Source organism: Streptomyces sp. ALB3, from assembly GCF_044385685.1.
Classification (GTDB): domain Bacteria; phylum Actinomycetota; class Actinomycetes; order Streptomycetales; family Streptomycetaceae; genus Streptomyces.
The window spans coordinates 171622-399302 of sequence record NZ_JBISCE010000041.1; the positions used below are offsets into that span (position 1 = coordinate 171622).

Consider the following 227681-nt stretch of genomic DNA (forward strand, 5'->3'; position numbering starts at 1 on the left):
TCGAAGAGGTCACGGCGGTAGCAGATCGACATGGGGCCGATGTCGGTGCCCGCACCGATGACCTTGCCCTCGTCGGTGGTCGCCTGGAGCGCCTTCCAGTTCACCCACTGGTCGGTGTCGACCACCTTGGAGAGGTCGGCGAAGGCGTCCGCCTTGGTGTCGACCAGTTCCTTGACCCGGCCGACCTCTATGCCGTGCACGTCGGCCAGTCCGCTGCCCGTGTTGAGCTGCTGGAGGAACTTGGGGTAGTAGACCTTCTCGTCGGCGGCGACGTTCTCCTTGACCGTGATGTTCGGGTGGAGCTCGTGGTACTTCTCGAAGAGCCCCGCCTCCTTGTAGCCGAACTGGCCGAAGTCGGCCACGGTCAGGGTGATGTTCCCGTCCGCGTCGGCCTCGTCGGAATCCGAGCCGGAATCGCCGCAGCCGGTCAGCAGCAGGGCGGCGGCCGTGAGGCCCGTGGTAGCCATGACGGCGGTTCTGCGGCTTCGACCTGCGACGGTGCGGGTGATGCGCATTCCACTACTCCTTGTTCCAGGGTGGGACTGGCGTTCGACTGCGCGGCATACGCACTGATGGGTGCGGGTGCCAGGTGTACGGAGAGGACATGGGCGGTGCCGTCCCCGTACGAGCGAAAAACATCGTTCGAGATGGGAGCGCTCCCATGCGCTGATGCCGGAAGGTTGCTGCCTCAAGGGGGTGGGTGTCAAGAGTTGAAGACGCTTCCGTTGCCCGAGCGTGTCCTGCAAGTCACGGGAACGTGTCCGACCGAGGGCTTGCGTTCACTCCGACTTCTTGCATGGGAAACAGACGGCGGACCGAATAACCGCAGGTCGGTGGGGTGTTGAGCGTCTTTTTCCCTCGACGGCGCCCGCGCGGGCCCGTTCGCGGCGTCATTTCCCGCGCCACCTTCGAAAGGGCGCGTGCACGCCCTGCCCGGCAGGGATGCCCGCCGGAAGATGAACGGGGCGGGGCGCCGTGAGGGCGCACAGGGGGGTCACGGGGCGTTTCCGTGTTCTTTCCCCGAACTCCACCGCGTGGCCGGGAGGTTCCGCTTCCTCGTCCACGGCGGCGGACACGCCGTGCCCCTCCGCGCACCGGGGCGGGCGCGGAGGGGCTGTGGGGGGCACGCGCCCCGGCCGGGTGTGGGGGGTGTGGGGGCCCGGCCGGGGCACGCACGTCGGGGGGCGGCGGAGGGGCGGCGAGGGCTAGCCGAAGGCGGCGAAGGCCCGGGTGAACGCCAGCGGCTCCTGGAGGATGGAGCTGCAGGTCGCGTCCGCGGTGGGCTTCGCGCCGCCCGCGCACTGCGCGTCCCGCGTACCCGACCACATGGCGAGCCGGCCGATGCCCTTCTCCCGCGCGAACTCCACCAGCTGGGTGGCGTCCTCGACGGTGAAGATCTCGGTGGGCACGTCGTTGACACCGATCATCGGGGTGACCGCCACCGCCTTCCAGGCCGCCGCGTCGGACAGCCCGAGTACGCCCTTGAGCTGCGCCTGCGTGGCGGTGGCCGCCTGGGTGGCGTAGTCCCCCATGTCCCCGCTGTACGCCGCCCCGTAGTCCATCGCCATGATGTTGACCGCGTCGATGGCGACGCCGTTCCTCTTCGCGTCCGCGATCAGGTCCACGCCCGGCTGGGTGAGCCCCTCGGGCATGACGGGCAGCGTGAAGGACACGTCCAGCCCGGGGTGTGACTCCTGGAGCCGGGCGATGGCCTGCGACCGGCGGGAGTTGGCGGCGGTGTCGGGCAGCGCCGCGCCCTCGACGTCGAAGTCGACCTTGGTCAGCCCGTAGGTGTCGACGACCTTGCCGTACGCCGCGGCGAGCTCGGCCGCCGAGGCGCAGTGCAGCGCCAGTTCGGCACCGGCCGCGCCGCCGAAGGAGACCCGTACGTCACCCCCCTCGGCCCGGAGGGCGGTGATCTGAGCGGCCACCTTGTCGTCGGCGAGTCCGGTCACGCCGCCCCACAGCGGGGAGCAGCCGCCTCCCGACGTGATGAACGCCAGGGTGAACTCCTTGACGCCCGTCTTCGACGCGGTGTCCAGCAGGTCGTAGGCGGGGTACAGGGACGTGTCGACGTACGGGGCGAATCCGGCGCCGCCGGGCGTGCCGGACGGTTCGGCCGTCGGTGTCCCGGCCGGCGGGGCCGTCGCGGTCTCCGTGGGCCTCGCCGTGGCCGTGGCCGTCGGTGTGGGCGTGGGTACCGGGGTGCCGGTCGGACGGCCACCGGGTTCGGGTGCCGTGCCGTCCTCGGCGGAGCAGGCGGCGCCGTTGATGAGGCAGGCTGTCGGATCGGCGGCCGCTCCGGCGGAGGCGGTGACGAAGCCGATCGTCACGGACGCGCCCGGAGCGATGTCCTTGTTCCAGTTCGCCGGCTTCACGGTGACGTGGTCGCCGTCGACGGTGTGCTCGCCGTTCCAGAGGGAGTCGATCGTCGTACCGGCGGGCAGGTCGAACTCCAGCGTCCAGTCCGACTGCGCCGTACCGGTGTCGTTGGAGACGACGTACTGCCCGGTGTAGCCGCCGCTCCAGCCGCTCGCCCTCGTGTACGTGGCACCGACGGCCGCCGCCTGCGCCGTGCCGGTGAGAGCGAGGACGGTGCCGCCCACGACCGCCGCGGCGACGAGGGCGCCGACCGCCTTCGTGCGGGTGGTCGTCGTGCGGCGGTGCGTGCTGGTGCCCATCGCGTTCCTGCCTCTGTCCTGCCGGGGGGTGATTGCGTCTGCACGCTAGCCGCCGCAGGACGGGCAAAAGGTACACAGAGGACCGGGGTCACCGTTCTTAGGGTTTGCTTAAGGAGGGCATCGGTGCCGGTTAAGACCGCCCGGCTCTCACCGGCGGGTCCAGAGGTCCGGCCCGGCCTCCGGGCCTTCACGGACCTCCGCGTTCCGCCCTCTCACCCGCCGTGGTCCACGTCTTCCCCCGCGCCGCCCGACCCGGTGCCCCCGGCGCGCGCGTTCGGCCGGGCCGCCGTCGAGGCCGATCCAGATGCGCACCTCCGTGCCGCCCAGCACCGAGCGCCCGATCCGCAGGTCCCCGCCGGTGGATTCGGCGACCCTGCGGACGATGTCGAGGCCGAGCCCGGTGGAACCCACCGCGTCCCGCGTCCCGTTCCGTCCGCTGGCGCCCCGGGCCAGGACGGACGCCGGATCGGGTATGCCCGGCCCTGCGTCCGAGACCAGCACGAGCACCGCGTCGCCGCTGTGGTGCACGTCGACGGCGAAGGCAGTGCCTTCCGGGGTGTGCCGGAAGACGTTGCCGAGCAGGGCGTCCAGGGCGGCGGCCAGTTCGGGCCTGGCGACGGGGATCCGTACCGTGCGGTCCACGCCCGCGAGCCGCACCGTGCGCCCTTCGTCCTCGGCCAGCGCCGACCAGAACCCCATGCGTTCCCGGATGACCTCGGACGCGTCGCATCCGGCTCCGGCCCCCGTGTGCCCGCCCTGGGTCTGCGGGCGTTGTTCCCGTGCCGTCCGGATGATCGTGTCGACCTCGTGCTCCAGTTGCTCGACGGCGACCCTGGTCTGCTCTGCGGCCGGACCCTCGCCCAGCGAGGCGGCGTTGAGGCGGAGCACGGTCAGCGGGGTGCGGAGCCGGTGCGAGAGGTCCGCGGCCAGTTCGCGCTCGTTGGCCAGGAGCTGGACCACCTGATCCGCCATGGAGTTGAACGCGACTGCCGCGGAACGGAGTTCGGTGGGCCCCTCCTCCGGCACCCGGGTCCCCAGCCGGCCCTCCCCCAGGTCCTGGGCGGCGCCCGCGAGCCGCTGGGCGGGTTCCACCATCCGCACGCCGAGCCGGTCGGCCACGGCCACCGAGCCGACGATCAGCGCGAGGCCGACGCCGGCGAGCACCAGCCAGGCCGTGCCGACGCCGTGGGAGACCTCGTCCTCGGGAACGAAGACCTCGACGACCGCGATGCCCCCGGAGCCGAGCGCGGTGGGCTGGAGCAGCGCGGAGCCGCCGGGCACGTCGGCGATGGACGCGCGCCCCGACGTGACCACGGTCCCCAGGTCCTCGCGGCCGGCGCGCCGGGTGCCGATCTCCAGGCGTGGGCCGCCCGGTTCGGTGGCGGGGACGTGGACCGCGAGCCGTCCACGGCCGCCGGGCTCGGTGGACAGCACGGCCCGGGTCAGCTCTTCGCGGTCGGTGGTGATGGTGAGGGTGGGGCCGATGGTCGCGGCCTGCCGCTCGGCGTCGGAGAAGGCGCGGTCCCGGGCCATCTCCTTGATGACGAGTCCGAGCGGCACGGCGAACGCGATCACGACCATGGCGGTGACGGCCAGGCAGACCTTCACCAGTGCCCATCTCACGCGGGCCGGCCCGGGGCCGCGGCCGGTGGTTCGAGTTTGACGCCGACTCCGCGCAGGGTGTGCAGATAGCGCGGGCGGGCGGCCGTCTCACCCAGCTTGCGCCGCAGCCAGGAGAGGTGGACGTCGATGGTCTGGTCGTCCCCGTAGGACTGCTTCCAGACCTCCGCCAGCAGCTCGCGTCGCGGGACGACCACGCCGGGGCGTCCCGCGAGGAAGGCCAGCAGGTCGAACTCGCGCCGGGTCAGGTCCAGTGCGGCGCCGTCGAGTTCGGCCTGCCGGCGCAGCGGGTCGATGGAGAGTCCTCCGACCTGGAGGACGCGCGGCGGCGGGACCTCCGCGCCGGGTCCCCGGGTGCGGCGCAGGACGGCGGCCATGCGGGCGGACAGGTGCTCCACCGAGAACGGTTTGGTCAGGTAGTCGTCGGCGCCGTCGTTGAGCAGCCTGACGATCTCGGCCTCGTCGTCCCGCGCCGTGGCGATGATCACGGGTACGTCGGTGATGGACCGCAGCATCTTCAGGGCCTCGGCCCCGTCCAGATCGGGCAGTCCGAGATCGAGGATGACGACGTCGAACCGGAAGTGCGCGACCTCGCGCAGCGCTTCGAGCGCGGTGCCGACACTCCGTACCGTGTGCGAGGCCTCGGTCAGGTGCCGGATGAGGGCGGAACGTACGAACTGGTCGTCCTCGACCACGAGCACACTAGGCATGCGCCGCACCGTAGCCCATACGGAGGAACCGGGTCCCCTCCAGGACGGCACCCGCGCCGGTGGTGCAGGATGTGCCCGATGCAACGAGGACTCGTACACGCGATCGCGTGGTCGCTCGCCACGGGCGCGGCGGTCACCCTGTCGTGGTGGGGCGTGCACACGGTCATGTCGGGGACGGCGTACGACCCTCCGCGCGCCGTTCCTGTCTCGGTCGGGGTCAGGGGCGGGCAGGCGACGGACGCCCCGGTGTCGTCCTCGACGCATCGTGCGCCGCCCTCGGCCTCACCCGGCGTCACCGCCTCCAGGACCGCGCCCGCGCCGTCCCCCCGGCCCTCCGGAAGCCCGTTCTCCCGCCCCCCGGCGGCGAGTCCGAGCCCGGCGAAGCCCCCCGCGCCCCCGGCCGCCGCGGGTGAGGTGAAGAGTTACCCGACGCGTGGCGGCAGGGTCGTGCTGGAGCTGGCCGACGACTCGGCGAAGCTGGTCTCGGCGACGCCGGAGCCGGACTGGTCGATGCAGGTGTGGACGAACGCGGAGTGGATCCGGGTGGACTTCAGCGACGGGGCGGGCGCGACGGTCTCCGTCTTCTGCACCTGGAACGGTCACCCGCCGATGGTGGAGACGGTGGACCGGTGAGCCGTGGGCCGGTGAGCGGTGGACCGGCGTGCGGTGGACCGGTGTGCGGTCACGAGAAGGCGCCGGGCGGCGGGGCGGGGGACGGTCTGGCCGCCGCGTCGGTGACGACGGCGGCGCCGCCGGTGAAGTCGGCGAGTGCCCGGCCGTGTTCGACGCGTCCGGGGTGGGGGTCGCTCGCGACGCGCCTGGTCAGTTCGGCGACCGCGATCGGCAGGTCGGAGGCGACCAGGACCGCGTTGCCGAAGCGACGGCCGCGCCAGACGGTCGGATCGGCGGCCAGGGCCAGTTCGGGGAAGAGGGAGGCGGCCGTGGCGATCTGACCGCGCAGGTGCGCGAGGGGCGGGCCGTCGGCGAGGTTGGCGGCGTACTGACCGCCGGGTCTCAGCACCCGGCGCACCTCGGCCAGGAACTCCGCCGAGGTGAGGTGCGCGGGGGTGCGGGCCCCGCCGAACACGTCGGCTATGACGAGGTCGGCCCAGCCGTCCTGGATCTTCCCCAGCCCCTCGCGGGCGTCCAGGGAGCGGACCCGTATCCGGGCCTGAGGGTCCAGGGGCAGCTCCCGCCGCACCAGTTGGACGAGGGGCGCGTCGATCTCCACGACCTGCTGGGTGGAGCGGGGGCGGCTCGCGGCGATGTACCGGGCGAGCGTGAAGGCCCCGCCGCCGAGGTGGACGGCCGTCAGGGGCCGGCCGGGGGGCGCCGCGAGGTCGATGACATGGCCGAGTCTGCGCTGGTACTCGAACGAGAGGTACGCGGGGTCGTCCAGGTCCACGTGGGACTGCGGGGCGCCGTCCAGCACCAGCGTCCAGGCGCGGGAGCGCTCACGGTCGGGCACGAGCTCGGCGAGGCCGCCGTCCACCGCCGCGGAGACGGGCTCCTGCTGACGCTCCGGCCGCTTGCGGTCGCTCGCACCCCGGGCCGCTCCTCGACGTGCCACGCGCGCTCGTCCTCGCTCACAGGTCCGGGCCGGTCAGCTGGGAGGACCGGCGGCGGCGGAACCTCCGCCCACCTGTCCATTATGGCCTCAGCGGCAGTTGTCGGCCGCCTCGATCAACCGGGCCGCCTGGTCGAGGGCGGCCCGGAGGACGGCCGGATCGGTGACCGGGGCCTCAGCCGCCGGCGGCAGGAGCCAGCCCCCTCCGATGACGGGCGGCTCGGCGGGGACACGCAGCCCGCGGCCGTCCGTCCGCGTACAGGCGCTGCCGGGCACGTCCCAGGCCTCGGCCGTACCGGGCGGCACCAGGAACCCGAGGACGGCGCAGGCCCCGTCGTGCAGGACGGGTCCCACACGCTCGTTCTCCGCCCCCCTGCGCAGGATGTCCACGGCCTCCAGGCCCTGACGTGCCGGGACGGTCACCAGATCGCACGGTGTGGTTTCCGGACCCATGTGAGGCAAGGGAACCCCTCCTCTCGTCTCGACGAGACGGTGCCGCGCCCCGTCTCCGCATGGACCAACGCGCCGACGGCGTCAAGGGCTACGGCGGCACGCCGCCGCAAAGGGTGGCAGTTCATGGCGGATCGCGGGTGATATGCCCGTTTTGCACGTAAACGCTGTGTGTGCGGCCTGTCACAGCAGGTACGTTCTTGCTCCGCCGGGACACCGGAAGCAGGGCCCGGCTGCACCAGAGAGGGCCCCGCCATGGTGTCGACACGGGCAGTTCCCAACCTCGTCTTCCGTCGGCTGCGCGGACAGCGCTCAGCCGGCGAGTTCGCGGCGGCTGTCCGCAGGGCCGCGCGTGAGATCGGTGAACAGGTCGCGTGCGACGCCCGGTACATCGGACGTGTGGAGTCGGGCGAGATCCGCTGCCCCAACTACGCGTACGAGCGGGTGTTCCTCCACATGTTCCCCGGGGCGAGCCTCGCGGACCTGGGTTTCCCGGACCGCGAGAGCGTGCGCGGCCGGGGGGCCCGTGCGACACCCGAGCCCCCGCCCACCCCACCCCCCACGCTCGACAGCGAGATCCACGAGGAGAGCGACGTGCTGCGTCGCGTGTTCATGACCAGCGGTACCACCACGGTGGCGGCCGCGTCCCTGGGCCTGGGCGGCTGTGCCACCGCCGCCGGCCCGCTCGCCGTACCCCCGCAGCGCCGGGTGGGCGAGGCCGAGGTGCACGCCGTCGAGAGGGCGGTGCGCCAGATCCGGCTGCTGGACGACCGGCACGGCGCGGACGGCCTCTACCGGCGGGCGTCCCAGCCGCTGCGGGCCGCGTACGCCCTGCTCGACTCGGGCGGCACGACGCGGAGCAGTACGGCGGACCGGCTGCACGCGGGCGCCGGTGAGCTGGCGATCTCCGTGGGCTGGCTGGCCCACGACTCGGGGCGGTTCGAGGACGCGCGCTCCCATTACGCGGAGGCGCTCGCGACGGCGCGGCTGGCGGGCGACGCGGCGCTGGAGGCGCACGCGTTCTGCAACGCGTCGTTCCTGGCCCGGGACACCGGGCGGGCCCGTGAGGCGGTCCGCGCGGCGGAGGCCGGCCAGCGGGCGGCCCGGCCGCTCGGCTCTTCGAGGCTGCTGGCACTGCTGGCGCTGCGGGAGGCGGGGGCACGGGCCTGGCTCGGGGATCGCACGGGATGCGAACAGGCGATCGGGCGGGCGCAGACGGCGTTCGAGCGGGGACCGAGCGAGGCGGACCCGGAGTGGATGAGCTTCTTCCGCGAGGCGGAGATGGAGCTGCTGGAGGCGCAGTGCTGGTCGGCCCTGGGTGACTGGCCGAGGGCGGCGCGACATGCCCGGCGGGCGACCCGGCTGCAGGACCCGCACTTCACCCGGAACCTCGCGCTGTACCGTGCACAGCTCGCCGGTGACCTGGCGCGGGCGGGCACGGCCGACGAGGCCGCGGCGGCGAGCCACCAGGTGCTGGACCTGCTGGACCGGGTCCAGTCGTCCCGGATCCGCGGGATACTGGCGAGCGCCGTGCGGGTGCTCCGGCCGCGGGGCGGGCCGGAGGTGACGGCCCTCCTGGCCCGCTACGAGGAGCTGCCCCCGGACGCCTGAGGAGCGGACCGGCCCGTCCGGTCCCGGCCGGACGATGCGAGCGGTTCCGGTCCCGGCCGTCCGCGCGCCCCGAGCGGGGGCGCGGGGGCCGCTCCCCCGGTCAGCGGTCCAGGTGGCCCGTGTCGTTCCAGCGCTCCAGCGCGGGGAGCCCGTACGCCCAGCCCAGCACCGACAACGACGTGGGCTCCAGCCGGATCCGCGCGGCGAAGGAGACGTCCTCGCCCAGCCACCGGGCTCCCAGCGCCCGCAGGATGTGCCCGTGGGCGAACACCAGCACGTCGCGGTCGGCGGACCGCGCCCACGCGACGACCTCGTCCACCCGTGCGGTCAGTCCGGCGAGGGTCTCGCCACCCGGCACACCGTCACGCCAGATGAGCCAGTCGGGACGGTCCGCCTTGATCTGGGCCGGGGTCAGGCCCTCGTAGTCCCCGTAGTCCCACTCCATCAGCGCGTCCCACGGCTGGGCCCGCTCACCGAAACCGGCGATCGAGCAGGTCTCGGCGGCCCGGACGAGCGGACTGGTCCGCACCTCGACGCCGGGGAGGCCTCCCCAGGGCGCCCGGGCGAGCCGCTCGCCGAGCAGCTTGGCGCCCTCACGGCCGGTGTCGAGGAGGGGGATGTCGGTCCTGCCGGTGTGATTGCCCTGGACCGACCACTGTGTCTGGCCGTGCCGGGCGAGCAGGATTCGCGGTGCCATGACGGCTCTCCCTGAAAAATACGGAGATCCGAAGATCCGGGGACCCTAGGATCTGGTGGGTCCGGGACAGCGGTGTCCGGGACGGCGACGGGGTGGCACGGGTGTCCGGCTGGGAGACCGGTGCGTGCGGAGGCCCTGGCCCCATCATCTCCCACCTGCTTCACGGGCAACCTGCGGGGCTGCGTCCGCGTCCCCCTCAGCGCATGACCAGGGACGGCCGCGTGGGACGGCCCCCCGGGGGAATCAGGGCATACGACCGCCGTACGGTTGAACGCCCGCCGACGACCGCATGAACATGGGGAGAGCCACCGGATGCCGCACGCCACCGCCGCGACACCGTCCCCCGGCTCCCGGCCCCGCTGGTGGACGGAGCTCCCGCTGATCGCGGTGGTGTACGGGCTGTACTCGACGGGCCGGCTGCTCGTGCACGAGAACATACCGGCGGCCGTGGAGAACGGTCTCGCGATACTCCGCCTGGAGAAGGCGCTGCACATCAACGCCGAGCACCCGCTCAACCGGCTGCTGACCGCCCACCCCACGCTCGGCGTGCCCGCCGACTTCGCCTACGCCTCCCTGCACTACCTGGTCACGCCCGCCGTCCTGGTCTGGATCTTCCGGCGCCGTGCCGCCGCCTACCGGGCGGCCCGTACCTGGCTGATGACCTCCACGCTCCTGGGGCTGGCCGGCTTCACGCTGATGCCGACCTGCCCGCCCCGGCTCCTCGACGCCCACCACGGTTTCGTGGACACGATGGCGCAGTACAGCGCCTACGGCTGGTGGGGCGCGGGCGCGAGCGCCCCGCGCGGCCTCAGCGGGATGACGAACCAGTACGCGGCGATGCCCAGCCTGCACGTCGGCTGGGCGGTGTGGTGCGGCGTCCTCCTGTGGCTCCACGGCCGCCACCCGCTCGTCCGGGCGGCGGGCGTCGCCTATCCGCTGGTCACCGTGCTCGTCGTGATGGGCACGGCGAACCACTATTTCCTCGACGCCGTGGCCGGCGCCGCCGTGATGGCTGTGGGCGCCCTGCTGACCAGGCCGTTCATGCGCCTGGCGGACCGCGTCAAGGACCGGGTGCGGGCGGCGTTCGCACGCGTGCCCGCCACCGTCACCCCCACGGGGTCCACGATTGTCAGTGACGGATGCAAGACTTCCGCGGGTGAGCGAATACCCGGCCAGCGGACCGCCTCCGCAGATTCCAGCGACGCGAGACCCCGCTCGGCGGCCGAAGCCGGCGACGACGCTCCGGCAGCGGCTCGCTGAGCTGCGCGGCCCCTCCGTCGCGCCGCATCCGCTCGACGCACGCGCACTGGCCGCGCTCGCCGCCAACCCGGGATGCAAGCGGCGCGCACTCCTCGACGGCGCCGGCGTCGACAAGGCCGAGCTGGCCACGGCGCTCGGCTCCCCCGCCGCGTTCGGCCAGTCCCAGTTCGCGTTCGTACGGGGCAACGCCTTCGAGGCGAAGGTCAAGGCGGACGGCGGCACGGAGCTGCTCCGCCTCCTCGTCGAGCGGCTCGGGGGCGGCGCCGCGGCAGCGGACGTGGCCGCGGTGCCCGACCTGACGGCCGCGGGCCCCGAGGGCCGCGCCGCGCGGACCGCGCTGGCGCTGCGCGAGGCCACGGCGGCGGGCGGCTGGACGCTGCTCGACCATCCGATGCTGGCCCTGGAGGTCGCGGGCTCCCCCGCCTATCTCGAGCCGGACGCCGTGGTGGTGCACCCCGACGGCACCTGGACGGTCGTCGAGATCAAGTCCTTCCCCATGATCGACGGCTCGGCGGACCCCGCGAAGGTCGGCGCCGCCGCCCGCCAGTCCGCCGTCTACGTCCTGGCGCTGGAACGGGTCGCCGCGGTGACCGAGGGCGCCGAGGTGGGGCACCGCGTCCTGCTGGTGTGCCCGAAGGACTTCTCCAACCTGCCGACCGCCTCGGTCGTGGACGTACGCAAGCAGCGCGCCGTCACCAGCCGCCAGCTGACCAGGCTGACCCGTGTCGAGGACATCGCGGCGGCCCTGCCCGAGGGCACGACGTTCGATCCGGGCTGTTCCGCGGAGGAGCTCGGCACGGCGGTCGAGGCGGTTCCCGCGGCATACGCCCCCGAGTGCCTGGCCGCGTGCGAGCTGGCCTTCCACTGCCGGGCGAAGGCACGCGCCCAGGGCGCGGTGGAGGCGCTGGGCCGGAGCGTGCGCGGCGAGCTCGGGGGTCTGACGACGGTCGCCGGGGTGCTGGCCGCCGCCGCCGGCAAGGAGGGTGACCCGGACGACCCGACGGTGGCGGCCCTGCGCAGGGCCGCCGCGCTGCGGGCCGAGGCACTGGCCGGGGTGGACGGCGGCGTCCCATGTCGCTGATCAGCACCCTGGCGCGGCTGGAGGCGGTCGACACCGGGCGGGCCCAGCCGCTGGCGACCGTGCGCCACCGGCATCTGACCGGCGGTCCGCTCGTACTCGTGCCGCTGACGACCGCCGGTGAGGCGGGCGCACCGCTCGGCGCGCTCGTGGGGACGGACCGTTCGGCGCCCCGGCTGCTGGCGGTGGCCCAGCCCCGCGACCGCGACCTGCGGTTCGCGTTCCTCGCCGAGCTGGCCGAGGCGGTGCTGCCGCACATCGAGTCCTACGCCGACGTCGTGGAGCCCGCCGAGCGCAGCGAGGTCGATCCCGCGACCGGCAAGAAGGTCAAGGTCGAGGTCGAGCTGTGCGCGGACGCGCCCCAGCTGATCGTGCCGAGCAGGGCGGGCATCGAGTTCGTGAGGCTGCTCGGGCGGTCCATGCGGTTCAGGCGTACCGCCGAGGACGACCCGGACACCCCGTATCCGGCTCCCGCCCGCGTGCCGCTGCTCGGCCGGTGGCTGACGCACTACGGGGAGCGGGCCAGGGTGCCGGGTTCCTCGCTGCTGCTCGCCGCGACCGACCTGCTGAACCGCCACTGGGCGACGGGCCAGTCCAGCCTGGAGGACCAGCATCTGGGCGCGCTGCTGGCCTGGGTCGACCCGCCGGACGGCGTCCGTGGCGCCGAGGCGGCGCTCCGGGCCGAGCTGGAGCGGGACCGTGCGGGGCAGCTGGTCTGCCCGCCGGCCGGACCGGCGACGGACCCGGCGTTCGACAACAGGCTGCTGGCGCCCGCGATCGAGCGGTACGACCAGGCGCGCTCGGCGCTGGCCGCCGCGGAGGACGCCGTGGAGGCCGACACCCGGCTCGGCGGACTGGGCGCGGCCGAGCGGGAGATCAGGTCGCTGCTCGCGGGGGTGCTGCTCCCCACCTGGGACGCTGTGTGGCGGGGGCTCGACCTGCTGCGGGAGCTTCCGGAGGGGGCGAGGGCCGAGGACCGCTGGACCAGGGACCGCTGGTCGTTCACCGCGCACCGGGACCGGGTGCGGGCGGGGGAGCCGCCGCAGCCGCGCCGGGACGACGCGGTGACGGCGGCACAGAAGCTGGCCTCCCGGGAGACGGCCCAGGCGCAGCTGGACGCCCAGGAGGCACTGGACGATCCGCTGGTGCTGGCGGGACGCAGGCTGGCGGGGGAGGCGTTCGTCGCGGAGGTGACCGGGGTCGAGATGGCGTACAGCGAGTCGAAGCGGCCCTCACCGCGCCCCCTGGTCACGGTGCTCACCGACGAGCGCCCGCACCTCGGGGAACGCACCAAGGTGTACCGCTCACTGGACGGGAAGCCGCAGACGGCGGAGTTCGTGGGGTACGCGGCGGGGAACCCGGACGACGGCACGGTCGGTCTCGTCCTGCGGATCACCGACCGGATGGGACGGAGCAAGGAGCCCGCGCCGGGTTCGGTGCCCGAGCCCGGTGACCGGATCGCCTGGACACTGTTCGAGCACGACCAGCGGGGCGGCCCGAAGCTGCCCGACCCGGAGGACACGCCCTGGACGCACGGCGGCCCGCCGGGTGCCGCCGACGGCGGCGGACATGCCGAGCAGCCCGATCCCGTGACCCCGGAGGACCTCCTGTGACAGCCGTTCTCGACCCGGCTGCCGCCGCGGCGCGGGCGACCGACGCCATCCTCGGCGACACCTTGCGCGGTACGGCGCGCGGCATCGTGGTGGATTCGCCGCCGGGCGCGGGGAAGTCGACCCTGGTGGTGCGTGCCGCGCTGGAGCTGGCCGCGGCGGGCCGTCCGCTGATGGTGGTCGCGCAGACCAACGCCCAGGTGGACGACCTGGTGGTGCGGCTGGCCGAGAAGGCTCCGGAACTGCCCGTGGGACGGCTGCACAGCAGCGACTCCGATCCGTACGACAAGGTCCTGGACGATCTGGACAACGTCCGGACGTCGGCGAAGGCGGCGGATCTCGCGGGTCTGGACATCGTCATCTCCACCGCTGCCAAGTGGGCGCACGTGAAGAACGTGGAGCCGTGGGGGCACGCGATCGTCGACGAGGCGTACCAGATGCGGTCCGACGCCCTCCTGGCCGTGGCGGGGCTGTTCGAACGGGCGCTGTTCGTCGGGGACCCGGGCCAGCTCGACCCGTTCTCGATCGTGGGGGCCGACCAGTGGGCGGGGCTCTCCTACGACCCGTCGGCGAGCGCCGTCTCGACTCTGCTCGCGCACAATCCGGAGCTGCCGCAGCACCGGCTGCCGGTGTCATGGCGGCTTCCCGCTTCGGCGGCGCCGCTGGTGTCGGACGCGTTCTACCCGTACACGCCGTTCCGCAGCGGCACGGACCACGGCGACCGGCGGCTGGCGTTCGGTGTGCCCTCGGACGGGTCGGGCCCGGACCGGGTGCTGGACGAGGCGGCGGAGTCCGGCTGGGGGCTGCTGGAGCTCCCGGCCCGGCACACCCCGCGCACGGACCCGGAGGCGGTGCGGGCGGTGGCCCTGGTGGTCCGCCGTCTGCTCGACCGGGGTGGCGCGGCGACGAGCGAGCGGGAGTCCGGACCGGTCCCGGTGACGGCGGAGCGGGTCGCCGTGGGCACGGCCCACCGCGACCAGGCCGCCGCTGTGCGCGCGGCGCTCGCGGAGCTGGGTGTGACGGGCGTGGCGGTGGACACGGCGAACCGGCTGCAGGGCCGCGAGTTCGATGTGACGGTGGTCCTGCATCCGCTCTCCGGCCGCCCGGACGCCACCGCGTTCCACCTGGAGACGGGCCGCCTGTGCGTGCTGGCCTCGCGGCACCGGCACGCGTGCGTCGTGGTGTGCCGTGCCGGGGTGGCGGACCTGCTGGACGAGCACCCGTCGACGGAGCCGGTGCGGCTGGGCGTGACGGTGAAGTTCCCGGACGGCTGGGAGGCCAACCACGCCGTGCTGGCCCATCTCGCCGAGCACCGCGTGCATTGGGCGCCCTGATCCTGGGCAGCGCTCTTGCGCCGGGCTGGACAATGGAAGGTGGCCGTCCGGCCGTACGAGGAAGGGACACCACATGGCACAACCCGAGCGGAACGAGCGGCAGAGGCTGCGTCCGGCGCCGCTGCTCTTCGAGCCGTCGGAGGCCGCAGCCGACCCGGAGCACTTCTTCGACCTGGAGTCGATGGAGGATCCGAAGCAGCTGCTGGCCCGCGCGACGGAGCTGACGCTCGCCTTCCGGGCGGCGACCGACCGGGCCGTGGAGTTCCAGGCCGTGGCCGCCGCCCAGCTCGCCGACCCGCGCCGGTTCGACCGGCTCACGGCCGCGGACATAGCCGGGCGCGCGGAGTGGACCGAGGACTACGCGAAGAAGATGATCGAGTTCGGCCGCTCCCTGCTGGACGCCCCCGCGCCCTGACTCCGCGGGCGCCGGGTCACCCGGCGCGCTCGGGTCACCGTGGGTACACCTGTGGCATATGCCGACGGGCAAGATACTCCTTCGCCCCGCGTTCTGTCCGGTATTCGGCAACTCTCAGGAACAGGAGCGTCACTGCCGGTAGACATGACGGCATGAGCGCATGGCTGAATGACGAAACGACCCTGCGGACCGCTGCCGCCCCGCGTCACGGTGTCGACATCTTCGCCCTGCTGCGGGACCGCGCCGAGCCCCGGGCCGACGACAGGGCCGCCCAGGTCACGGCGTCCGGGGCCGCGTGGCTGGCGAGCGCGTCGTCCCACCCCCGCAGCACGCTCGCCCAGTGGCAGGCCCGCCCCTGCTCCCCCGGCGTGCTGCCGTGCGGCACCGCGTTCGACGTCGTGAACGTGCCCGCCCTCTTCGGCAGGCGCATGCTGGAGCAGCTCTGGGCGGAAGGTCCCGGATCCGGTCCGGTGGCCACGCACCGGGGCCGGATGCTGCTGTTCGCCTCCCCGGGCACCGCCCAGCGGCTTCCGTCCCTGCTGGCGTGGGAGGAGTGGGGCACGGGCTCCGCCCGGGGTCCCCGGCGGCACCAGGGGACCTTGCCGCCGGTGCTCTGTCACGGCACGGGGGACGCGGTGACCGTCCCGCCCCTGACCGGCGGCGCGGGCGCCGGCGGGCCCCGCTGGATGGTCGCCCCCGACACCCGCACCCCTTGGCTCCCGGGGCCGGACGTACTGCTGTGGGCGTGCGTCCGGGTGGGCAGGTCGGCGGCACCGTCGACCACCGGGGATTCGATTTTTCCTCCCGCCGATGCGGGTGCTAATGTCTACGACGTCAGCAGGCGCCGTTAGCTCAGTTGGTTAGAGCAGCTGACTCTTAATCAGCGGGTCCGGGGTTCGAGTCCCTGACGGCGCACCGACGGAAGAAGCCCCCTCGCGGAAGCGAGGGGGTTTCTTCGTGTGCGTCCGCGCAGGTCAGGTGCCGGTGGCGATGCGGACGGTCCACGCCCCCGACCTGGTCCGGTCGGCGACGTCGATGCGGATGCGTTCGCCCGGGACGGTGTAGCGCTCCCCCTCCCTGAGCGGGGCGTCCGCGAGCGGCGGGTAGACCGACCGGTCCCAGCAGGCCTCGGACGCGGGGTGGGTGTCCAGGACCTCGACGGGGCCCCCGCCGGACGGCGTCGCGTTGCGGATGCGGTAGACGAGCACGCCCTCGGTGCAGGTGGTCCGGTCGTTGCCCGTGGCGCTGCGGGCCTCGATGGCGAGCGCGCTGTCCGCTCCGGTCCTGATGACGGCGAGCCGGGTACCGAGGGAGGCGCCCGGCACGGGGACCTCGGCCATGGGTTCCAGCGTGAGGTCGGCGGCGCCCTGTACGCAGACGACCTCTTCGCCCTCCAGCCAGCCGAGCTTCCACTTGTGCCAGCCGAAGAGGTCCGGGGCGAGCCCGAACTGGCTGCCCATCACGTCCCAGTCGCCGACGTAGGTGTCCCAGTCGCCCTTCCCGTCCTCCGGCCGGTGGTAGAGGTCCGCCAGGTCGAAGACGTGTCCCGTCTCGTGCGCGAGTACGTTGCGGTCCGGCGGGTGCTCCTCGAAGACGGTGACCACACGCCTGATGTCGGTGCCGTCGGCGCGCAGCGGCCGGTCGAAGTTGACGACCTTGGTGGCGTCGGAGTCGACTCCGGGGGCGTCGGGGTCGGCGACGAGGTAGACGATGTCGTAGGCGGAGAAGTCGGTCCGGTCGTCGGCGGCCTCGATCGCGTCGCGCAGATAGGCGCTGCGGCTCTCGGACCCCCAGTCGCGCTGTATGCCGTAGCGGGTGGACGGGTGCGGCATGGGCGTCCACCGCCGCTGCGGGTGGGCGCGCAGGGTGAACCTCCCGTACGAGGCGCGCTCGAAGAAGCGGGTCGTCGAGGGGAAGTAGTCGGCGGCCAGCGCCTCGGGGGTCACGACGGGGTCGGAGTCGGGGAACGAGAGGAAGACCATGACCGCGTCGAGGGCGCGGCCGGGCCGGGGGTAGGCGCCGTTCCAGGTGTCGAGGCCGAGCGAGTGGTGCGCCCCGGTCCTGGGCAGCGCGCACGGCCCCGCGTCACCCGAGGCCGCCACGGCGGGACCGGCGACGAGTCCGGTGGCGGCGAGCGCCAGGAGGGAGGTGAGAGCAGCCGCCGCGCTGCGCAGACTCGGCCTCTCCACTCCCCCGGGTCCGTGCTGACGCGGCACATCTACCTCCGGGTGGCGAATGCGGGACTTCCCCCTCACCCTGTGCCGTCCCGGCGGCGTACGCCCTGTTGTGCTGCCCCACACGGGTCAGCGGAGGTCGGAGTGATCACCCGAAGACAGATGATCACTCTCACACACAGTCACAATTGCTCACCTGGTAAGCCGAAATATCCAGAACAATGCAAAAGCGATCATCAATGGCCAGAACGGCATGAGGTCGTCACCCTTGGGACAGACGTGGGACATACGTGGGCCATGCGCGTGCCGCGCATCCGAAACGGCGGACGCGTGGGAACGGCCGGTGCGCCACCCTCTATGCTTCACCTCGCTTTCCTGCGTGGTTCCCGCCTCTGGCACGGCGCGCCCCTCCACGCCCCTGCCCGGCCACACCTGTTCACGACAATCTGCACAGCGGGAGCGAGCGGTGAACGGAACCTCGGAAGGGCCGACCGGCCGAGCGGGCACGGCCCACGGCGCCGGGCCATCGGAGGTCACGCAGTGTGATCATCGGATGCCTGACCTCTCGGAGCTGGACGACTACCGGGCCGCGTTCGCGGCGGCCGCCCTCCCGATGGCCGTCGTCGACCACCGGGGCCAGGTCCTCCTGCCGAACGACGCGCTGGGCGGGCTGCTGGGGACCGATCCCGCGTCGCTGGCCGGGCAGCCCGCTGCCGATCTCGTCGGCCTCTCCTCGGACGGCCCCACCTGGCGGGCGTACACCGAGGTCCTGCGCGGAGTCCGACCCCGGCTCCGGTGCACCCGACGGCTCAAGCACGCCGACGGCCGGCCGCTCTGGGCCGAGGTCACCGTCGTACCGATGGGCGAGCCGGGAAGCGGCGAGGGCCGCTGGCTGCTCTCCGTCGCCGACGACAGCGACCGGCGCGAGCTGCGGGAGCGGCTGCGTCATCTGCGGATGCACGACCCGGTGACCCGGCTGCCCAACCGCACCCTGTTCTTCGAGCGGCTCGCGACCGCCCTGGAGACGCCTCCGGTCCAGGACGGACCGACGCCCCGGCACGGCCGTATCGGCCTCTGCTACCTCGACATCGACGGCTTCAAGGCGGTCAACGACACCCTGGGTCACCGCACCGGCGACCGGCTGCTCGCCGCTGTCGCCGGACGGCTCACCGACTGCGCCGAGGCCGGCGGCCACCGCAGCGGCGGCCACCTGGTGGCGCGCCTCGGTGGTGACGAGTTCGCGATCCTGGTCGAGGACTCGTCGGGCACCCGTCAGCTCACCGATCTCGCCCGTGCCGTGCTCACCGCCCTCCAGCGGCCGTTCGAGGTGGCGGGGCACCGGCTGTCGGTCTCCGCGTCGATCGGGGTGGTGGAGCGGTCGTCGGCCGGCACGTCGGCCACCGCTCTGATGCAGGCGGCGGACACCACGCTGTACTGGGCGAAGGCCGACGGCCGCTCCCGCTGGACACTCTTCGACCCTGAGCGGAACGCGCACCGGATGACCCGTCAGGCGCTCTCCTCCACGCTCCGCCCGGCCGTCGACCGCGGCGAGTTCACCCTGGAGTACCAGCCACTGGTCGGCATGGCCGACGAGGTCGTACGGGGTGTGGAGGCCCTGGTCCGGTGGAACCACCCGCGGTTCGGACTGCTGGCGCCGAGCCGGTTCGTCCCGATCGCCGAGGAGGACGGCACGATCGTCCAGCTCGGCCGATGGGTGCTGCGCACGGCCTGTCGTCAGGCCCGCCGCTGGCAGCTGGAACACCCGGACGAGCCCGCACTGTTCATCAGCGTCAACGTCGCCGTGCGGCAGCTGTGGGACTCCGACCTGGTCGCCGACGTGGCGGAGATCCTCGCCGAGACGGGCCTCGCGTCCGGGCTGCTCCAGCTGGAACTGACCGAGTCGGCGGTCATGGGTTCGTCCGGCCGGCCGCTGCGGGTGCTCCAGGCGCTCAGCGACATGGGGGTCCGTATCGCCATCGACGACTTCGGTACGGGGTACTCCAACCTCGCCTACCTGAGCCGGCTGCCCGTGTCCGTGCTGAAGCTGGACGGCTCCTTCGTGCGCGGATTCCGTTACGAGGACGGCGCGCACCCCAGCCCGGCCGACGAGACGATCGTCGAAGCCATGGTGCAGCTGGCGCACCGCCTGGGCCTGACGGTCACCGCGGAGTGCGTGGAGACGTCGGGCCAGGCGGAGCGGCTGCGCCGGATCGGCTGCGACACCGGGCAGGGGTGGCTGTACTCACGTGCGGTGGCCCCGGAGCGGATCGCCGAGCTCATCGGGACCAGACCGCCGGAGAGTTAGCGCCGGAACACCGTGCCGGCGCAGGGGTCAGACCGTCCTGGGCAGTCCGTACGCGTCCGCGATCAGCTCGTACGAGCGCAGCCGGGCCTCTCCGCCGTGCGCGTTGGCGGTGATCATCAGCTCGTCCGCGCCGGTGCGCTTGGCCAGGTCGTCCAGGCCGCTGCGGACCTCGTCCGGCGTGCCGTGGACGATGTCCTTCAGCCAGCCGTCGACGAACTCGCGCTCCATCGGGCTGAAGTCGTACGCCGCCGCCTCCTCGGGGCTGGGCACGAGCCCGGGGCGTCCGGTGCGCAGCCGGACCATGGACAGGGCGCCGGTGAGCACCTGGCGCCTGGCCTCGCGTTCGTCGTCGGCGGCCAGCGCCGCGACCCCGATGAGGGCGTAGGGGGCGTCGAGCACCGCCGAGGGCTTGAAGGACTCCCGGTACAGGTCCAGGGCCGGCACGGTGTTCCGGGCCGAGAAGTGGTGGGCGAAGGCGAAGGGCAGGCCCAGGACTCCGGCCAGCCTGGCGCTGAAGCCTGAGGAGCCCAGCAGCCAGACGGGCGGTCGGGCGGGCGACTGGACGCCGCCTGGTGAGGTGGCCTGCACCGGACCCGGGACCGCGTGGATACGGGCGTAGGGGTGCCCGTCCGGGAAGTCGTCGTCCAGGAAGCGGGTCAGCTCCGCCAGCTGCTGCGGGAAGTCGTCGGCGCCCTCGTTCAGCCGGTCCGTGCGGCGCAGGGCCGCCGCGGTCGCTCCGTCGGTGCCGGGGGCCCGGCCCAGGCCGAGGTCGACGCGGCCCGGGGCCATCGCCTCCAGGGTGCCGAACTGCTCGGCGATCACCAGCGGGGCGTGGTTGGGCAGCATCACCCCGCCGGAGCCGAGCCTGATGCGCTCGGTGTGGGCGGCCAGGTGCGCGAGGATCACGGCGGGCGACGAAGAGGCCACGCCGGGCATGGAGTGGTGCTCGGCGACCCAGAACCGGTGGAAGCCCCGGCTCTCGGCGAGCTTGGCGATGTCCACGCTGGTGCGCAGGGCCTGGGTCGCCGTGCGGCCCTGGCCCACGGTCACCAGGTCGAGCACGGAGAGGGGGACGGGGGCCGTCCCGCCCGCCGTGCCGCGAATCTGGTCGCCTCGGTTCTCTTCCACGTGTTCGGCCTCTCCGGTGCTGCGTCTGCGTATCGGAGGGTGCCAACAGGAGGATGACTCCGCTTATTCCCCGGCGGCCGTTCCGGGACGTCCGCCCCGGCGGGCCGGGACGGCTACTCGCGTACTTCGATGCCCCGGGGCTCGGTGGCTCCCAGCGGGGGCTCGCGGGTCGCGAACAACGTGCCGAGCGTGGGGGCCCAGATGCGGCGTTCGGCCAGCCGGAGCCCCTCCCAGACCGCCACCTGGTTGGCGGTGAGGACCGGCTTGCCGAGGAGTTCCTCCAGCTCGGGCACGTGCGCGGCGGTGTGCAGGGCGTTGTCCGGGATCAGCACCACCTCGGCGTCGGGGTGGTCACCGGCCACGGCCAGCTGCTTCACGAGCTCCACGTCCGCGGCGGACGCCTCGGACGCCGTGATGATCCCGCCGCCCCGGGTGGCGGCCACCTCGACCCCGCCGGACTCCAGGAAGCCGGCGAACAGGGCGGCGACGTCCTCGGAGTAGGTCGCGGCGACCGCGACGCGGGAGGCGCCCAGTTCCCGCACCGCGTGGACGAAGGCGATGGACGTGCTGGACGCGGGGAGCCCGGCGGCCCTGGCCAGCTCGGCGGCCTGCTGGTGCGCCCCGTCCCAGCCGTAGGCGAAGCTGCCACCCGAACAGGCCCAGACCAGCGATTCGGCGCCGGCCATCCGCAGTTCCTCGACACCGGCGCCGAGGCGCTCGGGCGCTCCCGCCGTCCTCAGGTTCTCGGGCCTGCGGGCGTCCTCGTCGATGTCGGTGTGGAAGAGCGGCACTCTGATGTCGCTGTCGAGCAGGACCTCGATCCGCGGGAAGTCGTCCTCCGCGGCGTGGCCCGGGTAGAGAAGTCCTACGGTCGTCATGTCCATCCTTCCGGTGCGTCCGGATGTCCTGCCGGCACTCCTGTCACCGCTGCCCCCGCCTGGGACAAGTATTCCCCTTATGGCCCCGTATCGCCGCCCGCGCCCCGCGCGGCCGGTGGTCCCCACGCGGCGCGGAGGCCCAGTTGACGGGCGTGCGCCCCGGTGCGAGCGTGGTCGTTCCGATGACCACTCCCGTGATCCTGGTCCTGGACGCCGACCCGTCTCCGCGCCTCGGCCGGCTGACCGGCCGGGCCGTCGTCCGGTACGCCGACGAGCGGACGCTGGCCGCGCGACTGCCCGAGGCGGACGTGCTGCTCGTCTGGGACTTCACTTCCGACGCCGTCCGTGAGGCCTGGCCGGGCAGCGGGCCGCGCCCCCGCTGGGTGCACACGGCGAGCGCCGGCGTGGACCGGCTGCTCTGCCCGGAGCTGGCCGCCTCCTCCACGGTCGTCACCAACGCCCGGGGCGTCTTCGAACTGCCGATCGCCGAGTACGTCGCGGGGCTGGTGCTCGCCTTCGCGAAGGACCTCCCCCGCACGCTGGCGCTCCAGCGGCAGCACTCGTGGCGCCACCGGGAGACCCGGGGGCTCGCCGGCAGTCGCGCGGTGGTCGTCGGCGCGGGCCCCGTCGGCCGGGAGATCATGCGGCTGCTGCACGGCCTCGGCGTCCAGGTGGCGCTCGTGGGACGTACGGCGCGGCGCACGATCCACGGTATCGAGGACCTGGACCGGCTGGCGGCCGGTGCGGACTGGGTGATCGGCGCGGCACCGCTGACGCGGGAGACGCGCGGCATGTTCGACGCCCGCTTCTTCGGGCTGCTCCAGCCCTCCGCGTACTTCCTCAACGTGGGGCGCGGTCCGCTGGCCGTCGAGGAGGACCTGGCCGACGCGCTGCGCAGGCACTGGATCGCCGGTGCGGCGCTGGACGTGTTCCAGGAGGAGCCGTTGGGGCCCGCCAGCCCGTTGTGGGACGTACCCGGCCTGCTGGTGTCCCCGCACATGAGCGGGGACACGGCCGGCTGGCGGGACCGGCTCGGCGAGCAGTTCGTTTCGATGTACGAGCGCTGGGCAGCCGGTGAACCGCTCCCCAACGTGGTGGACGTGGGACGTGGTTACGCGCCCTCTCCGGACGTCCCGTCCTGAAGTACCGCACCGACGGGCCGTCATGGACCCGCGCAGCGCGGGGAACACGCCCCGCACACCCCCCGTCGCCCTGCGCCCATGACGAGACACGGGAAGGTCACCCTCCGGCCACCGTTCGGTTACATGGCGGCGCCTGCTGCATAGGTGTCCCGGATCGGGCAGGTGCTCACCCTGTCCGGACTGTTCGACACCCCGATTTCTCCAGGAGATTGCGAACCATGGCTGACTTCCCTCACCTGTCCCGTCGGGGCTTCCTCAATCGATCCGCGGCCGTGGGAGGTCTGCTCGTCGTTCCCGGGCTGCTCTCCGCGTGCAGCAAGACCGACGCGGGCGCCGCGGACGGCGAGGGCGCGCTCGACAAGCTCCGCAAGCAGGGCTTCGTCCGGGTCGCGTACGCCAACGAGGCTCCGTACGGCTACATGGAGGGCAAGGAGCTCAAGGGCGAGGCCCCCACGCTGCACCGGGAGATATTCAAGGCGCTCGGTGTCGACGAGCTGAAGCCCACCCTCTCGGAGTGGGACGGCCTCATCCCCGGTCTGCAGGCGGGCAAGTACGACGTGGTCAGCGCGGGCATGGCCATCACGCCCGAGCGCTGCGCCAACGCCCTCTTCTCGGAGCCGGAGTTCATCTCCCCCACCGCCATGATGGTGAGGAAGGGGAACCCGAGGAAGCTCACCGACCTGGCGTCCGCCAAGGCGGCCGGTGTCACCATCGGCGTGATGTCCGGTGCGGTCGAGGGCTCGTACGCCGAAGGCGCGGGCATCGCCGAGGGGAAGATCAAGACGCTGCAGAAGCCGCAGGACGGGGCGGACGCCGTCAAGGGCGGCCGGATCGACGCCTTCCTGCTCACCGGGATCTCGTTGCGCTGGCTCGCCAGGACGAACCCCGGCACGGAGGTCACCGAGGCCTTCGTTCCCGAGCTCGACGGGAAGAAGCAGTTCTCGCCGGGCGGTGCGGTGTTCCGTCAGGGCAACGAGGACCTGCGGGACTCCTTCAACCGGGAGCTCAAGAAGATCGTCTCGGACAGGTCCCGTTACGTGGAACTGCTGAAGGAGTTCGGCTTCGGCGCCACGGAGATCCCGCCGGCCACGCTCAGGACCGCCGACCTGTGCAAGGGCTGACGAGGGCGGAGCGCACCGTATGAGTGACTTCTTCTCCACCCTCGCCGACGAGTTCCCACAGGTCGGATCCGGCCTGTGGGTGACCGTCCAGGCCACGGTCCTGGGCTCCTCGCTCGCCCTGCTCCTGTCGTTCGCCCTCGGCCTGGCGGCCGGCAGCAGACTTCTCCTGGTGCGCGGGGTCTCCCGGACCGTCGTCGAGTTCTTCCGCGGCACCTCGCTCTACATCCAGCTGTTCTGGCTCTACTACGCGATGCCGCAGCTGACGGGCTACGAGCTGACGCCGGTCCTGTGCGGCGTCGTCGCCTTCGGCCTGAACTACGGCGCGTACGGGTCCGAGATCGTCCGGGGTGCGATCAACTCCGTGCCGCGCGCCCAGTACGAGGCGGCGGTCGCACTGAACATGACGCCCTTCCACCGGATGCGCAAGGTGATCCTCCCCCAGGCGTGGGTCCAGATGATCCCGTCCTTCACCAACCTGCTGATCCAGCTGCTGAAGTGCACGCCGCTGCTGTGGCTGATCTCCGCGGCCGACCTGATGACCGTGATCCAGACGGTCCGCGACCGCACGGGTGAGAGCCTCACCGCCTATCTGACGCTGCTGGCCGTCTACTTCGTCCTCGCCTACGCGCTGACGCTGATGATGAATCTCCTGGAGCGGACCGCCAAGCGGCGGCTCGGCCTGCACCCCGGAGGCAGGAGCCTGCTGAGGACCCGAAGCGCGGAGCCCACCCTGACGGCCGGAGGTGCCCGGTGACCACGTTCGACTGGGATGCCGTCGGGGAAGCCCTTCCCCTGCTGCTCGAAGGATTCCGGGTCACGCTCCTCGCGACCGTGCTCGGCACGCTCGTGGCCGCGGTGCTCGGCCTGGCGATCGCCGTGGCCGGGCGGGCGCCGTCCCGCTTCGTGACCGTGCCCGTGAAGGCGGTGATGGAGTTCATCCGCTCCACCCCGCTGCTGGTCCAGCTGGTCGGCGCGGCGGCCGTCTTCACCTCGGTGGAGCCTCTGACCATCGGCATCGTCGTGCTGGGCGTCCACTACGCCACGTACACCTCGGAGGTGTACCGGGCCGGGATCGACGGGGTGCCCAAGGGCCAGTGGGAGGCCTGCCGGGCCCTCTCGATGTCCCCGCGGCGCACCTGGCAGGCGGTGATCCTGCCGCAGGCGGTGCGCAACGTGCTGCCCGCACTCGGCAACTACGCCATCTCGATGTTCAAGGAGACCCCGTTCCTCGCCGTGATCACGGTGCAGGAAATGGTCTTCGAGGCCCGGAAGTACGGAGCCGACCACTTCGCGTACACCGAGGCGTTCACGCTCGCGGGCCTGGTCTTCCTGGTCGCGAGCTACCCCACCTCGCTGCTGATGAGAAAGCTGGAGAAGCGTCTTGGCCACTGACTCTGCCCCCCTGAAGGAGCCCGCGGACCGGGCTCCGGCCGCCGGGACGACCGGCGTGGAGCCGCTGGTCCGCTTCGACAAGGTCGTCAAGCGGTACGGCGACCACGTCGTCCTGGACGAACTCGACTTCACCGTGGAGCGCGGCGAGCACGTCACGCTGATCGGGCCGAGCGGATCCGGCAAGACCACGATCCTGCGGCTGCTGATGACACTCGAGAAGGTCAGCGACGGCGTGATCTGGGTGGACGGCTCACCGCTCTCCCATGTGCGCGGGCCGGACGGCTCGCTGAAGCCGGCGGGTGAGAAGCAGCTGCGGGAGTCCCGGAAGAAGATCGGGATGGTCTTCCAGCAGTTCAACCTCTTCCCCAACATGAAGGTGCTTCAGAACATCACGGAGGCCCCGGTCAACGTCCTGGGCATGGACCGGGAACTGGCGGAGGGCCGGGCCCGCGAGCTGCTCGACCTGGTCGGGCTCTCCGGGAAGGTCGACGCGCACCCCTCCCAGCTCTCCGGGGGCCAGCAGCAGCGGGTGGCGATCGCCCGCGCCCTGGCGATGGAGCCGGAGATCCTGCTCCTCGACGAGGTGACGTCAGCGCTGGACCCGGAACTGGTCGCCGGGGTCCTGGAGTTGCTGGGTGACATCGCCAGGACCACCGACATCACGATGCTCTGCGTGACCCACGAGATGAACTTCGCCCGGGACGTCTCGGAGAAGGTCCTGATGTTCGACGCGGGACGGGTCGTGGAGTCCGGTACGCCGGAGAAGATATTCACCGACCCCAAACACGAACGCACGCGCGAGTTCCTCAACGCGGTCCTGTGACCTTGCCTTCGGCATACCGCGCGTGACCTTGGCATATGCCAGGAGGGTGCGCCCCAGCTGACGGAGCCCGGGGCGCACCGACAACTCGCCGACACTCCCTCCTAATCAGCCACTTGGCGACTATCGTGGGTCGTGAGCATGCGGTCACACCTGGCAGAAGCCCTGAGGGGGACCCGTGGCGTTGAAGCCCGAGCCGAAGGCACCGTTCCATTCGGTGCAGTACGCCCTTCGCGTGCTCGAGTCCGTGTCCGCGCACGGCAGCGGGGTGACCGAGGCCCGGATCTCGCGCGAGACGGGACTGCCGACCGGCCATCTCGCACCCCTGCTGCGGACGCTGCGGCACGAGGGGTACGTCGAACAGGGCGCCGACGGCGCGTACATCCTCGGCTCGTCGCTCCTCGAACTCGGCTCCGGCGCCGCCCGCAGGCGGGCTCTGGAGGCGAGGCTCCAGCAGACGCTGGCGCAGCTGCGGGACACGGTCGGCGCGGCGGTCTACGTCAGCCGCTACGTCGACGGGGAGATCCGCGTCACCCAGGTGGCCGACGGACCTCGCACGCCCGCCGTCAACGAGTGGGTGGATTTCCGTGCGGCGGCGCATGCCAGCGCGATCGGCAAGTGCCTGCTGACGCAGCTCGACCAGAACGGCCGGCGCGACCACATGGCACGGCACCGGATCGCACGTCTGACCTCGCGGACGATCACGAGCGAGAAGGTGCTTTTCTCGAAGCTCGACAGCCAGCCGGCGACGGTGCCGGTGCTCGACCTGCAGGAGTACGCCGTGGGCACGGTGTGCGCGGCCGTCCCCCTGACGGCGGGCTCCTCCGCCGGGTGCCTGGCCCTCTCCCTGCCGATCGAGCACGCCCACCGGCTGCGGGCCGCGGCGGCCACGCTGAACCGGCGCGCGGCCCCGGTCATGCTGTCGCTGGCTCTCTGAGGAGGACCGGCCGGGGCCCGCGCGGCGGGAGTGTGGGGAGGGCCACGCGCGGGGGGCATGGGCACGTGTCATCAGCACCCCGGTGGACCAGGTATTATTTTCGAGTCAGCAGGCGCCGTTAGCTCAGTTGGTTAGAGCAGCTGACTCTTAATCAGCGGGTCCGGGGTTCGAGTCCCTGACGGCGCACCGACACCACAGTGGGCGGTCTCCTTCCGGGGAGACCGCCCACTGTGCGTCGTGCCGAGTCTGTCAGAACTGGACGTCGGAGCACGCGTAGAACGCGTTGGTGGTGTCCGCGACGTTCCAGACCGCCAGGATGACGTGCTTGCCGGTCTTCTGGGTGGGCATGGAGCCCTGGTGCGTCAGCGTCGCCGGGGGCTGCTGGTTCCCGTACGGCACCGTCATGAAGGGCTGCGATTCCAGCGCGGCCCTGGTGAGCGGCTTGGTGGAGTCCCAGCCGTTCTTGGTGATGTAGTAACGGAAGTCGCTCGTGGAGTGCCGGGCGGTGAACTGCCAGCGGAAGCTGTAGCCCTGCCCCGCGGTGACCTTGGTGGCGGGCCAGTTGCCCCCGCGCGGGTCGTCCAGCTGAGCGAACGTACCGTTCCCGCCGGCGCAGATCTTGCCGTCCGCCGGCCCTGCCGTCGGGAAGCCCTTGGGCCCCTCGACGCTCTGCGGCTCCCACTGGATGTTGCCGCAGCCGGTGACGGTGCCGTTGGCACAGAGCTTCTGCCGGCTGATGGGGGAATCCGTGTAGCCGTGGCTGCTGGCGCTGCCGGTCGCGAACATGGAGACGCCCGCTATCGCCAGGCCGATGACGGCGGCGCTTGCCCTTTTACGCATGCTGTGTCGCTCCTCGAGAACGTGGGGGAGTGTTCTGGGGATGTTCTGAGCCGTGCTGCGCGCCTCGGTCGTGCGGTCTAGACCAAGTCCAGATTATTGACGGGGCATGAACATGTCCAGACCAATGTGGATCGGGTTTCAGCGCGTTCTTCCGTGCAACCGGAAGCGGTCAGACCCCTTCCCCGCCGCTCCGGCCGGTGTAGAACGCCACTGTCAGGTCCCTGACCAGGGCCTTGTGTTCGTAGGCGTCGAGCTCGACGATGCCGCGCGCGGTCAGCCGGCCCACGGTGTCGTCCACCGCGTCGACCAAGGAGGTCAGCACTCCGTCGCGGTGCTTCGCGTCGATGGCCGCCACCCGGCACCTCTGCATCGCGGCTGCGACCTCGGGGGCGTACTCGATCGCGGTCGGCTGCGCGGAGTACACCTCGATGCCCACCGGCACGCAGTCCGCCTTGACCATGCGGGTCAGCGCGTCGCCCACCGCCTCCGCGTCGCGCAGGGTGCGGGTGTCCTCGTGGAAGGCGTCTGCGGGCAGCTGCGAGAGCACCCGGGCCAGCGCGGACTCCACCTGGTCGCTCAGATACCGCTCGTGGTCGGCGACACCGAGCACGGCCCGCGCGGTGTCCTCGACCCGCCAGACGACATGGACCACGGCCCGCAGCGCTGTGCCGCTCGCGTCCACGGCCGGCAGCGGCTCACTGCGCCAGTGCCGCAGGCGCACGTCGATCCGGCGCCGCCGCAGGAGCGGGGAGATCCAGAGCAGGCCGGTGCGCCGGACACTGCCCCGGTAGCCGCCGAAGAGCGTCAGGACCGAGGCGTGCCCGGCCCGGCCCCGCCCGAGACCTCCGAGCGCGAACAGCACCACGGCCGCGAGCAGCGCCAGCAGGGCCCAGCCCTCGGGGCCGATGCCGTCGTACGGGCGCGCCACGGGTCCGGACCCACCGGCCACGGCGGCGGGGAGTGCACCCTGCCACCCCAGCACGGCGAGGCCGGCGACCACCGCCGACGCGGCGGCGCACAGCGCGGCCCAGCCGGGCAGCACGGGGCCGGGCCGTTCGGTGAGCCGGGGGTCGGCGAGGGGAGCGGGCCGGGCGGGCCCCTGCGGCTGGGGGGAGCGGGGCAGGGGCGGACGGCGGTCAGCGGGCCGCCGCGTGCCACCGGCCGCGCCTGCGGGCCTGTCGCCGTGGTGGTCGTCGCGGAAGAGCAGGTGTACGGGGATGGCTGCGGTGGTCTCCGCGGAGATGACGGGCTGCCGGCGTCCCGCACCCCACCAGGCGACCGGGTCCGCGGCCCCGGCGGTGAGCGTCACCGGGGCGTGCTCCCCGTCACCGCCGGACGGGGCGGCACCGGGCGGGGGCTGCCGGAGATCCGGCGCCCCGTCCCCCGGTCCGCTCCCCCGGCGCCCGGGGACGACGACGGTGGCCGCCTGCCCCTCGGGGACAGTGACAGCGACCGCCTGGCTGCCTCCGGGTGCGACCGCTGACTCCTCGTCCGCGTGGAAGCCGGCCTCCGAGCCCGCGCGGGTGACGGCACCCGGTCCCGCGCAGGTCGCGGCCTCCTCTCCCCCGGCGGTCGCGGGCCGCGTGTCCGCCCCGGCACCCGCCTCAGCGTTCCCGTGGATGCCCGCCGCCGGGGCGTGCGAAGGCCCCGGAGCCGGCGACTCCGGTCCGTACGCGTGCTCCGGAGGGAGGCCCGGAGCCACGTCGGGGCCCAGCCCAGGCCCCAGGTCCAGGTCCAGGTCCAGGTCCAGGTCCAGGTCAAGGCCCAGGTCAAGGTCCAGGTCCACCGGGTCGGCCGCCCCGGCGGCCGGGACCGCCCGGCCGACTCCGGCCACGGCGTCCAGGGCGGGCCGCAGATCCGCCGGGATGTCGTCGTCCTCCGGCACGGGCGGCACCACGCCGGGCCCGGCGGACGCGTCGTCCGCCACGGCCACGGCGGGCTCCCGCACCGGTTCCGGCTCCGTGCCGGGCCCCGGCAGCACGGCCGGGCCCGCCTCCGTCGCGGGCGGCGCCTCCGCCGGCGCGTCCCCGGCGCCGGGCCCGGGCACGATCCGCACGTGCCGCTCGCCCAGCTCGTCCCATTCGCCCCGTACGTTTTCGATGGATCGCATTCCCGCCTCCGTCATGTCCGTTCCGTCACTCGATCCGTCACGCGAAGAGCCGTCGCCACGTCTCAGGCCCCGGGTAGCCGTCGGCCGCACTCCCGCTCCAGCCCTGGGCGCGCTGGAAGGCCTCGACGTTGCGGCGGTCCGCCTCCGTCCAGCGCGGGCCGGGGCCCGACGTGTAGTGCGCGCCGTATCCCTTCTTCACCAGCTGGATCCCGAGCCGTTCGACGTGGCTGCCGGCCTGCCCCGGCCGGAAGGAACCCCTCCCGGGGTACGCCGTGGCCCCGCCCGGGCCGGCGTCCGGGCCGGCCGGGATCCTGTGACCGGTGCCGCTCACCAGGAGGCTCCAGGTGACCGGGCCGGGGATGCCGTCCGCGTCCCTGCCCTTCCACCCCTGCGCCAGCTGGAACGCCCGCGTCGCCCGCCTGTCCGCATCGCTCCAGCGCGGCCCCGCGCCCTTCGTGTAGAAGCGCTCGCCGCCCTGCGCGATGAGCAGGTGTCCGAGCCGGGTCACGTGTGCGTTGTCCGCACCGGGGCCGAACGCCGCGGCTCCGGGGAACGCGGTGGCCGCGCCGCTGCCGCCCGTGCCCGCGCCGCTGACGACGCCCTTGTAGCGGTAGGCCACGTACTTGGAGGAGTTGCTCCAGTACGCCATCGGCGTCGTCGCCTTCCGCGCGTGCGGGCGGGTCAGCTCGTACGCGAGGTAGTGGCTGTGCGTCTGGTCGGTCCAGCCGCCGAAGACCGTGACGTGTGACCCCACCGCCGGGTCGGCCGGGTTGTGGAAGAGGAGGATGTCGCCGGGCTCCAGGTCGGCCCGGTCGATCCTCGTCCCGAATCCGGCCAGGCTGCCGGTCCACTCGTTGGTACCGAGGTCCCAGGCCATCGACACGAAACCCGAGCAGTCCTGCCGGTAGCCGTCCGGCCAGTACGCCGCCATGTCGTAGGGGACCTTCGCGGTAACCCACGCCTGCGCGCGGGCGATGATCTCGGCCCGGGTCGTCGTGCGCGACGCCGTATCGGGGGCGGGCGGCGGCTCGGTGGCTCCGTCGCCGTTCAGTGGCCCCGCCGGGCCCTGCGGGGTGACCGGCTGCGGATCGGCCGCCGTCCCCGCCCGGGCATCCCGCCCGCCGGCCGTGGCGGCGGCCTGGCCCGCCCCGCAGGACAGGACCACTCCCGCCGCGGTGACCAGCACCAGCGCCCGGCGCGCACCGTGCGCGGCGGCGTGCCCGCCGTGGCGCACGGGCAGCGAGGCTGCGGTACGGCGCTGCCGGGCACAGCCCGGACAGCCGCAGTCGGCAGCGGGTTCGTACTCCTCGAAGACCGGCGCGGTCATGGGGCTCCTCTTCCCTCGGAAGCCGTCAAGATCTTCCGTTTGCGAACTTCTCCGGCACAGGCCATCGTGACGGACTAAAGGGAAAAAACGACCATCCGACAGGCCGTACCGGAGCAGAATTGGTCAGGAGCACTCCCGCGCATCGGGTAAAGTTCTCCAGGTCAGCAGGCGCCGTTAGCTCAGTTGGTTAGAGCAGCTGACTCTTAATCAGCGGGTCCGGGGTTCGAGTCCCTGACGGCGCACGCAAGACAGAGGCCTCCTCACCGAGTGTGAGGGGGCCTCTGTCGTGTCCGCACCGGCGGCCACCGGCCAGGTCCCGCTGTCCGCATCCCTGACGCTCCACCAGGATCAGGACATTCTGCCGAAAACCCTCCGCGCGCCATATGTCACCGGCCTACAGTGTCCGTCAGCGCGAACGACCCGACCTCCCGTGTCGTGCCAGGGCCACTCCCGCGGTCCGGGCACCGCGGTCGAGGACCGGCCCGGGCGGCGACCCCGAGGGGGAGCGGGCGCCGGCCGGGCCGGGCCGGTCCGGGGATCCCGGGGAGCGCGGCGCTCGCACCGCACCGCACGTACGCACGTGGTCCGCGCTCGCCTACGCGCTCTTCCCGGCGCTCTTCCGCGCGGTCCTCTCCGCCGTCAGGTAAGCGGAGACGACGACGTTGGCCGTGTAGGAACGGGACGCGCGGTCGTACGTGCCGCCGCAGGTGATCAGCCGGAGTTCGGCACGCCCGTCCATGCGCGGACCGTACGCCTTCTGCGCGTCGAACCGCTCCCGGGTGAAGACCTGGACGTCGTCGATGGTGAACTCCGCGACCTTTCCGTCGGACCGGTTCACCCGGACCTTCTCACCCGGTCTCGCGGTGCTGAGTCCGTAGAAGACGGCGGGCTTCGTCTCGGTGTCGACGTGGCCGACGAAGAGCGCCGCGCCCTCGGTGCCGGGCTCCGCACCCCCGGCGAACCAGCCGACGGCGCCGGGCGTCGCGAACGGCGGCGGCTCGATCGCCCCCTCACCGTCCAGCCCGCGTCGCACGACGGTCGCGTCGATCCCGATGGAGGGGATCTCGACCCGCTGCGGCGCGGCGCCGTCGAGCGGATCGTGAGCCGGGGGGAGCGGTACGCCCAGGGGGCGGCCGACCGCCGCGACGTCACCGGTCGTCGGTGCGGAGTAGCCGGCGGTGGCCGCGCGGCCGAACAGCCACAGTCCCAGCAGGAGGACGGCCCAGGCGACGCCGGTCAGCAGGCGTCCGGTGCCGGCCGGACGCTCCGGGGCGGACACGTCAGTGCTGCGCCGGGCGGCGGCGGCGCACGCTGCGGAACGCGACCGCGACGGCCGCGACGGCGCCCAGTCCGAGGCCGGTCAGGGCGTGCCGGGTGCCGGGGCCCTCGTCGGCGGTGGCTCCTTCGGCGAGCACCGCGGTGCCTCCGCCACCGGCCCGTACGGGGGCGACGGGCGAGGGGCGGCCTCGGTGGACGACGGTGACCGTGCCGGTGGCCTTGCCGTGGCCGTCCTTGCAGGTCACCCAGATCTCGTAGTCGTCGGGGGCGGCGTCGGGGCGGATCCGGGCCTCGGCGACGAGGCCCCCGCCGCCCGCCGGCACGAAGCGCGCCTCGGACTCGAACGCCTCGGAGTCGCCCCGGGCCGACCTGCCCTTGCCGCAGGCGTCGACCCGGAGTTCCACCTCCCCGCCGGGGGAGACACGGGACGGACTGACGAAGACCGTGCCCGGACGGTTCCCGTCGCCGGGGTCGGCGATCCGGGAACCGGCCAGGGCGGCGGACGCGGGAAGGGCTATCGTCCCGGCCACCACTGCGGCACAGAACGTGAGGGACAGTGAACGCATCGTAAACCTCCTGAGGGAAGGTTCACGCGTGGGGCGGCGTCCCGCATCCGCTGTAGCCCGGTCGGGTCACGGCAACGGCAGGTCGACGAGGTCGACGAGGTCCGCGATGGAGTCGACGACGGTGGAGGGCCGGAAGGGGTACCGGTCCATGTCGGCCTCCGTGGTCAGGCCGGTGAGGACCAGGAAGGTCTGCATCCCCGCCTCCAGCCCCGCGAGCACGTCGGTGTCCATCCGGTCGCCGATCATGGCGGAGGTCTCCGAGTGGGCACCGATGGCGTTGAGCCCGGTCCGCATCATGAGCGGGTTGGGCTTGCCGGCGAAGTACGGCGCCTTGCCCGTGGCCTTGGTGATCAGCGCGGCGACCGAACCGGTCGCGGGCAGCGGGCCCTCGGCGGACGGGCCGGTCTCGTCCGGGTTGGTGCAGATGAAGCGGGCGCCGCCGTTGATCAGCCGGATCGCCTTGGTGAGCGCCTCGAAGGAGTAGGTCCGCGTCTCTCCCAGGACGACGTAGTCCGGCTCGTGGTCGGTGAGGACGTAGCCGATGTCGTGCAGCGCGGTGGTGAGTCCGGCCTCGCCGATGACGTACGCCGTGCCGCGCGGCCGCTGGTCGTCGAGGAACTGGGCGGTCGCCAGGGCGGATGTCCAGATGTTCTCCACCGGCACGTCCAGGCCCATGCGCTTGAGGCGCGCGTGCAGGTCACGGGCGGTGTAGATGGAGTTGTTGGTGAGGACCAGGAAGGGGAGTCCGGAATCCCGCAGCCGCTTGATGAACGCGTCGGCCCCGGGGATCGGTGTGCCCTCGTGGATGAGGACACCGTCCATGTCGGTCAGCCAGGACTCGATCGGCTTGCGCTCTGCCATGTGACGGGCTCCTGCCGTACGCACTGTGCACGCGGGGTGCTGGACGCCGGCGGCACCGCGCTGTGCAGCGCCGACGCCCCGATATTAGGCCGCCCCGTCCGCCGCGCGGAACCGGTTGATCACGGAGGATCCGCGCCACCGGGTCAGCGGGGGCCACCGCGCAGGCGCCGGGCGAGGATCAGGGAGACGGATCCGGCGAGCACGAGCGCCCCGGACGCGGCACCGGCCCAGCGGGCCCGCGCCTGGCCGGTGCGGGCGAGCTCGGGCACGGGGGTGCCGTCGGCGTCGAGCGTGGTGCCGGTGTCCTGGGGAGCGTCGGGTCCGCTCTCGACGATGTCGAAGGAGTACGCGGCGGACTCCCCCACCCAGTCCCCGTCGGAGGCGCCGTCCGCCTGCTCCGCTCCGCCCTTGCCGGTGTGCCGCTGGACGATGGCGGCGTGCGCCGTGACCTTGCCGGGCCGGGTGTCCGAGGTGAAGGCCATCCGGACCTCGACGGTGACGGTCTTCTTCGCGGGGACCGTGAAGCCGGGGAAGTCGTCGTCCTGCTCCCCGCCGCCGAAGACGCCGATCTGCTCGTCGCGTTCGGTGGACTCCCAGCTGACCCGGTGCTCCTCGTCGGGGTGCGCCCGCTCGGTGAACTCCAGCTGGATCTGCTCGGCGGTCAGCGTCCGGTCCTCGTCGGTGAGCACCAGGACGGGGTGGATGGCGTGGCACGGCTCGGAGGTGGTGTTCGTGAGGTCGAGGTACCAGGTCCCGTAGCCACCGCCGGAGGCGTACGTGTCGGGTCCGCCGTGGATCCGTGTCCCGATGGGGAAGTCCTCGGCGTCCGGGTCACCGCAGGCGGACGTCTCCGGGCCGGTGACGGCCGCGGTGCCCGCCGTGACGCCGGTGGCGGCGGGGGTGGTGACGGGGATGGCGATGGCGGCCGGGACACCGAGGAGGCCGGCCGGGACGACGAGCCCGGCGGCCAGCCCGAGGCGGGTCAGGGCACGGCCGTCGCGCAGTCGCGCGGGGGGTCTGCTGGACATGGGGGGCACCCTTCGCTGCTCGCGCACGGACGGGGCGGAGGGCCGCCGGTTCCGGCGGCGGCGCCGCCACGCGCGGCCGGACGCACGGCCACGGCGACACGTTTCAGTCGGTGACGCTGCCACGCGCGCGCGAGGGTCCGCCACCGGCCGGCGGCCCGCGCCGTCCGTCCGGGCGGTGGGTCCGCCCGAACGGCCCCGTCCGGTGGCGGCCGGCGCCGGGACCTGTCGGGCGCCGTCCTGGGGCGGTCGGCGCCGGACCGCCGGGGCCTGTCCGGTGGCGCGGGAGTGCCCCCGGGGGCGGTGGCGGTCCGCGCTCAGCCGCGTGCGCCGCCGTCCTCGCCCGCGCGGCCGAAGAGCGGGGCGAGGACCAGCTGGGCCGCTCCCTCCGCGACGGGGCGGTCGCCTCCCCCGGCCACGGTGACGGGTACGGCGGCGGGTACGCCCTCGCGCCGGGCGCGCTCCTCGATCACGGCGCGGACCCCGCGCACGTAGGCGGACTCGTGGGCGGCGACGGTCCGCCCGCCGAGGACGACCCGGTCGATGTCGAGCAGCCCGACGAGGTTGGCGGCGCCCGCCCCGAGGACCCTGGCCGCCTCGGCGACGTCACCGCGGGCGGCGGCGGCGAGGCAGAGCGCCTCGATGCAGCCGCGCCCGCCGCAGTCGCACGGAGGGCCGTCCAGCTGGACGGTCTGGTGGCCGAACTCCCCGGCGCCGGTACGGGCCCCGCGGTGCAGGGCACCTCCGAGGACGAGTCCGGCTCCGAGGCCGGTGCCCAGGTGGAGGTAGGCGAAGTCGGCGTCGGCGGGTTCGCGCAGCGCGAGTCCGAGGGCCGCGGCGTTGGTGTCCTTGTCGACGACGACGGGCAGCCCGGTGTGTTCGGCGAGCGCGTCCCGGAGCGGGTAGCCGTCCCACTGGGGGAAGCCGGTGACCCGGTGCAGCACCCCGCTCCGGTGGTCCAGCGGGCCCGGCAGGGCGGCGCCCACGCCGATGACGTGCCGGGCTGGGGTCCCGGCGTCCCGCGGGCCCTGTGCCCGTACGGTCCGCACCGCGTGGGCGGCCGTGGCGAGGACCTCGGCGGCCGGGGCGCCGAGGTCGAGCGGGAAGGCGCGGGTGGCGATCGTGGTGCCGGCGAGGTCGGCCAGGACGGCGGTGAGTTCGTCGCGGTCCAGGTGGAGCCCGACCGCGTGTCCGGCGTCCGGGACCAGCCGCAGGACGGTCCGGGGCTTGCCTCCCGTGGAGGCGAGCCGCCCGGCTTCGGCGGCGAGGCCCTCCGCGCGGAGTCTGGTGGTGATCTTGCTGACGGCCTGCGGGGTGAGGCCGGTGCGCTCGGCGAGCTCCAGCCGGCTGATGCCCCGCTCACCGGCCGCGCGCAGCAGGTCGAGGACGAGCGACGCGTTGTGGTGACGCAAGGCCGGCAGATTCGCGCCACCGCTCCTGCTGCTGCTCCTGTTCACCGCCCCATTGTCCCCATCGCTTGCACTTTGGCAACAGCGTTGCTTAAGTGGACGGCATGACTGCCAACGTTCCTCTCCGCGTCGGGCTCGTCGGCTACGGCCTGGCGGGTTCCGTCTTCCACGCCCCGCTGGTCTCCGCGACCGAGGGCCTCGTCCTCGACACGGTCGTCACGTCGGACGACGAGCGGCAGGCGCAGGCGCGCGCCGAGTTCCCCGGCGTGCGCGTGGCGGCCTCGTCCGACGAGCTGTGGCCGCGTGCGGACGAGCTGGACCTGATCGTGATCGCCTCCCCGAACAGGACGCACGTGCCGCTCGCGCGGGCCGCCCTGGAGGCGGGGCTTGCGGTGGTGGTGGACAAGCCCCTCGCCGGTACGGCCGCCGAGGCCCGTGAGCTGGCCGCGCTGGCCTCGGAGCGCGGGCTGCTGCTCTCGGTCTTCCAGAACCGCCGCTGGGACAACGACTTCCTGACGCTGGCCGGGCTCATCGAGGACGGCGAGCTCGGTGAGGTGCAGCGCTTCGAGTCCCGTTTCGAGCGGTGGCGCCCGCAGCTCAAGGGCGGCTGGCGCGAGTCGGGCGACCCGGAGGAGATCGGCGGTCTGCTGTTCGACCTGGGCAGCCATGTCGTCGACCAGGCGCTCACCCTGTTCGGGCCCGCGGTGCAGGTGTACGCGGAGTCCGACGTACGCCGCCCGGGTGCGGCGGCCGACGACGACACCTTCATCGCGGTCACGCATGCCGGCGGGGTCCGCTCACATCTGTACGCGAGTGCCACGACCGCGCAGCTCGGCCCACGTTTCCGGGTGCTCGGCTCGAAGGCCGGCTATGTGAAGTACGGCCTGGACCCGCAGGAGGCCGCCCTGCGTGAGGGCGCGCGCCCGGCGCCCGGCGCGCCGTGGGGCGTGGAGCCCGAGGAGATGTGGGGCCGTCTCGGTTCCGGTGAGTCCCCCCTGACCGGCGGCGGTGACCCGGTCCCCACGCTGCCGGGTGACTATCCCGCGTACTACTCGGCCGTCGCCTCCGCCCTGCGCGGGGGCGGCGAGAACCCGGTGACGGCGCTCCAGGCCGCCGCCGCGCTGGACGTCCTCGAAGCGGCGCGGCGCTCGGCCCGCGAGGGCGTCTCCGTGACCCTCACCCCCCACCACGACGAGGAGCAGCACGCATGAGCCCCGGCGCACCGACCATCTCCGAGCTGATCGCGCAGGAGCGGCGTCTGACGCTGCCCCGCTTCGGCTACGACGACGCCTACGCGCTGGGCGGCCTGCTGGTCGCGCTGGCCCGGGAGCGTCACGCCCCCGTCGCGATCGACATCCGACGGGGCGGTCAGCAGCTGTTCCACGCCGCGCTGCCGGGTTCGAGCGCGGACAACGACGCCTGGATCGACCGCAAGCGGAAGGTGGTGGAGCGGTACGGGGAGAGCTCCTACCTGGTCGGGACACGGTTCCGGGCCAAGGGCACCACGTTCGAGGAGTCCTCGCGGCTGGACCTGGACACGTATGCCGCGCACGGGGGATCGTTCCCCATCGCGGTGGAGGGTGCGGGCGTGATCGGCTCGGTCACGGTCTCGGGCCTTCCCCAGGCCGAGGACCACGCCCTGGTCGTGGAGGCCCTGGAGCAGTTCACGGCACGCCCCCGGGACTGACCGAGGCGCCGGGGCCCGGCAGGCCGGCCGCCGGTGGTCCGGCGGCCGGTCCGCGTCCGGCGCGCGGAAGGGGTTACGCGTCCTTCAGCTCCTGGCGCTGGCGCCCCAGTCCCGCCACTTCGAGTTCCACCACGTCGCCCGCGCGGAGGAAGGGTTTCGGCTCGGGCCGGCCCATGGCCACGCCCGCCGGGGTCCCGGTGTTGATGACGTCGCCCGGGTAGAGCGTCATGAAGTGGCTGAGGTAGCGCACGACCTCACCCACGGGGAAGATCTGCTGGGCGGTCGTGCCGTCCTGCTTCAGCTCCCCGTTGACCCACAGCTTCAGCGGCAGCGCCTGCGGGTCGGGCACCTCGTCCGCGGTGACGAGCCACGGGCCCAGCGGGTTGAACGTCTCGCAGTTCTTGCCCTTGTCCCAGGTGCCGCCGCGTTCGATCTGGAACTCACGCTCGGAGACGTCGTGCGAGGTCGCGTATCCGGCGACGTGTCCGAGCGCCTCCTCGGCGGTGTCCAGGTAGCGGGCGGTGCGGCCGATCACGACGGCGAGCTCGACCTCCCAGTCGGTCTTCTTGCTGCGGCGCGGCACGAGCACCGTGTCCTCGGGCCCCACGACGGTGTCGGGGGCCTTGAAGAACAGGATGGGCTCGTCCGGGATCGCCGCCCCGGTCTCGGCGGCGTGGTCGTGGTAGTTCAGCCCGATGCACACGATCTTGCCGATCCGGCCCAGGGGCGGCCCGATCCGCAGGCCGTCCGCCGCCAGCGGGGGCAGGACGTCGGGCGTCTGGGCGGCCTCCCGCAGCCGCGCCAGCGCCGAGGCGTCGGCGAGGAGCTCGCCGTCGATGTCGGTGACGAGGCCCGATAGGTCACGCAAGGTCCCGTTACGGTCGAGCAGGGCGGGGCGCTCCGAGCCCGCCGTACCCACGCGAAGAAGCTTCAACGGTCCATCTCCCCTTGGTCGAGGTCGAGCCCGTCGATGGGTTGCGGCCAGCGAAAGGCTTGGCCGATCCTCCAAGACATCCGATCACTCCGCAAGACCCTGTTCACACACTGGACCGGACCGCTCACACGGCGGGTGCGACGGCGGCTTCGGCCGCCGGGCTCTCCCGGTAGAGGTACGCGCGCTCGACGGCGGTCCAGGTGGTGCTCGTGACGATGTACAGGGCCGCGGCGAGCGGCACGAAGGCCACCGAGAAGAGGGTCAGGAACGACATCAGCGGCATGACCTTCGTCATCGCTCCCATGCCGGGTACGGGCTGTCCGTCCGGCCCGGTGGCCGGGGTCATCGGGTTGGCGGCCATCTGCCGCTTGGTGCGCCCGTAGTTGAAGGTGGCCACGGCGACGACGACCACGAAGAGCGCGAGGTAGACGAGGCCCTGCTCACCGAAGAGGCCACCGTCGGCGAGTGCGTCGTGCCACCGCTCGCCGAGCGGGGCGCCGAAGAGCTCGTGGCCGAGCAGCGCGTTCGGGTCCCCGCCGATGCTCTGGCTGGAGAAGAGGTGGTAGAGCAGGAAGAAGGCGGGCATCTGGAGCAGGCTCGGCAGGCAGCCGGAGAGGGGCGAGACCTTCTCCTTCGCGTGGAGCTCCATGAGCGCCTTCTGCATCCGGTCGGGGTTCTTGGAGTGCTTCCTGCGCAGCTCGGCGATCTGCGGCTGGAGCTTGGTGCGGGCCTTCTGCCCGCGCGCCGCCGCCCGCGAGAGGGGGTGGACGGCGAGCCGTACGAGGGCGGTGAAGAGGACGATCGCGGCAGCGGTCGACGTGTGCTGGAAGAGCGGCTGGAGCAGGTCGGCGAGCGCGCCGACCAGGCTCGCGAAGGCGGACATGAAAGCGGACATGGGTGAGCCCTCCGGGGGTCTCGTCGTGCCGGGAGTCAGGGAACTCGGCAGGACGGCCCGCACAGAGGGCGGTGAGGAAGGTGCGCCCTCTACGCGGCCGTCAGGAGGGCGGCCCCGGGCGCTCGGGGCCTCGTGCGGCCCCGGGCGTCGGGGTCCCGCTGCGGGAGGAACGCGGTGCGCTTCTCGCGGTCGCGGATGGCGGTGCGCACCCGCGTACGGGGTACGGGGGCGGCGCAGCGGGCGCTGATGACGGAGCAGACGAGGAGCGCCGAGCCGGCGGCCGCCGTGGCGGCGAGCGCGACGGCGGCGGAGAAGCTGCCGCCTTCGGCGAGGAGGACCTCGGTGAGGAACAGGACGAGGAACGCCGCGGGGCGCAGGAGGCGGACGACCGCACGGCGGACGTGGTTCATGTCGTCGTTCATCGGCCCTCCCTCGTCGCTCCGTGTCCGTTCGTGTCCTTCAGCCGTTATACACGATCGGCGTCCGGCGGCCGAGGGGGCCGCCGGGGGGTGAACCGGGCGCGGCCGACAGGAGCGCCGAGTGTTCTCCGCCCCGTCTCCGGGCCTTCATCAGCGCTCCGGTCGGCTCCCTCTCACCTCGTGCCCGTCCCGCAGTACCGTGTGGTTCATGCGCCCCGACACGCCTGCCGACCACATCACCGAAGCCGAGCGCCTGCTGCGCACCGCGGCGCAGTACCCCGAGGACCACGAACCGCTGTTCCTCCAGGCCGCGGCCCATCTGGAGCTCGCCGGTGAGCGCGCCCGCGCGAGCACCCTCTACGACGAGCTGCTCAGTTCCCCCGACATCGCCGTCGAGCACCCGTACCTGGTCAAAGCCCTCAAAGCGGCCAATCTGTGGGAGTACGGCCACGAGGCGGAGGCCCGCGCGATCATCGACGGCATCCGCGTCGCCGGCCCCCTCGAAGCGGCCCCGTGGGAGATCGCCGCGGAGACGCTCGAGGCGCACGACGAGCTGGAGGCCGCCCACGACTTCTTCTCGACCGCGCTGACGCTGCTCATCGCCCCGGGCGAGGAGGTCCCCTACGCCACCCAGTCGCTGCTGATCGGACGGCACCGGGTGCGCAGGCTGATGGGTGTCACCCACGACGCGTGGGACGAGCTGGCCGACACGCTGCACACGGCCGCCGTCCCCCTCGACGAGCTGCACGACCCGAAGCGCCTGTGGTCCCTCGGCTCCTCGGACCCGGGCGAGCTGCGGGCCGAGATCACCCGGCTCCGTGCCGAACTGGGGACGTACCGCAGCGCGTTGTCCCGTCCGTTCCCCGTCGCGGTGCTGCACTGGCCCGAGGGCGAGCTGCGTGAGCTGCTCACCGCCTACCCGGAGCTGGGCCAGGAGTACCTCTCGCACCAGGACCACCTGGCGCGCCTGGAGGCGGCCCTGCGGGACCTGCACGCCACGGGCACGCCGAATCTCGGCATCGTGACCGGCACCGTCCCCTCCTACGAGGCGTTCGCCGCGTCGGAGGCCGCGTCCCCGTCCGACCCCGACCTGCTCCCCCAGTACGCCACGACGCTGGCGGCCCGGGGCCGCGCCGTCCCGTGGCCTCCGGCGCGCAGCGCGGCCTGCTGGTGCGGCTCGGGCCGTTCGTACCGTGAGTGCCACGGCGTGAGCTGAGGAAGGGCCGGGGAGCGGCGGGGGGAAGGGGCTGTCTCCCGTCACCTGCCGGCGAACACGTCCCGCAGCGCGTCGTCGAGCCTGTCGGCGGCCTCGGCGGTGTCGGGTCTCTCCTCGGCCAGCAGCGCGTGCACATGGGACTGCAGGACCTGGGTGAACGCGCCGTAGTACGGGGTGCGCGGACGCTGCACGGCCTCGGTCAGTGCCGCGCCGAGAGTCCTGATGTACGCGGCACGGGCGTCCGGTCCCTGTGTCCGCGGCCCGCCCTCGCCCGTCGCCGCCGCCTTCGGGTCGTCACCGGCCGGCCGGAGCGCGGCGGCGACCCGGGGCCAGCAGGACTCCGCGGCGCTGCCGTACACGGAGGCCCTGGTCGCCGCGAAGCCCGCGTCGAGCAGGCAGCGCTCGCTCTGCCGCGAGGTCAGGAACGTGATGAGGGCGCGGGCGTCCTCGGCCCGGCGCGAGTCGGCGGTGACGGCGAGGTTCTGTCCGCCGAGCACGGCCTTCCCGGGCAGCCGGTTCACGGCGTACTTGTCCGGGTCCATCTGATCGGCCAGGGCTCCGTACGCGTAGGGCCAGTGGCGCAGGAAGACCGCGCGTTCCTCGACGAAGTCGGTGAGGGACGCCGTCTCGTCGGAGGTGAGCGCGGCGGGCTGGACCCGGCCCCGGTCGACTCGTTCGAGGAGGCGGTCGAGCCCCTTCTTCAACTCTGCGGCACTGGAGCCGTACCGCCCCGTGCCGTCGGTGAGTTCGACCTCCGCCTCGGCGAACGCCTCGACCGTGTTGACGGTCAGACCCTCGTACTGCTTCAGCTGCGTGGTCCATCCGGCGAGTTCGTCGCTGCGGACCGGGTTCAGGTCGAGCGTCTTGACGGAGGAGTAGAGCTGGTCCCACCTCCAGTCGGCGGTGGGCTGCTTGTCCACGTCGATGCCGGCGCTCGTCAGCAGGTCGGGCCGGTAGTAGAGGAGTCCCACGTCGGTGTTGAACGGCCGGGCGTAGGAGCGGTCCTTCCATACGGTGGTGGCGTGGACCTGCCTGATGAAGTCGCGGTCGTCGTCCGCTGCGGCACCGGTCTCGGCGACGGGCATCGGGCTGATCAGTCCGGCCTCGGCGAATTCGGGGATCCACGTGATGTCGAGGTTCACCACGTCGTAGCGGGCACTGCCGGACTGGAGGGCGCCGAGGAGCTGGCTGCGCTGCTGGTCCGCGCCCCCGGGCAGTTCGACGAGTGTGGCCTGCCGGGCCTTCGACCCGGCGTGCCGGCGGTTCCACTCGTCTATGAGCTGCTGCCGCACACTGCCGGAGCCGGTGACGTCGAGCCCGCTGGCGACGACGATGGGGCCTTCGGCCGTCTCCTTCGTCTGCCCGGTCTCCTGTGCGTCCCCGGACCCTCCCGTACAGGCGGTGGCGAGGAGCAGGAGCAGGGAGCCGAGCGTGGCGACGGGTCCGACCCGCCGCCTGCGGGCGGTGCGACGGCCGCCGTACGTCATTCCGCGTCCCCCGTCCCGGTCCTGGCGACCTCCGCCGCCAGCTCGGCGGTGACGTCGTCGGCGGGGTCGATGCACCGTCCACCGCTCGCCTCGGCCAGGCGCGCGCCGAAGCGGCCCGGCGCGCAGGCGCCGTCCTGGAGGGAGACCGTCACGATCCTCACGAGCGGCGTCCTGCCGGCGTCCGCGACCAGTTCCTGCTGTTCCTTCTTCCCGACGGCCTCGAAGTCCTCACCGTCGGTGACCAGGACGAGGAGCCGTGGCTGTTCCGCATCGGCTGGGCGGGCGCGCAGGGTGGTGAGCGCCTGTTCCAGGCCCGCCGCGATGCGGGCGTCGAAGCCCGCGGTCCTCGCGCCGGCGACGGCTTTCCGGGCGCCGGCCCGGGGGTGGGATCCGAGCGGCACGAGCTGCACGGCGGGCTTCTCCACGTCGACGGCCGTCGTCCACACCCCGTACCGGTCGTCGGCGCCCAGGGAGCTCATCGAGCGGGCGACGACCTCCTTGGCACCCCCGGTGCCGTCCCAGACCCGTTTGTCCGCCATCGAGGTCGAGTTGTCGAGGAGGTACAGCACCTGGCCGGGACCGAGCGCCCGCCTGTAGCGGCTCAGCGTGTCGCTCAGCGACGCGGTCGTGCCGGTGGTCTGTCCGGTCTTCGGGATCTGTTCCCGCACGGCTGTCGCGTTGTCCTTCTCCGCCAGCACCGAGTCGGCGCCGGGCGGGGCCGGGCGCCCCTTCTCCACGCCCCGGTAGCCGTCGTCGGTGAAGCACTCCTGTGCGTCCTCGTCCGTGGTCAGCCAGTGGTAGAAGTCCCTCACGGCCGTTCTGCGGGCCTCGGCGTCCCGGTCGGCCCCCTCCCACGTGACGCGGACGAACGGCAGATCCAGCATCGGCAGGTCGGAGGGGTAGTAGGCCACCCGGTGCGTCAGCGCCTCCGTCGCGCAGGCCGGACGTCCGGCCACACCGGCCGACAGGTTGAACTGCGCCAGGGTCTGCTCCGGCACGAGGACGGCGGCGTGGTCCTCGACGGGCGAGCCGTCGGCCAGCACGCACATCAGCTCACGCGCGGTGGACGGCATCGGCCGCAGTACGTGTGCCATTTCCTGCTCCACGTCGGACGCGTGCCCGCGAGGGGAGGAGGCGTAGAGCGCGTCGGTCGCCAGGAGGGCGCCTTCGGTGCCCTCGGGGTCGGGGCGCAGGATGCTGACCGGCTGGCCCGCCTTCAGGCCGGAGATGATCGCGCCGAGCGGGTCCCCGGTCTGCAGGGCCGGCGCCGACCTCATGGTGTCCGGCACGCCGAGGACCATCGGTGTGTAGGCGACGGAGCCCAGCCTCTCGAGGTCCACCACGCTCGTTCCCGTGTCGGGGGCGGACTCACCGCTGCCGGGGAGTCCGCCCGCACCCTGGGCCGTCGCCCGCTGCCACGCGCTCCCGGCGGCCGGGATCCAGACGTCCGGCTGTGCGCCGATGTCCCGCTGGGGCCGCAGGCATTCGCCGGAGGCCGGGCAGGCGGCGGGGGGTTCCTGCCAGAGCGAGGAGGACCGCAGTGCCTGCACGGCGTCGGTGGCCTTGGCGTCGTACACGTTGATGCCGACGGTCCGGCAGCCGTGGGCGTCCCGCTTGGGGTAGGCGTCGGCGGCCTTCTGGACGGTGGCCAGCAGATCGGGGTCGGTGAGGACGCGGAGTTCCATCGGGGAGTCGCAGTCGCCGCCGCCGGCCGGGCCCAGGAGGTACCAGGCCCCGGCGCCCGCGAGAGCGGCGACGCCCACCAGGACGAGCGCGGTCGTCCGCGTCACGGGGCCGGCCAGCACACCCGGCAGGCGGCGCAGGACAGCCGTCAGCCGCGCCGCCCACCCCGTCGCCGGCACCGGCCGTGGGCCGTCCGGCGGCGGCGAGGGCCGTCGGTCCTCCGCCGCCCCGGCCTCCGGCACCGGGGCGGGCTCCGGCACCGGCACCAGGGCTGGACCGGGCTCCGGGCCCGCCGCGAGCGCCAGCACCACGTCGTCGCCGTGCCGGAGCTCGTCCGGCACCCAGGGGTGTCCGTCGACGGCCTTGAGTGGCGCCATCGCCCGGCGGATCCCGGTGACGACACGGGTGAAGGTGACAGGCCCCTCCTCGCCCGTGGTCAGCAGCCGGTGGAGCGCCGCCGTGAACTCCGTACCGGTACCGGGGTCTCCGGGCGGGATCTCGACGCCCGGTTCCGCCGCGGTGAGCAGGGCGAAGCTCTGTCCTGCGGCCGGGCTGAAGGCCAGGAGCGCGTTGCCGGCGAAACAGCAGTCGAGGATGACGACGACCCAGTCGGCGCGGGAGTTGCGCAGCTCGGGCATGATGTCGTCGCGCCAGGACAGGGTGTCCACGAAGGGGTTCTGCTTGTCCCTGGTCACCCGCGAGCCGGTGAACATCAGGTTGAGGTCGCTGCCGTCGGGGCGCACGATGCCGTGCCCGGCGAAGTAGACGACGAGCAGCCCGTCCACCCCGTCCCGGGCCGAGCTGAGCGCGGCGCGTACCTCCAGCGGTGAGACGGTGGTCGCCGGGCCGCCGTGCGCGGGTACGACGACGAGGTCCTCCGGTCGCATCACCCCGGTGGTCCCGGCGGTCAGTGCCTCCCGCATGAGGCGGAGGTTCGTGGTGACGGCCGGAAGGTCGTTCCGGGTGCCCGTGTAGTGCTCCACCCCGATGAGCACGGCTCTGTGCCGCTTGGCCCCGTTCTCCTCGCCGCGCGCGTTGTACGGCGGCACGGCGGTTAGACCTCTCCGGACTCGGGCCCCGCGTCCGGGTCCCCGTCGGGGCCGCTGCCGCGCTCGGTGTCCCGGTCGGTGTCGCGTCTCAGGTCCGAGCCCGGACCCTGCGAAGGGCCGTCGAGCGTGACCCGTGGTGTCTCCTCGGGATCGGCGAACCGCCGCCGGTTGCGCAGCCAGGTCTCCACGGACCGCCAGGCGTTCTCGGCCACGGACCGCGCCAGCTCGACGGACACGACGAGGATGATGTCCTGGATCAGCTCCCCGCCCATGGCCTCGACCTGGGTGAGGGAGTCCTTGCGCTCCAGGCCGAGCTCGTTGCGTTCCAGCGCGTCCTCAAGGACCGGCGCCTTCTTCAGCCAGGCGTGCAGGGCCTGGAGGTCGTCACGCCGGGTGTGCGTCCCGGTGAGGCTGATGCGTAACTCGACCGACTCCTGGCCCTGTTGCTGACCGCCCGTGTCCGCCCCGTCTGTCACGCCCGCCCCCATCGGCCCCATCGGTCCCGGCGTCCTCACCGCGCGAGGAGCTGGTCACTGAACGGCCAAGTATTTCACGGGTGTTGACATAGGGCACCCCTTTCTTCCGCTTCGGCCGAAGCCCGTCGCGCGCCCACCGATCACTTCTGCTCCTCCCGGCAGTCATACAGACCGAGAGCCCCGCGGCCAGGCCGTGGGGCACACGACGATCACCTGAGGACGGGACGCGGGACATGACCGAAGCAGTGAAGGGCCCGGCGAGCTACTTCCCCTCGATCGAGAAGAAGTACGGCCGCCCGGTCGCCGAGTGGCGAGACCTCATCCGGTCCTCGCCGCTGACCAAGCACATGGAGCTCGTCTCCTGGCTCAAGACCGAGCACGGCATGGGCCACGGCCACGCCAACGCCCTGGTCGCCCACACGCTCGCCGAGGGCAGGTAGGGGCCCGCACACGTGACTCCGCCCGGCCCGTCCCCGGAGTACGCCCCGGGCCGGCGCTCAGTCCCTCCCGTCGGGCAGCGTCTGCTCCGACCAGACGGTCTTGCCCTCGGCGGCGTACCGGGTGCCCCACAGGGAGGCGAGCTGGGAGATGATGAAGAGTCCCCGGCCGCCCTCGTCGACCGCCCCGGCGTACTTCATGTACGGGGCGGTGGTGCTGCCGTCCCGGATCTCGCAGGTCAGCCCGCGGTCGAGGATGAGGCGCAGCTCCACCGGCGGGCGGCCGTAGCGCACGGCGTTGGTCACCAGTTCGCTGACGATCAGCTCCGTCGCGTCCCCCGTGTCGCCCTCCAGGTGCCAGTCCGCCAGCCTCTTGGACGTGAGGCGGCGGGCGGCCGCCGGGGCCGTCTTGTCGTACGGGAGCTCCCACGCGGCGTACCGGTCGGCGGGCATGGCGTGCGTCCGGGCGAACAGCAGGGCGGATCCGTGCAGGTCGGGGCTGTCGGGCAGGGCGTAGGCGACCGCGTCGCACAGGTCGCGCATCGGCCGGTCCGTGGGCATGAGGGCTTGGCGCAGCGCACCCGAGGTGGGCTGGGCGTGGCCTCTCAGCGCGTTGCTGTGGAGCACGAGGAGGCTGCCCTCGCGGAGCGGGAAGGAGACCGCCGCGACGGGGGACCGGTCCGGTGTCCCCAGAGGCGGTCCCACGGGCAGCCCCACCACGAAGGCCGCGCCGTCGGGCTCGACGACGAGGGGTGCGGGATGACCGGCGGAGACCACGGTGCACGTCTCGGTGAACGGGTCGTACACCGCGTACACGCAGGTCGCGCCCAGCGGTTCCCGGTGCAGCGGATCACTCTGCGGCAGATGGGCGCGTTCCCGCGCCAGCCGCGCCGCCGTGTCGTACAGCCGGGCGAGCAGCTCGTCGGGTTCCAGGTCCAGCGCGGCGAGGGCGTGGACGACGGTGCGCAGCTGCCCCATGGTGGTGGCCGCGTGGATGCCGCGCTCGGCCACCTCCCCGATGACGAGTGCCGTACGGGCCCCGGACAGCGCGATCGTGTCGAACCAGTTGCCGGCCTCCCCTCCCGGGAGCAGCAGATGGTCCGTCTCCACGGCGGGCTGGGGCACCGGGCGTTGCGGCAGCAGCCGTCGCTGGAGAGCGCTGGCGATCGTGTACTCGTGGACGTAGCGGCGGGCGTTGTCGATGCCGAGGGCCGCCCGTGAGACCATCGCCGCCGCCACGGGGATGTCCTCCTCGGTGAACGGCTCGGACTCGCCGCACCGGTACAGGCTCACCAGCCCGAGGACCGCCCCGCGCAGCGTCAGCGGCGCCACCAGCAGCGTGTGGGCGCCGATCTTCCGGATGGAGCCCGCACGCGCGGCGTCGGCGTCGGCCCACGGGGCGTCCGCGAGCGGCAGGACACGGACCCGCTGGTCGGTCAGGGCCCGCTGGTAGGGCGTCCCGGGCAGCGCCGCCCGTACGTCCCCGATCGGGTGGGCGGCCTGGCTGCTCCCCGCGTACGCGGCGCGGCGCAGCGGTACGTCCATGGCGAGCGGCCCCGGCTCGGGCGTCTCGCCGCGCAGGACCGAGTCGACGACTTCGACGACGCCGACGTCCGCGTACCCGGGGACCAGCGCCTCCACGAGGTCCCGGCAGGTGGCGTCCACGTCCAGCGTCCGGCCCACGCTGTCGCGTACCGCGTCGAGCGCCACCTCCCTGCCCCGGCGCCTGACCTGCTCGCTCACGTCGACGACGGAGACGGAGACGCCCAGGACCGTGCCGTCGTCGCTCTGCCGCACCCCGTGACCCTCCTGGAGCCGGAACGCCGTCAGGGCGAGCGTGCGCCGCCCGCCGGGTGCGTCACCGGTGCGGCGGGCGCGGAACGGCCGCTCGACGCCGGGCACACCCGTGTGCAGGACCTCCCGTACGAAGGCCTCCACGCGCTCCGGTTCCTCGAAGTCCCACACCTCGCGGAACGGCCTGCCCCGCAGCCGCTCGCTCTCGTCCGCGTCGGACCCGGCGGAGGGGTCACTGATCCGCAGCACACGGAGTTCCGGGTCGAGCAGGTGGACGCCTACACGTGCCTGCGTGAACATCACGTCCAGCAGCGCCGCCCCGACGGCGCCTCCGCCCTCGTCGGCCGCCCGGACCGCCCAGCCCCCGTCCGCGAAAGGCTCCAGCCGCAGCCCCCGGGACTGCCCGTCGCCCCCGCCCGCCCGCGCGAGGTCGCGCGCCAGTACGTCCATCACCGGAAGACCGAGCACGTCGGCGCCGGCGGCTCCGAAGCGCTGCTCCGCGGCCCGGCTCCATCCGGTGACCACTCCGGCGGCGTCCACGACCATCAGGGGCGCACCAGCCATCAGCCCAGCTCCTTCGCCCCCTCACGGGACCCGGTCCCGAGCCTCCGCACATGTGGACACGTACGCAATCAGCATCGGCCCCCGGCCCGCCGCCCGCTACCGGAGCGGGCGGCGGAGCGGGGCCGGGCCGTGGACCGGTGGGGCCCATGACCCGCGCGTACGCACGGCCGGACGGATCCCGGCCTCAGCTTGCCCGTAGCCCTGGCCGAGGTGGCGTGCTCGGTACCCTCGCCGTGCCGGTCTCCTCGACGCGGAGTCAGTCGCCTATCTCGAGGTCCAGAAGGCTGATCTTCACGGGCCGGCTGCTGTTGACGACGGTGACGAGCACGGGGTTCTTGCCGGGCACGCCCTTGGCCTTCTCGACGAGTTCCCGCAGGTCGTCGAGAGTGATCTCTTTGCCGGTCTTGGGCTTCAAGTGGACGCTCACAGGTGACATTGACCCATCGATTCCATAGATGACCTCCCGGTCACCGATGCCCAACCGCGCACCCCGTCATGCGCGCGGGGAGCGCCCGGGATCCGGCACGGGACCGTGCTCACGCTTCCCGGCTCCACGGGCGGTACCGGCCGGGCAGGCGTCCCACCCGCTCCGGGCAGGCCGCCGACCGCTTCGAACTGAGCCGGGCGTGCTTATCGTCGGGGAACGGGCCGGGGCCCCGGCGGGGCGGAGGGGGTGTGCGGGGCCTGACGTCAGGGCCTGGCAGCGAGGGTCCCTCATGGGCTTTCAACCGCCGGCCGTCGGCCGAATTGAGCAGGGCTTCCCCTGCTGTCTCATCTTTGCAATACGATCACATTCAACAATCTGCTCCCGGGCCTCTCACCCCCACACAGGCCCCGCTCCGTCTGTGCGAGGAAGCCCATGCCGCCCTACCAGCCGTCCTCGGACTGGCAGTACGAGATCCCGACGACCGGCAGCAAGCGGCTGCCGCCCGCCGCCCGTTACGTCGAGTCGCTGACCCACCAGGGCTACGGCTTCGAGGCGGCGATCGCCGACCTCGTCGACAACTCCATCGATGCCGGTGCGCGCAACGTCGTCATCAGCTTTCTGCGGGACGAGGACCGTCTGGTGAGCCTCCTGGTCGTCGACGACGGACGGGGCATGAACGACGAGACACTCGACACCGCGATGACGGTGGGCGGCCGGCAGGAGTACGGGGAGAACGCGCTCGGTCACTTCGGCGCGGGCCTCAAGGCGGCGTCCCTCTCGCACGCCGACTCGCTGACAGTGATCAGCCGCACCAAGCGCAGCCCATCCACAGGCCGCCGGTGGCTGACGGCCCGCGCCCAGGCCGACTTCACCTGCGACATCGTGGACCCGGGCTACTGCCAGGACCTGGTGGACCGTTACGACGGCCTGATCGAGTGGCACGGCACCATCGTCCGCTGGGACAAGGTCCGGGCGTTCGACACGGTCACCGCCGGGCAGGCCGACCGCTACCTGAACGACACGATCGAGAAGCTGGAGACCCACCTCGGGCTCCACCTGCACCGCTTCCTGGCCGACGACGCCTTCCACGTCGACATCGTGGTCGAGGACGTGACGACCAAGGAGGAGCTGGACCACCGGGGCATCGAGCCGATCGACCCGTTCGGCTACCGCGTCCCCGGCCGGGCCGGCTACCCGCGTACGTACACCGCCCCTGTCGAAGGCGTCGGGGACGTGGCTCTGACCGCCCACATCTGGCCGCCGAAGTCCCCCCTGGTCAGCTTCCGTGGCATCGGACCGCTCGCCGACCGCCAGGGCTTCTACATCTACCGCAACAACAGGCTGGTGCAGGCGGGTGGCTGGAACAGCACCCGCAGCGCCGAGGGGCACCTGGCGCTGGCCCGGATCGCGATCGATCTGCCGTCCGAGGCGAACGACGTCTTCAGCCTCACGGTCAAGAAGGACGGCGTGACGGTCACCCCGGCCTTCGCCCGGGGGCTCGAACAGGCCACGGACACAGCGGGGCACACCTTCGCCGAGTACGTCCAGGAGGCACAGGCGACGTACCGGGAGGCCGCCAAACGAGTCACCGAAGTGACGCGCGACGCGGTCATCCCCGCAGGCAAGGGGCTCGACCCCAAACTGCGACGGACGCTGCGGGATGAACTGCCCGAACTGGAGGGGGAGGAACCGATCACCTTCCGCTGGGCGCCCCTGGCACCGGACCTGTTCTTCGAACTCGATCGCGACGAGCGTGAGATCAGGCTCAACAAGCTGTACAGGACGGCCTTCAACGGCGGACGCAGGGGCGGGCTCAACGATGCCCCGGTCGTGAAGAGCATGCTCTACCTGATGGTGGAGGAGATCTTCCAGAAGTCACGGGTCCGGGCCACGCGCGCCGACAAGATCGCCCTGTGGAACAGCGTCCTGGTGACAGCGGCACGCTGCGAAATGACCCGCTGATTCCTGCCGCGTCCGCCTTCTGCCACGCCTTCGAGAAAGCCACTCGCCATGACCGACCACCTGTTCAACCTGCACGGCGACATCCTGGCGGCCATGCGCCGGGGGCCGAAGCCATTCGCGAAACTTGCCTTCGTGCTCTCCGAGGCGGCGGAACCGGCTGACATCGACCTCGGCCACTTCAGGGACCGGCTCGTCGCGGCCGGCCCAGGGGACGAGCTCAGCGCACTGTGGCACCGCACGCTGACCGCCTGGGACCTGGCGGAGCAGTCGGACTGGTCCGATGCCCCGCCCCGGACGGACGCCCGGCGAACGGACACCTACAACCGCCTCGGCTTCGGTCCGGACCTGCGCAAAGCCCTGGACGAAGCTGTGCCGGTGTTCAAGGAACCCGGGGCCACCGTCATCAGCAAGGAGTTCACGTCCTGGTACTCCAGGGACACGGCGGCAGCACGCGCCTTCTACTGGAACTCCTACGAGCAGACACTGCGCCGAAAAGGCTGGTCGGACGCTGCCGTATCGAGCCTGGACGAAGCCAGCCACGCCGTGGTCGAGCGTCTCTCCGATCCCACCCGCTCCGAGGCATACGGGGCCCGGGGTCTGGTCGTCGGCTATGTCCAGTCGGGAAAGACGGCCAATTTCACGGGTGTCACCGCTAAGGCCATCGATGCGGGCTACCGCTTGGTCATCATCCTCGGCGGCACCCTGAATCTGCTGCGGGGCCAGACCCAGCGCCGACTGGACATGGAGCTGATAGGGCGGGAGAACATCCTGAGGGGCGCCGACCCGGCTGACACGGACGCGCTCGTCGGTGTCGACTACCAGGACGACGAGGACTGGCCGGCGAAGTTCGTCAGCCACGGCGGCCGTCCCTCCACGCTCGGTGCCTTCGACATCGAGCGCCTCACGACGCGCGATGACGACTACAAGAGCCTGCTGAACGGCATCCGCACGCTCGAATTCGAGAAGCAGGTCCGCACGCAGCCGCTGTACGATCCGGCCAACCTGCACCACGCCGCCGCACGCGTGATGGTCGTGAAGAAGAACGCGGACGTGCTGGACAAGCTCCTCAGGGACCTCAAGAAGATCGGTCCGATCCTCTCCGAGATCCCGGCGCTGATCATCGACGACGAGTCGGACCAGGCTTCGGTGAACACGACGGACCCGAAGAAGTGGGAGAACGGGAAGGTCGCCCGCAAGGCCATCAACGGCCAGATCACGCAGCTCCTCAGCCTGCTTCCGCGCGCCCAGTACGTCGGCTACACGGCGACACCCTTCGCCAACGTCTTCGTCGACCCGGGCGACGAGGAAGACATCTTCCCCCGCGACTTCCTGATCTCCCTGCCCCGGCCGACCGGCTACATGGGCGTGCAGGACTTCCACGACCTAGAAGGCGAAGGCGCGGCCGAGGAAACGCACGTACGCGGTATCTACGACGACACCGGGGACCGGCTCCAGGAGGCTATGGACGCCTTCGTCCTCACTGGTGCGCTGAAGCTGTACCGGGCTGCCCGGGGCGTGCCCGAAGGGCCGTTCCGCCACCACACGATGCTCGTCCACGAATCCGTGCAACAGCGGGAGCACGCGGCCCTCGCCCTGCGGATCAACTCGATGTGGCACCGGTCGGCATACACGGGCCAGGAAGGTCACGCACGCCTCGCCACCTTGCTGACCACAGATTTCCAGCGTTTCGTGGACGACGGCCTGCCGGCTCCCACGTCGTACGACGATCTGAAACCGTACGTCTCCCGCGCCCGCCAGCTCATCAACTCGGGCGGTGAGCCGGTGATCATCGTCAACGGCGCCACCGAACGCGACTACGAACAAGCGGAGCTCGACTTCGACCGCACACCACACGTGTGGAAGATTTTGGTCGGCGGTACGAAGCTCTCCCGCGGCTTCACGATCGAAGGCCTCACGGTCACGTACTACCGACGCACGACCCAGCAGGCCGACACCCTCATGCAGATGGGCCGCTGGTTCGGCTTCCGCCCCGGATATCGCGACCTGGTGCGTCTCTACATCGGCCGCGAAGTACCGATGGGCAAGAAGAAGACCGTCGACCTCTACGAGGCCTTCGAGGCGATCTGCCGCGACGAGGAGACCTTCCGCGCCCAGCTCACCCGCTACGCCGCGCTGGTGGACGGCAAGCCGCAGGTCACGCCGGCGCAGATCCCGCCGCTGGTCTCGCAGCACCTGTCGTGGCTCAAGCCGGCGGCCCGCAACAAGATGTTCAACGCGGAACTGGTGGAAATCAGGTCGCCGGGGCAGTGGGTGGAGCCTACGGCGTACCCGACGAGTGCGGCGGACCTGCGGCACAACGCCGAAATCTGGCTGCCCGCGCTTGAGGCCCTGGGCCAGGACATCGCCGTGCTTGTCACTCTCACCGACGACGACCGAGGGGCATACACCCGTTACCCAGCCAGGACAGCGGTGCTCAGCCATGCCCAGCTGCTCGGCATCATGAACGGCCTTTCCTGGGGCCGGCCAGACCTCTTCGCTCCTCACCTGTCCTATCTCCGGGACGCCAGCGACGCTGGCTGCGCCACCGACGACTGGACGCTGATCCTTCCCCAGACTTCTGGGCCGACAAGCGTCGCAGCTAGCATCCTCGGAAGTCAGCCCGTCACCCTGGTGCAGCGCAAGCGGAACGCACGCGGCGTGTTCAACCGCATCTCAGGTGTGACTCACCGCCAGTCCGCTGAGCGCATCGCCGGCCTTCGCCCGCTGAGCGATGATGACCCGTTCGCATCTCAGCTCCACCGGCCGCGCCGTGGAGCAGTGCTGCTGTATCCGGTAGTAGACCCTGCTCTCGGCGATCCGGCAGACTTTGTAACCGGCAGCGATATCGACCCAGCCAAGGTGGTGCTGGCAGCGGCATTCATCCCGGCCGCCAGTGCCGCAGGGAAGTCGGTGCCTTACGTTCGCTTCCGGGCAGTCGACTCGTCCCGTTGCGGTGAGGCGACTATTGAAGTGCCATAACGATCATTCTGGAGTGACTCCGGTGCCTGAGCCCACAGACTGGATTCCGCCCAACGGTTCGTGGGCGTCTTCTGCGGCACGCAGAAGGAACATGCAGGCAATCCGCAGCCGCGACACTCAGCCGGAGCGGCTCATCCGGCGACTCGTGCACGCCAACGGCCTGCGGTACCGGGTCGCTGCCAGGCCCTTGCCGGACCTTCGCCGGACGGCGGACTTGGTCTTCCGTCCGGCGAAGGTAGCCGTGTTCATCGATGGCTGCTACTGGCACGGCTGTCCGGAGCACTACGTCCCTCCCCGGACAAACCCCGGCTACTGGTCAGACAAGGTGGCCCGGAATATGGCCCGGGACCGCGATACCGACAAACGCCTCACCGAGGCCGGCTGGCTGGTCCTGCGCTTCTGGGAGCACCAGGACTCAGACGCGTGCGCTCTCACGATTGTCGGCGCCGTCCGCGAGCGCCGACGAGACCTGTCCCGGTAGGGACCCTTGGGCGTCAGCCTTGGGACGGTCGCGCTCACGGGCAGCGCGCAGCACGTCCGCGATCGCCTTGCCTACTGCGGCGGCGACAGGCGGCGGGAAAGCGTTGCCGACCTGCCGGTACTGCGCCGTCTTACCGCCAGAGAATTTCCAATTGTCCGGGAACCCCTGAATGATCGCGGCCTGTTCGACTGTCAGCATGGGACCGGATTCCCGGAACAGGTCCCTGTCCTGGCTTGCCTTTTTTACGCTTTCGTCGTGCGAGTTGGCGACACCGACTCCTGAGACGCCCAGGAGTGCCCAGGCGGCCTTTGCGCGACTTGGCCCAAGGTCGGCACCTCCGTGCTTTTTTGAACCGCCAACCAATGTGGGCGCAACACCGAAATCTTTTCTGCTTTCGGCCTTCTGCGCCTGCTCCTTCCACCGGCCAAGCCGCTTTTCCGCCAGCCTGGCCACATCTCCACTCATTGCAAGATACGGCGCAAACCTGAGATCCATGGACTGCTCAAGTGCGCGGAACACACTCCTGGGGCTTCCAGTAGCGGTGGGCCACACGAACTTGATGTCACCCAGCACGTCCTCGCGGATGGCTACAAGTACCGCCCTCGGGCGCAGCTGAGGCACACCAAAGTCACTGGCCTCAAGCACCTCCCATTCGCAGACCTCATAGCCGAGCCCATCGAAGTCCTGTTCAATGCCCGTGGCGGGGTGCGTGGCCCAGCCCCCCTCAAGGCGCGCCTTGATGTACGTGCGGTACTCTTCAAATTTCACATCTTTAATGCCCCGCACATTCTCAATCATGACCGCTTTAGGGAGGAGCTCATCAGTGAGTTCCAGAATCCGCGGGAAGAGATCGCGCTCGTCGTCTTTCCCCAACTGCTTCCCAGCATGCGAGAAAGGAGGGCAGGGGACGCCGCCAGCAAGAAGGTCCAGATCACCCCGCGCAAGCGGCTTTCCGAGGTATCGCTGAACCTTTTGCAGATCGGATTTGCGGCCCTCATCGACTGGAATCGGCGAGAAATTGTTCACGTCGCCAGAGATGACGTCACAATATTCCTTCTCCCAACTCCACTCCTTCAGGCTGCCAATATTGATACGAAGAGTTTCCGCGGCGTGCGGATCGATTTCCACGAGCGCTAGATGCTTGAAACCGGCCTCGTGGAGGCCGATGGCCTGCCCTCCTGCCCCCGCGCAGATCTCGATCGAGGTCAGCACATCGTCACTGGGACCCATCGGGCCCTCCGGGTGGGACTGGAGGCCCATCGGCTCAGGCTCCTCTTCGTACGGTCGATTGACAGAAAACACGTGTCGCGTCGTGGCACACCCGCACACGGGCCAGACACCTGAGCCCGCGAGCAACCGCTTCGGCCCAGAGTTGACACGCGATACGCGCAGAGCCTACCCGGGCCCCGGCCCAGGGCGTGGGCTCAAGAGGGCGCCGACCGACGCGTGCGACAGACAGTGTATTCGAACACGTGCTCCTATCTGCTCGGTTTCGAGTCCTCTGAGGGCTTGGTAGCAGCAGCGGGCGTCCGGGCGTCTGGTTTCGGCTCAGACGGGCGCTGGCGATCACGGCTGGGAGACCCACACGGGAGCGTTGGGCAGTTGCCCCCCGGACTTCAGCACCCATGTCTCTGTGGCCAGTCCCGGTATGAGGGCACAGGCCGGGACTGTCAGCCGCGCCGTCTCCCAGCAGCCGCCCTTCCCCTGATCTGCCGGAACGGCCGAATGGAGCCACCTTCGGTCCACCGTGGCGACTTTCGCCGCGTTCCCGTCACTGCCGACTAGAACTGCGGCCAGAGTCCAGTCGACATCCGACACCATCACCTCGTACTCATGGCGCGTCAGGTGAACTACCAGGCGCGTCGGATCCGTGGTGGACTTGACCTCGATGTGTGCGCGTTCAGAGAAGGACCGGGCAGCCTCTATGTCGTAGCCGTAGGCGTCGGACTCCGAAGCCACGTGTCTGACGTGCGGCACACCACCCTCCCGCAGCAGCCGAAGCACCGCTTGTTCGCCGGCAGCTCCGATGGCCCTCTTCATGTCCTCAGCAGCCTGGTTCCACAGCACGCGAGGGATCGCGCCAGTTGCCGGATCGTCCCCCAAATCGCCGTCGTCTACCTCCACCACGGGCCGCCCTGCCGCAGTCACCATGCCCGTGCGCTTCAGCCACGCCAGGCCATCGGCATACTGCGCTGGCGTGAGATCCGCGTACAGCGGATGGTTCGCGAAGAGCACCCGGACGCGGGGCACACCAGCCACCCGCAGTTCACTCAGCCACCGAAGAGCCGCGCGGCGCGTTGGCTCAGTCACCAGTGACGGCATCGACATGCTTCAGCAATGCACGGACATCGGCCATGTCCATGCCCGCCGCTCCGGACGGCTCTTCCTCGAGGTCGCCCAGCTGCTGGACAGAGGGGTCATCCAGGATCCGTCCCATGAATTCGAGCTTCTCCTCAAGCCTCATCGCCACGACTTCATCGATGGTGCCCTCAACGGCCAGCACGGTGACGCGGGTCCGAGTATCAGGCGCCAGCCCGAGCCGGTGAATACGGTCCAGACTCTGCAGAAACCTCCCCGCCATGAAGTCGCGGTCGATATACACAGCGTCATGGCAGACATGATGCAGGCTGATTCCCTCACCGAGAGTGGCAGGGTTGGACAGCAGTACGTGGCAGTCAGGGTCTTCGCGGAACCGCCTGATCTGCTCCTCCCGGTCAGGGGTACCCCCGTGCACAACGGCCGGCTGATATGCCTCGAAAAGCCTCTCCATCGTCGTGATACTGCGTACGAAGGTTGTCCAGACCAAGGTTTTCCGGCCCATCGCGGCGTTCGTCGCAACGATGTTCAGCGCTTCTTTGTACTTCGGAGAAAGTTCATGCGCGGGAAGGTTCCTCAGGAGTGCATACAGCGTTTCTCCCTGCGGTACGTCAAGTGGCGGAACCTGGTAAGTCAGCGGCTCATATCGACTTCCGCCCTCCACAAGCAAGGCAGGACTGGTAGCTGCCATGAGAAGGCGAAGCATCGCCTTGCCCAGGGCGTCGAAGTCTTCGCGCGACGCCTCGGCCCTCGTGGTGAATCTGCCTACCAGAGCGTCGTACACCTCACGATGCAGCGCCGGCATTTGGAGGCGCCGGATGCGCGTCTCAAACGGAGGCAGCCCCAGCTCCTTCTTCGTCGTCCGCGTGAACAACGGCCTCAGTACCGAACTCGCATAGGAGAGATCGCCACCTGCGACAGCCTGAGTAACCACTCTCCGGCCATGGCCCGGCCAGACAAACGACAGCAAGTTCTCCAGATCACGAGCCCCGTTCGGCGCAGGAGTCCCCGTGAGAATGAGACGCCGCCGGGTCAGTGGCCCCAGCGCCATGCAGGCACCTCCGTATTTTCCCTGAGCCCCCAGCTTCATCCGATGCGCTTCATCAAGAATGATCATTGAAGGCGCCCCCCTCAACCACGTCGCGAGTGAGGCCAGCGACCGGTCGAGACGTTCGTAGTTGACAACCATGATCTCGGCCCTGCCATCGGGGGCCTTCCCCATGACAGCGGTCAGCGGGGGCTCCTTGAAGCACAACTCGCTCTCAGTGAGCCACGCCTCGTACGCGGACTTCGGGCTGACGACCAACAGCCGGCGGACGTCTCCGCGTTCCCGCATGGCGGAGTACACAGCCAGCCCAACCCGGGTTTTTCCAGCTCCGGGAACACTGAAATTCGCCCCGTGCTGCAATGACAGCAGCCGACCGATGTCCCGGCGCTGGAACTCCGTAAGAGGGGCACACCAGGCCGGCCCCAACGCAGCTCCAACGGCCTCCGAGTCCCATGCTGCGTCCGAGCGAGGTGTCTGAAGCTGTTGTTCGGCCCGATCGGCATCATCGAGTACCTCTCCGACCAGGGCACTCAGCTCATCCGTCCAGACGACGGACTCGGGGTGAGGCCAGTCGGCGAGGACGTCGATTCCTACCAAGAAGTCATCAAGCGTCAGCTCAAGGGTGAGCCGGCCGCTCGACCTGCCTCCGGGAAACCTGGCCGCAATCCGGTTCAGGTCACTGCGGCACTGCTCGCTCGCACGCAGCACGGCTTTGGTGCGCGTGACATCAAAGCCGATATGCAAGGACGATTCCGCAGCCACGATGGTCACGCCTGCCCCTGCCGCACCGCGTCGCGCAGCCACTCGACACCCTCGCCGGGTACTTCGATGGCTTGCGTGGTGGCCTGGGCCAGCTTTCTCAGAGTGGCCTTCAGCTTGAGCACAGCCTCGTCCAGAGCCTCCTCATCCAAGCTGCGGGAAGCGCTCGCCAGCACCATGTCGGTGATGCACTGTTCGATGTCCTGGCAGGCATCATTGAGTCGGTCAGGGGCGGCCTGCTTGCGCTTGCGGACACGCGCGTCCTTGCCAGCAGGCTCCAGTGCTTCTTCGACGGCCTTGTGCGCTACTTCGAAGACAGAGGTAGCCGCATCCAGCTGGGCTGACGGGACCTTCTCCTTCGCCCGGACCACCGCCTTCGCGCGAAGCACCGAGTCAGTGAAGGCACGAGCCGCAGCCACCTGGGGCACGTCTGCCTTAACCGCACGGCCGATTCCGGGGATCACGCGCGCGGGCGCCGCGGCGGGAGCCGCCTTAAGTTCGTCCGGCAGTCGGTGTTCGAGGTAGCGGCCACGGAAGTCGGCCTCGATGAGACGGACGTCAGTCTTGGAGAAGTTCATAACGATGGCGGCAAGGCGGTTCTCCTTGAGCAGTTCGGCCTTCTGCGCATCGGCCCTTGCTTCCTTGGCGTAGGCACGGTGAACCTCGCGAAGTCTCTCCTGCGCGTCCTCGAAGTCCAGCAGCCGCAACTGCACACCGCTGGTCGAAGACCTGTCGCTCAGGTCGCGGAGGCAGGACAGCACCCAGAGGTCCTGTTCAGCTGTCGATTCCCGGATGCGGAAATCCCGCGCGACCTCCTTCAGCGGGCGGCCCGATTCCACCTGCTCATCAATTGTCAGCAGCCTGTTGATGTACGAATACGGGCGCCGGGTGTCATGGCGGAGCTGCAGGGAGAGCTCAACCCTGTTGATGTCCGCCCAAGTGCAGGAGTCCGGCAGTACAGCCACCCGGATGTTCTCAACGCCCAGCTCGCGGAGGGCCGCCGCCCTGGTGTTTCCGTTGACCAGAATGCCTTCGCGGGTGATGAGCCCCGGCTCGTTCTGCTTGAAGTCAGCGAGGCTCTGCTTCAGCGCATCGAAGTCCTTGTCCCTCTTTGACGGGTCAGAAGGTTCGGCTTGCAGTAGGTGCTGAAGGTACTCCTGGCTCTCCTCGCTCCACGGGTCCTCATCAAGCCGGCGGTCGAGCTGCGCGTCGTAACTACGCTGAGCCCTGATCCGATGAGTGCCCGGGTTGTAGTAGAGCGAGTTCACCGGCATATCGATGACCTGTACCACCTGCGGTTTGGTGCGCCACTCCACCGTCAGGGTCTCCTGGAGTCCTGCGCCGGCAGCTACGTCGTTGAGACGCTGCTCCACGACCACCCGGTTCTTGGCAGCGTGCGGCGGCAAACCGAAGTCTCCGTCATGCTTGATCACAGTTCGTTCTCCTCTGGTGCGCGAAGGGTCAGACTGGGCTTACGGGTGGGGCTGCCGCCGGCAGCAGCCCCACCCGGCTCTGCGTTCGGAGGTCAGGCGGGAGGCAGACCGAGGGATGCGCGCACCTTGTCGCGCGCCTCCGCCGGCAGCGTGCGAAAGTCCGCCCACAGCCGTTCGACGATGCTGAACTCACGCTCGTCAGCCGCGACCCAGTCCTTGAGGGTCTGCAGCTGCAGTCCGCCGAGCTTCTGGACGCCTCCGAGCACTCCAGCGAGGTCCGCTTCCAGAGTGCGGCCGCCCACGCGGCAGCGATTGCATTCCGCGATGGGCTGTACCGACCAGGTGCCGTTGGGCAGCTTGACCTTCCGGCGGGCGATGTCGATCTGCGCGGTTTCGAAGGTGCCGGAGTAGGTCTGTCCCGGCGTGATCCCACATGACCGGCACCGGTTGCCGTCGCGGGTCAGAATCGCCCGCCGCTGAGTCTCGGTGAGGGCCGCGCTGCTCTTGGTGGCCTTGCCCGGCTCCCAGACAGGCTGTCCCGCCGCAACAAACCGCTGCTCGCTCTGGCCCAGGCTCGCGTCCTCCCGGTGGGTATCGATCTTCCACCCGTAGTCGCGCAGGTCACGGACCCTGCGATCGGCCTGGCTGATGCCAGGGAAGGCGCTCTTCACGTCCTCCTTGGTGAAGGTGCCGCCCTCCTGCACAACGGTCAACAGCCACAGCGCGGCCCTCTTCATCGTGCCGAGCTTCTCGTTCTCCCACGACGGCAAAGTCATCCACAGCCCCCAGCTACGTCAGATGTATGGCAGTCCCGGACGCCAGGCCCCTGGCACCCCTCGCTGACTCCGCCAACTGTTCCTGCTTGACGACCCATCACGCCAGCTTCTGCAAGCTTTCGAGGGGTTATGGAAAATATCTATACGCTGCCGAAAACCGCCCGAGTCGTACAGAATTGGTGATCAACGCTGCACTGACGACGAACGGAAGCCGTGCGTGACGCCGAAGCCGAGGACGTGGAAAGAGCTACCGCCCGGCATCACCGCCGCGCACAGGGCACTAGTGACAGCACTGCGCGAGATCCGGGAGTGCAGCACTCGAACGCAGGCCGACATCGCCAGGGACGCTCACCAGGAGCCGACCACCCTCTCGAACCATCTGAACGCTGGCCGCATCCCTGAGGAGACGCTCCTGCGCGACTTCTACGCTGTCGTGGAAAAGGACGCCTCAGGCAGTGGGCCACTCCCGCACACCTTGGAGTTCCTGCTTGGTCTCCGCCTGCACGCCAAGAAGAAGCACTGCGCATGCTGCTCCGTCGGTTACCCGGCCACGACTGCAGCAGGCACCCAGGCGGAGCCAGAGCAGCCGGCTTCGCGCAGTGTCCGGCAACCTGATCTGATGCGAGCGCGGCGGGTTCGCCGACGTGCGCGGCGGCACAAGTTTGCGACCCCTCAGGGACGGTCTGAGGTGCCGGTCCCCCGGAGCAAGGGGGACCGGCACCTCACAAACGCGGCGGAGCTCACCTGGTCCGAGACCGGAGCGGTGGCCCGCTACCTCGCCGACGGCCGGAATCGGGATGCGGGCTTTCTGCTCTGGCAGGCGGGCATGTCGTACACGGCCGCGGAAATCGTGGTGGCCGTTCACTCCTGCCGCACGGCCGGACTGCACGACGCCGCCGAAGCAATACTGATCAATGCCGCAGAACGGACGGACAGGCAGGCGGTCTTGAACATCGCGGCCGCCCTAGACGACGCCGGCCGGCACGATGACGTCACGTTCATGCTCACTGCAGCGATGCGGGCGGCGGGCTAGTCCCGCCTCTGGCGAGCGACCCTGCCCCACCTCGGACTGCCTCCGCAGACCCCACGAGGACACACAGCACCACCCCCCTGTCTTGGCTGGGTCCCGACCTTACGCCGGTGCTCCGCCAAGGCAGTCTCAGCCCACCACCAGGTGCAGTTGTACGAGTCGGAATAGCCGCAGCTCGCATCCAAGCGCACCCGCAGGGGGCTGTGTGCGACTCGGGCGCGCTTCCGTTCTCAGCGAAGCGAGCCAGCAACACGCGCCGTGAAGGATTCCCAGGCATGCGGAGAGACCGCCAGTGCGGGCTGCCGCGTGTCCTTCGAGTCCCGGACCATCACTGCCCCGGGGCCGAAGGCGATCTCAACACAGTTGTCGCCGCCGCCGCCGCTGTAACTGCTCTTGAACCATGCCAGCTCTACGGTGCTCATTGCTCTCCTCGCATCTGTTCCAACAGGCTCCTCGTGTCCTGATGGCTCAGGGCTTGTGAGCGCATCTTGCCATAGCGCTGAAGCATGTAACTGGCCGCTTTCGCGTCGGTGACGAGCATGCCAGTGCCATGCCCTTCGACATAGCCGGCCCATCGGTGATCAGCAGTTTCCGCGAGGTACATCTCTCCTTCGAAGCCGGCGTGGTCCTCCTGGACAAGGGGCATCACCTGGATTTCCACGTTGCGGCTACGTCCCACGAGGAGTAGGTGATCAATGAGTGCCTTGGTCACCGTGGCACCGCCCAAGCGCCGCTCAAGCAGAGCCTGTTCGATGATGAAGCTGAACGAAGTGTTCGGACGGTCGATGAGCAGTCGCTGCCGGGCAAGTCGCGCCGCCACCTGGTGCTCGGACTGCTCCTGTGTGAGCGGGGGAAGATGGCGTTCGAAGAGCGCATGAATGTATGGCTCGGGCTGCAGCAACCCAGGAATGACGCGGCACTCGTAGGCGTACAGCGAGGACGTGTCCTCCTCGACGGCCGCCCACTGCAAGAACCACGACGCCAGCCCAACCTTCCGCGTCAGGCTCTTGGCCGCCGCCGCCAGCACTCGTGCCGCCGCCGCCCCCAGCACCTCCTCCGAGCGTTCCAGCAAGTCCCTCGGCGGGAATCGCTTGCCCTGCTCGATCTTGGCGATGTACGCCGCCGAGTACTGCACCAGCGGCGCGAACTGCTCCTGGGTCAGGTGCGCTTCGTCGCGCAGGGCCTTGAGCACCGCCCCGAACGTCTTGAGGCTGTCGGACGACTCCGGCTCGCCGCACTGTCCCCCGCCGCCGTTGTCCGAAGCCATGCCCTGCCGCCTCTCCGCTGCGCTGTACCCGCGTGCGGGACCACCCGTACCGCGTGCCGCCAAGAGTTACGTACAGTGACGCCCCCGGTCCAGTGCGTGAACCAGTACAAGCCGATCTGTATCGGTGCCGTGCCTGCCCTCCGGCCTCGTGCGCCTCCAGGCTTGGCCCATGCCAGCCCCTGACACCCAGTCGCCCGTCGCCCCGCGCGTGTTCGTCCAGCGCTTCTCCGCCACCCGTCGCGGAGCGCGCCTCGCGCGCCTGCTCGCCGCGCTTCAGCTCGTCGAGTGGGGGCTGCCCCACGGGACGGACGACCACGACGCCGTCACCATCGTCGTCGCCGAGCTCGCCGCGAACGCGGTACTGCACGGCCGGGCGCCCGGCAGGGACTTCGCCCTGCTCCTCCGTCGCGAGGACGACCGGGGCGTGATCCGTGTCGAGGTGTCCGACACCCATCCCGCCCGGCCCGCCCGCGTCGAGCCGGCCTCCGACGCGGAACACGGCCGCGGGCTGGTCCTCGTCGACGCTCTCGCCGCCCGATGGGGCGTCCACGACCGCCTCGGTCCGGGCAAGACGGTATGGGCGGAGTGCGCGCGGTCTCCGGTGTCTTCGCCCGCTCAGCGGTCAGTGGTCAGCGGCTCGACATGATCGCTCGCTGTTAAATTTGAACGTTTTGGTGGGGTGGGGTGGCTGTCGCAGGCGGCCGGCCAAAGGGGGAGGCATGGGCAAGCGCAAGATCCAGGATGAGGCCGAGGTGATCCGGTGGTTCGAGGAAGGCCGGACCTACCAGTGGATGATCGACGAGTACCGGCGCAAGTACGGCATCGACACCGTCTCTTCCATGTGGGGGAACTTCAGGAACAGGAGAGGGCTCGAACGCCGCATCACCCGTGACGACGACCTCATTCCCTGGTTCGTCAAGGTCGAGCACCGCCAGCAGTATCCGCTGGTCATGCTGAGGGCAGAGGCCCGGCGCCGGGACGGACGCGAGCTGACCGAGAGCAGCCGCACTCGTCTGGACAGCTGGCGCAGGATGCTCGCGCAGGAGGATGTCGTGGTGCACTACGACCCCGAGACCGCTGACGGCTTCTCCTACGTCCCGCGACGAGCCGGAGACCATGACCTCATCCGGCAGCCCGCGAGGAAGACCACGGCTCGGCGCCGGTCCGGTTGACACTCCCGCTTCCGGCGGTACGCGGACGGATCACCGGGCTTCGGGCTCCGGGTACGGGTCCGGCTCCGGGTCGACGCTGCTGCGACCAGAACCCGGCCCGCAGACACACGTAGGCTCCCCGTTCCATGAACGTACTCATCTCCGTCGACATGGAAGGCGTCTCGGGGCTCGTCCATCCCTCCGAGACCAACCCCGGCCGCCAGGACTACGAGCGGGGCCGGGCGCTGATGACCGCCGAGGCCAACGCCGTCGTCGCCGGTGTCCTGGACGCCGAGCCCACGGCGGACATCCTGGTTGCCGACGCGCACGGGACCTTCCGCAATATTCTGCCGGACCAACTGGACCGGCGGGCACGCCTGGTGCGAGGCAAACCGCGCCCGATGGGCATGCTCGCCGGACTCGACGCCGACACCGACGCCGTGCTGCTCGTGGGCTATCACGCCCGTGCGGGCGCCGGGCCGGGCGTGCTGGCGCACACCATGAGCGACGACATCCTGGATGTCCGCGTGGCGGGGCGTTCCCTGGGGGAGATAGGCCTCAACGCCGCTCTGGCCGGGCACCTGGGCGTGCCGGTCGTGCTGCTCAGCGGTGACGACGCCGCCTGCGCGGAGTTCGAGGAGCTCGTCCCCGCCGCGGTCACCGTGGCGGTCAAGGAAGCGCTCGCCGCGGCTGCCGCCGTCACCCTGCACCCCGAGGAGGCCCGTGCGCGCCTTCGCGCAGGCGCGGCCGAGGCCATCGGCCGGCGTGCGGGCGTCGCACCGCTCGCCCTGTCCGGGCCGCCACTCGCTGTCGAAGTGGACCTGTACAGCCCCGTGTCCGTCGACCTCGCCCTGCTGATTCCGGGCGTCGCACGCGCCGGGGGTGGCCGTACGGTCACCTTCGCCGCCGCCGACTTCGCCGAGGCGTACCGGCTGGTGCTGCTGCTCGTACAGCTCGCCTCGATCAAGCCCGCGTAGACGGCTGGTCCCGGCCTCGGGCGGCAGTAGCCTGCCGGCGCCCGCCGACGGGAGCGGGGGTCCCAGTGGAAGGATTCCGTGCCGGTCCAGGGTGTCCAGGGTCGTCGCCCCCGGCCGGGGGCCCTTCACAGCCAGCCGTGCTCCCGGGCGATGCGGGCCGCGACGTGTCGGTTCTCCGCGCCCAGTTTCATGGCGGCGGCCGAGAGGTAGTTGCGGACGGTTCCGCTGGACAGGGAGGCGCGGGCGGCGATGTCCGCGACCGGCGCGCCGTCCTCGGCGTACGAGAGGAGTTCCGCCTCCCGGGGCGTCAGTGGTGACTCTCCCGCGGCGATGGCGTCGGCCGCGAGTTCCTGGTCGATGTAGCGGCCGCCGTCGTGGACGGTGCGGATGATCTGGGCCAGGTCGTGCGCGGACACCGTCTTGGGGACGAAGCCGCGCACCCCCACGCTCAGCGCGCGCTTCAGGGCTCCTGCCCGGGCGTGGCTGGTGACGATCATCGCGGCGCACCCGGGAACGGAGTCACGCAACTGTGCGGCGACCCCCACACCGTCGAGGCCGGGCATCTGGAGGTCGAGTACGGCGACGTCGGGGCGGTGCGCGCTGGCCATGGCCAGGGCCTCGTCGCCCGTCCCGGCCTGGGCGACGACGCGGATGTCGTCCTCCAGGGTGAGGAGGGAGGCGAGTGCGCCCCGGATGAGGTGCTCGTCGTCCGCGAGCAGGACCGTGATCATGCGCCGTCCTCCCAGGGAACGCGTGCGGTGAGGCGGAAGTGTCCGCCGGGTTCCTGTGCGGTGGTCAGGGTGCCGCCCAGCCCGGCCAGGCGTTCCTTCAGCCCGGTCAGTCCTGTCCCCCCGCCGGGCGGCGTCCCGGCCGCGCCGTCGTTCTCCATCACCAGCAGCGCCTCGGCCGGGCCCGCCGTGCGCAGTGACATGGTGCAGGTGGACGCGCCCTGTGCGTGGCGGAGCACGTTCGTCGTCCCCTCGCGCACCACCCAGCCGAGAGCCGACTGCACGTCGGCGGGCAGGCGGGCCGCCGGTCCGTACTCGATGCGGCAGTCGATGCCCGCGGCCTCCAGGACGGAGCGTGCTCCGGCGAGTTCGGTGTGCAGGTCGGCGGTGCGGTAGCCGCGCACGACCGAGCGGATCTCCCGCTGCGAATCCCGGGCGATGCGCTGCACCTCCACCATGTGCTCGACGGCCTCGGGCCGGCCGCGCCGCGCCAGTTGGGCCGCCAGTTCGCTCGTGAGCGCCACCACGGCGAGGTTGCGGCCCAGTACGTCGTGCAGGTCCCGGCCGAAGCGCAGTCGTTCCTCGGCGACGGCCAGGCGTGCCTGCGTCTCACGTGCGGCGGCCAGTTGCTCGACCAGCCGGACGCTCCAGCCGGAGGCCCGGGACGCGACGGCCATGAACGGGACCATGGCCACGCAGGCACCGATGACGAAGGCCAGCGGAACTCCCCTCATCCCCGCCACGGCGGTCCCCGCCAGCGACGCCACCGAGACGGCGGCCACGAGGGCCGCTCCCGCGCGGAGCGGCAGCGCCAGCACGGGCGGCCCGGCGTAGAACATCAGCAGCCACACCGTGTAGGCCGTCAGGTCGCCGTCGTCGACGCGGCCCGACGCCGTCAGCGCGCATCCCAGAGCGGCCATGGCCACGGTCACGGCCGTGAACAGCACGACGAGCCGGACGGGCCGGGGGCCGGCGGTGAGGTAGTGGGACAGGGCGGCACGCCAGAGGGAGAACTGGATGACGGCGTGGGCCACGCCCAGCACGGCCACGGTCGCCAGTACGGGTGCGCCGGCGTCCGTCCGCGCCGTCCAGGCCGTCCACAGACCCAGCTCGCAGACGGCGAGGAAGCCGACGCTGCCGACCGCGTACCTGCGGTACCGGGCGGGGCCGTCCGGGCCGCCGAGCCGTTCCACCCAGTCCTCCACGCTCGCGCTCATGGTCTCCCCCTTCCCCGTCCGCCGGCCGTCGTACTCCAGGGCGCGGGCCCCGGCGGACCACCCGCCGGGTGAAGGCACGGGCCCTGGTGCGCAGCGCTCAGTGGCGCGGGCTCCAGCGGAACCACTGCCGCACGCCGAGGGCCGCCGCACCGGCCCACGCCAGGGCGACGAGCAGGGCGCGGACCTGGTCCACGCCGCCGAGGTCGCCCGTCCAGCCGCCGCGCAGGAGGTCCATCACCGGGGAGAAGGGCAGCCAGGCGCTGGCTCCGGCCACCGCGTCCGGCAGGACCTCGCGCGGAAGGAAGAGTCCGGATCCGGCCATGCTCACCAACAGGAACGGCATGAACGTCAGTTGCGCGCTCTCCGCCGTACGGGTGAAGGCGGCCGTCAGCGCGGCCCCGGCCACGAGCAGCGCCACACCCGCCGCCAGGGCGAGGAGCACCAGGTGCGGGGCCGCCGGTGCCGGTGCGTCCAGGACCACGGTCAGGCCGACGGCCAGCAGGACGCACTGCACCAGCGCCAGCACCACGGCGGGCAGCGCGCCGCCGGCGAGGATCTCCACGTCACGCACTTCGCCCGTCCGCAGCCGCTTGAGTACCAGGCTCTCGCGGCGTGTGACGTACACGCCGACGAGGTTCGTGTAGATCGAGAAGAACAGGGCCATGGCCAGGGTCCCCGGCACCAGTACGGTCGCCATCGACAGGCCGGTGCCCCCCAGGTCGAGGCCCTTGACCAGACCGCGCATCGAGACGGCCATGACGGCCGGCAGGGCGACCGCGGTGAAGAGGGCCGCCCTGCTGCGCAGGAGCAGGGTCAGTTCCGCGCGGCCGAGGGCGGCCATGCGGGAGGCGGGACCGCGCCGCACGGGCCCGGTGGTGGTCGACGGCCGGTTGGGGGCGGTGGTCGTCATCGTCCGGACTCCTTGTCGTCGAGGCTCTTGGCGATCTCCATGAAGGCCTCTTCCAGTGATGCGGACCGGGCGTCGAGGGCGTGCAGGGTGACGCCCGTGTGCCGCGCCCAGGTGAGCAGCTCGGTTGCGGTGCGCTGTAGGTCCCGGGTCTCCAGCAGCACCGTCCGTCCCTCGGTCGAGTGCCGGGTCACGCCCATCGGCGGGAGGGGCGGCAGTTCACCGAGGAAGCGGTCCTCGGGCAGCCGGAAGCTGATCCGGGAGGGCCGTTCGGCCACCACGTCGGCCACCCGCCCGGTCGTGGCGATCAGCCCCTTGTGCATGATCGCCAGCCGGTCGGCCAGCTGTTCGGCTTCCTCCAGGTAGTGCGTGGTGAGCAGCACGGTCGTGCCCTGGTCCTTCAGTTGGCGGATGAGGTCCCAGGTGTCGCGGCGGGACTGGGCGTCCAGGCCGGTCGTCGGCTCGTCGAGGAACAGCACCTCGGGCCGTCCTAGCAGGGCCAGCGCGAGGTCGAGGCGGCGGCGTTCGCCGCCGGAGAGCTGCTTGACCCTCACCTTGCGCCGGTCGGACAGGGAGGTCAGCGCGAGGGCCTCGCCGGGGGGACGGGCCCCGCTCGTGCACCCCGCCCACATCTGTACGGTCTCCATGACCGTCAGCTCCGGTGGGAAGCCGCCTTCCTGGAGCATCACACCGATGCGGTGCCGTACGGCGGACCGGTCGCGGAACGGGTCGCGGCCGAGCACCCGGACGGTGCCGCCGGTCGGGAGCGCCTGTCCCTCCAGGAGTTCGAGGGTGGAGGTCTTGCCGGCACCATTGGTGCCCAGCAGGGCGAACAGTTCACCGCGGGCGACCGTGAAGTCGATGCCGCGCACGGCGTCGAAGTCCTGGTAGCTCCGTTTCAGGCCGACGGTTTCGATGACTGTGTTCATGCATTCCACACTCCCGGCCGCACACGGCGGACGGCAGTGCGCTCTGTCATCGGGTTGATATGACGCCTGTAATACGGACCCGTGACATACGGCACCCTCCCGGGCGGCGGCTCCGGGAGGCGCGGGGCACAGGCGCCGGCGTCGCCGGTCCCCCGGCCGTCCGGTCGCCCAGCCGCCCGGTCGTGAACGCGGAAATCCCCGCTCGCAATTGCGGAGCGGGGATTTCCTCACGTATATTGGGTGCTTCTGTGTGCCCACAGAAAAGGCCCCTCACCGGGGGCCACTAAGCAACACCATATCCGGCAGGGAGCGATTTTGTCAACTCGCGAAAACGTCGAATTGCAGAAGGAGCAGCAATTCATCGACCGGCTCTACGACCGTGTCGACACACTGCGCGGGGTCACCGCTCAGCACGTCGAGGACGCGTTGACGCCCGTCGGGAACGGCCTGCAGGCCCGTCACGAGCGTGATGTGCTCGTGGCCGAGCGCTCCGGTCTGCTGGCGGCCCTGAACGCGGTGGACGGCTCGCTGTGCTTCGGCCGCATCGATCTCCACGACGGCGCCGCGCACCACATCGGCCGTATCGGAATTCGTGAGGACGACACCGAACACACGCCCCTCCTGATCGACTGGCGGGCACCGGTCGCCCGCCCCTTCTATCTCGCCACCGGACACACGCCCATGGGTCTGCGCCGGCGCCGGCACATCACCACCGAGGGCCGCACGGTGACGGAGCTGCACGACGAGATCCTCGACCTGGGGGACCGCGAGCGGAGCGGCTTCGAGGACCCGAGCGGTGACGCCGTGCTCCTCGCCGCGCTGAGCTCCGCCCGCACCGGCCGCATGGGTGACATCGTGCGGACCATCCAGGCGGAGCAGGACCGCATCATCCGCGCCCCGCACCGTGGCGTCCTCGTCGTCGAGGGCGGCCCCGGCACCGGGAAGACGGCGGTCGCCCTGCACCGGGCGGCCTTCCTGCTGTACGAGCACCGTGAGCTGCTGGCCAAGCGCGCGGTCCTGGTCGTGGGCCCCAACCCGGCCTTCCTCCGCTACATCGGCGAGGTGCTGCCCGCCCTCGGCGAGACCGGCGTCATGCTCGCCACCCAGGCCGAGCTGTTCCCCGGCGTCCACGCCCACGGCACGGACACCCCGCGCGCGGCGGCGGTCAAGGGCCGAGCGGGCATGGCCGAGGCGCTCGCCCTCGCGGTGCGCGACCGGCAGGCCCTGCCGGAGCCCGGCGCGCCGGTGGTCGTCCCGCACGACGACGGTGACCTCGTCCTGGACTGGGAGATCGCCTACGAGGCCCGGCAGGCGGCCCGCGAGACCCGTCTGCCGCACAACCTCGCCCGGCCCTACTTCACGTTCCACGTCATCGACGCCCTGACCGCACAGCTCACCGAGCGGATCGGGGCGGACCCGTACGGCGGCCCGAACTTCCTGGGCCCGGACGACGTCGCGCAACTGGGCAAGAGCGTCGCCGCGAGCGAGGAGGTGCACGCCGCCGTCGGGGCGCTGTGGCCGCTGCTCACCCCCGAGGAGTTCCTCGCCGACTACCTGGCGGAGCCGGTGTACGTACCGGACGAGGACGCGGAGGCCATCCGGCGCGCCCCGGGTGACGGGGAATGGACCCCGGCCGACGTCCCGCTCCTCGACGAGGCGGCCGAGCTGCTCGGATCCGACGACAGCGCCGAGCGGGCCGCCGCCGAGGCGGAGCGACAGGAGCGGGTCGCCTACGCGCAGGGCGTCCTGGAGCTGTCCCGGGGGTCCGAGTCGTACGAGTTCGAGGACGAGGAGTCCGAGTTCCTGGCCGCCCACGACATCATCGACGCCGAGCGGATGGCGGAGCGGCAGGAGGAGGCCGACCACCGGAGTGCGGCGGAGCGGGCCGCGGCCGACCGGACCTGGGCGTTCGGGCACATCATCGTCGACGAGGCGCAGGAGCTGTCACCGATGGCGTGGCGGCTGCTGATGCGCCGGTCGCCGACCCGCTCGCTGACCCTGGTCGGTGACCCGGCGCAGACGTCCGAGGAGGCGGGTGTCGGCTCGTGGGACCGGATCCTGGAACCGTACGTCGGCGACCGCTTCGAGCACGTGCGGCTGAAGGTCAACTACCGCACGCCCGCCGAGATCATGGAGCTGGCGGCCGGGGTCGTGCGGGCTGAGGACCCGTCGTTCGAACCGCCCGGTTCGGTGCGTTCCACCGGTGAGACGCCGTGGACGCGGGATGCCGGAGCGGATCTGGCGGGCGCGGTGGCGCGGGCCGTCGAGGAGCTGACACCCGAGGAGGGCCGGCTGGCGGTGATCGCGCCGCGTGAGCTGCACGAGGAGATCGCGGCTCCGCTCGACGGGGTCACCGCGGGCGCCGAACCCGATCTCACGCACCCCGTCGTGCTGCTCGGCCCGCGCGAGGCCAAGGGGCTGGAGTTCGACCATGTGCTGGTCGTGGAGCCCGGGAGGTTCGGGACGAGTGACCTGTACGTGGCGCTGACCCGCGCCACGCAGCGGCTGGGCATCGTCCACCGGGAGGAGCTGCCGGTGTCGCTGCGCGAGGACCGCCGCACCGGGTGACCGGAATCCGGTGCTCCTCACAGGCGTACGTGTCCCCCGCGCACCCGCCGGTGCGCGGGGGACACGTCCGGCGGGTCAGTCGCAGAAGTGGCCCCACGAGTTGTCGGGACGCCAGGTCTTCTCGCCGGTGGACGCGCCCGTCCAGCTGAACGTCGCCACGACGCCGAAGGTCGACTTCGGCCAGCTGCACGGGTCGACGGTGGTGGTCCCGGCCAGGTCCTCGGTGTCGTGCCAGCCGTCGCCGTCCTTCGCGGTCCTCATCGTCACCCAGCCGTTGCCGCTGAAGCGCTGGAGCTTCACCTCGGTGACCTTGACCTGGTAGCTGCCGCCACCGGCGACGTCGGTGATCTTCGCCCGCGCCCGGTAGGTGTCGGCGGTCTCGTCCCACCAGACGGTGGCACAACGCTTGACCTGGGTGCCGTAGCACTCCCACGCACTGTCCGCGGACGCCGGTGCGGGAGCGAGCACGATCGACGCGCCGAGCGTCCCCGCGACCAACGCGCCGATGGTGGTGGACCGGCCTGCACGCTTGAGCCCCATGAACATCCTCCCGTTGGGGTCGGTGATTGCGGGAACCGTATCCATCGCCGTGCGACAGCTGGACAGACATGCGAGGCGGTTGCGCCGCTGTGACAAAGTCAGAATCCCGTCCCTCTTCCCGGGCGCCCTCGCCCCGGCGCTCGGCGCTCGGGTCCCGGGACCCGAGCGCCGAGCCCGGCCGGTTCACACGTCCGGGGGACGGAATCGGGGCTTCCACCCGACGCCCGAGCTTCGGGACCCGGGCGCCGGGACCCGAGGGCCGGGATCCGAGCGGTGCCTGTCAACCGGTGGGAAAAGAAGGGGGTCGGGGAAACCTCCCCGCCCTCCCCGACCCGTCACGGCCAGCAAGTATGACTAATCGTGACCAGCTTGCGGCGGAGCGTGGCGACTGCTTACGGTGCGGGAACCGAACGACCCCGACGCGGTGTTGTCGCACCAGGCCGGGGTCTCACCGCAAGATCGACAAGGACCGATCCCGTGGCTATCCAGCACAGTAGCTCCGCCCCGCGCACCCCCGCATCCTCGCGCCCGTACCCGATGGCCAGGCCCGGTTACGGCAAGCGCTCCATGCCTGATCAACGTCCGCGCAGGGGCGACGACTTCGCCCTGCTTCCCGCCCGCGAGCGGTACATCGCCGGTTTCATCGACCAGCTGCCCGACGGCGCGTCGATGGACGTCAAGAGCCTCGCCAGGCAACTGCCGCTGTACGGCCAGCAGGCCGTCGGTTCGGCCCTGCGGGCGCTGGCCACCGCCGGACACCTGCGGCGCGTACGGTGCCTCGTCGGCGAGCCGGGCCAAGTGCGTTGGGTGTCACGGACGTTCTGGTCACGCACCGCCCGCGACAACGAGTGGTGGGCCGCCACCGAGTCCGCCCCGGCAGCCGACGCCCCCGCCACCACACCCCCGCCGTCCTGGGTCCCGACGGAGGACCCCGCGCCGGGGCTCACCGGGCCGTCCGCTCCGCCGCCCGCCACGGCGCAGCCCGCGCCTGCCGCGCCTGCCGCCGCCGTGCCCCGGCAGCGGACCCCGGATCCCGGCGCCCCGTCCGCCGCCTACCTCGCGCTGGCCGGGCTGGGCCGCGTCGACTGCCGCCTGCCCCTGTCCGCCGCCGACTGCGCGGCCCTGGAGGGCCTGGCCACCGAGTGGTTCGCACGCGGCGTGGACGCCGCCTACCTCACGCGGGCCCTCACGACCGGGCTCCCGGCCCGAGTCGACTCCCCCGTCGGTCTGGTACGCCGCCGCCTCACGGCCAAGCTCCCGCCGCACGTTCCCACCGCCCCGACACCGCCCCCGCCGGACACGCTCGTGCACCGCGTGATGCTGGAGTGCACCAAGTGCGGCACCCCCGGCCGCCCGGACGCCCTGCCCGACGGTCTGTGCCGTCCGTGCCGTCAGCCCGGCGAGGGCGCCACACCTGCGGCCCCCGTCGGACTGCCCGGCGAACAGGAGGTCCGGACGTTCGTCGCCGGGCTCAGGAATCTGCTCAAGTCCCCCTGACCGGCGACGCGTCGCCTGCCCGGTGGATCAGGCGTACGCGTTCACGCTGACCGGGCGGGTGCCCGTGTACGGCGTCCACCCCTGGAGGGTGGCGGGCAGGCCCACGCGGCTGTTGCAGTCGATCACCTGGAAGTGCAGATGCGGTGCGGTGGAGGCGCCGGTGCTGCCCGAGTGGCCGACGATCCGGCCCTGCGGGACCCAGTCACCCGGCTCGTAGAACGACTGGTTCAGGTGCGCGTAGTGGGTGCACTGCCCGTTCGAGTGCCGGATGAGGACCTCGATGCCGTTCTGCCAGTACGGCGACCAGTTGGAGTAGACGATGGTGCCCGCCTGTGCGGCGGACACCTCGTAGTTGGCGGGGAGTCCGAAGTCCCACGCGTACTCGTTGTACGGGCCGGTGTGCGAGTACGTACCCTCCGGCCCCTGGGTGACCGTGTAGGCCTCCCCCGCCGGATACGGCAGCTCGTAGTAGTAGTCCACGGCAGCGGCCGGAGACGCCCCCGTCATCGTGACGCCCACCGCCGCCAGCAGTGCGCTCGCCCCTACGGCCAGCCGCCGCAGAACCCTCTTGTTCCCGCCCATACGCCGTCTCCGTTCGTGTGTCACGAGCTTCGGACTCCGCATCCCGCCAGGGCGGGAGAAGTGCAAGGATCCGGCCCCGGCTCCCCCTCCGGCAAGGGCCCCAGGGCCCGCCGCCGGGTCGGTCGTCGTCCCGCCCGACGGGCCCCCCTACTGGGTCGCAGGGCCCTTGACGGGACGACGGCCGGGCCCAGGCCCGGAGGCTCGCACGCCGGGCCCTCCCACCGGGAGAACACCGCGGGCGCAGCGTCGTGCCCTCAGCGGACGACGTCGAACACGTTCTTCTGGAGGCCGTTGGCATAGGCCTCGTGCTCGACCAGCTTCAGCTTCTGGGTGTCCTTGTCGGTGCTGCTGAAGAGTCGCTTGCCCGCCCCGAGGAGCAGGGGGAAGACGAGCAGGTGGTAGCGGTCGATGAGGCCCGCGTCGGAGAGGCCCTGATTGAGGGCCGCGCTGCCGTGGACGATGATCGGGCCGCCCTCGGTGTCCTTCAGCGCGGCCACAGCGTCGAGTGAGCGGAGGATGGTGGTCTCGCCCCAGTTCTCGACGAGGTCGTCGTCGCCGAGTGTGGTGGAGACGACGTACTTCGGCATCAGCTTGTAGGCGGCGAAGTCCTCCATGCCGGGCCACGCGGCGCTGAAGGCCTCGTAGCTGGTGCGGCCCAACAGCATGGCGGTGGCCTCCTCCTGCTCCCGCCCCTTGATCTCGAACGCCTCGGGGAGGAACTCGACGTCCTTGAAGGTCCACCCGGAGTTCCGGTAACCCGGCTCACCTCCCGGCGCTTCCATGACGCCGTCGAACGAGATGAAGGCGGTGCTGATCAGAGTGCGCATCGTGTATTCCCCGAGTCTCAGGTTCCGTCACCGGCGGTTGGGTCGGTGCATGGTACGGGCCGCTCCCGCGCCCGTGCTGCCCCGACGTGATGTCAGACCGCCGGCCACCGCGAAACTCATCGGCCGGCGCCGCCCGCCCCACCCCACCGCATCGGGCACAGGATGTCGGGTCGGGCAGGCTGGGTCCTTCCTAACGTGGGAGACGAAAAGGAAGGAGTCCGGAATGCTGGACCGGCTGAACCAGGCCATGGAGCACATCGAGTCCCACCTCGACGAGCCGATCGAGGCTGCTGCTCTCGCTCGCGTCGCGATGACGTCGGAATACCACTTCCGGCGGATGTTCTCCGCGCTGGCGGGCCTCCCGCTGTCGGAGTACATCCGGCGCAGGCGGCTGACCGTGGCGGGCGCCGAAGTGCTCGCCGGTGAGCGGACGCTGCTGGACATCGCGACACGCTACGGCTACGGCTCGGGCGAGGCCTTCGCCCGTGCGTTCCGCACCATGCACGGTGTCGGACCGGGCGAGGCCCGGCGCACGGGTGCGGCGCTGCACTCCCAGCAACGGATGTCCTTCCGCCTCATCATCGAAGGGAACGGCAGCATGCGATACAGGATCGTGGACAAGGACGCCTTCCGCGTGGCCGGCAGGATGGCACGCGTACCGCTCGTCCACGAAGGGGCGAATCCGGCGATCGCCGACTTCATCCGGGGCCTCGCCCCCGACACCGTGCGGCGCATCGCCGCACTGTCCGACCAGGAGCCGGCGGGGATCGTCCAGGTCAGCGACCGGCTCGACCCGAGCCGGGCGGAGGGGACCGAACTCGACTACTACCACGGGGTGGTGACGGGCGCCGACGTGCCCGAGGACATGGACGCCCTGGACGTCCCGGCGGGCACGTGGGCCGTCTTCGAGAACTCCGGCCCCTTCCCGCAGGCACTCCAGTACCTGTGGCGGGACGTGTTCACCCAGTGGTTCCCGTCTAACCCGTACGAGAGCAGGCCGGGGCCCGAGATCCTGAGCGTGCGGCTGTCCGAGGACGGAGCACAGGCGGACGCGGCGCTGTGGATCCCGGTGGAACGCTCCGCCGCCTGAGAGGTGCGCGCCCCGGGGAGGGCGGGGCGCGCGCCCTACCGGGTGCCGCCCAGCCTGTCCTGGATCCAGGCGAGGCCGAAGTCCACGACCTCACCGGCCTCGAACAGATGGCTGTCGGCCGCGCCGACCCTGCCCCGGAGGCCGATCCCGGTGGCCAGCATGTCCCGGACGATCGTCTCGAAGGGATCCTGGCCCTCGGGCGTGACGGAGGAGTAGTCGAAGGCCCCGTCCGACGAGTCGATGTCGCGGAAGCGGCGCCAGACGCGCTGCCCGCCCTCCAGGACCGGCTGCTCGTACTCCACGAAGCGCTTGCCCGGCACATCGGCGAGCGCCTCCGCGTGGTGCAGGAGGGTGAGGGTCTCCAACGGCGCGCCCAGCATCAGCACCCGCCCGCCCAGGGCGACGAGCCGGCCCAGCGGACTGCCGGGACCGTGCGGGTCGTCCCACGGGTGGCCGTCCGTCAGCGCGACGGCCTCCGCCCCGAGCGCGGCGAGACTCACGTCGGGGTGCCGGCTGCGGACGGCCCCCGGCCACCGGCGCAGCGCCTCGGGGAGGCGGCCGTTGTCGTGGTCCGCCTCGCTCAGCACCGGGTCGTAGGCGGGATGCCCGGTCCGCACGGCGTCCTGCCAGGGCTGCGGCCAGTCGGTGAAGTCGTACGGCGGGGCGTCGTTCCAGCCGCAGGTCACCATCAGGGTCCCCCGCTCCCCCACGACGTCCAGGAGGGCGCCGATGAGGGCCGGGGGGCCGCCGGCCACGTAGCCGATGGCGGACATCCTGGTGTGGAACATCACGGTGTCGCCCTCGCGGAGACCGAGCGCGGTCAGGTCGCGGACGAGCCGGCCACGGGTGACGGGGCCGTCGGCGCGAGCGAGCAGGGCGGCCTGGTCCAGGGGCGGTTCGTCCATGGCAACGACGCTACCGCTCACGTCCGGACCGCGGGGCGGCAGTCATCGCGAGAGCCGGTGAGTCATCCGATGAGTGCGCGGGCAGGGGACGGCACCGGCCGGTGCGCCGCCGCCGGCCCGCCCCGGCTCCGCACCGTTCACAGGGATTCCACAGACTCCGGGAACCGCGCCGCGTGCTCCGCCCGTCCTCACGCCCGAACCACCGCGCGGGTCACAGTGAGTACCACGCGGAACACGTCACGCATCCAAGGAGCAGCATGACCGCCCACGGCAGTACGCGACCCCGGAACGACCGCTCGGGAAGCACCGGTTCCCCGGCCGCGCGCAGCACACGCGCGGTCCTCCGGGACTGCGCGAAGGGTCTTCTGGTGGTCACGATCGCGCTGGGGGCCGCCACGGCGTGCGGTCCGCTGTCGGACAGCGGCGGCGGATCGTCGAAGAGAGGCGGGGGTTCGTCGGGCGGCGGCGGCAGCCAGGAGGCCAGGGACTGGAAGGTCGGCGACTGCGCGGGGCCGGACACGAGCCAGTCGAAGGACGGCTTCCAGGGGCTCGACTGCGACGACCCCAAGGCGACGATCAAGGCGCTCGCGGTCAAGGACGGCGAGATATTCGCCGGAGCGGTCGAATGCCCCGCCGGAACCGACGAGATCATCTCGGTGAAGGTGTCCTTCGGCGGGAACGCCGCCAGCAGCGGCATCCCCAGCAAGACGATCTGCGGGCGCAACCTCTCCGGCGACCACCCCGGGGACGCGGGCGCGGGCGGCGGGCAGCTCGTGGTCGGTGACTGCGTGGACGACCAGGCGAAGGAAGTGGCCTGCGCGACCGGCGGCGGGAACAAGGTCCTCGCCCTGACCAAGACCGCCGAGGAGTGCCCGGCGAACGCGGACAACCCGATCGAGCTCTTCCCGAGCCCCGGCCGCCCGTACGACGCGATCTGCACCAGCAAGGCCTGACGCGGCGCCGGCCGGTCCCGGCGGGACGACGGACGGGCCCCCACCCACGGGTGGGGGCCCGTCCGTCGTCCGCTGCGGGCGGGCCCCCGGCGCTGCGCCCTGCCGGAGCCTGCGCGGAACCCCGCGGCGTGAGCGCCGCACGGGGCGGCGCCCGGAGCGCGCCGCGCGGACAGGGCGCCAAGTGTGCGCGAAGTCTTGACGTGCCCCTGGCGAGGTGGCTTCATGGGAGCGCTCCCATGTCATCCGATGTCTGTGTTCCGGCACCCACCTTGGAGTCCTAGTGAGATCAGCACCGCATACGGCACGGACCACCCCCTTAACCGCCCTGCTGAAGAGCCTGGCCGTCCTTCTCGGCGTAGCCTTGCTGGGCGCGTTCGGCCCGGCGACGGCGCAGGCCGGGCCCGCCCGGCCGGACGCCGCGGCCCCCGGCCTCCACATCAGCGACGGCCGGCTGCTCGAAGGCAACGGCAACGACTTCATCATGCGCGGCGTCAATCACGCGCACACCTGGTACCCCGGGGAGACGCAGTCGCTGGCCGACATCAAGGCCTTCGGCGCGAACACCGTCCGCGTCGTCCTCTCCGACGGCCACCGCTGGACGAGGAACGGCCCCGACGAAGTCGCGGGCATCGTCGACGACTGCAAGGCCAACCGGCTGATCTGCGTACTGGAGGTGCACGACACCACCGGATACGGCGAGGACGCCGCTGCCGGCACCCTCGACCACGCCGCCGACTACTGGATCAGCCTCAAGGGCGTCCTCGCCGGCGAAGAGGACTACGTCATCATCAACATCGGCAACGAGCCCTGGGGCAACACCGACCCCGCCGGCTGGACCGCGCCGACGACCGCCGCCGTCCAGAAGCTGCGCGGCGCCGGATTCGCCCACACGATCATGGTGGACGCGCCCAACTGGGGCCAGGACTGGCAGGGCGTCATGCGCGCCAACGCCCAGGCCGTGTACGACGCCGACACCACGGGCAACCTGATCTTCTCGATCCACATGTACAGCGTCTACAGCACGGCCCAGGCGGTCACCGACTACCTGAACGCCTTCGTCGACGCCGGACTGCCGCTCCTCATCGGCGAGTTCGGCGGACCGGCCGACCAGTGGGGCGACCCGGACGAGGACACGATGATGGCCGCGGCGGAGCAGCTCGGCCTCGGATATCTGGCGTGGTCCTGGAGCGGCAACACCGACCCCGTCCTCGACCTGGCCATCGACTTCGACCCGAGCCGACTGAGCTCCTGGGGCGAGCGCATCTTCCACGGCGCCGACGGCATCGCCCAGACCTCCGAGGAGGCCACCGTCTTCGCCGACGGCGGCGACCCGGACGACACCCAGGCCCCCACCGCCCCCGGCACCCCGACCGCCTCCGCGGTGACGGCCACCTCCGCCACCCTGTCCTGGCCCGCGTCCTCGGACAACGTTGCCATCGCCGGTTACGACGTCGTGCGGGTCAGCGGCGGCACCGAGACCGCCGCCGCGTCCTCCACCACCACCGGCGTCACCGTGACCGGCCTCACCGCGGACACCGCGTACGTGTTCGCGGTCTACGCCCGCGACGCGGCCGGCAACCGCTCGGCCCGGTCGGCCACGGTGAGCGTCACCACCGACGGGAGCGGTCCCACGCCGGGCGTGGGCTGCTCCGTCGGATACCGGGTCGTCGGCGAATGGCCCGGCGGCTTCCAGGGCGAGATCACCATCCGCAACACCGGCGCCGCCACCATCAACGGCTGGAACCTCGGCTTCTCCTTCGCCGACGGCCAGACCGTCTCCAACATGTGGGGCGGTACCCCGACGCAGACCGGCGCGAAGGTCGGCGTCTCCCCTGCCGGATACACGGCGTCGATCGCCGCGAACGGCTCGGTCACGCTCGGCTTCACCGGCACCAGGAGCACCACCAACACGGCCCCGACGGCCTTCACGCTCAACGGCAACGCCTGCACGACGGCCTGACCCGGCCGTAGCACCGGCCGGCAGGGGCGCCCGCCCCTGCCGGCCGGTGTCCGCCACTCCCGCGATCAAGCCCCCTGGCGGCCCGACAGGCCCGAATGTTTTCGAAGCTTTCGGAGCATTGACCGAAATTTATCGGAGCGACTAGCCTGCCGCTCGGATCCCCGAGGCCGGTGAAGTCACCGCCCTGGCACGTGGGTTCACCCCGCTTCCCCCACCCAGCCAGAGGGAGCACCACCGTGGTCCGGAGATCTACGACCCTCAGCCTGTTCGCCGCAGCCGCGCTCACCGCCGCCGTCGTCACCCCCGCGCTCGGCGCCGGGGACGGCCACGGTCCGGGCAGCTCGCCCGCGCCGGGCGAGCGCGACGCCCGCTGGGTGAGCACCTGGACGTCCATGCCGCAGCTGACGGAGCCGGGCAACATGCCCCCCGCGCCGTTCACCCAGGAGGACTCGGTCCTGACGGACGCCACACTGCGCCAGACCGTCCACGTCTCCGCGGGCGGCGCACACATACGACTGCGGTTCTCGAACGCTTTCGGCGGCGCCGCACTGCCGATCACCAAGGTGTCCGTGGCCCTGCCACTCGGGGGCAGGGCGGGAACCAGCGCGGTGCGGGCGGGCACCACGCGGCCCGTCACCTTCCAGGGCCGCCCGTCGGTGTCGGTCCCGGCCGGCGCCCAGGCGGTGTCCGACCCGCTGGACTTCCACCTCGCCCCGGGTTCCGACCTCACGGCGACGGCGTACCTGGCGACCGGCCAGGCCTCCACCTCCATCACCTCGCACCCCGGGTCGCGTACGACGTCCTATCTGCGGGCCGGGGACCACGTCACCGACGCGGACCTGCCCGGGGCGACGCCCACCGACCACTGGTACTTCCTCAGTGGTGTCGAGGTCTGGTCCAGAAGCACCACCTCGGCGGCCGTCGTGCTCGGCGACTCGCTGACGGACGGCCGGGGCTCCACCACCAACATGAACGACCGCTGGCCCGACCTGCTGCACGCACGGCTGCGGTCGGGTGCCGCCACGTCGAAGGCCGCCGTCGTCAACCAGGCGGCCGGCGGGAACCGGCTGCTGAACGACGGCCTGGGCCCCAACGGCCTGGCCCGGCTCGACCGTGACGTCCTGGCGCAGAGCGGCGTGGACTGGCTGGTCGTCTTCGAGGGCGTCAACGACATCGGCACGGCCGAAGCCACTCCCGCCGCGCAGAAGCAGGTCGCGGCCGACGTCATCGCCGCGTACGAACAGATCATCACCCGGGCCCACACCCAGGGCATCCGCGTCTACGGGGCCACTCTGACCCCGATCGGCGGCAACACGGGGTACGACGACCCGGACGGCTACCGCGAGCAGGCCCGGCAGACCGTCAACACCTGGATCCGGACGAGCGGGCGCTTCGACAGCGTGGTCGACTTCGACCGGGCCGTCCGCGATCCGCGGGCGCCCCGGCAGCTCCGGGCCGAGCTGGACACCGGCGACCACCTCCACCTCAACCCCGCGGGTTACCGGGCCATGGCCGACGCCGTCCCCGCCCGCCTCTTCCGGCAGGCCCCGCTCCCCAAGGGCTTCGGCTACAACTGACCCCCGGGGTGTCCGCGGGCCCGGCGGCGCGTCTGCTGACAGGCTGCGTCCATGGCCTCCCTGCCCCGGATCGCGCCCATGCTCGCCACTCCCGGCCGCCTGCCGCCCGCCGCCGTCGACGAGCAGTGGGCGTACGAGGTGAAGCAGGACGGCCAGCGGGCCATGGCCTATCTGCCGGGGGACGGCTCACTGGAGCTGCTGGCCAGGTCCGGGGCCGTCATCACCCCCGCGTATCCGGATCTGGCCGCCCTCGGACCGGCGCTCGGCGGCGTACCGGCCGTGCTGGACGGCGAGATCGTCGCGCTGGACGAGCAGGGGCGCAGCGACTTCCAGCGGCTGCAGTCGCGGATGGGGCTCTCCGGATCGCCCGCGAAGGCCGCCCGCATGGCGCAGCGGGTGCCGGCCCACCTGGTGCTGTTCGACGCCGTGTTCCTGCGCGACCGGAGCCTCGTGACGATGCCCTACTCCGAGCGGCGGGCGGCGCTGGAGGGGCTGGGGCTGAACGGGCCGCGCTGGTCGACGCCCTCGGTGGTCGTCGGGCACGGCGAGGAGGCCCTGGCCATGACACGGGAGGCCGGGCTGGAGGGCGTGATCGCGAAGCGGCTGAGCTCGGTGTACGAGCCGGGGGTCCGCGCCCGTACGTGGATCAAGATCCGTCACGCCCGCACGGTGGACGTGATCGTCGGCGGCTGGGTGCCCGGACGCGGACGGCTGGGCGGCCTGCCGGGGGCACTGCTGGTCGGCGAGCGGCAACCGGACGGCGGCCTGCGCTACGCGGGCAGCGTCGGTACGGGGTGGAGCGACGCCGAGCGGACCAGGCTCGCCGGACTGCTCCAGGTCGCCGCCGTCGACACGTGCCCCTTCGATCGGACGCCACCGGTGGCCGGTGCCCGCTGGGTGCTGCCACGGCTGGTCGGCGAGGTGCGGTACTCGACGCGGACGAAGGCGGGGCGGCTGCGCCAGCCCTCCTGGCACCGGCTGCGCCCGGACCTCGCGCCGGACGACCTCACGACGGACGCCCCGGCCCCTGACGGGCCGGCCCCGGGCTCCCCGGCCCCGGACGATGCCGGGTGACACCCCGGGAGCGGCGTGCGCCCCGGGTGTCAACGGCATCCGCCCGGGAGGGCGGTGGAGCCGGGAGACCGGTGGGGCTCAGGAGGCGGTCCGCTTCTTCGCGGCCGTCTTCCGGGCCGGCTGCTTCCCGGCCGACTGCTTCTTGGCCGCCGCCGTCCCGGACTCCGTCTTCTTCGCGGCCGGAGCCTTCTTCCGGGCGCGGGGCTTGCCCGGCGTCATCTCGTGCACGGTCGCGTCCTCGCCCCGCGTCTCCTTGGCCGCCTTCACCGACGCGTTCAGCGCGGCCATCAGGTCCATGACCTTGCCCGGCTCCTCCTCCCCTTCCCCCGCCGCCGCCGGGAGCGCCTTGCCCTCGGACTTGGCCGCGAGCAGTTCCTCCAGGGCCTCCCGGTAGCGGTCACGGAAGCCGGAGATGTCGTCCAGGGCCATGCTGTCGGTGAGCTGCACGGCGCGTTCGACCTCGTCCTCGTCCAGCTCGGTCTCCCGGGGGGCGAGGGACTCGGGGCTGCGGATCTCGTCCGGCCAGTGCATGGAGTGCAGGACGATCGCGTCCTCCCGCACCCGCAGCAGTCCGAGCCGCTCGCGGTTGTGCCAGGCGAACTTCGCCACGGCGACCTTGTCGCTGCGCTCCAGCGCCTTCCGCAGCAGGGCGTACGGCTTCGCCGCGACCTGGCCGTCGACCGCGAGGTAGTAGCTGTCGCTGATCCGTACGGGGTCGATGCTGTCGGCTTCGACGAACGCGACGATCTCGATGGCCTTCGCCGTGGGCAGCGGCATCCGGTCGAGTTCCTCGTCCGTGACGGGCACGGTCCGGTCCTTGGCGACCTCGTACCCCTTGCCGATCTCCTCCTGGGAGAGGACCTCGCCATCGATCTCGCACACCTTGCGGGTCCGGATCCGGCCCATGTCCTCCCGGTGGTACTGGTGGAAGGAGATCGAGTGGTTCTCGGTGGCGGACACCACCTTGATCGGGATCGTGACCAGCCCGAAGCTGATCGCTCCTGTCCACAGGGGCCGCGGCATCCGTACCTCCAGACCCCCCTGACGGCTTGGCCGGGAGGCGGACCGGAGCGCCTGGAAGGGAGAACCGGCCCGAGGGGGCCGAGGCGCGGACCGGGCCACCGCCCGTAACCCGATCCTCGCGCCCCCGCAGGCGGACCGCATGTGGATCACCCGGAGAGGACCGCCGGGGCGCTCAGCCGCGCGGCAGGTCCATCTCGCCGACCACCTCGTCCTCGCTCATCTCGCCGGTCCTGCGGAAGCCCAGCCGGAGATAGAACTCCTCGGGGCCGTGCTCCCCCTCGCCCCAGGTCACCGTCACGCGCTTCTGCCCGCGCCGCAGGATCTCCTCGCACACGGCGTCCACGGCGAAACGCCCGTAGCCCTTGCCCTGTTCGTCCGCGGCGACGGCCAGCCGCCAGAGGCCGGAACGCGGCCGGTCCTCGGGGTCCGCCGGGTCGAACCGCACGTCGAAGAAGGCCATGACGAAGGCGACCAGCCGGTCACCGTCGAAGACCAGCCGGGGCCAGGCCGTCTCCGGATCGGCGTACGCCTCCGCCAGCGAGCGCGCGACCGGGGCGACGAACCGTTCCTGCTCGGGTGCGACCCTCAGCCCGCACGCGTCGAGCACGTTGTCCGGGGTGATCTTCTCCAGGCGTAACCGTTCATCCATGCGCGTACCGTACGGGTCGCCCGTGCGCCGCGGCGAGATGCCGCCCGCCCGGCGGGGGGTCACCAGGCTGCGGGGCCCGCCGCGTCGAAGAAGCCACCGGTCGGACCGTCGGCACCGACGAGTGCCATGCGCACGATGACGTCCGCGCCCTCCTCCACCGTGTTGTGGCCCGTGTGACCGTTGAGGTCGGTGGCGGTGTAGCCGGGGTCGACGGCGTTGAACCTGATGGCGGGGAAGGCCTTCGCGTACTGCGACGTCACCATGACCAGCGCGGTCTTGGACGAGTTGTAGTCGAGGGACGCGACGGTGGACTCGATGCGGTCCGGGTCGTTCGTCGCGGCCAGCGACCCGAGACCGCTGGCCACGTTGACGACGACCGGGTTCTTCCCCGCCTCCAGCAGCGGCAGGAAGGCCCTGGTGACGCGCACGGCCCCGAAGACGTTCGTCTCGTACGTGGTCCGCATCTCCGCCCCCGTCGTCTCACCCACCGGCTTGCGGGCACCGACGATCCCGGCGTTGTTGACCAGCACGTCCAGCCGGCCCGCCTCCTTCCGTACGAACTCGGCGGCGGCCTCGGCGGAGTCCTCGTCCGTGACGTCGATCCGGACGAACCGCGCCCCGAGCCGGGCCGCCGCCTCCTCCCCGCGCCGGGTGTCGCGCGCCCCGGCGTAGACGGTGTGTCCGGCCTCGACGAGGCGGCGGGCGGTCTCGAAACCGAGGCCCTTGTTCGCTCCGGTGATGAGGGTGATGGTCATGGCGGTGCTCCCGTGGTGCGGCAGGCGGTGGGTGATGCCTCAAGCGTCCTCGGGCCCGCCGGACAGAGGGAGTACCCGCCGCAGCGGGTGGACTGCCGGTACCAGGCTGCGCGGTGGCCCGGCCCGGATACTGGAGGGGTGAACGCAGCTGAGGAAACACCGTCCGGCGCCCGGACCGGGAACGGCGCCGGGGGCCCGGGCTCCAACGACCTGGGCAAGGCGCTGCACGGCTGGCGCGACCGGATCTCCCCGGCCACGGTCGGACTGCCCGCCGGCGGGGTCCGGCGGGCAGCGGGCCTCCGCCGCGAGGAACTGGCCCAGCTCGCCGCCCTGTCCGTCGACTACATCACCCGCCTCGAACAGGGCCGGGCCACCTCCCCGTCGCCCCAGGTCCTCGCCTCCCTGTCCCGCGCGCTGCGCCTCTCCGAGGCCGAGCGCACCTACCTGTACCTCCTCGCGGGACAGCCCGAACCCGGGCCCGGCCACATCTCGGCCCACATCCCGCCCGGACTGCGCCGGCTGCTCGACCAACTGCGGAGCGCCCCACTGAGCGTCCACGACGCGGCCTGGAACCTCGTCGAATGGAACCGGCCCTGGGCGGCCCTGCTCGGCGACCCGTCCGCGCTGCGCGGCCGTGAACGCAACATCGCCTGGCGGCACTTCACCGCCCGGCACGGCCGGGTCAGCCACACCCCCGAGCAGCGCGCGGCCTTCGAGGCGGCCGTGGTCGGCGACCTCCGCGCGGCCACCGCCCGCTACCCCGCCGACCTGGGTCTTCGCTCCCTGGTCAAGGACCTGCGGGAAGCCTGCGCCGTCTTCGCGGAGCTGTGGGACTCGGGGATCGTGGGCACCCACGCGTCCAGCGCCAAGACCATCGTCCATCCCGAAGCCGGCTCACTCACGCTCGACTGCGACGTCCTGGTCGCCCCCGGAAGCGACCTGCGGGTCGTCGCGTACACCGCGCCCCCCGGCAGCGAGGCCGCAGCCCGGCTCGGCCTGCTCGACGTCATCGGCACCCAGGCGATGACCTGACCCCGGACCGGCCACACCCGGACCACCAGCACGCCTCCCCCACCCCTCCTCCACATTTTCGTCACAGTTCCGCTTCCTTTTCAGGGAAGGCGCCGCCGCGCCCCACGGCCGCTGCGAGCATCGCCCCCCGGGCTGTACAGCAGCACGGCACAACGCCTTGGGGGGCACATGAACACACGCGTGACGAAGGGCCGGCTCAGGATGTCCGCCGGGGCCGCAGCCCTGGCGCTGGCCCTGACGGGGTGCGGGACCGGGGGCGGCGGCGACGCGGGCCAGGACACGGAACCCGTGGCGGCGTCGGCATCACCCTCAGCCGAGCGGACACTCTCGCTCACCGACGACACGGCCGGCGCCGAGGCGGGCCGGGAAGTCACGACCGAGGCGCTGGCCAACGACCTGGTGAACCTCGAGGACGGCACGGACGCCGCGCTCCTGGACACGTACGAGGAGGGCCGGTTCACCCTCACCGTGGAGAGCCCCACCCCTCACGGAACCGTCACGGTCGAGGGCACCACGCTCGTCTACACCCCTGCGGCCGGATACGCCGGTGAGGACGAGTTCACGTACACGGTCGCGGTGAAGGGGGAGGGCCCGGCGGACGACAGCGCCGTCGTACGGATCACCGTCGCCGAGCCCACCCCGTCACCGACGCCCACCCCGACCGCCACACCCACGGCCGCGCGGCCCCCGAAGGCGAAGGCCACGACGCCCGCCGCGCCCTCGGTCCACTACCGGAACTGCGATGCCGCACGGGCCGACGGAGCGGCGCCCGTCCGGCGCGGTGACCCCGGGTACGCCTCCCACCTGGACCGGGACGGCGACGGAGTCGGCTGCGAGCCGTACGGATCACCGGGATCGAACGACGGCTCGACGGGCGGGAGCCAGGGCGGGGGCTCCACGGGCGGGGGATCCACGGGCGGCGGCTCCACGGGCGGCGGCGACGCCTCCTACGCCAACTGCACCGCCGTGCGCGCCGCGGGCGCCGCGCCCATCCGCCGGGGGGACCCGGGTTACGGCTCCCACCTCGACCGGGACGGCGACGGAGTCGCCTGCGAGTAGCCCCACCGCCTCCGCCACCACCTCAGCAGCCGCCCCCGGCCACACCGGGGGCGGCTGCTCTTTTCCAATCTGATTGAAACAAGCTATAAATGAGCAACTTCGAGCACCATTCGCCTGGGTTCACGCAGCCCGCACCCGCGAAGGACGCCCATGCCGCTCATATCCACCGGTGACATCACGCACGGCGCCCGGACCGACGCGACCGGCGTCGGGGCCTTCAACGTCGTGCAGATCGAACACGCGCAGGCCATCGCGCGCGGGGCGGAGACCGCCGGGCTGCCGGTGATCCTCCAGGTCAGCGAGAACACCACCCGCTACCACGGCGCCCTGGAACCGATCGGGCTCGCCTCGCTCGCCGTCGCCCGCGCGGCCGGCGTCCCCGTGGCCGTGCATCTCGACCACGCCGAGTCGGCGGGGCTCGTGCGCGAGGCCGTCCGGCTCGGCTTCACCTCCGTCATGTTCGACGCGTCGGCGCTCCCGTACGCCGACAACGTCGCCGCGACCCGCGAGATCACCGCCTACTGCCACAGCCACGGGGTCTGGGTGGAGGCGGAACTCGGCGAGATCGGCGGCAAGGACGGGGCGCACGCCCCGGGCACACGCACCGACCCGGACGAGGCGCGCGACTTCGTCGAGGCCACGGCCGTGGACGCGCTCGCCGTGGCCGTCGGCAGTTCGCACGCGATGCTGACCCGCGACGCCGTCCTCGACTTCGCGCTCATCTCCCGGCTGCGCGACGCGGTGCGGGTCCCGCTCGTCCTGCACGGTTCCTCGGGCGTCGGGGACAGCGGCCTCGCCGCCGCGGTCCGCGCGGGCATGACGAAGGTCAACATCTCCACGCACCTGAACAAGCTGTTCACCCGCGCCGTGCGCGCCCACCTGGACGCCCACGCCGAGGCCGCCGACCCCCGGGCCTACCTCGGCCCCGCACGCGACGCGGTCGCCGCGGAGGTGGCACGCCTGCTGGACGTCCTGGCCCGGCCCGGGCGATAGGCTGCGGGTCGAGCGAGGAGGACCAGGTGGCGGCACACACACGATGGACCCGGCTGCTGGAGATCCTCAGCGACCAGGGCCACCTCGACGTACTCGACGCCGCCGAACGGCTCGGCTGTTCCGCCGCCACCGTGCGCCGTGACCTGGACGAGCTCGCCCGGCAGAACCTGCTGACCCGCACCCGCGGCGGCGCGGTCGTCAGCGCCGTCGCCTACGACCTGCCGCTGCGCTACAAGGCGGCCCGCAAGGCCGACGAGAAGCAGCGCATCGCGCGGGCCGCGGCCGAGCTGATCCCGGCGGGCTCCACCGTCGGCCTCAACGGCGGCACGACGACCTCCGAAGTGGCCAGGGAACTCGCCCTGCGGCCGGAGCCCCCCGGCGGGGGCGTGGCGCTGACCGTGGTGACCAACGCGATCAACATCGCCAACGAACTGGCGGTCCGCCCCCAGGTGAAGATCGTCGTCACCGGCGGGGTGGCCAGGCCCAACTCCTACGAGCTGGTCGGCCCCCTCGTCGACTCCGTCCTGCGCACCCTCGCCCTGGACTGCACGATCCTCGGCGTGGACGCCGTGCACCCCCGCTTCGGGGCGGCCACCCACGACGAGTCGGAGGCCGGCGCCAACCGCGCACTCGCCGAGTGCGCGGGCAAGGTGATCGTGGTGGCCGACTCCTCGAAACTCGGCCGCCGGGCCTTCGCCCAGGTGTGCGAGACCAGCGCCGTCTCGGTCCTGGTCACGGACCGGGACGCGCCCGAGGACGTCGTCGAGGAGTTCACCGGCCTGGGGATCGACGTCCTTCGGGTGTGAACCGGCCCCCGGTCAGCGGTAGTCGTCCGGGTGGTCCTGCATCCACGTGTCGACGCGGTCGCGGGTGCCGATCAGTGCGGTGCGGTGCTTCTCCAGGTTCGGCGTGGAGATGTCAGCGCCCAGCGTCGTACGCAGGGCCCCGATCCAGGCGAGGGGCTCCTCGACGTGGTCCGGGCCCTTCCTGTCGGCCTTCATCGCCTCGTCCAGGCCGTCCAGCTCCTCGTGCACCCGGCCCAGGAAGCAGGCGCAGTCGCCCGCCCCCGGGGTGCAGGTCCCGCCCGGCGTCGCCTGGAGCCCGGCGAACGCGTCGCGGACCAGCTCCGGCGTGTTCGGGTCCTCCTGGATGATCAGCGTCGGCGTCGGTGAGGGCGTTGGCATCAGGGGCGCCCCGTCCTTCGCCCCCCGCGCCGCGACGGCCGCGGACGGTTCGACGTACGGGACGTCACCGCCCGGCCCGTCGGTGGTGGTCGCCGCGCCGCAGCCCGCCAGGAACAGTCCCAGGACCACGGCCGGTATCGCGGCACGCAGGCCGGTACGGATCACCATGAGGCCCCCTCGTCGTGTCGGCACCGACCCTGTCCCCGTCGGCGACCCGCCACGCGAGGGGATGCGCCCGCCGGCACGCGGCCCAGGGGTCCGCCCCGCACCGGCGGCCCGCCCGGAGCACCGATGCGGTCCGCCGCACCCTCTCCACGAGACCATTTGCATATACATGCGAATGAATGCATACTCTTCCTATGTCTAAGGTTCTCACCTCCCTGCCCACCGGCGAGCGCGTCGGCATCGCTTTCTCGGGCGGCCTCGACACCTCGGTCGCGGTCGCCTGGATGCGCGACAAGGGTGCCGTCCCCTGCACCTACACCGCCGACATCGGCCAGTACGACGAGCCCGACATCGCGTCGGTGCCCGGCCGCGCCAAGACCTACGGCGCCGAGATCGCGCGTCTGGTCGACTGCCGGGCGGCACTGGTCGAGGAGGGCCTGGCCGCACTCGCGTGCGGCGCGTTCCACATCCGCTCGGGCGGCCGTGCCTACTTCAACACCACGCCGCTCGGCCGCGCCGTCACCGGGACCCTGCTGGTCCGGGCGATGCTCGAGGACGACGTCCAGATCTGGGGCGACGGCTCCACGTTCAAGGGCAACGACATCGAGCGGTTCTACCGCTACGGTCTCCTCGCCAACCCCCACCTGCGCATCTACAAGCCGTGGCTCGACGCCGACTTCGTCACCGAGCTGGGCGGGCGCAAGGAGATGTCCGAGTGGCTGGCGGCCCACGGGCTGCCCTACCGGGACAGCACCGAGAAGGCCTACTCGACCGACGCCAACATCTGGGGCGCCACACACGAGGCCAAGACGCTGGAGCACCTCGACACCGGTGTGGAGACCGTCGAACCGATCATGGGTGTCCGGTTCTGGGACCCCTCGGCCGAGATCGCCACCGAGGACGTCACGATCGGTTTCGAGCAGGGCCGCCCGGTCACGATCAACGGCAAGGAGTTCGCCTCCGCCGTCGAGCTGGTGATGGAGGCCAACGCCATCGGCGGCCGCCACGGCCTGGGCATGTCCGACCAGATCGAGAACCGGATCATCGAGGCCAAGAGCCGCGGGATCTACGAGGCACCGGGCATGGCCCTGCTGCACGCCGCGTACGAGCGCCTGGTCAACGCCATCCACAACGAGGACACCGTCGCCCAGTACCACAACGAGGGCCGGCGCCTGGGCCGCCTCATGTACGAGGGCCGCTGGCTGGACCCGCAGGCGCTCATGGTCCGTGAGTCGCTGCAGCGCTGGGTCGGCTCGGCCGTCACCGGCGAGGTCACGCTGCGGCTGCGGCGCGGTGAGGACTACTCGATCCTGAACACCACCGGCCCCTCGTTCAGCTACCACCCGGACAAGCTGTCCATGGAGCGCACCGAGGACTCGGCGTTCGGCCCGGTGGACCGCATCGGCCAGCTCACGATGCGCAACCTCGACATCGCCGACTCGCGCGCCAGGCTCGAGCAGTTCGCCGGACTCGGCCTCGTCGGCACGTCCCACCCCTCCCTGATCGGCGCCGCGCAGGCGGCGGCGACCGGCCTGATCGGCGCCATGCCGGAAGGCGGCGCCCAGGCCATCGCCTCGCGCGGCGAGGTGTCCGGCGACGACGAGCTGCTGGACCGCGCCGCGATGGAGTTCGGCACCGACTGACAGGGGTCCGGGGCCGGCCGGCCGGCGGGTGACCTTATCCTCGGATTTCCGGCGGACACGCCGGTGGACACGCAGGAGAGCGAAGGTGGCGGCAATGGCGAAGGTCCCGGCAGCGGCAGTGGCGGCAGGCGGTCTCGTCGGCGGATACGGGATCGCCCGCTGGACCGGGAAGCGCCCGCTGGGCGGCGCGGCGCTGGCGGCAGCCGGCTCGGTGGCGGCGTACGAGTGGAACCGGCAGGCGGGAGCCCGCGCGGCCACCGGTCTGACCGTCGCCTACCTCGCCGCCTTCGCCGGCTCGCACCCCCTGGCCAAGAAGGTCGGCGCCTGGCCGGCGGTGTTCACCGTGGCGGGCGGGGTCGCCGCCGCGTCGTGGGCGGTCACCCGGCGCGGTGCCCGGTAGGCGATACGGCGCCGCGCCCGGGAGAACCGGGCCCCGGGGATTGAACACCGTCGCAGCGCGGTGCGTACTGAAGAGCAACTCCCCCGCGTGACCCGGGGGCGTGCCCGTACGACAGGACGGGCACGCCTCCGGTCAGCCTCCCAGCGCGTGCGACACCGAATGGATCGCCAGGCCGGCCAGCGCGCCCACCACCGTGCCGTTGATCCGGATGAACTGCAGGTCGCGGCCGATGTGCGCCTCGATCTTCTTCGACGTCTGGTCCGCGTCCCAGCCGGCCACCGTGTCGCTGATCAGCGAGGTGATCTCCGTGCGGTACGTCGTCACGACGTAGGCCGCCGCGTCCTCGAGCCAGCCCTCCAGCTTGGCCTGCAGCCGCTCGTCCGTGGAGAGCCTGGCGCCCAGGGACATCAGCGAGGCGCGGGCACGCAGCCGCAGCTCGCTCCGCTCGTCCTCCGCCGCCGCGATGATCATCGTGCGGACGGAGGACCATGCGGAGGCGATGACGTCCTGGACCTCGCCGCGTCCCAGGATCTCCGACTTCAGCCGCTCCACCCGGGCCCTGGTGTCCGAGTCCGTCTGGAGGTCGGCGGCGAAGTCCGTCAGGAACGTGTCGATCGAGCCGCGTGCCGGGTGGCCCGGCATGTCGCGCATCTCCGTGACGAAGCGCAGCAGCTCCTTGTAGACCCGCTCCCCCACCCGCTTGTCGACGAACCGCGGCGTCCAGCCGGGCGCACCGCCCTGCACCGCGTCCATCACGGAGTCACCGTGCAGGACCAGCCAGTCGTGCGCCCGCACGCAGACGAGGTCGACGACCTTGCGGTGGCCGCCGTCCGAGACGATCTTCTCCAGCATCTTGCCCATCCCCGGGCCGACCTCCGCCGCGTCCGCCCGCCGGGTGATCGCCTCCCCGACGACCGCCTGCACGTCGGAGTCCCGCAGCACGGTCAGCGCACCGCGCAGCGCGGTGGCCAGCTCGGCGGTGACCCGGTCCGCGTGTTCCGGCTCCGCGAGCCACGTCCCGAGCCGCGAACCGACGCCCAGAGCGTGAATCCGGTCACGAACGACGTCCCCGGAGAGAAAATTCTCGCCCACGAAGGAACCGAGTGACGTCCCCAACTGGTCCTTCTTGGTGGGGATGATGGCGGTGTGGGGGATGGGCAGACCGAGCGGCCGCCGGAAGAGCGCCGTGACGGCGAACCAGTCCGCCAGCGCACCGACCATCCCCGCCTCGGCGGCCGCCGCGACGTAGCCCGGCCAGCCGCCCACACCCGCGTTCTCCGCCCAGGTGGCGAGGACGTACACGAGCGCGACGAGCAGGAGCAGACCCGTGGCGGTGGTCTTCATGCGGCGCACGCCCTGCCGCTTCTCCTCGTCGGCGGCGGTGTACGCGAACCCGCCCGGCACCGGCCCCGGCCGCCGGCCGGGCGCCCCGGAGGGCCCCGCCCCGCCGGCCCCCTGCTGCCCCGGCCGCCCGCCGGCCGCGGCGCCGATGGCCGGCGGCGCGGCCCCGGAGCGTCCTGAGCCGTGGTCCTCCGGCCCGGATGCCGTTCCCTGTCCCGCGTCCTGTTCCATCCACTCCACCCGTCCGCGTACGCGTCACGCCGTGCCGTACGCATTGTCCCTACCTCACCTACTCCCGGGCCGCACGTCGAGTTCCCCGGGGCCTGTCGCATCATGAGAGCAACCCGGACACCGGGCCGTACACAAGGAGAAGAACCGCAGATGCCCAGGCGTCAGGGGTATGCCCTGCTCACCACCCTCGTAGCAGGCACCGCCGCGCTCGCCGCCGCAGTCGCGTCCGGCACCTCGCTGATCACCGACGGGCGGGAGGCACCGTACGGCGGGTCCCCCGCCCGTACGGCGGCCCGTAGCCCCGCCGCACCGGCCCACTCCACCGGCACCTGGGTCGCCACCTGGACCGGAGCCCCCGTCAGCGCGGAACCCCGATCCGGTCAGGGCTACCCCGGCCGCACCATCCGCAACATCGTGCACACCAGCGTCGGCGGCGACGCCGCCCGCATCACGGTGTCCAACCTCTTCGGCGCCGTCCCGCTCGTCATCGACCAGGCCACCGTCAAGACCCGCCGGGTGACCTTCGGCGGGACGCCCTCCGTCACCGTCGCCGCCGGCCGGCAGGCCGTCAGCGACCCGGTCGTCGTGCCCGTCGCCCCCGACACCGACCTGGAGGTCACCCTCCGCACCCCTCGCGCCGGCGGCCCCGTCACCCAGCACCCCAACAGCCACCAGACGTCCTACCTGGCCGACGACGACGGGACCTGGAGCACCACCCGGTGGCGCTACCTGACGGCCGTCGACGTCCGCAACACGGCCTCACCCGGCGCGATCGTGGTGATCGGCGACTCCCTCACGGCGGGCAGCGGCTCCACCACCGACGCCGACAGCCGCTGGACCGACGTCCTCTCCGACCGCCTCGGGCACACCTACGGAATCGCCAACCAGGGCATCGCCGGGAACCGTCTCCTGCGGGACAGCCCGCTCAGCCGGAACGGTGTGAAGAACGTCGGCGGCCCGAGCGGAGCCCACCGCTTCGAGCGTGACGTCCTGTCCGTCGCCGGAGCGAGGACCGTGATCATCGCGCTCGGCATCAACGACGTGCAGCAGTACCCCCAGGAGCCGGACCCCCGACGCGTCACGGCCGGGCTCCGCGCTCTCACCGAGCGGGCGCACGCCCAGGGTCTGCGGGTCGTCGGGGCGACGCTGACACCCTTCCACGGCTACGCGACCTGGACACCCGAACGCAACAGCGTGCGCCTGGCCGTCAACGAGGAGATCCGCGCCGGCCGGATCTTCGACGCGTTCATCGACTTCGACCGGGCCGTACGCGACCCGTACGCGCCCGACAGGATCCTGCCCGAGTACGACTCGGGCGACCGGCTGCACTTCAACGACGCCGGCTACCGCGCCCTGGGCCACGCCATCGACCTCGGCGCGGTGGACGGGACACCGAAGGCCGACGCCTTCTGACACGGACGGCATCCGGCCCGGCCCACCCGGCCGGGCGGGGTGCCGAGGCCAACGGACCGGCCGCCTTCGGGGACCGCCCACGCCGCCGGTACGGAACGCCCCGCCACCGTCGCGGGCCGGCCGCCGTCGGACCGCCCCGCTCAGCCGAGCTCCTTGCGCCCGTCCCCCGTGTCCGGCCTGTCCAGTCGCAGCCGCTCCGCCTCCTTGAGGCGCTGGCGCTGCGTCTTGCTCCACTTGCGGTCCACGCCCACCCCTCCCATCAGGGCGAACCCGGTCACCCGCACCCGTGGGGCGCCCGGGTCCGGTTCACCCGCGTCCTTCGTCTGCTCGTCGAAACCGCCCATGACCCCGACGCCGTTGACGTGCAGGTCCACGTTCGGCGGGACCTTCACCTGGATCCCGCCCATGATCGCGAAACAGCGGATCACGACCTCACGGTCCTCGAAGTTCGCCTCGCGCAGATCGATCTCGCCGCCACCCCACATCGCGAACGCGGTGAACGTCCGCCCCACCGTCCAGCGCCCCTTCCGACCGAACCCACCCCAGAACGCGACCGCCCACGTGGACGTCGCGGGACCGCCGATCCGCCGCGACCAGTCCACCGGAGCGGACGCCCCCCGGGCCACGGGCGACAGACCCGCCACCGGCGCCACAGCCGCCCCCGGCGCCGGCAGATCGCTGACGAGCGGCACCAACTCCCCGTGCGTACGCGCCTTGAACGTCGCGTCGAGCCGCTGCTCGAACTCGTCCATCTCCAGCCGGCCCTCGGCCACGGCCTCCCGCAAGGCCTCCGCGACCCGCTCGCGTTCCGCGTCGGAGGCACGCATGTCCGGGTTTTCACTTGTCATACCGCGCACCCTATAGAGCCACGGCGGAACGGGCCTAGAGCGCCGGATCCGACACGTACATCTTCGCGATCACGGACTCGATGTCCGGCTCCCGCACCGACAGGTCGACCAGCGGATAGTCCGCGGCGATCCGCGCCACCAGCGGTGCGGCCGAAGCCGCCGCCGGGAACGCCAGCCACTGACGGGGGCCCTCCACCTTCACCACCCGCACCGCGGGCTCCGACCCCAGCTCGATCGGCGGCAGCTCCCTCTCCAGGTCGACGACCAGCGTCCGCTCGCTCTCACCCACCTCGTGCAGCCCCGCGAGCGCGCCGTCGTACACCAGCCGGCCGTGATCGATCACCATCACCCGCTTGCACAGCTGCTCGATGTCCGTCAGATCGTGCGTGGTCAGCAGCACGGTCGTCGACCGCTCCGCGTTCAAGTCCCGCAGGAAACCCCGGACCTTTGCCTTGGACACGACGTCCAGCCCGATCGTCGGCTCGTCCAGGTACAGCACCTCCGGATCGTGCAGCAGTGCCGCCGCGATGTCGCCCCGCATCCGCTGGCCCAAGGACAGCTGACGCACCGGCACCTCCAACAGCGCTCCCAGGTCGAGCAGTTCGACGCACCGGTCCAGGTTCTCCCGGAAACGGCTGTCCGGGATCCGGTACATCCGGTGCACCAGCCGGTACGAGTCACGCAACGGCAGGTCCCACCAGAGCGTCGTGCGCTGACCGAACACCACACCGATCCGGTGCGCCAGCCTCGTGCGCTCCCGTGAAGGGTCGATCCCCGCGACCCGCAGCCGTCCGCCGCTCGGCGTGAGAATGCCCGTCAGCATCTTGATCGTCGTCGACTTGCCCGCCCCGTTCGGACCGATGTACCCGACCATCTCCCCGCGCGGCACCCGGAAACTGATGCCGTCCACCGCGCGCACCTCACGCCGTTCGCGGCGCAGGAAGCCCGTCCTGCGGCGTACGTCGAAGACCTTCTCCACGCCGTCGAGCTCGATGAAGTCCATGTCGTCCACGCCCACTCCTCAGCTTCCCGTACTGCGGTAGGCCCGCAGCCCCGCCCGCCACGCCAGCCCCGCGAGCACCCAGCACCCGGCCGCCACCACCGGCGGGAGGAACGCCACCCACTGAGGCAGGTCCACCGGATAGTCCCGGCCCAGCACGTACAGGGCCGGCAGCCAGCTCACGAACGCCAGCGGCACCACGAACGTCACACCCCGCACCAGATCCTGCGCGAAGACCGACGGCGGATACTGCAACAGCGTCGTCCCCCCGTACGTGAACGCGCTCTGCACCTCCGACGCGTCCTGCGCGTAGAACTGGAACGCCGCGCCGACCACGAACACGGCTCCGAAGATGGCCGCCCCACTGAGCACCATCAGCGGCATCATCACCACCTTCAGCGGCGTCCACCCGATGTCCAGCGTCACCAGGGCGTACCCCAGCACCAGCAGGCCCTGCGTGATCCGGCCCAGCCTGCGCAGCGCGAACCGGTCCGCCGCCACCTGCGCCAGCACCGGGACGGGGCGCACCAGCAGTGTGTCCAGCGTCCCGTCGCGCACCCGCCGCCCCAGCCGCTCCATCGACCCCAACACCAGGTCGCACAACCCGAACGCGGTCGCCGACGTGCCGTACAGCAACGCGATCTCCGGAAGGGTGAAGCCGCCCAGCGCGTCGACGTGCCCGAACATCAGCATGATCGTGACGAAGTCGAACCCCGTCACCAGGAAGTTCCCCAGAGCCGTCATCACGAACGACGCGCGGTACGCCATCGTCGAGCGCAGCCACATCGCCACGATCAGCCCGTACGCCCGCACCCCCTCGACCAGCCGCGACCGCTCGGGGAACACGGCCCCCGGCTCCACGGCGCTCCGCCGGTCCACCACGTCAGCCACCCTGGACCACCACCCTCCTGGTCGCCACCGACTGCAGCATCCGTCCCGCCAGCAGCAACACCACCGCCCAGCCCGCCTGGAAGGCGTACGCCCGCAGCAGACCCCAGCCCCTGTACCGGCCGAGGAACACATCGGCGGGCACCTGAAGGAGCGACGACCACGGCAACGCCCGCGCCACCTCCCCCAGCAGGCCGGGGAACAACGGCAGCGGCAGCAGCATCCCGGAGAAGAACAACCCGGCCAGCCACGCGATCTGCATCGCCCCCGCCCCGTCGAGCAGCCAGAACGCCGAGAGCGCCACCAGGAAACGCACCGCGAAGCTCACCACCACACCGAGCGTCACGGACACCAGGAAGGCGATCCACGTCCAGGGCGAACCGGGCAGCGCGAGGTCGAAGGCCAGGGCCCCCAGCACCATCGGCACGATCCCGCGCCCCAGCAGATGGAAGGCCGCCCGGCCCAGATCCCCCGCCAGCCACCACAGCTGGAGGTCGGCGGGCCGGTAGAGGTCGACCGCGATGTCACCCGTACGGATGCGCTCCATCAGTTCGTCCTCGAAGCCCCCGCCCATCATCGCGCTGGTCATCAGCAACGCCTGGCCCAGCCACACATAGGTCAGCGCCTGGGACATGTCGTACCCGCCGAGATGGGGACGCTCGTCCCACAGGGCGGTGTAGGTGTACGCCAGGATGAAACCGAAGACGGTGTTGGTGAACACCCCCGCGAGCGTCGCCACCCGGTAGGTGGCATGCCGCCGGAACCCACCTGCCGCCACCACGGCATAGAGCCGCACGTCGCCCCCCTCATCGCGCCAAAGCGCACGAGCCTAGTGCGCGCGCGCCCGCCGCCGCGACCCCATTGCCACGGAGAATCCGCGGGTTATCCGTCCGAAAAGTGCACTATAGGAAAATCATCCGTAGCCGAGGAGCCTCCACAGTCATGAGCCACGAGCCACCGCAGCACGGCGGAGACCCTGGTCAGCAGGGCTCCGGGAACTGGGCCCCCCGAGACCCCTCGGCCACGGCCCCCACCCCCGACCTCCCTCACCCGGACGGCGCACAGAACCCCGAAGGGCGCAGAAAACGCCCCAAGCGGCCCAAGCGCACCGGCTGGCGGCGCGCCCTCCCCACCTGGCGCATGGTCCTCGGCGGCGTACTCCTCCTCGCCCTGCTCCTCGTCGGCGGATTCGTCGCCGGCTACCAGCTCATCGACATCCCCGCCGCCAACGCCGCCGCGACCGCCCAGGCCAACGTCTACGTGTACGCGGACGGGAAGACCGTCATCGCCCGGGACGGCGAGATCAACCGCGAGAAGATCCCCCTCGACCGCATCCCCCCCACCATCCAGCACGCCGTACTCGCCGCGGAGGACCGCGACTTCTACTCCGAGGACGCCATCGACATCAAGGCCACCCTCCGCGCCGGCTGGAACACCGTCACCGGCAAGGGCAGGCAGGGCGGCTCCACCATCACCCAGCAGTACGTCAAGAACTACTACCTCGGCCAGGAACAGACCGTCGTCCGCAAGGCCAAGGAATTCTTCATCTCCATCAAGCTCGACCGCGAACAGAGCAAGGACGAGATCCTCGAGGGCTACCTCAACACCAGCTACTTCGGCCGCAACGCCTACGGCATCCAGGCCGCCTCCCACGCCTACTACGGCAAGGACGTCGAAGACCTCGACGCCGCCGAAGGCGCCTACCTCGCCTCCCTGCTCAACGCCCCCAGCTCCTACGACGTCCGCACCCACCCCGAGAACAAGAGAGCCGTGCTCGCCCGCTGGGACTACGTACTCGACGGCATGGTCGAACACCACTGGCTCAGCGCCGCCGACCGCGCCGCCATGACCTTCCCCGTCCCCGGCAAGGCCAAGCCCGCCACCGCACTCTCCGGGCAGCGCGGCTACATCGTCCAGGCCGTCGAGGACTACCTCACCCGCAACAGGATCATCGACGAGGACACCCTCGCCACCGGCGGCTACCGCATCACCACCACCCTCCAGAAGAAGAAGCAGGACGCCCTCGTCGAAGCCGTGGAGGACAACGTCCTGTCCCGGACCAGCGACGAACGCGAGGCCGACCGCAACGTCCGCGCGGGCGGAGCGTCCATCGACCCCGCCACCGGCCACGTCGTCGCCCTCTACGGCGGCATCGACTACACCAGACAGTTCGTCAACAACGCGACCCGCCGGGACTACCAGGTCGGATCCACCTTCAAGCCGTTCGTCCTCGCCGCCGCGCTCGCCAACGGGTCCACCACCCAGAAGGACCGCGCGATCACCCCCAACACCCGCTACGACGGCACCAACAAGCGCACCGTCCAGAGCGCCGCCGGCTCCACCGGCTACTCACCCGCCAACGAGGACGACGTCGACTACGGCTCGATCACCGTCCGCGAGGCCACCGACAAATCCGTCAACGCCGTCTACGCCCAGATGGCCCAGGACGTCGGCCCCGACGAGGTCAAGGCCACCGCGGTCGCCCTCGGCATCCCCCAGGACACCCCCGACCTCACCGCCACCCCCTCCATCGCACTCGGCCCCGCCACCGCCAGCGTCCTCGACATGACCTCGGCCTACGCCACCCTCGCCGACCACGGCAGACAGCATCCCCACACCCTCGTCGCCGAGATCAGCAAGAACGGCACCGAGCTCGACCTCCCCGCCCGCACCACCCGCCGGGCCATCAGCCGCGAAGCCGCCGACACCACCACCTCCGTACTCCGCAGCGTCGTCGACGGCGGCACCGGCACCGCGGCCCAGGGCGCCGGCCGCCCCGCCGCCGGCAAGACCGGCACCGCCGAGGAGGACAAGGCCGCCTGGTTCGCCGGATACACCCCCGACCTCGCCACGGTCATCGCCGTCATGGGCCAGGACCCCGACACCGGCGTACAGAAACCCCTCTACGGCGCACTCGGCCTCGCCCGCATGAACGGCGGCGGCGCACCCGCACAGACCTGGGCCGCCTACACCCGGGCCGCACTCGAGGGCAGCGAGGTGCAGGGCTTCGACCTGGAGGCCGACGAAGGCCCCGAGGAACCCGACCCCAGCGAAAGCGCGGAAGGCGAGGACACCGAGGAAGCCGGGGGCACCGACGAGCCAGGAGAAGGCCGGGACACCGACGAGCCCGGTACCGGGGAGACCCGCGACGAGCAGGACAGCCCCCGCTCACGCACCCCGGACGCCCCCTCGGGAGTCACCACAGCCCCCCGCGCACCCCACACCGCCACACCCGCCGACGCACCCCCGGGCGAACCACCCGCCCCAGACACCGCCGGAGGAGAAGCCGACAGCGGGGAAACCGGCACCGGCGAAGCCGTCGGCCCACGGCCCGGCCCCCAGCGCCCCGCCGCGACGCGCCCCAAGGCGCCGGCCCCCCGCGAACCCACCGCGCCCCACGACCGCCGGCCCGACCGACCCCAACGCGAAAGGGACGGACAGGACCCTCACGGCCCCGCCCGCCCCTGAACACTCAGTGCCCCGACGTCGCCTTCAGCCCCACCACCGCCACCAGCAGCAGACAGACGAAGAAGATACGGGCAGCCGTCACCGGCTCGTTCAGCACCACCATGCCCAGCACCGCCGCACCAGCCGCACCGATACCCACCCACACACCGTAGGCCGTACCGATCGGCAGCGTCTTCGCCGCCTGCGACAACAGCATCATGCTGGCCACGATCCCCAGACCGGTGAACACACTCGGCCACAGCCGCGTGAACCCCTCGGTGTACTTCATCCCGATCGACCAGCCCACTTCCAGCAGACCGGCGACGACCAACAGAACCCACGCCACGACGGCACCTCCACGACCGGACACGCGAACAACACGGGTGCGTCGTCTTTGCGGAAACCCGGTACGGCGCGTCTCGTCGGGGTCACTCCACCGTAGCAACAAACAGCGGAAAGGCCTGGTGACAACCGTCACCAGGCCTTCCCGCCCACCACCTGCCTACAGATACAGCCCGGTCGAATCGACCGACCCCTCGAACCGGTCGGCCGCCACCGCGTGCAGATCCCGCTCCCGCATCAGCACGTACGCCACACCCCGCACCTCGACCTCGGCACGGTCCTCAGGGTCGTACAGCACCCGGTCACCCGGCTCCACGGTCCGCACGTTCTGGCCGACCGCGACCACCTCGGCCCACGCCAGACGCCGGCCGACCGCCGCCGTCGCCGGAATCAGGATGCCGCCGCCCGACCGCCGCTCACCCTCAGGGGAGTCGGACCGGACCAGCACACGGTCGTGCAGCATCCGGATCGGCAGCTTGTCGTCGGTGTTGCTCATGCCCTTGTCGCTCACGCCCCGAACCTACCTGCCCCGAGCCCGTCCGCACGCCCGAGTGCCCGCCGGGCACCCCCTCAGCGCCGCCTGCGCCGCGAGGACACCGTCAGCAACGCCACCGCACCGGCCACCACCAGCACCGCCGGAACCACCCGCTCCAGCCGCGGCGAACCGTCCTCGGCCACGAACTGCGCCCTCACGTCCGAAACCGAACGGTTCACCGCAACGAACGCACGCCCGGCCGTCCGGTCCACCGTCGACGCGACCCTGGCCTTCGCGTCACCCATCATCGTCTTCGGGTGCATCCGCACCCCGATCTCGTCCAGCACCACCGCAAGCTGCGCACGCCTGCTGATGATGTCCGCCTCGATCTGCGCAGGGGTCCTGGTATCCGACACTGCGCCGCCTCCGTGGTCGTCGTCGGGTAAACCTTCATCGACAGTCTGTCAGCTCAGCCGCCCCCACACCCGGCGGCACCCCCTATTACGCTCGGTGCCACACAGCCCGCGTGCCACTCGAGGAGAAAAATGAGCGAGCGACTCCAGCCCGGCGACACCGCCCCCGCCTTCACCCTTCCGGACGCCGACGGCAACGAGGTCTCGCTCGCGGACCGCAAGGGCCGCAAGGTCATCATCTACTTCTACCCCGCGGCCCTCACCCCGGGCTGCACCAAGCAGGCCTGCGACTTCACCGACAACCTGGACCTCCTCGCCGGCGCCGGCTACGACGTCATCGGCGTGTCACCCGACAAGCCGGAGAAGCTCGCGAAGTTCCGCGAGAAGGAGAACCTCAAGGTCACACTGGTCGGCGACCCCTCCAAGGCGACCCTGGAGGCCTACGGCGCCTTCGGCGAGAAGAAGCTCTACGGCAAAGTGGTGACGGGTGTGATCCGCTCCACGATTGTCGTCGACGAAGAGGGCAAGGTGGAGAAGGCCCTCTACAACGTCAAGGCGACCGGCCACGTCGCCAAGATCATCAAGGACCTCGGAATCTGACCCCGGTTCGTGGAGATCCGGCCGAGAAGGTGTGAGCGAGATCGCAATCACCTGTCGATTCGGTTTGCAACCGCCATGACCGCGCAGAAGCCTTTCCTGGAACACCGTTCGACGAAAGGAACCGGCCATGGCGGCCTCCGACCCCCACCAGGCGGCCGACCCGGACGCGGTCAAACGCCACCCAGCGCTCTTCCGGGCCATCCGGAAGCGCCAGAACCCCCGGCTCCGTCGGACCGACATCACCGTCACCGACGACCAGGCGGTCAAGCGCGCGGTGAAGGCGGCATCACTCGGTAACGCCATGGAGTGGTTCGACTTCGGCATCTACTCCTACCTGGCCGTCACCATCGGGCATGTCTTCTTCCCCTCCGGGAACGACACCACCCAGCTCCTCTCGTCGTTCGCGACCTTCGCCGTGGCCTTCCTCGTCCGGCCGCTCGGCGGCATGTTCTTCGGCCCCATGGGTGACAAGATCGGCCGCAAGAAGGTCCTGGCCCTCACCATGATCCTCATGGCGATCGGCACCTTCGCGATCGGCCTGATCCCCTCGCACGACACCATCGGCGTCTGGGCCGCGGTCCTGCTCATCTTCTTCCGGATGCTCCAGGGCTTCTCCACCGGCGGCGAGTACGGCGGCGCCTCGACCTTCATCGCCGAGTACGCGCCCGACAAGCGCCGCGGCTTCTTCGGCAGCTTCCTCGAGTTCGGCACCCTGGCCGGCTACGTCGGCGCCGCCGGACTCGTCACCCTCCTGTACGCCCTCCTGGACACCGGACAGATGGAGTCGTGGGGCTGGCGCATCCCGTTCCTCGTCGCCGGCCCCCTCGGCCTCGTCGGCCTCTACCTGCGACTGCGCCTGGACGAGACCCCCGCCTTCCAGAAGCTGGAGGGCGGCACCGCCCACGCCACCGAGGCCGCCGACCACGTCGAGTCCACCGCCAAGGGCGACCTCGCCAAGATCTTCCGCCAGTACTGGCCGACACTGATCCTCTGCATCGCCCTGGTCGGCGCGTACAACATCACCGACTACATGCTGCTGTCGTACATGCCGACGTACCTCTCGGACGAGCTCGGCTACAGCGAGACCCACGGCCTGCTCATCCTGCTCGGCGTCATGGTGTTCCTGATGCTGATCATCAGCCAGTTCGGCAAGCTCTCCGACCGCTTCGGCCGCAAGCCGCTGCTGATGGCCGGCATGCTCGGCTTCCTGTTCCTGTCGCTGCCGGCGTTCCTGCTGATCCGCCAGGGCAGCATCCCGGCGATCATCATCGGCATGCTGATGCTGGGCCTCTCCCTCGTCTGCATGCTGGGCACGATGTCCGCCGCGCTCCCGGCACTGTTCCCGACCAACGTGCGCTACGGCTCCCTGTCGGTCGGCTACAACCTCTCGGCCTCGATCTTCGGTGGTACGACCCCGCTGGTGATCACCGCCCTGATCAGCTGGAGCGGCTCGAACCTGATGCCGGCGTACTACGCGATGGCGGCGGCCCTGATCGGCGTGATCGCGGTGGCCTGCATGAAGGAGACGGCCAACCAGCCCCTGGCCGGCTCCCCGCCCTCGGTGGAGACGGAAGAGGAAGCGGCCGAACTGGTCCACGCCCAGAGCCCGGACCCGAAGTTCTGACGCACGTCCCCATGGAAGGGCCCGTACCGCCACAAAGCGGTACGGGCCCTTCCGTATCTCGTCGCATTGCGGACGTGCCCATCCGATGAGCGGTTCGTTGCTCCGTACGAGGCCGCGAACGCGCGGCCGGATACGGAGGGGACATGGCCCTGAGGTATACCCGCGAGTTGCTCGAAGAGGCAGCGCGCGAGACGACTGATTGCAGTGATGCGGTGCGGTGGTGCGGCGGTACACCGACGCCCGGGAGCCGAAGCTACCTGCGGGCCAGAATGTCCGAGGCAGAGATCGACATCTCGCACTTCATCGACCCCCGGGTACGCCACACAGAGGAGACTCTGCGCGACCTGGTCGCCCGCTCCAAAAGTGTGGCGGAAGTTGTCCGCCGACTGGGCATCAATCCGGTGGGGGGCAACCAGGCACACATCGGCCGCCGGATAGCCGCCCTCGGCATTGACACGTCGCACTTCGTGCGCGCACCCCGAGGACGGCCAAAGGGCGCCTTGGGTGACCCGCTGACTCTGCGCACTCCGTCGGACGGCAGAACTCCGGGCGAGCGGCTACGCCGGGCACTCCTCCAGACAGGTGTCACCGAGTCGTGCGCCATGTGTGGCAACGGCACGGAGTGGAACGGTAAGCCGCTGCGGCTCGAGGTCGACCACACGAATGGCGAATGGTGGGACAACCGCCCAGCCAATTTGCGCCTGCTCTGCCCCAATTGCCATGCAGTTACGGACACTTACCGCGGACGCGCGCGGCGGCGGACCACATGAACAACCAGAGCAAGTACCCACGCGATCTATTGGCCCGGACCGCAGCCGTCTCCACCAGCCTCGTCGACCTGCTTGGCCGACTGGGCGCCCCGCTGGGCAGCAGACCTCTTCGCTACGTACGCGATCGACTGAAGCACTACGGCATCGACACCTCTCACTTCATCGAGGCCCCCCTACCGCGACGAGAGAAGCGTGCGTACTCGAAGGAACTCCTCGAAGAAGCCGCGAACCATGCGTACAGCATCCGAGAAGTACTCGAGTACATGGGGGTCCCGCCCGACGACGGCCCCTACGACTACATCAGAAAGAGGCTCGACCGCCTCGGGATCGACACGTCACACTTCACCAGCGGTCGCAGATACGGCTCACCTCTCACGCCCCGCCACGAACTGGCCTCTGCCGTCGCGGAATCCAAGAGCATGGCCGGGGTTCTGAAGCTTCTCGGCCATGCAGACAACGGCGCCGCGCGAGCTCGCCTGAAACGAAGCCTCGACGCATACGGCCTCTCGACCGCCCACTTCACGGGGCAGGGGCATACGCGGGGCGCCACATCGCCTCACCGCAGGGCCGCATCTGAGATCCTTCGGCGCATGGAGTCCGGCTCCGCGCGGACCCGGACCACACTCCTGCGCCGCGCACTCGACGAATTGGGTGTTCCCCGCACATGCACCGCGTGTGGGATCGGTGACACCTGGCAGGGCAGGTGCCTCGTGCTGGAGATCGATCACGTCAATGGTGACCATCTGGACAATCGCCGCGAGAATCTTCGCTACCTGTGTCCGTCATGCCACAGCCAGACCGAAACCTTCTCGAAGCGGCGAAGTCTCACCCAGTACAGTAGGGACGCGCGGGCCCGTACCCCAGCAGGCTAGAGGGCGCCGGCTTAGAACCGGTGTGTCGTGGGTTCAAATCCCACCGGGCCCACAGGCTAGACGGGGTTGTTACCTTCATTTCGAAGGTAACAACCCCTTCTCGCGTCAGCCCACCAGCTCCCGCACCACCGGCACCAGTGCCCGGAACGCCTTCCCCCGGTGGCTGATCGCGTTCTTCTCCTCCGGGGTGAGCTCCGCGCAGGTCCTGCTCTCGCCGTCCGGCTGGAGGATCGGGTCGTAGCCGAAGCCGTACCCGCCGGCCGGGGCGGTGCGCAGGGTGCCCTCCAGGCGGCCCTCGACCACGCGTTCCGTGCCGTCGGGGAGGGCCAGGGCGGCGGCGCAGGCGAAGTAGGCCCCGCGGTGGGGGGCGGAGATGTCGCCGAGCTGGGCGAGGAGCAATTCGAGGTTGGCCTTGTCGTTGCCGTGGGCGCCTGACCAGCGGGCCGAGAAGATGCCGGGGGCTCCGCCGAGTACGTCGACGCAGAGGCCGCTGTCGTCGGCGATGGCGGGGTGGCCGGTGGCCTGGGCCAGGGCGTGGGCCTTGAGGAGGGCGTTCTCGGCGAAGGTGACGCCGGTTTCCTTGACGTCGGGGATGTCGGGGTACGCGTCCGCGCCGACGAGGTCGTGGGTGAGGCCCGCGTCGGCGAGGATCGCGTGGAGTTCGGTGATTTTCCCGGCGTTGCGGGTGGCGAGGATCAGGCGCGTCATGCGTCGATTATCGCCGTCCGGTCACGGAGTGCAGACCTTGCCGATCTCGGTGGCGGCGTCCGTGACGGGGGTGATGTCGGGGGTGGCGTCGCCCTTCTCGATGGAACCGCGGACGTTGGTGACGCCTGCCTGGAGGTCGTCGACGGCCTTGCTGAGGTCGGCGTTGTCGGTGGTGTCGCCGAGGTCCTTGAGTTCCTTGTCGATCTGGTCCAGGGCCTCCGAGGCCTTCGTCGGGTCGTTCGAAGCGTCCGAGATGGCCTGCTGGAGGTTGTTGACGCTGGTGGCGATGGCGTCGGCGGTGCGGACGCAGTCCAGGGCCTTGTCGACGGCGCCGCAGCCGGCGGCGGCGGTGAGGGTGAGCAGGGTGGCCGTGACGGCGAGTGCGGTGCGGTGGTGGCGGCGCGAGGCCATGGTGCGGTCCCTCCCCGGGGGCGGATACGTGGACGGACGCACGGTTCGACCCGTGCGCCCGTATGCGTTACGACGCTGTGCGCTGCGTTCCTGGTTGCTTCTTCACTCGCCGAGTGTGCGGGCGAGTGCCTCTTCCTGGAGCTTGGCCAGGTCGGTGCAGCCGGCGGTGGCGAGGTCGAGGAGTGCGTTGAGCTTGGTGCGGTCGAAGGGTTCGGCCTCGGCGGTGCCCTGGACCTCGACGAAGCGGCCGTCGCCGGTGCAGACGACGTTCATGTCGGTGTCGGCGCGTACGTCTTCCTCGTAGCAGAGGTCGAGGAGGGGGGTGCCGTCGACGATGCCGACGCTGACTGCGGCGACGGTGCCGGTGAGGGGCTTGCGGCCGTGCTTGACGATCTTCTTGTCCTGGGCCCAGGCGACGGCGTCGGCGAGGGCGACGTAGGCGCCGGTGATGGCGGCGGTGCGGGTTCCGCCGTCGGCCTGGAGGACGTCGCAGTCGAGGACGACGGTGTTCTCGCCGAGGGCCTTGTAGTCGATCACGGCGCGCAGGGAGCGGCCGATGAGGCGGCTGATCTCGTGGGTGCGGCCGCCGATCTTGCCGCGTACGGACTCGCGGTCGCCGCGGGTGTTGGTGGAGCGGGGCAGCATGGAGTACTCGGCGGTGACCCAGCCCTCGCCGCTGCCCTTGCGCCAGCGGGGGACGCCTTCGGTGACGGAGGCGGTGCAGAAGACCTTGGTGTCGCCGAAGGAGATGAGTACGGAGCCTTCGGCGTGCTTGCTCCATCCGCGTTCGATGGTGACGGGGCGGAGCTGTTCGGGGGTGCGGCCGTCGATACGAGACATGCCGTCGAGCCTATCGGCTGGGGCGGCCGGGTCCGTTCGGGTGCATCGCAGGCCCCGCTCCGGGCCGGTGGGGCGGGGAGGGGGGCCTGTGTGCGGACCGGGGTGGGGCTTGCCGGTTCAGCCGGTCACATCATGTCTTCGATGTCGGCGGCGATGGGGTCGGCGTCGGTGCCGATGACGACCTGGATCGCGGTGCCCATCTTGACGACTCCGTGGGCTCCGGCGGCCTTGAGGGCGGCTTCGTCGACCTTGCTGGGGTCGTGGACCTCGGTGCGGAGGCGGGTGATGCAGCCTTCGATCTCGTCGATGTTCTCGATACCGCCGAGGCCGGCGACGATCTTCTCAGCCTTGCTGGCCATGTCCTTCTCCCTGGTCTGTGCGTGCGTGGGGCGGCCCACCGTGGGTCCGTTTCGTCACGGTAACGCACGGTTGGCCCACCTTCACGGGCGGGTAACCGTGCAGTCCCCCATGATGACGATCACCGGCGCCATGCCTTCCGGCAGGGCTCCGCTCCGTATCGCGACTGGTCTACACCAGTTTGCAACGACCGCCAAACCTGGCGTGTTCCGGGAGGATGCCGATGAGTTCGAGCGCGGCCACACAACCGCAGCGGAAGTGGTGGAACGGGCCGGTCCAGGGACTGCAGAAGGTCGGCCGCAGTCTGCAGCTGCCGGTGGCCGTCCTGCCCGCGGCCGGCCTTCTCGTCAGCCTCGGCAACCTCTTCGACTCCTCGCTGCACGGCGCCTTCTGGGACAAGTTCGCGAAGGTGCTCCTCAACGGCGGCACCGCGATCCTCGACGGCGAGGTGGGGCTTCCCCTGCTCTTCTGCATCGGGGTCGCCATCGGCTTCGCGAAGAAGGCGGACGGCTCGACGGCGCTCGCCGCCGTCGTCGGCTTCCTGGTCTACCGGGGCGTGCTCGCCGCCTTCCCGGTGGACGACTCCGTGACCGAGGCGACTCCGGACGGGGTGCCCCAGAACCCCGGGGTCCTGGGCGGGATCATCATCGGGCTGCTGACCGCGGTGGTCTGGCAGCGCTACCACCGCACCAAGCTGGTCGACTGGCTCGGCTTCTTCAACGGGCGCCGCCTGGTCCCGATCCTCATGGCGTTCCTCTGCGTGATCCTGGGGGTGCTGTTCGGACTGTTGTGGCAGCCGGTCGGTGACGCGCTGACCTGGTTCGCCAAGCAGTTGATCGACCTGGGCGCCTGGGGTGCGGCGATCTTCGGTTTCGCGAACCGGCTGCTGATCCCGATCGGCATGCACCAGTTCCTGAACACGTTCTTCTGGTTCCAGGCCGGCGAGTTCACCGGGGACGACGGAGGCACCGTCCAGGGAGACATCTCGCGCTTCTTCGCCGGGGACCCCTCGGCGGGGCAGTTCACCTCGGGGTTCTTCCCGATCATGATGTTCGGCCTGCCGGCCGCCGCGCTGGCCATCGCCCACTGCGCCCGTCCGGAGCGGCGCAAGGAGGTGTCAGGGCTGATGCTGTCCGTGGCACTGACGTCGTTCGTGACGGGGGTGACGGAACCGCTGGAGTTCTCGTTCCTCTTCGTCGCTCCCCTGCTGTACGGGGTGCACGCGGTTCTCACCGGGGTGTCGATGGGCGTCACCTGGGCGTTCGGGGTGCACGCGGGGTTCAGTTTCTCGGCCGGGCTGATCGACTACGTCGTCAACTGGCATCTGGACACGAAACCGTGGCTGATCATCCCGATCGGACTCTGCTTCGCGGTGATCTACTATGTGATCTTCCGGTTCGCGATCACCAAGTTCAACCTCCAGACCCCCGGGCGCGAGCCCGTCGAGGAGGAGGAGAAGATCGAGGACGACCTGACGAAGTAGGACCCTCGCCGGCCCTTCGCGTGGCCCTCGGACCAGACGGTCCGGGGGCCTTCGCCGTGTCACCGAGGGTGGCGGCGGAACTACGCGGCACATGGGAGGGAATTGAAGGTTCCTTATCTAACCCTCACCGTGCTAAAACTGGTCTACACCACTGAGTGGTCCAGACCACGCGGCCGATCCCCCGCCGCGTTCCTCGAGTCGTCGCCCTCCGAAATCCTGTCACCGGCGGCGCCTTGCCTACTGGAGGAAGTTGATGAGTACGGACACCGCTCCGGCCGCGCCCGCAAAGAAGCGGGGCGCCGGTGTGATGGCTGTCATGCAGCGCATCGGCCGCAGCCTCATGCTGCCGGTCGCGGTCCTGCCCGCGGCGGCGCTGCTGGTCCGGCTCGGCAATGCCGACATGCTCGGCCGCGAGTCGTTCCCCACCGTCATCACGAAGCTCGCCGGCTACATGGCGGCCGGCGGTGGCGCCATTCTCGACAACATGGCCCTGCTGTTCGCCGTCGGTATCGCCATCGGCTTCGCCAAGAAGTCGGACGGCTCGACCGCTCTCGCGGCGGTGACCGGCTACCTGGTCTTCCAGAAGGTGCTCGCCACCTTCACCGACAGCAACCTGCCGCAGGTCGCGAGCGTCGTCGACGGCAAGATCGTCATGAACGACGCCCCGGTCAACGCGGGAGTGCTCGGCGGTGTCGTGATGGGCATAGTCGTGGCCCTGCTGTACCAGAAGTTCTACCGGACCAAGCTGCCCGACTGGGCCGGCTTCTTCAGCGGCCGTCGCCTGGTCCCGATCCTCTCCGCCTTCGCGGGTCTGGTCATCGGTATCGTCTTCGGGCTGATCTGGCCGGTGCTCGGCACGGGCCTGCACAACTTCGGTGAGTGGCTGGTCGGTTCCGGCGCCGTCGGCGCGGGCATCTTCGGTGTCGCCAACCGTGCGCTGATCCCGGTCGGCATGCACCACCTGCTGAACTCCTTCCCGTGGTTCCAGGCCGGCGAGTACGACGGTGCCCACGGCGACATCGCCCGCTTCCTCGCCGGCGACCCGAACGCCGGACAGTTCATGACCGGCTTCTTCCCGATCATGATGTTCGCCCTCCCGGCCGCATGCCTGGCGATCGTCCACTGTGCCCGCCCGGAGCGTCGCAAGGTCGTCGGCGGCATGATGTTCTCGCTCGCGCTGACCTCGTTCGTCACCGGTGTGACCGAGCCGATCGAGTTCACCTTCATGTTCATCGCCCCGGTGCTGTACGCGATCCACGCCGTGCTGACCGGTGTGTCGATGGCCCTGACCTGGGCGCTCGGCATGAAGGACGGCTTCGGCTTCTCGGCCGGCCTGGTCGACTTCCTGCTGAACCTGGGCATCGCGTCGAAGCCCTGGATGCTGGTGCTGGTCGGCCTCTGCTTCGCGGTCGTCTACTACGTGGTCTTCCGGTTCGCGATCACCAAGTTCAACCTTCCGACGCCGGGCCGCGAGTCCGACGAGGAGCTCGCCGAGCTCCAGAAGGCCGAGGCCAAGTAGTCCGGCCCCGCCCGTACGACGGCGAAGCCCCGTCCTCCCCACGTGGGGAGGACGGGGCTTCGCCGTCGTACGGCGTCCCGGCTAGATCTCGTACACCGCTCCCGGGACGGCCAGCTCCACCGGGCCGTCGTACACCTCGCGGGCGTCGGCGAGGTTGCGTTCGGCGTCCGTCCACGGGGGGATGTGGGTGAGGACGAGGCGTCCCGCTCCGGCGCGTGCGGCGTACTCGCCTGCTTCGCGGCCGTTGAGGTGGAGGTCCGGAATGTCCTCCTTGCCGTGGATGAACGATGCTTCGCAGAGGAACAGGTCGCTCCCCTCGGCGAGTTCGGCCAGCGCCTCGCAGGTGCCGGTGTCACCCGAGTACGTGAGGGCGCGACCGTGGTGCTCGACCCGGATGCCGAAGGTGTCCACGGGGTGGCGGAGCTTCTCCGTGCGGACCGAGAAGGGGCCGATCTCGAAGGACCCGGACTTCAGCGTGTGGAAGTCGAAGACCTCGCCCATCGCGTGGTCGGAGGGGGTGTCGGCGTGCGCCGTGGTGAGCCGCCGCTCGGTGCCTTCGGGGCCGTACACGGGGATCGCGGCGGGGCGTCCGCCGTCGAAGCGGTAGTAGCGGACGACGAAGTACGCGCACATGTCGATGCAGTGATCGGCATGGAGGTGGCTGAGGAAGATGGCGTCGAGGTCGTAGAGACCGACATGGCGCTGCAGCTCGCCCAGGGCGCCGTTGCCCATGTCGAGGAGCAGCCGGAAGCCGTCGGCCTCTACGAGGTAGCTCGAGCAGGCCGAACCCGCGGACGGGAAGGAGCCGGAGCAGCCGACGACGGTGAGCTTCATGGAGCGTGAACCTCCGAGACGCGGGAACGGGGAGGGTTCGTGCGGTCCGTCGAGCGTAAGGCGCTGGACCACCGGTCGCTCCTCCACGGCCTGCCGTTGTGGGGGAACTCACCTGTGCTGTCACCGGTTCGATGGAAGGCCGGGTGCCGGCGGTCGCCGGGTACGGTCGGGTGATGAACACGTGGTGGTGGGTGGCACTGGCCGCCGTGGTCCTGCTGGCGCTGGTTGCGGCGGTCTCCGACGGGCGGGGGCGGGGCGGGCGGGGGCCGCGTCGGCCGGGTGGGCGGTCGCGGCCGCCGGGGCGGGCGCCGGAACGCGGGAGGGACCGGCCGGACAGAGGTCCCAGGCCCGGGGAGATCTGGTGGGCGGACGTGCCGTTCGAGGACGGGCCCGGGTCCAAGGACCGGCCGTGTCTGGTGCTGTCGGTGCGGGGCCGTTCCGCAGTCGTCGTCAAGATCACCAGCAGGCATCACGAGGAGCGGCCGGGAGTGATCGCGTTGCCGCCGGGTTCGGTGGGGGACGCGCGGGGACGCCGGAGCTTCCTGGAGACGGACGAGCTGCGGGACGTGCCGTTGTCGGGGTTCCGCCGGAAGGCGGGCGAGCTCGACGCGGGGGTGTGGGGGCGGGTGCGAGGGCTGGGGTGAGCGTGCGGAAGGCGCGGGCGGGATGTTCTCCCGTCCCGCGCCTCCTGTGATCGCGTGGCTGCCGGCGCCGGCAGGTCCGTACGGCCTGTCCGAGTGGTGTGAGAGCCCGTCAGGCCCAGAGCTGGCCTTGCAGGGTCTCGATGGCGGCCTCTGTCGTGGGGGCGGTGTAGACGCCGGTCGACAGGTATTTCCAGCCGCCGTCGGCGACGACGAAGACGATGTCGGCGGACTCGCCGGCCTTGACGGCCTTGCGGCCGACGCCGATGGCGGCGTGGAGTGCGGCGCCGGTGGAGACGCCCGCGAAGATGCCCTCCTGCTGGAGGAGCTCGCGGGTGCGGGTGACGGCGTCGGCGGAGCCGACGGAGAAGCGGGTGGTGAGCACGGAGGCGTCGTAGAGCTCGGGGACGAAGCCCTCGTCGAGGTTGCGCAGGCCGTAGACGAGGTCGTCGTAGCGCGGTTCGGCGGCGACGACGGTGACGTCGGGCTTGTGCTCCCTGAGGTACCGGCCGACGCCCATGAGGGTGCCGGTGGTGCCGAGTCCCGCCACGAAGTGGGTGATGGAGGGCAGGTCGGTGAGGATCTCCGGCCCGGTGGTGGCGTAGTGGGCGCCGGCGTTGTCCGGGTTGCCGTACTGGTAGAGCATGACCCAGTCGGGGTGCTCGGCGGAGAGTTCCTTGGCCACGCGTACGGCGGTGTTCGAGCCGCCCGCGGCGGGGGACGAGATGATCTCGGCACCCCACATGGTGAGCAGGTCGCGCCGTTCCTGCGAGGTGTTCTCCGGCATGACGCACACGATGCGGTAGCCCTTGAGCCTGGCCGCCATGGCGAGTGAGATGCCGGTGTTGCCGCTGGTGGGTTCGAGGATCGTGCAGCCGGGTGTCAGGCGGCCGTCCTTCTCCGCCTGTTCGACCATGTGGAGCGCGGGGCGGTCCTTGATCGATCCGGTGGGGTTGCGGTCCTCGAGCTTGGCCCAGATCCGTACGTCGTCGGACGGGGACAGCCGCGGGAGGCGGACGAGGGGGGTGTTCCCCACGGCCGCCAGCGGGGAGTCGTACCGCATCAGCGCATGCCGCCGGCGACGGCCGGGAGGATGGTGACGTTGTCGCCGTCGGCGAGCTTGGTGGAGATGCCGTCGAGGAAGCGGACGTCCTCGTCGTTGAGGTAGACGTTCACGAAGCGGCGGAGCTGGCCGCCGTCGACGATGCGCTCGCTGATGCCGTTGTGGCGGCTCTCCAGATCGGCGAACAGGTCGGCGAGGGTGTCCCCGCTGCCCTCGACCGCCTTGGCGCCGTCGGTGTAGGTGCGGAGGATGGTCGGGATGCGGACCTCGATGGCCATGGCGTGGGCTCCTGTCGAAAGCGTGGAGGTGGCGTGGGGCGCGCGTTTGTGCCCCCGCTCGGGGGTGGGGCGTACGTGGTGCGCTCGGACCGCGGCTCAGGCCGTGCGGTTCACGGGCAGGCGGCAGCGGGACACATCGCGCTGGACAGCCTGCACAGGTCGACGTGCAGCCGCGCGACGAGCAGCATGCCCGGGGCCTTTTCGCTCACGTCATGGGGAACCATGCGGTCATCGTATCGATTCCCCCCCTGGAAACCCGAGTGTGATCCCACATCGTGGATGGTGAGCGTTCGGCATGTGGGCGATCGGAGGGCGGCCGGCACATCCGGAGCCGCCCCCCGGGGTGTCAGGCCGCCGTGGGGTAGGCCTCGACGACCTCGACCTCCTCCTCGGTGATCTCGCCGTCCACGATGCGGTACGAGCGGAACTGGAAGGGGCCGGCGTCGTCGGTGTCGGCGGTGGAGACCAGCACGTAGTGGGCGCCGGGCTCGTTGGCGTACGTGAGGTCGGTGCGGGACGGGTAGGCCTCGGTCGCGGTGTGGGAGTGGTAGATGATCACCGGCTCCTCGTCACGGTCGTCCATCTCGCGGTAGAGCTTCAGCAGGTCCGCCGAGTCGAACTCGTAGAACGTGGGTGAGCGCGCGGCGTTGAGCATGGGGACGAAGCGTTCGGGGCGGCCCGTGCCGGCCGGGCCGGCGACCACGCCGCACGCCTCGTCGGGGTGGTCCGCGCGGGCGTGCGCGACGATCTGGTCGTAGAGCGCCTGGGTGAGGGTCAGCATGGCGCCCAGGATAAGCAGACGGGCCCCCGCGTACCGAGGCGTGGTACGCGGGGGCCCGTATGCCGGACGCGGCCGTTGGGGCGACCGGTCTCCCGGAGGCGCTGTCGCGCGGTCAGCGCTTGGCGAAGGCGGCGTTCTCGGGGTTGCGCGCCTTGAGCACCAGGTAGGAGACGCCGAGGAGGAGACCCCAGACGGGCGCGCAGTACAGCGAGATCCTGGCGTCCTTGTCGATGGCCATCATGACGATGACGAGGCCGATGAACGCGAGGGCGAACCAGCTGCTGAAGGGTGCCCCGGGCGCCTTGAAGGTGGACTGGGGCAGCTCGCCGCGGTCGGCCTTGGCGCGGTAGCGGATCTGGCAGATCAGGATCATGATCCACGCCCACATGCCGGAGATGGTCGCGAAGGAGACGACGTAGTTGAAGGCGTCGCCCGGCCACTGGTAGTTGATCCAGACGCCGACGAGCATCAGCGCGGCGGAGAACGTGGTGCCGGCCAGCGGGAGCCCGTTCCTCGTCAGCCTGGTGAACGCCTTCGGGCCCTGCCCGTTGAGCGCGAGGTCCCGCAGCATGCGTCCGGTGGAGTACATCCCGGAGTTGCAGGAGGACAGCGCGGCGGTGAGCACGACGAAGTTGACGATGGCGGCGCCGATGCCGAGACCCATCTCCTCGAACGCCGCGACGAACGGCGAGACGCCCGGCTCGAAGGTGCTCCACGGGACCACGGACAGGATCATGATCAGTGCGCCGACGTAGAAGACGGCGATGCGCCACGGCACGGTGTTGATGGCCTTGGGCAGGACGGTCTTCGGGTCCTTGGACTCACCGGCGGTGACGCCGACGAGCTCGACGGCGAGGAACGCGAACATCACGATCTGGAGGGTCATCAGCGTGCCGCTGACGCCCTCGGGGAAGAAGCCGCCGTCGTTCCACAGGTTGGCGACCGTCGCGGTGTCACCGGCGTCGGAGAAGCCGACCGTGAGCACCCCGGCGCAGATCAGGATCATGCCGATGATCGCGGTGACCTTGACCATCGAGAACCAGAACTCGAGCTCGCCGAAGAGCTTCACCGAGATGAGGTTGGCGCCGTACAGGATGAAGGTGAACACCAGCGCGGACAGCCACTGCGGGATATCCCACCAGTACGTCATATAGGTGGCCGCGGCGGTGACTTCGGTGATTCCGGTGACGACCCAGAAGAGCCAGTACGTCCAGCCGGTCACGAATCCGAAGAAGGGGCCGAGGAATTCGCGCGCGTACTCCGAGAAGGAGCCGGACACCGGGCGGTACATGAGGAGTTCGCCCAGGGCGCGCATGATGAAGAAGATGACCAGTCCCGCGATGGCGTACGCCAGGATGAGGCTGGGGCCCGCCCGGTCGATGGCCTTGCCGGCGCCGAGGAAGAGTCCCGTGCCGATGGCTCCGCCGATGGCGATCATCTGGATCTGGCGGGCGCCCAGGCCACGCTGGTAGCCCTCGCCCGCCTGGGCGTCGCCGGCCTTCGGGCCGTCCGCCTGTCCGTTGTCGACCTGCGCCGATGTCATGGTGGTGCGCCTTTCTCCACGCCGATCCGCGCCGCCGTCGGCGTCGGATCAGGTCCTGATCCCCCCGGATATGGATGGAGTGCCGCCGGCGTTCGGCCGGCTCGTAGCGCCCCCGGGGACAGGGGTGGCGTCCCCGGGCGGTCGTGAAGATTTATCACGGACACCGGGTCCGGTCGTCGGACATCGTGTGGCCCACACCACAGGAAAAAGCGGACAAGCGTTTCCAGGCACGGCAAAGGAGGCCGTTCAGGTGACGGGATCGTTATTCGGATTTGAGCATCCGTTGAGCGAACGCGGCGGAGTCAGTCGGGCATCAGCGTTTCGACGAGTGTCTCCTGCAGCGCGCCGAGCCAGAGATAGGCCATCACCATGGGTTTGCGCGGATCGCTGTCGGGGAGCCGGTAGAGCGAGCCGCCTTGCCCCTCGTCCTCGTCGGACACCTCCAGCCGGGTGCCGATCGTGAGCCGGAGGTCGTTGAGTGATCCCAGCCAGTGGTGGCACTCCTCGGCGGTGAGGGTGAGGACCGCGCCGCTGTCGGCCACGGGGGCGAGCGCGTCGAGCGACCGGACGACGGCGAGGGCGTCGTCGCGCTTGCGGGTGCGCAGGTCGTTCTCCGTGAAGCGGCGGAATTCGGCCGACGCCTCCCGCAGTTCCTTGTCCTCGTCGCCGTACGCCTCGGGGAAGAGCCGGGCCAGCGCGGGGTCGGAGGGCGGTTCGCTGGGCCCCTCGGCGAACAGTGCGGCGAGCGGGTCCTCACCCTCGACCGGCTCGTCGCCGGGGCCGATCAGTTCGAGCAGCTGGACGGCGAGGGAGCGCAGGATGGCGATCTCGACCTCGTCGAGCGCGACGGACGCGCCGCCGCCTTGGGTGGCCTCGAAGTGGCCGGCCATGAATTCTCCGATGGTGGGTCGGACGGAGGGGAAGCGGTCGGGTCAGTTGCGGTCCTGGGTCAGCGTGGCCCAGAGCCCGTAGCCGTGCATGGCCTGGACGTCGCGTTCCATCTCCTCGCGGCTGCCGCTGGAGACGACCGCGCGGCCCTTCTGGTGGACGTCGAGCATCAGCTTGTGCGCCTTGTCCTTGGAGTAGCCGAAGTAGGCCTGGAAGACATACGTCACATAGCTCATGAGGTTGACCGGGTCGTTGTGCACCAGCGTCACCCAGGGGACATCGGGTTCGGGGACGGCGAAGGTCTCCTCGGCCGATTCGGGACGTTCGATCTCTACGGGGGCAGCAACGCTCACCTACCCCATGCTGCCACCAGAGAGGGGCCCGCGCACAAACGGCGCCCCCATCTCGTCACTTTGACGAATAGGGAGTAGCATCCCCGGTATGAACTCAGCGGACCTTGGGCGGCGGGTCGGTGTGCCGTCGACCGCGCTCTTCACCGACCAGTACGAGCTCACGATGGTGCAGGCCGCACTGAAGGCCGGCACCGCGGACCGGCGCTCCGTCTTCGAGGCCTTCACCCGCCGGCTGCCCGAAGGGCGGCGCTACGGCGTCGTGGCCGGCACCGGGCGGGTGCTGGACGCGGTGGAGAACTTCCACTTCGACGACGAGATGCTCACCTTCCTGCGCGACCAGCAGGTCGTGGACTCCCCCACCGTCGACTGGCTGGCCGACTACCGGTTCAGCGGCGACATCTGGGGATACCCGGAGGGCGAGGTGTACTTCCCGGGCTCGCCACTCCTGCGGGTCGAGGGCTCCTTCGCCGAGTGCGTGCTGCTGGAGACCGTGATCCTCTCGATCCTCAACCACGACTCCGCGATCGCAGCCGCCGCCTCCCGGATGTCGTCGGCCGCGCAGGGCCGCCGGCTCATCGAGATGGGCGCGCGGCGCACCCACGAGCTGTCGGCGGTGGCGTCGGCCCGCGCCGCGTACGTCGGCGGTTTCCACACCACCTCGGACCTGGCGGCCGGCTTCCGGTACAACATCCCGACCGTCGGGACGAGCGCGCACGCCTTCACGCTCCTGCACGACAGCGAGCGGGACGCCTTCCGGGCGCAGGTGGACTCGCTGGGCCGGGGCACCTCGCTGCTGGTCGACACCTACGACGTCACCGAGGCCGTCCGTACGGCGGTGGAGGTGGCGGGTCCGGAGCTCGGAGCCGTACGGATCGACTCGGGCGACCTGCTGCTCGTCGCCCACCGGGTCCGGCAGCAGCTGGACGAGCTCGGTGCCACGGAGACGAAGATCGTGGTGACCTCCGACCTGGACGAGTACGCGATCGCCTCGCTGGCCGCCGCGCCCGTCGACGCCTACGGGGTGGGCACGCAGCTGGTCACCGGGAGCGGGCACCCGACCTGCTCCATGGTCTACAAGCTGGTGGCACGTGCGCGGTCGGCGGATCCGGGCGACCCGCTGCTGCCGGTGGTGAAGAAGTCGCTGGGCGCGAAGTCGTCGAGGGGCGGCCGCAAGTGGGCGGCGCGCCGGCTGGACGAGACCGGGGTGGCCGAGGCCGAGGTGATCGGCACCGGGGAGGTCCCGGCCGGGCTGGTGGACCGGCAGATGCAGATCGAGCTGGTCAGGGGCGGCGAGGTGGTCGGCAGGGAACCGCTGGAGACCGCGCGGGAACGGCACGTCGCGGCGCGCGGCGGGCTGCCGATGTCGGCGATGCAGCTGTCCCGGGGTGAGCCCGTACTGCCGACGGAGTACGTGTGAGGCGGGCCGCGCCCCGTGGTTCCCGTCGCTCTCACACCGGTCCCCGGGCGAGAGCGACGCGTGTGCCCCCTCCCGCGGGGTACATCGAGTCTCTAGGCTCGGTGGCATCCCCACCGTTCGTGTCCGCATGACCCGCCGAATCCCCACCGAAGGACAACCGCCATGCATCGCGCCTTGATCGTCGTTGACGTTCAGAACGACTTCTGCGAGGGCGGCAGCCTCGCGGTGGCGGGCGGCGCCGATGTCGCCGCCGCCATCACCGACCTGATCGGTGAGGCCCAGCCCGGTTACAGCCACGTCGTGGCCACCCGGGACCACCACGTCGACCCGGGTGACCACTTCTCCGCGACGCCCGACTTCGAGCACTCCTGGCCGCCGCACTGTGTCGCCGGCACGGAGGGCGTGGGCTTCCACCCCAATTTCGCCCCCGCGGTGGCCTCCGGCGCGATCGACACCGTGTTCGACAAGGGGGCGTACGCCGCGGCGTACAGCGGTTTCGAGGGCGTCGACGAGAACGGCACCGGGCTCGCCCGGTGGCTGCGGGACCGGTCGGTCACCGCCGTCGACATCGTCGGCATCGCCACGGACCACTGCGTGCGGGCCACCGCCCTGGACGCCGCCCGGGAGGGCTTCACCACGCACGTGCTGCTCGACCTGACCGCCGGAGTGGCCGAGGGGACCACCGAGCGGGCCCTGGCGGAGCTGCGGAGCGCCGGTGTGGAGCTGTCGGGCAAGCCGGTCGTCTGACCGCTCGCCGGGCGCCCTCAGGCCGCCGGGCGGGCCGGTCCCGCGTATCCGGCGGATCCCAGCAGCGCCCGTATCGGATGCCACAGCTCCTGGCCGGCCTGGGGCGCCGCACGCCACAGCAGCCCGTCCGGATGGTGCAGGACCGCCGTCACCTCGTCCGGGGTGGGCGGCTGGGCGTTGCCCCTGAGGTAGACGGCGCGGAGTCCGAGGTTGCGCAGCCTGGTCAGGGCGCGCGCCCGGTTCGCCGCGTGCACCAGCACCCGCACCGGCTCCCCGGGGCCTGACACCCCGGACGGGCCGTTCAGGGTCAGCGCCACCACCACGGTGCCGTCGGGCAACCTGCAGAAACCTCCGCCTGCCATGCTTCGCGCTCCCCCGTAAGACTTCGCGTCAATAAGGATTTGGTAGGACGCACCTAAACACGATCGGCCGCCGCCCGCTAGAGGGCGACGGCCGATCATGGTGCTACCGGCGACTTCACCGGCTACTTGGTCGAGGGACCGACCTTCACGGTGATCGTCGAGCCGCTGAGCGGCTCGTTCACGATGGAGATCCGGGTGTTGGTGTCGGAGACGTCGACGCTTCCGGTCGGGTTCTCCTCGTACCAGTACGTGCCCTTGCGGTCGTCGAAGACCGGTACGCCCAGCGACGGCTTGATCTTCAGCGCGACGTCCGCGTTGTGCAGCGTGAAGCCCTTGTTCGGGTACCAGCTGAACGGCGCGTCGAAGGGCTGGATCTTGTTGCGCAGGAGCGTGCCGTCCGTCCACTTCAGCGGCTTGGCGTGGGAGTCCACCGGAAGGATCAGGCCCTTACCGGGGTGGACCGACGTGTTGTTGTCCTTCTGGGAGGTGTCCCAGAGCCACACCATCAGGCCGTTCTGGTACGAGTAGTGCTCGACCCAGTCCGGGCGGGTGGTGGAGAAGCCGAAGTTGTACGGGCCGACCTCGAGGGTCTTGTCGTACGAGACGTACTGGCGGTTCTCGGCGATGTAGTACTGCGGGTAGTCGTCGGTGAACGACGCACCGGTCCGCGAGAAGCCCTTGGCGGTCCAGCCGTTGTCGTCGCCCTCGGCGCCGTCCGAGAAGAGCGCGGCACCGTCCGCGGTGATCGTGAGGGCGTCGGCCGCGAAGCCCTTGCCGCCCGCGCCGCCGTCCGTCTGGTAGCGGAAGCGGAGGTCGATCTTCTTGCCCGCGTAGGCGTCCAGCGGGAACGAGAGCTTCTTGTACGCCCCCGAGACGTCGGTCAGGGCCGGCTTGTCACTGGCGTCGCGCGGGATGGCCTGGCCGTCGGCCGTGCCGTCGAGCGCGGTCCAGCTGGTGCCGCCGTTCTCCGAGACCTCGGTGTAGAGGTAGTCGTAGTCGGCCTCGATGTCGTACCAGCCGGAGAGGTCCAGCGAGGCGGCGGACCGGCCGGTCAGGTCGACCGAGCGGGTCAGGGTGTTCGACAGGTCGTCACCCATGCCGCTCCACCACTGCTTCGAGCCCTCGGCGGGCTCGGTGACAGTCGTGGTGACGGACTTCTCGGGCAGCTCGACGACGAGCGCCTGCTTGTCCTTGGTGTTGTACTCCGCGACGCCCAGCTTGTGGGTCGACTTCGTGGCGGCCTTGGCCACGTCGTAGTCGAGCCAGCCGAGCTGGAGCTTGTCCCAGGCGGTCATGTCGCCGGGGAGGTTGCCTATCTCGCCGTCGCCGGTGCCGAGCCAGGAACCCGCCGACATGAGCGACCAGAAGCCGACGGAGTTCTCGCCACCGCCGGAGGTGTCGTACAGGTCCGGGAGACCGAGGTCGTGGGCGTACTCGTGGGCGAAGACGCCCAGGCCGCCGTTCTCGGGCTGCGCGGTGTAGTCGCCGACCCAGATGCCCGTGTCGCCGATCTGCGCGCCGCCGGCCTTGTTGCCCTCGGGGCCCGTCGCGCCCGCGTCGGTGCCGTACGCGTACCAGCGGTGCGCCCAGATGGCGTTGGTGCCCTCCGCGCCGCCGCCCGCCGACTCGTCCTCGCCGGCGTGGACCAGCTGGAAGTGGTCGATGTAGCCGTCGGACTCGTTGAAGTTGCCGTCACCGTCGAAGTCGTAGCGGTCCCACTCGTCGTACCGCGCCAGATCGGCCTTGATCTCGGCCGGGGTGCGGCCCTTGGCCTTCTGGTCCGCGACCCAGGCGTTGACGCCGTCGCGGACGGTGTCCCAGACGTTCGCGCAGTTGGTCGAGCCGCAGTAGTTGGACCCGTAACGGGCCTCGTTGTACGGGACCTTGACCCAGTCGGAGACCTCGCCGTCGACCGAGTAGCGCCCGGAGGACGTCTTCTCGTAGTACGTCTTCAGCGATTCCTTGCCCTTGCCCTCACCGAAGTAGAGGTCCTGGAAGTGGGCCTGGTCGTAGTCGGCCTGCCAGGCGGTGCTGTTGTCCTTCGCCGGGTCCGGCTCGGCTATCTCGTTGTGCAGCGGCCCGGGTGTGCCGCCGTACTTCTTGACGGGCGGCTTCGGCCCGTCGCCGTCGGGGTCGAACATCGTGGTGTCGTCGACCTTGTCGCCGAACTCCACGAGGATCGTGAATATCTTGTCGGTCTTCTCGCGGCCGAGCTCGACGTACTTGCTCCTGCCGAGCTTGACGACCTTGGAACCGCCCTTGGCGGTCACCTTCTTGTCGCCCGAGAGGACCTGCTCCAGCGCGGCCTGGCGCTGGGCGTCCTGCTCCTTGCTGAAGGGGCCTTCCAGGTCGTGCTCATGGGCCTTGACCGGCGCGGGGTCGCGCCGGTCCACGATGGAGGCTCCGGATGCCGGCGTCCTGTCGTCCGCCTGCGCCGTGGCGAAGGCGGAAGCCGTCGCGGCGGTGGCGGCCAGGCACACGGCGACGGCGGTGGCGCGCAGCGCCCGTCTCTGAGTGGTCACTTGATGCAGTCCTCCCCGGCGTTCGCGTCCGCGGCCAGGGGGTTGATACGGGCCGCGCGCGTTCAACGCGTCACAAGTGACGACATTCGATCGGAGTTATGAGAGAAAAGACAGATCTTGACTTGGACATACCAACTGCACTATGCGGGAGGCCCCTTCCGGTATCCGGACGTCGACGCGAGACCGGCCGGACCGCCGACCGGCGCGCACCGGGCTCCCGTCGGCAGCGGTGTGACTCCGTGCGCCCCCCGTGCACCGGTACCGTGGGTTAGGTCACGCTTACTACCTGTTCCTCCCGGGCATCCACCGTCGTAGAGTCGATTGACAGTGCGAACGTGTTGAGAGACTTCCCTATCCGACGCCCCGAGGACGGATACCGCCATGCCGCGTCCGACTGCCGCCCAGTTCTTCTACGGTTCGGCCACCGTCGTCTTCTCCGCCCTCGCCATGCTGCTGCTGTTCCGCACGGAGTCGGGCCCCGGTGTCGCCGCCGTCGGCACCGTGGCGCTGGCGCTCGGACTGCTGGTGGCCATGGCCCTGCCGGCCCGCACGCAGGCCACCCGGAAGCCGGTGGCACCCCCCACCGCCGCCCGTACGCACCGCATGATCGAGGACATCGAGATCGCGGCGGCACAGCGGCGGCGCGTCGGCGAGCACTCACTGCACCGCTGACCGCCCGTGGGTCAGGGGACGGTGACCACCACGGTCTTGCCCGCCTTGTCCTGGAGCCCCTGCCGGTAGGGCTTGTCCGTGAACATCAGCACGATGTTGATGAGCCACCACAGGCACGGGCAGCACAGCAGCGCCGGAAGCCAGAGCACGACGGCCCGGATCAACGAGGAGCTCGTGTCGGGGACCGAGCCGTCGTTGAGCATCGCGACGCGCATCTTCAGCAGCCGCTTGCCGGGGGTCCGGCCGTCCTTGTGCGTGAAGTACGTGTCATAGGCGACGTACACCACCAGGCCGATCAGCGACCACACCAGCTGATGCCCGGAGTAGGTGTTGCCGATCGCGTTGCCGAAGTCGTCGTTCCCGTCGTCCGACGAGACGTCGACCGCTCCGCCGAAGGGCAGCGAGATCAGGTACAGCGGGATCGAGATGATGAGGAAGTCGATCAGCCGTGCCAGGATCCGCCTGCCCGGCTCGGCGAGCGGGGGCATACCGGCCAGTGGATCCGCACCACCGTGAGGACCTCCGCCGCCGTACGGGTCGTTCGGCGGAGGAGGCGGGGGCGCGCCGCCGCCGTAGGGCGAACCGCCCGGCGAGGGCGGAGGGCCCTGGGGCGGCCGCTTCGAGAAGGGGTCGTCGTCGGGCGGCGGAGGCGGCGGTACGTTACTCATGGGGGCAGTGCACCCCGGCCGGTGGAGCCCCGCAACGGCTGGGGTCCCTTCGGGGGACGGGGTGTCAGCACACGGGCGTACGGCGCCGTTACCGTGCCGCGACGAAGGTGCGCGCCGCCTTGTCGTGCCAGCACTGGCGCCACGGCCGGTCGACCAGGCACCAGAGCACGTTGAGCACGCCGACGACGATCAGGCCCAGCACCCCGTACACCAGCCAGCGGCGCAGGGCGGCGCCCAGGGCCGGCGCGTCGTGGGACTCGATGTCGCACACCTCGAGACCGCAGATCTTCTTGCCCAGCGTGCGGCCCCACTTGGCGGTGGGCAGCGCCTCCAGGACGAAGCCGATGACCAGGAAGGCGGCGAGCACCCCGCCGAACAGTGCGGCCGTGGTGGAGTCCAGCAGCCACACGGTGACCGTCTCGCCGGACGTCCTCGCGGTCTCGATCTTCCGGTCGATGTGGTCCATCGCCCGGGTGACCAGGGGGAAACCGACCGCGCCGACGACCGCGCCGAGGACGACCGTGTCGAGGATCCGGGCCGCCAGCCGCTTCCCGAGTCCCGCCGGCCTGGCGGAGGCCTGGGACCGGGCGAGCTGCTGGAAGTGGTCGTCCACCGGCGGCTTCCAGGGCACGACGGGCTGTTGCTGCTGCGCGGGCCCCGGGCCCTGCTGCTGCGGGGGCGTCGGGCTCGGCTGCTGGGCCTGCGGCTGCTGCGGACGGGTGAGCTGGTGGGCCTGCTGCGGCCAGGACGCGGACCCGCCACCGGGGCCCGGCGTCAGAGGCGTGCTCAGCCCCGGTGCCTGCCGCTGCGGCGCGGGCGTCGGCGCCGCGACGGGGCCCTGCGGTGCGCCGCCGGGCGGCACGGCGCGGATGGTCATCGTCCCGTCGGCCGGGACCGGCCCCTCCTCGCGCGGACGCGGGGGGCGGGCGGTGCCGGGGCCCACCGCACGGATCGTGACCGTGCCGTCGGCGGGCGGGCGGGCCCCGCTGCCGGGCCGGTCGGCCCGGATGGCGACGGTGCCGTCGGTCACCTCGTCGTTGCCGCCGCGCATCCCGGGCAGGGCGCCGCGCGTCGGGTCCGGCCCGCCGGGCCGCCGGGGGTCGGCGGGCGCGCCGTCCGCCGGGACGGGAGGGGCGGGAGGCGTGGCGGACGGTGTCCCGGGTTCGGGCGCCTGCGCGCCGGGTGTACGCGGATCCGGCCCGCCCCAGGAGACGCGCTCGTCGCGTTCACCGCCGAACCCGGTCTGCCGGGAGGTGTCCGCCTGCCAGGCGGTCACCGGCCTGGACCGGCCGGGGGCCTCACCGCCGCCCGTCCCGCCGTCCCGGCCCGTCGCGTCGACCTCGTCGAGGTACATCGGGCCGGTCTCGTCCACCGGGGCCGGCGGCTGCGGGGCCGCGTCGGCCGCCGGGGAGGGCGGCGCCGGTGGAGTCGTCCCGCCCTGCTGAGGTGCGGGCCGGCTCGTGCCGGGGACCCACGAAGCGCCGTTCCAGTACCGGACGTATCCGGGAATGGACGGGTCTGGGTAGTACCCCTCGCGGGGGCTTTCGTCACCGGGTGCCGGGGTTGGGGCGCTCATCACCGTGGTCCCGTATCTCTTCGAGGCCTCAATACAAGGGTCCACATCTATCAGACCGCCGAGCACCGCCGTGCCCGTCCTGCTGTTTGGACCACTTTCAGGGTCCGGGGAAGATTTTCTGGGAAGTCGCGTCATAGACGTCCGGGAGGGCGCTCTCTCCTAGTGCGGTCCGGTCGAGGGACCGGCCCCTACGAGCATCGGAAGGTCGTGCACCCTCATGCAGAACGCCGTGGAACGCGAACTGGAAGTCGAACTGGTCCTGTCGCCCGAGCGGTCGGTCCCCGTGCCAGCCCGCCTGTCCTACTTCACCGACGATCCGTACGCCGTGCACATCACCTTCCACGTCGGCTCCGAGTCGCCCGTGCACTGGACGTTCGCCCGGGAGCTCCTGGTTGAGGGGGCGTTCCGGCCGTGCGGGCACGGGGACGTGCGCATCTGGCCGGCCAGGGCGGGGGACCAGGGCGTCATCTGCGTCGCGCTCACCTCGCCCGACGGCGACGCCCTGCTGGAGGTGCCGTCGGCGGCGGTGGCCGCCTGGGTGGAGCGCACCCTGCGGGTGGTGCCTCCGGGGACCGAGACCACGATGCTCGGGCTGGAGGGGGCGCTCGCCCGACTGCTCACCCCGCTCCCGGCCGACGACCCGTGGCTGAGCGACCCCTGGCCGGGGGAGGAACCGCAGGACGGCGAGGCGTGAGCGCCGGTGCGCGGCCGTCAGAACAGCTTGCCGGGGTTGAGCAGGCCGAGCGGGTCGAACGCAGCCTTGACACCGCGCTGCATCTCGACCCCGACCTCACCGAGTTCGCGGGCGAGCCACTCCTTCTTCAGTACGCCCACCCCGTGTTCTCCGGTGATGGTCCCGCCCAGTTCGAGGCCCAGCGCCATGATCTCGTCGAAGGACTCGCGGGCCCGGCGGGACTCGTCGGCGTCCGTGTGGTCGAAGCAGACGACGGGGTGGGTGTTGCCGTCGCCGGCGTGGGCGCAGACGCCGATGGTGAGCCCGTACTTCTCGGCGACGGCGGCGGTCCCCTCGATCATCGCGCCGAGCCGGGAGCGCGGCACGCACACGTCGTCGATCATCGTGGCGGACTTGACGGTCTCCAGGGCGGGGAGGGACAGGCGGCGCGCCTGGAGCAGGAGTTCGGACTCGGCCGGGTCGTCGGCGGGCACGACCTCGGTGGCGCCGGCCGCGGTGCACAGGTCCCCGACCGCGGCGAGGTCGGCCGCCGGGTCGGGCGTGTCGAAGGCACAGAGGAGCAGCGCCTCGGTCGTCTCGGGCAGGCCCATGGAGGCCAGCGCGTTGACGGCACGCACGGTCGTACGGTCCATCAGTTCGAGGAGTGACGGGGTGTGGCCCCGCTCCATGATGCGGCACACGGCGTCGCAGGCGGCTGCCGCCGAGGGGAACTCGGCGGCCAGCACGAGCTGCTGCGGGGGACGGGGCCGCAACGCGAGGACGGCCTTGACGACGATGCCGAGGCTGCCTTCCGAACCCACGAAGAGCCGGGTGAGGTCGTATCCCGCGACGCCCTTCGCGGTGCGGCGCCCGGTGTTCAGCAGCCGCCCGTCGGCCAGGACGACCTCCAGGCCCAGGACGTACTCGGCGGTGACTCCGTATTTCACGCAGCACAGCCCGCCGGACGCGGTGCCGATGTTGCCGCCGATCGTGCACGTCTCCCAGCTCGACGGATCCGGCGGGTAGTACAGCCCGTGTTCGTTGACGGCGCGGGAGAGCGTCGCGTTGACGACGCCCGGCTCGACGACCGCGATCCGGTCGACCGGGCTGATCTCCAGGATCCGGTCCATCTTCACGAGGGAGAGCACGATGCAGCCGTCGGAGGCGTTGGCCGCGCCCGAGAGCCCGGTCCGCGCGCCCTGGGGCACGACGGGGACGCGGAGGGCGGTGGCGGTCCGCATGACGTGCTGGACCTCCTCGACCGTGCGCGGCAGCACCACCACCGCGGGGTCGCCGGCGTCGCAGAAGCTCGCCATGTCGTGGGCGTACGAGGCGGTGACGTCCGGGTCCGTGATCACCGCGTCGGCCGGGAGACCCGCGCGCAGTCGTTCGAGGAGAGCGTCCATGATCCAAGCGTGACACCCGGGGCCAATGGTGTGAACCCGTCTGCGTCAGCCTTCGCGGAACGCGATGTGATCGTCGTACTGACGCAGAGTGATGGCCATGGATGCCAAGCCGCAGCAGAACCCGGAGCCACCCCTCTCCACCCTGCCGCCCCAGGGTGCGACGTCCGTCCCACCGCCTCCCGCGTCGATGCGCACCACACTGCGCAGGGCGGCGTTCGGCGCGATCGCCGGAGCCGTGCTCGTGGCCGGTGCGGTGATGGCCGTACCGGACGGCGCCGGGAAGGCGGGGCCTCCCGAGCCGGGGCCCGTGGCGCGGGCCGAGGCCGCTGCGGCGGCGGGCTCACCGGCGTCCCTGTCCGACCTGACGGCCCTCATCGGCGACCGGCAGAAGTGGGTGGAGACGCACCCCGCCGACGCCCCGTCCTGGGCGGTCCTCGGCACGGCGTACGTCGAGTGGGGGCGGCGGTCCGCCGACGCGGCCTACCTCACCCGTGCCGAGCAGGCCCTCAGGCGTTCTCTGGCCGCGCAGCCGGGCGAACGCGGGAACACGCAGGCCTGGGTGGGTCTCGGGGCACTCGCCAACGCCAGGAACGACTTCCTCGCCGCGAAGAAGTGGGGCGAGACGGTCCGCTCACGGCAGCCGAAGGACTGGGCGGCGTATCCGGTGCTGATCGACGCCTACAACGGCCTCGGCGAGTACGCGGCGGCCGCCAGGGCGACGGAGAAGTTCGGCAGCCTGCGCCAGGGCGCCCCCGCCCTGGCCAGGACGTCCGAGATGTACCGCAACCAGGGCTGGCGCGAGGATGCCCTGGCCACCGCCCAGGAGGCGGCGGACCGCGCCACCTCACCGGCCGGGAAGGCGGCGGCCGTACACCGGCTCGGGGACCTCGCCGCGGAACGCGGGGAGCCGGCGCAGGCGCTCGCCCAGTACGACGCCGCGCTGCGCACGGACCGCGGCCACCTGGCCTCCCTCGCCGGCAGGGCCCGCGCCCTGGCGGCACTGGGCCGCACGGACGAGGCGCTGGCGGACTACCGGACGGTGACGACGAAGCTGCCCCGCCCCGAGTACGTGCTCGAACTGGGCGAGCTCTACGAGTCACTGGACCTGGACGGCGACGCCCGCACGCAGTACGCGAAGCTGCGCGAGCTCCTCGGACGGGCGAGGACGGCCGGGGTCGACGAGGCCCTGACGGAGGCCCGCTTCGAGGCCGACCACGGCGACCCGGAGGCTGCGGTGGAGCTGATGCGCACCGCGTGGGGGGCCCAGCGCCGCAGCTCGGAGGTGGCGGACGCGCTGGCCTGGTCGCTGCACCGGGCGGGCCGGAGCGAGGAGGGCTTGCAGTACGCGGAGCGGGCCGTGGGGACGGGCGTGCGGAACGCCTCGTACGCCTACCACCTGGGGATGATCGAAAGTGCCCTGGGCCAGGAAGGCCCGGCCCGCGGTCACCTGGAGGAGGCCCTCCGCACGGATCCGGACTTCTCACCGCTGGCCGCTCCGCTGGCACGGGAGGCCCTGGACGACCTGGGCGAGCCCGCGGCGGGCGGACCGGCGCAGATGGAGCCGCCGGAGCCGGAGCCCTCCGCCGAGCCCGAGCCCACGAGGGAGACCCGGCCGGAGCCCTCGCCGGAGGCCTCACGGGACGCGTCGCGGGAGGCCGGCAAGGAGGCCGGGGCCGAACCGGGCCCGGAGCCCTCGCAGCCGGCGGCCCCGTCCCCGCAGGTGAAACCCGGCGCCTCGGCGACCCCGTGACCGACCGCATGCGGAAGGGGCCGTCCTCCCGGCCGGGAGGACGGCCCCTTCCGTGCGGTGGCTAGAGGTTGCCGCGCTTCTCCTGCTCGCGCTCGATCGCCTCGAACAGCGCCTTGAAGTTGCCCTTGCCGAAGCCCATCGAGCCGTGCCGCTCGATCATCTCGAAGAAGACCGTCGGGCGGTCCTGGACCGGCTTGGTGAAGATCTGGAGCAGGTAGCCGTCCTCGTCACGGTCGACGAGGATCTTCAGCTCACGCAGCGTCTCCACGGGCACCCGGGTCTCGCCCGCCCACTCCCCCAGGGTGTCGTAGTACGAGTCGGGGGTGTCGAGGAACTGCACACCGGCCGCCCGCATCGCCTTCACGGAGGCGACGATGTCGTTCGTGGCGAGCGCGATGTGCTGGACGCCCGCGCCGCCGTAGAACTCCAGGTACTCGTCGATCTGCGACTTCTTCTTCGCGATCGCCGGCTCGTTGATGGGGAACTTCACCTTCAGCGTGCCGTCGGCGACGACCTTCGACATCAGGGCGGAGTACTCGGTGGCGATGTCGTCGCCGACGAACTCCTTCATGTTGGTGAAGCCCATGACCTTGTTGTAGAAGGACACCCACTCGTTCATCCGGCCGAGCTCGACGTTGCCGACGCAGTGGTCGATGGCCTGGAAGGTCCTCTTGGCCGCGGGCTCCACGATCGGGCTCGCGGCCGTGTAGCCGGGGAGGTACGGCCCGTCGTAGCGGCCGCGCTCGACCAGCGTGTGGCGGGTCTTCCCGTACGTCGCGATGGCGGCCAGGACGACCGTGCCGTGCTCGTCCTCGACCTCGTAGGGCTCGGTGACGCCCCGCGCCCCGTGCTCGACGGCGTACGCGTAGGCCGCGCGGGCGTCGGGGACCTCGATGGCGAGGTCCACCACGCCGTCGCCGTGGGCGTGCACGTGGTCGGCGAGGAACGTGCCCCACTCGGTGGACGCCTTGATGACGGAGGTGAGGACGAAGCGGGCCGAGCCGTTGGTCAGGACGTAACTCGCCGTCTCGCGACTGCCGTTCTCCGGTCCGGAGTAGGCGACGAGCTTCATGCCGAAGGCGGTCGAGTAGTAGTGCGCCGCCTGCTTGGCGTTGCCCACCGCGAAGACGACCGCGTCCATTCCCTTGACCGGGAAGGGGTCGGCCTGCCGGGCGGTGTCGGGGGTGGTGTGCACAGTCTGAGTCATGTCCGAAGGTTCCCGCCGCTTCGCAAGGTGCGCAACAGTTCGCCGTTCCACTGGTCAATCCGTACACCCTGCCGCCAGGATGAGCGGGCTGTCTGTACAGGCTGACCACAGGGAGGCGGACCATGGGGATCGATCGACTGGACGGCCGGCTCATCGTGCTGCTGGCCCGTGAGCCCCGTATCGGTGTACTGGAGGCCTCACGGCGGCTGGGGGTGGCGCGCGGGACGGTACAGGCGCGCCTGGACCGGCTTCAGTCGAATGGCGTCATCCGCGGGTTCGGCCCGGACGTCGACCCGGCCGCGCTCGGCTACCCCGTTACCGCGTTCGCCACGCTGGAGATCAAGCAGGGGCAAGGCACCGATGTGCGAGCCCATTTGAGCCGGGTGCCCGAGGTCCTGGAACTCCACACGACGACCGGCCGGGGGGACATGTTCTGCCGGCTCGTGGCCCGCTCGAACGCCGACCTCCAACGGGTGATCGACCTGGTCGTCGGCTTTGATGGCATCGTCCGGGCCTCCACGGCGATCGTCATGGAAAACCCGGTGCCGCTGCGTATTATCCCGCTGGTTGAGCAGGCTGCAGAGGACACCGACTGAGCCGAGGGAGCAACATGTGAACTTCTGGGAGTATGTGGGCACCAGGCACCAGCAGTTGCTCACCGACACGTTTCAGCACGCCAGCGCGGTCTTCCAGTGCATGGTCATCGCCACCGTTCTCGGCGTCCTGATCGGTGTCGTCAGCTACCGCAGCGGCTGGGGCGGATCCCTGGCGATCACGTCCACCTCGGCGGTCCTGACCATCCCCTCGCTCGCGGCGATCGGCCTGCTCATCCCGCTGGTCGGACTCGGGGTCCCGCCCACCGTGATCATCCTGACCCTGTACGGGCTGCTGCCCATCGTCCGCAACTGCATCGTCGGGCTGCGCGGGGTCGACCCGTCCCTCGTCGACGCGGCGAAGGGGATCGGGATGTCCCGGACGAGGCGGCTGCTCAAGGTGGAACTGCCGCTCGCGTGGCCCCCCATCCTGACCGGCATCCGTGTCTCCACCCAGATGCTGATGGGCATCGCCGCCATCGCCGCTTACGCCTCGGGCCCCGGTCTCGGCAACGAGATCTTCCGCGGGCTCGCCTCACTCGGAAGCGCCAACGCCATCAACCAGGTCCTCGCCGGCACGATCGGCATCGTCATTCTCGCTCTGCTCTTCGACGCCGCGTACGTACTGCTCGGGCGGCTCACCATCTCCAGGGGGATCCGTGCCTGAGACCACTGCCGGGCCGGTGGAGCCGGCCCCGCCCCGCCCCGCCACCTCGGGTGCCACCATCCAGCTGGAGGACCTCAGCAAGTCCTACCCGGGCAGCCCCACACCCGCCGTGGACAACGTGTCGATGGACATCAGGGCCGGGGAGACCGTGATCCTCGTCGGCCCGTCCGGCTGCGGGAAGTCCACCACGCTCAAGATGATCAACCGACTGATCGAGCCGACGTCCGGGCGCATCAGGATCGGCGACGAGGACGTCACCGACATGGACCCGGTGAAGCTGCGCCGCAAGATCGGTTACGCCATCCAGTCCTCCGGTCTCTTCCCGCACATGACGGTCGCGGAGAACATCGCCCTGGTGCCGAAGATGACGGGCTGGTCGAAGTCCGGGATCAAGGACCGCGTCGAGGAGATGCTCGACCTGGTCGGGCTGGACCCCCGGGAGTTCCACGGGCGCTACCCGCGCCAGCTCTCCGGTGGCCAGCAGCAGCGTGTCGGAGTGGCGCGGGCCCTCGCCGCGGACCCGCCGGTGCTGCTGATGGACGAGCCGTTCGGGGCGGTCGACCCGATCACCCGCGACCACCTCCAGGACGAGCTGATCCGGCTCCAGCACGAACTGCACAAGACGATCGTCTTCGTCACCCACGACTTCGACGAGGCGATCAAGCTGGGCGACCGGATCGCGGTGCTGCGGGAGCAGTCGCACATCGCGCAGTTCGACACCCCGGAGGCCATCCTCACCAACCCGACGGACGACTTCGTCTCCGGCTTCGTGGGGGCGGGCGCGGCCCTGAAGCGGCTCAACCTCACCCGCGTGCGGGACGTGGGCATCGCCGACTTCCCCACGGTGACGGTCGAGGACCCGCTCCAGTCGATCTTCAACAAGCTGCGGGACGGACATCACAACGAGCTGCTGATGCTGGACCGCAGGAACCGCCCGTACAAGTGGCTGCGGCGCGGCGACCTGATGCGGGCCAAGGGATCGCTGGCCAGGGCCGGCCAGCTGGTGCACGACACGGTGACGCGGGACGCGACCCTGCACGACGCGCTGGAGGCGGTACTGACCGACAGCAGCGGGCGGGTCGCCGTGACGGGGCGGCGCGGCGAGTTCATCGGTGTGGTCGACATGAGCACCCTGATGAACTCCGTGCAGGAACTCCTCGAGGCGGACCGGCTCGCCGCCATGGAGCAGGAGCACGACGACGACGAGGAGCGGGCCCGGCGGACGGAACGGGAGCCGGAGGGTGGTGGCAGCGGGCTATGACCCCCAGTCATCAGGCGCCCCCGAAGGGGCAGCGACCGCACGGGGAGCACGACGTGGGAGGCCACGCCTTCCGTGACGAGGAGGCCGAGCCCTCTCCGCCGCCGTCCGGTCCGAAGCGCCGCATCACCTGGAAGAAGCTCGTGCTGGTGCCGGCCGTCTGCGCGGTCGTCCTGGTCGCGACCTACCTGTGGATCACCAACGTCGACCTCGACTCCGTCGCGCAGAACTCACTGGCCGGCGACACCGTACAGCTGCGCTGGTGGCAGCACGTCAGGCTGACGGCCATCTCCACCTTCTGGGTGCTGATCATCGCCATTCCGCTCGGGATCGCGCTGACCCGGCGCGGCCTGAAGAAGGCCGCTCCCGGCGTCACCGCCCTCGCCAACATCGGCCAGGCCACCCCCGCGATCGGGCTGCTGGCGCTGCTGGTCATCTGGCTGGGCATCGGCCCGTCGACCGCCATCATCGGCATGGTGATCTACGCGGTCCTGCCGGTCCTGTCCAACACGGTGGCCGGCCTGAACTCGATCGAGCCCACTCTCGTGGAGGCCTCCCGGGGCATCGGCATGTCGGCGACGGGCACGCTCACCAGGGTCGAGCTGCCGCTCGCCGTCCCGCTGATCCTGGCGGGCGTACGGACGGCGCTGGTGCTCAACGTGGGCACGGCGACCCTCGCCACCTTCGGCGGCGGCGGCGGACTCGGCGACCTGATCACCTCGGGGATCCAGACGCAGCGCATGCCCGTGCTGGTGCTCGGATCCGTACTGACGGTGGTGCTGGCACTGCTCGTGGACTGGCTGGCCTCGCTGGCCGAACTGTGGCTGACGCCGCGCGGACTGGAGGAAGCGTGAGGGTACGTACGGGCCTGGCATCGGCGGCCGCGCTCGCCCTCCTGCTCACGGGGTGCGGGCTGAAGAGCGGATCACCGCTGGTCGACGAGGTGGAACCGGGGTCGGTCGGGCAGGGGCAGCCGCTCAAGGGCGCGTCGCTGACGGTGACCTCGAAGAACTTCAGCGAGAACATCATCCTCGGACACATCATGGGCCTGCTCTTCAAGGCGGCCGGCGCCGAGGTGCTGGACCGGACGAACCTGCCGGGGTCGATCAGCGCCCGCGAGGCGGTCGTCAAGGGCGAGGCCGACGCCCTGTACGACTACACGGGCACGGCGTGGATCACCTACCTGGGCCACGCCGAGCCGGTCGTAGACCCGCAGAAGCAGTACGAGGTGGTCCGCGACGAGGACAAGGGCAACGGGGTGACCTGGCTCCCGCCGTCCACGCTCGACAACACGTACGCCCTGGCCATCAGCAAGAAGAACAACGCCAGATACAAGCTGAAGACGCTCTCGGACGTGGCCGAGCTCGCGAAGAAGGACCCGAAGGCCGTCACGATCTGCGTGGAGAACGAGTTCGCCTCGCGCGACGACGGGCTGCCGGGCATGCAGAAGAAGTACGGCATGAAGCTGCCGGCTTCGAGCATCCAGAAGATGGACGCGGGGATCATCTACACCCAGGTCTCCGAGTCCGACTCCTGCCTGCTCGGCGAGGTGTACACCACCGACGGCCGCATCAAGGCGATGGACCTGGACGTCATGGAGGACGACAAGCAGTTCTTCCCCAACTACAACGCGGCCCCCGCCATCCACACGGCGACCCTGAAGGAGTACCCGGAGATCGCCGGGCTGCTGGCCCCGGTCACCGAGAAGCTGACCACGCCGCTCGCGCAGGAGCTGAACTCCAAGGTGGACGTGGACGGGCAGGACCCGCACGAGGTGGCGAAGGACTGGCTGGTGAAGGAAGGATTCATCAGGGAGGGCTGAGCGGAAGCGGGAGTTCCAAAGAGTTCGTTGCAAAAAAACGTTGCAAAGCCTTCTTTGCAACTCTATGGTCGTCACATGCCACCGAACGAGCCCGAAAGCGGGCCGGCGTCGTACGCCGAAGACCCGAGGATCCACCACGTCGACACTCGCACCCTGCGCGGACTCGCCCACCCCCTACGCATCCGGCTGCTGAACGCCCTGAGGGAGTTTGGCCCCGCCACCGCCTCCGGACTCGCCGACCGTCTCGGCGAGTCCAGCGGCGCCACCAGCTACCACCTGCGCCAGCTCGCCGCGTACGGCTTCGTGGAGGACGACCCGGACCGCGGCAAGGGGCGGGAGCGCTGGTGGAAGGCCGTCCACACGGGCACGGTCTTCGGACACACCGAGAACTTCATGCAGCACCCGGACCCCGAGGTGCGCGGAGCCATCGGAGTCGTACTCCACGAGGTCGCCACCACGCACGCCCAGGAGCTGAACACCTGGCTCGGGACGATGCACGAGTGGCCCGAGGAGTGGCGCCGGGCCTTCGACCTCAGTGACTTCAAGCTGCGCCTCACCCCTGAACTCTCCCTGGAGCTGGCGGAGAAAATGCAGGAACTGGTGCACAGCTACCGGGACCGCGTCCCCGAGGGCACCGAGGGATCGGCTGTCGTCCGCACTCACCTGCACGTGTTCCCGCGTCCCACCGACTGAGGGGATCACCGTCATGCACAGCGACATCCATCACCTGCTCCACGCCTACCGCGCCACCGAACTCCGTTACGAGGCACGGAAGTACGCTCCCGCGCACCCCGGACTGCGCCACCGTGTGGGCTGGGCGATGATCGAACTGGGCCTGCGCCTGACGCAGGCCGGGCCGGCCCCGACCCGCGCCGCGCGAGCGGCCTGACCCGTGGACGGGGGGAAGCCGATCCGGCGCCGCACGCCGCTCGCAGCCGTCCTCGGGGCCAACACCGCGGGTACGTCACTGACCCTCATCGGGGCCGTGGTTCGTACTTGCGACCAGCGGGAGCGGTCAACCCCATCCTCACCACGGTGACCTACGAACGTGTCCCCGAGAAGCTGCGGAGCCGGGTGTCCGGCGCGCTCACGGCGGGCTGCGAACTCGCCATGCCGGTGGGGGTCTCGTGGCGGGCCTGCTGGTGGAGGGCCTGCGCGCCACGGGGGCGCTGCTGACGATGGGCGGGGTGTACTTCCTGGCGACGCTCAGTCCGCTCGTCCTCCACGCGTGGCGCGGCATGGACGCCACTCGACCCCAGGTCAGCAGCTCGGGACCTTCCCTCCCTGGTCCAGAGCCCGCAGCGAGGACACCGCGCCCTTCAGCGTCGTGACGGGGATCAGCCGCAGGCCCTCGGGGCGCTCGGCCTCGGCCTGCTTGCACTCGGCCTTCGGCACCAGGAAGACGGTCGCGCCGTCCCGCCGGGCGGCCTGCGTCTTGAGGGAGACCCCGCCGACCGCGCCGACCGTACCGTCGGCCTCGATGGTCCCCGTCCCGGCGACGGTGCGCCCGCCGGTCAGATCACCGCCGGAGCCGTCGCCGGCCAGCTTGTCGATGATGCCCAGCGAGAAGAACAGGCCCGCGCTGGGCCCGCCGACATCGGCGAGGTTCAGGGTGATGTCCACCGAGCCGGGCTTCTTGTCCAGGTAGTCCAGAGCCGCGTCCACGGCGACGTTCTGCGACTCCTTCATGTCCTTCAGGTTGTGCCGCTCGATCTCCTTCTCGGAGTCGCCGGTCGGATAGACGGAGTCGCGCGGCATGACCGCCCGGTCCGCCCTGAACCAGCTGTCCACCACGTCCCCGATCCCGACGTCGGCCGTGGGTGACGTCGCGAGGATCGTGGTCATCCGCAGCTCGCCCTCGGTGGTCCGGGTAGGCGCACCCTTGATCGTGATGACGGGCTTCCCCTTGTCGGCCCCCAGGACGTCGGCGGTGCTGCCGGGCTGCGCCACCGTGAACGGCAGCGGCGCGAAGGCCGCCGTACCGAAGAGTGCGAGGACGGGCAGCGCGCAGAGGACGAGAGCGCGAGGGCGGGAGAGACGAATGGCCACCCGCCCAATCTATCCGCCGCCCGCGTCCGGGCCCGACCGCCCCGGTACCACCGGGACGGTCGTAGCGGCGCGCCGCCGGGCGCCGTGCCGGCGCGCTCGGGCGGTCGTTCCGCCTGTCCGGACGGTCGTTCCCTGCGTTTCGGGCGACGTCTCTAACGCAGCGCGTCGGCGACCTCGCGGGCCGCGTCGAGGACCCGCGGGCCGACCCGTTCCGGCACGGCGTCCGCGAGCATCACCACGCCCACACTGCCCTCCACACCGGAGACCCCCACCAGCGGTGCCGCCGCCCCGCAGGCACCGGCTTCGAGCTCGCCCTGGGTGAGGGTGTAGCCCGGGTGGCCGGTCGTCTTCTGCCGGGCGGTGAGGATCGCCCGCCCTGCGGCTCCCCGGTCCAGGGCGTGACGGAAGCCGGCCCGGTAGGCCACGTGGTAGTCGGTCCAGGTCGGCTCGACGACGGCGACCGCCAGCGCGTCCGTCCCGTCCACGAGGGTGAGGTGCGCGGTGGCCCCTATGTCCTCGGCCAGGGACCGCAGTGCGGGCAGCGCCGCCTCCCGGACGAGCGGGTGCACCTGCCGGCCGAGGCGCAGCACCCCCAGGCCCACCCGGGCCCGGCCGCCCAGGTCACGCCGGACGAGTGCGTGCTGTTCCAGGGTGGCGAGCAGTCGGTAGACCACGGTGCGGTTGACGCCGAGCTTGTTGGACAACTCGGTGACGGTCAGGCCGTGATCGGTATCGGCGAGCAGTTTGAGGACGCGCAGTCCCCGGTCGAGCGTCTGAGAAGTCTCCGCGGTCACGACGCCCTCTCCCTCGTGGTGAGCGGGGCGGTTGTCTCTCCGGGATGCCGACGCCGGTCCCACGGCGACGCACCGAGAGGCCGCCGACTGGCCATGGCACCGGCTGCACCGCGGCCACATTGCCACGGGGCGTTCATGTTTCGGGGACATTAGCGAGCGGGTCCGCTCAGCGGAAGACCTCGTCCAGAATCCGGTCGCTCCGTGGAACGGGACCGCATAACCGCCGGTCAGCGCGGAACCGTCCGGAACGCGAACATCTACGCGCGTTCAAGTCGGGCGACTCGGCGGCGACACTCCGTGCATGACGTGTGAACGATTGTTAACACACCGTGAAACAAGTGTCGTGAAAACTTCTCACCCACGGCGCGTACGGCGCCTCCACGCGCCCCCGGGGGACGACGTGCGCCCCGCGCCCCACCCGGAAACCCGGCGCCCCGGAACCCGGCCGCCTCACGCGTCGCGACGAGGGGCAGGCCGCAACCCCGCGCATCGACAGCCCGCCGCGTGCGGGGTCACAGTTTCTCCACACAGCGGATGCAATTGATCATTTCTATTCATGGTCAACTCGTTGGGCAACATACCGGCTCGATCGGTAGATTGATGCACCGTATGCCCACCACAAGGCGGGCATACGGGAATTATCGGTGCTACGGGGAGGGTATTAGCCAATGGCGTGGGATGAATGGGAGCAACTGAAATCCGAGGCGGCGGAGAAGCAGTCCGCACGGATGCAGTTGAACCAGGTGCCGCCGGAAGCGGGGGGAGGTCCGCCGCCCCAAGGAGACCTGAAGGTCGACCAGCAGGACCTGGCCGCGATCGGTAATTCCGCGTACAAGCTGTACGGCGACCTGGAGAAGGCCGGGGACCACGCCCGCGCCTCCACCCAGAAGGCCGCCGGAACCCTGAAGACGGAGACGTTCGCCCTGGGCGGGGCCCTCGATCATGTGGCCTCGCGCTGGATCGACCAGGTCCGCTCCCTCTTGGACGCCTGCGCCCACATCTCCAACCACCTCGACTACACCAAGGGCGCCCACGCAGGCGACGAGGCCTACATCGGCACGGTCATCAGCAACATCGACACCCTCGACAAGGGCTTCGACGAAAGGGCCGGCAGCTGATGGATCTCGACTCCCTGCGCTTCGCGAACTTCTCCGATCTGGAAACAGCGATCACCGACTGGGGACAGATGGCCGGAAAGCTCAAAATCCTCCAGGACGACGCGAAGAGCGATCTGAAAGCCAAGTCGGACAAGGCGAACTGGGCCGGTGACAACGCCACCGTGACCCGCGCCTTCGTGGACAAGACGGCCGGCGAGTTCGCCGATGCCCACACCCAGGCTGAAACGATCAAGAAAATCGTCACCGACACCCATGGGGAACTGGTCGGCTATCGCGATCAACTGGTCGCGGCCATCGACCGGGGGGCGAAGAAGAACCTCACCGTGCGTGACACGGGCGAGGGGTCCTTCACCGTCACCATGAACATCCACCCCGACCGGGCTGCGAAGGGCACCACGGTGCCCGAGCACACCCAGCAGGACGTGGACGCGTTCCGGGACGAGATCCAGAACATCCTGAAGCAGGCCACGGAGAGCGACACCTCGGCGGCCAAGGTGCTGACGCTCCTGGTCGACCAGGCGAAGTACGGCTTCTCCGACGCCAGCTACGCGGACCGGGACTCCGCGGCCAAGGCCGTGGCGGAGGCGGAGAAGGTCGCCAAGACCCTCGAGAAGAACCCTCACGACGTCACGCTGACGGAGCTCAACACCCTCAACACCACTCTGGCGTCCTACAAGAACGACCCGCTCTTCGCCGAACGGTTCGCGACCCAGGTGGAGCCGAAGAAGGTGCTCGAGTTCTACGCCGGCGTCGCCGACCCGTACCAGGGCATGGGCAGGGACCCGAAGTTCGGTGAGCAGGCGAAGCAGCTGCAGAAGAACCTCGGCATCACACTGGGCACCGCCACCCTCTCCGACAGCGCCAAGATGCAGGGCTGGGAGGAGAAGATGGTGAAGCTGGGCCCGGACCGGCTCGGCATCGACGACGCCAACGACCCCACCGGCTTCGGGGTCATGAGCAACCTCATGCGGTTCGGCGACTACGACGACCAGTTCCTGAACTCCTACGGCGACAAGCTCATCGCGTACGACAAGGAACGCAACGTCGAGGACATGAGCCCCTGGATCAACAACTGGAACCAGGGTGACCTCAACTTCTGGGACAAGAACGACCGGGGTCGCGACCCGATGACGGGATTCATGGAAGCCCTCGGTCACAACCCGGACGCCTCCACCCAGTTCTTCGCCCAGCCGGAGGGCGCGGGGAAGTCGGTCGACAAGGGCGACGAAGTCAACGAGCACCTCAAGTACCTGACTCAGGACCGCATCTGGCTCGCGGACCCGACGCTCGACGGGGACGACAAGTTCAACGCCGGAAAGGACGCACTGGGCCACGCCCTGGAGTCGGCCACCACCGGCTACGCGTACGACTCCGACCCGATGACCGGCAAGGACCCCATGCACCCCGGCAGCGGGGACCACCGCACGGCGGCGACGGCTGGGGTCATGGAGCAGGTGGCGTACCTGTACGGAGGCGAGAAGGGCCCCGAGATGCTGCACAAGCAGTCGGAGCTCGCGGACAGCCTGGGCAAGATGGGTGCGGCGTACATCGACGACATCGACTACAGCCTGTCGGGGCTTGGTGACAAGGCGACGGATTCCGATGCGTTTCCCGCGAAGTACGCCGGAAGGGCCAACTTCACCGATCAGGGCGCCATCAACTTCCTCAGTGTGCTGGGACAGAACGAGACGTCCCATGGTGTGGTCTCGGCAGCACAGCACCTGTACACGCTCAGCGCGATCGACGCCTTCCCCGCGACCAGTGAAGCGAGCATGGACAACGCGCACGACGCGATGACAACGGGTGCGGAAGCCCGCGGCATCCTGGACCAGGCACGCGTACAGCAGGCAGAGACGACCTACACGGCCGACTCCGAGGAAGCCAACAAGTCCCTGGCGCGATCGGGGGACTGGATCGGCCTGGGTGCCGGCATCGTCGTGGGAGGAGGTATCGCCGCTCTGCCCGTCCCCGGCACCGCTGTCGCAGGGGTGGCGATCGCTCCGCTGGTCACCGACACCGTCGGTGAGGCTGTCAACACTTTCATCGGGCACGAGATCGACAAGGGTGTTGACGGGGCGGAGGAGGACCCCACGGAGAAGGCGCAGACCACGAGCAGCGAGTTCTACCGACAGGGAACCGCCCAGCTCGGGGATTCGTACCAGACCTACCTCGACCAGAATCCGAAGCAAGCTGAGGCCATCGACCATGCGCAGTGGAAGCAGGACATCGAAGGCGGTTATCTCGGCACCGGAACGATTCAGGGCGACTATCGCGGCCGTCCCGCCTTCAAGGACTGACCGGCCGACCGGAGGATCGAAGAACAGGAACCCGATGAGGAAGAGACTGCTCCGGACGGTGTCGGTAGCGCTGTTGCTGGCCGGCGGGACCGCCTGTGGCGACGACGGCGGCGTGGAGAAGCCGGATGCGCTGTCCGCGTCCCAGGTCTGCGACGGGACGCTGGACAAGGCGGCGGTGACAGCCCTGGAAAGCCTCGGCGGCACGAAGCGGTTCAACGAGCTCCGGGGGGCCGACGCATCCGGGGCCCCGAAAGCCTTCTCCTTGGAATGGGCGGAAAAAACCCTGCACCACAAACCGACCGAGAAGAACACCTGTGTCATCTACAAAGCGGACGGAAGCGACTTCCCACTGCTCGACATCAGCTTCTCCGCGTCGCAGAGCCACCCCGACCCGGCTGAGGAGAAACAGGCGAACGACTCGGATGAAGTGCTCTTCCCTCTCGGCCTGTACGCCTCGGCGCAAGGTGACACCGGCACCTTGCTCTACTTCGCATGCCCCACGGAAGGGCCCGATGGAAAGGCGCCCTACATCAAGGCGGACATGTTTTCCGCCCGTGGACAGGTGAACCCCGAGGCAGAGGGACGCATGACCGTACTGAACGACGTGTCCCGCGCCCTGGCCGAACAGCTGGGCTGCGCCGCGCAGGCGAAGCTGCCCGCCGAGGTGCCCGACGCCCTGCCCAGGTGACACCCCGGCCCCGGTGCGGAGGCGGATCACGCCGCCTCCGCACCGGGGCCGGCCGGGCCGGACTCACCGCATCCGGGTGGCCCACTCCTGGACCTTCTTGATCCGGTCCTGGATCTGCCCGGCTGTCGCCTCCGCGCTCGGCGGGCCGCCACAGACCCTCCGCAGCTCGGTGTGGATCACGCCGTGCGGCTTGCCGCTCTGGTGTGTGTACGCGGACACCATCGTGTTGAGCTGCTTGCGCAGTTCCAGCAGCTTCTTGTGGGTGACCACCGGCCGGTTCTCGGCGGCCTTCTCCAGGAGATCGGCCTCCGACGCCGGCTTCTGCCTGCTGTGCGCGATCTGCCGGGTCTGCCGCTTCTGCAGCAGCAGCTGCACCTGGTCCGGTTCGAGGAGGCCCGGGATACCCAGGTAGTCCTGCTCCTCCTCGCTTCCCGGGTGCGCCTGCATGCCGAATTCGGCGCCGTCGTACAGCACCCGGTCGAAGACCGCGTCGGATTCCAGCGCCTCGAAGGGCAGCTGCTCCTCGGTCTCCTCGTCCTCGAGCTTCTCCGCGTCCGCGAGGAGCTGGTCCTCCTCGGCGAAGGGGTTCTCCTCGTCGCTGCCCTTCTTCGGCTTGTCGAGCACGTGGTCGCGCTCGACCTCCATCTCGTTGGCGAAGTCGAGGAGCATCGGAATGGTCGGCAGGAACACCGAGGCCGTCTCACCGCGCCGCCGGGACCGCACGAAACGGCCCACGGCCTGGGCGAAGAACAGCGGCGTGGAGATGGTCGTGGCGTAGACGCCGACCGCGAGACGCGGTACGTCGACACCCTCCGACACCATCCGGACGGCGACCATCCAGCGCGACTCGTCCTGGCTGAACCTGTCGATGTTCCTGGACGCGGCCTTCTCGTCGGAGAGGACCACCGTGGGCTTCTCCCCGGTGACCGACTTGAGGATCTTGGCGTAGGCACGCGCCGACTCCTGGTCGGTCGCGATGACGAGCCCTCCCGCGTCCGGGATTCCCTTGCGCACCTCCGTCAGCCGCTTGTCGGCGGCCGCCAGCACGTTGGGGATCCAGTCGCCGGTGGGCGAGAGCGCCGTACGCCAGGCCTGCCCGATGGCGTCCTTGGTCATCGGCTCGCCGAGCCGCGCGGCGATCTCGTCCCCGGCCTTGGTGCGCCAGCGCATGTTGCCGCTGTAGCTGAGGAAGATCACGGGGCGGACGACCCCGTCGGCGAGAGCGTTGCCGTAGCCGTAGGTGTAGTCGGCCGAGGACCGGCGGATGCCGTCGTTTCCCTCCTCGTACGCGACGAAGGGGATCGGGTTGGTGTCGGACCGGAAGGGCGTACCGGTGAGCGCGAGCCGCCGCGTAGCCGGGTCGAACGCCTCCTGGCAGGCCTCACCCCAGGACTTCGAGTCACCGGCGTGGTGGATCTCGTCGAGGATCACGAGCGTCTTGCGCTGCTCGCACCGGTTGCGGTGCAGCATGGGGCGCACGCCGACACCGGCGTACGTGATCGCGACCCCGTGGTACTCCTTGCTCACGGGGCCGGCGCTGTAGTCCGGGTCGAGCTTGATGCCTATGCGGGCCGCGGCCTCCGCCCACTGCTTCTTGAGGTGCTCGGTGGGCGCCACCACGGTGATCTGCTGGACCACGTGGTGATGCAGCAGCCATGAGGCGAGGGTCAGCGCGAAGGTGGTCTTCCCGGCGCCCGGTGTCGCGACCGCGAGGAAGTCGCGCGGCTGCTCCTGGATGTACTTCTCCATGGCACCCTGCTGCCAGGCGCGCAGCTTCCCGGCCGTCCCCCAGGGGGCGCGGCCGGGAAAGGCGGGTGAGAGGTGGTGGGAGGCGGTAGTAGTCACGGTCTCCGGTTCAGGTCTCTCGGCTACGTGGGGCGCTGTCCGTACGACCCGGAGCCGGCCCGTACGCGATACGACAACCGGGCCACCCTACCGGCGGTCGGAGCGGAACCCCCTACGAACCGACCGTGGCCCGGCTCCGCTGAGACCCTCTTCACAGATGCCGCCGATTCGTACCGGACGCCACGCAGGGTCACTCCTTCACCCTGCCGGCCACCCACACGCCCACGAGGGCCACCGCCGCCATGGGCAGGAACACCACCGTGAACGCCCCGGGGTGTGCCGTGACCGTGCCGCTCCCCACGGCCCCGTGGGCGGCCGCACCCACCGAGCCGCCACCGAGCGCGGCGAAGGCGGCGCCACCCGCGGCGAGCAGCAGCGCGTTGGACAGGCCGTCCGAGATCTGGAGGGCTGCCGAGTTGGCCCCCGCCTCCTGCGGGGACGACAGCTTGAGCAGCAGCACGCTCGTCGACGCGATCACGATGCCCATGCCGAAGCACCCGACGCCCCAGACCGCGGCGAGTGTCCACACAGGTACCGCTTCGATCAGCACGGCGGGCGCGGCGGTGATCGACAACGTGACGAGCACCATGCCCGTCACCATGAGGGCCCCGCGGTGCGGTTCCAGCCGGGGCCGGGCCAGGACGTACGAGCCGAGCGCCCAGGTCAGACCACCGGCGGCCAGGGAGAGGCCGGCCAGCGTCGGGGAGAGCCCCCGCTGCGTCACGAGCATCAGCGGCACGAAGGACTCCGCGACGATGAACGAGCCGGCCGATATCCCCCGCAGCAGGATCACGGCGGGCAGCCCCCGCGCGGCCCGAACGGTCCCGGCGGGCAGCAGCCCGCGCACGGCGGGCACGAGCAGCGCGGCACCGGCCAGCGCCGGGACGAGCGAGAGCCACCGCAGCTCCTGCCCCGCGTACTGGAGCAGTCCGGCGCCGGCCGAGATCCCGAGCGCGAGCCGGATGCGGCGCCGGTCGAAGGGCTCCGCAGCCGCCTTCGCGTCGGTGGCCCCTCCCGCCATCCGCCGGATCGCGGGCAGTGCGAGGCCCAGCGGCAGGAGGATGAGGACCGGGATGCCGACGAAGACCCAGCGCCACCCGAGGTGCTCGGTCACGGTTCCCGAGGCCAGCGGACCGACGACGGACGGGACGATCCAGGCCGCCGAGAAGCCCGCCATGATGCCCGGCCGGATCCGCTCCGGGTAGGCCCGTCCGATGACGACGTACAGCGCCACGATGACGAGCCCGCCGCCGATGCCCTGGACGGCGCGTCCCAGGATGAACGTCCACATGTTCGCCGCGGTCCCGGAGAGCAGCAGTCCCGCCCCGAAGGCCCCGATCCCGGTGGCGAGGGGGGCGAGCGGCCCGCGCCGGTCGGCCCACTGGCCGGAGAGCACCATGGCGAAGAGGCTGGTGGTGAAGTACGCGGAGAAAGCGAACGCGTACAGCGGGATTCCTTGCAGCTCACGCGCCGCGACGGGCATCGCCGTGCCCACGGCGGTCGCCTCGAAGGCGATGAGCAGCACCACGGAGACGATGCCGATGCTGAGTGCCCGGTAGGTCCGCCCGAGAACGCCTTCCGCCGGTTCGGCGACTGAGGTCTCGACTATGGCGGCGGTGACCTCGGCGTCACTGGGTTCCAGGGCAGTCATGAGCCCCACTGTAAGGGCCATGCCCCCCGGTGACCCCTGTCGGTGGGTGGAACGCGGCTGGTCCCTTCGCCGTAGGACCGAGGCTTCGCCAGGACGGCGAACGTGAACGCGGTATGGCAGTCACGTTGCAGCCCGCCCGGGCCCCTTGGCCCGGCCCCGGCGGGCCCGTACGGTCGACAGCAGATCAAGAAACGCACGGCCGTGTGCCCGAGAGGCTCAGGGGCTCGACTGCAACTCGAGTTACACCGGTTCGAATCCGGTCACGGCCTCCACGCGGGAGAACCCGATCGGGAACGGCCGCCCCCATGGTGCGGGGGCCGTTTCTACGTGCGCGAGCTCGTCATCACCTCAGGATTCTGGCCGCGCCTTCCGCCGGGCACGCAGCCGCCTTCAACTTGACCACAGGGGCATCGACAACGTCCGCGTACGTGCAGCCACGACTCTCCGCTGCAACCCGATCACGATTAGTCATACTTGCTGGCTGTGACGGGGTGGGAGAGGGAAGGGAGGTTTCCCCAAAAGCCCTTACCTACCCCCGGATGAACAACACGTCTCGCACCCCGACCCTCGCATCTCAGGTCTCGAAGCCCGAAGCTCAAGCGTCGGACCCGCAGCCGCCCCCGTGTCCCCCGGACGAGTGACAGGGCCGTACCCGGCGCTCGGGCCCCGAGACTCGGGGCCCGAGCGCCGAGGTCAGGCTGCGTCCAGGGTCGGCTGCAGCTTCAGGCCGCCATCGTTCTCGCAGCCCAGTTCCTTCGCCATGGACAGGGCGAAGGAGTGCGCCACGGTCGCGTACGCGTCCTTCAGCGCCTCGGGGTCGCCCTCGGGTTCCGTGGGCATGCCTCCGCGTTCCACGCCGATGTCGATGTGGGCCGGTTCGGTGCCGGTCAGCTTGCCGCTCAGGCAGCCGAAGCGGAGGCACGAGCCGTCCACAGCGGTCAGGGCCCGCTCTCCCGTCTTCAGTTCGGTGAACTTCGGGTCCGCGTCGCCCCCCGGGCCACTGCCGGACAGCTCCCAGGTGATCCTGGGCTCCTCGTCCGGTGTGTAGACCCGGCAGACGTCCCCCTTGCCGGTGGCGGCGGACGAGAACTCCCCGGTCAGCTCCTGCGCGGCATTCGCGACGGTGGACTTCTCGCCCGACCCCTCGAACCGCAACGACCCCATGATCGCCTTCAGCGACTCGGCCGCGCCGGCGGACACGGCGTCGCCACCGCAGAGGTCCGTCCCCGCGACCGTCGCGGCTTCCGCGTGGTCCGGCTCGCTCCCTCCGCAGCCCACCGCACCGGCCGGCGACGCCACCGTGACGACCGCACCGACAAGCACCCTTCCCACCGTGAGCTCCCCCTCTACTTCGGCGTGAGATCGGGGGTCTCGGGCAGCCCCGCGTTGTTCTCGCAGCCCAGCTCCTTCACCACGGAGAGGGCCCCGGTGTGAAGGATCTCCAGATTGGCGTCACGGGTCTCGGGCGTGTCCGGGGCATCGCTCTCCCCCACCGTGAAGCTCCCGTAGATGCGCAAGGGTTTCTTCTCCGATCCCTTGAGTCGCGGACTCACGCACTCGAGGTAGAGCGAGGCTCCGGTGGCCCTCGCCTCGGACCTCTTGCCCATCGTGTAGGACACCGTGCCGGGGTCGGTCCTCAGGTCCTTCACGTCCTGCGGGGCGTACATGGAGAACTTGACCGCCGCTCCGTCGCCGGCACCGCTCCCCTTAGGGCTGAGCTCGCACATGTCCGCCCCCGTGGCCCAGCTACGCCCGGACTCATATCCGTCCGTCAGTCCTTCCACGACGGTCTTCAGGCCCTCGTCGCTCCGGTAGAAGAACTCCGAATCCGCCGTGACCGCCTCGACCTTCTTCGCCACGGACGCGCCGAAGAGGCCGCCGCAGACCTTGTCCGCCCCCACGAAGGTCTCCTCGGCACTCTTGCCCTCCGCGTCCGAGCCGCAGGCCGCCAGGCCCGCTCCGGCGGCCATAACCAGGCCTACGACGGCTGCCAGGCGCCCTGCCCGTGCCAGTCCCACGATGTTCATCCCTCCACCGGTACCCATGTTCTCGTCAGTCCGTTTCCGGATCCTGGCCCTGCTGGTTCTCCCGTTCGTTACCGGTCGAATAGCCGTTCCTCATGGATTCCTTCATGTCCTGACGGAATTCCTTGTCCTCCTTCGTGTCCCCGGTATTGCGGTCGAGGAAGTCCTCCATCGGCGCTTCGGCCGTGGACTCGCCGGCCCGATAGATCTTGTTCCATTCCTCCCTGGTCAGCTCCTCGGCCTTCTCCTTGCTCGCGTCGACGAATTTGTCCGACATGTCACCGATGAACTGCCCCGCGAGCTGCTCCAGCCCACCGCTGGCCGTGTCGGTGGCCAGGGGAATGAGCACGGCCGCCGTCCCGACCGCCGCGGTGGCCGGCAAGAAGGCGACGCCCGCGGCGATGCCCGCCGCCGCACCGAACTCGACCCACCCGGAGCGCTTGGCGACAGCCTTCTCGTAGTCCTCGTGGCTCTTCATGTTGTCTGCCTGGACCTGATCGGCCCGGGACTGGTCGAGCATGCCCTGGACCTCCGCACCGACGTGCACGGCATTCCGGGCGCTGCCCTTGTCGATCACCCCGTGGGAGTCGACCTGGTTCTCCAGCACACTCCGCGTGTACACCTCTTCCGCGGCCGAGACCGTCGCGTAGGCGTCCGGGTGCTGGCCGAGGGCGCTGAGGAAGCCGCGGGCGACGCTCCTGCCCTCTGTATCGTCCTCGAAGTCGATGTGACCGTCCGAGTCCTTGGGGGCGAACACGCTGTCCGAGCCACCCTTGTCCAGTGCCCAGTTGATGTCGTCGATGTAGCCGGCGCCCATCGTGCCCAGGCTTTCTAGATCGCGGAGATCGGCGCCAGATCTCCCTTGATCTTCACGTCGTCCTTCGCGTGCTGGGCCTTGGTGTAATCCAGGTGATTCGAAATGTGCGCAAGAGAATCCAGAAGCGTCTTCAGGTGCGTGTTCCAGCGGTCATGCACCTTGAGTACCGCCGAACCGCTCGTGAAGTTGCCGTTGGTGAGCGCGCTCGCTGCTTCGAAGGTGGCAGCGCGGGCGTGGTCGCCCTGCCGGGACACCTTCGTCCGCAGCTCATAGGCGTCATTTCCGATACGACCGAGATCGTCCCGATTGACCACCAGGTCGCCGGAACTGCCTCCGCCACCCTCGGCCGGGACGCTGTTGATCCGCATGGCGTTTCGCTCGGCCGCCGCCGCACGAAGTTCAGCCCATTCCTGTTCGAAGGTCACGAATCTCCCCACGTTCATCTCTTCAGACCGGTTCGTCCGAGACAGGCGGCAACCGACCTGCTCACCGTATCGGTTTCAGTCTGACCGGCACCGATCGGACGAGGATATCGGGGCTCGACCGCGACCCGAGTCGCGCCGGTTCGGGCGAGTAGCATCTGACCCCTTGTCCGGGCGCGAATTCAGCGCGATCACGGGGGAACTCCTGCATGGCCGTCATTGTCTTCTTGTTCGTCATAGCCGCCGCGTTCCTCGTCGTGGCGTTGGTCGGCCCGTACCGGCTGTACTGGCGGTCCCGGCCTCACGCGGCGAGACAGCCGTCGGACGGGGCTCTGGCCATGGGGCGGATCACCGCGTTCGGGGTCGCCGGGGTGTTCGCCTTCGGCGGCTGCCAGGTCCAGAGCAGCATCGACAGGGGCTCCTGGAACACGGACGAGGTACGGGAGGCGGCCGAGGACGCGGCCGAGTCCATGGCCGGCGAAACGCAGATGCGCCGCGATCCGACGGATGGCTATGCCTCACTGATCAAGACGGAAGTCATGAGGGCGGGCGAGGGCCAGGGGCCCATGTACCGCGTCTCCGTGGAGCGCGCCGGAGCCGGGGATGACTATGAGATATCCGGAGGCGGCGCAAGCACCACCGTCTGCATGCACGTGACGGAGGAGAAGTCCACAGAGGGCGGCATCTTCGTCCCGGGAGCGGACGGCGGCAGCAACTCCATCCCTGAGTACGATCTGACCGCCACCGTGGACGACGGCGCCTGCTGAGCATTCAGCTGGGCCGGTGACGCCCGCGCCCGGTCAGCCCGTGACCGCACCCGCCAGGAAAGGCGGTCCAAGCGGCGGGAGCGACGGCGTGAGTAGGGCCAGCGGTGACCTTGGAGTCGCGAACGTGGACGGTGTCGGGGCAGGTGGCGACCTCGACGCAGGCCTCGCCCTCGTAGTTGCTGTGGCTGGTCTGGCACCAGTCGTAGGCGACTTCGATGCACGCGCCTCCCCACCGGCTCCACCTGACCGGCGTCCACTTCGCTGCCACGGGATGTCGCGGGCGGCCGGTGGACCTACTTCCTGATCCCGCCCGGTTCGAGCAAGAAATACGACTGGCCGCCGGGCGCCAGGTGCTTCGGGCCGTCAGCTCGCGCCCAGGACATCGGCGTCCCCGCACCGGACGGCAACGCGTACCCACTGAGATGGCGTTGCGAGGCGCCGGCGGAGGGCGAGTTCGTGGACGCGGAGCTGCTGTACGGACTGGTGATGGCCCAACTGGCTCCGAAGGACGGGTGAGACGGGGAAGTCCTTGTGTACTTCAGACAGTCGGGCCCGGAGGACCTCCATACGGCGCACCGGCCCCGGGACCACCGGGCGGGGAACCATACTGCGGGTACGGAGGCTGGGCTTGCTGCTGGTACGGGTACGGGGGCTGGTACGCCTGCGGAACGTAATCAGCGCCGGTGACACACCGTGCCGCAGGTTGCACGTGCGGTGCGTAACCACATCCGAAGCGTCACCGCTTGGGCGTCGCCACCGCCGCCTGCGGCCGGATCGGGAGGCGGTTGACCGGGCGGCCCGTCGCCGCGCGGACCGCCGACGCCACCGCTGCGGGGGACGTCACCACCGGGGCCGCCGAGGCGGGCTTGGCTCCGAAGGGGGCCACCACGTCGCGTTCCTCGATCAGTTTGACGATGCGGATGTCCGGGGCGTCCAGGGACGTCGGGAGCGCGTAACCGGTGAGGTCCGGATGCCGGATCAGGCCGCGTGCCGTACGGAGGTTCTCCGTGAGGGCCGCGCCGATGCCCTGGGTGACGCCCGCCTCGATACGGGTCGCCAGCTGGGACGGGTTGAGGATCCGCCCGACGTCCTGGGCGACGGCCATCTCGACCACCCGGACCGAGCCGAGTTCGATGTCCACGTCGACCACCGCGCGGACCGCGCAGAAGGCCAGGCCCACGAAGGCGTCTCCCTGACCGGACTCGTCCAGGGGCTCCGTCGGGTGGGGGCGGCACTGTGCGGTCGCCCAGAGCTCCTTGCCCTCCATCGCCTCCATGACCGTCGTCGACAGCACACCGTCGTACGAGGTGATCTTGCCGTCGGCGATCTGCAGGAGTTCCGTGGACATGCCGAACTTGTGGGCCAGGGGCTGGAGGAGCTGGGTCCGGACCATCTTCGCGGCCCGCTCGATCGCACCGCCCGAGACCCAGGTGTGGCGTCCGTGTGTCGCCGGGCCCGCGGGGGGCTGGTCGGTGTCCACCGCCGCGACGTGCACCTCTTCGACGCCCAGGGTCTCCTGGACGATCTGGCGGGCGAGCGTGGTGAAGCCCTGGCCGGTCTCGACGGCCGCGCAGATGACCGTGGCGACGCCGTCATGGACCCGGACCGTGGCCGTGGAGACCTCGTCGGTGCCCTCGGCACCCAGCATGTGCACCATGCCGAGCGCGTAGCCGACGCCCCTGCGCACGGCTCCGGGCTCACCGGCGCCCTCCGGGCCGCCGGGGAGCAGCCAGTCGTCCTCCGGTACGTCCTTCGGGAGCGCGGGGAGCGGGAAGTCGCGGAGCTCTCCCAGGAGTTCGGCGACGGGGGCCGGGCAGGTGACGGTCTGGCTGGTGGGAAGGATGTCCCCCGTGGACAGGGCGTTGCGCAGGCGGAGTTCGACCGGGTCCACACCGAGCTTCGCCGCCAGCTTGTCCATCTGGCCCTCGTAGGCGGCGCAGACCTGCATCGCGCCCTCGCCCCGCACATGCCCGGAGGGCGGATTGTTCGTACGGACGGCCCAGCCCTCGATGAAGGCGTGGGGGACGACGTACGGCCCGCAGGCGAAGGCCACGGCGGCGGCGAGCGATTCGGACGAGGAGTCGGCGTACGCGCCCGCGTCGAGGAGGATCTGCGCCTCGACCTTGACCAGCCTGCCCTCGGCGTCCGCGTGGTGGCGGTAGCGCAGCAGGGTCGGGTGGCGGTGGGCGTGCCCGAGGAAGGACTCCTCGCGGGTCGCGGCCAGCTTGACGGGGCAGCCGGTGCGCAGGGCGAGCAGGCCCAGCGGGATCTGGAAGCCGGGGTCCTCCCGGTCGCCGGTCGCTCCGGGGACGCCGGTCACGACGACCTTGACCCGCTCGGGGTCCAGGCCGAAGCAGGCGGCGGCCAGATCGCGGTCGGTGTGGGGGTCGGTGGACGCCGTGTAGAGCTCGACGCCTCCGTCGGGGCGGGGCACAGCGAGGCCGGCCTCCGCACCGATCGGGGCGGGGTCCTGGCGGCCGATGCGGTACAGGCCCTCGACGATGACCTCGCCCACGGCGTCCGGGTCGCCGTAGCGCAGCGGGATATGGCGGATGAGGTTGCCGTCGGGGTGCAGGGGCTCGGCGGCGAAGGCCTTCTCGGGGTCCGTGACCGGTTCGAGTACCTCGTACTCCACGGCGATCGCCGCGGCGGCCAGCCGGGCGGTGTCGGGATGGTCCGCGGCGACCGCGGCGATCGCCTCGCCGTGGTGGCGCACGAGTCCGGAGGCGAACACGGGCCGGTCGACGACCCGCCGGCCGTACGAGCCGTCACCGGGGATGTCCTCGTGCGTGACGACGGCGCGGACCCCGGCCATGCCGGCGGCGGCCGACGTGTCGATCGACAGGATGCGCGCGTGCGCGTGGGGGGAGCGCAGGACCGCGGCCCACAGCAGCCCCTCGGCCCACAGGTCGGCCGCGTACGGGAAGGTGCCCTCGGTCTTGGCCCTGGCGTCGGCGGGCGGCAGCGAGGTGCCCAGTCCGAGAGCGGGCCGTTCCTGGTCCTGGCCGGGGCCCTCGGGCGGCGGTGTCGTGCGGGTGGTGCTGGTCGCGGTGGCTGCGTCGCTGGTCACGCCGCCTCCTTGTCGTTCGCTCCGCTGCGGCGGCTGGTGGTGGGGATGACCGGTGGTGCGGGGGACGGCGCGGTGTTCACCGGACGTCTCCCTCGTCTGCCTGGGCGCTGCCCGCGCCGGGGGCGGCCTGGTGCGGGATGCGCGGTCCGGGCTCGTCCGGAGCGGTGACCACCGCCTCCGCGGTCGCCTCCCGGCCCGCGACGACTTCGCGGACGGCGTCGAGCACACCCCGGTAGCCGGAGCACCGGCAGAGGTTGCCGCACAGCGCCCGGCGGGTCTCCAGCTCGCTGGGGGCGTGGTTGCCCTCCAGGAGGTCGTGGACGGTCATCGCCATCCCGGGGATGCAGAATCCGCACTGGACGGCACCGCACTCGGCGAGGGCACGCTGGACGTCGGACGGTTCGCCGTCCACCGCGAGGCCCTCGACGGTGCGGACCTCACTGCCCGCCGTCGTGGCGGCGGGCACCAGGCAGGAGGCCACGAGACGGCCGTCCACCTGGACGTTGCAGGCACCGCACTCACCCTGCGAGCAGCCGTCCTTCGCGCCTGCGAGACCGAGGCGCTCGCGCAGCACGTAGAGCAGCGACTCACCGATCCAGGCGTCACTGACGGGGCGGTCCGCGCCGTTCACGTGCAGGACGTACGAGGCCGAGGGGTGCTCGCTGGGACCACCCGGGGCGGCGGGGGCTACGGGCTCCTCAGTAAGCACGAGACCGTGCTCCGGACCGTGCTCGGGGCTGTGCTCGGGGCTGTGATCCGGGCCGTGCTCGGGGCTGTGATCCGGGCCGTGCTCGGCGCCGTGCTCCGGACCGTGCTCGGGGCCGCCGCGTTCGGGTTCGGACCCGCCCGCCGGCGCCTCGGGGGCGAACGCCTCGTCCGCTGCCGGGGCTTCGGCGGCAGGCGGCTCGGTGCCGGTCACGGGAGCTTCGCCTGCCGGGGCCTCCGCGGGCTCCTCCGGCTCGCTCAGGGCCTCCGTGACGGCCTCGGGGGCCGACGCAGCCTCCCCCTCGCCCTGCGTGGGCTCGAAGGCCTCCACGGGCTCAGGGAACCCGGACGGCTCCGGGAACGCCGGGAGCTCCTCGGGCTCCGGGGGGGCCTCCTCCGCACCGGCCCGGGGCCCGTCCGCCGGCTCCTGCGTCGCCCACGGCGCGGGCGCTCCCCCCGGCAGTGTGGCCGGGGGTGCGTCCGCGTACCACTGGGACGCCATCGACGAGGCGGCGAACTCTCCCGACTCGTCCGGAAGGTCGCCGTTCGCCACGGGGATCGTCCACTGGCCGGTGTGGCCGGCGGGCTCGGGAGCCGGTTCGGGTTCGGGCTCGGCGGGGACCGCGTCGGCGAAGTGCCACTGCGCCGTCGTGGACGACGTCTGCGCGTACTGCGAGGAGTCCGGGTACGGCTGCTGGTACGGGTCGTGCTGCCGGGCCGGGTCCTGCTGCTGGTTCGGGTCGGGCCAGTGCACCGCCTCGGGCGTGGCCTCCGCGCTCCCCGCCGGGCCGGCGGACGGCTCCTCCCCGCCCTGCGTCTGCACGACCCAGCTGCCCGTCACCGCGGGGTCGAGACCCGCGGCCGGGGTCAGCGGGAGGATCATCGGCGGCACGTAGCTGTGGCCGGGCGCGGCCAGCGGGTCGCTGCCGAGGTCGGCGAGGTCCTCCGGGGGCAGGTGGACGAAGGCGGTCGCCTCGGCGTCGTACTCACCGCCCTGCGGAGTCGGCTGCCAGCCGGCGTACGGGTCGGGCTGCCCGTGCCGCTGCTCGGGGTTCTCTTCATTGCTCACGACAGTGCCCTCCCCAGTGCGCGTCGGGCGAGCGCGGCGACCGTGCGCCGCAGGTGCAGGACCGCGGGTGACAGCGGCGGGGCCTCTCCCCCGCCGTCCGGTGGAGCCTGGTCGGGAATGCAGGCCGCAGCGACGTACTCGCCGAAGGCGGCCAGCGCGTCGGGGGCCAGGCCGCGTTCGCCGTCCCAGTCGATCAGGGAGGCGATCCAGCGTTCCGCCTCCAGGGGCCGCAGGGGCATCGGGGCGATCGCTCCGACCGCGCAGCGCACCCCGCGCCGCGCCGGGTCCAGGACGATCGCGACGGAGGCGGTGGCGCGGCCGGGGCCCGTACGGCCGGTCGCCTTGAGGAAGACCTGCGGGGCGTGGAGCAGCGGTACGCGGACGAAGCCGATCAGCTCGGCGGGCTCGAGCAGCTCGCGGCCCGCCAGCAGGTGCGACACGGGGATCTCACGGCGGGATCCCCCGGTGCCCGCGATGATCAGCTCAGCCTCCAGCGCGGCCAGGACCGGCAGGGCGTCGCCGGTCGGCGCCGCGGTGGCGATGTTGCCGCCGAGCGTCCCGGCGTTGCGGATCTGGGGCGGGCCCGCGGCACGGGCGGAAGCCGCCAGGGCGGGGATGAGCGCGGCGAAGTCGGGCCGTCCCATGCGCGCGTGCGTGAGACCGGCTCCGAGCAGGGCGTGGCCGTCCTGGTAGTGCCAGCCGCGCAGCTCACTGATCCGGCCGAGGCCGACCAGTCCCGAGGGCCGCAGAAGACCCCTGTTGACGGCCGCCATGAGGTCCGTGCCGCCGGCCACGGGGACGGCGGCGGGCATGGCGCCGAGAGCCGCCACGGCCTCGTCGAGCGAGGCCGGCAGCGTCACCGACTGCATCGCCTGCGGTGCGTGCGTGGTCAACCCAGCTGCCCCTTCCCGGTGTCCCGGCAGTCCCGCCTGTCCGCCGTACGGTACGTGCTCACGGCCGGGACGTGGCAACTCTGGCACATCTTCCGGGCTGTCCGACGCGAGGGTCCACGAAGGGTGTTTCCGTCCCGGACCAGGGGAAAAGTCACGTTTGGCAGTCCTTCTGCCCGACACACGAATTGCCACTCTTCAGCGGTTTCGTGCGACTTATCTTCTTCCCCTGGCCCGCGCGTGCGGTGGCGGTCACACGGTCGGGGGCGGTCCCTCGATCGGGCGACCCAGGACACCGGGCCGGCGTTGCCACGGGTGGGGGCCCGAGGGCGGCCGGTAGGCGACACCCAGGGCGTCGAGCCTGGCGTAGTGGGCGTTCATCCGGCGTTCCAGACCGGCGAAGTCCCGCTCACCGGGGGCCGGGAGCCGGGACCAGGCGACCTCGGCGAAGGCGGCGAGCCTCGGGAAGACCTGGTAGTCGACCCGGTCGCGGTTCTGCATGACCTCGGTCCAGACGTTGGCCTGGGTCCCCATGATGTGTCCGGCCGCGTCCTCGGAGAGGCCGGGGGGCACGGGTTCGAAGCGGTAGACGTCCTCCAGGGTGCGGACGTATCCGATGGGCATCGGCTCGTCGGGGCCGGCGTCCTGACGGTAGTCCAGGTACACCTGCTGCACGGGGCACATCACGACGTCGTGCCCGGCCTCGGCGGCGGCGATCCCGCCCGCGTAACCCCGCCACGACGTCACCGCCGCACCCTCGGGGAGGCCGCCCTCCAGGATCTCGTCCCAGCCGATCAGGCGGCGGCCCCGGGCGGTCAGCCAGCGGTCGAAGTGGCGGATGAACCAGGACTGGAGCTCGTCCTCGTCGGCCAGGCCGGCCTCGGCCATGCGGGCCTGCGCGGCCGGTGACGCCTTCCACTGGTCCTTGGGGCATTCGTCACCGCCGATGTGGATGAACGGCGAGGTGTCGGCCGGGAAGAGGTCGAGCAGCTCTTCGAGGACCCCCTCGAAGAAGCGCAGGGTGTGGTCGGTGGGGGCGAGTACGTTCGGGTTGACGCCCCAGGTGTCCCACACGGAGAGCGCGGAGGTGTCGATGACATCGGTGTTGCCCAGTTCCGGATACGCGCTGATCGCCGCCTGCGAGTGCCCCGGGATGTCGATCTCCGGCACGACCCGGATGTGCCGCTCGGCGGCGTAGGCGACGATCTCGCGGATGTCGTCCTGCGTGTAGTAGCCGCCGTGCGGCGTCTCGTCCCACAACTCGGAGTCCCGGTGGCCGTACTTGGTGCGCGCGCGCCAGGCGGCTGTCCCGGTGAGCCGGGGGTGCCGCTTGATCTCGACGCGCCAGCCCTGGTCGTCGGTGAGGTGGAAGTGGAAGACGTTCAGTTTGTGGGCGGCCATCAGGTCGAGCATGCGCAGCACGCCGTCCTTCGGCATGAAGTGCCGGGCCACGTCCAGCATCAGCCCGCGCCAGCCGAAGCGCGGGCCGTCCTCGATCTCCGTGCAGGGCACGCGCCTTTCGGCGCCCGGGTTCACCGGTGCACGGCGGAACGCCTCGGGGCCGAGGAGCTGCCGGAGGGTCTGCGCGCCCCAGAAGACGCCGGTGGCGCTGCCGCCGGTGATGCGTACGCCGCGGACGGGATCCACGTCCAGCCGGTAGCTCTCGGGCTCCCGCGAGGGGTCGACGCGCAGCTCGACGGTGTTCGCTCCGCTCGCGGGAGCCGGGACGAGCGGCAGGCCGAAGGCCGCCCCGAGTGTGGTGCGCAGCCAGCGTTCGGTGCTCTCGGTGCCGGGACCCGCGTCGAGGGTGGTCGCGGTGTCGAGGACGAAGACGCGGCGGCCGTCGCCCCCGGCGCGTACCGGCGCCGGAATCAGGTGGTGCATGTCAGTCCTTCACCGCTCCGCCGAGTCCGGAGACCAGGCGTCGCTGTACGAGGACGAAGAAGACCAGCACGGGAATGGTCATCACCGTCGAGGCCGCCATGATCCCTCCCCAGTCGTTCTCGTCGGGTTTGAAGAAGACCAGCAGCGCCATGGGGAGCGTCGACTGGGAGGTGTCGCTGATGATGAACGATTTCGCGAAGAGGAAGTCGTTCCAGGTCGAGATGAAGGAGAAGACGCTGGTCGCCACGAGACCGGGGAAGACCAGCGGGAAGAGGATCTGCCACAGGAAACGGGTGCGGCTCGCGCCGTCGATGTAGGCGGCCTCCTCCAGTGCCTCCGGTACCGCCTTGACGAAGCCGCGCAGCATCCAGATCGCGAAGGGCAGCGAGAAGGCGAGGTGCGGCAGGATCAGCGATCCCAGCGTGTTCAGCTGGCCGAAGTCCCGCATCAGGAAGAACAGCGGGATGGTCAGCGCCTCCACCGGCACCATCTGCGCCACGAGGAACATGATGAGCAGGGTGGTGCGGAACTTGAAGCGGAACCGGGTCACGGCCGTGGCGGCGAGGAAGGCGATCAGCGCGGAGGCGATGACGACGGTGCCGGCGACCAGCAGGCTGTTGAGGAAGTAGCGGCCGAACTCCTGCTGTTCGAAGACCCGTCGGAACGAGTCGAGGGACGGGGCCAGGGTCCAGGGGCGGGCCTCGGTGGACTGGATCTCGCCCGCCGGCTTGAACGCGGAGAGCACCATCCAGTAGAGCGGGAACGCGACCGCCGCGGCGATGACGAGGGCGGCCGCCTCCGCCGCCAGCCTTCCGGGCCTGCGGACGCGCAGGAGCGTGCGTGTGCTCACAGTTCCTCCCCCTGGCGCCGTACCAGGCGCAGATAGACCAGCGTCACGGCCAGCAGGATCACCAGCATCACGACGCCGATCGCCGATCCGAGGCTGTACTGCGAGGACGCGAACGCCTTCTGGTACGCGTACACGTTGAGCACCAGGTTCTGGCCGGCGATGCCGCCGCCGTTGGTCATGACGTAGATCTGGGTGAAGACCTTGAAGTCCCAGATGACCGACTGGATGGTGACGACGATCAGGATCGGCCGCAGCATCGGTGCCATGACCGAGCGCCAGATACGCCACTGCGAGGCACCGTCCAGCGAGGCCGCCTCCAGCACCTCCGTGGGGATGGCGCGGATGCCCGCGTACACGGTCACCATCACGAACGGGAACGAGCACCAGAGCACTTCGAGGAGCACCAGGGCGAAGGCGCTGTAGCGCCCGTACGTCCAGGAGAAGTCGCCGAGCCCCAGCACCCTGTTGACCGGTCCGAAGTCCGGGTCGAAGAGGAAGACCCAGACGGTGGAACCGGTGATCGCCGGTGTGGCCCACGCCCCCAGCGCCGCCATCATGAGCGCGAGCCGGGGCAGGGCGCGGATCCGGGTCAGCAGGACGGCCAGGGCGCAGCCGACGAACAGGGTGGCGAGCACGCAGGCCGTGGCGAACACCACGGTCGCGAGGAGCACCTGCCAGAACTGGCTGTCGCCGAAGAGCGTGGCGTAGTTGCCGAAGCCCTGGAAGGTCGTCGGTTCGCCACCGCTGACCTGGGCCTGTGTGTACTCCAGGAAGGAGATCAGGCCCAGCTGGTAGATCGGGTAGACGAGGAGCCCGCCGAGCAGGACGAGCGCGGGGAGCAGATAGAGCCACGGGGTCCACCCGGAGCGCCGCGCGGGTGAGGCCGGGCGGCGCCGGGGCGTGCGGGCCGGCGCCCCGCTCGCCCCGGGCGCGGCGGGGGCCTTGTGCAGTGTGGTGTCCGCGGTCATCGTCAGCCCGCTTCGGCGAACGCCGCGTCCATCTTCTTCGCCGCGTCGTCCGAGGCGGCGGCCACGTCCTTACGGCCGCTGACGATCTCCTGGAACATGGTCGGCAGGACCAGGGAGGCGTCGATCTGGCCCCAGGCCGGGGAGACCGGGACGAACTTCGCGCCCGCGCCGAGCGTGTCGACGAAGGGGGCGACGAAGGGCTCCTTCTCGGCCGCGGTGTCCAGTACGTCCGTGTAGGTCGGCAGGAAGCCCATCGCGTCGAACATCTTCGCCTGGGTCTTCTTGCCGGTCAGCGACTTCATGAGGTCCACGGCGAGCGTGCGGTGCGAACTGCTCTTCAGGACCCCGATGTTGTTGCCGCCGGCGAAGGCCGGGGCGATCGAGCCCTTCTCCACGCCGGGCAGCGGCACGACGGCGTACTTGCCCTTCACGGCGCCGGCCTCGACCGCGGCGTGGCTGAAGTCGCCGCCGATGGCCATGGCCGCCTTGCCGGACGCGAAGGCGGTGACGGTCGCGTTGCCGCCCATGGCCGCGCACTTGGCCGCCGGGCAGTTGTCGTCACCGAAGAGCGAGGTGTAGGCCTCGATGCCCTTGCGGGCCTTCTCGCCGTTGATGGCGGCCTCGTAGGTCACCCCGGTCTCGGCCGCCAGTTCGCCGCCGTGTGCCCAGATGAAGGGCATCGCGCCGTAGGTGTACGCGCCGCCGACCGCGAGACCGTACAGGTCCGGCTTCTCCTTGTGGATCTTCTTCGCGGTGGAGATCAGCTCGTCCTGGGACTTCGGGGGCTCGACGCCGAGCTCCTCGAAGACGTCGGTGCGGTAGTAGAGCGCGCGTACGCCGACGAAGAGCGGCGCCCCGTACACCTTGCCGCCCACCGTCACGGACTGCTTGGCGGTGGGGTCGGTGTCCTTGGCCTCGTCCCAGGCCGCGAACTCCTTGCTGACGTCGGCCAGCCCGCCGTCCTTCACGTATCCGGCGGTGTCGGTGTTCCCGTACTCGATGACGTCCGGGGCGCTCTCCGGGTCGTTGAAGGCGGCCTTGATGCGCTGGGCCCTGGTGTCGACGGGTATGTACTCGACCTCGACCTCGGCCCCCTCGTGGGACTTCTCGAAGTCGGCGACCGCGGCGTCGACGACCTTCTCCTTGGGCTTGTTGCCGACCTCCTGGAAGAGCCAGACGCGGAGCGTCCCGGTCTTCTCGTCCCCCTCGGCGCTGGTGTCGGAGGTCTGCGGCGCGCAGGCGGTGGCGGTGAGGCCCGCCAGCACAAGAGCCGCGGCCGGGGCGGCAATTCGGGCAGAAAGCTTCATCCGGAACCCCTACCGGTCAACCGTTGCATCATATGCAACGCGTGTTTCGTCCTGCACAACTGGCAGGAGACTAAGGGCGCCTCAGCACGCCGACAAGTGGTCTCAACCACTCTGTGACCACGCGAAGCACCCCGTGCAACGCGCTTCCGGGCGCCGCGGGGGTCGGCCGGCGTGCGGGACCCGGACATGCGGACGGCCCCCGGGGTGCGCGGTGACGCGCACCCCGGGGGCCGTGGTCGGGGCAGGGACGGACGAGGGGACGAACGGACGAAAGACCGGGTGGGCTACTTCTTGCCGCTGTTGTCCTTGCCGCCCTTGCCCTTGTCCTTGTCGCCGCCGGCGCCCATGGACTCGTAGATCTCCTTGCACATGGGACAGACCGGATACTTCTTGGGGTCGCGCCCAGGGACCCAGACCTTGCCGCAGAGTGCCACCACGGGAGTGCCCTCAAGGGCGCTCGCCATGATCTTGTCCTTCTGGACGTAATGGGCGTAGCGCTCGTGGTCACCGTCGCCGTTCGACACCTGCGGCGTCGGCTCCACGAGGGTCCCCGTACCTGCCCCGCGCTCGGGCTCAAGAGTGCTCATAACTGCCAAGCGTACTGAAAGCTCCGCGCATCAGTTCAGCGAAGGGTCGTCCGGATACGTCGCGATCATCGCCAGTTCGCTGCGCTGGCGCCGCAGGACCGCCCGCCAGAGATTCTCCGGGCGTGGTGACGAGACGTCGCCGGGCTCGGACTCGACCACGTACCACGCGCCGTCCTTCAGTTCCGTCTCCAGCTGACCGGGGCCCCAGCCGGCGTATCCGGCGAAGATCCGCAGCGAACCGAGCTCCGCCGCCAGCAGCTCCGGCGGCGCGTCCAGGTCCACCAGGCAGATCGCCCCGTGCACCCGCCGCCAGCCGAGGGGCGCTCCCTCCTCCGCGGAGGGCCCTCCTCCGCGCGGGTGGAGCCGGGAGCCCACCGCGGCGCCTTCGTCCCCGGGGATCAGCGCCACACCCAGCGCGGAGTCGAGCGAGACCGGCCCGCCCTGGAAGACGACGTCCGGCTCGCCGGCCAGTCCGGCCCAGGACGCCAGGATGTCGCCGACGCCGACCGGGGTCGGCCGGTTCAGGACCACGCCGAGCGAGCCTTCCTCGTCGTGGTCGAGGAGCAGCACCACCGCACGGTCGAAATTCGGGTCCGCAAGGGCGGGCGCGGCCACGAGCAGCCGTCCTGTGAGCGAGGACACCTCCGTCATGGCACAGATGATCCCGCATCTTCGCCCTCCGCGGGGACCAAGTGGCCCGTCCCGTCCCGTCCGGCGCCCGTCCGCAGCTCAGGGCGCACGGACGCCGCACGGACGCAACGGAAGCGCACGGGCGTGGGGCTCGTGGACGGGCCACCCGGACGGTGACCCTCCGCAAGGGGCGGGGAGCGGAACGTGTTGTGGCGGTTTCATGACGCCCGTAGACCCCCGTCGCCTTACTGAAGGAGGGCCGGAGCCCATTACCCTTTTCATGGCCCCCTGCCCGACCACTCCGGAACGCGAGATACATGACCGGCACAGACGATGTCCTGCTTGTCCACGGCGGCACCCCGCTGGAGGGCGAGATCCGCGTCCGAGGCGCCAAGAACCTGGTGCCGAAGGCAATGGTCGCCGCACTGCTCGGCAGTGGGCCCAGCCGGCTCCGCAACGTTCCCGACATCCGCGACGTGCGGGTGGTCCGGGGGCTGCTGCAGCTGCACGGCGTGACCGTCCGTCCCGGCGACGAGCCGGGCGAACTCATCCTCGACCCGTCCCACGTCGAGAGCGCGAACGTCGCCGACATCGACGCCCACGCGGGCTCGTCGCGCATCCCGATCCTCTTCTGCGGTCCGCTGCTGCACCGTCTCGGCCACGCCTTCATCCCCGGCCTCGGCGGCTGCGACATCGGCGGGCGCCCGATCGACTTCCACTTCGAGGTGCTCCGCCAGTTCGGCGCGACCATCGAGAAGCGGGCGGACGGCCAGTACCTGGAGGCCCCCCAGCGACTGCGGGGCACGAAGATCCGGCTGCCGTACCCGTCGGTGGGCTCCACCGAGCAGGTGCTGCTGACCGCCGTGCTCGCCGAGGGCGTCACCGAGCTGTCCAACGCGGCCGTCGAGCCGGAGATCGAGGACCTCATCTGCGTGCTGCAGAAGATGGGCGCGATCATCTCCATGGACACCGACCGGACCATCCGGATCACGGGTGTCGACAAGCTCGACGGCTACACCCACCGGGCGATCCCGGACCGCCTGGAGGCCGCCTCCTGGGCGTCCGCGGCACTGGCGACCGAGGGCAACATCTATGTGCGCGGCGCCCAGCAGCGCTCGATGATGACCTTCCTCAACACCTTCCGCCGCGTCGGTGGCGCCTTCGAGATCGACGACGAGGGCATCCGCTTCTGGCACCCGGGCGGCGCGCTGAACGCCATCGCCCTGGAGACGGACGTGCACCCCGGCTTCCAGACCGACTGGCAGCAGCCGCTCGTGGTGGCCCTGACCCAGGCCGCCGGACTGTCGATCGTCCACGAGACGGTCTACGAGTCCCGGCTCGGCTTCACCTCGGCGCTCAACCAGATGGGTGCGCACATCCAGCTCTACCGCGAGTGCCTCGGGGGCTCCGACTGCCGGTTCGGCCAGCGGAACTTCCTGCACTCGGCGGTCGTGTCCGGGCCCACGAAGCTCCAGGGCGCGGATCTGGTCATCCCCGACCTGCGCGGCGGGTTCTCGTACCTGATCGCCGCCCTGGCGGCCCAGGGGACGTCCCGGGTGCACGGGATCGACCTGATCAACCGCGGCTACGAGAACTTCATGGACAAGCTCGAGAAGCTCGGCGCGAAGGTCGAGCTGCCAGGCGGTTCACTCGTCTGACGTCCCGCCCGCACGCACGCACGGTGCTGCCGCACACAGCATCGCGCACCCGCGCACAGAAGTCCGCCGCCCCGGCCCTCCTCACGAGGGACCGGGGCGGCGGACTTCTCCGTGTCCGGCACCGGCTTCCGGGCGAGTGCCGCAGAACGCCCGTACAGGGCCGAACGAGGCGGGCTCCCACGTCCGGGTGCCCAAGGGGTGACGGAACGCCGCAGACGGCCTCACAGCGCCCGTACGAAGGGTGCGAGGGGGCGAGCACCCGCCCAGACGCGCTCCCGGTACGCCGAAGGGCGGCCGCCCCCGGTGGGGACGGCCGCCCTTCCTGACGCCTCGGGGGCCTTACTTGCCCTTGGCGGCTTCCTTGAGCTTCGAGCCCGCGGAGACCTTCACGCTGTAGCCGGCCGGGATGTTGATCGGGTCGCCGGTCTGCGGGTTACGAGCGGTGCGAGCGGCACGGTGGGTGCGCTCGAAGGTCAGGAAGCCGGGGATGGTGACCTTCTCGTCGCCCTTGGCGACGATCTCGCCGACGGTCTCGGCGAGGGCGGCCAGAACGGCGTCGGCGTCCTTGCGGGTCACCTCGGCACGGTCGGCCAGGGCGGCCACCAGCTCACTGCGGTTCATGTTTGTACTCCCGTGTTCTTCTTGCCTGTGAGGCGTGAGATCGAAGCCGATGCTGCCAGGGCCCTCTGACAGTCCCCGGACCCGGGTCTGCTGTCAGACCCTCGCGCCCGAATACGCATCCTGCCCCCACCTGCGGCGCTAACGCCAATCCGGAACCCTCGACATCGCACGAAAAGCACCACCGGATGCCCGTGATGACGTTCCGTCGACTTGTCGGAGCGGTCCGCAGCGGATGCCGGGCCTGTGGGGCTCGCTGCCCGCCCACCCTAAAGGGGCGTTTGGGACGCCGCGACCCGCGACGCGCCGTACGGAGCGCCCGGACGTGAGCTACGGCACCGTCCGCGGGAGCCGTGGCCGACCCCCGCGGACGGCGTGTGACAGGGCCGTCCGCGGAAACGGTCCTACGCGGGGTCGGGTGCCGCCTCGGCGACTCCGGCCGCCTTCGCGGCCTCCCTGACGGCGCCCGCGACGGCGCCCGCGACCTTGTCGTTGAAGACCGACGGGATGATGTAGTTCGCGTTCACCTCGTCCTCGGCGACGACGTCGGCGAGGGCGCGGGCCGCGGCGAGCATCATCTCCGTGTTGACGGTGCGGGACTGGGCGTCCAGCAGACCGCGGAAGACACCCGGGAACACCAGCACGTTGTTGATCTGGTTCGGGAAGTCGGAGCGTCCGGTGGCGACAACCGCCGCCGTCTCACGGGCGATTGCCGGGTCCACCTCGGGGTCCGGATTCGCGAGCGCGAACACGATCGCACCCTCCGCCATGGCCGCGACGTCGGTGCCGTCCAGGACGTTGGGCGCGGAGACGCCGATGAAGACGTCGGAGCCGGCGACGGCCTGCTTGAGGGTGCCGGTGACACCCTCGGGGTTGGTGTTGTCGGCGATCCAGCGCAGCGGCGAGTCCGGGGTGGCGTCCACCAGGTCCTCGCGGCCCGCGTGCACCACGCCGTGGATGTCGGCGACGACCGTGTGCTTGACGCCTGCGGCGATGAGCAGCTTCAGGATGGCCGTACCGGCCGCACCGGCACCGGACATGACGACCCGTACGTCACCGATCGCCTTGCCCACCACGCGCAGCGCGTTGGTCAGCGCCGCCAGGACGACGATCGCGGTGCCGTGCTGGTCGTCGTGGAAGACGGGGATGTCCAGGGCCTCGCGCAGCCGTGCCTCGATCTCGAAGCAGCGGGGGGCGGAGATGTCCTCGAGGTTGATCCCCGCGAAGCCCGGGGCGATCGCCTTGACGATCGCGACGATCTCGTCGGTGTCCTGCGTGTCCAGGCAGATCGGCCAGGCGTCGATGCCGGCGAAGCGCTTGAACAGGGCCGCCTTGCCCTCCATCACGGGCAGCGAGGCCATCGGGCCGATGTTGCCGAGACCCAGCACCGCCGAGCCGTCCGTGACCACCGCGACGGAGTTCCGCTTGATGGTGAGCCGGCGCGCGTCCTCGGGGTTCTCGGCGATCGCCATGCACACCCGCGCCACACCGGGGGTGTAGATCATCGAGAGGTCGTCACGGCTGCGGATGGGGTGCTTGGACGCCATCTCGATCTTGCCGCCGAGGTGCATCAGGAACGTACGGTCGGAGACCTTGCCGAGGATGACGCCCTCGATGTCCCGCAGGCCTTCGACGATCTCGTCCGCGTGCGAGGTCGAGGACGCCGCGATCGTGACGTCGATCCGCAGCTTCTCGTGGCCGGACGCGGTCACGTCGAGGCCGGTTACGGAGCCGCCGGAGGACTCCACGGCCGTGGTGAGCTGGGAGACCGCTGTGCCGCTCGCGGGCACCTCCAGCCTGACCGTCATCGAGTACGAGACGCTGGGCGCCGTTGCCATGGCCGAGTCCTTCGCTTTCCTGAGCTTCGTTGCCGCACGCAACCGGGGCCGGGCCCCGCACGTGCGTTCCGATCGTCGCACCTACCGACGAGTAGCAGGTAATGACTGCCACCTTTCGGAAAGTTTTTTCCACCATACGAGAAGTCATCGCTCCGCGTAACCCCGGCCGACCGACGAAAGGGGCCGGAGACATGGTGCGACCCGCGGAAACGGCGACCAGGCAGGAACGGGACCCGGGTGAACGCAAACAGACCCGCGCCACCGACAGGTGACGCGGGTCTGTCCTTCCACTCTCAGGTGGCACCGGCCCGCCATGCTCGCCTCGCGGCAAGTGGTCGCTCGAAGCGACGAAGGTTGGGCCCGGGGGCTTGGATCGAACCGGTGCCGCCTCCAGGCTAACAAACACCCCGGAGAAGTGAATCCTGTGCGACGGGTTGACTCGTCACGGTCCCCCGCACGGGCCTCCGTGCCCGGGCGCCGGCAGGCACCCCGCGGCGGGCCGGGAGGGCGGTTCCGGCAGGTCAGTCCCTCAACAGGTCCGGGACACCGTCCTCGTCCGGCATGTCGCGCTCCCCGGAGATCACGGTGAGCTGCTGCGTCGCCCGGGTGAGTGCCACGTACAGCACCCGGAGTCCGGCCGGGGACTCGTCGGCGATCTCCGCCGGGGAGACCACCACCGTGGCGTCGTACTCCAGGCCCTTCGCCTCCAGGCTGCCCAGCGCCACGACGCGCTCGCCGAGCTCCTCCAGCCAGGCGCGGGCCTCGGCGCGGCGGTTCATCGCGACGACCACACCGATGGTGCCGTCCACCTCCGCGAGCAGCCTGCGGGCCTCCTCGCGGACGGTCGAGGCGAGATCCCCGTGCCGTACGGTCTCGAACCGGGGCTCCACGCCCGTCGAGCGGACCGCCGCCGGGGACTCCATCCCGGGCATGGCCAGCGCCAGCACCTTCGCCGCGAGCTCGGCGATCTCCGCCGGGTTGCGGTAGTTGACGGTGAGGGTGAACCGACGCCGCGGGCGGTTGCCGAGCGCCTCGTCACGGGCGGCGGACGCCTCGTCCGGGTCCGACCACGAGGACTGCGCCGCGTCACCGACGATCGTCCAGGTGGCGTGCCGGCCGCGACGGCCGACCATCCGCCACTGCATCGGCGTCAGGTCCTGCGCCTCGTCGACGATGACGTGGGCGTACTCGGTACGCTCCGCCGCCAGCCGCTCGGCCCGCTCGCGCTGCGTCTCCTCGCGCTGCGGCATCAGCTCCTCCAGGCCCGTGAGCTGGTCCAGCGGGTCGGCCTCCCGCTTCCTCCTCGGACGGGCCGGAGCGCCCAGCAGGGTCTGCAGCTCGTCCAGGAGGGCCACGTCATGGACGGACAGCGGTCCCTTGCCGTCCTCGTCCAGCCGCCTCAGCGAACGGGCGAGGCGACGGACCTCGCCCTGGTTGAGGATCCGGCGGGCCCATCTGTTCAGCCTCCGCTCGTCGGACATGGCGGCCAGCACCCGGCGAGGGGTGAGTTCCGGCCACCAGGCGTTCAGGAAGGCGAGGAACGGGGTCTCGGTGGACACGTCCTCGTCGAACGACGAGCGCAGCTCCGCCACCAGCTCCGGGTCGGTGTAGCGGCCCCGGCCCGACGACTTGTTCCACAGGGCGTCCAGGAGCAGTTTGCGGGCGCGCGGGCGCAGCAGGTTGACCGGCGCCGTGCCGCCCAGGACGTTGTGCCGGATACGGCGGAGCTCGTCCGCCTCCAGTTCGATACGGGCGCCGAAGGCCACCACCCGCAGGCGGGTGGGAGTGCCCGCCTCGGCCGGGGCGTCCCCGAACTCCAGCTGCCCCTCCTGAGGAGCCGGCCTGGGCGCGGGCTGCTCCAGCGCCCCGCGGGCCGCCTTGCGCAGCACGTGGAGCATCCGGGACGAGCCCTTGATCCGGGCGACGGCGGGTTCGTCGTACGTGGTCGCCCCCTCGGCCCCCGCGGCCTCGTCGGACAGCGAGCCGACCGCACGGATGGCGACCTGGCCCTCCTCGCCGAGCGAGGGCAGCACGCCCTCCGTGTACGCGACCAGGAGCGGGGTGGGCGAGACCACGAGGATGCCGCCGGCGTAGCGCCGCCGGTCCTGGTAGAGGAGGTACGCCGCCCGGTGCAGGGCCACCGCCGTCTTGCCGGTACCGGGTCCGCCGGAGACCTCGGTGACGGACGCGGCGGGGGCGCGGATCACCAGGTCCTGCTCCGCCTGGATCGAGGAGACGATGTCCCGCATCGTGTGGCTCCGGGCCTGGCCGAGCGCGGCCATCAGGGCACCGTCACCGACGACGGGCAGTTCGCCGCCCGCCAGCCGGGCGGTCAGCTCCGGGCGCATCAGGTCGTCCTCGACCCCGAGGACCCTGCGGCCCTTGGAGCGGATGACCCGGCGGCGTACGACCCGGCCCGGGTCCTTCGGCGTGGAGCGGTAGAACGGCGCGGCGGCCGGCGCCCGCCAGTCGATCACCAGCGGCGCGTAGTCGGAGTCGAGCACTCCTATGCGGCCGATGTGGAGGGTCTCCGCGATCTCGGCGGTGCCGTCCTCCCCCACCGCGTCGTCGGCCGCCTCCACGGAGGTGAAGGCGCCGTCCGGGCCGCGTTCGCCGTCCTTGCCCCGCAGCAGGTCGATCCGCCCGAAGAGGAAGTCCTCGAACTCGTTGTTCAGCCGGTTGAGATGGACTCCGGCACGGAAGACCTGCGCATCCCGTTCGGCGAGTGCCCCGGGGGTTCCTACCTGGCCCCGTTTACTGGCGTCCTGCATGAGAAATTCCGCCTCGTCGATCTTCTCTTCGAGACGGCGGTAGACCCGGTCCAGATGTTCTTGTTCGACACCGATTTCCCGGTCCCGCAGTGAATCGACAGCGGCATCCTGCGCGGCCACCGAGGCCCCCTTCTGACGTGCATCGGGCAGCCGTCAACCGTACGCGAAAGGGAGCCCCGAGCGCACCTGCCGCTCGGATCGTGTTCCGGGCCCCGTGTCCGGACGGAGGGCCCTCAGGCGCCGATCTCCACCAGCCGCTCGCCGTCGAAGGTGCGGACCTCGAAACGGTCGATGTCGCCGCGTGCCATCGCCGCACCCCCGTGGACGTACAGCGGACGCCGCGCGCTCGCGTGGGGGGAGTCCTCGATGCCGTACCCCCATTTCGGTACGGACCACGAGGTGACGACCTCCTCGTCGCCGTTCCGGGAGACGGCCACCAGGCTGCACTTCTGCGGGCCCTTCACGTTCTTCAGTTCCAGGACCGTGTGCGTGCCCCAGGCCTTGGGCTCCATACCGACCGTGGCGTCGACCCGGGTGACGGGATCGGTCGCCCGCAGCTTCTCCGGCATGTGGTGGAAGAAGGCGTCCTCGGCGGGGCTCGTGGGGTGCGGGCCGGCGGCCTCGGTCCGCCGGCCCGAGTCCTCGCCGGCCGTGGCGGTGACCGCCACCACGGGGCCGCCGATCACGAGGACCGCCGCCGCGGCGACCAGGTACCTGGCGCGCCGCCGCCGCTGCGACCGCTTCCGCGCCACCTCGTCGACCAGACCGTCCAGCAGCCGGGGTCCCGGTCGCTCCGGTACGTGCGGGACCGGGCGGGCGCCCGGGACGGCGGCCGGTGACTCCGCCAGCATCGCCATCATCGGCTCCATCCCGGCGAACTCGTCGAGATGGGCCGCACAGCGCGCACAGCCGGCCAGGTGTGCCTCGAAGGCGCCCGCCTCGGCGTCGTCGAGGATGCCCAGCGCGTAGGCGCCGGCGGCGTCGTGCGCCGGGTCCTCCGCGGGGGAGGCGAAGAGGCCGTCGGCGGGACCCGGCGGGCCGGACGGACCCGAGGGCCCGCGGGGACCGGCGGGCGGGGGCCCGAAGGGCTGCCATGCGCCGTCGTTCATGCCGTGATCCCCCTCTCTTCGAGTGCGAGCTTCATGGAACGGAGCGCGTAGAACACCCGTGACCGCACGGTTCCGCTGGGGATGCCCAGCACCTCCGCGGCCTCGTTCACCGTACGGCCCCTGAAGTAGGTCTCGACCAATGCTTCCCGGTGGGCCGGGGTCAAATCGTCGAGGGCGTCGGAGAGCGTCATCAGCCACAGCGCCTTGTCGATCTCGTCCTCCGCGGGAATGACCTCCAGCGGCGACGGGTCGACCTCGCGCGGCCGGGCCTGCCGGCTGCGGTGGCCGTCGATGACGATGCGCCGGGCGACCGTCACCAGCCAGGGGCGGACGGAGCCGGTCGCCCGGTTGAGCGAACCGGCGTTCTTCCAGGCCCGTATGAGCGTCTCCTGCACCACGTCCTCGGCCCGCTGACGGTCACCCGCGACGAGACGGAGGACGTAGGCGAGCAGCGGGCCGGCGTGTTCGCGGTACAGCGCCCGCATCAGCTCCTCGTCGGGGACGTCGGAGAGGGGGCGGGGCGGCGCACTGCGATGTCGAGCCCTGTGCGGACGGTCGTCGGCCACGGCCGCATCCTTGCGCACACGAACCTCCCGGTCGAGACCCTGTCGAGCTCTGTGGTCATCGGTACGGGAACGGGCCCCGGTTCATTCAACGCGCGCCCGACTTTCTTTCGGGGCGCCCGGTCCGGGGCCGTGCGCGAACTCCGGCGGGTCCACGCCGTCGGCGTCAGGGATCGCGGCGTCAGGGCGTCAGCGGATCACGGTCACGGGGTCACGGAATCGGCCTTCACGCGGCGCCGGTGCCGGGCCACCCTCTCCCGGTTGCCGCAGACCTCGCTGGAGCACCAGCGGCGCCGCCGCCCCCGGGAGGTGTCCAGGTAGAGCCGCCCGCAGGCATCGCCCTCGCACCGGCGCAGCCCCGCCCGCGCGACCGGGTCCGTCAGCAGGTCCACCGCGTCCCGGGCGACCGCCGCGAGCAGCGCCCCGCACGCCGGGTCCGCGCTCAGCGTCCGCACGAGTACCCCGCCCTGCCCCCGCACGGCCCGCAGGCCGGGCGGGGCGCCCGCCGCCAGCGCGTTGACGCGCTCCAGTGCGTGATCGGCGCCTTCACCGGTCAGCTGGGCCGCCATCAGCCGGTCGATGCCCGTGCGCAACTGCCGGAAGCGCGCCACCCAGGTCTCGTCCACGGCCGCCAGCGGCGTTCCGCACGGCACCAGGCGCGAGGCCACCAGCCATTCGGCGAGACGCGCGGGGCCGTCGAGCCGCTCGCACCCTCCCGAGGCGGCGGCACCGGTCGCCACCAGGTCCAGACACACCCGGCCCGTGTCGAACCGCCGGCCGGACGCGCCCGAGACCGTCGCCATGAGCCTGTCACCGCCTCGGGGTCACCTGTGAGGGGAGGGTCCCCACCAGAGTGCCCGCAACCGGCCCGCCCCGGAACCCCTCCTGCCGGGCCGGCCACCACCGTCCCGTCCCCCGGGGCGGGGGAGCGTCCCGACGGCCCGGGGCCACCGGAGGCGTCAGTGCTGCGGCGGGCCGTCGTGCAGGATGCGCTGGAACATCCGGTGGTCCTGCCACGCACCGTTGATGTGGAGATAGCGCGGCGCCGTGCCGTAGAGCTCGAATCCGCACTTGGCCAGCACCCGCTGCGAGGCCGTGTTGTCCACGACCGTGCCGGCCTCGACGCGGTGCAGCCCGAGGCCGTCGCGTGCCAGCCCGCAGACCAGGCCGACCCCGGCGGTGGCCAGGCCCCGGCCCACGTGGCCGACGTCGATCCAGTAGCCGAGCCTGGCGTTGCGGAACGGCCCGTGCTCGATGGAGGCGAGCGTCATCGCCCCCACGACCCGGTCCTCGTCGTCGGCCAGCACCCAGGGCATGGCACGCCCCGCGTCCCGGTCGGCCAGCAGGGCGGCCAGCCGTCGGGACTGGCCCTCGGGGGTGTAGAAGGCCTCGGGCCGCACGGGGTCCCAGCGCCGCATGTGGGCACGGCTGCGCGTCAGGGTCTCCGCGAAGGACTCCGCGTCACCGAGGGCCGCGGGCCTCAGCCGGACACCGTCGGTCAGCACATGGACGTCATTGATCATTCCCGCACGGTACCGACCGGTCAGGGAGTGTCGTACTTGGTGTCCGCCGAGGGGTCCAGCGCCAGCCGGTAACCCCGCTTGACGACCGTCTGGATCAGCCGCGGCACGCCGAGCGCCGTACGCAGCCGGGCCATCGCCGTCTCCACCGCGTGCTCGTCGGTACCGCTGCCGGGCAGCGCCCGCAGCAGGTCGGCGCGCGAGACGACCCAGCCCGGCTTGCGGGCCAGCGTGTGCAGCAGGGCCATTCCGGCCGGTGGCACCGGGCGCAGGGCGCCGTCGACGAGCACCGCGTGGCCACGGATCTCGACCAGGTGGCCGGCGACGGGAAGCGTACGGGCCCGGGCCGGCAGCTGGGCGCAGAGCACCTGCACGAGCGGGCCCAGCCGGAAGCGTTCCGGCTGGAGGGTGTCGACGCCCTTCTCCTGCAGCGGCAGCGCGGTGACCGGCCCGACGCAGGCGGTGACGACGTCGTGGCTCAGGGCCGCCAGTACCTCCGGGAGCATGCCGCGGGCCTCCGCCCGGTTCAGGTAGGAGGCGGCGGCGGGGGCACTGGTGAAGGTGAGGGCGTCCAGGCCACGGGCGACGGTGACGTCGAGCATCCGGTCGAGCGGGGCGATGTCCTCCGGGGGCATCCACCGGTAGACGGGTACGCCGACGACCTCGGCGCCCGCCGCCCGGAGCGACTCGACGAAGCCGGGCAACGGCTCACCGTGCAGCTGGAGGGCGATCCGGCGGCCGGACACCCCCTCGCCCAGCAGCCTGTCCAGGACCTCCGCCATCGACTCCGACTGCGGGGACCACGCCTCGGTGAGCCCGGCCGCCCGGATGGCGCCCTTGACCTTGGGGCCGCGGGCGAGCAGCTCTATGCCGCGCAGCAGGTCGAGGAGGGCGTCACCGATCCCCCAGCCGTCGGCGGCCTCCACCCATCCCCTGAAGCCGATGGCGGTGGTCGCGATCACGACGTCGGGTGCGTTGTCGATCAGTTCCTTGGTGGCGGCCAGCAGTTCGCTGTCGTCCGCGAGCGGAACGATCCGCAGCGCGGGCGCGTGCAGGACCGCGGCCCCCCTGCGCGTGAGGAGGGTGCCGAGTTCCTCGGCGCGACGGGCTGCGGTCACCCCGACCGTGAAGCCCGCCAGGGGCCCGTGCTGTGCGTCGTCGTCGTGCATGGCGTGATACCCGGCTCTCGTCCCGCTGGTGCTCGATGATGCGGAGGACCGAGACTGTCAACCCTGCGTGACAGTCTCGGTTCTCCTGTATTTCCCGCCCGTTACGTCCTGCGACACGTTGTGGTGGCGCTCACACCTCGGCATAGCTGAGCTGGGGCTTCGCGGCCACCGCTTCGGTACGCCCGGTACGCCGAAGGTATACCGCCCAGGTGAGGGTGAAGCAGACGGCGTAGAAGCCGAGGAAGGACCAGAAGGCGGCCGTCCCGGCACCCGAGGTCGCGAAGGACTGACGGAAGGCGAGGTTGATCGCCAGACCGCCCAGGGCACCGACCGCCCCGATGAGCCCCATGGCCGCGCCGGAGAGCCGCCGTCCGTACGCCGCCGCCTCCTCGCCGCGCAGCCCCTTGGCGAGTCCCTGCGCGTGGAAGATGCCCGGGATCATCTTGAACGTGGAGCCGTTGCCCAGTCCCGTCAGCACGAACAGCGCGATGAAGCCGACGAGGAAGACCGCCAGGGACTCGATGCGGGAGGCGTGGACGACCACACCGGTCGCCGCGGCCATGGCCGCGAAGTTCCACAGGGTGATCCGCGCACCGCCGTACCGGTCGGCGAGCCAGCCGCCCGCGGGCCTGATCAGGGAACCGAGCAGCGGGCCGATGAAGGTGAGCGAGGCGGCCTGCAGCGGAGTACGGCCGAACTGGGTCTGCAGGACGAGCCCGAAGGCGAAGCTGTAGCCGATGAAGGAGCCGAAGGTGCCGATGTAGAGCACCGCCATGATCCAGGTGTGCGGCTCACGTGCTGCCTGGAGCGCCGCCCCGGTGTCGTTCTGGACGGGCCGCAGGTTGTCCATCCGCAGCGCGGCGCCGAGCGCGGCGACGATGATCAGCGGTATGTACACCCCGAGCACGATCCGCGGGTGGGCGGCGCCCGCCGTGCCGATCACCAGCAGGCCGATGAGCTGGACGACCGGGACGCCGATGTTGCCGCCGCCCGCGTTGAGGCCGAGAGCCCACCCCTTCTTGCGCAGCGGGAAGAAGGCGTTGATGTTCGTCATCGAGGAGGCGAAGTTGCCGCCCCCGATGCCGGTGAGCGCGGCGACGACGAGGAACGTGGTGTAGGAGGTGCCCGGCTCCATCACCCAGAAGGCGGCGATCGTCGGGAGCAGGAGCGACAGCGCGCTGAAGATGGTCCAGTTGCGCCCGCCGAAGACCGCGACCGCGAAGGTGTACGGCACCCTGACGAGGGCGCCGACCAGGGTGGCGGTGGAGATCAGGAAGAACTTGCCGGCCGGGTCGACACCGTACTCGGGGCCCATGAAGAGGACCATGACGGACCACAGGGACCAGACCGAGAACCCGATGTGCTCGGACAGTACGGAGAACCACAGGTTCCTCCGGGCGGTCCTCTCACCCGTCTCACGCCAGAAGGTCTCGTCCTCCGGCTCCCACTGCTCGATCCAACGACCGGCCATCACGCGCCTCCACAGGGGTCGGGGTGTTGTCCTCCGACGCTAGGGAGTCCGCGTTTCGGCGCGGTGCCGTGAGGTGACCGGTGCGCAACCTTGCTCTCACTCGGCCGGGAGGGGCGCGGTGAGCCCGGCGCCGGGGTGCGGTGGACCGGGCCCGCCGCACCCCCTGACCGGTCAGGCCCCGCGCGCCCGGCCTCCCCCGTCCGGCCACAGGCGCGGTCTGCGCGCGGCGGCGACGTCCTCGACCCAGCCGAACGCCAGGATGGCGAGCCCTATGAGCGGCCATACGGCGATCAGGACCAACACCTCGTACGACCGTTCGACGTACGTGCCGAAGGCGTCGCCGAACCACGGAACGGACCAGAGCCCGTCCACGAGGTGCGCGGCGGCCATCAGCAGCAGGTTGTGCCACAGATAGATCGTCACGGCCCTGTTGTTCGCCAGGGTGACCAGGCTGTCCCAGCGGGCGAGCCTGCCGGGGAGCTGCTGCCAGGACGGGGCGTAGACGAGGAGGATCGCGCAGAAGCCGAGGGACCACGTGGCCTGGGCGAGCGGGATCTCGTCGAGGTTCCAGCCCTCCGCGGTGAGGTGCCCGGACGCCCACCACAGCCCGAAGCCCATGACGAGGGCGGCGGACGAGACCGCCAGATAGCGCGGCGTCTCCTTCAGCAGCCCGTCGTTGTGGGCGAATCCCAGGACCCAGCATGATCCGAACACGGTGAAGTCGACGAGCCCCTCGCCGAACGTGCCGGGAACGGTCACGAGACCGGTGCCGATCACGGCGGTGAGGGCGAGCGGGGCGAGCAGCGTGACCCACGGAAGCCTGCGGAACGCCTTGAGCAGCAGCGGCGAGGCGAGCACGAACCAGAGATAGGCCCGGACGTACCAGAGCGGTCCCGCCGCCTGGTCCGCCCAGGTCAGCTCCAGCCATCCGCCGGCCGAGCCGCTCTCCCCGGGGTAGGGCGGGGAGCCGGCCGGGAAGAGGTAGCTGCCGATCCTGATGAACCACCAGATCCCTTCCTCCCGGACGGGCTGCCAGCTCAGCGCGAACATCACCGGCACCACGACCAGCGAGAACGCCCACACCGGGGGCAGCAGCCTGCGCAGCCGGCCACGGATGACGCCGCCGGCCGGCCTGGCCAGCGAGCGGGCCGTCAGCGAACCGGCCAGGGCGAACATCACGCCCATGGACGGGAAGAGGACGGTCAGCCAGGCCCAGCCGAACAGGTGGAAGACGACGACGCGCACGAGGGCCACGGCCCTGAGCAGGTCGAGGTAGCGGTCCCGCCCGGGCCTGGCACGGGACGCGGATGCCTCGGCGGCGGAGCCCGGGGCGGCAGGCGCCCGGCCCGGGTGCGGCGCGGGGGCGGAGACGGGGGCGTGCTCCGGGTGCGCCGCCGGGGCGGCCACGTGGGGAGCAGGCAGCGGAGCGGCGTGCGGGACGCCGGCGTGCGCCGGGTGGGCACCGCCCTGCTGCGACACCGTCCGGGCGTCATGGCGCTGCGGCTGTAAGGAGCCGGTCGCCGGCCAGGGGCCGGGCTCGTGGCCGGGGCCGTCCCGCCGGGGCCGGTGGGGGTACTTCATGCCACCGGCCTCCGGTCTCTGGCCGCGTCCTTGCGACGGTTGGGTGTGCCGCCCGGCGCTTCCACCACGCCCGTGCGCCGCAGCTTCTGCCAGCGCAGCCGGCCGCCGGTGAGAGCGGTGATCCAGGACTGGAGCAGGACGACGTACATCAGCTGCCGGTAGAGGATCTGCTGGAGCGGCAGGGAGATCAGGTGGGTCATACGCTCCCGGTCGAGCCGGAAGGCGTACGCGGCGCAGACGGCCTGCACCAGCAGGACTCCGAACCAGGCCGCGACCGTCCTCCCCGTGGGGCCGAAGACCAGTCCGTACAGCAGGAACACGTCGATGAGGGGCGCCAGCAGCGGGGCGACGACCATGAACAGGGAGACGAACGGCAGTCCGACCCGTCCGAAGCGCCCCGAGGGCCCCCGCTCGATGACCGCGCGGCGGTGCTTCCAGATCGCCTGCATCGTGCCGTAGGACCAGCGGTATCGCTGCGACCACAGCTGCTGCACGGACTCGGGGGCCTCCGTCCAGGCCCGGGCGTCCTCCGCGTAGACGACGCGCCAGCCGTCGCGGTGCAGCGCCATCGTGACGTCGGTGTCCTCGGCGAGGGTGTCCTCGCTCATGCCGCCGATCCGGTCCAGCGCGTCCCGGCGGAAGGCGCCGACCGCCCCTGGGATGGTGGGCATGCAGCCCAGGAGGTCGTACATCCTGCGGTCGAGGTTGAAGCCCATCACGTACTCGATGTGCTGCCAGGCGCCGATCAGCGAGTCGCGGTTGCCGACCTTGGCGTTGCCGGCGACCGCTCCGACGCGGGGGTCGGCGAACGGCTGCACGAGCTCGCGCACCGTGGAGGGTTCGAAGACGGTGTCCCCGTCCATCATCACGACGATGTCGTGACGCGCGTGGGCGATGCCGTTGTTGAGGGCCGCGGGCTTGCCGGCGTTGCGCTGGCGCACGATCCGGACGTCCGGGATCCCCATCGCTTCGACGAGGTCGGCCGTGCCGTCCGTCGAACCGTCGTCGATGACGACGACCTCGATCGGATGGTCGCCGGCCACCAGCGACCGCACGGTGGCCTCGATGCACTCGCGTTCGTTGTACGCGGGCACGAGGACCGACACCGGGCGGGTGACCGGCTCGCCCCAGCTGAAGTCGCTGCGGCGCACCTTCCTGGCGTGGAGGAAGGAGAGCAGCAGCATCAGCCCGAAGCGGACCATCACCAGGACGCCGATGACCGCGAGGCCGGCCACCAGGGCGCCGGTGACGCGCTCGGAGATCGCCACGGCGCCTATGAAGGCCTTGCCCTTCCAGAGCGCGAACCCGGTGACCGGGGTGTGCGCGCTGGGGGCGCCGAGTGCCGAGGTCAGGTTGGTGAAGTCGTAGCCCCTCTTCTTCATCTGCGGCAGGAACTCGGCCAGCGCGGCGACGGTCTGGGACCGGTCGCCGCCGGAGTCGTGCATCAGGATGACGGCGCCCTTGCCGCGCTCCGGCGTGGCGCGCTCGATGATCGCGTCGACGCCGGGGCGCTTCCAGTCCTCACTGTCGGTGTTGTTGACGACGGTGAGGTAGCCGCGGCTCCCGATGTACCGCGTGACCGGCCAGGACCGGTTGTCCATGGCGTCGGCGAACGAGGAGTACGGAGGCCGGAACAAGGAGGTGCGGATGTCGGCCGCGCCCGCCAGGACCAGCTGGTTCTGGGAGAGCTCCCAGTCGATGCGGCCGGTGGACTGGAAGGAGAGGTCGGGGTGGTTGAAGGTGTGCAGCCCGATCTCGTGCCCCTCGTCGACCATCCGCTCCACGAGGTCCGGGTGGCGCGCGGCCATGGTGCCGGTGACGAAGAAGACGCCCTGCGCGTGGTGTTTCCTGAGCTCGTCCAGGACCCGCGGGGTCCACACCGGGTCGGGTCCGTCGTCGAAGGTCAGGACGATCTTGTGATCGGGTATCCGGAGCGTCTCGGCGGCCTCACCCGCGGTGCGGGCGTCGATCACCGGACCGCCTTCGAGCACCTCGTCCGGTACCTGGGTGGTGGGAGCGGGGGCCTGGACCCGGTGGTCGGCGAGGATCTCGCTGTGCACGTATCCACGCAGCATGAGCATGGCGAGCAAGGCCACAAGAAGGAGCGACGGAAGCAGATAGCGCATGGGAGGTCTGCGCCTGACGGTCCGCTTCTTCTTCCGGTCGGGCCTGCCCCGCGAAACGGGGGGTGTCATCTACTGAACGCCTTCTTCTGGTTGCACCGGTACGTCCGAGGGATCCGGGGACGTCGGCGGGCTCTCTTCGACGGGCGGCTCCGGCGTGAGCGACGGAGACGGCTCACCGGTCGGCCGCTCGGAGACGGAGTCACCCGGAGCGGGAGCCGAAGAGGCGGAGTCCCCAGGGGACTTGCTGGTCAGGGGCGCCGAGGCGCGGGCGCCGGGGCCGGGCCGGCGGGACGCGGTGGCACCGTCCGGCGGGGAGACCGCGTCGGCACCGGGAACCGGTACCGGGGCGCTGGGCGTCGCTCCAGGTCTCTCGGACACGACGTCGGTACGCGGGGCCGGCCGCACCTCGATCTCCTCCGCACGCCTCTCGTCCTGGCCGGAGAGCGGCAGCCAGGGTGCGGAGGAGTTCCCGCCGAGCACGGCGACCACGAGCGTCACCGCGTAGACCGCGCAGACGACGGCGAGCACCCAGCCCACCCGCCGGTACGTCTTGCTGCGGCGGCCGCTCTCGTCGACGAACACCGGACCGTCCGCAGGGTCCGGAGGGCCGGGTTCAACAGGTAGTTCGGAGAGCTGACGGCCCAGTCCGTCCAGCTGGACGGTCACGTCGTTCGGCTCGTGCGTGTGCCCGGTTCGGGTACCTTCACGCCAATTTTCCACAGGTGTTCGCACTTCCCCCACTCAAGGAAACAGATGCGCGGGAAATGGCTGGAATTCCGCTGTCGGTCCGGGCCCCCACCCGTCCGCGCGCCACTGACACCGTGCACCCGAAGAAGCACCGAGAGTAGCGCACGCCGACGTCACGCACAGGGCGATGTCACTTGTTGCTCATGAACGGTTACGCATGAGTGACACATCGGCGGCAGGCAGCCAGGAGGTGGATGGTCGCGCCAACCATCCCTCCTTCCCAGCGAGTTCGGCAGCCGCCGCCCGCAATGCGGTCAGCCCGGGGTGATCGAGCCCTCTGCGCCAGACCATCAGCAGGGGAGAGAGCGGCACCGGCCGCACGAGTGGCCGCAACACCGTCCCCGGCAGCGACGGGAAACCGGCGACGGCCAGTACGGGGTTCCCCGTCTTGGCCATGACCCGCTGGAATTCGGCCACTCCGACGGCGAGCGGAGCCGGTGGCGCCAGGACGATGTCCCACTCCGCGAAGAGTGCGGATGCGAGATCCGTCCACTCGAGCGTGCGCGCATTGCCGGCCCCCGCGTAGACGGTCTCACCGGCCAGGTCACTCATGGCGACCTCCTCGCGACCGGCCAGCGGGTGACCGTGCGGCAGGAGAACGGCCATCGGCTCGTAACGCACCGGCTGTACGGAGAGCCGGGCGAGCACGGCGGGACCGAGCCCGGCGGCGCGCCCGAAGGAGACGTCGAGCCGCCCGGCGACCACCTCGCCGGCCGCCCAGGTCAGTCCGCTCTCGAAGCGCGCCATCAGCTCGCACTCCGGCGCGAGCTCCCGCGCCCTGGCCAGCACCCGGGCCGCCGTCATCCCGTCCGTGTTGAGGTCGACGAGCAGGGGGCGGGCCGCCGGGTCGGCGAAGGCGGCGGAGAGCGCGGCGTGGGCGTCGAGCACCCGGCGCGCGTGCGGAAGGAGGCGCTCCCCGTCCGGGGTGAGCGACACCTGCCGGGTGGTGCGGAGGAAGAGCTCACCGCGCAGCTCGCGCTCCAGCCGGCGGATGTCCCGGCTCAGCGCCTGCTGCGCGACATGGAGCCGGGCGGCGGCGCGGGTGAAGTGCAGTTCCTCGGCCACGGCGACGAAGGCGCGGAGGAGCCGGGGATCGGTGTCGGGTGCGGCCACCGGGCCAATTTACAACAGAAGTGCGTCAATGCCTCCGGATCAGGTGTTGGACGCCCTGGGCCCCGTGATCCCAGGGTGGTCGTGTGTCCCACGAAACCGCCGCCCCGGCTCCCGCCGCACCGCCCGCCGCCGTCCCGTCCAATCCGTACCTCCGGCTGCTCGCCACCCCCGGGGCGCGCGCGTTCACCGCGGGCGGTCTTCTCGCCAGGCTGCCCATGGGGATGTTCAGCGTCAGCGCCGTCATCATGATCGCCGGGGCGCACGGTTCGTACGCCCTGGCCGGGGCCGTCACCGCGACCGGGCTGGCCGCGACCGCCGTGGTCGCCCCGTGGACGGCGCGCCTCGTCGACCGGTACGGCCAGGCCAGGATCGCGGTGCCCGCCACCGCGGTCGCGGTCCTCGGCTCGCTCGCCCTGGTGATCTGCGTGCACTACGACGCGCCGGTCTGGACCCTCTTCGCCGCCTACGCCGCCACGGCCACCACCCCCAACACCGGGGGCATGTCCCGGGCACGCTGGGCCCACCTGCACCGGGGCGACCCGGCGGCCCTGCACACGGCGAACTCCTTCGAACAGGCCGCCGACGAGCTGTGCTTCATGCTCGGACCCGTCCTCGCCGCCTCCCTGTGCGGGGCGCTCTTCCCCGAGGCCGGCACGCTCACCGGCGCGGTGCTCCTCATGACGGGCGTGCTGATCTTCGCGGCCCGGCGTGCGACCGAACCGCCGGTGGCTCCCGGAACGCGGGCACCCTCACCCCTGCTGACCCCGGGCGTCCCCGCGCTGCTCGCCGTGTTCCTTGCGACGGGAGCGGTCTTCGGAGCGATGGAGGTCGTGTCCATCGCCCATGCCGGAGGCGCGATCCTCGCGCTCCAGGCAGCGGGCTCCTGTGCGGCCGGGCTGCTGTACGGCTCGCTGCGCCCCGCCGCACGCGCCGGGCACAGGCTGCTCCTCTGCCTCTCGGGGATGACCGCGCTGATGTCCCTCCCCCTGCTGGCGGCGGCCACGACCGATTCGCTGCTCGTCCTGGCGGCCTGCCTGCTGCTGGCGGGGGCGGCCACCGCGCCCACCATGGTCACCGGCATGACGCTGATCCAGCGGCTCACCCCGCAGGCGCAGCTCAACGAGGGGATGACCCTGGCGGTCACGGCGCTGCTGGGCGGCATAGCGGCGGGCTCCGCGGCGGGAGGCTGGCTGGTGGAGCACTCCGGCACGGCGACCGGGTACGCGGCGCCGATGTGCGCCGCCGCCCTCGCCCTGGCCGTCGCGGCCGTGGGAACGCGCCGAGCCTGAGGGGACGGGGATACGGGAGGACCCCGGAAAAACGAGTACCCCGCTGCCAGGGGCAACGGGGTACTCGTTCACATGGGAACTGTGGAGATGGCGGGAATCGAACCCGCGTCCAACGGTGCGGAACCAGGGCTTCTCCGAGTGCAGTTCGCTACGCTTTTCTCGGCCCCGGAGGTCACGCGAACAAGCCTCCGACAGGCCCAGTCACTGTTTGATTTCCTTCTAGGCCCCGTGACCGGGCTTAGAAGTTTAGATCCCTAGTTGATGCCAGGATCCGGGCCGGGACCACTCCCGGGCTGACACTCCGCAGAGTCTTCGCTAGCTGCTAATTAGGCAGCGAGGGCGAAGGCGGAGGAATCGCGCTTGGAATTGGCGATTATTGTTTGCGACATATGGTTTACGAGATCATTGCCGCTTCCTCGACTCGCTTCCCCTGCTTCGACATCCGCTGTCGAAACCGATCATCCCCATGTTGATTTTTCAAATCGCACGCCTTCGCTGAGGCGCACGGCCCATCGTACGTGACCAACGCACGCGGATGCCACCGTATTCCGGCGGCGCCGGGGCACGGGCCCCGGGCCGGGTGGCGGCTACGCGCTGCGCTGGCGCCGGCGGGCCGCCGCGATCGCCCGGTTCGTCTCCCGCGTGTCCTGCTTCTCGCGCAGCGTCTGACGCTTGTCGAACTCCTTCTTGCCCTTGGCGAGCGCGATCTCGACCTTCACCCGGCCGTCCTTGAAGTACAGGGCGAGCGGCACGATCGTGTGGCCGGTCTCCTGCGACTTGGACGCCAGCTTGTCGATCTCGGCCCGGTGCAGGAGCAGCTTGCGCTTGCGCTTGGCCGCGTGGTTGGTCCACGTGCCCTGCACGTACTCGGGGACGTGGATGTTGTGCAGCCACGCCTCCCCGTCGTCGATCTGGACGAAGCCGTCGACCAGCGACGCCCTGCCCATCCGCAGCGACTTGACCTCCGTACCCATCAGCACGAGACCGCACTCGTAGGTGTCGAGGACGTGGTAGTCGTGCCGCGCCTTCTTGTTCTGCGCAATCATCTTGCGCCCGGTGTCTTTTTCCTTGGCCATAGTGCGGTCATTTTCGCACTACGACCCGCCCCCGAGGCCACTCAATACCGTCTCGCCCCGCTGCTGGGCCTCCGGACCCGCCCCGACGTCCGGCGTGATGCCGCTTCCCTCGACGCTGCGGCCCGCCGGAGTGCGGTAGTGCCCGACGGTCAGCTCGGCCACCGACCCGCCCGGCAGCTTGCTGGGCATCTGGACCGACCCCTTGCCGAAAGTGCGCGACCCGACGGTCACCGCCCTCCCCCGGTCCTGCAGCGCGCCGGTCAGCAGCTCGGCGGCGCTCATCGTGCCGCCGTCCACGAGCACGACCAGGGGGCGGTCGGTGTCACCGCCGGGCTCGGCGTACAGGGCACGCTGCTCGCCGTGCACGTCGTAGGTGGCGACGAGCCCGCCGTCGAGGAAGGCGGAGGACGCGGTGACGGCCTCGCTGACCAGACCGCCTGCGTTGGCCCGCAGGTCGAGGAGGATCCCGGCGTCCCCGGGCGCCTCGTCCACGGCGTCGCGAACCGCGGTGCCGGCGCCCTTGGTGAACGCGGCGACCTTGATCAGCACGGCGGAGGAGGGGGTGCGGCCGAGGCGCCGCACGCTCACCGGTTGCGTCCGGAGCCGGTCCCTGCGCAGGGTCGTGGTCCAGGAGTGTCCGCCCCGGCTCAGCCCGAGGACGACGGAGGAGCCCTCGGCCGCCTTCGTCCGGTCCCCGCGGAGCAACGCCACCACCTCGGCGACGGGCCGTTTCCCGACCGGACGGCCGTCCACGGTGCGCAGCAGGTCGCCCTTCCGCACTCCCGCGCGGTCCGCCGGCCCGCCGGGCTGGACCCCGGTCACGGTGACCTCGCCGCGGGCCGGACGGCGGGCGGAGATGCCCACCCCGGTGTAGGAGCCGTCGAGGGCCTGCTCGAACTCCTCGTACTCCCGCTCGTCGTACACCGCGCCCCAGCGGTCCCCGCTGCGGCTCACGGCCTCCTCGGCGGCGTCCGTGGCGGACTTGCCGTCGGCCTGCGCGTCGGCGACCGCGTCCGCGATCTCCTCGCGGTCCACGGAACCGACGGCGGAGGAGACCGCTCGCGTCCTCGTCCCCGTACCCGCGTCGTCCTCCCGGGGCAGCGCCCCGGTGGCAGCGGCGGTGGCCAGCACGCTCGCGAAAACCAGCGTCAGGGCCGCCCCGCGGCAGAGGCCGCGGGGTTTCAAATGGTACGTATGGCCCAGCATGTGGCCGAGTGTAGGACAACGCCCCGTCCGCACACGGCTTGTTGGCCGCATGCGGGACGGGGCGCTCGTCACACCTTGAGGTACTTGCGCAGCGCGAACAGGGCGGCGACGGCGGGCATCAGGAGGCCGATCGCCAGCACGAGCGGGAGCTTCGTGAGCACGGCCTCCCAGCCGATGAAGTCGATCAGGTTCAGCTTCTCCTGGAGGGCGAGACCGCCGTCGATCAGGAAGTACCTGGCGGCGATCAGGATCACGCAGGCGAGCAGTCCGCCGATCAGACCGGCGAACGCGGCCTCCATGATGAACGGCATCTGGATGTAGAAGCCCGACGCCCCGACCAGCCGCATGATGCCCGTCTCCCGTCTCCGGCTGAACGCCGAGACGCGGACGGTGTTCACGATCAGCATCAGCGCGATGACCAGCATCAGCCCCATCAGGAAGACCGCGGCCACGTTCATGCCGTTCATCAGTCCGAAGAGGTTGTCCAGGATGCTCCGCTGGTCCTGGACGGACTGCACGCCGTCACGGCCCGCGAAGGCCGTCGCCACCACCTTGTACTTCTGCGGGTCCTTCAGCTTGACGCGGAACGACTCCTGCATCTGGTCCGGCGTGATGTTGCCGGCCATCGGGGAGTCGCCGAACTGCTCCTGGTAGTGCTTGTAGGCCTCGTCGACCGTCTCGAAGAGGACCGGCTTCTCGACCGCCTCCATCTTCTCGAGGTCGGCCTTGATCTCCTTCTTCTGCTCCGCCGTGACGGCGCCCTTGGCGCACTTCGGCACGTCCTTGGCGTCGTTCTTGTTGCAGAGGAAGATCGAGACGTTGACCTTGTCGTACCAGTAGGTCTTCATCGAGCTGACCTGCTCGCGCATCAACAGCGCACCGCCGAACAGGGCGAGCGAGAGGGCGACGGAGACCACGACCGCGAAGGTCATCGTGAGGTTTCGACGAAGACCGACGCCGATCTCCGACAGGACGAACTGGGCGCGCATGGCGTCCTTTCAGTACTCGATGCTCGTGCAGAGGCTCAGAGGGGCCGGCCCTCTCAGTGCTGGTAGCCGTAGACGCCGCGCGCCTGGTCGCGTACGAGACGGCCCTGCTCGAGCTCGATGACGCGCTTGCGCATCTGGTCGACGATGTTCTGGTCGTGGGTCGCCATGATCACGGTGGTGCCGGTCCGGTTGATCCGGTCCAGCAGCTTCATGATGCCCACGGAGGTCTGCGGGTCGAGGTTGCCGGTCGGCTCGTCCGCGATCAGCAGCATGGGGCGGTTGACGAACGCCCGCGCGATGGCGACGCGTTGCTGCTCACCACCGGAGAGCTCACCGGGCATCCGGTCCTCCTTGCCCCCCAGCCCCACGAGGTCGAGGACCTGCGGCACGGCCTTGCGGATCTCACCGCGCGGCTTGCCGATGACCTCCTGCGCGAAGGCCACGTTCTGGGCGACGGTCTTGTTGGGGAGGAGGCGGAAGTCCTGGAAGACGGTGCCCAGCTGGCGGCGCATCTGCGGCACCTTCCAGTTGGACAGCCGCGCGAGGTCCTTGCCGAGGACGTGGACCATGCCCTGGCTGGCGCGCTCCTCCCGCAGGATGAGCCGCATGAAGGTGGACTTGCCGGAGCCGGAGGAGCCCACCAGGAAGACGAACTCACCCTTCTCGATGTCGAGTGAGACGTCCCGGAGAGCTGGACGGCTCTGCTTCGGGTAGGTCTTGGAGACGTTGTCGAATCGGATCACGGATGCACCACGGTCGGCCGGGGGTAGGTGAGCGTGACCATACGCGAACCCGGTGAGCGCGTGCAGTCGGCGTCCGGCAATGAGGGATTTGTGACGGAAAGCGGCACGGAACGAAACGGGGCGGGCCGGACCTCGTCCGGCGGGCCGCGCCGAAACCGGCCCGAGCTGGCACAGTGGTAGGGGGAACGGTTGCGTTTCCCTGAGCGTTGTGCGGAGAGAACGTGAATGCGGCTCCCGCGCCGCGCGGGAGGAGGACTGCGCATGACCTATGACCGACTGGTGTGCGCGAACTGCGCGGCGCCCGTGAACGAGGGCCGTTGCCGTGTGTGCCGGGCGAGCCGGGAGCGCATGCAGGAGCAGGGGCCGTTCGCAGGGCTCAATCCGGCGATGCTGATAGCGCTGATGGTGATCCTGGTGGCCGCTCTCGCGCTGCTGGCGCACCAGGCCGTCTGAGCCGGAGGCCGCATCCCGCCGTCCGGCGGCCGAGGCGTGCGCGTACGGCCCCAGGAGTGGTCCAGGCAGGCGAAGGGGCCCGGGAGTGCCATGACGGCTCTCCCGGGCCCCTCAGCGTGCGCTCACGGACGTCAGGCGGTGGCGCGACCGCTTCCGGCCAGACGCGGCAGGATGCGGAAGCCGATGCCACCGGCGATCATCGTCGCGGCGCCGACCAGCAGGAACGTGGTCTCAGCCGCACCGGTCTCGGCGAGCTCGTCCTTGCCCTTGCTCTGCTCGACCGGCTGGTTGCCGGCGCTGTCCGTGTCGGTGTTGTCGGCGCAGTTGGCACCTTCGGCACCCACGACGCAGTTACCGGCACCGTTGTCGCCGTCGTCACCCGGGTTCGCCGGAGCCGAGGGGTCCGTCGGGTCCGTGGGGTCCGTGGGGTCCGTCGGGTCCGTGGGGTCCGTCGGGTCCGTCGGGTCCGTCGGGTCCGTCGGGTCCGTCGGGTCCGTGGGATCCGTGGGGTCCGTCGGGTCCGTGGGATCGGTCGGGTCCGTGGGGTCCGTCGGGTCCGTGGGGTCCGTCGGATCCGTGGGGTCCGTGGGATCGGTCGGGTCCGTGGGGTCCGTCGGGTCCGTCGGGTCCGTGGGGTCCGTCGGGTCCGTCGGGTCCGTGGGATCGGTCGGGTCCGTCGGGTCCGTCGGCTCACCCGGGTTGGTCGGGTCCGTCGGGTCCGTCGGGTCCGTGGGCTCACCCGGGTTGGTCGGGTTGTCGTATCCGACACCGACCTCGAGGCCCTCGTTGCCGGCCTCGGCGTTCACGCCGACGCCGGCGATGTTGACGTCGATGCCCACGGCCTGAGCCGCACCCGCGGCGGTGAGCGAGGCACCTGCTGCGATAACCGCGCCGGCGGCTATCCGCGCGACGCGGATCCGCGTCTTCTTCGTCATCTGTTGCTACCCCCAGTAGCTGATCTCGTCGATGGAGCAGCCCTATGCGGTCCACGGCCCTGCGGGGTCACATTCTCTGCAGGGCCACGCCGTACCGTGGTCATCCCGCCCGCCCCCGATCACACCTGTCCCAGACATACGCGTGCTGCCCTAGCACCCTGTCCAGAGTTAAGACCTACGTCAAGGACGTTCCGGGGGCATACGCGGCGCTATGGGGGTTCTTGACGCCTATTCGGAACCACGACTGTGACGCATTCACCACACCTTCCCCTCAACTCCCCTGTGCGCCGGGGCGGGTGAATAAGCGAAGGGCCCGGACAGGAAATCCTGTCCGGGCCCGAACGGCTTACCGCCGCGGCTACTTCTCGCTCTGCTTGCGCCAGCGGATGCCGGCCTCGATGAACCCGTCGATCTCACCGTTGAAGACCGCTTCGGGGTTGCCGATCTCGAACTCCGTACGCAGGTCCTTGACCATCTGGTACGGGTGGATGACGTAGGAACGCATCTGGTTGCCCCAGGAGTTGCCCCCGTCGCCCTTGAGCGCGTTCATCTTCGCCTGCTCCTCCTGGCGGCGGCGCTCGAGGAGCTTCGCCTGGAGGACGTTCATCGCGGACGCCTTGTTCTGGATCTGCGAGCGCTCGTTCTGGCAGGAGACGACGATGCCGGTGGGCAGGTGCGTCAGACGCACCGCGGAGTCCGTGGTGTTGACGCCCTGGCCGCCCGGGCCCGAGGAGCGGTACACGTCGACACGCAGCTCGGACTCGTCGATCTCGATGTGGTCGGTCTGCTCGACCACCGGCAGCACCTCGACGCCCGCGAAGGACGTCTGGCGGCGGCCCTGGTTGTCGAACGGCGAGATGCGCACGAGACGGTGCGTGCCCTGCTCGACGGAGAGCGTGCCGTAGGCGTACGGCACCTCGACGGCGAACGTGGTCGACTTGATGCCGGCCTCTTCGGCGTACGCGGTCTCGTAGACCTCGGTCTTGTAGTTGTGCCGCTCGGCCCAGCGGAGGTACATGCGCTGGAGCTTCTCGGCGAAGTCCGCGGCGTCGACGCCGCCTGCCTCGGCCCGGATGGTGACCAGGGCCTCGCGCGCGTCGTACTCGCCGGAGAGGAGCGTGCGGACCTCCATCTCGTCCAGCGCCTTCCTGACGGAGACCAGCTCGGTCTCCGCCTCCGCGAGCGCGTCGGCGTCGCCCTCGTCCTCGGCGAGCTCGAACATGATGCCGAGATCGTCGATACGGCTCCGCAGGGCCTCGGCCTTTCGGACCTCGGCCTGGAGGTGTGAAAGCTTGCTGGTGATCTTCTGCGCCGCCTCCGGGTCGTCCCAGAGGGACGGCGCCGCCGCCTGCTCCTCGAGCGCGGCGATGTCGGCCCTCAGCGCATCCAGGTCCAGGACGGCCTCGATCGACCCCATGGTCGAGGAGAGGGACTTGAGCTCTTCGGAAATATCGACGACTGCCACGGGTCCAGCGTAACGGGTGGGCGGGTGAACCTGTCCCTCCCCCGGATCCCGGCACCTCCCGGACGCTCCTCAGGGGGTCGTGGGCGCCGAATTCCGTGTGTCCTCGGGGGCCCCGCCAGAATCGTCGCCTCCGGCGGCGAGCCACCCGCCCACCCCTATCGCCGTACACAGCGCGACCGCCGCGAGACCCAGGGTGATACGCCGCTTGCGGACGGCCGCCGACTTGTTCCGGGCCGAGCCGGGCCGGGGCCTGCCGGGGGCGCGTGGGGCGCGGGCCGTGCCGAGAGGGCCTCCGGAGAGCTCGTCGGGGCCGGGGACACGCATGCTCGTGTGGGTGTCCCGGTTGGAGTCCGGCGAGGAGGCGGGCACCAGCGGGACCGCGCCGCGGCGACGGGGCTCGTCGGCGGCGGGGGTGTACTGCTGTTCGTCGTACGCCTGCGGCTCGGCCTCGTTGTCCGGCTCGTCGACGTCGAGCGGGGGTATCCCGGCCAGCAGCGGGAGCAGCTCCCGCAGCCGGGCCGCGAGCTCGGAGGCGCGCAGGCGCGAGGCCGGGGCCTTGGCCAGGCACTGGACCAGGAGCTGCCACAGCTCCTCGGGGATGCCCGGGAGAGGGACGACCGTCTCGGTCACGTGGCGGCGCAGGACGGCCCCGGGGTGGCCGCCGCCGAAGGGGGTGAAGCCGGCGAGGAGCTCGTAGAGCACGGTCGCGAGGGCGTAGATGTCCACGGCGGCGCGCGGCGGGAGGCCCTCGACGATCTCGGGGGCCAGGTAGTCCGGTGTGCCGATGATCTTGGTGGTCTTCGTGCGGCGCGGGGTGTCGATCAGTTTGGCGACGCCGAAGTCCGTGAGCAGCGCCGGGTGCGAGCCGCCCGGGCCGAGGGGACCCTCCATGTCGAGCAGGATGTTCTCCGGCTTGACGTCGCGGTGGACCACGCCGGCGCGGTGCGCGGCGGCGAGCCCGTCGGCGACGTCGGCGATGATCGCGGCGGCGGCCTCGGGGGCCAGCCGGCGTTCCCTGTCCAGACGGGTGCGCAGGTCGGTGCCGCGCACCAGGTCCATCACCAGCGCCAGGTCGGTGCCGTCCACCACGAGGTCGCGGACGGCGACGACGTGCGGATGGCCGAGCCCGAGCAGCGCGGTGCGCTCCTGCACGAAGCGGCCCACGAGCTCCTGGTCGGACGCGAGGTCCTCGCGGAGCAGCTTGATGGCGACCGGGCCCTCAGGCCCCTCACCGAGCCACACCGTGCCGGCGCTGCCGCGCCCCAGGATCTGGTGGGCGGTGTACCGGCTGCCGATATTCCGTGCCAAGACTGCTCCCTCAGCGGCTGGCGTTGACCCCCGGTCGACAAAGTTACGCGGCGAACGGGGTGTCGTGTGCCCTGGATGGCGCCAACCCCGACTTCTGCGGGCCGATTAGGCCCGCAGAAGTCGACAAAGATACAGAATCGTGCACGTTACTGGCCGGTCGTGCCGCCCGAACCGCTCCCGCCGAGGTCCTCGAACCAGCCGGTGACCTTGCCGATGCCGTCCCCTATGGCGTCCCAGAAGCTCTTGCCCTGGGCCACCCAGTCCTGCAGCGGGGTCAGCTCCCAGATGAGCCAGCCGGCCACGATCAGCAGCACGACCGAGAACAGGCATCCCTTGAGGCAGCCGAGGCCGGGGATGCGCATCGGGTTGGCGCTGCGCTGCCTCGGCGGACGCGGGGCCGGCGGCTGGGGCGCGGGCTGCTGCGGGGGCGCGTACTGCTGCCGCTGCGGTTGCGGCTGCGGGGGCCGCCGCTGCGGGGGCTGCTGCTGCGGCTGGTAGCGCTGCGGCTGCTGCTGCTGCTGCGGGTACTGCTGGGCGCCGCGCTGGGGCTGCTGCTGGGGCGGCCGGCCCTGCGGCGGCTGCCCCTGCGGCGGCTGGTGGCGCTGGGGCCGGCGGCGCAGCGGGTCCTGGCTCGGGTCGAGGTACTGGACCTGCGTCTGCTCGTTCCGGTCGCGGGCGGCCCGGAGCTGCGACTGCCAGGGGTGCGGCTCGTCGGGCTGCGGAGGGCCGTCCGGGCGCGGCGGCACGGGCGGCATCATCGCCGTCGGGTCGGCCTGGCCGCCCCCTCCCGGGGTCTGCCGCATCACGCTGGTCGGCGCGGCCGGATCGTACGAACCCGCGTTGCTCGGCAGCACCTGGGTGGGGTCGGCCGCGCCCGGGGTGTCCGGGACGGCGGCGGGCGCCGGGTCGGGGGCCAGCAGGGCCCCCACTCCCTCGGCGGCGGCGATCTGCGCCGAGTTCGCGTGGACGCCGATGCCCGCGCCGACGGTACGCAGCGCGCGGGCGAGGTTCACGGCGCTGGGACGCTGGTCCGGGTCCTTGCGCAGGCAGCGCTCCATGACCGTCCACAGCGGCTCGGGGACGGTGCTGGGGCGCCGGGGCTCCTCGCTGAGGTGCCGGTGCAGCACCTCGAGCGCGGTGCCGCCGGCGAACGGCGGACGGCCGGTCACCAGCTCGTACAGCAGGATGCCGGCGCCGTAGATGTCGACGGCGGAGGTCTGCGGACGGCCCTCGGCGGACTCGGGTGCCACATAGGCCGGTGTACCGACGAACTCGTGGGTCCGGGTCAGCCCCGGGGAGTCCGCGAGGCGCGCGATGCCGAAGTCCGTGAGCATGGGCGTCATGCCGCCGTCGCGCTCGTCGAGCAGCACGTTGGCGGGCTTCAGGTCGCGGTGCACGACACCGTCGGCGTGGCTCGCGGCCAGCGCGTCCGCGATCTGGGCGGTGAGCAGCGCGGCGGCGACCGGGGTGAGCGGGCCGTTCTCCCGGAGGTAGCGGTGCAGGTCCGGGCCGTCGACCAGGTCCATCACCAGGGCGAGGAGATCACCCTCGACGACGAGGTCGCGGGTGCGCACGATGTTCGCGTGGGTGAGCCGCAGCAGCACGGAGCGCTCGCGCAGGAACCGCATCACGACATCCGCGTCGTTGGCGAGCTCCTCCTTGAGCACCTTGATCGCAACGGTCTCGCCGGGCTGCCCGGCGACGGCCGCCTCGGCGCCCGCGGTCTCCCGCTGGCGGGCTCGCCAGACGGTGCCCGTGGCGCCGCGTCCGAGCGGCTCCTCGAGCAGGTACTTGCTGCCTACCGGCCGCACGTCATGCGCTCCCTGCTGATCGTTGTGCCTGCGGTCCCCCCGGGCCCGCCCGGATGTCCCGGCCCACTGTAGTGCCGCCGTACGGGGCACCGTCCGGTCGTCCGCCGGCCGTGTCGCCCCTGCGGGCAGGGGAGGACCGGGAAGACGCAGACACGGAGGAGTTGGTTGCCGAACGAGTGTGCAGCACCTCTCCGGCAGGACCAAGCAGGCACTTTTGCACCCACACTCGGCCATTCAAGATCACTTGGTGGCCACCCCCGGGCGTGTTGTCGGTGTCAGGTGCGAGGATGCCTCCAGCACGGAACTGTGAGGTCGGAAGCCTCACACTCCGTGACGACCTGTACCGGACGACGCGTCCGTGCCGGGTGGGGGGAATCACAGGGCGTCTCCCCTGCCGGGCACCCCGCGCAGAAGGGACCGCTGACGGCGATGCAGATCCGGCTGACCGTCCTCGCGCCGCGCAGCGGCCAGACCCCGGCACGCGCCTGCGACGTGCTCGTGACCGCGCCCGCCGGGACGGCTCTCGCAGCCGTCGCCTCCGGCCTGGCCGCGGCGGTCTCCGGCCCGGAGGGCTCCCTGGGCGGCGGCGCCACCGTGCTGTACGCCGGGCGGGAGCGGCTCGATCCGCAGCGCTGCGCCCTCGGTGAGCCGCCCCTGGTGGACGGCGCCGTGCTCTCGCTCCAGGTCCCGGGTGACGACGAGGCGGCCGACGACACCGTCCCGGCCCGGCTGCACGTGGTCGCGGGGCCGGACGCCGGGGGCGTCCACCTGCTGCACGGCGGGCAGATCAGGATCGGCCGCTCCGCGGAGGCGGACGTCCCGCTCGACGACCCCGACGTCTCGCGGCTCCACTGCGCCGTGACCGTCTCCGACGACGGCCGGGTCTCCGTCGCCGATCTCGGCTCCACCAACGGCACCTCCCTGGACGGCACGGAGATCGACGACCGCCCGGTCCGGCTGGCCCCCGGCGCCCTGCTGCGGATCGGGGAGTCCACGCTCCGGCTCACGCCCGGCGACCGCGCCCCCACCCTGACGACGACGCCGGACGGCGAGGGCCATCTGCGGGTGGCCCGCGCGGAGGCGGCGGGCGGCGCCCCGGCGCCCGGGGAACCCGATCCGGGCCGGGGCGGCGGCCCGGGGCACTCTGACAGCCCCGCCTCCTCAGCGCACGGCGTCCACGAGGCCCTCGGTGACGGCCCGTCCGGCCACGACACGCACCGGGGCGAACCCTTTCCTCAGGTCACCCACGGCCGTGGCGCCGCACTCGCGCACGACGAGGGACCCAGGAGGGGTGGCATAGGCGCCTGGGCGCGACGGCTCAAGGGTGGCAAGGGAGAACAGGCCCACACCACGCCTGCCGGTGACGCGCCGGCCGGCGGGCAGGATCCCGCGTCCGCCTCGCGCGCCCCCTCCGGCCCCCCTCACGCCCCCTCCGCTCCGGCGGGCACCTGGCCTGACCCCGCGACCGTCCTCCTCACGGCGCTCGGCCCCGGGCCCCGGCTGTGGGAGCGGGACACCGCGCACCCCGAGGCCCTGGTCGTACGGCTCGGCACGACGGAGCGGGCCGATCTGCCCGCCGTTCCGGTCACCGTGGGGCTGCGGGAGGCCGGTTCGCTCGGGCTCGCGGGCCCCCGGGACCGGCTGTCCGGACTCGCCCGCTCGACGGTGGCCCAGCTCGCCGCCCTGCACTCCCCCTTCGACCTGGAGATCGTGCTGATCAGCACGGACCGGGCCCGGAGCCTGGAGGAGCGACGGCGCGAGTGGGCATGGCTCGGCTGGCTGCCCCATCTGCGCCCCATGCACGGCCAGGACTGCCGCCTCCTCCTCGCGTACGACCGCGAGCAGGCCGGCGCCCGCGCGGCGGAGCTCGTCCGCCGCATGGAGGACGGGCCGCTGGGGAGCGGCTGGGCGAGCGCCGACAGGGAGTCCGTGGCCGGGGCCGCCCACCGCCACACCGGGCCGTACACCGTGGTGATCGTCGACGGCGATCCCGGCTCCGCGGCCCTGCGCGAGACGACGGCCGGGCTGGCCGGCGCCGGAGCCGCGAGCGGGATCCACCTGATCTGTCTGGCCGAGACCCCGGCCGCCTCCCCCACCTCCCCCGTCGCCGCGACCTACGACACGGCGTGCCGGGCCTCGATCGCGTTCCGCGAGTGCGGGGCGGTCGCCCTGCTGAGCGGTGACGTGGCGACCGCGCTGCGGCTGCTGCGCACCGCCGGCGGCCAGGCGGCGGGCCATGGCACCGTCGCCGCGGTGGACGCCGTCTCGTCGGCCTGGGCCGAGAGGTTCGGGCGCGCCCTCGCCCCGCTGCGCGACGAGGGCACGGCTCCCCTGCCCGGCCGGCTCGTGGCCGCGGCCCTGCCGCCTTCCGCCCGTCTGCTGGACGAGCTGGGTCTCGCCAGGGCCACACCGGCCTCCCTGATGGCCCGCTGGGCCTCCACGGCCGAGGACCAGCCGGGGGCGTCGGTGCGCGCCGCCGCGCCCGCCGGCGGCGACCTGGACACGACGAGCTCCGGCCGCACCCTCAGCACCGGGCCCCGGGTGGGCCCGCAGCGTGAGTCGCCCGACTCGGGACGCTTCCGGAGCGGTGGACCGACGACCTCGGGCTCGGGCAGCTCCGCCTACGCCTCCGCGGCCGGGGGCGGTTCCTCCCGGATCGGCGCGCAGAGACGGGACAGCGGCGTGGACACCGGGCCCTCGGGCGGGAACCGCGGGTACGCGGCACGTCCCGTGCTCGTGCTCGGCGCCGGCCCCCGGGGCCCCCTCTCCGTCGATCTGGCGGACGAAGGGCCCCATCTGCTCATCGAGGGGCCCGCGGGCAGCGGCCGTACGGAGCTGCTGCGCGCCGTCGCCGCCTCCCTCGCGTCCGCCGCCCGCCCCGACAGGCTCGGCATCCTCCTCATCGACGGGTCCGGCGGTGAGCACGGGGAGCGCGGCGAGGGGCTGCGCCCCTGCACGGAGCTGCCGCACGTCTTCACGCACCTGGTGGCCTCCGACCCCGTACGGATGCGGGAGTTCGCCCAGGCGCTGGGCGGCGAGCTGAAGCGCCGGGCGGAGCTGCTCGGCCCTCTGGACTTCGCCGGATGGCACGCGCGGTACGAGGAATCGCAGGCGCTCACCGGCCGTCGCCCCGCGGGCGCCGCCGAGCAGCGCGGTGACCTCGAGTCGCCTGCAGGCGGCACCCTGCGGCTGCGGCCCGCGGCGGCCCGCCCGGTGGACCCCGGGCCCTCCCCTCTTCCCCGGCTGGTCGTCCTGGCCGACGACTTCGACGCCCTGGTCGCCCCGGCCCTCGGCAGCCCGGGCCGTCCGTCCGCCGGATCCGTCGTCCGGGTGCTGGAGGCCGTGGCCAGGGACGGCGGGCGTCTCGGCGTCCACCTGGTCGCCACGTCCGCCCGCCCGGACCGCACCGAGGACACGGAGCTGGCCCGCGGAGCGCGGCTGCGCATCGTCCTCGACCCGCCCGTCGTCCCGCCGTCCCCCGACGAGGCCGCGCCGGGCCGGGGGCGTCTGGGGCATCCGGACGGCCGGGTGACGCCGTTCCAGGGCGGCCGGGTCACCGGCCGTATCCCGCGCACGGCGACCCTGCGCCCCACCGTCGTACCGCTCGAGTGGGAACGGATGGGGGATCCGCCGACCCGCCGTCCGGTCCGCGAGCTGGGCAACGGGCCCACCGACCTCGCGCTGCTGGCCAGCGCCCTGGAGAGGGCGGCCCGTTCGGTGAACGCGGAGCCGCTCCCTCCGCTGATTCCGTGAGCGCGCCGCCATCCGCCCCTGGAGCGGCCGTCGCGAGCGGGCACCCGGGTCCTACTGACGGGACGTCACGAGCCCATCACGATCATGTGGTTGACGTGGGGATCGGTCTTGCGGCTCCGGTGCGCCGGGCATAGGACTGTGCGCACGGACGATGTGAACCGCACGATGTGAGAAGTGACGGCACCGAAGGGTTACACCGCTGGTGCGGTCCATACTCATGCGCGCGCAGGAGAGACGGGGCAGGGATGCGCACAACCCTTCGAATGCGTAGGGCCGCACTGGTGTTCACCGCGATCGGGGCACTGGCCCTCACCGGCTGCGGTGACGACGGCGCCGGGAAGGACAAGACGGGCGGGGGCTCGGGCAAGGGCGAGGACAGCCCGTCGAGCGTCACTCTGCCGAAGCTGGACGGCGAGAAGCTATCGGTGGCCGCGGTCTGGACCGGGCCCGAGCAGGCCAACTTCACCAAGGTCCTCGACGAGTTCGAGAAGCGGACGGGTGCCACGGTCACCTTCGTCCCCGCGCAGGACCCGATCGTCAACTTCCTCGGTACGAAGATAGCGGGCGGCCAGCCCCCGGACGTCGCGATGATCCCGCAGGTGGGCGCGATCCAGCAGGCCGTGGCCAAGAAGTGGGCCAAGCCGGTGGGCCCGGAGGCGAAGGCCCAGCTGAGCAAGAACTACGCGAAGGTCTGGCAGGACCTCGGCGCGGTCGACGGCACCCAGTACGGCGTCTACTTCAAGGCCGCCAACAAGTCGCTGATCTGGTACAACGCCAAGGCGTTCGAGAACGCGGGCGCGAGTGTGCCGAAGACGTGGAAGGACTTCCTGGCCACGGCCGAGACGGTCTCCGCCTCCGGTGTCACCCCGGTCTCGGTCGGCGGGGCGGACGGCTGGACCCTCACCGACTGGTTCGAGAACGTCTACCTCTCCCAGGCGGGGCCGGAGAAGTACGACCAGTTGGCCAAGCACGAGATCAAGTGGACGGACCCGTCCGTCAAGGACGCGCTGACCACGCTCGCCGAACTCTTCGGCAAGCCGGGCCTGATCTCCGGCGGCGCCGACGGCGCGCTGCAGACGGAGTTCCCGGTGTCGGTCACCCAGACGTTCACCGGTGGGGACCAGCCCAAGGGCGCGATGGTCTTCGAGGGCGACTTCGTCTCCATCAACATCGCGCAGACCGAGGCGAAGATCGGTACGGACGCCAAGGTCTTCCCGTTCCCCGCGGTCGGCGCCGAGTCCCCCGTGGTGACGGGTGGTGACGCGGCCGTGGCGCTCAAGGACAGCAAGGGCGCCCAGGCGCTGCTGACCTGGCTCGCCTCGACCGACGCCGCGAAGATCTGGGCGGAGACCGGCGGGTTCATCTCGCCCAACAAGGCCCTGGACGCGGCCGCGTACCCGAACGACGTTCAGCGCAAGATCGCCGAGGCGCTGATCGCCGCCGGTGACGACGTCCGGTTCGACATGTCCGACCAGGCCCCGCAGTCGTTCGGCGGTACGCCCGGCAAGGGTGAGTGGAAGACGCTCCAGGACTTCCTGAAGAATCCGAAGGACATCGCGGGGACTCAAGCGAAGCTGGAGTCCGACGCGGCCAAGGCGTACACGAGCTGACGGGATGACCACAGCGACAGCGGGGGGCGCCGGAAGCGCGCCCCCCGCCGACAAGCGTCCTGACACGAGCACGGGCAAGCGCCCGCGCGGAAGCGTGACCGGCACCCGGAGGGCCGTCGCGGCTGCATTCCTGCTGCCGGCCCTGGTGCTGCTCGGCTCCCTCGTGGTCTATCCGATCGTGTACTCCGTCTACCGCTCGTTCCTCGACCAGTCCGGCACCGGTTTCGCCGGGCTCGACAACTACAAGGCGCTGTTCACGGACGACACGATCCGGACGGCGGTCAAGAACAACGCCGTCTGGGTGGTGTTCGCGCCGACGGTCGCCACCGTGCTCGGCCTGATCTTCGCGGTGCTCACCGAGCGGATCCGGTGGGGCACCGCGTTCAAGCTGATCGTGTTCATGCCGATGGCGATCTCCATGCTGGCCGCCGGCATCATCTTCCGGCTGGTGTACGAACAGGCGCCGGAGCGTGGTGTCGCCAACGCCGTGGCGGTGGGCGTGCACGACACGTTCGCCCAGTCCTCCGGGTTCCCGAAGGCGCATCCGCTGCCCGTGCACCCATTGGAGGCCGGCGGCGGGGGTTCCTTCGTGACGAAGGAGACGGTCCGCGCCGGTGAACCGGTGAGCCTGCCGCTGGTCGGTGTGGTGCCCGCGAAGATGCCGGGCGACGCGGAGCCCGCCAAGGCGGCCACCGCGTCCGGCGACGGCATCACCGGGACGGCCTGGCTCGACTTCACCAAGGGCGGTGGCGGCAGACCGAACGTCGTCGATCCCGAGGAGCTCGGACTCAAGGGCATCACCGTCGAAGCGGTGAAGGACGGGAAGGTCGTCGCCGAGGCGACGGCCGGGGCGGACGGGGTGTTCACCCTGCCCGCATCGGCCGACGGGGCCCAGCTCCGGCTCCCGGCGGACAACTTCCGCGAGCCGTACAACGGTGTCGACTGGCTCGGGCCGTCCCTCGTGACGCCGGGGATCATCGGCAGCTACGTCTGGATGTGGGCCGGGTTCGCGATGGTGCTGATCGCCGCGGGTCTGGCGGGCCTCCCGCGCGAACTCCTCGAAGCGGCGCGGGTGGACGGCGCGAACGAGTGGCAGGTGTTCCGCCGGATCACGGTGCCGATGCTCGCCCCCGTACTCGCGGTGGTCCTGGTCACTCTGATGATCAACGTACTGAAGATCTTCGACCTGGTCTTCATCATCGCGCCGGGCTCCTCCCAGGACGACGCCAACGTCCTGGCCCTCCAGCTCTACCGCTCCTCGTTCGGCACGGACGCGGATCTCGGGGTCGGCAGCGCCATCGCCGTACTCCTGCTGCTGTTGGTGATCCCGGTGATGCTGTTCAACATCCGCCGGATGCGGAAGGAGGGACGCCGGTGACCACGACCGAAACCGAGAAGGTGACGAGGGCCGAGCCGGGCAGGAAGGCGGAGCAGTCGCTCGGCGCCCGGATCGCCGCCCGGGCCGGCGGCGGCGCCATGCGGGTCTTCCTCGTCCTGGTGGCCCTGTTCTGGCTGATGCCGACCATCGGGCTGCTGCTCTCCTCGCTGCGCGGGGCCGAGGACATCGCGGCGACCGGCTGGTGGAAGGTCTTCACCGCTCCCTCCGAGCTCACCTTCGCCAACTACCAGCGGTTGCTGGAGAACTCGACCATCACCGACTCCCTGTTCAGCACGGTCATGATCACCGTTCCGTCCACGTTCCTGGTGGTCGTCATCGGCTCGTTCGCCGGTTACGCCTTCGCCTGGATGGACTTCCCCGGTCGTGACTGGTGGTTCCTGGTGGTGGTGGGGCTGCTGGTGGTCCCCGTGCAGGTCGCGCTGATCCCGGTGTCCGAGCTCTTCGGCAGTATCGGGATCTTCGAGACGACCTTCGGTGTGATCATGTTCCACACGGCGTTCGGCCTGCCGTTCGCCATCTTCCTGCTGAGGAACTTCTTCGCCGAGATCCCGCGTGAGCTGCTGGAGGCCGCACGGCTGGACGGTGCGGGCGAGATCCGGCTGTTCACCCGGGTCGTGATGCCGCTCGGCGGCCCCGCGATCGCCTCGCTCGGGATCTTCCAGTTCCTCTGGGTGTGGAACGACATGCTGGTGGCGCTGATCTTCGCGGACTCGGAGTCCCCGCCGATCACCGTGGCCCTCCAGCAGCAGGTCCGGCAGTTCGGCAACAACATCGACGTGCTGGCGCCCGGCGCCTTCGTGTCCATGGTGATCCCGCTGGCGGTGTTCTTCGCCTTCCAGCGGCAGTTCGTCTCCGGGGTGATGGCGGGCGCCGTCAAGTAACGGCGGCCCGACGGCACGGCAGGACATACGTTCGTCAACACGAGGGCGGCCCGTTCACTCGCGATCGGGCCGCCCTACCTCGTTGTTCCCCCGAATGCCACACCTCGCGTAACCAAGTCACTCCATCGGCCGTTTGCGGGCCACCTGCCCGCCCGCGAGCGACCCCTGGATGTGTTGTGCCCCGGTTCAGTGTCATCGTGCCCGCGTACCGGGTCCAGGCGTATCTGCACGCGTGTCTCGACTCCGTGCTGAACCAGTCGTTCAAGGACTACGAGATCATCGTGGTCGACGACTGTTCACCGGACGCCTGCGGCCCGATCGCCGACGAGTACGCGGTACGCGACCCACGGGTCAGCGCCGTCCACCTGCCGCAGAACTCCGGCCTCGGACCCGCCCGCAACGCCGGGGTGGCCCGGGCGACCGGCGACTACCTGCTCTTCCTGGACGGCGACGACACCTTCGCCCCCGAGGCGCTCCAGGCCATCGCCGACCGCCTGGAGGCCACCGGCGGCCCGGACGTCCTGGTCTACGACTACGCCCGTACGTACTGGTCGGGCGAGAGCGTGCGCAACACGTTCGCGCAGCACCTCGCCGAGACCGGCCCCGCCACCTTCCGGCTCGCGGAGCGGCCCGAGTTGCTCAAGGTCCTGATGGTCGTCTGGAACAAGGCGTACCGCCGCGAGTTCGTCGAGGCCGAGGGCTTCACCTTCCCGCCCGGCTACTACGAGGACACCCCCTGGACCTACCCGGTGCTGATGGCGGCCGGGTCGATCGCCGTACTGGACGCCGTCTGCGTGGGGTACCGGCAGCGGCGCCGGGGCAACATCCTCTCCACCACCACCCACCGGCACTTCGACGTGTTCGACCAGTACGACCGCGTCTTCGCCTTCATCGACGCCCGCCCCGAACTCGCCCCCTGGCGACCGGTCATGTTCCGCCGGATGCTCGACCACTTCTCGACCCTGTTCACCTCCCGGGGCCGGCTGCCGCGCGGGACCCGGGCGCAGTTCTTCCGTCGCGCCCGCGCCCACTGCCGCCGCTACCGCGCCCCGGGGACACCCGTGCCCCGCCGCACCCGGCTGAGGCACGCGCTGTTCCGGCTGGGCGCCCACCGCACGTACCGCGCCCTGTGGGCCGCCCAGCGGCTGCGCGGCCGGCTCGGGCGTGCGGCCGCCACGGTGCGCCGGGCGGCCCGCGGGGCGGCGATGCAGCTGCACTACCGGGTCCAGCTGCGGCTGCCCGTCCGGAGCCGGGACGCGGTGTTCACCGCCTACTGGCACCGCGGGTACACCTGCAGCCCCGCGGCCCTGGAGGCCACGGCCAGAGCCCTCGTCCCCGGGCTGCGCACCTACTGGATCTGCCGGCCCGAGGACGCGCACACCGTGCCGGACGCGACCCGCGTGCTGCACCCGGGTACAGCCGCCTACTGGACGGCTCTGGCGCGCTCCAAGTACCTCGTCAACAACGTCAACTTCGACCGCCGGCTCGTGAAGAGACACGGCCAGGTCCTCCTGCAGACGCATCACGGGACGCCCCTGAAGACCATGGGCACCGACCTCGTGCACCGCCCCGCCGCCGCCGGCTCCATGGACTTCGTCCAGCTGCTGCGCAACGTCGACAAGTGGGACTTCTCCCTCTCGGCCAACCAGCACTCCACGCTCGTGTGGGAGCGCACCTATCCGTCCGGGTACACCACGCTGGAGTACGGCAGCCCGCGCAACGACGTGTTCCACCGCGCCGGCCCCGGCACGACCGCGCGCCTGCGCGAACGCCTCGGCATCCCCGAGGGCAGCACCGCCCTGCTGTACGCGCCCACCCACCGCGACTACCGGCGCGCCCAGCGGCACTCCCTCGACCTGGAGCAGCTGGTCCGCGTCCTGGGACCCCGTTTCGTGATCCTGGCCCGGTCCCACTACCTGGACGCCACGGCCCGGGCCACCGCCGGCCACACCCGCCACCCGCGCATCATCGACGTCAGCGCCCACCCGTCCGTCGAGGAGCTCTGCCTCGCCTCCGACGGTCTGATCACGGACTACTCGTCGCTGATGTTCGACTACGTCAACCTGGACCGGCCGGTCGTCCTCCACCTGGAGGACGCGCAGGCGTACGAAGCAGCCCGTGGCACCTACTTCGATCCGGCGTCCTTCCCGCCCGGGGCGGTGGCCCGTGACCAGGACGAGCTGCACGAGATCTTCGCCACGGACCACTGGCGCGGACCCCGCTCCGCGCAGCGCCGGGCGGCGTTCCGGGCCCGGTTCTGTCCCTACGACGACGGGCACGCGGCGGAGCGGGTGGTGCGCCGCGTCTTCCTCGGCGACACCTCGGGGATGCCGCTGCCCGCCCCGCTGACGGGCCGTGGGCGCACCGGGGTCCCCCGGCAGGTACCGGTGCGGGAGTACACCGGCGGGTGAGGCCCCGGCGTGGACCGGGGCCACGGGGAGCGCTGCCTGCCCGGGGGACGCTCAGCGCTCCAGCAGGGCGAACAGCTCTTCCCAGCGGCCCATGACCTCCGCTTCGGAGAACCGCTGGACATTGGACCGCGCCCGGTCCCCCATCGCGTCCCGCAGCCGTGGGTTACCGGTCAGCCGGAGCAGCCGGTCGGCGAGCGCGCCGATGTCACCGGCGGGGGCGAGCAGCCCGTCCTCACCGTGCCGCACGATCTCCCGCACACCCGGCGCGCAGTCGAACGCCGCGCACGGCAGACCGCTCGCCATGGCCTCCAGCAGGGCGAGCGGGAAGCCCTCGCCGCGTGAGGACTGGACGAAGACGGAGGAGGCGGCGAGCGCACCGGGGACGTCGTCCGTGCGCCCCCGCCAGACGACCGAGGAGTCGAGCCCCAGGCCGGTGCACCGGGCCCTGAGGTCCGCCTCGTCCTCGCCCGCCCCGTACACGTCCAGCCGCCAGTCGGGACGCTGCGGAGCCACCAGCGCCCAGGTGTCCAGAAGCATGTCGATGCCCTTCTGGTCGGTGAGGCGGCCGATGCTCGCGACCGACTTCTCCCGGCGCGGGGAGGGCACGTCGGGCAGCGCCGCCAGGGCGTTGGGCATGAAACCGACGTTGTTCATCCCGTCCCCCGCCCACTTGTCCGCGTCCTCCTCCGTGAGGACCAGCCAGCGGTCGAGCGGCGGGTAGTGGTTCTTGATCCAGCGGTAGCGGTGGCTCGCGCGCGAGTAGTCGTACGACTCGTGGCTCATCCCGATGACCCGCAGCCCACCGGTGTCCGCCTCGCCGACCCACTCCATGGCCCAGACCTGGCTGACGATCACCACTCCGCCGGGCCGGGCGGCCCGGAAGATCTCCGAGAGCCGGTCGACCGCACGCCGCTTCCGGGCCACACGGGCGGCCTCGGCCCGCCGGGCGGCGACCCGGAAGCGGTCCCGGAACCCCCTGGCCGCCCAGGGCGTCGGAGGGTGCGCCGGATACAGGGCGGTCACGGGGTACCCGGGCGGATCGGGCAGGACCATCTTCCGCTCGGCGGCATGGATGCCGATGGTGTGCACCCGGTGGCCCGCCTCCTGGAACAACTGGGCGCTCCGGTGCATCCAGCCGGTCACCCCGCCCAGTTCGTCGGTGCTGTTGGAGACGATGAAGACGTCCCGGCTGCGGCTCATCGGCCGGCCTCCCCGGTACGGACGGTGCGGGACGGGACGAGGTGCCTGGCGAACACGGTGTCGACGACCGCCCTGGCCGCGTCCCCCCGGTCGTAACCGCCGAACTCCGCGGCGAAGGCGGCGCGTCGCTCCTGGAAGCCGGTGTCCGCCCTCTTCAGTCCGGCCAGCACGGTGAACAGTTCCTCCTCGGTCGCGGTCACCGGCCCGGGCGCCTTCTCCCGCAGGTCGAAGTAGCTGCCCCGCTCGGCGGCGTAGGCGTCGAGATCGGGGGCGAAGAGGACGATCGGACGGTCCAGGAGCGCGTAGTCGAACATGATCGACGAGTAGTCGGTGACCAGGACGTCGGCCAGCGTGAGCAGTTCGCTGACGTCGTGGTGGCCCGACACGTCGACGACCGTCCCGGGCGGACAGGCCGGCAGGCTCGCCGCCTCGAGGTAGTGCGCCCGCACCAGCAGCGTGTAGGTGTCACCGAAGCGTTCCGCGAAGCGCGCCGCGTCGAACAGGAGCTTCTGCCGCTTGCGCCTGCCCGGCCCGCCCCGGAAGGTCGGTGCGTACAGCACGACCTTGCGGTGGTCGGGCAGGCCGAGCTCGGCCGCCAGCGCCGGGCGCGGCAGCCGCCCCTCGGTCTCGTCCCGGGCACGCGCCGCGAGCAGGACGTCGTTGCGCGGGTAACCGGTGCGCAGCAGCGTCCTCCCCGGCAGCCGGTAGGCCCGGGCCAGCGTGCGCTCGTCGTGCCGTGACCGCACGAGGAAGTGGTCGAATCGGTCGACGGCCTGCTGGAGCCGTTCACGCTGCGGGGCGTTCTGCATGCGCACCCGGGTCTCGTCGAACCCCATGCGCTTGTAGGCCGAGCCGTGCCAGGTCTGCAGGTAGGTCGTGCCGGAGGGCTTGTCCAGGTTCTGCGGGAAGCCCTGGTTGTCGACCCAGTACTCCGCCCGGGCCAGGGCCCACAGATAGCGCCACGACCAGCGGCGCACCAGCCTGGCGTCGGTGGGGAAGCCCGCCGGGGAGTCGGCGTACGACCAGACGCAGCGCAACGGGAGGCCCCGGGCGCGCACCTCCTCGTGGACGGCCCGGGGGCTGTCGCCGTAGCAGGTGCCCATGTGGCTCTCGAAGACGACGGAGCCCTTGCGCACGGGCAGCCTGAGCAGCCAGGAGCGGTAGACGGAGACCTTGAGGCCCCTGGCGTGCAGCCGGTCCCGGCGCCTGCGCAGGGACCGGAGCAGGAGCCTGACACGGCGGGCGGGGCGGAAGTGGGTGGCGTAGTGCACCAGTCGGCGGGCCGTGCGGGCGGGCCGGCGCCGGGCTTCGAGGCGCAGCGCCAGGTGGTCCCGGAGGGTGATGTAGGGCTGCCAGGTGTCCCCGGCCGTTCTGCCCAGCCGGGGCAGTGCGGGCGAGCGGTCCGCCGGGCCGACGAGGTCGCGGGGGGCGAAGAGGTCGCTCACCGAGCGGGTCCTGCCGTCCTCCACGACCATCCGCGCGTCCCACACGGTGTCGCGGGGCCCCAGGGGGCGCAGCAGACGGGTGAGGTCGGCGCGGGTGGACCAGCTGATCCCGGTCGCGTCGGGCCGCAGTTCCGCGACCGGGGCGCGGAAGGCGCGGGAGCCGTCGCGTACGCGGAACTCCAGGCGGGCCGTGAGCGGGCCGTCCGGGCCGGGCCCGGTGTGGGCGGGCAGCACGAGCCGGCCCGCGAGGAGGACGTGGCGGCCCTCGGTCTCGTAGCGGGTGAGCCTGTTCATCAGCTTCAGCTCCCCGAACGTGCGGTACTGGTGCCCGAGTTCGGTGACGTCCAGCACCGGGTCAGGACCGCCCGGCCAGTACACCCGCCCGTCGTCCCCCACGGAGAGGGGGGCGGTCACGGTGCCGCGCCTGCGCAGCGCGTACGCCGCGGTGAGCACACCGTCCTCGTCGCCCCGCTCCAGCAGCCGTACGCCGACGCGCTCGACGGGCGGGAGGGTGAGCAGAGCCGGCTCCGGGACGGAGCCGGGCAGCACACGCGCCGCTGTCACCGCGACGCGTTCGCGGGTCCCGGCGGGCAGTTCGGGGAAGCAGCGCACCAGCGGTACGAGATGGTCGGCCAGGAAGGCGCGGTCCCGCTCCCCGCGCAGCTCATCGAGCCCCTGTGCCACCAGCACGTGGCACACCCGCCGGTGCGCCTCGACGAGTCCGGCGAGGTCCTGTCCGGCGTCGGGCAGGGCCCGCCCGGAGACGATCCGGCGGCGTACGAGGGCGATCCGGCCGACCACCGCCGCCGCGAGGGGGCCGAACAGCATCCCGCTCCGGGTGAGGTCCTCCGCGTAGCGCAGCGCGTGCCGCTCCAACGCCGCGCGGCGCAGGCAGAAGCCGGTCACCAGGGCGTCGTGCACCACCAGTCCGGGTGCCTCGGTGAACCGGCCGACGGTGCGGGAGCGGAGGAACAGGGCGTGCTGCCAGGAAGGTTCGCGTTCCTTGGTGCCGTCCCCGGTGAGCCGGCTCCAGCGCCCGGCCACCAGGTCGGCCCCGGTGCGCGAGCCGGCCTCCCAGAGGTTGCGGCAGGCGTGCCGCTGAAGGCGCTCGCCGGCGTCGAGCACGAGGACGTACGTGCCACGCGCCGCGTCCAGGCCGGCGTTGCGCAGCGAGGCGACGGTGTCGGAGCCCGGGTCGAGCACGCGGATCCGTTCCGGGGAGCGGGCGGCGAGCGCTCCCGCCGTCCTGCGCAGGGCGGCGGGTGCGCCGGCGGGCAGGACGACGAGTGCTTCGACGGCGCGCAGGCTCTGGTCGAGTACGGAGTCCACGGTCGCCGTCAGCGCTTCCTCCCCGCCGTCCGCGGCGCTGACCACGCAGCTGAAGTCGGGCGTGCTCATCCCTGGCACCCCTTCGCCATCCGGTCCACGACCCGGGCGGCCGCGGTCCCGTCGTCGAGGTCGCAGAACGCCTCGCGGAAAGCGGCGTACGCCTCGCGGTGGTCCGCCGTCGCGGCGTCCGGGTCGCGCAGTGCCTCGATGACGGCGGCCGAGTCGGTGATCAGCGGGCCGGGCGCCCTGTTCGCGAAGTCGAAGCAGAAGCCGCGCACGGTGTCCCGGTAGTGCTCCAGGTCATAGGTGTGGAAGAGCATCGGCCGGCCGGTCTGGGCGAAGTCGAACATCAGCGACGAGTAGTCCGTGACCAGCACGTCGCTGATCAGCATCAGCTCGGCGACGTCGGGGTGGCGTGACACGTCACGGACGAAGTCGTTCTCCGGGACGCTCCCGCCGACCAGGTAGTGGCGGCGCACCAGCAGGACGTGGTCGTCGCCGAGCGCCTTCCACGCCTCCTGGAGGTCCAGTTGGAGGTCGAGCCCGTACCTGCCGCTCTGCTTCGGCCGGTCCTCCCGCCAGGTGGGGGCGTACAGGACGACCCGCTTGCCCTCGGCCACGCCGAGCGCCTGCCGTACGGCGTCGGCGGTCTTCGCCCGGTCGGCGGCGTGCAGCAGGTCGTTGCGCGGATACCCGCACTCGAGCACCTCGCCGGTGTGGCCGAAGGCCCGGCGCAGGACGGGCGTGGAGAAGCGGTTGGGCGAGACGAGCACGGTCCACTGGGCCGCCCGCCTCGGCAGGGACTCGATGTAGGCGGTGTCCGCGAACGCGGTGCCCGCCAGGTCGCGGCCGACGCGTTTGAGCGGGGTGCCGTGCCAGGTCTGGACGACGAACTGGCCTTCGGCCCGCTCGAACCACTCGGGCAGCTGGGTGTTGGTGACGATCCACCGGCTGCGGGCCAGGGCGTCGTACCATTCGGCGCTGTGCAGGGCCACGGCGCGGACCCCGGCGGGTACGGCGGCCTGCTGGTCCCGGACCACCCAGAGGTGCTCCACGCCGATACGGCGCCGGACCAGCTCCTCGTGGACGGCCCGGGGCGAATCCGAGTACTGGCGCCCGTCGAAGCTGGAGTACAGCACGGTGTCCCGCAGCTCCCGCCCCCTCAGGCCCACGTACCACTCGCGCAGCCGGCGCTGCCCGTAGGCGCTCCGGTCCGCCGGCGGGAGCGCGCTGCCGGAGTGCAGGGACAGCCGGTCGTGGAAGCGCCTCTCCAGGGTGAAACGGCGTCCGCCCGCCTCCTGCCCCAGCGGCAGCCCGGCGTGCAGCTGGTGCACCACGCGCAGCGGCAGATAGCGCTCCGGATCGGTCTCACCCCGTTCCCTGAGGAAGGGGTACCAACGGCCCTCGGCGAGCGGCAGCACGCCCCCGGGGCCGTCGACCGCGCCCGGGGACAGCTCCGCGCGGAACCCCGCCTCCGTGCTCCGCACCGCGAAGGTGTTCTCCTCCTGGTGGCCGCTGTGGCGCAGGACGAGCTCGACCGGGCGGTCCCGTACGGCCGGGAAGGTCCCCTCCAGGACCAGTCCGGCGTCCTCGGTCCACGCCGCCTTTCCGACGACGGGCCGCACGTCCCGGTCGGTGAGGACCAGGTCGCCGGAGGGGTTCGCGGCGGTGTGGACCTCGCGCCCGCCCGGCAGCGGGTACCGTCCGGCGTCGGTCTCCGGGCGGGCCGCGACCGCCGGCCGGCGGGTCCCGCAGGCCAGCTGGACCCCCCAGTCGCCGTCGGTGCCCCGGAACGTCACCAGCGGCACCTCGGCGACGACCGTACGGCCGTCCGAGGTGTCGTCCGCCACCAGCGGGAACTCGTGGGTCTCCTTCGTGCGCCACTCCTGCAGGCGCAGGGCGGTCGGCGTGTCCCCGCCCAGCACGCGCACCGCGATCCGGATGCCGTCCGCGGCCTCGGTCGGCCCGTGGCCGGCGAGCACGGCGTCGACCCGCTCGGCGCGCAGTTCCAGCTTGTTGCCGGAGAGCACCGGCACGACCCGGGTGCGCTCGTCGACGTACCGGACGGCGGGCGCGGCCGGGTTGCCGGGCAGCCGCATCGGGCCCCGGCGCGGCCGTCCCGCGCCGACGACGACGGATTCCAGCTTCCAGACCGTCCGGGTCCCCTTCGCCGTGCCCCGGGTGACGAGCCTGCGCGGGTCGACGACGGTCTCGAAGCCGGACCGTTCGTAGCGGTGCAGCGAACGGCCCGATCCCGCCGCCGCCTCGTCCGTCACCGTCCTGCGCAGCCGCAGCGGGAGGAGCCGGCGGCCCGACCTCAGCCAGGCGGCGCCCGCCGACCTGCCCGGGGCGTTGCGGACGTAGGCGTACCCCTTGAGGTGCAGCAGCCCGCCCCGCCACACGGCCTCGGTGAGATGCGCGTGCACGGGGAGGTCCTCGGCGGACAGCGCGGTGACCCCGCGCGGGAGGGGGGCCCCGACGCCCGGGTACTCGGCCCGGGGCCGCAGCCGCCCCCTGACGTGGAAGGTGTCACGGTCGGTGGACTCGTGGGCCAGGAGGGCGAGCAGCTCCGCCGTCCTGCGCTCCCGGATGAGCTGCCACTTGACCCTCAGGTGCAGGGGCAGGGCGTCGAGGACTGCCGGGGCCACGGTGTCGGCGAAGGCGTTGGCGTGGGTGAGGAAGGCTTCGTGGAAGCTTTCGTCACCGTCCCTGAGGGCCTCGATGAACAGCCACAGGTCACCGGACAGGGCGTGCTCGTCGTAGCGCCGCTTCGCCTCCGTCATGCCCCGCTCCGCGAGGAAGCGGCTGACCGTGGTCACCGCGGTGACCCGGTCGCGGATGCCCCGGGCCACCGCGCGGCGGCTGGTGATCGAACCGTCGCGGTCCCGCCAGTGGTAGACCGGCTCCTCCACGACGTCGACGCTCCGGGCCAGGAAGTGGGCCGGCAGGACCACGGCGATGTCCTCGTACAGGACGCCCGTCGGGAAGGCGAAGGCGTGGAGGTCCCAGAAGGACCTGCGGAACACCTTGTTGCACGCGATGCGGTCGCCGAGCAGGACCCAGTCCCGGGTGACGTGGGTGGCCCGGCGGGGCCTCTCCATCGGCTTGCGGAACATCGGGGACTGTTCGAGCGCCCCGCCGGGCCGGAGCCTGAGGACGTTGCCGGTCGCGAAGTCCGATCCGGACGCGTCGAGTTCGCCGAGCATCCTGGCGAAGGCGCCCGGCGGTACGACGTCGTCGCTGTCGACGAAGGCCAGGAACTCCGTCTCCGGACGGGCCTGCGCGGCCCCCGCGTTACGCGCCGCCCCGAGCCCGGCGTTCTTCTGCCGGATCAGGCGGAAGCGCGGGTCCTGCCGGGAGAACTCCAGCGCCACGTCCGCACCGCGGTCCGTCGAACCGTCGTCGACCATGACGACGTCCAGGTCGGCCATGGTCTGCCCGGCGAGCGAATCCAGGCAGGCTCCGAGGTACTCCTCGACGTTGTGGAACGGGACGACGACGGTGAGACGGGGTGCCATGGCGCTGCGCACGATCCTTCCGGACGGACGAACGGACTTCCTCTGTAGGGAACGAGCCCCGCGCCGGGGAGGCACGGGGCTCGCGACGGGGCGCCGCCCGCTCAGGGTTTGACGGCGATACGGCCCTCGTCCATGCGCAGCAGCAGCAGTTGCTCACCGGTCTCCTCCAGGAACTCGTCCACGGCCTGGCGGGAGCCCTGCCAGTAGCCGTAGTCGTCGATCAGCAGCACCCCGCCGCTCACCAGGCGCCCGTAGAGGTGGTCGAGCTCGTGCTTCGTCGACGCGTACCAGTCGGTGTCCAGCCGGAGGATGGAGATCTGCTCCGGTGCCTGCTCCGGGACGGTGTCCTCGACCTTCCCCCGCACGTAGTGGACGCGCTCCTTCGGGTACGGGACCTGCTCGAACCCGGCCTGTACGTCCTCCAGGGAGGCCACGGCCCAGATGGGCCGGTCCTTGCCCTGGGCGTCCAGGAGCTCCTGGGCGGGCCTGCCGTCCCTCCGCAGGTCCTCGGCGGTGGGCGGGGTCATGCCCTCGTACGTGTCGAAGAGGTAGAGGTCACGCCCCGTCTCGCCGAGCGACAGCAGTGTCCTGGCGCAGGCCTGCATGGAGCCGCCGCGCCAGACACCGCACTCGACGATGTCGCCGGGGATCCCGTGCCTGACGACGTGCCGGGTCGCGAGGACGAAGGCGTTGAGGCGCTCCGGGGAGGTCATCGTGAACGGCTTGACCGCACTGATGATGTCCTTCGCCTCGTCGTCGTAGTCCGCGGGGAACCGCGGTGGCTTCGTGGCCGCGGGCTTCGGCACGGGCGGCTTCCGCTCCGCGGCCGGCGGCTCCACGGGGGCGGAGCGGGGAGCGGGCAGGGCCGCGCGCCGCAGCTGGTACCCGGTCAGTTGCTGAAGGACGCCGTTGACGGCGTTGCGCCAAGCCATGGGGCGGGACAGTACGCGCGTTTTGCGGCTCATGTCATCTTTCGTCAACCTGTAGTTGATGGGACGGACCGGTCGTCCGGCCGCCCGCACCGCTGCCGGCCGTCCAGCGGGCGCGGCAGCGGAACGCGGTCCACCCCACCCGCCCTGTTGGCCCACCACACCGCCGTCTCCCGGACGGCGAGATCGGCCAGGCTGTTCTTCAGCCTGGTCACCGGCCGCCGGTGGGGCAGGGGCCGGCGGAAGACGCCCACCGAGTCGCCCCAGTAGGCGGCCTTGGCGTCGATGGAGGCGTAGTCGTGCCAGATGCCCTTCACGGGCGGGAAGTCCGTGTACGCCTCGCAGAGTTCGAGGCGGGAGTGGGCGGCCATCGCCCGGAAGCCGTCCGGGTAGTAACGCCAGCAGTCCTGGGCGTCGTGGGCGTGCCCGCGCGAGGGCGCGGTGATGAAGGCGTAGCCGCCGGGCCTGAGCACCCGGGCGATCTCCAGCATCGACACCCAGAAGAAGGGGATGTGCTCGAACGCCTGGCCGGACAGCACCACGTCGGCGCTGCGCGACCTCGCGGGGATCCGGTAGGGCCGGGTCATGACGGCGTCGACGTTGGGGCCGTCCAGGACGTCGACACCGAAGTAGTCGATGTCGTGGTCCGCCAGCAGCCCCCGGTGGGTGCGGGTCTGCTTGCCCGAGATCCGTGAGCCGAGGTCCACGACACGGTGCCTGCGGGTCCTGGGCAGGTACTCCTCGATGCAGAGCTGCATCTGCTCGTAGGCGGACCGGTGCATGGACGTCTCCCAACGTAGCCGTGTGCGCGCGCTGTTGAGCACAACGACGGCGGTCCTCGGAGGGATCGCCCCGTACGGGTGACGCGAGGCCCTCAGCCGGGACGCACCGGGAAGATCCGCCGCACCACCCGCTCCGCCGCGTGCCCGTCGTCGTACGGGCAGAAGCGCTCGCGGAACGCGGCGCGCAGTGCCTCGGCCTCCGGGGACCTCCAGGCACCGCTCCGCAGCGCCTCGCGCAGCTCGCCCTCCGTGGTGGCGACCGCCCCGGGCGTGTCACCGGGGCGTCCGGACAGCAGATCGACGTAGACGCCCCGAGCGGCGCGGTAGGCGTCCCAGTCGGGCGCGTAGGTGATGATCGGGCGGTCCAGGCAGGCGTAGTCGAACATCAGGGACGAGTAGTCGGTGATCAACGCGTCGGAGGCCAGGAAGAGTTCCTCGACGCGGGGATGGCCGGTGACGTCCACGACCCGGTCCCCCGCCGTCCCGGCGGAACGCCCGTAGAAGTAGTGGGCGCGCACCAGCAGCACCCAGCCGGGCCCCAGCGCGCGGGAGAGGCCCTCCAGGTCGAGGCGGGGGAGGAAGCCCCTGCGGTAGTCACGGTGGGTGGGCGCGTACAGCAGCACGGTCGCTCCGGGCGCGATGCCGAGTTCGGCGCGGGCCTTGTCCTTCTGCTCCGGGGTGGCGGTGCACAGGACGTCGTTGCGCGGGTAACCGTAGGGGAGCTGTTCGTACGCGGAGGGGTAGACCCGGTCCCAGACCTCGCTGCTGTGGGGGTTGGCGGAGAGGCTGAAGTCCCACTGGTCGGTGTGCGCGACGACCCTTTCGTAGCTCACGCCTCCGGTGAGGGCGGGATAGGGAAGCTGGTCCAGGCCCATGGTCTTGAGGGGGGTCCCGTGGTGGGTCTGGAGGTAGACCTGCCCCGGCCGCTTGGTGAAACCGCCCGGGAAACTGGAGTTGTTGACGAGGTACGTCGCCGTGGCCATGGTCCGCCAGTAGGCGCGGGAGCCCTCGATGACGTACGGCACGCCGGGCGGCATCCGGTCGCGGTGACGCGAGGAGACGACCCACACGCCCCGGACGTGCGGGGCCAGTTCACGGGCCTTGGCGTAGACGGCGGCCGGGTTGCAGGAGACGCCCCTGTTCCAGTAGGCGCCGTAGACGGCGAGGCAGGGGTCCAGCGGCCGGTGCAGGTCGGCGCGGTAGAGGGCCTTCATCACGCGGGCCCGCAGCGACTTCCTGCCGGCGCGCGCGGCGGCCCGCACCCTGGCGCGCCCGGCGCCTGCGGTGCGCCGGGCGCGGTGGGCGGTGTACCGGCCGGGGAGCCCCGCCGCCCGGAAGAAGGCGGCGCGGTCCTCCGGGGCGATCCTGCCCGGGTCGTCGAGCACGGCCGTCAGGTGCGCGGTGCGCGCGGCCACGATCCGCGGGTCGCCGCCGGTCTCGGCGGTGAGCCGGTCGTACGCGCCGATGACGGCGAAGTGCGCGCGGCCCGGCGTCGTGGCGAACGTGCCGGTGCGGCGCAGCCGGTGGCGTACGCAGATCCGGTCGAGCGAACCGAGGGTGCCCGCGTCGGACGCGAGGAGGGCCGCCCGGTGGACCGGCAGGACGTCGTCGTACGGGCCCTCGGTGAAGCGGAGCCCGTGGGCCTTCCAGAAGGCGCGGCGGAAGAGCTGGTTCGCTGCGGCCGGGACGGCCATGCCCGGCCGGACGGTCCCCCACCAGTCGACCCGGTCGTGGCCCAGACGCAGCACGTCGGGCCGTTCCCGGGCCAGTCGTGCGGCGATCTCCGCCACGGCTCCGGGAAGGAGGAGACCGTCCCCGTCGAGGAAGAGCAGATAGCTCCCGCGCGCCGCCCGGGCCCCCGCGTTGCGGGCCGCCCCCAAGTCCCAGGGGCGGTCGAGGACGAGCACGCGCACCCGGGGGTCGCGCTCGGCGCACTCCCGCGCGATCGCGAGGTCGGGTCCGCCGCCGGGCGCGCCGACGACGATCAGCTCCCGGCCGGCCCGGCCGTCCTCCCCCGCTGGCTGCGCGGTCACGGAATCCAGGGCCGCCCTCAGGTACCCCTGAACGCGGTGGGCGGGCACGACGACACTGAGGAGCATGGGAGCGGAGCGTAGTGCGGAGCACGCGGACCACCCCAGGGGCCTTCACCCGTTCGGGTCAGCGGCGTGACCCGGGGCGCTCCCCCGGGTTGAGCCGTGCATGAAGCCACTCCTCAGCGTCGTCGTCCCGGTGCACAACGTCGAGGACTACCTGGAGGAGTGCCTCGACTCGCTCGCCGCGCAGTCCCTGAGGGACATCGAGGTGGTGCTCGTCGACGACGGCTCGACGGACGGGAGCCGCCGGATCGCCGAGGAGTTCGCCGCCCGGGACGGACGCTTCCGCTGCGTCCACCAGGCCAATGCGGGCCTGAGCGCCGCCCGCAACGCCGGGGTGGCCGGCACCACCCCCGGCACCCCGTACCTGGCGTTCGCCGACAGCGACGACGTCCTCGTCCCGGACGCGTACGAACGGATGCTGGCGTCCCTGGAATCGACCGGCTCGGACCTGGTGACGGGCAACGTGTGGCGGCTGAACGAGCAGGGCAGGCAGCAGGCCTGGCAGTACCGCTGGCTGACGGCCGACAGCCCGCGCACCCACATCACCCGCGACGCCCGGCTGCTGGCCGACCGCGTCGCCTGGAACAAGGTGTTCCGGCGTTCCTTCTGGGACCGGCACGCCTTCTCCTTCCCGGTGGGCAGGCTCTACGAGGACACTCCGGTGATGATCCCGGCGCACTATCTCGCCGGGTCGGTGGACGTGCTGCACGAGCACGTCTACCACTGGCGGGTGCGGGAGGGTTCGATCACCCGGCGGCGCACGGACGTGCGGGGCGTACGGGACCGGATCGCGGCCTGTGCGCAGGTCAGCGCGTTCCTGGCCGGCCGGGACCCGGCGCAGCGGCTGCGCTACGACGCCTCGTGCCTGCGCGACGACTTCGTGTACTTCCTGGAGGGGCTGCCGATGGGCGGCCCCGCCTACCGTGCCGCGTTCATGGCGGACGCCGGCGCCTTCCTCGACCGCGCGGGCGACGCGGCCCTGGCAGGGCTGCCTGCCGAGGCGCGCATCCGCTGGCAACTGGTGCGGGAGCGGAGGACGGCGGAGCTGCTGGCCGTCCTGGAGGCGGAACGGGCCAACGGGACGGGCACGTTCACCGTGGCGGGCCCGCCGGGGAGGCGGCGCGCCGTCCATCCGGGGCTCACGGGCGTCGGCGCGCGCCTCGGCAGGGGTGACCTGCCCGCCGTCGCACGGCTGGTGGAGGCGTCCTGGGGCGGGGACGGCAGGCTGCGGCTGCGCGGTTACGCGTACGTCCGCAACCTCCCGGCCCCCGCGGCCCGGCACTCGCTGAAGGCAGGCCTGGTGCGGGAGGCGTCGGGCAGGAGGATGCGCGCCGTACCGGTGCGCACGGTCCGGTGGGAACGGGCGACCTCCGACTCGGGCCAGGACCTGCACTGTTACGACTACGCGGGCTTCGAGATGGTCCTCGACCCGGGACGGCTGGGGCCGGGTGACTGGCTGGTGGGCGTGGTGGTGGCCGGACACGGCATCGTGCGGCGGGCGGCGCTGCGCGCCGTGGAGGCGGCCGTCGCGCAGCCGCTGGTCCACGACCTGGGCGGCGGACGGCGCGCGGTGCTCGGTTACCGGGACGGCCGGCTGGAGCTGGCCGTGACGCGGCTGCCCGCGGTGGCCACCGGCCACGACCGCGGGCAGGGCACGCTGGAGCTGACCGGCCGGCTGTACGGCGGTGCCCGGCCCACCGCCCTCGTGCTGACCCGCGACGGAGCGGCGGAGCAGGTGTGCCCGGTGCGGTGCGGTGACGGTGAGCATTTCAGCGCGCCGGTCCCGCTGGCGGCGCTCGCCGCCGCCGAGTCCGCCCCGGCACACCGCGCACCCCACGGCTCCGGCCCGCACCGGGAGGGCCGGTGGCGGGCCGCGCTCGTCACCGACGGCGTCCGCACTCCGCTCGCGGCGGCCCCGGACCTGCCGCCGCCCGCCTTCGCGGACGCGGGGGGCGGCCTGGTGGTGGACGTGGCCGGTGAGCCACGCGCGGACCGTGCCGGGCCCGCACCGGACGGCGGGCTGCGCGTCCACGGGACCGGAGCGGGCGCACTGGTCCTGCGGCACAGCACCCTCGGGGAGACGGTGGACGTGCCCCTCGAACAACGGGCGCCCGCCGCACGGCTGGGCGCCTCCCCCGGTCCCCACGAGGCCCGCTTCGTCGCCGTGATCGGGCGGCCTCCCCGCGAGGGCGACTGGGAGGTGCTCCTGGACGGCCGGCCGGTACGCGTGGGCGGAGCGCTCGCCGCACGCATGCCGCTGTACGCCTCCGGCGCCCGCTTCCGGCTCGACCGCCGTCACGGTGACCGGCTGGCCGTGCACTGCGCGCCGGCGCTCGGGGACACCGAGCGGAGCGCGTACCGCCAGGGCCGTCTGCGGGCGGTCCACTACCCGGCGCAGCGCCGGCTGCCGCTGCGGAACGTCGTGCTGTACGTCGGGGAGGGGTCCCCGCGCGCCGTGCACGCCGAGCTCGTGCGCCGGGGCACGGACGCCGAGCACCTCTGGGTGACCGACGGCTCCGCGGGGGCGGCGGCCCGGGTCCCGTCCGCGGCCGTCCCCGTCGTGGCGCACAGCACCGCCTGGTACGAGGCACTGGCACGAGCCCGCCGGATCGTCGCCGCGGGTCAGCTGCCCGCGTGGTTCGAGCGGCGCCCGGGCCAGACGGTCGTACAGACCTGGCACGGCTCCCCGCTCGGCCGGTTCGGGCTGGACCTCACCGGCTCCCTGTACGCCGACCACCAGTACCTCGCCACACTGGAGCACCGTTCGTCCCAGTGGTCGGTCCTGGTCTCCCCCAGCGCCTGGGCCACCCCGCATCTCCGTCGCGCCCTCGGGTACCGCGGTGAGGTGCTGGAGGCCGGCGCCCCGGCCGACGACCTGCTGTCCGCACCCGGCAGGGACAGGACGGCCGGGCGGGTACGCCGCCGGCTGGGCATCCCGGCGGACCACCGGGTGGTGCTGTACGCGCCGACGTACCGGGACCACCTCGCGCACGCGCCCGCCGGCCTCCCCCTCGGCGCCTCCCCGCTGTACCGCTGGGACCCGGCGCTCGACCTGTCCGCGCTGGCACGGTCGCTGGACGGGCGTACCACCGTGCTGGTCCGCAGACACCCACGGGTGACGGGCAGTGTGCCGGGCCACCCCGCCCTGCGCGACGTGTCGGCCCACCCGGACGCCACCGAGCTCCTGCTCATCGCCGACGTGCTGGTCACCGACTACTCGGGGCTCGCGTTCGGCTTCGCGCACACCGGCCGCCCGATGCTCTTCCACACCTACGACCTGGAGCACTACAGGGACACCGTCCGGGGCTTCTGCCTGGACTTCGAGGCGCGGGCGCCCGGGCCGCTGCTCCTCACCACCCGTGAGGTGGCTCAGGCGCTGCGGGACACACCGGCCTCGGCGGACCTCCACGCCGAGGCGTACGAGGGCTTCCGGCGGGACCACTGCGGCCCGGCCGACGGCGGCGCGGCCCGCCGCGTCGTGGACCGGCTGCTCGACGAGCGCTCCGGATCCCGCACCCCGTCAGGCCCCGGACATCCCGTCAGGCCTTGAGCGCCCGGACCGCCGAGGCCGCGAGATCGTCCAGGTACCCCTTGGGCAGATCGCCACGGACCACGACGAGGCGCCAGTACAGCGGGCCGACGATGAGGTCCAGTGCCCGGTCGGGATCGCTGCCCTCGGGCAGCTCTCCGCGCGCCACCGCCGCCCTGACGACCACGGCGGCCACACCCTGCTGCTGGTCGAGCAGGGCCGCCTTGATCGCGTCGGAGATCTCCGGGTTGCGGGCCGCCTCGACCAGCAGGTCGGGGATGACCTGCGAGGCCACGGGGTGGCGCAGGGCGTACGAGGCCAGCTCCAGCACCGCCCGGACGTCCCCGTACAGCGAACCCGTCGCGGGCGCCGGCATGCCCTGCGCGGCGACGGCCGCGACCAGGTCCAGGACGAGGTGGAGCTTGGACTTCCAGCGGCGGTAGACGGCGGTCTTGCCCACCCCCGCGCGCCGGGCGATGCCCTCGATCGACATCCGCGCGAATCCGACGGCGGCCAGCTCCTCGAAGACGGCACCGCGGATCGCGTCGGTCACGTCCTCACGGAGCACCGCGGCACCTGCCGGGGTGCGGCGCCCGGTTCGCCGTTCGGTGGTCATGGCCCGAATGATAGACCGTAACGACGAGACGGTTGCGTTGCGACGTACATACGTCCTACTGTCAGCGTTGCGACGGAACGGTGCCGTCCCATCGAACCGGTCCCGGTCGCCCGATACCCCCGCCCCTCCCTCGAAAGTGATCGTGGTGAGCCAGACAGCAGCCCCGCCGGCCCCGGTGGACACCGCATCTCCCGACCTGCTCCCCGTGTACGCGCCCGGTGAGCTGGCCGCGCTCGCGGCCCGGCACGGACTGACCGTGAGCGGGGCCCGGCCGACGCTCGGGGCGTACGTCCGACAGCTCTGGGGGCGCAGGCACTTCATCACCGCCTTCGCCACGGCCAAGCTGACCGCGCAGTACAGCCAGGCGAAGCTCGGCCAGATCTGGCAGATCATGACCCCGCTGCTCAACGCGACGGTCTACTACTTCATCTTCGGTGTCCTGATGAACACCAAGCACGGAGTCCCCGACTACGTGCCCTTCCTCGTCACGGGCGTCTTCATCTGGACCTTCACCGCCAGCTCGATCACGGCCGGCACCCGGGCCATCAGCGGCAACACCGGGCTCGTCCGGGCCCTGCACTTCCCCCGCGCGTCCCTGCCGATCGCCCTGGCCATCCAACAGCTCCAGCAGCTCCTGTTCTCGCTGGGCGCCCTGTTCCTGATCCTCCTGGTGTTCGGCCAGTACCCGCGGCCGTCCTGGCTGCTGGCGGTCCCCGCGCTCGCCCTCCAGGCCATGTTCAACACCGGCGTCTCGATGGTCATGGCCCGGCTGGCCGCCAAGACCCCGGACATCGCCCAGCTGACCCCCTTCATCCTGCGCACCTGGATGTACGCCTCGGGCGTCATGTGGAGCCTCGACACCCTGCTCACCGCCGACCGGGTCCCGCGCCTCGTCCTGCTGGCCCTGGAGTGCAACCCGGCGGCCGTCTACATCGACCTGATGCGCTACGCCCTGATCGACAGCTTCACCGGCGCGCAGCTGCCCCCGCACGTGTGGGCCGTCGCGACCGGCTGGGCCCTCGTCTGCGGCATCGGTGGTTTCGTGTACTTCTGGAAGGCCGAGGAGAGGTACGGACGTGGCTGACGCCCCCGACACCCGGGTACCCACCGTCGTCGTCGACGACGTCCACATCACCTACACGGTGAACGGCGCCCGCACCGGCAGGGGCAGCGCCACCTCCGCCCTGAACCGGATCGTCTCGCGCGGGCAGCCCCGCGGCGCCCGCCAGGTGCACGCGGTGAAGGGTGTCAGCTTCGCCGCGTACAAGGGCGAGGCCATCGGTCTGATCGGTTCCAACGGCTCCGGTAAGTCGACCCTCCTCAAGGCGATCGCGGGGCTGCTGCCCCCGTCGAAGGGCAGGGTCCACACCCAGGGCCAGCCCTCACTCCTCGGCGTGAACGCCGCCCTGATGAGCGATCTGACCGGGGAGCGCAACGTCGTGCTCGGCGGCCTGGCGATGGGCATGACGCGCGAACAGATCCGCGAGCGCTACCAGGACATCGTCGACTTCTCCGGCATCAACGAGAAGGGCGACTTCATCACCCTCCCGATGCGCACCTACTCCTCCGGCATGGGGGCCAGGCTGCGTTTCTCCATCGCCGCGGCCAAGAGCCACGACGTCCTGCTGATCGACGAGGCGCTGTCCACCGGCGACGCGAAGTTCCAGCGGCGCAGCAAGGACCGGATCATGGAACTCCGCGAGGAGGCCGGCACGGTCTTCCTGGTCAGCCACAGCAACAGGTCGATCACCGACACCTGCGACCGGGCGATCTGGCTGGAGGCGGGCACCTTGCGGATGGACGGCCCCGCCAAGGAGGTCGTCGCCGCGTACGAGCAGTTCACCGGCCCCGCGAAGGCCAAGCCCGGGAAGTGACGTCCTGGCACCGGGACGCCGTCCGCCGGACGGGCCTCATCGGCCCGTCCGGCGGACGGCGTCATGTGCGGCGGCCCCTTCGGCCGGCGCCGGTCAGGCGTGGGTGCGCAGCAGGGTGCGCATCGTCCGCATCGCCACCGACAGGTTCGCCAGGTCGAAGGACTCCGAGCTGCGGATCTCCTCCAGCGTGGCGCGCGAACGCGCCAGGATCGCCGCGTTCTTCTCCTCCCAGGCCGTGAAGCGCTGTTCGGGGGACGACGCGTCGTCGCCGACGGACAGCACGTCCGACGTGAGCGCGGCGTGCGCGGCGTAGAGGTCCTCGCGGATGGACGCCCGGGCCATGGACTGCCAGCGGTCGCCCCGCGGCAGCTCGATGATCCGGTCCATCAGCTGGGTGATCCCCAGCCGGTCGGCGAGGTCGTAGTACACCTCGGCGACGGCCAGCGGGTCCTTGCCCGTGCGGTCCGCGATCGCGACGACGTCGAGCACGGGGAAGGCCGACGAGAATCCCGCCACCCGTCCCGCCAGTTCCTCGGGGACGCCCACCGAGGTGAGCTCGTCGAGGATCGACCGGTACCACTCGCTGTCGGCGCCCCGGAGCAGCTTGGGCAGCTCGCGCCAGACGCGCTCGACACCGTCCCGGAAGAACTCGATGGTCTCCGCGATCCCGACCGGCTGCGGCCGGTTGCCGAGCAGCCAGCGAGAGCCCCGCTCGACGAGCCGGCGGGAGTGCAGCCGGATCCGGGTCTGCACGTCGGCGGCCACCGTGTTGTCGAGCGCCTCGACGGCGTCCCACACGCCGGAGAGACCGAAGATCTCGCGGGCGGCGAACTGGGCCCGCACGATCTCCTCCAGTGACGCCCCCGTCTCCTCGCGCAACCGGTGCAGGAACGTCGAACCACCGCTGTTCACCGTGTCGTTGACGAGCACCGTCGTGATGATCTCGCGGCGCAGCGCGTGCCCGTCCACCGCCTCGGGGAACCGTTCGCTCAGCTGCTTCGGGAAGTAGGCGTGCACGAGCCTCTGCAGGTGCGGGTCGTCCGGCAGGCTGGTGGTGATCAGCTCCTCGGCCGCCGTGATCTTGGTGTAGGCGAGCAGCACGGCCAGTTCCGGCTGGCTGAGGCCCTTGCCGTGGTTCAGCAGTTCGCGGATCTGCCGGTCGTTCGGCAGGAACTCCAGCGCCCGGTCCAGGTGCCCCTCGCGGCCGAGCCGGCGCATGAAGCGCTGGTGGGCGTGGAGGAGCGACGGCGCCTGGGCACAGGCGTTGGCGAGCGCGATGTTCTGCGCGTAGTTGTTGCGCAGCACGAGCTGTCCGACCTCGTCGGTCATCTCCGCGAGCACCTTGTTGCGCTGCTTCACGGTCATGTCGCCGTCACGCACGAGACCGTTGAGCAGGATCTTGATGTTCACCTCGTGGTCGGAGGTGTCCACACCGGCGCTGTTGTCGATCGCGTCGGTGTTGATCCGGCCGCCGGCCCGGGCGAACTCGATCCGGCCGAGCTGGGTCGCCCCGAGGTTGCCGCCCTCGCCGACGACACGGGCCCGCAGATCCGCCCCGTTGACCCGGATCGCGTCGTTGGCCTTGTCACCGACGTCGGCGTTCGATTCGGCCGTGGCCTTGATGTACGTGCCGATGCCGCCGTTCCACAGGAGGTCCACCGACGCCTTGAGGATGTTCTGCATCAACTCGGCGGGCGTCATCTTGGTGACCTTGGAGTCGATGCCGAGCGCCGCGCGCATGTGCGCGTTGACCGGGATCGACTTGGCGGAACGCGGGTGGATGCCGCCGCCCGCGGACAGCAGGTCCTTGTCGTAGTCCGCCCAGGAGCTGCGCGGCAGGTCGAACAGCCGGCGCCGCTCGGCGTACGAGGTCGCGGCGTCCGGATCCGGGTCGATGAAGATGTGCCGGTGGTCGAAGGCCGCGACCAGCCGGATGTGCTCGGAGAGCAGCATCCCGTTGCCGAACACGTCACCCGACATGTCACCGACGCCGACGACCGTGAAGTCCTCGGTCTGGGTGTCGTGGCCCAGCTCGCGGAAGTGCCGCTTCACGGACTCCCAGGCGCCGCGGGCGGTGATGCCCATGCCCTTGTGGTCGTAGCCGGCCGAGCCGCCGGACGCGAACGCGTCGCCGAGCCAGAAGCCGTAGGCGACCGCGACGTCGTTGGCGATGTCGGAGAAGCTCGCGGTCCCCTTGTCGGCGGCGACGACGAGATAGGTGTCGTCCTCGTCGTGCCGGACGACCTCCGCGGGGTGCACCACCTCGCCGGCCACCATGTTGTCGGTGATGTCGAGGAGGGCCGAGATGAAGATCCGGTAGCAGGCGATGCCCTCGGCGAGCCAGGCGTCACGGTCCACGGCCGGATCCGGCAGCTGCTTGGCGACGAACCCGCCCTTGGCGCCCACCGGCACGATCACGGTGTTCTTGACCATCTGCGCCTTGACCAGGCCGAGGATCTCCGTACGGAAGTCCTCCCGCCGGTCCGACCAGCGCAGCCCGCCGCGTGCGACCTTGCCGAAGCGCAGGTGGACGCCCTCGACGCGCGGGGAGTACACCCAGATCTCGTACGCCGGGCGTGGCGCCGGGAGATCCGGGATGGCCTGCGGGTCGAACTTCATCGAGACGTAGCCGTGCGGCTCGTGGTCGTCGGCCAGCTGGAAGTAGTTGGTCCGCAGCGTGGCCTTGATGACGGTGAGGAAGGACCGCAGGATCCTGTCCTCGTCCAGCGAGGCGACCTGGTCGAGGGCCCCGTCCAGTTCCTCGAGGAGCCCGTCGGTCAGCTCGGTGCCCGCCTTCTGCCGGGCCGGGGACATCCGGGCCTCGAAGAGGGAGACGAGCAGCCGGGTGGTGTGGACGTTGTTGCGGAGGGTGTCCTCCATGTAGTCCTGGCTGAAGGTCGAACCGGCCTGGCGCAGGTACTTCGCGTAGGCGCGCAGCACCATGGCCTGGCGCCAGTCGAGGCCTGCTCCCAGGACCAGGGAGTTGAAGCCGTCGTTCTCCGCCTCGCCGGTCCAGATGGCCGCGAAGGCCTCCTGGAAGCGGTCCCGGGCGTCGTCGGCGAGGTAGTCGCCGTTGCCCGTGGCCTTCTTCGGCAGTCGCAGCCCGAAGTCGTAGATCCAGGCGTGTGTCCGGTCGGCGCAGCGCAGCTCGTACGGACGTTCGTCGACGACCTCGACGCCGAGCCGCTGGAGCGCGGGGAGTACGGCGGAGAGCGAGACCTGCTCACCGGTCCGGTAGATCTTGAAGCGGCGCTCGCCCGGGCCCGCGCCCACGGGCTCGTACAGGCTGAGGGCGAAGTCCTTCTTCTCGTCCTTGAGCGCCTCCAGGTGCACCAGGTCGGCCACCGCCGAGCGCGGCGAGTGGTCCGCCTTGTAGCCCTCGGGGAAGGAGTGGCCGTACCGGCGCATCAGTTCGGCGGCGCGCTCCTCGCCCAGCTCGGCGTTGAGCGCCTCCTGGAAACCGTCGGCCCAGGAGCGGGCGGCCTCGACGAGGCGTGCCTCGATGCGGTCCGCGTCCGCGTCGGTGAGGTGCGGCAGCTCGGTGCCCGGCGGGACACGGACGACGAAGTGCAGGCGGGAGAGGATGGACTCCGTGTTCCAGGCGGTGAAGTCGACGCTGGTGCCGCCCAGTTCCTCCTTGAGGATGTCGATCAGCCGGAGCCGCACACCGGTGGTGTAGCGGTCGCGCGGCAGGTAGACGAGAGCGGAGTAGTAGCGCCCGTACTCGTCCTGACGCAGGTAGAGCCGCAGCCGTCGGCGCTCCTGGAGGTACAGCACGGAGGTGACGATGGAGCGCAGCTGGTCGACGGGCGTCTGGAAGAGCTCGTCCCGCGGGTAGGTCTCCAGGATCTGGAGGAGGTCGCGGCCGTCGTGGCTGTTGGGCGTGAAGCCCGCGCCCTCCAGCACCTCGGCGACCTTGCGGCGGACAACGGGCACCCGGCGCACCGACTCGGTGTACGCGGCGGAGGAGAAGAGCCCGAGGAAGCGCCGCTCTCCGACGACGTTGCCGTCGGCGTCGAACTTCTTCACCCCGACGTAGTCGAGGTAGCTGGGGCGGTGCACGGTCGACCGGCTGTTCGCCTTCGTCAGGACGAGGAGCTTGTGCTCCCTCGCCTTCGCCCTCACGTCCGCGGGCAGCCGGTCGAAGGAAGGGCTCACCGGGTGGGCCTCGTCCTCGCTGTGCTTCGGGTCGGAGCGCAGGATCCCGAGACCGGTGCCGGGGACGGCCGTCAGCGCGTCGGACTCGCGGAGCTCGTACTCCCGGTACCCGAGGAAGGTGAAGTGGTCGGCCGCGAGCCAGCGCAGCAGCTCACGCGCCTCCTCCACCTCCTCGTCGCCCAGCTCGTCGAGCGGTTCCGCCGGGAGGTCGTCGGCGATCCGCAGGGCGGCGTCACGCATCTTGTCCCAGTCCTCGACGGTCTCCCGTACGTCGGACAGGACGCGGAGCAGGTCGGCGGTGATCTGCTTCAGGTCCGCGCGGTCCGTCTCCCGGTCGATCTCGACGTGGATCCACGACTCCACGAGCGCGTCGTGGGGCAGCTCGGCACGGCCCTGGGCGCGGCCGCCGGACCGCTTCGCGCCGCCGGTCCTGGCCGGGTCGTCGCCGAACACCTCGATCAGCCTGCCGGCGACATCGCGGCGGACGACGACCTGCGGGTGGATCACGAGGTGGATGCCGCGGCCCTGCCGGGACAGCTCGTTGGTGACCGAGTCGACCAGGAAGGGCATGTCGTCGGTGACGACCTCGACGACGGAGTGGCTGCTCGTCCAGCCGTTCTCCTCGACGGTCGGGGTGTGCACCCGGACGTTGGCGGTGCCCTGCGGGCGGTTCTCGGCGAGACGGTAGTGGGAGGAGGCGCCTCCGAAGATGTCGACCGGGTCGCGGTCGGTGATGTCCTCCGGAGCCGTGTGCAGGTAGTAGCGCTGGAGATAGGCGAGCAGCGTGTTCCGGCCCGGCCGCTCGTCCCGGCCGGCCTCGGTGCCGTCCTCCGCTCCGGTGCCGGTCCCCTCGGCGAGGTGCACCCGGAGGCCACCTCCCGGGCCACCGACACCACCGCCCGGACTGTTGTCAGCTACCCGGGCCGCCCTTGCGAGCAGCTCGGCCTTGGCTTCGTCCAGCTTGGTCTGCATGTCCTCTGGCTCCTGTCGCGCGCCGTTGCGTGACGTAGGTGTAAAAGACGGCGTACCGCCACGACGCGGGGTTTCCGGTCTGGGTCGACGCTATGCCGCCTGGGGAGATGCCCGGGACCATATCGGCCATTTTCGGCAGACGGCCCGGGACGCGGAGATCACGCATCGCCCGGGTGCTGTGGCACTCCGGGCGCAGGCCGGGGGCTTCGCTGCCCCCGAGGCGTATCGCGCTGATCACGGCACCAGGCTATCCCTCCCGCACCCACAACCGTCATGAGCCGCTTATGTACAAAAGAACGCCCCGAACTTTGACACTCTGGACATCGCACGGTGACACGCCGACACGTAAGGGCACACGCGTCCGGCAGGGCTCCGGGAGCCTGCCCGGCCCGTTCCACCCGCGCGCTGCCGGTGTGCTGCCCGTGCTGCCCGCGCCGCCCGTCAGTCGGCCATGAGTCCGGCGAGCGCCACGGCCTCGGCCAGGGTGTCCACCACGGGCACGCCGGCCGCCTCCAGGCTGCTGCGGCTGTGCGAACCGCCGGTGTAGAGCACGGCGCGGGCGCCGACGTGTGCCGCTGCCACCGCGTCGTCCACGGCGTCACCGATGACCACCGCGGATTCGGGAGCGATGCTTCCGAGCGCCTCGAAGTGGCGCTCCATGTGCTGTGCCTTGCTGCCGCCGGAGGGGCCGGTACGGCCGTCCACGCGCACGAAGTGGCGCTCGATGCCGTACGCCCGCACGACCGGGACCAGGTGCTCGTGGCCGTACATGCTGAGCAGCGACTGGCTGTGCCCGCCGGCCTGCCACCGGGCCAGCAGGTCCTCGACCCCCGCGGTCAGCCCGCAGGCGACCCGCTGCTCGGTGTAGTGGCGGTGGAAGAGGCCGTCCATCCGCTCCCACTCGGCAGGGGTCGGCAGCCTGCCCATGAGCCGCTCGTAGAACGCGGGTATCGGCACGCAGTACGTGTCGCGGTACTGCTCCAGGGTGAGCGGTGCCAGGTCCACCTCGGCGAAGGCGGCGTTCGTCGCCCCGAGCACCGCGTGGATGTCGTCGAGCAGTGTGCCGTTCCAGTCCCAGACCAGATGTGTGCGGTGCTTCCCCGATGTCGCCATGGAGAGAAAATACTCGCCCGGTACGACACCGGCACCGGCACGGGGACCCGGCTGCCGGACGATCACGGCGGCCCCCGCGGTCAGGCGCTCAGTCGATCAGGCCCGGGATCTCCTGGATGCCGAACCACAGAAGCTCGTGGTCCTCCGCGCCGTCCACCGTGAACCGGGCGTCGTCATCCCCGAGGTCCGCAGCCCCCAGCGCCGCCGCCGCCTCGGCGACGTCCTTCTCGGCGTCGGTGGCGTCCACGTGCACGGCGGCGGCCTTCGCCAGCGCCACCGCGTCAGCGATCCTCACCTCGCCGAGCGACGAGGCGTCCATGATGTGGTCCGGATCCGCGACCGCCGCCCCGTCCGGCACGTCGAGAGCGACGACGACCCGGCGCCGGGCCTCCTCGGGCCGCCCCGCGATCAGCCGAAGCGAGGCGGAGGCGGCGCGGTTGAGCGCCGCGTACTCGAGTTCCTCGATGTCGTCGGAGACGTACCACTCACGCAGGCCGGGCGTCACGGCGTAGGCGGTCAGCGGCCCCGGACCGATCTCGCCCGCCCCGTGCGCCGCGGCAAGACCGGAGAGGGTCAGGGGGACGTACACACGCATGGCTGACCGCTTTCGTAGTCGATGACGTCCTCAGGATACGTGCGACGTCCCCCTTCGGGGTTGCCCCTCCACCCGCCGGTGTCCACCGTGCGGCGCCCGTCACCCCCGCCGTTCCCTTGCGGCACACGGCCCGTCACCCGGATAGGTGGTCCGGCCCGGTGCTCGACCGGCCCCCTACGCCGGTTGCGGGGCCTGCGGCCGGACCCGTAGAAGATCCCCAGCAGAAGTTACCGCCCGGTACTCACCCGGGCTCCGACAGCGGCCACGGGGGCTACGAGCATGAGCACGGACAGGACGAGGCCGGCCGGACGACGCGACCGCAGCAGGCCGGGCACCGTACCCACTCAGCGGCCCCGGCGGCCGATGCGCCCGCACCAGTGGTTCGCCGAGCGCCTGCTCGCGGTCCTCAGCGGTCAGCGACCGGTGCACTGGATGCTCGGCCACACGATCGGCGAGGCCTACGACCAGCTCGCCGAGCTCGCCCCCGAGGCACCGCTCGGCGCGGGCCGCGGACGCCCGGTCGTACGCGCCTGCCACGGGGCCCAGCCGGCCACCGGCGTGGTCGAGGCCTTCGCCAGCATCGCCACGGGCGACCAGGTCCGCGCCATGGCCTTCCGCCTGGAGCAGGGTCCGGATCTCCGCTGGCGCTGCGCCGCGATCGACCTGGGCGGCGAACGCCTCACCGCGCTCAGGTGACCCACCGGCCGGCGGCGGGCCCGCGAAGGTGCGCCGACGGCCGGGCACACCACCTGGGGAGCCTGCCGGTCCGAGAGACCCCGCAGCGGCCCCGCAGAGGCTCCACGGCGGCCCCTGCGGGCTCGGCACACCGCCTGCGGCCCGGCCCGGGCTTCCACGGGGACGCGCCACCCGGCCCGGCCCCGGACAGGTACCGCGAACGCGTCCGGCCCGGACACCTGCCGGTGTCCGGGCCGGACGCGTTCGCGACGTGCTGCGCGCTACTTCTTGCGGCGGCGGCCGCCCGTGCTCTTCTGCGCCTTACGGCGCTCGGCACGCGTCATTCCGTCACCCTCGGACCGCGCACCGTCCCCGTTGGAGAAGTCACCCTCGACGACGCCACCCTCACCGTCCACCGTGGGGGCCGAGAAGTGCAGCCGGTCCGGACGCTGCGGAGCCTCCAGACCCTTGGCCCGGATCTCCGGGCGCCCGGACCCGGCGGCCACCGGCGCGTCCTGCTTCTCGAGCGAGGTCCGCTCCGCGCCGTCCTGCACCGGGACCTCCTCGACCTGCTGCTCGACCTGGACCTCCAGGTTGAACAGGTAGCCGACGGACTCCTCCTTGATGCCCTCCATCATGGCGTTGAACATGTCGAAGCCCTCGCGCTGGTACTCGACCAGCGGGTCCTTCTGCGCCATGGCCCGCAGGCCGATGCCCTCCTGGAGGTAGTCCATCTCGTAGAGGTGCTCACGCCACTTGCGGTCCAGGACGGACAGGACCACACGCCGCTCGAGCTCACGCATGATGTCCGAGCCGAGCGTCTTCTCACGCTCGGCGTACTGCTCGTGGATGTCGTCCTTGACCGATTCGGCGATGAAGTCGGCGGTCACGCCGGCCAGGTCGCCCGCGGCCTCCTCGAGCTCCTCGACCGTGACCTTCACCGGATAGAGCTGCTTGAAGGCGCCCCACAGCCGGTCGAGGTCCCACTCCTCGGCGAACCCCTCGGCCGTCTCCTGCCGGATGTAGTCGTCGATCGTGTCGTCCATGAAGTGACGGATCTGGTCCTGGAGGTCCTCGCCTTCCAGGACGCGGCGGCGCTCACCGTAGATGACCTCACGCTGCCGGTTGAGGACCTCGTCGTACTTCAGGACGTTCTTACGCGTCTCGAAGTTCTGCTGCTCGACCTGCGACTGCGCGGAGGCGATCGCCCGGGTCACCATCTTGTTCTCGATGGGGACGTCGTCGGGGACGTTCGCCATCGACATGACGCGCTCGACCATCTGGGCCTTGAACAGCCGCATCAGGTCGTCGCCCAGCGACAGGTAGAACCGGGACTCGCCCGGGTCCCCCTGACGGCCGGAACGGCCGCGCAGCTGGTTGTCGATGCGCCGCGACTCGTGCCGCTCGGTGCCCAGCACGTAGAGCCCGCCGAGCTCCTTGACCTCTTCGAACTCCGCCTTGACGGCCTGCTCGGCCTTCTCCAGCGCGGCGGGCAGGGCGGCCGCCCACTGCTCGACGTGCTCCACGGGGTCGAGACCCCGCTGGCGCAGCTCCGCCTCGGCGAGGTCGTCCGGGTTGCCGCCGAGCTTGATGTCGGTGCCTCGGCCGGCCATGTTCGTGGCGACCGTGACGGCACCCTTGCGGCCCGCCTG

196 protein-coding genes, 5 tRNA genes, 1 other RNA gene, 2 pseudogenes and 1 riboswitch (2 of these 205 only partly in view) are annotated in these 227681 nt (G+C 71.3%); of the genes and pseudogenes, 82 read left to right on the forward strand and 122 right to left on the reverse strand.

Features of this window, described 5'->3' with window-relative positions; translation table 11 throughout:
• From ACHFIV_RS27255 to ACHFIV_RS27270, 4 genes are all read right to left on the reverse strand, one after another.
• Window positions 1-515, reverse strand: the 5' portion of a protein-coding gene (locus ACHFIV_RS27255) for an ABC transporter substrate-binding protein (protein WP_398974325.1). The gene continues 808 nt to the left of window position 1, outside the view; only the first 515 of its 1323 coding nucleotides appear in the window; its start codon is at window positions 513-515; its stop codon lies beyond the left edge, outside the window.
• Between the two features lie 690 nt (window positions 516-1205).
• Complete coding sequence (locus ACHFIV_RS27260; protein WP_398974328.1) at window positions 1206-2681, reverse strand: glycoside hydrolase family 18 protein; 1476 nt, start codon at window positions 2679-2681, stop codon at window positions 1206-1208.
• 147 nt (window positions 2682-2828) lie between these two features.
• Window positions 2829-4304: a sensor histidine kinase gene (locus tag ACHFIV_RS27265; RefSeq protein WP_398974331.1), complete on the reverse strand. Its 1476-nt coding sequence runs from the start codon at window positions 4302-4304 to the stop codon at window positions 2829-2831.
• A complete protein-coding gene (locus tag ACHFIV_RS27270) occupies window positions 4301-5011 on the reverse strand; it encodes a response regulator transcription factor (RefSeq protein ID WP_398974334.1) in 711 nt (236 codons plus the stop codon). Before ACHFIV_RS27270 ends, ACHFIV_RS27265 begins: the two co-directional genes overlap by 4 nt.
• A gap of 78 nt (window positions 5012-5089) precedes the next feature.
• Here ACHFIV_RS27270 and ACHFIV_RS27275 point away from each other — a divergent pair, with 78 nt between their 5' ends.
• The gene (locus tag ACHFIV_RS27275; RefSeq protein WP_398974337.1) at window positions 5090-5644 is read left to right on the forward strand and encodes a hypothetical protein; all 555 of its coding nucleotides are present in this window, start codon (window positions 5090-5092) and stop codon (window positions 5642-5644) included.
• A 49-nt stretch (window positions 5645-5693) separates the two neighbouring features.
• On the opposite strand, the gene ACHFIV_RS27280 is transcribed toward ACHFIV_RS27275, so the two are convergent.
• Both ACHFIV_RS27280 and ACHFIV_RS27285 read right to left on the reverse strand, forming a co-directional pair.
• A complete protein-coding gene (locus ACHFIV_RS27280) occupies window positions 5694-6581 on the reverse strand; it encodes a spermidine synthase (protein WP_398974339.1) in 888 nt (295 codons plus the stop codon).
• 87 nt (window positions 6582-6668) lie between these two features.
• Window positions 6669-7031, reverse strand: coding sequence for a hypothetical protein (locus ACHFIV_RS27285; RefSeq protein WP_398974341.1), 363 nt, complete (start codon window positions 7029-7031; stop codon window positions 6669-6671).
• Between the two features lie 252 nt (window positions 7032-7283).
• Between ACHFIV_RS27285 and ACHFIV_RS27290 the strand changes: the two genes are divergently transcribed.
• Window positions 7284-8639, forward strand: coding sequence for a tetratricopeptide repeat protein (locus ACHFIV_RS27290; protein WP_398974342.1), 1356 nt, complete (start codon window positions 7284-7286; stop codon window positions 8637-8639).
• A gap of 100 nt (window positions 8640-8739) precedes the next feature.
• On the opposite strand, the gene ACHFIV_RS27295 is transcribed toward ACHFIV_RS27290, so the two are convergent.
• Window positions 8740-9336 (reverse strand): histidine phosphatase family protein, encoded by a 597-nt coding sequence (locus ACHFIV_RS27295; RefSeq protein WP_398974344.1) that lies wholly within the window; start codon window positions 9334-9336, stop codon window positions 8740-8742.
• Between the two features lie 312 nt (window positions 9337-9648).
• Between ACHFIV_RS27295 and ACHFIV_RS27300 the strand changes: the two genes are divergently transcribed.
• The 7 genes from ACHFIV_RS27300 (at window position 9649) to ACHFIV_RS27330 (ending at window position 15948) form a co-directional block, all read left to right on the forward strand.
• Window positions 9649-10596 (forward strand): phosphatase PAP2 family protein, encoded by a 948-nt coding sequence (locus ACHFIV_RS27300; protein ID WP_398974346.1) that lies wholly within the window; start codon window positions 9649-9651, stop codon window positions 10594-10596.
• Complete coding sequence (locus tag ACHFIV_RS27305) at window positions 10493-11677, forward strand: hypothetical protein (protein WP_398974349.1); 1185 nt, start codon at window positions 10493-10495, stop codon at window positions 11675-11677. The genes ACHFIV_RS27300 and ACHFIV_RS27305 overlap by 104 nt, the downstream gene beginning before the upstream one ends.
• Complete coding sequence (locus ACHFIV_RS27310) at window positions 11668-13287, forward strand: hypothetical protein (RefSeq protein ID WP_398974351.1); 1620 nt, start codon at window positions 11668-11670, stop codon at window positions 13285-13287. The genes ACHFIV_RS27305 and ACHFIV_RS27310 overlap by 10 nt, the downstream gene beginning before the upstream one ends.
• A complete protein-coding gene (locus tag ACHFIV_RS27315; protein ID WP_398974354.1) occupies window positions 13284-14618 on the forward strand; it encodes an AAA domain-containing protein in 1335 nt (444 codons plus the stop codon). The genes ACHFIV_RS27310 and ACHFIV_RS27315 overlap by 4 nt, the downstream gene beginning before the upstream one ends.
• A gap of 73 nt (window positions 14619-14691) precedes the next feature.
• Window positions 14692-15033, forward strand: a complete 342-nt coding sequence (locus ACHFIV_RS27320) for a hypothetical protein (RefSeq protein ID WP_398974357.1) — start codon at window positions 14692-14694, stop codon at window positions 15031-15033.
• Window positions 15034-15185: 152 nt separating this feature from the next.
• Window positions 15186-15884, forward strand: coding sequence for a hypothetical protein (locus tag ACHFIV_RS27325; RefSeq protein WP_398974360.1), 699 nt, complete (start codon window positions 15186-15188; stop codon window positions 15882-15884).
• Window positions 15875-15948: transfer RNA gene (locus ACHFIV_RS27330), tRNA-Lys, on the forward strand. The genes ACHFIV_RS27325 and ACHFIV_RS27330 overlap by 10 nt, the downstream gene beginning before the upstream one ends.
• A 59-nt stretch (window positions 15949-16007) precedes the next feature.
• Here the strand turns inward: ACHFIV_RS27330 and ACHFIV_RS27335 are convergent.
• Window positions 16008-17249, reverse strand: coding sequence for a M6 family metalloprotease domain-containing protein (locus ACHFIV_RS27335; RefSeq protein WP_398974363.1), 1242 nt, complete (start codon window positions 17247-17249; stop codon window positions 16008-16010).
• A gap of 424 nt (window positions 17250-17673) precedes the next feature.
• Here ACHFIV_RS27335 and ACHFIV_RS27340 point away from each other — a divergent pair, with 424 nt between their 5' ends.
• Window positions 17674-19512 carry a putative bifunctional diguanylate cyclase/phosphodiesterase gene (locus ACHFIV_RS27340; protein ID WP_398974366.1) on the forward strand — a complete coding sequence of 613 codons (1839 nt, stop codon included), beginning with the start codon at window positions 17674-17676 and terminating at the stop codon, window positions 19510-19512.
• A 27-nt stretch (window positions 19513-19539) separates the two neighbouring features.
• Here ACHFIV_RS27340 and ACHFIV_RS27345 read toward each other — a convergent pair whose 3' ends face one another.
• Both ACHFIV_RS27345 and ACHFIV_RS27350 read right to left on the reverse strand, forming a co-directional pair.
• Window positions 19540-20640 (reverse strand): LLM class flavin-dependent oxidoreductase, encoded by a 1101-nt coding sequence (locus ACHFIV_RS27345; protein ID WP_398974369.1) that lies wholly within the window; start codon window positions 20638-20640, stop codon window positions 19540-19542.
• A 113-nt stretch (window positions 20641-20753) separates the two neighbouring features.
• The gene (locus ACHFIV_RS27350; RefSeq protein ID WP_398974371.1) at window positions 20754-21518 is read right to left on the reverse strand and encodes an aspartate racemase/maleate isomerase family protein; all 765 of its coding nucleotides are present in this window, start codon (window positions 21516-21518) and stop codon (window positions 20754-20756) included.
• 182 nt (window positions 21519-21700) lie between these two features.
• Between ACHFIV_RS27350 and ACHFIV_RS27355 the strand changes: the two genes are divergently transcribed.
• The 7 genes from ACHFIV_RS27355 to ACHFIV_RS27385 all read left to right on the forward strand — a co-directional run bounded on the left by ACHFIV_RS27355 (window position 21701) and on the right by ACHFIV_RS27385 (window position 27116).
• A complete protein-coding gene (locus ACHFIV_RS27355; protein ID WP_398974373.1) occupies window positions 21701-22660 on the forward strand; it encodes a D-2-hydroxyacid dehydrogenase in 960 nt (319 codons plus the stop codon).
• A 218-nt stretch (window positions 22661-22878) separates the two neighbouring features.
• Window positions 22879-23781 carry an ectoine/hydroxyectoine ABC transporter substrate-binding protein EhuB gene (gene ehuB, locus ACHFIV_RS27360; RefSeq protein WP_398974376.1) on the forward strand — a complete coding sequence of 301 codons (903 nt, stop codon included), beginning with the start codon at window positions 22879-22881 and terminating at the stop codon, window positions 23779-23781.
• Window positions 23782-23800: 19 nt separating this feature from the next.
• Complete coding sequence (ehuC, locus tag ACHFIV_RS27365; protein ID WP_398974379.1) at window positions 23801-24535, forward strand: ectoine/hydroxyectoine ABC transporter permease subunit EhuC; 735 nt, start codon at window positions 23801-23803, stop codon at window positions 24533-24535.
• Window positions 24532-25173, forward strand: coding sequence for an ectoine/hydroxyectoine ABC transporter permease subunit EhuD (gene ehuD / locus ACHFIV_RS27370; RefSeq protein WP_033299068.1), 642 nt, complete (start codon window positions 24532-24534; stop codon window positions 25171-25173). The genes ehuC and ehuD overlap by 4 nt, the downstream gene beginning before the upstream one ends.
• Window positions 25163-25996 carry an ectoine/hydroxyectoine ABC transporter ATP-binding protein EhuA gene (ehuA, locus tag ACHFIV_RS27375; protein ID WP_398974382.1) on the forward strand — a complete coding sequence of 278 codons (834 nt, stop codon included), beginning with the start codon at window positions 25163-25165 and terminating at the stop codon, window positions 25994-25996. Before ehuD ends, ehuA begins: the two co-directional genes overlap by 11 nt.
• Window positions 25997-26171: 175 nt before the next feature.
• Entirely contained in the window at window positions 26172-26930 is a 759-nt protein-coding gene (locus ACHFIV_RS27380; RefSeq protein WP_398974385.1) for an IclR family transcriptional regulator, read from the forward strand.
• A gap of 112 nt (window positions 26931-27042) precedes the next feature.
• Window positions 27043-27116, forward strand: a tRNA-Lys gene (locus tag ACHFIV_RS27385).
• A 63-nt stretch (window positions 27117-27179) separates the two neighbouring features.
• Here ACHFIV_RS27385 and ACHFIV_RS27390 read toward each other — a convergent pair.
• The 3 genes from ACHFIV_RS27390 to ACHFIV_RS27400 form a co-directional block, all read right to left on the reverse strand.
• Window positions 27180-27770, reverse strand: coding sequence for a lytic polysaccharide monooxygenase auxiliary activity family 9 protein (locus ACHFIV_RS27390; RefSeq protein WP_398974386.1), 591 nt, complete (start codon window positions 27768-27770; stop codon window positions 27180-27182).
• Between the two features lie 169 nt (window positions 27771-27939).
• Window positions 27940-29880, reverse strand: coding sequence for an SPFH domain-containing protein (locus ACHFIV_RS27395; RefSeq protein WP_398974389.1), 1941 nt, complete (start codon window positions 29878-29880; stop codon window positions 27940-27942).
• A gap of 37 nt (window positions 29881-29917) precedes the next feature.
• The gene (locus ACHFIV_RS27400; RefSeq protein ID WP_398974391.1) at window positions 29918-31207 is read right to left on the reverse strand and encodes a peptidoglycan-binding protein; all 1290 of its coding nucleotides are present in this window, start codon (window positions 31205-31207) and stop codon (window positions 29918-29920) included.
• A 168-nt stretch (window positions 31208-31375) separates the two neighbouring features.
• On the opposite strand from ACHFIV_RS27400, the gene ACHFIV_RS27405 reads away from it, so the two are divergent.
• Window positions 31376-31449 (forward strand) — tRNA-Lys (locus ACHFIV_RS27405).
• 353 nt (window positions 31450-31802) lie between these two features.
• On the opposite strand, the gene ACHFIV_RS27410 is transcribed toward ACHFIV_RS27405, so the two are convergent.
• From ACHFIV_RS27410 to ACHFIV_RS27430, 5 genes are all read right to left on the reverse strand, one after another.
• Window positions 31803-32486, reverse strand: a complete 684-nt coding sequence (locus ACHFIV_RS27410; protein ID WP_398974394.1) for a class F sortase — start codon at window positions 32484-32486, stop codon at window positions 31803-31805.
• Between the two features lies 1 nt (window position 32487).
• Window positions 32488-33051 (reverse strand): hypothetical protein, encoded by a 564-nt coding sequence (locus ACHFIV_RS27415; RefSeq protein WP_398974397.1) that lies wholly within the window; start codon window positions 33049-33051, stop codon window positions 32488-32490.
• Between the two features lie 66 nt (window positions 33052-33117).
• On the reverse strand, window positions 33118-33912 hold the full coding sequence (locus ACHFIV_RS27420) for an HAD-IIA family hydrolase (protein WP_103514844.1): 795 nt from the start codon (window positions 33910-33912) through the stop codon (window positions 33118-33120).
• A 143-nt stretch (window positions 33913-34055) separates the two neighbouring features.
• The gene (locus ACHFIV_RS27425; protein WP_398974400.1) at window positions 34056-34940 is read right to left on the reverse strand and encodes a hypothetical protein; all 885 of its coding nucleotides are present in this window, start codon (window positions 34938-34940) and stop codon (window positions 34056-34058) included.
• Window positions 34941-35254: 314 nt separating this feature from the next.
• Window positions 35255-36394 carry an ROK family transcriptional regulator gene (locus ACHFIV_RS27430; protein ID WP_398974403.1) on the reverse strand — a complete coding sequence of 380 codons (1140 nt, stop codon included), beginning with the start codon at window positions 36392-36394 and terminating at the stop codon, window positions 35255-35257.
• Window positions 36395-36450: 56 nt separating this feature from the next.
• Between ACHFIV_RS27430 and ACHFIV_RS27435 the strand changes: the two genes are divergently transcribed.
• The gene (locus tag ACHFIV_RS27435; RefSeq protein WP_398974406.1) at window positions 36451-37557 is read left to right on the forward strand and encodes a Gfo/Idh/MocA family oxidoreductase; all 1107 of its coding nucleotides are present in this window, start codon (window positions 36451-36453) and stop codon (window positions 37555-37557) included.
• Entirely contained in the window at window positions 37554-38033 is a 480-nt protein-coding gene (locus ACHFIV_RS27440; protein WP_398974409.1) for a heme-degrading domain-containing protein, read from the forward strand. The genes ACHFIV_RS27435 and ACHFIV_RS27440 overlap by 4 nt, the downstream gene beginning before the upstream one ends.
• A 73-nt stretch (window positions 38034-38106) precedes the next feature.
• Here the strand turns inward: ACHFIV_RS27440 and ACHFIV_RS27445 are convergent, their stop codons facing one another.
• From ACHFIV_RS27445 to ACHFIV_RS27455, 3 genes are all read right to left on the reverse strand, one after another.
• The gene (locus ACHFIV_RS27445; RefSeq protein ID WP_398974412.1) at window positions 38107-38967 is read right to left on the reverse strand and encodes a fumarylacetoacetate hydrolase family protein; all 861 of its coding nucleotides are present in this window, start codon (window positions 38965-38967) and stop codon (window positions 38107-38109) included.
• Window positions 38968-39091: 124 nt separating this feature from the next.
• Window positions 39092-39862 (reverse strand): YidC/Oxa1 family membrane protein insertase, encoded by a 771-nt coding sequence (locus tag ACHFIV_RS27450; RefSeq protein WP_398974416.1) that lies wholly within the window; start codon window positions 39860-39862, stop codon window positions 39092-39094.
• A gap of 89 nt (window positions 39863-39951) precedes the next feature.
• Entirely contained in the window at window positions 39952-40284 is a 333-nt protein-coding gene (locus tag ACHFIV_RS27455; RefSeq protein WP_398974419.1) for a DUF6412 domain-containing protein, read from the reverse strand.
• A gap of 205 nt (window positions 40285-40489) precedes the next feature.
• Here ACHFIV_RS27455 and ACHFIV_RS27460 point away from each other — a divergent pair, with 205 nt between their 5' ends.
• Entirely contained in the window at window positions 40490-41497 is a 1008-nt protein-coding gene (locus ACHFIV_RS27460) for an SEC-C domain-containing protein (protein ID WP_398974422.1), read from the forward strand.
• A 41-nt stretch (window positions 41498-41538) separates the two neighbouring features.
• Here ACHFIV_RS27460 and ACHFIV_RS27465 read toward each other — a convergent pair whose 3' ends face one another.
• From ACHFIV_RS27465 to ACHFIV_RS27475, 3 genes are read right to left on the reverse strand one after another with little or no spacing between them, the layout of a single operon-like run.
• A complete protein-coding gene (locus ACHFIV_RS27465) occupies window positions 41539-42984 on the reverse strand; it encodes an extracellular solute-binding protein (protein WP_398974425.1) in 1446 nt (481 codons plus the stop codon).
• Entirely contained in the window at window positions 42981-45716 is a 2736-nt protein-coding gene (locus tag ACHFIV_RS27470; protein WP_398974428.1) for a vWA domain-containing protein, read from the reverse strand. The genes ACHFIV_RS27465 and ACHFIV_RS27470 overlap by 4 nt, the downstream gene beginning before the upstream one ends.
• Before the next feature lie 5 nt (window positions 45717-45721).
• The gene (locus tag ACHFIV_RS27475) at window positions 45722-46192 is read right to left on the reverse strand and encodes a hypothetical protein (RefSeq protein ID WP_398974431.1); all 471 of its coding nucleotides are present in this window, start codon (window positions 46190-46192) and stop codon (window positions 45722-45724) included.
• A gap of 233 nt (window positions 46193-46425) precedes the next feature.
• Between ACHFIV_RS27475 and ACHFIV_RS27480 the strand changes: the two genes are divergently transcribed.
• Window positions 46426-46632, forward strand: coding sequence for a DUF4287 domain-containing protein (locus ACHFIV_RS27480; RefSeq protein ID WP_398974433.1), 207 nt, complete (start codon window positions 46426-46428; stop codon window positions 46630-46632).
• Between the two features lie 57 nt (window positions 46633-46689).
• Here the strand turns inward: ACHFIV_RS27480 and ACHFIV_RS27485 are convergent, their stop codons facing one another.
• Both ACHFIV_RS27485 and ACHFIV_RS27490 read right to left on the reverse strand, forming a co-directional pair.
• Window positions 46690-48987, reverse strand: coding sequence for a SpoIIE family protein phosphatase (locus tag ACHFIV_RS27485; RefSeq protein WP_398974436.1), 2298 nt, complete (start codon window positions 48985-48987; stop codon window positions 46690-46692).
• Between the two features lie 256 nt (window positions 48988-49243).
• Window positions 49244-49414: a hypothetical protein gene (locus ACHFIV_RS27490; RefSeq protein ID WP_398974438.1), complete on the reverse strand. Its 171-nt coding sequence runs from the start codon at window positions 49412-49414 to the stop codon at window positions 49244-49246.
• Window positions 49415-49846: 432 nt separating this feature from the next.
• Between ACHFIV_RS27490 and ACHFIV_RS27495 the strand changes: the two genes are divergently transcribed.
• From ACHFIV_RS27495 to ACHFIV_RS27505, 3 genes are read left to right on the forward strand one after another with little or no spacing between them, the layout of a single operon-like run.
• Window positions 49847-51376, forward strand: a complete 1530-nt coding sequence (locus ACHFIV_RS27495; protein ID WP_398974442.1) for an ATP-binding protein — start codon at window positions 49847-49849, stop codon at window positions 51374-51376.
• 48 nt (window positions 51377-51424) lie between these two features.
• Entirely contained in the window at window positions 51425-54355 is a 2931-nt protein-coding gene (locus ACHFIV_RS27500; RefSeq protein ID WP_398974444.1) for a Z1 domain-containing protein, read from the forward strand.
• A 43-nt stretch (window positions 54356-54398) separates the two neighbouring features.
• The gene (locus ACHFIV_RS27505; protein WP_398974833.1) at window positions 54399-54836 is read left to right on the forward strand and encodes a very short patch repair endonuclease; all 438 of its coding nucleotides are present in this window, start codon (window positions 54399-54401) and stop codon (window positions 54834-54836) included.
• Here ACHFIV_RS27505 and ACHFIV_RS27510 read toward each other — a convergent pair.
• The 5 genes from ACHFIV_RS27510 to ACHFIV_RS27530 form a co-directional block, all read right to left on the reverse strand.
• Window positions 54771-56066 (reverse strand): DNA cytosine methyltransferase, encoded by a 1296-nt coding sequence (locus ACHFIV_RS27510; RefSeq protein WP_398974836.1) that lies wholly within the window; start codon window positions 56064-56066, stop codon window positions 54771-54773. The genes ACHFIV_RS27505 and ACHFIV_RS27510 overlap by 66 nt on opposite strands.
• A 336-nt stretch (window positions 56067-56402) precedes the next feature.
• Entirely contained in the window at window positions 56403-57095 is a 693-nt protein-coding gene (locus ACHFIV_RS27515; RefSeq protein WP_398974446.1) for a protein NO VEIN domain-containing protein, read from the reverse strand.
• A 43-nt stretch (window positions 57096-57138) separates the two neighbouring features.
• A complete protein-coding gene (locus ACHFIV_RS27520) occupies window positions 57139-58962 on the reverse strand; it encodes a DEAD/DEAH box helicase (RefSeq protein WP_398974839.1) in 1824 nt (607 codons plus the stop codon).
• Between the two features lie 5 nt (window positions 58963-58967).
• Complete coding sequence (locus ACHFIV_RS27525; protein WP_398974449.1) at window positions 58968-60392, reverse strand: transcriptional regulator; 1425 nt, start codon at window positions 60390-60392, stop codon at window positions 58968-58970.
• Window positions 60393-60484: 92 nt separating this feature from the next.
• Complete coding sequence (locus ACHFIV_RS27530) at window positions 60485-61168, reverse strand: hypothetical protein (protein WP_398974452.1); 684 nt, start codon at window positions 61166-61168, stop codon at window positions 60485-60487.
• A 217-nt stretch (window positions 61169-61385) separates the two neighbouring features.
• On the opposite strand from ACHFIV_RS27530, the gene ACHFIV_RS27535 reads away from it, so the two are divergent.
• Window positions 61386-62201: a hypothetical protein gene (locus ACHFIV_RS27535; RefSeq protein WP_398974454.1), complete on the forward strand. Its 816-nt coding sequence runs from the start codon at window positions 61386-61388 to the stop codon at window positions 62199-62201.
• A gap of 227 nt (window positions 62202-62428) precedes the next feature.
• Here ACHFIV_RS27535 and ACHFIV_RS27540 read toward each other — a convergent pair whose 3' ends face one another.
• On the reverse strand, window positions 62429-62620 hold the full coding sequence (locus ACHFIV_RS27540; protein WP_398974456.1) for a DUF397 domain-containing protein: 192 nt from the start codon (window positions 62618-62620) through the stop codon (window positions 62429-62431).
• On the reverse strand, window positions 62617-63465 hold the full coding sequence (locus tag ACHFIV_RS27545; RefSeq protein ID WP_398974459.1) for a helix-turn-helix domain-containing protein: 849 nt from the start codon (window positions 63463-63465) through the stop codon (window positions 62617-62619). The genes ACHFIV_RS27540 and ACHFIV_RS27545 overlap by 4 nt, the downstream gene beginning before the upstream one ends.
• A 169-nt stretch (window positions 63466-63634) precedes the next feature.
• Here ACHFIV_RS27545 and ACHFIV_RS27550 point away from each other — a divergent pair, with 169 nt between their 5' ends.
• The 3 genes from ACHFIV_RS27550 (at window position 63635) to ACHFIV_RS27560 (ending at window position 65593) form a co-directional block, all read left to right on the forward strand.
• Window positions 63635-64111: an ATP-binding protein gene (locus ACHFIV_RS27550; protein ID WP_398974461.1), complete on the forward strand. Its 477-nt coding sequence runs from the start codon at window positions 63635-63637 to the stop codon at window positions 64109-64111.
• 73 nt (window positions 64112-64184) lie between these two features.
• Entirely contained in the window at window positions 64185-64637 is a 453-nt protein-coding gene (locus tag ACHFIV_RS27555; RefSeq protein WP_398974463.1) for a hypothetical protein, read from the forward strand.
• Between the two features lie 125 nt (window positions 64638-64762).
• Complete coding sequence (locus tag ACHFIV_RS27560; RefSeq protein ID WP_398974466.1) at window positions 64763-65593, forward strand: M55 family metallopeptidase; 831 nt, start codon at window positions 64763-64765, stop codon at window positions 65591-65593.
• A 125-nt stretch (window positions 65594-65718) separates the two neighbouring features.
• On the opposite strand, the gene ACHFIV_RS27565 is transcribed toward ACHFIV_RS27560, so the two are convergent.
• The 4 genes from ACHFIV_RS27565 to ACHFIV_RS27580 all read right to left on the reverse strand — a co-directional run bounded on the left by ACHFIV_RS27565 (window position 65719) and on the right by ACHFIV_RS27580 (window position 69374).
• A complete protein-coding gene (locus tag ACHFIV_RS27565; RefSeq protein ID WP_398974468.1) occupies window positions 65719-66324 on the reverse strand; it encodes a DNA-binding response regulator in 606 nt (201 codons plus the stop codon).
• Window positions 66321-67538: a sensor histidine kinase gene (locus tag ACHFIV_RS27570; RefSeq protein ID WP_398974471.1), complete on the reverse strand. Its 1218-nt coding sequence runs from the start codon at window positions 67536-67538 to the stop codon at window positions 66321-66323. Before ACHFIV_RS27570 ends, ACHFIV_RS27565 begins: the two co-directional genes overlap by 4 nt.
• A gap of 97 nt (window positions 67539-67635) precedes the next feature.
• The gene (locus ACHFIV_RS27575) at window positions 67636-68448 is read right to left on the reverse strand and encodes an ABC transporter permease (RefSeq protein ID WP_398974474.1); all 813 of its coding nucleotides are present in this window, start codon (window positions 68446-68448) and stop codon (window positions 67636-67638) included.
• Window positions 68445-69374 (reverse strand): ABC transporter ATP-binding protein, encoded by a 930-nt coding sequence (locus tag ACHFIV_RS27580; protein WP_398974477.1) that lies wholly within the window; start codon window positions 69372-69374, stop codon window positions 68445-68447. Before ACHFIV_RS27580 ends, ACHFIV_RS27575 begins: the two co-directional genes overlap by 4 nt.
• Before the next feature lie 339 nt (window positions 69375-69713).
• Between ACHFIV_RS27580 and ACHFIV_RS27585 the strand changes: the two genes are divergently transcribed.
• Window positions 69714-71942: a HelD family protein gene (locus ACHFIV_RS27585; RefSeq protein WP_398974841.1), complete on the forward strand. Its 2229-nt coding sequence runs from the start codon at window positions 69714-69716 to the stop codon at window positions 71940-71942.
• A gap of 75 nt (window positions 71943-72017) precedes the next feature.
• On the opposite strand, the gene ACHFIV_RS27590 is transcribed toward ACHFIV_RS27585, so the two are convergent.
• Window positions 72018-72482 carry a hypothetical protein gene (locus ACHFIV_RS27590; protein WP_398974480.1) on the reverse strand — a complete coding sequence of 155 codons (465 nt, stop codon included), beginning with the start codon at window positions 72480-72482 and terminating at the stop codon, window positions 72018-72020.
• A 477-nt stretch (window positions 72483-72959) separates the two neighbouring features.
• Between ACHFIV_RS27590 and ACHFIV_RS27595 the strand changes: the two genes are divergently transcribed.
• Window positions 72960-73979: a MarR family transcriptional regulator gene (locus ACHFIV_RS27595; RefSeq protein WP_398974482.1), complete on the forward strand. Its 1020-nt coding sequence runs from the start codon at window positions 72960-72962 to the stop codon at window positions 73977-73979.
• A gap of 27 nt (window positions 73980-74006) precedes the next feature.
• Here the strand turns inward: ACHFIV_RS27595 and ACHFIV_RS27600 are convergent, their stop codons facing one another.
• Together ACHFIV_RS27600 and ACHFIV_RS27605 are read right to left on the reverse strand one after the other, a co-directional pair.
• Window positions 74007-74561 (reverse strand): M23 family metallopeptidase, encoded by a 555-nt coding sequence (locus ACHFIV_RS27600; protein ID WP_398974484.1) that lies wholly within the window; start codon window positions 74559-74561, stop codon window positions 74007-74009.
• Window positions 74562-74815: 254 nt separating this feature from the next.
• Entirely contained in the window at window positions 74816-75388 is a 573-nt protein-coding gene (locus tag ACHFIV_RS27605; RefSeq protein ID WP_398974486.1) for a dihydrofolate reductase family protein, read from the reverse strand.
• A gap of 223 nt (window positions 75389-75611) precedes the next feature.
• Here ACHFIV_RS27605 and ACHFIV_RS27610 point away from each other — a divergent pair, with 223 nt between their 5' ends.
• Window positions 75612-76478, forward strand: coding sequence for an AraC family transcriptional regulator (locus tag ACHFIV_RS27610; RefSeq protein WP_398974488.1), 867 nt, complete (start codon window positions 75612-75614; stop codon window positions 76476-76478).
• A gap of 35 nt (window positions 76479-76513) precedes the next feature.
• Here ACHFIV_RS27610 and aac(3) read toward each other — a convergent pair whose 3' ends face one another.
• Window positions 76514-77368 (reverse strand): aminoglycoside 3-N-acetyltransferase, encoded by an 855-nt coding sequence (aac(3), locus tag ACHFIV_RS27615; RefSeq protein WP_398974844.1) that lies wholly within the window; start codon window positions 77366-77368, stop codon window positions 76514-76516.
• Between the two features lie 272 nt (window positions 77369-77640).
• Between aac(3) and ACHFIV_RS27620 the strand changes: the two genes are divergently transcribed.
• From ACHFIV_RS27620 to ACHFIV_RS27635, 4 genes are all read left to right on the forward strand, one after another.
• A complete protein-coding gene (locus ACHFIV_RS27620) occupies window positions 77641-78336 on the forward strand; it encodes a hypothetical protein (protein WP_398974490.1) in 696 nt (231 codons plus the stop codon).
• 280 nt (window positions 78337-78616) lie between these two features.
• The gene (locus ACHFIV_RS27625) at window positions 78617-80296 is read left to right on the forward strand and encodes a cellulase family glycosylhydrolase (RefSeq protein WP_398974493.1); all 1680 of its coding nucleotides are present in this window, start codon (window positions 78617-78619) and stop codon (window positions 80294-80296) included.
• 236 nt (window positions 80297-80532) lie between these two features.
• Window positions 80533-81873 carry an SGNH/GDSL hydrolase family protein gene (locus tag ACHFIV_RS27630; RefSeq protein WP_398974496.1) on the forward strand — a complete coding sequence of 447 codons (1341 nt, stop codon included), beginning with the start codon at window positions 80533-80535 and terminating at the stop codon, window positions 81871-81873.
• A 51-nt stretch (window positions 81874-81924) separates the two neighbouring features.
• Window positions 81925-82947: an ATP-dependent DNA ligase gene (locus tag ACHFIV_RS27635; protein WP_398974498.1), complete on the forward strand. Its 1023-nt coding sequence runs from the start codon at window positions 81925-81927 to the stop codon at window positions 82945-82947.
• Between the two features lie 78 nt (window positions 82948-83025).
• Here ACHFIV_RS27635 and ku read toward each other — a convergent pair whose 3' ends face one another.
• The 3 genes from ku to ACHFIV_RS27650 all read right to left on the reverse strand — a co-directional run bounded on the left by ku (window position 83026) and on the right by ACHFIV_RS27650 (window position 85374).
• On the reverse strand, window positions 83026-83970 hold the full coding sequence (gene ku / locus ACHFIV_RS27640) for a non-homologous end joining protein Ku (RefSeq protein ID WP_398974501.1): 945 nt from the start codon (window positions 83968-83970) through the stop codon (window positions 83026-83028).
• Between the two features lie 172 nt (window positions 83971-84142).
• A complete protein-coding gene (locus ACHFIV_RS27645) occupies window positions 84143-84619 on the reverse strand; it encodes a GNAT family N-acetyltransferase (RefSeq protein ID WP_398974504.1) in 477 nt (158 codons plus the stop codon).
• Window positions 84620-84678: 59 nt separating this feature from the next.
• Window positions 84679-85374 carry an SDR family NAD(P)-dependent oxidoreductase gene (locus ACHFIV_RS27650; protein ID WP_398974507.1) on the reverse strand — a complete coding sequence of 232 codons (696 nt, stop codon included), beginning with the start codon at window positions 85372-85374 and terminating at the stop codon, window positions 84679-84681.
• 138 nt (window positions 85375-85512) lie between these two features.
• Between ACHFIV_RS27650 and ACHFIV_RS27655 the strand changes: the two genes are divergently transcribed.
• From ACHFIV_RS27655 to ACHFIV_RS27670, 4 genes are all read left to right on the forward strand, one after another.
• Complete coding sequence (locus ACHFIV_RS27655; RefSeq protein ID WP_398974510.1) at window positions 85513-86406, forward strand: helix-turn-helix transcriptional regulator; 894 nt, start codon at window positions 85513-85515, stop codon at window positions 86404-86406.
• Window positions 86407-86574: 168 nt separating this feature from the next.
• Window positions 86575-87465 carry an excalibur calcium-binding domain-containing protein gene (locus ACHFIV_RS27660; protein ID WP_398974513.1) on the forward strand — a complete coding sequence of 297 codons (891 nt, stop codon included), beginning with the start codon at window positions 86575-86577 and terminating at the stop codon, window positions 87463-87465.
• Window positions 87466-87615: 150 nt separating this feature from the next.
• On the forward strand, window positions 87616-88458 hold the full coding sequence (locus ACHFIV_RS27665; RefSeq protein ID WP_398974515.1) for a ketose-bisphosphate aldolase: 843 nt from the start codon (window positions 87616-87618) through the stop codon (window positions 88456-88458).
• A 26-nt stretch (window positions 88459-88484) separates the two neighbouring features.
• Window positions 88485-89264 (forward strand): DeoR/GlpR family DNA-binding transcription regulator, encoded by a 780-nt coding sequence (locus tag ACHFIV_RS27670; RefSeq protein ID WP_398974518.1) that lies wholly within the window; start codon window positions 88485-88487, stop codon window positions 89262-89264.
• A 12-nt stretch (window positions 89265-89276) separates the two neighbouring features.
• On the opposite strand, the gene ACHFIV_RS27675 is transcribed toward ACHFIV_RS27670, so the two are convergent.
• On the reverse strand, window positions 89277-89810 hold the full coding sequence (locus ACHFIV_RS27675) for a hypothetical protein (protein WP_398974520.1): 534 nt from the start codon (window positions 89808-89810) through the stop codon (window positions 89277-89279).
• 191 nt (window positions 89811-90001) lie between these two features.
• Here ACHFIV_RS27675 and argG point away from each other — a divergent pair, with 191 nt between their 5' ends.
• Both argG and ACHFIV_RS27685 read left to right on the forward strand, forming a co-directional pair.
• Window positions 90002-91450 carry an argininosuccinate synthase gene (gene argG / locus ACHFIV_RS27680; RefSeq protein WP_398974523.1) on the forward strand — a complete coding sequence of 483 codons (1449 nt, stop codon included), beginning with the start codon at window positions 90002-90004 and terminating at the stop codon, window positions 91448-91450.
• 94 nt (window positions 91451-91544) lie between these two features.
• Window positions 91545-91850, forward strand: a complete 306-nt coding sequence (locus ACHFIV_RS27685) for a hypothetical protein (RefSeq protein ID WP_398974525.1) — start codon at window positions 91545-91547, stop codon at window positions 91848-91850.
• A gap of 132 nt (window positions 91851-91982) precedes the next feature.
• Here the strand turns inward: ACHFIV_RS27685 and ACHFIV_RS27690 are convergent, their stop codons facing one another.
• Entirely contained in the window at window positions 91983-93422 is a 1440-nt protein-coding gene (locus ACHFIV_RS27690; protein ID WP_398974528.1) for a DUF445 domain-containing protein, read from the reverse strand.
• A gap of 150 nt (window positions 93423-93572) precedes the next feature.
• Between ACHFIV_RS27690 and ACHFIV_RS27695 the strand changes: the two genes are divergently transcribed.
• Window positions 93573-94835, forward strand: coding sequence for an SGNH/GDSL hydrolase family protein (locus tag ACHFIV_RS27695; RefSeq protein WP_398974531.1), 1263 nt, complete (start codon window positions 93573-93575; stop codon window positions 94833-94835).
• Window positions 94836-94975: 140 nt separating this feature from the next.
• Here the strand turns inward: ACHFIV_RS27695 and ACHFIV_RS27700 are convergent, their stop codons facing one another.
• From ACHFIV_RS27700 to ACHFIV_RS27715, 4 genes are read right to left on the reverse strand one after another with little or no spacing between them, the layout of a single operon-like run.
• Window positions 94976-95662, reverse strand: coding sequence for a DUF1707 SHOCT-like domain-containing protein (locus ACHFIV_RS27700; RefSeq protein ID WP_458575935.1), 687 nt, complete (start codon window positions 95660-95662; stop codon window positions 94976-94978).
• A 55-nt stretch (window positions 95663-95717) separates the two neighbouring features.
• Window positions 95718-96686, reverse strand: a complete 969-nt coding sequence (locus tag ACHFIV_RS27705) for an ATP-binding cassette domain-containing protein (protein WP_398974846.1) — start codon at window positions 96684-96686, stop codon at window positions 95718-95720.
• Between the two features lie 18 nt (window positions 96687-96704).
• Window positions 96705-97565, reverse strand: coding sequence for an ABC transporter permease (locus tag ACHFIV_RS27710; protein WP_398974848.1), 861 nt, complete (start codon window positions 97563-97565; stop codon window positions 96705-96707).
• Between the two features lies 1 nt (window position 97566).
• A complete protein-coding gene (locus ACHFIV_RS27715) occupies window positions 97567-98367 on the reverse strand; it encodes an ABC transporter permease (RefSeq protein WP_398974537.1) in 801 nt (266 codons plus the stop codon).
• Window positions 98368-98513: 146 nt separating this feature from the next.
• Here ACHFIV_RS27715 and ACHFIV_RS27720 point away from each other — a divergent pair, with 146 nt between their 5' ends.
• Window positions 98514-101039 (forward strand): transglycosylase domain-containing protein, encoded by a 2526-nt coding sequence (locus ACHFIV_RS27720; protein WP_398974539.1) that lies wholly within the window; start codon window positions 98514-98516, stop codon window positions 101037-101039.
• Between the two features lie 4 nt (window positions 101040-101043).
• Here ACHFIV_RS27720 and ACHFIV_RS27725 read toward each other — a convergent pair whose 3' ends face one another.
• The 3 genes from ACHFIV_RS27725 to ACHFIV_RS27735 form a co-directional block, all read right to left on the reverse strand.
• On the reverse strand, window positions 101044-101364 hold the full coding sequence (locus ACHFIV_RS27725) for a DMT family transporter (RefSeq protein ID WP_014046245.1): 321 nt from the start codon (window positions 101362-101364) through the stop codon (window positions 101044-101046).
• A gap of 36 nt (window positions 101365-101400) precedes the next feature.
• A riboswitch (guanidine-III (ykkC-III) riboswitch) is annotated at window positions 101401-101466 on the reverse strand.
• A gap of 54 nt (window positions 101467-101520) precedes the next feature.
• Complete coding sequence (locus ACHFIV_RS27730; protein WP_099173024.1) at window positions 101521-101856, reverse strand: GroES family chaperonin; 336 nt, start codon at window positions 101854-101856, stop codon at window positions 101521-101523.
• A gap of 74 nt (window positions 101857-101930) precedes the next feature.
• Window positions 101931-102251, reverse strand: a complete 321-nt coding sequence (locus ACHFIV_RS27735) for a DUF3618 domain-containing protein (RefSeq protein WP_398974542.1) — start codon at window positions 102249-102251, stop codon at window positions 101931-101933.
• 129 nt (window positions 102252-102380) lie between these two features.
• Here ACHFIV_RS27735 and bcp point away from each other — a divergent pair, with 129 nt between their 5' ends.
• From bcp to ACHFIV_RS27760, 5 genes are all read left to right on the forward strand, one after another.
• Window positions 102381-102848: a thioredoxin-dependent thiol peroxidase gene (gene bcp / locus ACHFIV_RS27740; RefSeq protein WP_398974544.1), complete on the forward strand. Its 468-nt coding sequence runs from the start codon at window positions 102381-102383 to the stop codon at window positions 102846-102848.
• A 127-nt stretch (window positions 102849-102975) separates the two neighbouring features.
• Window positions 102976-104472, forward strand: coding sequence for a glycine betaine/L-proline transporter ProP (proP, locus tag ACHFIV_RS27745; protein WP_398974548.1), 1497 nt, complete (start codon window positions 102976-102978; stop codon window positions 104470-104472).
• A gap of 143 nt (window positions 104473-104615) precedes the next feature.
• Window positions 104616-105242: an HNH endonuclease gene (locus ACHFIV_RS27750; RefSeq protein WP_398974551.1), complete on the forward strand. Its 627-nt coding sequence runs from the start codon at window positions 104616-104618 to the stop codon at window positions 105240-105242.
• Entirely contained in the window at window positions 105239-106114 is an 876-nt protein-coding gene (locus ACHFIV_RS27755; RefSeq protein WP_398974554.1) for an HNH endonuclease, read from the forward strand. The genes ACHFIV_RS27750 and ACHFIV_RS27755 overlap by 4 nt, the downstream gene beginning before the upstream one ends.
• Window positions 106092-106166, forward strand: a tRNA-Leu gene (locus tag ACHFIV_RS27760). The genes ACHFIV_RS27755 and ACHFIV_RS27760 overlap by 23 nt, the downstream gene beginning before the upstream one ends.
• A gap of 53 nt (window positions 106167-106219) precedes the next feature.
• On the opposite strand, the gene rdgB is transcribed toward ACHFIV_RS27760, so the two are convergent.
• The 4 genes from rdgB to ACHFIV_RS27780 all read right to left on the reverse strand — a co-directional run bounded on the left by rdgB (window position 106220) and on the right by ACHFIV_RS27780 (window position 108471).
• Complete coding sequence (gene rdgB / locus ACHFIV_RS27765; RefSeq protein ID WP_398974556.1) at window positions 106220-106822, reverse strand: RdgB/HAM1 family non-canonical purine NTP pyrophosphatase; 603 nt, start codon at window positions 106820-106822, stop codon at window positions 106220-106222.
• 21 nt (window positions 106823-106843) lie between these two features.
• Complete coding sequence (locus tag ACHFIV_RS27770) at window positions 106844-107233, reverse strand: hypothetical protein (RefSeq protein WP_398974557.1); 390 nt, start codon at window positions 107231-107233, stop codon at window positions 106844-106846.
• A gap of 102 nt (window positions 107234-107335) precedes the next feature.
• Window positions 107336-108073 (reverse strand): ribonuclease PH, encoded by a 738-nt coding sequence (gene rph, locus ACHFIV_RS27775; RefSeq protein ID WP_398974560.1) that lies wholly within the window; start codon window positions 108071-108073, stop codon window positions 107336-107338.
• A 125-nt stretch (window positions 108074-108198) separates the two neighbouring features.
• Entirely contained in the window at window positions 108199-108471 is a 273-nt protein-coding gene (locus tag ACHFIV_RS27780) for a glucose PTS transporter subunit EIIB (protein ID WP_078597797.1), read from the reverse strand.
• A 182-nt stretch (window positions 108472-108653) separates the two neighbouring features.
• On the opposite strand from ACHFIV_RS27780, the gene ACHFIV_RS27785 reads away from it, so the two are divergent.
• Window positions 108654-109913: a PTS transporter subunit EIIC gene (locus tag ACHFIV_RS27785; RefSeq protein ID WP_398974563.1), complete on the forward strand. Its 1260-nt coding sequence runs from the start codon at window positions 108654-108656 to the stop codon at window positions 109911-109913.
• Between the two features lie 253 nt (window positions 109914-110166).
• A complete protein-coding gene (locus ACHFIV_RS27790) occupies window positions 110167-111432 on the forward strand; it encodes a PTS transporter subunit EIIC (RefSeq protein ID WP_398974565.1) in 1266 nt (421 codons plus the stop codon).
• Between the two features lie 81 nt (window positions 111433-111513).
• Here ACHFIV_RS27790 and ACHFIV_RS27795 read toward each other — a convergent pair whose 3' ends face one another.
• On the reverse strand, window positions 111514-112266 hold the full coding sequence (locus ACHFIV_RS27795; RefSeq protein WP_398974568.1) for an MBL fold metallo-hydrolase: 753 nt from the start codon (window positions 112264-112266) through the stop codon (window positions 111514-111516).
• Window positions 112267-112439: 173 nt separating this feature from the next.
• Between ACHFIV_RS27795 and ACHFIV_RS27800 the strand changes: the two genes are divergently transcribed.
• Window positions 112440-112910: a type II toxin-antitoxin system PemK/MazF family toxin gene (locus tag ACHFIV_RS27800; RefSeq protein WP_398974570.1), complete on the forward strand. Its 471-nt coding sequence runs from the start codon at window positions 112440-112442 to the stop codon at window positions 112908-112910.
• Window positions 112911-113019: 109 nt separating this feature from the next.
• Here the strand turns inward: ACHFIV_RS27800 and ACHFIV_RS27805 are convergent, their stop codons facing one another.
• The 7 genes from ACHFIV_RS27805 to clpS form a co-directional block, all read right to left on the reverse strand.
• A complete protein-coding gene (locus ACHFIV_RS27805) occupies window positions 113020-113970 on the reverse strand; it encodes a PLP-dependent cysteine synthase family protein (protein ID WP_398974574.1) in 951 nt (316 codons plus the stop codon).
• Window positions 113970-114248 carry a MoaD/ThiS family protein gene (locus tag ACHFIV_RS27810; RefSeq protein WP_398974576.1) on the reverse strand — a complete coding sequence of 93 codons (279 nt, stop codon included), beginning with the start codon at window positions 114246-114248 and terminating at the stop codon, window positions 113970-113972. The genes ACHFIV_RS27805 and ACHFIV_RS27810 overlap by 1 nt, the downstream gene beginning before the upstream one ends.
• Window positions 114249-114358: 110 nt before the next feature.
• Window positions 114359-114472 carry a putative leader peptide gene (locus ACHFIV_RS27815; RefSeq protein WP_393766303.1) on the reverse strand — a complete coding sequence of 38 codons (114 nt, stop codon included), beginning with the start codon at window positions 114470-114472 and terminating at the stop codon, window positions 114359-114361.
• Window positions 114473-114594: 122 nt separating this feature from the next.
• Window positions 114595-115029, reverse strand: a complete 435-nt coding sequence (locus tag ACHFIV_RS27820) for a M67 family metallopeptidase (RefSeq protein ID WP_398974581.1) — start codon at window positions 115027-115029, stop codon at window positions 114595-114597.
• A gap of 112 nt (window positions 115030-115141) precedes the next feature.
• On the reverse strand, window positions 115142-116572 hold the full coding sequence (locus ACHFIV_RS27825; protein ID WP_398974584.1) for an amino acid permease: 1431 nt from the start codon (window positions 116570-116572) through the stop codon (window positions 115142-115144).
• Between the two features lie 302 nt (window positions 116573-116874).
• Entirely contained in the window at window positions 116875-117462 is a 588-nt protein-coding gene (locus tag ACHFIV_RS27830; RefSeq protein ID WP_398974586.1) for a DUF2017 domain-containing protein, read from the reverse strand.
• 42 nt (window positions 117463-117504) lie between these two features.
• Entirely contained in the window at window positions 117505-117813 is a 309-nt protein-coding gene (gene clpS, locus ACHFIV_RS27835) for an ATP-dependent Clp protease adapter ClpS (protein ID WP_031100168.1), read from the reverse strand.
• A gap of 88 nt (window positions 117814-117901) precedes the next feature.
• Between clpS and ACHFIV_RS27840 the strand changes: the two genes are divergently transcribed.
• Window positions 117902-119230 (forward strand): nicotinate phosphoribosyltransferase, encoded by a 1329-nt coding sequence (locus tag ACHFIV_RS27840; protein WP_398974589.1) that lies wholly within the window; start codon window positions 117902-117904, stop codon window positions 119228-119230.
• Between the two features lie 162 nt (window positions 119231-119392).
• The gene (locus ACHFIV_RS27845) at window positions 119393-119977 is read left to right on the forward strand and encodes an isochorismatase family protein (protein ID WP_398974592.1); all 585 of its coding nucleotides are present in this window, start codon (window positions 119393-119395) and stop codon (window positions 119975-119977) included.
• Window positions 119978-119994: 17 nt separating this feature from the next.
• Here ACHFIV_RS27845 and ACHFIV_RS27850 read toward each other — a convergent pair whose 3' ends face one another.
• Together ACHFIV_RS27850 and ACHFIV_RS27855 are read right to left on the reverse strand one after the other, a co-directional pair.
• Window positions 119995-120339 carry a hypothetical protein gene (locus ACHFIV_RS27850; RefSeq protein ID WP_398974595.1) on the reverse strand — a complete coding sequence of 115 codons (345 nt, stop codon included), beginning with the start codon at window positions 120337-120339 and terminating at the stop codon, window positions 119995-119997.
• Between the two features lie 122 nt (window positions 120340-120461).
• Complete coding sequence (locus tag ACHFIV_RS27855) at window positions 120462-122861, reverse strand: immune inhibitor A domain-containing protein (protein ID WP_398974598.1); 2400 nt, start codon at window positions 122859-122861, stop codon at window positions 120462-120464.
• 381 nt (window positions 122862-123242) lie between these two features.
• On the opposite strand from ACHFIV_RS27855, the gene ACHFIV_RS27860 reads away from it, so the two are divergent.
• The gene (locus ACHFIV_RS27860; RefSeq protein ID WP_398974600.1) at window positions 123243-123533 is read left to right on the forward strand and encodes a hypothetical protein; all 291 of its coding nucleotides are present in this window, start codon (window positions 123243-123245) and stop codon (window positions 123531-123533) included.
• Window positions 123534-123544: 11 nt separating this feature from the next.
• Here ACHFIV_RS27860 and ACHFIV_RS27865 read toward each other — a convergent pair whose 3' ends face one another.
• Together ACHFIV_RS27865 and ACHFIV_RS27870 are read right to left on the reverse strand one after the other, a co-directional pair.
• Window positions 123545-124201 (reverse strand): RDD family protein, encoded by a 657-nt coding sequence (locus ACHFIV_RS27865; RefSeq protein WP_398974603.1) that lies wholly within the window; start codon window positions 124199-124201, stop codon window positions 123545-123547.
• A gap of 88 nt (window positions 124202-124289) precedes the next feature.
• Entirely contained in the window at window positions 124290-125777 is a 1488-nt protein-coding gene (locus ACHFIV_RS27870) for an RDD family protein (protein ID WP_398974606.1), read from the reverse strand.
• 217 nt (window positions 125778-125994) lie between these two features.
• Between ACHFIV_RS27870 and ACHFIV_RS27875 the strand changes: the two genes are divergently transcribed.
• Entirely contained in the window at window positions 125995-126471 is a 477-nt protein-coding gene (locus tag ACHFIV_RS27875; RefSeq protein ID WP_398974609.1) for an SsgA family sporulation/cell division regulator, read from the forward strand.
• 17 nt (window positions 126472-126488) lie between these two features.
• On the opposite strand, the gene ACHFIV_RS27880 is transcribed toward ACHFIV_RS27875, so the two are convergent.
• On the reverse strand, window positions 126489-127856 hold the full coding sequence (locus tag ACHFIV_RS27880; protein ID WP_398974610.1) for an FAD-binding oxidoreductase: 1368 nt from the start codon (window positions 127854-127856) through the stop codon (window positions 126489-126491).
• Window positions 127857-127953: 97 nt separating this feature from the next.
• Here ACHFIV_RS27880 and ACHFIV_RS27885 point away from each other — a divergent pair, with 97 nt between their 5' ends.
• Window positions 127954-129606, forward strand: a complete 1653-nt coding sequence (locus tag ACHFIV_RS27885) for a tetratricopeptide repeat protein (RefSeq protein WP_398974613.1) — start codon at window positions 127954-127956, stop codon at window positions 129604-129606.
• Between the two features lie 61 nt (window positions 129607-129667).
• Here the strand turns inward: ACHFIV_RS27885 and hppD are convergent, their stop codons facing one another.
• Window positions 129668-130813 carry a 4-hydroxyphenylpyruvate dioxygenase gene (hppD, locus tag ACHFIV_RS27890; RefSeq protein WP_398974615.1) on the reverse strand — a complete coding sequence of 382 codons (1146 nt, stop codon included), beginning with the start codon at window positions 130811-130813 and terminating at the stop codon, window positions 129668-129670.
• A 122-nt stretch (window positions 130814-130935) separates the two neighbouring features.
• Between hppD and ACHFIV_RS27895 the strand changes: the two genes are divergently transcribed.
• The 8 genes and pseudogenes from ACHFIV_RS27895 to ACHFIV_RS27930 all read left to right on the forward strand — a co-directional run.
• Window positions 130936-131409 (forward strand): Lrp/AsnC family transcriptional regulator, encoded by a 474-nt coding sequence (locus ACHFIV_RS27895; RefSeq protein WP_398974618.1) that lies wholly within the window; start codon window positions 130936-130938, stop codon window positions 131407-131409.
• Window positions 131410-131425: 16 nt separating this feature from the next.
• Window positions 131426-132073 (forward strand): ABC transporter permease, encoded by a 648-nt coding sequence (locus tag ACHFIV_RS27900; protein WP_398974620.1) that lies wholly within the window; start codon window positions 131426-131428, stop codon window positions 132071-132073.
• Window positions 132066-133334 (forward strand): ABC transporter ATP-binding protein, encoded by a 1269-nt coding sequence (locus tag ACHFIV_RS27905; protein WP_398974622.1) that lies wholly within the window; start codon window positions 132066-132068, stop codon window positions 133332-133334. The genes ACHFIV_RS27900 and ACHFIV_RS27905 overlap by 8 nt, the downstream gene beginning before the upstream one ends.
• Entirely contained in the window at window positions 133331-134185 is an 855-nt protein-coding gene (locus ACHFIV_RS27910) for an ABC transporter permease (RefSeq protein ID WP_398974625.1), read from the forward strand. The genes ACHFIV_RS27905 and ACHFIV_RS27910 overlap by 4 nt, the downstream gene beginning before the upstream one ends.
• Complete coding sequence (locus tag ACHFIV_RS27915; protein WP_398974628.1) at window positions 134182-135153, forward strand: glycine betaine ABC transporter substrate-binding protein; 972 nt, start codon at window positions 134182-134184, stop codon at window positions 135151-135153. Before ACHFIV_RS27910 ends, ACHFIV_RS27915 begins: the two co-directional genes overlap by 4 nt.
• Window positions 135154-135228: 75 nt before the next feature.
• A complete protein-coding gene (locus tag ACHFIV_RS27920; protein ID WP_398974631.1) occupies window positions 135229-135846 on the forward strand; it encodes an ArsR/SmtB family transcription factor in 618 nt (205 codons plus the stop codon).
• A gap of 13 nt (window positions 135847-135859) precedes the next feature.
• On the forward strand, window positions 135860-136042 hold the full coding sequence (locus tag ACHFIV_RS27925; RefSeq protein WP_398974633.1) for a hypothetical protein: 183 nt from the start codon (window positions 135860-135862) through the stop codon (window positions 136040-136042).
• A 119-nt stretch (window positions 136043-136161) separates the two neighbouring features.
• Window positions 136162-136484, forward strand: a pseudogene (locus ACHFIV_RS27930) (MFS transporter); the annotation flags it as partial.
• On the opposite strand, the gene ACHFIV_RS27935 reads toward ACHFIV_RS27930, so the two are convergent.
• Together ACHFIV_RS27935 and ACHFIV_RS27940 are read right to left on the reverse strand one after the other, a co-directional pair.
• Window positions 136414-137202, reverse strand: coding sequence for a S16 family serine protease (locus tag ACHFIV_RS27935; protein WP_398974636.1), 789 nt, complete (start codon window positions 137200-137202; stop codon window positions 136414-136416). The pseudogene ACHFIV_RS27930 and the gene ACHFIV_RS27935 sit on opposite strands and share 71 nt — an antisense overlap.
• Window positions 137203-137354: 152 nt before the next feature.
• Window positions 137355-137996: an IclR family transcriptional regulator gene (locus tag ACHFIV_RS27940; protein ID WP_398974639.1), complete on the reverse strand. Its 642-nt coding sequence runs from the start codon at window positions 137994-137996 to the stop codon at window positions 137355-137357.
• A gap of 668 nt (window positions 137997-138664) precedes the next feature.
• Between ACHFIV_RS27940 and ACHFIV_RS27945 the strand changes: the two genes are divergently transcribed.
• The 3 genes from ACHFIV_RS27945 to ACHFIV_RS27955 are packed head-to-tail and all read left to right on the forward strand — an operon-like array spanning window position 138665 to window position 142099.
• On the forward strand, window positions 138665-139114 hold the full coding sequence (locus ACHFIV_RS27945; RefSeq protein ID WP_398974642.1) for a hypothetical protein: 450 nt from the start codon (window positions 138665-138667) through the stop codon (window positions 139112-139114).
• Window positions 139114-141411 (forward strand): hypothetical protein, encoded by a 2298-nt coding sequence (locus ACHFIV_RS27950; RefSeq protein WP_398974645.1) that lies wholly within the window; start codon window positions 139114-139116, stop codon window positions 141409-141411. Before ACHFIV_RS27945 ends, ACHFIV_RS27950 begins: the two co-directional genes overlap by 1 nt.
• Before the next feature lie 58 nt (window positions 141412-141469).
• Complete coding sequence (locus tag ACHFIV_RS27955) at window positions 141470-142099, forward strand: hypothetical protein (protein WP_398974647.1); 630 nt, start codon at window positions 141470-141472, stop codon at window positions 142097-142099.
• 63 nt (window positions 142100-142162) lie between these two features.
• Here ACHFIV_RS27955 and ACHFIV_RS27960 read toward each other — a convergent pair whose 3' ends face one another.
• Both ACHFIV_RS27960 and ACHFIV_RS27965 read right to left on the reverse strand, forming a co-directional pair.
• Complete coding sequence (locus tag ACHFIV_RS27960; protein ID WP_398974650.1) at window positions 142163-143944, reverse strand: DEAD/DEAH box helicase; 1782 nt, start codon at window positions 143942-143944, stop codon at window positions 142163-142165.
• Between the two features lie 190 nt (window positions 143945-144134).
• Entirely contained in the window at window positions 144135-145595 is a 1461-nt protein-coding gene (locus tag ACHFIV_RS27965; RefSeq protein WP_398974653.1) for an MFS transporter, read from the reverse strand.
• Window positions 145596-145792: 197 nt separating this feature from the next.
• Here ACHFIV_RS27965 and ACHFIV_RS27970 point away from each other — a divergent pair.
• Window positions 145793-145867, forward strand: a tRNA-Cys gene (locus ACHFIV_RS27970).
• 421 nt (window positions 145868-146288) lie between these two features.
• Here ACHFIV_RS27970 and ACHFIV_RS27975 read toward each other — a convergent pair.
• The 4 genes and pseudogenes from ACHFIV_RS27975 to ACHFIV_RS27990 form a co-directional block, all read right to left on the reverse strand.
• Entirely contained in the window at window positions 146289-146927 is a 639-nt protein-coding gene (locus ACHFIV_RS27975; protein WP_398974655.1) for a hypothetical protein, read from the reverse strand.
• 14 nt (window positions 146928-146941) lie between these two features.
• Window positions 146942-147622: a hypothetical protein gene (locus ACHFIV_RS27980; protein WP_398974656.1), complete on the reverse strand. Its 681-nt coding sequence runs from the start codon at window positions 147620-147622 to the stop codon at window positions 146942-146944.
• 25 nt (window positions 147623-147647) lie between these two features.
• Window positions 147648-148451: pseudogene (locus ACHFIV_RS27985) on the reverse strand (hypothetical protein); the annotation flags it as partial.
• A complete protein-coding gene (locus tag ACHFIV_RS27990; protein WP_398974658.1) occupies window positions 148451-148861 on the reverse strand; it encodes a hypothetical protein in 411 nt (136 codons plus the stop codon). The gene ACHFIV_RS27990 and the pseudogene ACHFIV_RS27985, both read right to left, overlap by 1 nt.
• Before the next feature lie 206 nt (window positions 148862-149067).
• Here ACHFIV_RS27990 and ACHFIV_RS27995 point away from each other — a divergent pair, with 206 nt between their 5' ends.
• A complete protein-coding gene (locus ACHFIV_RS27995; protein WP_398974660.1) occupies window positions 149068-149625 on the forward strand; it encodes a hypothetical protein in 558 nt (185 codons plus the stop codon).
• 4 nt (window positions 149626-149629) lie between these two features.
• Here the strand turns inward: ACHFIV_RS27995 and ACHFIV_RS28000 are convergent, their stop codons facing one another.
• The 10 genes from ACHFIV_RS28000 to ACHFIV_RS28045 all read right to left on the reverse strand — a co-directional run bounded on the left by ACHFIV_RS28000 (window position 149630) and on the right by ACHFIV_RS28045 (window position 161606).
• On the reverse strand, window positions 149630-149893 hold the full coding sequence (locus ACHFIV_RS28000; protein WP_398974662.1) for a DUF397 domain-containing protein: 264 nt from the start codon (window positions 149891-149893) through the stop codon (window positions 149630-149632).
• Between the two features lie 468 nt (window positions 149894-150361).
• Window positions 150362-152695, reverse strand: a complete 2334-nt coding sequence (locus tag ACHFIV_RS28005) for a xanthine dehydrogenase family protein molybdopterin-binding subunit (RefSeq protein ID WP_398974665.1) — start codon at window positions 152693-152695, stop codon at window positions 150362-150364.
• A 76-nt stretch (window positions 152696-152771) separates the two neighbouring features.
• A complete protein-coding gene (locus ACHFIV_RS28010; protein ID WP_398974667.1) occupies window positions 152772-154469 on the reverse strand; it encodes a 2Fe-2S iron-sulfur cluster-binding protein in 1698 nt (565 codons plus the stop codon).
• Window positions 154466-155362, reverse strand: a complete 897-nt coding sequence (locus ACHFIV_RS28015; protein ID WP_398974669.1) for an FAD binding domain-containing protein — start codon at window positions 155360-155362, stop codon at window positions 154466-154468. The genes ACHFIV_RS28010 and ACHFIV_RS28015 overlap by 4 nt, the downstream gene beginning before the upstream one ends.
• Before the next feature lie 249 nt (window positions 155363-155611).
• Complete coding sequence (locus ACHFIV_RS28020; RefSeq protein ID WP_398974672.1) at window positions 155612-157243, reverse strand: beta-N-acetylhexosaminidase; 1632 nt, start codon at window positions 157241-157243, stop codon at window positions 155612-155614.
• A gap of 1 nt (window position 157244) precedes the next feature.
• Window positions 157245-158093: a carbohydrate ABC transporter permease gene (locus ACHFIV_RS28025; RefSeq protein ID WP_398974674.1), complete on the reverse strand. Its 849-nt coding sequence runs from the start codon at window positions 158091-158093 to the stop codon at window positions 157245-157247.
• The gene (locus tag ACHFIV_RS28030) at window positions 158090-159061 is read right to left on the reverse strand and encodes a carbohydrate ABC transporter permease (protein ID WP_398974677.1); all 972 of its coding nucleotides are present in this window, start codon (window positions 159059-159061) and stop codon (window positions 158090-158092) included. Before ACHFIV_RS28030 ends, ACHFIV_RS28025 begins: the two co-directional genes overlap by 4 nt.
• 2 nt (window positions 159062-159063) lie before the next feature.
• Complete coding sequence (locus ACHFIV_RS28035) at window positions 159064-160368, reverse strand: extracellular solute-binding protein (protein WP_398974678.1); 1305 nt, start codon at window positions 160366-160368, stop codon at window positions 159064-159066.
• Window positions 160369-160652: 284 nt separating this feature from the next.
• Complete coding sequence (locus tag ACHFIV_RS28040; RefSeq protein WP_042837321.1) at window positions 160653-160955, reverse strand: DUF3039 domain-containing protein; 303 nt, start codon at window positions 160953-160955, stop codon at window positions 160653-160655.
• 30 nt (window positions 160956-160985) lie between these two features.
• Window positions 160986-161606: a YqgE/AlgH family protein gene (locus tag ACHFIV_RS28045; RefSeq protein WP_398974682.1), complete on the reverse strand. Its 621-nt coding sequence runs from the start codon at window positions 161604-161606 to the stop codon at window positions 160986-160988.
• 296 nt (window positions 161607-161902) lie between these two features.
• Here ACHFIV_RS28045 and murA point away from each other — a divergent pair, with 296 nt between their 5' ends.
• Window positions 161903-163243 (forward strand): UDP-N-acetylglucosamine 1-carboxyvinyltransferase, encoded by a 1341-nt coding sequence (gene murA, locus ACHFIV_RS28050; protein ID WP_015608864.1) that lies wholly within the window; start codon window positions 161903-161905, stop codon window positions 163241-163243.
• 339 nt (window positions 163244-163582) lie between these two features.
• On the opposite strand, the gene ACHFIV_RS28055 is transcribed toward murA, so the two are convergent.
• The 13 genes from ACHFIV_RS28055 to ACHFIV_RS28115 form a co-directional block, all read right to left on the reverse strand.
• The gene (locus ACHFIV_RS28055; RefSeq protein WP_003968811.1) at window positions 163583-163864 is read right to left on the reverse strand and encodes an HU family DNA-binding protein; all 282 of its coding nucleotides are present in this window, start codon (window positions 163862-163864) and stop codon (window positions 163583-163585) included.
• Window positions 163865-164265: 401 nt separating this feature from the next.
• Window positions 164266-165699: an NAD-dependent malic enzyme gene (locus ACHFIV_RS28060; protein WP_398974684.1), complete on the reverse strand. Its 1434-nt coding sequence runs from the start codon at window positions 165697-165699 to the stop codon at window positions 164266-164268.
• 521 nt (window positions 165700-166220) lie between these two features.
• Complete coding sequence (locus ACHFIV_RS28065; RefSeq protein WP_398974687.1) at window positions 166221-168590, reverse strand: HelD family protein; 2370 nt, start codon at window positions 168588-168590, stop codon at window positions 166221-166223.
• Window positions 168591-168703: 113 nt separating this feature from the next.
• A complete protein-coding gene (locus tag ACHFIV_RS28070; RefSeq protein WP_398974688.1) occupies window positions 168704-169579 on the reverse strand; it encodes a zf-HC2 domain-containing protein in 876 nt (291 codons plus the stop codon).
• Complete coding sequence (locus ACHFIV_RS28075) at window positions 169576-170163, reverse strand: sigma-70 family RNA polymerase sigma factor (RefSeq protein WP_398974691.1); 588 nt, start codon at window positions 170161-170163, stop codon at window positions 169576-169578. Before ACHFIV_RS28075 ends, ACHFIV_RS28070 begins: the two co-directional genes overlap by 4 nt.
• A gap of 182 nt (window positions 170164-170345) precedes the next feature.
• Window positions 170346-170945, reverse strand: a complete 600-nt coding sequence (locus ACHFIV_RS28080; protein WP_398974694.1) for a CGNR zinc finger domain-containing protein — start codon at window positions 170943-170945, stop codon at window positions 170346-170348.
• A gap of 156 nt (window positions 170946-171101) precedes the next feature.
• Window positions 171102-171665, reverse strand: a complete 564-nt coding sequence (locus ACHFIV_RS28085) for a GNAT family N-acetyltransferase (protein ID WP_398974696.1) — start codon at window positions 171663-171665, stop codon at window positions 171102-171104.
• Window positions 171666-171685: 20 nt separating this feature from the next.
• Entirely contained in the window at window positions 171686-172831 is a 1146-nt protein-coding gene (locus ACHFIV_RS28090) for a uroporphyrinogen-III synthase (RefSeq protein WP_398974698.1), read from the reverse strand.
• Window positions 172832-172961: 130 nt separating this feature from the next.
• On the reverse strand, window positions 172962-174302 hold the full coding sequence (locus ACHFIV_RS28095; RefSeq protein WP_398974700.1) for a nitrate/nitrite transporter: 1341 nt from the start codon (window positions 174300-174302) through the stop codon (window positions 172962-172964).
• Window positions 174303-174473: 171 nt separating this feature from the next.
• On the reverse strand, window positions 174474-175883 hold the full coding sequence (locus ACHFIV_RS28100) for an acyltransferase (RefSeq protein ID WP_398974703.1): 1410 nt from the start codon (window positions 175881-175883) through the stop codon (window positions 174474-174476).
• Window positions 175880-178009: a glycosyltransferase gene (locus tag ACHFIV_RS28105; protein ID WP_398974852.1), complete on the reverse strand. Its 2130-nt coding sequence runs from the start codon at window positions 178007-178009 to the stop codon at window positions 175880-175882. Before ACHFIV_RS28105 ends, ACHFIV_RS28100 begins: the two co-directional genes overlap by 4 nt.
• A gap of 69 nt (window positions 178010-178078) precedes the next feature.
• Window positions 178079-178729: a hypothetical protein gene (locus ACHFIV_RS28110; protein ID WP_398974706.1), complete on the reverse strand. Its 651-nt coding sequence runs from the start codon at window positions 178727-178729 to the stop codon at window positions 178079-178081.
• A gap of 168 nt (window positions 178730-178897) precedes the next feature.
• On the reverse strand, window positions 178898-179869 hold the full coding sequence (locus ACHFIV_RS28115) for a LysR family transcriptional regulator (RefSeq protein WP_398974708.1): 972 nt from the start codon (window positions 179867-179869) through the stop codon (window positions 178898-178900).
• A gap of 83 nt (window positions 179870-179952) precedes the next feature.
• On the opposite strand from ACHFIV_RS28115, the gene ACHFIV_RS28120 reads away from it, so the two are divergent.
• A complete protein-coding gene (locus ACHFIV_RS28120; protein ID WP_398974711.1) occupies window positions 179953-181158 on the forward strand; it encodes an MFS transporter in 1206 nt (401 codons plus the stop codon).
• 79 nt (window positions 181159-181237) lie between these two features.
• Here the strand turns inward: ACHFIV_RS28120 and ssrA are convergent.
• The 5 genes from ssrA to ftsE form a co-directional block, all read right to left on the reverse strand.
• Window positions 181238-181624: a transfer-messenger RNA gene (gene ssrA / locus ACHFIV_RS28125) on the reverse strand.
• 121 nt (window positions 181625-181745) lie between these two features.
• Window positions 181746-182234: an SsrA-binding protein SmpB gene (gene smpB, locus ACHFIV_RS28130; protein WP_398974714.1), complete on the reverse strand. Its 489-nt coding sequence runs from the start codon at window positions 182232-182234 to the stop codon at window positions 181746-181748.
• An 18-nt stretch (window positions 182235-182252) separates the two neighbouring features.
• A complete protein-coding gene (locus tag ACHFIV_RS28135; protein WP_398974716.1) occupies window positions 182253-183440 on the reverse strand; it encodes a S41 family peptidase in 1188 nt (395 codons plus the stop codon).
• Between the two features lie 68 nt (window positions 183441-183508).
• The gene (gene ftsX, locus ACHFIV_RS28140) at window positions 183509-184429 is read right to left on the reverse strand and encodes a permease-like cell division protein FtsX (protein ID WP_398974717.1); all 921 of its coding nucleotides are present in this window, start codon (window positions 184427-184429) and stop codon (window positions 183509-183511) included.
• Between the two features lie 53 nt (window positions 184430-184482).
• The gene (gene ftsE, locus ACHFIV_RS28145) at window positions 184483-185172 is read right to left on the reverse strand and encodes a cell division ATP-binding protein FtsE (protein WP_099172927.1); all 690 of its coding nucleotides are present in this window, start codon (window positions 185170-185172) and stop codon (window positions 184483-184485) included.
• Between the two features lie 261 nt (window positions 185173-185433).
• Between ftsE and ACHFIV_RS28150 the strand changes: the two genes are divergently transcribed.
• Complete coding sequence (locus ACHFIV_RS28150) at window positions 185434-185625, forward strand: hypothetical protein (RefSeq protein ID WP_103760450.1); 192 nt, start codon at window positions 185434-185436, stop codon at window positions 185623-185625.
• Between the two features lie 131 nt (window positions 185626-185756).
• On the opposite strand, the gene ACHFIV_RS28155 is transcribed toward ACHFIV_RS28150, so the two are convergent.
• The 4 genes from ACHFIV_RS28155 to ACHFIV_RS28170 form a co-directional block, all read right to left on the reverse strand.
• Window positions 185757-186560: an LPXTG cell wall anchor domain-containing protein gene (locus ACHFIV_RS28155; RefSeq protein WP_398974722.1), complete on the reverse strand. Its 804-nt coding sequence runs from the start codon at window positions 186558-186560 to the stop codon at window positions 185757-185759.
• Between the two features lie 358 nt (window positions 186561-186918).
• Window positions 186919-188025, reverse strand: a complete 1107-nt coding sequence (gene prfB / locus ACHFIV_RS28160) for a peptide chain release factor 2 (RefSeq protein ID WP_398974724.1) — start codon at window positions 188023-188025, stop codon at window positions 186919-186921.
• 69 nt (window positions 188026-188094) lie between these two features.
• On the reverse strand, window positions 188095-189333 hold the full coding sequence (locus ACHFIV_RS28165) for a serine/threonine-protein kinase (protein WP_398974727.1): 1239 nt from the start codon (window positions 189331-189333) through the stop codon (window positions 188095-188097).
• A 146-nt stretch (window positions 189334-189479) separates the two neighbouring features.
• Window positions 189480-191144, reverse strand: a complete 1665-nt coding sequence (locus tag ACHFIV_RS28170) for a serine/threonine-protein kinase (protein WP_398974729.1) — start codon at window positions 191142-191144, stop codon at window positions 189480-189482.
• Window positions 191145-191573: 429 nt separating this feature from the next.
• On the opposite strand from ACHFIV_RS28170, the gene ACHFIV_RS28175 reads away from it, so the two are divergent.
• The 5 genes from ACHFIV_RS28175 (at window position 191574) to ACHFIV_RS28195 (ending at window position 201198) form a co-directional block, all read left to right on the forward strand.
• Complete coding sequence (locus tag ACHFIV_RS28175) at window positions 191574-194897, forward strand: FHA domain-containing protein (protein WP_398974732.1); 3324 nt, start codon at window positions 191574-191576, stop codon at window positions 194895-194897.
• 245 nt (window positions 194898-195142) lie between these two features.
• Window positions 195143-196507 (forward strand): ABC transporter substrate-binding protein, encoded by a 1365-nt coding sequence (locus tag ACHFIV_RS28180; protein ID WP_398974735.1) that lies wholly within the window; start codon window positions 195143-195145, stop codon window positions 196505-196507.
• A gap of 4 nt (window positions 196508-196511) precedes the next feature.
• Entirely contained in the window at window positions 196512-197885 is a 1374-nt protein-coding gene (locus tag ACHFIV_RS28185) for a carbohydrate ABC transporter permease (protein WP_398974737.1), read from the forward strand.
• Window positions 197882-198787, forward strand: a complete 906-nt coding sequence (locus tag ACHFIV_RS28190; protein WP_398974740.1) for a carbohydrate ABC transporter permease — start codon at window positions 197882-197884, stop codon at window positions 198785-198787. The genes ACHFIV_RS28185 and ACHFIV_RS28190 overlap by 4 nt, the downstream gene beginning before the upstream one ends.
• Before the next feature lie 176 nt (window positions 198788-198963).
• A complete protein-coding gene (locus ACHFIV_RS28195) occupies window positions 198964-201198 on the forward strand; it encodes a bifunctional glycosyltransferase/CDP-glycerol:glycerophosphate glycerophosphotransferase (protein WP_398974743.1) in 2235 nt (744 codons plus the stop codon).
• Between the two features lie 51 nt (window positions 201199-201249).
• Here the strand turns inward: ACHFIV_RS28195 and ACHFIV_RS28200 are convergent, their stop codons facing one another.
• From ACHFIV_RS28200 to ACHFIV_RS28225, 6 genes are all read right to left on the reverse strand, one after another.
• Window positions 201250-202398, reverse strand: a complete 1149-nt coding sequence (locus ACHFIV_RS28200) for a glycosyltransferase (RefSeq protein WP_398974746.1) — start codon at window positions 202396-202398, stop codon at window positions 201250-201252.
• Window positions 202395-205241: a bifunctional glycosyltransferase/CDP-glycerol:glycerophosphate glycerophosphotransferase gene (locus tag ACHFIV_RS28205; protein WP_398974749.1), complete on the reverse strand. Its 2847-nt coding sequence runs from the start codon at window positions 205239-205241 to the stop codon at window positions 202395-202397. Before ACHFIV_RS28205 ends, ACHFIV_RS28200 begins: the two co-directional genes overlap by 4 nt.
• The gene (locus ACHFIV_RS28210; protein WP_398974751.1) at window positions 205238-208690 is read right to left on the reverse strand and encodes a bifunctional glycosyltransferase/CDP-glycerol:glycerophosphate glycerophosphotransferase; all 3453 of its coding nucleotides are present in this window, start codon (window positions 208688-208690) and stop codon (window positions 205238-205240) included. The genes ACHFIV_RS28205 and ACHFIV_RS28210 overlap by 4 nt, the downstream gene beginning before the upstream one ends.
• A 101-nt stretch (window positions 208691-208791) precedes the next feature.
• The gene (locus ACHFIV_RS28215; protein ID WP_398974754.1) at window positions 208792-209655 is read right to left on the reverse strand and encodes a TylF/MycF/NovP-related O-methyltransferase; all 864 of its coding nucleotides are present in this window, start codon (window positions 209653-209655) and stop codon (window positions 208792-208794) included.
• An 11-nt stretch (window positions 209656-209666) separates the two neighbouring features.
• Entirely contained in the window at window positions 209667-210401 is a 735-nt protein-coding gene (locus ACHFIV_RS28220) for a methyltransferase domain-containing protein (RefSeq protein WP_398974756.1), read from the reverse strand.
• 92 nt (window positions 210402-210493) lie between these two features.
• Window positions 210494-212500: a bifunctional glycosyltransferase/CDP-glycerol:glycerophosphate glycerophosphotransferase gene (locus ACHFIV_RS28225; RefSeq protein ID WP_398974759.1), complete on the reverse strand. Its 2007-nt coding sequence runs from the start codon at window positions 212498-212500 to the stop codon at window positions 210494-210496.
• A 100-nt stretch (window positions 212501-212600) separates the two neighbouring features.
• Here ACHFIV_RS28225 and ACHFIV_RS28230 point away from each other — a divergent pair, with 100 nt between their 5' ends.
• A complete protein-coding gene (locus ACHFIV_RS28230; protein ID WP_398974762.1) occupies window positions 212601-216047 on the forward strand; it encodes a bifunctional glycosyltransferase/CDP-glycerol:glycerophosphate glycerophosphotransferase in 3447 nt (1148 codons plus the stop codon).
• On the opposite strand, the gene ACHFIV_RS28235 is transcribed toward ACHFIV_RS28230, so the two are convergent.
• Window positions 216037-216642, reverse strand: a complete 606-nt coding sequence (locus tag ACHFIV_RS28235) for a TetR/AcrR family transcriptional regulator (RefSeq protein ID WP_398974766.1) — start codon at window positions 216640-216642, stop codon at window positions 216037-216039. The two genes, ACHFIV_RS28230 and ACHFIV_RS28235, sit on opposite strands and share 11 nt — an antisense overlap.
• 142 nt (window positions 216643-216784) lie before the next feature.
• Here ACHFIV_RS28235 and ACHFIV_RS28240 point away from each other — a divergent pair, with 142 nt between their 5' ends.
• Together ACHFIV_RS28240 and ACHFIV_RS28245 are read left to right on the forward strand one after the other, a co-directional pair.
• Window positions 216785-217726 (forward strand): ABC transporter permease, encoded by a 942-nt coding sequence (locus ACHFIV_RS28240; protein WP_398974769.1) that lies wholly within the window; start codon window positions 216785-216787, stop codon window positions 217724-217726.
• Window positions 217719-218516 (forward strand): ABC transporter ATP-binding protein, encoded by a 798-nt coding sequence (locus ACHFIV_RS28245; RefSeq protein WP_398974770.1) that lies wholly within the window; start codon window positions 217719-217721, stop codon window positions 218514-218516. The genes ACHFIV_RS28240 and ACHFIV_RS28245 overlap by 8 nt, the downstream gene beginning before the upstream one ends.
• A gap of 93 nt (window positions 218517-218609) precedes the next feature.
• On the opposite strand, the gene ACHFIV_RS28250 is transcribed toward ACHFIV_RS28245, so the two are convergent.
• From ACHFIV_RS28250 to ACHFIV_RS28260, 3 genes are all read right to left on the reverse strand, one after another.
• Entirely contained in the window at window positions 218610-223646 is a 5037-nt protein-coding gene (locus ACHFIV_RS28250) for an NAD-glutamate dehydrogenase (protein WP_398974772.1), read from the reverse strand.
• A 441-nt stretch (window positions 223647-224087) separates the two neighbouring features.
• On the reverse strand, window positions 224088-224759 hold the full coding sequence (locus tag ACHFIV_RS28255; protein WP_398974775.1) for an HAD family hydrolase: 672 nt from the start codon (window positions 224757-224759) through the stop codon (window positions 224088-224090).
• Window positions 224760-224847: 88 nt separating this feature from the next.
• Entirely contained in the window at window positions 224848-225354 is a 507-nt protein-coding gene (locus ACHFIV_RS28260) for a DUF6912 family protein (protein ID WP_398974778.1), read from the reverse strand.
• A 279-nt stretch (window positions 225355-225633) separates the two neighbouring features.
• On the opposite strand from ACHFIV_RS28260, the gene ACHFIV_RS28265 reads away from it, so the two are divergent.
• Window positions 225634-226050 carry an Rv3235 family protein gene (locus ACHFIV_RS28265; protein WP_398974781.1) on the forward strand — a complete coding sequence of 139 codons (417 nt, stop codon included), beginning with the start codon at window positions 225634-225636 and terminating at the stop codon, window positions 226048-226050.
• A gap of 260 nt (window positions 226051-226310) precedes the next feature.
• Here ACHFIV_RS28265 and secA read toward each other — a convergent pair whose 3' ends face one another.
• Window positions 226311-227681: the 3' portion of a preprotein translocase subunit SecA gene (secA, locus tag ACHFIV_RS28270; RefSeq protein WP_398974782.1), read on the reverse strand. Its footprint extends 1452 nt past the window's final position; only the last 1371 of its 2823 coding nucleotides appear in the window; its start codon lies beyond the right edge, outside the window; its stop codon occupies window positions 226311-226313.

What these genes read in the sequence shown, in the direction of transcription:
- proP (WP_398974548.1), top strand. Translation starts at nt 102,976, where the DNA reads ATGGCGGCCTCCGACCCCCACCAGGCGGCCGACCCGGACGCGGTCAAA.
- ACHFIV_RS27530 (WP_398974452.1), bottom strand. Translation starts at nt 61,168, where the DNA reads ATGACTTTGCCGTCGTGGGAGAACGAGAAGCTCGGCACGATGAAGAGG.
- ACHFIV_RS27795 (WP_398974568.1), bottom strand. Translation starts at nt 112,266, where the DNA reads ATGAAGCTCACCGTCGTCGGCTGCTCCGGCTCCTTCCCGTCCGCGGGT.
- ACHFIV_RS27870 (WP_398974606.1), bottom strand. Translation starts at nt 125,777, where the DNA reads ATGAGCGCCCCAACCCCGGCACCCGGTGACGAAAGCCCCCGCGAGGGG.
- ACHFIV_RS27920 (WP_398974631.1), top strand. Translation starts at nt 135,229, where the DNA reads ATGCCACCGAACGAGCCCGAAAGCGGGCCGGCGTCGTACGCCGAAGAC.
- ACHFIV_RS27605 (WP_398974486.1), bottom strand. Translation starts at nt 75,388, where the DNA reads ATGCGCACTCTGATCAGCACCGCCTTCATCTCGTTCGACGGCGTCATG.
- ehuB (WP_398974376.1), top strand. Translation starts at nt 22,879, where the DNA reads ATGGCTGACTTCCCTCACCTGTCCCGTCGGGGCTTCCTCAATCGATCC.
- ACHFIV_RS28235 (WP_398974766.1), bottom strand. Translation starts at nt 216,642, where the DNA reads ATGACCACCGAACGGCGAACCGGGCGCCGCACCCCGGCAGGTGCCGCG.
- ACHFIV_RS27660 (WP_398974513.1), top strand. Translation starts at nt 86,575, where the DNA reads ATGAACACACGCGTGACGAAGGGCCGGCTCAGGATGTCCGCCGGGGCC.
- ACHFIV_RS27805 (WP_398974574.1), bottom strand. Translation starts at nt 113,970, where the DNA reads ATGCGGTACGACTCCCCGCTGGCGGCCGTGGGGAACACCCCCCTCGTC.
- ACHFIV_RS27755 (WP_398974554.1), top strand. Translation starts at nt 105,239, where the DNA reads ATGAACAACCAGAGCAAGTACCCACGCGATCTATTGGCCCGGACCGCA.
- ACHFIV_RS28150 (WP_103760450.1), top strand. Translation starts at nt 185,434, where the DNA reads ATGACCTATGACCGACTGGTGTGCGCGAACTGCGCGGCGCCCGTGAAC.
- ku (WP_398974501.1), bottom strand. Translation starts at nt 83,970, where the DNA reads ATGCCGCGGCCCCTGTGGACAGGAGCGATCAGCTTCGGGCTGGTCACG.
- ACHFIV_RS27455 (WP_398974419.1), bottom strand. Translation starts at nt 40,284, where the DNA reads ATGAACGACGACATGAACCACGTCCGCCGTGCGGTCGTCCGCCTCCTG.
- ACHFIV_RS27320 (WP_398974357.1), top strand. Translation starts at nt 14,692, where the DNA reads ATGGCACAACCCGAGCGGAACGAGCGGCAGAGGCTGCGTCCGGCGCCG.
- ACHFIV_RS28220 (WP_398974756.1), bottom strand. Translation starts at nt 210,401, where the DNA reads ATGCACCGGTCCGCCTACGAGCAGATGCAGCTCTGCATCGAGGAGTAC.
- ACHFIV_RS28185 (WP_398974737.1), top strand. Translation starts at nt 196,512, where the DNA reads ATGACCACAGCGACAGCGGGGGGCGCCGGAAGCGCGCCCCCCGCCGAC.
- ACHFIV_RS27700 (WP_458575935.1), bottom strand. Translation starts at nt 95,662, where the DNA reads ATGCGTGCCTCCGACGCGGAACGCGAGCGGGTCGCGGAGGCCTTGCGG.
- ACHFIV_RS27275 (WP_398974337.1), top strand. Translation starts at nt 5,090, where the DNA reads ATGCAACGAGGACTCGTACACGCGATCGCGTGGTCGCTCGCCACGGGC.
- ACHFIV_RS27420 (WP_103514844.1), bottom strand. Translation starts at nt 33,912, where the DNA reads ATGGCAGAGCGCAAGCCGATCGAGTCCTGGCTGACCGACATGGACGGT.
- ACHFIV_RS28040 (WP_042837321.1), bottom strand. Translation starts at nt 160,955, where the DNA reads ATGAGCACTCTTGAGCCCGAGCGCGGGGCAGGTACGGGGACCCTCGTG.
- ACHFIV_RS28200 (WP_398974746.1), bottom strand. Translation starts at nt 202,398, where the DNA reads ATGAGCCGCAGCCGGGACGTCTTCATCGTCTCCAACAGCACCGACGAA.
- ACHFIV_RS28155 (WP_398974722.1), bottom strand. Translation starts at nt 186,560, where the DNA reads ATGACGAAGAAGACGCGGATCCGCGTCGCGCGGATAGCCGCCGGCGCG.
- ACHFIV_RS28250 (WP_398974772.1), bottom strand. Translation starts at nt 223,646, where the DNA reads ATGCAGACCAAGCTGGACGAAGCCAAGGCCGAGCTGCTCGCAAGGGCG.
- ACHFIV_RS27545 (WP_398974459.1), bottom strand. Translation starts at nt 63,465, where the DNA reads ATGGCTTCGGACAACGGCGGCGGGGGACAGTGCGGCGAGCCGGAGTCG.
- ACHFIV_RS27600 (WP_398974484.1), bottom strand. Translation starts at nt 74,561, where the DNA reads ATGGGCGGGAACAAGAGGGTTCTGCGGCGGCTGGCCGTAGGGGCGAGC.
- ACHFIV_RS27590 (WP_398974480.1), bottom strand. Translation starts at nt 72,482, where the DNA reads ATGGGGCTCAAGCGTGCAGGCCGGTCCACCACCATCGGCGCGTTGGTC.
- ACHFIV_RS28105 (WP_398974852.1), bottom strand. Translation starts at nt 178,009, where the DNA reads ATGCGCTATCTGCTTCCGTCGCTCCTTCTTGTGGCCTTGCTCGCCATG.
- ACHFIV_RS27895 (WP_398974618.1), top strand. Translation starts at nt 130,936, where the DNA reads ATGGGGATCGATCGACTGGACGGCCGGCTCATCGTGCTGCTGGCCCGT.
- argG (WP_398974523.1), top strand. Translation starts at nt 90,002, where the DNA reads ATGTCTAAGGTTCTCACCTCCCTGCCCACCGGCGAGCGCGTCGGCATC.
- murA (WP_015608864.1), top strand. Translation starts at nt 161,903, where the DNA reads ATGACCGGCACAGACGATGTCCTGCTTGTCCACGGCGGCACCCCGCTG.
- ACHFIV_RS27300 (WP_398974346.1), top strand. Translation starts at nt 9,649, where the DNA reads ATGCCGCACGCCACCGCCGCGACACCGTCCCCCGGCTCCCGGCCCCGC.
- ACHFIV_RS27415 (WP_398974397.1), bottom strand. Translation starts at nt 33,051, where the DNA reads ATGCGTTCACTGTCCCTCACGTTCTGTGCCGCAGTGGTGGCCGGGACG.
- ACHFIV_RS28255 (WP_398974775.1), bottom strand. Translation starts at nt 224,759, where the DNA reads ATGGCGACATCGGGGAAGCACCGCACACATCTGGTCTGGGACTGGAAC.
- ACHFIV_RS27665 (WP_398974515.1), top strand. Translation starts at nt 87,616, where the DNA reads ATGCCGCTCATATCCACCGGTGACATCACGCACGGCGCCCGGACCGAC.
- ACHFIV_RS27770 (WP_398974557.1), bottom strand. Translation starts at nt 107,233, where the DNA reads ATGGCCTCGCGCCGCCACCACCGCACCGCACTCGCCGTCACGGCCACC.
- ehuC (WP_398974379.1), top strand. Translation starts at nt 23,801, where the DNA reads ATGAGTGACTTCTTCTCCACCCTCGCCGACGAGTTCCCACAGGTCGGA.
- ACHFIV_RS28045 (WP_398974682.1), bottom strand. Translation starts at nt 161,606, where the DNA reads ATGACGGAGGTGTCCTCGCTCACAGGACGGCTGCTCGTGGCCGCGCCC.
- ACHFIV_RS27685 (WP_398974525.1), top strand. Translation starts at nt 91,545, where the DNA reads ATGGCGAAGGTCCCGGCAGCGGCAGTGGCGGCAGGCGGTCTCGTCGGC.
- ACHFIV_RS27690 (WP_398974528.1), bottom strand. Translation starts at nt 93,422, where the DNA reads ATGGAACAGGACGCGGGACAGGGAACGGCATCCGGGCCGGAGGACCAC.
- ACHFIV_RS27620 (WP_398974490.1), top strand. Translation starts at nt 77,641, where the DNA reads ATGACCGCCCACGGCAGTACGCGACCCCGGAACGACCGCTCGGGAAGC.
- ACHFIV_RS27790 (WP_398974565.1), top strand. Translation starts at nt 110,167, where the DNA reads ATGAGTACGGACACCGCTCCGGCCGCGCCCGCAAAGAAGCGGGGCGCC.
- hppD (WP_398974615.1), bottom strand. Translation starts at nt 130,813, where the DNA reads ATGACTCAGACTGTGCACACCACCCCCGACACCGCCCGGCAGGCCGAC.
- ACHFIV_RS27290 (WP_398974342.1), top strand. Translation starts at nt 7,284, where the DNA reads ATGGTGTCGACACGGGCAGTTCCCAACCTCGTCTTCCGTCGGCTGCGC.
- ACHFIV_RS27885 (WP_398974613.1), top strand. Translation starts at nt 127,954, where the DNA reads ATGGATGCCAAGCCGCAGCAGAACCCGGAGCCACCCCTCTCCACCCTG.
- ACHFIV_RS27750 (WP_398974551.1), top strand. Translation starts at nt 104,616, where the DNA reads ATGGCCCTGAGGTATACCCGCGAGTTGCTCGAAGAGGCAGCGCGCGAG.
- ACHFIV_RS27465 (WP_398974425.1), bottom strand. Translation starts at nt 42,984, where the DNA reads ATGACGTACGGCGGCCGTCGCACCGCCCGCAGGCGGCGGGTCGGACCC.
- ACHFIV_RS27550 (WP_398974461.1), top strand. Translation starts at nt 63,635, where the DNA reads ATGCCAGCCCCTGACACCCAGTCGCCCGTCGCCCCGCGCGTGTTCGTC.
- ACHFIV_RS27390 (WP_398974386.1), bottom strand. Translation starts at nt 27,770, where the DNA reads ATGCGTAAAAGGGCAAGCGCCGCCGTCATCGGCCTGGCGATAGCGGGC.
- ACHFIV_RS28260 (WP_398974778.1), bottom strand. Translation starts at nt 225,354, where the DNA reads ATGCGTGTGTACGTCCCCCTGACCCTCTCCGGTCTTGCCGCGGCGCAC.
- ACHFIV_RS27865 (WP_398974603.1), bottom strand. Translation starts at nt 124,201, where the DNA reads ATGAGTAACGTACCGCCGCCTCCGCCGCCCGACGACGACCCCTTCTCG.
- ACHFIV_RS28100 (WP_398974703.1), bottom strand. Translation starts at nt 175,883, where the DNA reads ATGAAGTACCCCCACCGGCCCCGGCGGGACGGCCCCGGCCACGAGCCC.
- ACHFIV_RS27500 (WP_398974444.1), top strand. Translation starts at nt 51,425, where the DNA reads ATGACCGACCACCTGTTCAACCTGCACGGCGACATCCTGGCGGCCATG.
- ACHFIV_RS28180 (WP_398974735.1), top strand. Translation starts at nt 195,143, where the DNA reads ATGCGCACAACCCTTCGAATGCGTAGGGCCGCACTGGTGTTCACCGCG.
- ACHFIV_RS27800 (WP_398974570.1), top strand. Translation starts at nt 112,440, where the DNA reads ATGAACACGTGGTGGTGGGTGGCACTGGCCGCCGTGGTCCTGCTGGCG.
- ACHFIV_RS27285 (WP_398974341.1), bottom strand. Translation starts at nt 7,031, where the DNA reads ATGGGTCCGGAAACCACACCGTGCGATCTGGTGACCGTCCCGGCACGT.
- ACHFIV_RS27815 (WP_393766303.1), bottom strand. Translation starts at nt 114,472, where the DNA reads ATGGTTCCCCATGACGTGAGCGAAAAGGCCCCGGGCATGCTGCTCGTC.
- ACHFIV_RS28030 (WP_398974677.1), bottom strand. Translation starts at nt 159,061, where the DNA reads ATGACCGCGGACACCACACTGCACAAGGCCCCCGCCGCGCCCGGGGCG.
- ACHFIV_RS27440 (WP_398974409.1), top strand. Translation starts at nt 37,554, where the DNA reads ATGAGCCCCGGCGCACCGACCATCTCCGAGCTGATCGCGCAGGAGCGG.
- rdgB (WP_398974556.1), bottom strand. Translation starts at nt 106,822, where the DNA reads ATGACGCGCCTGATCCTCGCCACCCGCAACGCCGGGAAAATCACCGAA.
- ACHFIV_RS27785 (WP_398974563.1), top strand. Translation starts at nt 108,654, where the DNA reads ATGAGTTCGAGCGCGGCCACACAACCGCAGCGGAAGTGGTGGAACGGG.
- ACHFIV_RS28060 (WP_398974684.1), bottom strand. Translation starts at nt 165,699, where the DNA reads ATGGCAACGGCGCCCAGCGTCTCGTACTCGATGACGGTCAGGCTGGAG.
- ACHFIV_RS27980 (WP_398974656.1), bottom strand. Translation starts at nt 147,622, where the DNA reads ATGAACATCGTGGGACTGGCACGGGCAGGGCGCCTGGCAGCCGTCGTA.
- ACHFIV_RS27910 (WP_398974625.1), top strand. Translation starts at nt 133,331, where the DNA reads ATGACCCCCAGTCATCAGGCGCCCCCGAAGGGGCAGCGACCGCACGGG.
- ACHFIV_RS28205 (WP_398974749.1), bottom strand. Translation starts at nt 205,241, where the DNA reads ATGAGCACGCCCGACTTCAGCTGCGTGGTCAGCGCCGCGGACGGCGGG.
- ACHFIV_RS27570 (WP_398974471.1), bottom strand. Translation starts at nt 67,538, where the DNA reads ATGAGCGCGAGCGTGGAGGACTGGGTGGAACGGCTCGGCGGCCCGGAC.
- rph (WP_398974560.1), bottom strand. Translation starts at nt 108,073, where the DNA reads ATGTCTCGTATCGACGGCCGCACCCCCGAACAGCTCCGCCCCGTCACC.
- ACHFIV_RS27925 (WP_398974633.1), top strand. Translation starts at nt 135,860, where the DNA reads ATGCACAGCGACATCCATCACCTGCTCCACGCCTACCGCGCCACCGAA.
- ACHFIV_RS27310 (WP_398974351.1), top strand. Translation starts at nt 11,668, where the DNA reads ATGTCGCTGATCAGCACCCTGGCGCGGCTGGAGGCGGTCGACACCGGG.
- ACHFIV_RS28035 (WP_398974678.1), bottom strand. Translation starts at nt 160,368, where the DNA reads ATGAAGCTTTCTGCCCGAATTGCCGCCCCGGCCGCGGCTCTTGTGCTG.
- ACHFIV_RS27675 (WP_398974520.1), bottom strand. Translation starts at nt 89,810, where the DNA reads ATGGTGATCCGTACCGGCCTGCGTGCCGCGATACCGGCCGTGGTCCTG.
- ACHFIV_RS28135 (WP_398974716.1), bottom strand. Translation starts at nt 183,440, where the DNA reads ATGCTGGGCCATACGTACCATTTGAAACCCCGCGGCCTCTGCCGCGGG.
- ACHFIV_RS27575 (WP_398974474.1), bottom strand. Translation starts at nt 68,448, where the DNA reads ATGACGACCACCGCCCCCAACCGGCCGTCGACCACCACCGGGCCCGTG.
- ACHFIV_RS28085 (WP_398974696.1), bottom strand. Translation starts at nt 171,665, where the DNA reads ATGATCAATGACGTCCATGTGCTGACCGACGGTGTCCGGCTGAGGCCC.
- ACHFIV_RS27610 (WP_398974488.1), top strand. Translation starts at nt 75,612, where the DNA reads ATGCTGGACCGGCTGAACCAGGCCATGGAGCACATCGAGTCCCACCTC.
- ACHFIV_RS27425 (WP_398974400.1), bottom strand. Translation starts at nt 34,940, where the DNA reads ATGTCCAGCAGACCCCCCGCGCGACTGCGCGACGGCCGTGCCCTGACC.
- ACHFIV_RS27995 (WP_398974660.1), top strand. Translation starts at nt 149,068, where the DNA reads ATGGCCGTCATTGTCTTCTTGTTCGTCATAGCCGCCGCGTTCCTCGTC.
- ACHFIV_RS27830 (WP_398974586.1), bottom strand. Translation starts at nt 117,462, where the DNA reads ATGGCCGGCCACTTCGAGGCCACCCAAGGCGGCGGCGCGTCCGTCGCG.
- ACHFIV_RS27720 (WP_398974539.1), top strand. Translation starts at nt 98,514, where the DNA reads ATGAGCCACGAGCCACCGCAGCACGGCGGAGACCCTGGTCAGCAGGGC.
- smpB (WP_398974714.1), bottom strand. Translation starts at nt 182,234, where the DNA reads ATGGCCAAGGAAAAAGACACCGGGCGCAAGATGATTGCGCAGAACAAG.
- bcp (WP_398974544.1), top strand. Translation starts at nt 102,381, where the DNA reads ATGAGCGAGCGACTCCAGCCCGGCGACACCGCCCCCGCCTTCACCCTT.
- ACHFIV_RS27845 (WP_398974592.1), top strand. Translation starts at nt 119,393, where the DNA reads ATGCATCGCGCCTTGATCGTCGTTGACGTTCAGAACGACTTCTGCGAG.
- ACHFIV_RS27395 (WP_398974389.1), bottom strand. Translation starts at nt 29,880, where the DNA reads ATGCGATCCATCGAAAACGTACGGGGCGAATGGGACGAGCTGGGCGAG.
- ACHFIV_RS28080 (WP_398974694.1), bottom strand. Translation starts at nt 170,945, where the DNA reads ATGGCGACGGTCTCGGGCGCGTCCGGCCGGCGGTTCGACACGGGCCGG.
- ACHFIV_RS27810 (WP_398974576.1), bottom strand. Translation starts at nt 114,248, where the DNA reads ATGGCCATCGAGGTCCGCATCCCGACCATCCTCCGCACCTACACCGAC.
- ACHFIV_RS27820 (WP_398974581.1), bottom strand. Translation starts at nt 115,029, where the DNA reads ATGCTGACCCTCACCCAGGCGCTCTACGACCAGATCGTCGCGCACGCC.
- ACHFIV_RS27355 (WP_398974373.1), top strand. Translation starts at nt 21,701, where the DNA reads ATGACCACTCCCGTGATCCTGGTCCTGGACGCCGACCCGTCTCCGCGC.
- ACHFIV_RS27400 (WP_398974391.1), bottom strand. Translation starts at nt 31,207, where the DNA reads ATGACCGCGCCGGTCTTCGAGGAGTACGAACCCGCTGCCGACTGCGGC.
- ACHFIV_RS27560 (WP_398974466.1), top strand. Translation starts at nt 64,763, where the DNA reads ATGAACGTACTCATCTCCGTCGACATGGAAGGCGTCTCGGGGCTCGTC.
- ACHFIV_RS27495 (WP_398974442.1), top strand. Translation starts at nt 49,847, where the DNA reads ATGCCGCCCTACCAGCCGTCCTCGGACTGGCAGTACGAGATCCCGACG.
- ACHFIV_RS27650 (WP_398974507.1), bottom strand. Translation starts at nt 85,374, where the DNA reads ATGACCATCACCCTCATCACCGGAGCGAACAAGGGCCTCGGTTTCGAG.
- ACHFIV_RS27860 (WP_398974600.1), top strand. Translation starts at nt 123,243, where the DNA reads ATGCCGCGTCCGACTGCCGCCCAGTTCTTCTACGGTTCGGCCACCGTC.
- ACHFIV_RS28020 (WP_398974672.1), bottom strand. Translation starts at nt 157,243, where the DNA reads ATGCACCACCTGATTCCGGCGCCGGTACGCGCCGGGGGCGACGGCCGC.
- ACHFIV_RS28265 (WP_398974781.1), top strand. Translation starts at nt 225,634, where the DNA reads ATGAGCACGGACAGGACGAGGCCGGCCGGACGACGCGACCGCAGCAGG.
- ACHFIV_RS27540 (WP_398974456.1), bottom strand. Translation starts at nt 62,620, where the DNA reads ATGAGCACCGTAGAGCTGGCATGGTTCAAGAGCAGTTACAGCGGCGGC.
- ACHFIV_RS27260 (WP_398974328.1), bottom strand. Translation starts at nt 2,681, where the DNA reads ATGGGCACCAGCACGCACCGCCGCACGACGACCACCCGCACGAAGGCG.
- ACHFIV_RS27825 (WP_398974584.1), bottom strand. Translation starts at nt 116,572, where the DNA reads ATGACATCGGCGCAGGTCGACAACGGACAGGCGGACGGCCCGAAGGCC.
- ACHFIV_RS27695 (WP_398974531.1), top strand. Translation starts at nt 93,573, where the DNA reads ATGCCCAGGCGTCAGGGGTATGCCCTGCTCACCACCCTCGTAGCAGGC.
- ACHFIV_RS27460 (WP_398974422.1), top strand. Translation starts at nt 40,490, where the DNA reads ATGCGCCCCGACACGCCTGCCGACCACATCACCGAAGCCGAGCGCCTG.
- ACHFIV_RS27565 (WP_398974468.1), bottom strand. Translation starts at nt 66,324, where the DNA reads ATGATCACGGTCCTGCTCGCGGACGACGAGCACCTCATCCGGGGCGCA.
- ACHFIV_RS27635 (WP_398974498.1), top strand. Translation starts at nt 81,925, where the DNA reads ATGGCCTCCCTGCCCCGGATCGCGCCCATGCTCGCCACTCCCGGCCGC.
- ACHFIV_RS27510 (WP_398974836.1), bottom strand. Translation starts at nt 56,066, where the DNA reads ATGGGTCCCAGTGACGATGTGCTGACCTCGATCGAGATCTGCGCGGGG.
- ACHFIV_RS27730 (WP_099173024.1), bottom strand. Translation starts at nt 101,856, where the DNA reads ATGAGCAACACCGACGACAAGCTGCCGATCCGGATGCTGCACGACCGT.
- ACHFIV_RS27480 (WP_398974433.1), top strand. Translation starts at nt 46,426, where the DNA reads ATGACCGAAGCAGTGAAGGGCCCGGCGAGCTACTTCCCCTCGATCGAG.
- ACHFIV_RS27435 (WP_398974406.1), top strand. Translation starts at nt 36,451, where the DNA reads ATGACTGCCAACGTTCCTCTCCGCGTCGGGCTCGTCGGCTACGGCCTG.
- ACHFIV_RS27880 (WP_398974610.1), bottom strand. Translation starts at nt 127,856, where the DNA reads ATGGACGCTCTCCTCGAACGACTGCGCGCGGGTCTCCCGGCCGACGCG.
- ACHFIV_RS28090 (WP_398974698.1), bottom strand. Translation starts at nt 172,831, where the DNA reads ATGCACGACGACGACGCACAGCACGGGCCCCTGGCGGGCTTCACGGTC.
- ACHFIV_RS27645 (WP_398974504.1), bottom strand. Translation starts at nt 84,619, where the DNA reads ATGGATGAACGGTTACGCCTGGAGAAGATCACCCCGGACAACGTGCTC.
- ACHFIV_RS27270 (WP_398974334.1), bottom strand. Translation starts at nt 5,011, where the DNA reads ATGCCTAGTGTGCTCGTGGTCGAGGACGACCAGTTCGTACGTTCCGCC.
- ACHFIV_RS27555 (WP_398974463.1), top strand. Translation starts at nt 64,185, where the DNA reads ATGGGCAAGCGCAAGATCCAGGATGAGGCCGAGGTGATCCGGTGGTTC.
- ACHFIV_RS27450 (WP_398974416.1), bottom strand. Translation starts at nt 39,862, where the DNA reads ATGTCCGCTTTCATGTCCGCCTTCGCGAGCCTGGTCGGCGCGCTCGCC.
- ACHFIV_RS27840 (WP_398974589.1), top strand. Translation starts at nt 117,902, where the DNA reads ATGAACTCAGCGGACCTTGGGCGGCGGGTCGGTGTGCCGTCGACCGCG.
- ACHFIV_RS28070 (WP_398974688.1), bottom strand. Translation starts at nt 169,579, where the DNA reads ATGAACGACGGCGCATGGCAGCCCTTCGGGCCCCCGCCCGCCGGTCCC.
- ACHFIV_RS28095 (WP_398974700.1), bottom strand. Translation starts at nt 174,302, where the DNA reads ATGGCCGGTCGTTGGATCGAGCAGTGGGAGCCGGAGGACGAGACCTTC.
- ACHFIV_RS27950 (WP_398974645.1), top strand. Translation starts at nt 139,114, where the DNA reads ATGGATCTCGACTCCCTGCGCTTCGCGAACTTCTCCGATCTGGAAACA.
- ACHFIV_RS27875 (WP_398974609.1), top strand. Translation starts at nt 125,995, where the DNA reads ATGCAGAACGCCGTGGAACGCGAACTGGAAGTCGAACTGGTCCTGTCG.
- ACHFIV_RS28175 (WP_398974732.1), top strand. Translation starts at nt 191,574, where the DNA reads ATGCAGATCCGGCTGACCGTCCTCGCGCCGCGCAGCGGCCAGACCCCG.
- ACHFIV_RS27850 (WP_398974595.1), bottom strand. Translation starts at nt 120,339, where the DNA reads ATGGCAGGCGGAGGTTTCTGCAGGTTGCCCGACGGCACCGTGGTGGTG.
- ACHFIV_RS27580 (WP_398974477.1), bottom strand. Translation starts at nt 69,374, where the DNA reads ATGAACACAGTCATCGAAACCGTCGGCCTGAAACGGAGCTACCAGGAC.
- ACHFIV_RS27945 (WP_398974642.1), top strand. Translation starts at nt 138,665, where the DNA reads ATGGCGTGGGATGAATGGGAGCAACTGAAATCCGAGGCGGCGGAGAAG.
- ACHFIV_RS28225 (WP_398974759.1), bottom strand. Translation starts at nt 212,500, where the DNA reads ATGCTCCTCAGTGTCGTCGTGCCCGCCCACCGCGTTCAGGGGTACCTG.
- ACHFIV_RS27485 (WP_398974436.1), bottom strand. Translation starts at nt 48,987, where the DNA reads ATGGCTGGTGCGCCCCTGATGGTCGTGGACGCCGCCGGAGTGGTCACC.
- ACHFIV_RS27350 (WP_398974371.1), bottom strand. Translation starts at nt 21,518, where the DNA reads ATGACGACCGTAGGACTTCTCTACCCGGGCCACGCCGCGGAGGACGAC.
- ACHFIV_RS28055 (WP_003968811.1), bottom strand. Translation starts at nt 163,864, where the DNA reads ATGAACCGCAGTGAGCTGGTGGCCGCCCTGGCCGACCGTGCCGAGGTG.
- ACHFIV_RS28230 (WP_398974762.1), top strand. Translation starts at nt 212,601, where the DNA reads ATGAAGCCACTCCTCAGCGTCGTCGTCCCGGTGCACAACGTCGAGGAC.
- ACHFIV_RS27705 (WP_398974846.1), bottom strand. Translation starts at nt 96,686, where the DNA reads ATGGACTTCATCGAGCTCGACGGCGTGGAGAAGGTCTTCGACGTACGC.
- ftsX (WP_398974717.1), bottom strand. Translation starts at nt 184,429, where the DNA reads ATGCGCGCCCAGTTCGTCCTGTCGGAGATCGGCGTCGGTCTTCGTCGA.
- ACHFIV_RS28210 (WP_398974751.1), bottom strand. Translation starts at nt 208,690, where the DNA reads ATGGCACCCCGTCTCACCGTCGTCGTCCCGTTCCACAACGTCGAGGAG.
- ACHFIV_RS27295 (WP_398974344.1), bottom strand. Translation starts at nt 9,336, where the DNA reads ATGGCACCGCGAATCCTGCTCGCCCGGCACGGCCAGACACAGTGGTCG.
- ACHFIV_RS27965 (WP_398974653.1), bottom strand. Translation starts at nt 145,595, where the DNA reads ATGACTGCCCTGGAACCCAGTGACGCCGAGGTCACCGCCGCCATAGTC.
- ACHFIV_RS27325 (WP_398974360.1), top strand. Translation starts at nt 15,186, where the DNA reads ATGAGCGCATGGCTGAATGACGAAACGACCCTGCGGACCGCTGCCGCC.
- ACHFIV_RS28215 (WP_398974754.1), bottom strand. Translation starts at nt 209,655, where the DNA reads ATGAGCCGCAAAACGCGCGTACTGTCCCGCCCCATGGCTTGGCGCAAC.